We start from the raw sequence: 230,686 nt of genomic DNA, 5'->3' as shown, positions 1-230,686 counted from the left end.
TTTATCAACCTGAACACGCCGCACCAGTATTGGCTGGCCAAAAGCTTTATCCTTTTATCGGATATTTATGTCAAACGGGGAGACAACTTCCAGGCAAAGCAATATTTGCTGACGCTTCAGGACAACTATCACCAACAGGACGATATTTTATCGATTGTAAAACAGAAATTGCAGGATATTGAAAAGTCTGCAACTCCAAAATAAAAACCGTTCACGAATTATAAAAAACTCCGAAACAATGAAGAAAACAACCTGTTTTATCCTCACTGCCTTCGTGGCCGGATGCCAGATTATTGCAGCGCAGAGCAACAAAAACGACACGATAGCAAGGCGCAATGTCGTTATTGAGCGTGATTACGTACCAACAATCAAAAACACCGACAAGCTGGATATTACCCCTATAATCACAGAACCGGAAATTAAAAAGACCGAAGCCGTTTATTCTGAAAAAATGAATTTACTCAAACCGGAATACGAAGTCAACAAGTGGCCGGCAGCAGCAATTCATCTGGATCAGAACACCTATAAAAAGGGATACGCCCTGTTAGGTTTCGGAATGTACGGAACAGTTTTGGGTGACGTGTTCTACCCCATTGTGGATGACGGCACTCAATCGCTCACTTTCGACACTCACATCCACGGACTTTTTGGCAACACGCAACGCCAGTGGATCACTAACTTCGGACTGAATTACGTCACCCACCTTGAAAACTTCGACCTGAGTATGGGGGCCTATTTCAAACGCAACGGATTTAACTACTACGGAACCAACGGTCAGTATTTCAACAACTACACAGCAAACTACAAAGACTCGACCAATAGTTTTATCAATTTTGGGCTGAAAGCAGGCATTAAATCAAAAGGAGATGCTGAAGCCATTGCATACAAAGCCGACGTTCAGTACAACAACCTGACTCCCGGTACTGGCTTGGGCGAACAAATGGTTCATATCACCGGCAACATCGACTTACCCATCGGAGAACATCGTATCGGTTTGGCAATTGACGATTACAACATGTTTTATGCCAAATTCCAGGGTCAACAACTATATCCGAGCCATTCGATTATTGGTGTAAACCCTTATTTCAACCTGAAAGGAGACGAGTGGAGCGTTCGCTTAGGGCTGAAAGATTATTTTTCGATCAACGGCAAAGGGAAATCCTTCAATCTGATGCCTGATGTTTCAGCACAGGTTAACCTGATTAAAACCGTAACACTTTATGCAGGTATTACAGGTGAATACTCTGTCAATTCGATGCAGAAGATTACAGACGAAAACTACTACATTGCACCGACGTTAAGGGTGGATGACTCATATGCTCCGATCGATGTATTTGGAGGCATCAAATTCTCCCCTTTAGCTGGTCTTTTGATCAACGGTTCTGTTGATTACAAATCGTACAACAAGCAATATTTTTATGCAAACCAGTACGAACCGCAATATGTTTATGATCTGATATTAGCAAATACCAGTTATCTATACAACTATGCAACAATATTGAAGCCAACCTTCAACGTTCTCTATGACAAAGCCAGTGTGGTAGCTGCCAAACTGAATGTTGCATACAACTGGAAAGACCGGTTTTTGGCACACATCAATGCCACATACAATAATTGGGACACGAAAACACTTACCAAAGCTTGGATGAAACCCTCCACTGAAATAGAAATTGGAGGCGAAGCCAAAATTACCCGCAATGTTTTCGTGAATGCCAACTACTATTTTGCCGGTGGCAGATATGCATATTTGTACGGCGCGGAATCGGTAAAGATGAAAAATGTAAATGATCTTAGCCTCGGAGCTTCTTATTCATACAGCGACTGGCTGACCGCTTTTATTCGCCTGAACAATGTAATGGGAACCAAATACCAGACATACTACGGGTATGATTCTCTCGGACTGAACTGGCAAATCGGAGCAGCCGTTTCGTTCTGATATTCATTCGTAATGAGGATGTCTCAAAAGAAAATGTTTTTATTGATAAACTTGTAAACGGAAAGGTTATTCCATTTTTTCACCCCTAATTAGCTTCGCTGATCTGCGATTCCCTTAAGGGGACTTTTGCACCAATCAACATAGCAGATTTATAGCCCCTTCAGGGGTTTGGGGTATAAGAACAAATATCTATTTTCGATTCGTAAGTTATTATAAAATCAATATCCCTTTTGAGACATCTTCGTTATTTTTATCCCAACTCGTTCTCTGCGCGTCTTCTCACATCCTCATTGTCTCACCACCTCACTACCTGACACATATGCCGAATCCATATTTCCAATTCAAGCAATTTACCGTATGGCACGACAAATGCGCCATGAAGGTAGGAACAGACGGCGTATTACTGGGAGCCTGGGCTGCTGTTGATGAGGCAAAAACGATACTCGATGTAGGAACAGGAAGCGGACTGATTGCACTGATGGCGGCTCAACGAAATCCGACAGCCCACATCACTGCCATTGACATAGAAGAGACCGCCGTGACACAGGCTGAAGAAAATTTCAAACGGTCGCCCTGGCAAGAACGGTTGACGGTACATCATGCGTCACTCGAACAGTATGCACTAACCGCCAATGCCGCTTTTGACGCCATTGTTTCCAATCCGCCCTATTTTCATAAGTCTTTACATTCTCCTGACAAAAAACGTACACTCGCACGACACACGGCACACCTTACGCAAGATACGCTACTTATCAACTGTCGCGAACTTCTTTCTGCCAATGGCTCTGTTTATCTGATTTTACCGGTGACCGAAGGAGAACTTCTTCTGGAGAAAACCGCTGATTATAAACTATTCTGCACCCGTAAGACATTGGTGTTTCCAACTCCGGCATCCAGTCCAAAACGGCTTTTAATTGCCTTAGCCAAAACACAAAAACTGCTTTTGGAAGACACTATCACCATCGAATCCGGCATACGACATCACTACTCCGAAGATTTCGCCCGTATGTTACAGGCGTTTTATCTTAAATTATAAAATACATTCCCTAAGATAGCCTAAATAACGTTCAAGAGCTTTACAAATACAATCGTTTGCGGGGTATAGAACGTTAACCCGGTCCGATTCAACTTGTCGGATTAAAAAAAAAAACTATCTTTGTAACGCAATAACGTATAATTTGATGAATAACAATTACATAACACCCGACTACGTTTTTGAAACGAGTTGGGAAGTATGCAATAAAGTAGGTGGAATTTACACAGTTTTATCGACACGGGCATCTGTTTTACAACAACGACTGAAAGATCATCTGATATTTCTCGGACCCGATTTAGGTGCTTCTGCTCATCCGGATTTCACTGAAGACACTGCATTATTTGCCGACTGGAAAGAGGAGCTTGCAAAATACAATGGCATAAAAGTTCGCTCAGGCAGATGGAATATCCCTGGCAGCCCCATTGCTTTGCTGGTCGATTTCTCGACACTGCATTTGCAACGCAACAATCTTTACCGTCAGGTTTGGGAGTGGTATGGTGTTGACTCGCTGCATGCTTACGGCGATTATCACGACTCTGCCATGTTCGGCTACGCAGTCGGAATTGTGATCGATAGCTACTATCGCTACTATAAACTGAAAGGGAAGAAAATCATCGCCCACTTTAACGAGTGGATGACAACATTCGGATTATTCTTTCTGAAACGATATACTCCTGAGGTAGCTACCGTTTTTACGACTCATGCCACTTCAATAGGAAGATCGATTGCAGGGAATCACAAACCGCTGTATGATTATCTGGCGCATTATGACGGAGATCAGATGGCTGCCGAGTTAAGTATGCAGGCGAAACATTCCGTGGAGAAACAAGCAGCTCATTACGCCGATTGCTTCACAACCGTTAGCGACATAACCGCCCGTGAATGCACGCAGTTATTGTGCAAAGCGCCGGACGTGGTTACTCCCAATGGTTTTGAAGACGATTTTGTACCGACTGGAAAGCAGTTCAACATAAAAAAAGAGGAAGCCCGCAACACTTTGAAAAAGGTAGCCGAATGTCTGCTCACGTATCAGTTACCGGAAGATACCCTGTTTGTTGCAACCGGCGGACGCTATGAGTTTCTGAACAAAGGACTTGACGTTTTTATCGAATCATTGAAACGTCTTGAATATTCACAAACGTTATCGCGCACAATTGTAGCGTTTTTAATGGTGCCGGCCTATATTTCCGGACCGCGACAAGACCTGCAAAAGCACCTGAACGGAGATGACAATGTTCCGCATGGGAATCCGTTTGTCACGCATCAGTTGGTAGAACCGTGGCACGATCCGATTTTATCGTCGATCAGCTGGTCGCACCTGACGAATGCACAAGAAACTAAAGTTAAGATTATATTTGTACCGTCATATCTTACCGGCGAAGACGGAATTTTCAACAAAAGCTATTATGACTTGCTGATAGGAACCGACCTGACCGTATTCCCTTCGTATTACGAACCGTGGGGATATACACCGATGGAAAGTGCGGCATTTTCCGTGCCCACAATCACCACCAGCTTGTCAGGGTTCGGGCAATGGGTCAATTACCACCAGCAGGACATCGATCAGGGAGTTGCTGTAATTCCCCGCAATGACTCAAACTACGACGACGTGGTAAGTGAGTTGGTAAGGCAAATCGAACAATTTGCAGCCCTGACGCCGATACAGGTTCAGTCGGCACGAAAAAAAGCGGCTGCCATTGCAGAACAAGCGCTTTGGGAACATTTTATTGAATATTACGACAAGGCATATACAATTGCATTAAGCAAAAAAAGATAATACATATCCGCAAGCTCTGTATTGCTTATCAATAAACAGTTTGTAAGACATCTTGACTTTTTATATTTTGACCCCCAACCCCCTAAATGGGGGCTGTAACTTTGCAAAATGCACAAAATTTTCTCGTTTTAAGGACGAATTCCTCCCCATTTAGGGGAGGTTAGGAGGGGTCAGAAGGTAAATACAGAAAATAAAATACATTTTCCTATAAAAGTCAAGACGAGTTTTTTCCGTCAATGTTTTTGCTTACTTTTTGCGCCAAAAAGTAAGGCCTGCCGCAGGCAAAGAGCAAATTAAAACGATAAAAGAATATTTTATCACTTGATTCAAGCAGATGGCAATGCTTGCAAAATTGAAGAAAAATAATCATCAGACCCGGCTACAAGATAGCTGATAGGTAAAAAGGCAACATTTAACAAACTTATATGTAACACGCTCCGCCCAAACGGAACGAATTACATTGGGCATTTACAAATCAAATTATTCACGTATGAAACTACAATCATCAAAAGTGAACAACCCCAACTGGAACGAAATTACGGTAACTTCTCACGTTCCGGAAAAATTGCAAAAGCTACTCGAGATTTCCCGTAACATATGGTGGGTGTGGAACTTTGAGGCGACAGAAATGTTTTCGAGCATCGACTCCAAGCTCTGGAACGAATGCGAAGGAAACCCTATCGTAATGTTGGAAAGATTGAATTACGAAAAGTTGGAAGAGCTGGAAAATGATCAGGCGTTTATGCAGCGTCTGGAATCCGTTTATGCTTCATTTCAGGAATACATAAAAACTCCTTTCGATACAAAAAAGCCATCAATAGCTTATTTCAGCATGGAATACGGCCTCTCCAATATCCTGAAAATTTATTCAGGCGGGTTGGGAATTCTGGCCGGTGACTACCTGAAAGAAGCCAGCGATTGCCGTGTGGACATGACCGCCGTCGGATTCCTTTATCGTTACGGCTACTTCACACAGAGCCTGTCGATGGACGGACAGCAATTGGCCATGTATGAACCGCAGAATTTCGGCTTGCTGCCAATCGAACCGGTAAAAGACGAACACGGTAACCAGATTCAGATTGAAGTACCTTATCCGGGCCGCATTATCTATGCTAATCTCTGGAAAGTATCGGTTGGCCGCATTGCGCTCTACCTGCTCGATACCGACAACGACCGCAACAGCGAATACGACCGTCCCATTACCCACCAGCTTTATGGCGGCGACTGGGAAAACCGCCTGAAACAGGAGTACCTGCTTGGCATCGGCGGTATCCTCACCCTGAACAAACTGGGCATCAAAAAACAGGTATACCACTGCAACGAAGGACATGCCGCCCTTATCAATGCACAACGACTGGTAGATCTCATCCAGGGTGATGGTTTATCATTCAACCAGGCAATGGAAGTGGTCAGATCATCTTCTCTTTACACGGTACACACGCCTGTGCCTGCCGGTCACGACAGCTTCGACGAAGGGCTGTTCGGCAAATACCTGGGCGAATTCCCGAGCCGTTTAGGCATCAGCTGGGACGAATTTATCGACCTCGGCCGTGAGAACCCGGGCGACAGAAGCGAAAAATTCAGCATGAGTACCTTTGCCTGCAACACCTGTCAGGAAGTAAACGGCGTAAGCTGGTTGCACGGCAAAGTGTCGCAGGATATGTTCCAGAACATCTGGAAAGGCTACCTGCCGGAAGAGCTCCATGTAAGTTACGTTACAAACGGAGTCCACCTTGAAACATGGACTGCTTCCGAATGGCAACGCCTCTACGACAAAACATTCGGCCCTGAGTTCCGCGAAGACGAATCGAACCTGAAAATATGGGAAAAGATACATACCGTCAGCGACGAAGAGATCTGGAAAACCCGTACCGCGCTTAAAAACAAGCTGATTAATCATATCAAAGGACAGTTTACCGAAACATGGCTGAAAAATCAGGGCGATCCTTCGCTGATTGTTTCCATTCTGGAAAAGATCAACCCGAACGCGCTCATCATCGGTTTCGGACGTCGTTTCGCGACATACAAACGTGCTCAACTCCTGTTTACCGACCTCGACCGTCTGGCCAAGATCGTAAATAACCCGCACTATCCGGTACAGTTCCTTTACACCGGTAAGGCTCACCCTGCCGACGGCGCAGGACAGGGATTGATCAAGCATATCGTTGAAATTTCACGCATGCCCGAATTTCAGGGTAAGATTATCTTCCTCGAAAATTACGACATGCGCCTTGCCAAGCGCCTGATTTCAGGTGTGGATATCTGGTTGAACACCCCTACCCGCCCGCTGGAAGCTTCAGGTACTTCGGGACAGAAAGCCGAAATGAACGGCGTTCTGAACTTCTCGGTACTCGACGGATGGTGGCTCGAAGGTTACGTGAAAGGTGCCGGTTGGGCTCTGACTGAAAAACGCACCTACGAAAATCAGGATTACCAGAATCAGCTGGATGCCGCAACCATCTACACGATACTTGAAAACGAGATTATTCCATTGTTTTTTGCCAAAAACAGCAAGGGTTACTCTCCCGAGTGGATACAGTACATCAAAAATTCGATTGCTAAAATTGCACCACGATTCACCACCAAGCGCATGTTGGACGACTATATCGAACGCTTCTACAACAAGCTGAGCGCTCGCCACGACAAGCTGGTTGCCAACCATTACGAAAAAGCGAAAAGCATTGTGGCGTGGAAAGAAAAGATGGCTGCCGGATGGGATCATATCGAATTGCTGGAACTTTCGGTTCCCGAACAACTCCGCATGTCGCCAACCGTGAACTCCGAGTACGACCTGAAAGCGGTAATCGATGTGAAAACGCCGGATTGCAAAAACATCGGTCTGGAGCTGGTAATGACCTACAGAGACGCCAAAAACACGGAACACATTCTGGATACCGAGGAATTCAACCTTGTAAAAACAGAAGACACCCGACTGACATTCGCCCTGAACTACCGCTTAACCAAAGCCGGAACATTCAAAATCGGATTCCGTCTCTTCCCCAAAAACGAAGAACTGCCGCACCGTCAGGATCTCAACTTTGTAAAATGGTTATAATCCAATAGAATAGAAGCAAAAAGGCTGATTCAATCCTGTGTTGAGTCAGCTTTTTTCGTTTTCTGTCAGGCAGTTTGTCTGTTCCCAAAATAATTCACCAGATCAAGAAGGTTCATATTTGTAAATGTTGCAAAGTTACAGCCCCCATTTGGAGGAATTGAAGATCAGCGAAGCTAATGGGGTCAAAAATTAAAAATCAAGATGGCTCCATAAACAAAGAGAACCCAGAAGTGATTTAATTCACAATTTGGTTGAATTGTCTACCTTCTCAATATATAAAATACTATATCTTTGCCTTCAAAACAAGAACCTTTGTACCGATCGAAAAAAGACAATAAGATGAGCCACTGCTTAGTCTTCATTCTTCTTTTGGCATTACATTCTTTGTCTGCATTCGGTACTTTTTACGACCACATGTAATTCAATAAAATATTTTTACAGAACCATTATGAAAGCATACAAAATTGCAGTTTTGACGCTATTGTGTTTTTATTTCGAGTCACCTGCTTATTCACAAACAGTAATCAAAGAACTCTCATCGTGGAAGTTTCTTAAAGGAGACAACAAACAGGCCTCACAAACAGGATTCGATGACTCGAACTGGACTTCTGTAAAAATACCTCATGACTGGGCCATATACGGCCCCTTTGATAAAGAGATTGACAAACAGGTCGTAAAGATTGAACAAAACAACGAAAAAGAAGCTACCGAAAAAACCGGCAGAACAGGGGCTTTGCCATTTATTGGTACAGGGTGGTATCGCACTGCCATAAACTTACCGGAACTTACCTCCGACAAACAGGCTTTGATTACGTTTGACGGCGCCATGAGTAACGCCGAGGTCTACATCAATGGAATCAAAGTCGGAACCCGCCCATACGGATATAGCTACTTCTATTTCGACATCACGAATTATCTCAAACCCGACCAACCAAATGTAATTGCGGTTCGTCTGGAAAACCTCCCTTTTTCGTCCCGATGGTATCCCGGCGCCGGGTTATACCGAAAGGTTAAGCTTATCATTAAAAACAAAGCAAGTTTTCAACATTGGGGAAATACCATTACAACACCATTCATCTCAGAGCAATTGGCAAAAGTAAACATCCGCTCCAAGGTTCAGGGTGAAAATGTAAAAGTACAGGTCTGTATAAAAAACTCTCAAGGCAATGTAGTCAGCAATGGCACTGCGTCAGAAAAATTCGGAGATGAAATAGAACAAAATATAACCGTACAAGAACCTCAGCTCTGGAGTCCTGAGAATCCTTATTTATATACTGCCGAATTGAAACTTTACCAGAACGACACGTTGAAAGATACAGAAATTGTGCGGTTCGGTATACGTCAAATCAGCTACACGGCATCAAAAGGATTCGAACTCAATGGGAAAGTCCTGAAATTTAAAGGAGTTTGTTTGCATCACGATTTAGGTCCGATCGGAACTGCTGTAAACAAAGCCGCGCTTAAACGACAGTTGACGATTTTGAAAGACCTCGGATGTAATGCAATCCGTTCGTCGCATAATATGCCATCATTCGAGCAATTAGAGCTGTGTGATGAAATGGGATTCCTGTTTTTGGCCGAAAGTTTTGACGAATGGAAAACCCCCAAGGTAGAAAATGGGTATCATCTCTATTTTGACGAATGGGCAGAGAAGGACGTAGAAAATTTAGTACGCGCAACCCGCAATCACCCCTGTATCGTAATGTGGAGTGCCGGCAACGAAGTGCCCGATCAATGGAGCAATGATGGTGTCAAAAGAGCGAAATGGCTTCAGGACATTTTCCACAGGGAAGACCCAACCAGACCCGTAACCGTTGGTATGGATCAGGTAACCGCTGTGATGAAAAACGGATTCGGAGCCGTTCTTGATATACCCGGATTAAATTATCGCACCCACTTGTACGAAGAAGCTCACGAAAAATTTCCACAAGGCCTGCTTTTAGGGTCTGAAACTGCCTCAACCGTTAGTTCGAGAGGTGTCTACAAATTTCCGGCTGTAACTGCAACCGGGAAAACGTATGCCGACTTACAATGTTCCTCTTATGACCTCGAGTATTGCGATTGGTCAAACATTCCCGAGGATGATTTCATCTTGCAGGATGACAAGCCCTGGGTGATAGGTGAGTTTGTTTGGACTGGATTTGATTATTTAGGGGAACCGACGCCATATGACAATTACTGGCCTTCCCGAAGTTCTTATTTCGGCCTCTGCGATCTTGCCGGCTTGCCCAAAGACAGGTATTATTTATACCAGAGCCGATGGAATTCGAAAGACGAAACATTACACATACTACCCCATTGGAATTGGCCCGGATACGAAGGTAAAAACATTCCGGTATTTGTATATACCAACCATAATAGTGCAGAGTTATTCATCAATGGCAAGAGCCAGGGAATACAGAAAAAAAGCAATCAATCTAAATTAAACCGTTACCGATTGATGTGGATGAATGTAAAATATGAGCCCGGAACATTAAAAGTGGTTGCTTATGATGACCTGGGAAAACCAGTTGCTGAAAAAAGCATTGTCACTGCCGGTAAACCTCATCACATCAAGCTGGAGGCCGACAGGAAAACCATTACATCGGATGGAGAAGATTTGAGTTTTGTAACTGCCTCTATTGTTGACAAACTGGGAAATCCGTGTCCGACATCCGACAACAGGCTGAATTTTACTGTCACAGGTAACGGTTCATTCAGAGCCGTATGCAATGGAGATGCAACCTCATTAGAAATGTTCGACAAACCAACCATGAAAGCTTTTAATGGAAAACTGGTCATTTTAGTCCAATCAACAACTAACAGCGGCACTATCGCATTGAAAGTTTCCGGACAAGGTCTTAAAGATGCAAACATAACTCTAACCTCTTCAATACAAACAAAGTAGATTTCGGCCCGTTCGGATAGGTAGCCAGACCCACGTAGCGGCGAATTTTCAACTACGTGAAGTGGTTATAATCCAATAAAATAGAAGCAGAAAGGCTGATTCAATCCAGTGTTGAGTCAGCCTTTTTCGTTTTATGTCAGAAAATTCGTCCATTTACAAAATAATTTATTCCCGTTTTAATTTTCATATTTATAAATGTTGTAAATTTACCTCGCAAATTATACACTAGTCTATAATAAAAAACACACTACCATGATAGACAATACCAAAATTGAATTAATTCCGACAGGTAATACACCTCAAAAGATTGAAACTTCGATCGCCGAATTTAACGAACCGCTAAGTAATCTATTGAAACACGTTCGGTTACCGACTGAAAATGTATTACAACCAATAGAAGAGCGGCGGAAAGTGATATTTTCCCTTGAAAGCGCTTTGGAGGTTCTACCGTACGAAGATAGAGAGAAGGCATATTATCTTTCAAAATTCACTGTTGCTATTACCGTTGGCCTTTTTGATGGAGCATTAGCATTTTTATGGGACGAAACGATCAAGGCTCTAAGACATTCAATTATAAAATTTGATTTAGAATACTTCTATAGCGTTGCTGGAGAGCTTGCATCTCGTTATAAAAAGCTAAACGGAGAAGAAGACCTTGCTGCTATTTCAGATTATGATTTACTTGACATTTGTAAACGAATTGGATTGATAAATGATATCAATTTCAAAAGACTTGAATATGTAAATTATTTCCGAAATCATGCTAGTTCAGCGCATCCAAATGAGAACCCTATTTCAGGAATGGATATGCTGAGTTTTTTAGAAAATTGTCTAAAGTATGCTATTACGGCTGAACCGGACATTTCAGTGGTCAATATAAAAAGATTGCTGGATAATATTAGAAAAAATGTAATTCCAACAACAGATTATCAATCAATAGGGAAAGATATAGCTAAACAACCACAAGAGAGAATCGATGATTTACTTCTGACTTTGTTTGGTACTTATTGCTCACCTGACCAAGAACAAACAATCCTTGATAATATTGGAGGAATTTGTCCTTATATATGGGATTCAGCTACAGAACAAACTAAATACAAGATTGGAGCAAAGTTTGGACTTTACCGAGTTAATGGAGATGTAAAACGTAAAGACTCAACTCAGAAATTTTTAGAAATTGTAAATGGAGAAGGTTATAAGGATGAAGATAGCTTGGCAGCAGAATTAATCGAAAAACTTGAAAATCTAAAAAGTGTTCATTTTGAGTGGAATAATTTTTATTACGAATATTCACATGCCATTTCTATTGACAAATCTCTTGGAAATAAAGGGATTCCAACAGCTGCAAGAAAAATTTTTGTTAAAGTGGTTTGTTTATGTTACGCTGGAAATGGGAAAGGCTACAGAGATGGTGTCGATGAAAGAGCCGTCAGTTATTATATAAAATTTATCAAGCTTTTTAAAATTCCCGAAGTAGTTGACTTTTTAAATCTTTTTGCAGACCCTGAATTTACGACTGATTTAAATAAGTCAAAACCTGATAATAGAATGAGAAATATTGCAAAGGCGTTAAAGAATACAACGACAGATGTTCACATAAACAAAGCCTTGGACGTGATAATAAATTTCCCATTAAAATCATTGGAAAATGTATCAGGAGACACTCGATTCAAAGAACCTATGAAATATGTAAAATAATCGTTGCTTCACGGTGGCTATAGTTCCTCCGCTAGCGCGGGTCTCCTGACCCGTGCTATAAATGACCGTAGAAAAACATACTAAAGGAACTTGACGCACCTTACTAAGATCCGGATAGAAAACTATCTAGCAAAAAAAATCTATTTTGTGGCTTTTGTTAAGGGCACGGGTCAGGAGACCCGCGCCAGCGGCACACGATAGAGGGAGTTCTTTTTGACCTTATAAAGACCTATAATGCTTAATCTTGCAATAGAACAATCGCATGAAAAATATTCTTTGTGCTTTCTTACTTCTAACATCGATCGCTATGTCAGCTCAGACAAACAAAATGATGATACGCATTGCTGAGATTGAAATTGATTCAAGCTATCTTCAGGAATATAAGGATATTCTACAAATTGAATCTAAAGCATCCGTAAGCAAAGAACCCGGAGTTATTGCCATTTTCCCAATGTATCAACAAGAAAATTCTAATCAGATTCGCATATTAGAGATATACGCGAATAAAGAGGCTTATGAGAATCATATTAAATCTCCTCAGTTTCTGAAATACAAGACCGAAACAATCAAAATGGTGAAATCTCTAAAACTCATTGAAATGAAAAGTATTGATCCTGAAACAATGGATGAAATATTTCGAAAGTTACACCATTAAAACCACGCTCCCGCGCGAACCTAAAATCGTACAGCGCAGAGGTTATCACATTCTCCAATAAACAAGCGAGGCTGACTCAATATTACAATTGAATCAGCCTCGTTTTTATTAATTGCCGCTTTCGGATTAGAATTCTGCGTTTTTAGGAGTACGCGGGAAAGGAATCACGTCGCGGATATTGGTCATGCCGGTAACGAAGAGCAACAGGCGTTCAAAGCCCAGCCCGAAGCCTGAGTGCGGTGCTGTACCGAAACGGCGGGTATCGAGGTACCACCAGATATCCTTTTCGGGAACGCCCATTTCCTGCGCTCTGCGCGTCAGTTTCTCGTACGACTCTTCACGCTGCGAGCCACCGATAATCTCCCCGATTTTCGGGAAAAGAACGTCCATAGCACGCACTGTCTTGCCGTCATCGTTCTGTTTCATGTAGAACGACTTGATTTCTTTCGGATAGTCGGTCAAAATTACCGGTTTCTTGAAGTGTTCTTCCACCAGGTAACGTTCGTGTTCCGAAGCCAGATCGGCACCCCAAAAAATCGGAAATTCGAATTTACGACCTTTAGCTACTGCTGCTTCAAGAATTTCAATACCCTGAGTATACGGCAAACGCACAAATTCATTGCCAATCACAAAGTTCAGGCGTTCCAGCAATTCCTTGTCGTACATGGAAGCGAGGAAGTTCAAATCGTCTTTGCAGTTGTCAAGCGCCCACTGAATGCAATATTTGATAAAGTCTTCGGCAAGCTGCATGTTCTCTTCAATTTCGTTGAAGGCAACTTCCGGTTCAATCATCCAGAATTCTGCCAGATGACGCGGTGTATTTGAGTTTTCGGCTCTGAAAGTAGGCCCGAAAGTATAAATCGAACCCAATGCCATAGCAGCCAATTCGCCTTCCAGCTGACCGGAAACGGTAAGGCTTGCCTGTTTGCCGAAAAAGTCGTTTGAATAGTCGATAGAACCGGTTTCATCCTTTTTCAGATCATACAGGTTCATGGTAGTCACCTGAAACATCTGCCCGGCACCTTCGCAGTCAGATGCGGTAACAATCGGTGTATGGAAATAGAAGAAACCGCGTTCGTGGAAGAACTGGTGAATAGCGATCGCCATGTTGTGACGAATACGGAATACGGCGCCAAACGTATTGGTACGTGGACGCAGGTGTGCAATCTCGCGCAAATACTCCAGCGAGTGACCCTTCTTCTGAAGAGGATATACATCCGGATCGGCAGTACCGTATACTTCCAGTTCTTTGGCAATCAGCTCAACCGTCTGCCCTTTTCCCTGCGATTCCACCAGCTGACCGATCACGCTAATGCAGGCGCCGGTAGTTACCGGTTTCAGAGCTTCTTCCGAGAAAACAGACAAATCAACCACGATTTGCAGGTTATTAATAGTCGAACCGTCATTTAATGCTATAAAGCTAACATTTTTATTACCTCTTCGGCTTCTTACCCAGCCTTTTACGTTAATCTCCTGCGACACCAGAGACGGTGTTGCCATAACATCCACTACTTTGATTCTTTGTAACTTTGCCATGTTATATTCTTAATAAAAAAGCACTTATCTCGTGTAAGTGCTTTTCTTATTTATAAAATTATTTCTTTGCGTGAAAGTAAATCCAACGATCTTCTCATGACTTTCACTCTGCAATCCATTTATCTTCCTTTAAGAGGTGTTCCCAAACGAGTCATTGCACAACGGAAACCGATATCATTAGCCGATTTGCTCTGATCGAGGTAACGGCGTGTGGAAGGATTCAGCCAGTAAGGACGATCTTTCCATGAACCACCTTTGTAAACTCTTGAGTAATCCGAAACTTTGGACGCCAGAATATCCAATTGATCGCTTTCGGGGTTGTACATTTGCTTGGTGGACATGTTCCGTTTTGCTGCTGTAGAATCTTTCCAGAGATCAGGATTATTGGAAGCCTGTAACGAACCATCCTTAAAGTTCTTCACATCGTTCTCATAGTTTTCAATATCTTTCCCTGCGCGAACCACTTTATAGCGCAAGCGGCCCAGGCTGTCGACACGGTATTGAACGACTGTTTTATCAGGAGCATCCTCTGTTTGCCGATAGAAATGAATCGGTTCATAAGCATTTCCACGGAACGGGTTGTATTCTTCCACATCCAGTTCGTTCAACGGACGGTAAACATCAAGCACCCATTCGTTCACGTTACCAGCCATATTGTACAAACCATAATCATTCGGATAATACGAGTTAACCGGACCAGGAATAATGCTCTTGTCTGAGTTACCTCTTACACCCATCAGGTCACCACGGCCACGTGCGAAGTTGGCCATCATAGCACCCTGATGTTTTTTGGAATTGCTACGCATCTGTGTAGATTCCCATGGATACATGTGTCCGTTTTCTGCTTCGCCGAATTTCTGATCGGCAATTACGCCATACGCTGCATATTCCCATTCTGCTTCGGTCGGGAGACGGAAATACGGGAATAAAATACCATCAGCCATTGCTACTTTCGTCGTATCCTTCATTTTCGGATTGCGATTGTTGTAACCGGTGTAGTAGTATTTCTTTGTGCTAAATACATATTTTGCAGCGACTTCATTCGGGTCGGTCGATTTCTTGATAGCAGCCAAATCAGGAGCCTGAATTTTTCTGTTATCCATCAAAATCTTTTCGTTGACACGGTCGGTACGCCATTCGCAATAATCCATTGCCTGTTCCCAGGTAACACCTACCACAGGATAGTGACGATAAGCAACGTGTTCAAAGTAATTTTCCACGTAAGGCTCATTGTAAGCCAGTTTTTCGCGCCAAACAGCCACATTGGGCTTCGCTTTTTCAATAATAGCAGGAGAATTGTGAAGCACCTGTTTGGTCCATTCGAGGTATTCACGCCAGTTTTCATTTGTGATTTCATACTGGTCCATGAAGAATGAATTGACAGTTACACGGCGCTGGAAACTGTTAGCGGTCTGAGCACCCTGTTCTGCATTTCTACCCATCGTGAAAGTTCCGCCTTCAATCAACACCATGTTGGGCGGGATACGCTCGTGATATCTGTTATTTATCTTCAGTCCACCTTTCTTACCATTTAAGGCCCAGCCTGTTGTGTTAGAAAAAGCAGTTGAAATTTTATTACTACTACCACCGCCACACGATACCAGAACAGCCACAGAGGCCATTATGATTCCGATAGTTGACATGCTACGAATGTTCATGCGAAAGAAGTTTGAGTTATATTATTATTTTGAAATCAGACGAAATAAGTATGCTATCATTCTGACAGCCTGACATCTCTAGAAACGGTTAAAATTGCAAAATTTCACGTTTTCAGGGTGCAAATATAGCTTTTTTTATCCAAGCTATGATTCATTTTATTTAATTTTTTCGCAACCGCCAAAAATTAGAACTACAAATATATTTTCCTATTTTTGTACTAACAAACAGTATAACGTAATCATGGTTCAAAATAGTATCTCGATCCGGCTAAAAAATCAATTATATACGCTCTCAAATCCTGTAGTAATGGGAATACTAAATGTAACTCCCGATTCGTTTTACAGCAAGAGCAGGATTCAGTCGGAAGAAGAAATTCTGGCCAGATGCGAAGCCATACTGTCGGAAGGCGGCACTATAATAGATATTGGCGGCTATTCGACACGGCCTACAGCCGAAGCAGTAAGCGAAAACGAAGAACAGGAACGTCTGTTTTGGGCCCTTGAAATCATCAAAAAACAGTTTCCGGAGGCAATTCTTTCTGTCGACACCTTCAGAGCTTCAGTTGCAGAGGCTGTTATTAAAAATTTCGGGGTCGACATTATCAACGACGTATCGGGAGGAACGCTGGATGCCAACATGTTTGAGGTCATTGCAAAATACAACGTTCCTTACATCCTGATGCACATGCGCGGAACCCCGCAAACCATGCAGTCGTTAACCGAATACGATAATTTCATGGAAGAGATTATGCGCTTTTTTGCAGAAAAGATCCGGATTCTTACTGCAATGGGAGTCAGTGATATTATTTTAGACCCCGGTTTTGGATTTGCAAAAACAGTTGAACAAAATTTTGAACTGCTCAGGGATTTATCGAACTTCCGGATTTTCGATCGCCCGGTTTTAGCCGGATTATCCAGAAAGTCGATGCTATATAAAAGTCTGAATACAGATGCCGAACATTCGCTGACAGCCACTATTGCCGCAAACACGCTGGCACTGGCTGGCGGAGCTTCCATACTAAGAGTTCACGACGTAAAGGAGGCTGTGGAAACAATAGCCATTTTCCGGCAGACTTATCCGAGAACAGAATAACGTAAACACTCATTCACAATAACAATGGGATTAGAATTCGGAATTAAAGATATTATTGACATCCTTTTGGTGGCAATCCTCTTCCATCAACTTTACAAGTTGTTCAGAGGCACCGGAGTGAACAATATTTTCATAGGGATTCTCTCCTTGATTGTTGTGTGGTTTTTTGTTGTGTACATTTTCCAACTGGAACTTTTGGGTTCTATTCTGAACCAGTTGATGAATGTCGGGATTGTTGCACTGATCGTTATCTTTCAAAATGAGATCCGGCGTTTTTTCTTTATGGTCGGCTCGCGCAACAAGTGGCGTTTTATCAACAAGGTTGCTCAGATTTTCGGAAATAAAAAAGAAGAAGAAACTGACAACATGAGCGTTACCCAGCTGGTAATTGCATGCAGTCACATGGCTAAAAGCAAAACCGGAGCTCTCATCGTGCTGGTTCACAAAAGCGAACTCGAAGAATTCGTTCATATTGGAGAACGAATAGATGCAAATATCAATGCCTCGCTTATCGAAAACATCTTTTTCAAAAACAGTCCGCTACACGATGGTGCAATGGTTATTTCCAATAAAAAAATCGTATCGGTAGCCTCAATTTTACCCATATCGGAAAATCAGCATATTCCTAAGCACTTAGGACTACGTCACAGAGCAGCATTGGGAATCACCGAGCGATCTGATGCTTCCGCCATTGTTGTTTCGGAAGAGAAAGGTACTATTTCGTATGCCGTGGAGGGCAAAATTTCAATTAACATTTCACCCGAAGAACTACAAAAGACATTGTCCGCAGGGGCAATTTAGAATTCTTATTTAGCAAGCAAGATTATAATTATGATAAAAGCAGGAGATCGTGTTCGTTTCCTCAATGCCGTTGGCGGTGGAGTTGTGACACGCTTTATAAAAAAAGATTTAGTCGGCGTTTTGGACGATGACGGTTTTGAGATTCCGGTATTGACCAAAGAATGCGTGGTGATTGCCGAAGTAAACAAGATGAACTTCCCGGTTCAAAAACCAACCGTACAGGCCGAAATAAAAACAGAACCAATAGCAATAAAGGCACCTGTCGCTCCGGAACCGGAAGAATGGGAAGAATCCGAAGAGACCGATTATGGCAATGAAATCAACCTCTACCTTGCTTTCGTTCCCACGCAAATCAAGAGCCTTTTCAATTCAGCTATCGATGTATTTTTAATCAACGACAGCAACTATACGCTCGGATTTTGTTATGCTACCGTCAACCATAAAAGCGAGCACACATGCAGAGATAGCGGCACAATGCATCCCAACACCAAGCTTTTTCTGGAAACCTTAGAAAAAGAAGAACTGAATAAAATCAGACAAGTGACGGTACAGGCAATTGCATTCAAAAAAGGCGGCACCTATGCCCCAAAACCTACTCTTGATTTTGCAGTTAAGCTCCCAATATCCGACTTCAACAAGCTGCATTGTTTTTCCGAGAATGATTTCTTTGACGAACAAGCCATGATCATTCCTCTGATGGAAAAGGATCTGCCTGCCGCGTTTATCAAACCCGATCCCGAAGAGATAAAGAAGGCCATGCTTCAGAAGGAAGCATCTCCCGCTCCCAAGAAAGCGATACCTGAAAAGAAAAGAGAACGCATCTCCCCCATCGTAGAAGTGGATCTCCACATCCACAAATTGCTCGACTCCACTGCCGGCATGGACAATGCAGCCATTCTCAGCTATCAAATGGATAAGTTCCGGGAAACGCTGGAGCAGCATAAAAACAAGAAAGGGCAGAAAATTGTTTTCATACACGGCAAAGGAGAAGGCGTTTTGCGCAAAGAAATATTGAAAGAGCTCAAACTTAAATATCCGACGTATTACTTTCAGGATGCATCGTTCCGGGAATATGGTTTTGGAGCCACAATGATAACAATCAGATAAATGACAAACAGAGTAAAGAAGCCCGACTGGTTAAAGGTATCGTTGGCATCGACCGGAAATTTTACCGAAGTAAAAAAAATCGTACAACAACACCATCTGCACACCATCTGCACGTCGGGCAAATGCCCAAACATTTGTGACTGCTGGGCACGGGGAACCGCTACGTTTATGATACTCGGTGAAATATGCACCCGCAGTTGTAAATTCTGCAACACATTAACAGGAAAACCTCTGCCTGTAGACCCGAACGAACCTGCCAACGTGGCTGAATCAATCCGGCTGATGAAGCTGAAACACGCTGTTATCACCTCGGTCGACAGGGATGATCTCGACGATTTGGGAGCCTCACAATGGGCCGCTACCATCACAGAAATTAAAAAAGCAAACCCCGGCACGACGCTTGAAACCCTGATCCCGGACTTTCAGGGAAAGGACGAACTCATTGATCTGGTCATAAACGCCCGTCCCGAAATCATCTCGCACAACATTGAAACCGTGAAACGGCTCACACCGCTTGTTCGCAGCGCTGCGAAATACGATGTCAGCCTGCACGTTTTGGCACGTATCGCACAAAGCGGCATCACTGCAAAATCCGGATTAATGGTGGGACTTGGTGAGACCGAAAGCGAAGTTCTTGAAACCATGGATGACCTTCTGAAAGCCGGATGTACCGTACTGACTATCGGACAATACCTGCAACCATCGCGCAAGAATATTCCTGTAACAGAATACGTTATACCGGAACAATTTGACCGATACAAAACCATTGGTTTAGAAAAAGGATTCAGGCAGGTAGAAAGTGCACCGCTGGTTCGCTCGTCCTATCACGCAGAAAACCATCTATAGAAATTAAAATATATCAGAGGAAAGATTATCTTTGCATTGTTCTTCGGAGAAACTAAATTCAAATCCGGCACACTAACGTAATTTTCAATCATATTGATTTTTACGCCATATTTTCATCATGAACCAAGAGACTTCCGTTTTACTTATTTTCACTGGGGGGACCATTAGCATGGCGGAAAATCCGCAAACAGGAGCATTGCGTCCACTCGATTTTAACCGAATGAAAGAGTATATTCCTGAACTCAAACAGCTGAATATCACTCTGGATTCCGTCGCCTTCGACCCTTTGATAGACTCTTCGGATGTCCAGCCCTTCCACTGGGCAAAAATGGCAGCTCTGATTCAGGAAAACTACGATAATTATAACGGATTTGTTATCCTCCACGGCACCGACACAATGGCTTATTCGGCGTCAGCCCTGAGCTTTATGTTGGAAAATCTCAGCAAACCGGTTATTTTCACGGGAGCCCAGCTTCCGATAGGCATGTTGCGTACCGATGCGAAAGAAAATTTACTTTCGGCCATAGAAATTGCCGCAAATGTTGACAGCACCGGAGAATCAACAGTACACGAAGTCTGTATTTACTTTGAAAATTCGCTATTCAGAGGTAACAGAACCACCAAAAAGAATGCCGAATTATTCAACGCATTCGGGTCGTATAATTATCCTGCATTAGTAAAGGTAGGCGTACACTTCAACTTCTCAAGCTCCTTTATTCACAAGAACGAAACAAACAAACCTCTGAAGGTTTCTAGCGCGTTTAATCCGAACATTACCATAATAAAATTATTTCCAGGATTAACCCCCGAAATCCTGAAGGCTATTTTACATTCCGAAGGGTTGAAAGGAGTCGTTTTGGAAACTTATGGAGCCGGTAATGCGCCCCGTCACGATTGGTTTTACGAAAGCCTGCACGAAGCAGTTCAAAGAGGAATTATCATAGTCAATGTGTCGCAATGCGATGCCGGTTCGGTGCAAATGGGACGATACGAAACCAGCCTGAACCTGCTCAAAGCCGGAGTTATCAGCGGGTATGACCTCACCACCGAAGCGGCGGTTACAAAACTTATGTTCCTGCTTGGACAAAACCTGAGCCATGCAGAGATAAAAGAAATGATGCAGACTCCTCTCTGCGGCGAGCTTACTTTGGGATAAAACGCGTATCTAAAGAGAATAAAACGCCAACTTTCAACGTCAAACACTTATTGCTTATGTGGAAAGATTGGTTCTTCTTTTCAAGAAGCCAACAAATTGGAATTATCATTTTAATCGTTATCATTTTAGCACTTTTAGCTGCCAGAATGATACTCCCTGCATTGACTACCCACACAGTCAAAAAAGACAATTTTGAGACCGAGGCCAATATATTCCTCGACTCTCTCAAAAGCGCTCCTCATGGCAATTATCCTCCAAGCTACCACTACAATAATTATGCAGAAAACAGGCACGAGTCAGCTTTCGATAAATTGCCCAAACCGGTTTTATCCCGCTTCAACCCCAACACCGCAGACTCAATACAATTTGTACGATTAGGCATCAAGCCCAAAATTGCATCCAACATCTTAAAGTACAGAAAAAAGGGAGGTAAATTCAGGAAAGCAGAAGATTTTCAGAAAATATGGGGAATCAATGAGGAGCAAATGCAAACGTTACTGCACTACATTGACATTCCTGCAGAAACACCTCCTCCTGTAGCAGCAACAACCTACACTAAAACGACAAAAACAGATGCAGTCGTTGAGCTTAACAGCGCTGACTCGACCATACTAAAGCAAGTAAAAGGTATAGGATCCGGATTTGCGCGGCGCATAGTCGGCTACAGAAAACGATTGGGTGGTTTTGTGAGAATAGATCAATTACGGGAAGTATGGGGAATCACTCCTGAAATGTACGCTGCGTTGGCTCCGCATTTTTCCATAGACAAAAAGTACGTACAAACAATCAACGTAAACAAGGCAAGCATTGAAAGGCTGAAATACCATCCATACCTTAATTTTTATACCGCAAAAGCAATCTATGAATTAAGGCTCACGAGAGGTTCACTCAAATCAATTAACGATCTAAAAACAATTGATATATTAGACAAAGATCTTATCTATAAAATAGAACCATACCTTTCATTTCTGTAGTTCTTGTCTTTTTACATCCCCGCTCAGGCTCAACCAATTTAAAATAAAAAATGGAGCGATCTCCATCGCCCCATTTTTTTCAATAATCTAAAGAGAAAAATAAAGAGTCTGTTTTACTTTCACAAGTTACGCATCTCTGTTTATTGAATAATTAAAATTTACTTCATTAGTAAGACTGTCAAGGAGGCTCCAAAAACATGAGCAATTCCTTACAGAATCCAAGTACAAAAATAGCATGAAGATTTCAATCCGACAAATCCGCAAACAGCTCACTCATGTACAAACGCCCAATTTCCTACATATTTATATTACGAAGAACACACCCTTTTGTTAATGACCAAAAACACATATTGACAATATTAACATTCAAGGTGATGCCATTAGCATCTGTTTTGCTTTTAATTAATTTTAATATAATGTCGCAAAGAATCCGAAGAATACAACAACCATAATAGAGCTTCATAATTCTTAGTTTTTTTCTTCTCAAACTACATAAAAATTCGAAACAGCAGCTGACTTTCACGTATAATAATGTACTTTTGTGCGACTCCAACACAACAAAACCTTTATCGACAATATGACAAATGCGCCCATTCTATTTGATAATTTAATCAGATATGAAAACACACCTTCTTACGAACACTTTGATCATCGAGCCGAAAATCTGCGTTCAATATCATATCACCTGCAAAAAACCTTTATACTAGCAGACCACTACAAGAAGCAAATCCGGATATTTAACAATAACCCTTTACTTAAAAACATTCTCGATGAAACTTGCAACGGGGAATATACCAGCGAGTACAAATTAACAGAAAAAATATCAACTTCCGATCTACCTTTATTTACTCACATATTTCTTATTATCAATGATTACATACTTGCCCGCAAGGACGAAAGCTCTGACATCTTTTATTTTTCCTTTAACATACCGATGACCGACAGACTAGACAGTACCCGCATGGTCGAGTTTAAGGTTCTACCTTACATTTATACTGATCTGACGACATCAAAACTACCCTGGATCACCTATTATCAATGTTCAGAAAGCAGCAACCCGAACCCCGGACGACTAACACTACACAATCTCAATGACAAATCTGAAACTTTTTATTTATTAAACAACGAAACAGCTCATTTTCCAGACTTCATAACACTCAAAAAAAACGACTTAGAGATCTTCGGACTTGCATGTCAGGGATTTTCCGAATCAGAAATAGCGGACTGTCTATCCATCAGTATAGGAACCCTCAAACGAATTAAGTCATCCATCATGATGTATCTCAACACACAATCGACAGCCCAAACCATCACATTACTCTATCGACAAGGACTAATATAAAATTATGAAGCAAATAGATATTGAAACCTCTTCTCTGAATGAGTACAAAAGACTTAGCGAGCTCTTTTCGGAAATCTGGTCAGCAGACATTGCTCTGTTAAGCCTTTCAACTCTAAACGCCTTGTACATTCCGGAGAAACTATCCCTGTTGCTTGGCATATCCAACGAAGACCTTGTCAAAGATCAATCTGAAATCTTCGCAAGAATATTACACCCAAAAGAGTTCACTATAATCAGACAGGCGCACATTAAAACATTGGAATTCTATACAAAACTATACAAAAGTCATTCGCAGATTCCATATGTTGATGCCAAATATTACCTTAAACTGAAAACGAAAGATGGAGAATTCAAAAATTTCTCTGCATTAATACACCCGATTTTTCACTCAGGATTAAAGTTTCCACTGGCTTGCTTCGCTTTATTAACCCCAAACACCAAGCTTGGATTCGAACGCTTTTCAATCTCATTTCACAACAAGGATAAGAAGCTATACTATTCATCCATTTCTGATAAATATGTTCAAAAAGAAAATTTGGAATTAAAAGAAATTGAAAATGAAATATTGAAACTGACTGCAAAAGGATTTGGAGAAACAAAGATTGCGAAAGAGCTTGACATAAAGCTGGATTTAGTCCGCTATTACAAAAAGAGCATCTACAAGAAACTCCATGTGTCAAACATGTCGGAAGCTGTTTTCACAGCACTAAACAACCATCTCATTTAGCACAGCTTCCCGTATAAAAACAATGAAGGGGCGATGTCGCATCGCTCCTTCATTCCAAAATCTAAAGAGAAAATTAGTTAGGGATCACATACTTTCACAAGCTGATAATCCGTAAAAGAAATATTTTGTTTTTATTATATTCAACACGAATATAATATATTGATTTTCAAAAATCAAGACATCATTACACCAAATCACTTTCATACATACACCACCTCCGACCCAAACCGCACCGAAATAGCACATAAGCATCTGATTAAGTGTTATTTATACATGTAATATTTAATAAGCATGGTTGTTAAACTAATTAAATTAATAATGTATAATTTTTGTTATTTTGACAAGTTGTTTCGCATCACTCATATTGTCTATTTTAACATTTTTCGTACTCAAAAAAAAATGGAGACAAATCTCAGATTTGCCCCCGCTTTGCATATAAGTAGAATTCGATTTATAAACTTTCCGAGTAATTCAAAAACTTAGCATAAGCTTCGTTCCAGACTTTACTATCCTGTGGAACAAAGCGCTTCAAATCAACCGAAGCACACACAAAATCCCGTATCTGCTGAATATCAACAAACAAACCAGCTGCTTTTGCCTGCAACATCATATTACCTATTGCAGTTGCTTCAGCAGGGCCTGCCACAACTGTTACCCCCGTTGCATTGGCAGTCAACTGGTTGAGGAATGAATTACGAGAACCACCACCAATAACATGTAACGTTTCAATATCATACGGAGCAAACGACTTCAGCGCCTCAAAAACCTGCTTATAACGCAGCGCCAGACTATCGAAGATAGCGCGGACAAATTGTCCTACGGTTTTGGGAGCTCCCTGACCACTGGCTTTGCATACCTCAACAATAGCCCTGGTCATACTGCCCGGATTGCCAAAAGCCTCATTATCAGGATTAAATAGGAACTCGAATGGTTGTGCCTCAAGAGCCATAGCAATCAGCTCTTCATAAGAATATACCTTCTCTACATCCCACTCTTTCTTGCATTGTTCCAGAATCCACATTCCGGTGATATTTTTCAGGAAACGGATGGTTCCATCCACACCTCCTTCGTTGGTGATATTGGCAATACGTGAAGTTTCATTAATAACAGGCTCCGGAAGCTCAAGCCCCATCAGAGACCAGGTACCGGAACTCAGATAAGCAAAATGTTTGTTTGAAGCAGGAACAGCCACCACGGCAGATCCTGTATCGTGACCGGCAACCGCTACCACAGGAATCTCTCCGAGTCCGGTTTCCTGAGCCAGTTCTTTCGTCAAAGTACCAATAACCTGACCAGGCATAATAACTTTCCCCGGAAATTTTTCTCTCTCAACACCCAAAAACTCAAGAATCTCAGGGTCGAATTCTTTGGTATTAGGATCAAGCATTTCTGACGTGGAGGCAATAGTGTACTCTGTCACTTTTTTACCTGTCAGCAAATAAGAGATAGCATCGGGCATAAACAAAATATCTTTTGCAGCCTTCAACTGCGAAGAATTGCGTTTTTTCAGTGCATAAAGCTGAAATACCGTATTAAAATCGAGTGTTTGAATACCTGTTTTTCCATAAAGTTTTTCCAGTGGAAATTCGCTAAGAAATTGTTCCGTATTTTCTTTTGCAGTGTAGTTTCTGTAAGCGTAAGGCAAGCCCATGAAAGAACCGTCTTCTCCAACAAAAGCAATATCGACACCCCAGGTATCAACACCGATTGAAACCGGCTTGATACCTTTACGGGCTGCAACAGTCAAACCCTCTTTAATATGACGGTAAAGTTCAAAAAGATTCCAGTGATAGTTACCATGAATACTGATAATGCCATTGGAAAACTTATGCAGGTCATCCATTTTGAGCTTGCCATTCTCAATGGTGCCGCAAATAACGCGACCACTTGTTGCACCCAGATCAACGGCAAGGAACGATTTATTTTCCATTTCAAAAATTTGATTTTATAGTAGATAGAAGTCCGAGATTTATAAAGAAGGATAAATGCAAGAAAAAATCAAAATAAGAAGGCCAATACCTAACCATATAAAAGTCGCTTTAGCACAGCCCACCCATTCTTTCAGAATAATTCCCCAAAAGTTACTGAAAAGAATATTGAGAGACATCAGTATACTCCAGGAAAAAGCCATCATAATGCTTCCATCGGTAAAAAAGCTCTTACCCAAAGCAAGTCCGAAAAATTGTGAATACCAAAGCACGCCCGCCAAACCGCAAAACAGGAGATTATTCACCATCACGGAACCCGGCACAGAAAAATAATCTTTGGCTGTTTTATTTTTTACATTTTGAAACAAGCAATAAACCGCGTTGGTAAAGAAGCCTCCTAAAGTCACCATCAAAACTGCAGGCAAGCCGGCATACAGAGCTTTGGTTCCCAAACCAAGAGCCGCAGTTTTAATCGGCTCTGCAGCTTCAAGTCCCAAGCTAAAGCAGGCACTCATCACACCAGCCAGCAGAGCAACCAACAACCCCTTACCAAGCGCAAAATCTTTTACAGCTGCTTTTTTCTGTTCTTCGGTCATATTTTTAGCACGAAGACTGCCCGCATAACCAATAATAGCGATACCGGCAATTGCAATACAAACTCCCACCAACAAAACCAGACCCTTGCCGGTAAACAAGTCAGTGCCCGCTATAATAGCCGGAATTAGCGTACCAAAAGCAGAGCAAGTACCCAGCGAAATTGACTGTCCGAGAGCCACTCCGAGATAGCGCATGCTGAGTCCAAACGTCAAACCGCCAATGCCCCACAAAACGCCAAAGCCCATAGCTTTGAGGGCAGCTCCATTGCCACTGGCAAGTAAAGCACCCAACGTTGAACCTTCGGGCACTGCAAGTAAGGCTCCAAGATAAGGAAACAGAAGCCATGCAAAAACACCCTGAACCAGCCAGAAGCTTTCCCACGACCAGCTTTTTACTTTATTGATTGGCACATACGAGCTCGATTGACCCAAGCTGCCGATGGCGATAATAATAAGTCCGATAATCGTATTCATAAATTATGCGTTTTGATGTATCAAGATTAGGTTTATAACGAACAGTACTCTAAAACATAGAGAGAGTTTCATCCCCCGGAATCGAAGATGAAACTCAACTCAAGTGTTTATGACTTCAATGTTAACGTTTGCCGGTAACTTCTTTTTCGTAAGTTTCAATTTCAGTAATAAAATCGACGCCAACAGCAACATTATTTTTCAGACAGAAATAGTCGAACACGTCGGCCCATGGCAATGCTTTACATTCTTCGAGCAAGGCAAGACGTTGGAAGTATTGTTCGTTTGCTTCGTATTCTCTCAACTTGGCAATCGGTTCGAGCATCGCCATCAGGAACGCTTTCTGAGTAGCACGGGCACCGATAATGTAAGCCCCGATACGGTTGATGGAAGCATCGAAATAATCGAGACCGATATTCACACGGCCAAGAGCGTTTGCACGAACAATTTCCTGTGCCAGCATTGCTACGCTTTCATTAAGGATTACCACGTGGTCACTATCCCAACGCACCGGACGGCTGACGTGCAGCAACAATTCGTCGGTGTAGAGCAACAGTGATGAAATCTTATCATAGATCTCTTCTGTCGGATGGAAGTGTCCAAGGTCAAGAGTTGCCATCAAACCGTTTTGAACTGCATAACCCATATAGAATTCGTGAGAACCTACGGTAAAGCTTTCGAGACCTGTGCCGAACAGCTTACATTCTACTGCGTCTTTTACGTTTTCAAATTTATTGGCAAATATTTTATCAAGCGAGTCTTTCAGATTTTGACGATAAAGCAGACGATCTACTGTAACATCCTTCATTCCATCGTGCACCCAAAGGTTGTGACAAGCTTTGCTACCTTGTTGTTTCCCCATTTCGTCGGCAATACGACGGCTGCGGATGGTATGTTCGATCCAGAAATCGCGGATGCCCTTATCGCGGTGCGAAAGCGACTGATCGCCACTTTTCGGGTGAGAAAAACTTGAACTGTTGAAGTCAAGTTTCATATTATTTTCTTTTGCCCAATCGATCCAGCTCTGAAAATGTTTGGGTTCTATCTGGTCGCGATCCACTTTCTGACCACCAAAATCGCCATAAATAGCATGCAAACTCAGACGATGGTCACCGCCGAGTAACGATTTCACTTTTTCGATATCCTGACGCACTTCAGCAATGGTGCGTGCTTTACCCGGGTAATTTCCCGTAGCCTGAATACCACCGGTAAGAGAACCTCCTGCATTTTCAAAACCGGTAACGTCATCCGTTTGCCAGCAGTGAAGAGATAGGGATATATTTTGTAACTGGTCCAATGCTTTGTCTGTATCTACACCTACAGATGCATATTTTTCCTTGGCAACCTGATAGTTAGCTTCTATCTGAGCATCCTTTTTCATAAGTTCAATGGTTTGTTGTATAGTTATTAAATTTCTGGGTGTAAAAGTAGACAATCCTGATTTTGTATTAACTGAAAAAAATGACACTTCAGCTTTGCTTTTTGACAAAAGAAAAAAGCAAAAGTAATAAAAACTCAAATATACTCTCTCTATTGTCAGATTCTGAATTTATCAACAAGCATTAATGACAGGTTAAGTAAGAACAAGCACATGCGCAAACCATTCAGTTTCAGAAATACCATACTCATTGCAAATTGTTATGTGATTTCTTTCTAAATTTGCAGCTTCAACCTATTTCTTTCTCATGAATACACTAACTAACAATTCTATAATGCTGAAATATCTTGTGACAAATGCACAAGACCTATTATGGGGCATTACAGTAACAACGGTAGGAACGCATCAGATCAAAAAAGACTATGACGTATACCCGCCAAGAGCAGGGCATCCGGACAAATATTATTTCCAAGCCAAAGAAGGTCGTATATTAGACGAATTTCAGTTAGTTTACATCACCAAAGGCGAAGGCAAATTCTATACCAGCAAAAACAAATGTATTGACGTAAAAGAAGGTGACATGATGCTGGTAATGCCGGGTTTATGGCACTGTTATTATCCCAGTAAGAAAACGGGATGGAACGAATACTGGATTGGTTTCAAGGGTGAAGTTATGGATCTTCGAGCCCGCAATGGCTTCCTGAATAACGAAAACTGCATCTACAAAGTTGGGATGCGGGATGAAATCGTGAACCTCTACCAACAAGCAATAAATGTTGCAACGACCGAAAGCACTGCATATCAACAGGTTTTAGCCGGAATCGCCAACTTACTTCTCGGACTATCGATGGCTTATGACAAAGAACAACAGTTCGAAAATTATACCGTTTTGCAGATGACCAAAGCAAAAATGATTATCCGGGAAAATATCTACTCTAAAATAACACCTGAGGAAATAGCCAATTCACTAAACATGAGCTACTCCTGGTTCAGGAAGACCTTTAAGGAATTCACTGGCTTATCACCTGCTTCTTATATGCAAAAGCTAAAGCTTCAAGCTGCCAAAGATTCTCTTGTCTCTACTAACCAGTCAATCAAAGAAATTGCATACAACCTGCATTACGATAATTCGGAGCACTTCTCCACTCAGTTCAAAAAACATGTTGGAGTTTCACCCAAGGACTTTCGCAGTATGCATAGCAAGTTTGCCTCAAGTAAGTTATCTGACTAACAACAGCGAATCCAACACAGCAGAGCTTACCTGAAAAGCTGTTCCATGGCGCATCCCTTTAGGAAACGAAACTTTGTCTGAAACGTCTTCCCAATTCTTACCATCTTTAGAACGTACTGCTCCATATTTGTGGTCGCGATACTTATCAAAGTAAACGTAAATATATCCATCAACCAACAATGGAGAAGGCCCTTCTGCCCAGTAATTACCGGTAATCGGGGAAGAAACCTCTGTCGGAAATCCTTTTTGCAAATTTTCAGTTACCGAAACGCGAATATTCTTTTGGACTGGGCGTAAGGTTTCATTTTTCAGAAACAACATATATTCATCACCCCGTTTAAGAATCGTGCCATCAATTACGCTAAAATCGGGATCGAAAAATAGTGTAGTTTTCGAGAAACTCCTAAAATTGCTTGTTGTAACACTATACAATCGATGATTCAATCCTTTTTCAGTTGCCGAGTCGGGAGCATTGGGATGCAGCGACGGCACAGTAGATGCCCAGAAGATATAGTAATTTTTCGATTTCTTGTCGTAAAACAGCTCCGGTGCCCAGGCATTTTTAGCCGTCGGTTCATACTCCATCACCGGAATATTTTGCTGGTCCGACCAATGCACAAGATCTTTGGACGAAGCATATCCGATACCACGATCCCACCATCCGGAGGTCCACACCATACGAAACACACCATCGGATCCCTGCACAATACTCGGATCGCGCATCAGTCGATCCTTGCCGACCGTCGGAGTCAGAAACGACTTTCCATCTTTGAGAGCTTTCCACACCTGACCATCATAACTATAGGCCAAATGCAATCCATCTTCTCCATTACCCACAAAGTAGGCGAACAAATAAGCGTTCTTTGATACTTTTTGTGCCGAAATAGAACCTAAAGCGAACAAAAATAAAATAAATACGAACAAAGAAATGTAACGTGTCTTCATGAGAATTAAATAAAATGTCGTTGTGCAAAAATATGATATTTCACCGGCTCGGCAAGCTATTTTACATATTTATTCAATCCGAGTTGGGATAAAGATCTCACTCCTTCCATTATGATGCTGGCGTTAAGCAAAGCACCCTGATATTTGGTATGGGTATGATCTGCCATAAAGAGTTTGGTCACCTCATCATGCCCCATCGCATCGTATTTATCGGCAACCAGTTTATTTACGTCGATAAAGAAAGCCCCTTCCATTTCGGCAGCCTCTTTTGCCCATTTACCGTACGAGTTGTCATTGCGCTCCACCTTGCCATCTTTCCAGCGGTCCCGGGGCACCGGACTGACAACCACCGGAACGGCACCTTTGAGACGGGCATCGCGGATATATTTGCGAATGTACCATCCGTAGGAATACACAACCTGATTCCGCTTGGTTGTTTCCATCTTATACACTTTCGATTCGTCGCCGTTTCCGGGAATGGTTCCACGCGCCTTTTCGGTATTGATTGCACCGCCGTCGTTATGTCCGAACTGAATAAACAGGAAATCGCCCGGTTTCAGAGCGGCACAAACCCCATCCCAGCGTCCTTCGTCGATAAACGTGCGGCTACTACGGCCGGCCATGGCATCGTTTTCCACGCTGATTTTTTTGTAGTCAAGAAAATTGGACAGCAACGAACCCCGCCCCAGGAATCTTCGCTACTCTTCTCGTCTTTGTTGTGCACGGTAGAATCGCCAATCACAAACACCACTGGTCTGTTTCCCTTTCGTGCTGTTCCGCGTATATCCTTCGTTTTGTTTCTCAGATACTTTGCCAGCGGCAACTGTTGCTCCAGAATTCCTTCCGCAACAGAAGCTGCATTCAGTTTGGCTCCCGCTTCTGATGTATGGATATGATCTGCATAAAACATTTCGTTTACTTTAGCCGGTCCGAATGCATCAAATTTAGCGGCTGTGATGCTATTCAGATCCACAAAAGGAATCTTCTCCGCTTCGGCAATCTGTTTTGCCCACTTGCCGTAAGTTGTATTGGCACGAACAATATGACCGTTGCCATCCCATGCATTTCGCGGTGTAAACGACAACATGATCGGGAATGCTCCTTTTGCCCTGATTTCAGCCACAAACTTGCGGAGATATTCACCGTACGAATAAACCGTTTCGTGCACTCCTGTTTCCTTGATGGTTACCAGCAAAGAATCGTGACCAATGCCGGGAATAGATGCCCGGGCACGCCCCGAATCATAGGGTCCGCCGTCGTTATGTCCGAATTGAATCAAGATAAAATCGCCGGGTTGAATCCCCTCTTTTACCGCAGCCCACTGATTGTTATAAAAGGTGCGGCTACTGGTTCCTCCCAACGCATGGTTTTCGATCGTAATTTTGGTTGAATCGAACAAAGCACCGAAGAATTCACCCCAACCCCATTGTCCGTTACTCCCGTCGGCATCCCATCCGTTGCGAACGGTAGAATCGCCGATGAGCAGTGCCACCGGATTATTGCCCCTGCGGGTTGACCCTGATTTCAACAGCGGCTTACGGATTTTCGGCGAAATCCGGTCGTTGATATTAACCGAAATAGTATCGGCAATTGTCTGAATTTTGACAATTGGAAAATCCTCCATTTTAATGGAATCTTTTGCAATGGATTGTGCCATTATAAACGAAACCGAACAAACACAAACAATAAAGGAAAATAATCGTTTCATTGCAACGTACTATTAATCTGATTACAGACAATTTACTTCGCCAGCTTATACACTTCGCTACCTGCCAGCAAATAACAACCCAACCCGTAATCTTCAAAATCGGGCGTTTTATCATAACTCAAAGGTTGCCCATCCTTAGGCTCTTTACCTGTTCCCTGCACAAAACCAAGCAATCCATCGGCATGAACTGCCTCTTTTGCCATCGCATTCCAGGCTTTCACAATAGCGAGCATATAGGTCTTTTTATCGAGCCAGCCATGACGAACACCCCAAGCCATTCCATACACAAAAAGCGACGTACCACTGGTTTCTTTTCCGCCAAAATGGGTTGCATCGTGCAGACTCACATTCCAAAAACCATCGGGGCGCTGCAACGGAAGCAAAGCCTTCATCATGGCCATGTATGTTTTCCGATACTCCGAATACCCTACGGCGTCCTTGGGCATGACGTCCATCACACGAACCAGAGCAGCAACTACCCATCCGTTGCCACGCGACCAGTAGCAATCTTCGCCATTCGGTTCTTTGTAGGGAGCCACAAAATCTTTGTCACGCCACCACAGGTTGTCTTTGGCGTTAAACAAACCACCACCTTGTTTGAGTTTGGTATTCAGATACATGTCATACATGCGTTGAAAATAGCGATCATCTTTATAGATCACGCCCAGTTCGGCAAAAACAGGCATTGCCATCTGCAACGCATCGATCCACCACCAGTCATCCACTTTGTCGGTAGCCAACATCTTATCGATCGAAGCCTTGATATTTTCAATCCGTTCGGACTTCGACTTATCCATCTTATACAAATTGATATAGGTCTGTCCGCAACAGTGATTATCGGCATTACGGGTTTCGATACCGCCACGGAGATTCCACTTGTGAAATTCGCTCCAGTCGATGGCATATTTCAAATATTCTGCCTTCGGATTCAACGCATAAAGAGCCATCAATCCTTCGTAATAGACAGCTCGGGTCCAGATATTGCTGGGACGAACTTTATCCGTGACCAAAGGTTTGGACGGATCGGCATACTTGGCCATAAAGTAGTGGTTGGCAAGTTCCATTTTTTGCAGCACCTCCTTTTTTGAAGGCAACGCTTGGGCAAAACTTAAGCTTACAAAAAAGCTTGCTAGCAACAACGATGAAAAACATCTTTTTTTCATACTAATGGATTGATGGGTTGGTTAATATGTTATTAGTAATTTTGTTTCTCTGCTCTTTCTATAACTGCATTTTTTATATCCCGACAATTGAACGTGCGAAAATCGGAAACATTCGTCAACGAGAAAGCAGCCGGTGCTTTCGGTTGATTGAAAATGACATTACTGAAAGAGATGTTATGCACATCGTCGAGACAGACCGAAGGACGTTCGTCTGGCCGCATAATCGTTGCCTCTACGTTGTTAATCTGAATATTATTCGCATGACGAATATAGAAGACGGATGCTGGCAACGGTCCGAACATGGTCTGTTCGGGATACTTTTTTTCATTTTCAGGAATCACACGGGTGGCCAGTTCTTTTGTACCTCCGCCCTGTTGGTAGAGATAAATATTGCTCAGCTTTACGTCCTCAATTGAGTGTCCGGGGATGCCGGCAATCAGGCAAACATACATCGAATCGGAGTTGTAAACCCGAACATTGTCGATGCTTACCCGACGCAGATGGCCGACCGGAGTTCCCTGCGGACTGCGTTGACGTGCTCCGAGACGCAGAAAAATGGGAGCAGCGTTAATATCGCGTAGTACCAGATTGGAAACCGTAATATCTTCCAGATCGCCGCCATCGACCGTTTCGAGAGCCAATCCGCGACTACGTTCGAACACGCAGTTGCTGATGGTGATATTTTTAAAGCCTCCGCTCGATTCGGTTCCCAGCTTGATACGTCCACACGGGAAGCACTGGTCGGGAGCCTGCGGAATAAACCGTTGAAAAGTGCCGTCGAGCACCGTTCCCATATCGTACCCACTCACGAAACAGTTGGTAATGGTATTGTTTTCCGTGTTGCGAAAAAATCCGAGTCCATAACTGGCCTTCAACACAATGGCATCGTCGTTCGGCGAATTGACCGTACAGTTGGAGACCCGCACATTGCGGCAGCAATCGATATCAAGACCATCGCGATTGGTATCGATCAGCAGGTTATCGATCGTCATATTATCGACACCGGTTGCCAGCAACGCAAAGTGCCCGCAGCGATACATACGGATATCTTTCAGGTTGACATTACGACACAACTTCAGGGCAATGGCCTTGTTACCAACCCCTTTTATCCGACTCTCTTCACGGGTCAGCCCCATACCGTCGATCATTCCCTGACCACATATCGTCACATTTTCGAGACCAATTCCCCAGATCAGACTGTTTTGCCAGTGGCTATGCCCAAAATCCTGAAACATATTGAATGCGTTCGGTTCGGCCACGTCGAAGCCCTCCGTTTCGGTAGGGTATGCGGCGATCAGGGTTGCACCATTATCGAGAAAGAGCGTAATGTTGCTTTGCAGCCTGATAGAATATGAAGCATACTTCCCGGCAGGAAACCAGACCGTGCCCCCACCCTCTTTGGCCGCAGCCTCAATCGCTTTATTAATGGCGGGCGAATCGATGGTTTTTCCATCCCCTTTTGCCCCAAAATCCCTGACATTAAAAGACGTTGCGGCCGGCATCGCTGTTGCCAGCATAAGTACAACCCCTAAAAGTATACTCTTTTTCATTGTGATTATCCTATTGTTCAGATTACATTGGCACATTTTCATATGGGCATATTTTGGCTTACGCTGATTTTCAATTCAAGTTACCGCATCAGTGTCACACCCATCAAACCAATTACCACCTCGTTGGCACGGGTTTCGAGTGTCAGTTGTTTCAACTGTTTTGTTCTATCCAACGGCAAATCAAGTATCACTGCCGCACCACCGTCAATTTCGCGTCCCGAAGCCGGTGACACCGGAGTTTCGGTATAGTCGCCTCCATTGCGTTTTGTCGAATCCGTAGGCTGTTTCTCTTTCGTTGCCATCATCTCGCGACTGACTGCTCCCGTTTTCAGGAAAACCCGGTACGGACGTGGGGCTTTTATGTTAAATGCGAATCCGTCTTCGTAGTAATCCTGCTCAATGGGGCACCACGTTTGCGGATTGACGAGCAACAACGAATCGGAAGTACCGTCGGTATACCGGACCTTCACCACGCCGTTAGTAAAGCGGCTTTGCATATGATTGGTCGAACCGGCCATCAACAGATAAGCATGAGATGCTTTTCCGGTCAGGGGGACAGCAACTGATATCGGATAGTTGTTCCAGAGCGAGGTAAAGGCAATATTCTTTGTATCGGGCAATGATGTTGTGCGGAACGGAATCCCCATCGGCGTATGGAAGGCTCCATTCTCAGAGGCTTTCCGCAACCCGCTATCGTCGACGTTGGCCGTCGTGAGCGGATGTGTCCACTCTCCAATGCCTTGCGTAGGCGTTTGCAACGTGGTATACGGTGAACGCGGAGCAAGGTATTCGTTTCTGAAAATTTGGGTCACTTTATCGTTCAACTGGTTGTCCATATTGACTACCTCTGCTTTCCCGGTGATATTGGCAGGTAATGACCAGTCTCCCAATGTCTGCTCCTCCTGAGCTCCATTATCCTTTACAAACGAGATACGGTTGGTTCCACAAACAGCTACGCCAACAGGAATGTCGATCTGTTCAGAAACCGAACCGGCAACAATAGCCAGATTGGTTTTGATCTGCTCTCCATTCACCAACAGTTTTCCGTTTACTGCTACGTTGCGATTATTGCGCAAGCAGAACGAGAGATGACCGGAACCCGGATTCACCTGTTCCACCGCCAAAGGTTCTTTCACCCAAAGTGCGACCGGTATCCACCACGTCAGATCGCCTTGTGTAACACGGACAAAAAAGGTACGGTGGCCTACCTCTCCCGTAATTGTTCCGGAGATTGTATTTTCTTCCGCCCGTTTATCTCCCAGTACCGATTGCGGATCGTAAATTTTTCCAATCGGAGTACCGATTGACTGCTTGTAGGCATCGCCCCGGGCTACCGTAAGCTCTTCCGGTGTCTTAACAACCTGTCCACCCCACTCAATTTCAACACTATTTGCCTGATTTTTGCCACACATCACCCAAATGACAGGTGTGCCCACAGCAGCTGTGTCCACGCGCCACTCTGCCGGTTTTCCATTGACCGAAAGGCTTTTTATTTTATCGGCATAAGCTTTCAGTTGGAGTTCCAGATTGAGCAACTTCGGCAAATGCTGGGCGATTTTATAGCGTTCAACGTTACCGCTACGCTTGTAATCGAACGAAACATCAGGTGTCGAGAATGAAGCAAACTTCCAGTCGGCAGGCATTCCCGGGCAAATCACCAACCGGTCGTTCAGGGCATCGGGTAAAATTCCGAACAAACCCTGTACCAATGCACGCGAAAACATCCCGACGGGATCGCCGAAATCACGGTAGCACTCACCACGCGCGGCATCGTAAAAACTGATTTGCCCCAGGTTACCCGGACTATTACTCAAATACATCCCGTCCAACACCGAACTTTTGAACAGCTTAAAAGCGGCATCACTGCGACCACTTTGCCAGTAAGAAAGTGCGGTATGCCATATTTCAGCAAAGGCCACGTTGTTCGTCGACCAGCAATACGGCATCCAGTCGGAGGTGGAGATCGTTTCCCAGCCCTCATCCTTCAATCCTTTTGCTTTGACGGGAATATGGGGAATCTGAGTATCGACATAACGCGTTGCCTGATACAACTGAAACGGGTCGCCTGCTTCCGAATCGACCGTATGATAAATAGACCAAACTGCCGCACTCGCATGTACCTGTTTGTTGCCCATAAAGTCTTTGTATTCGGCCCAAACGCCCTGAATGGGCATCCACAACTGCTCGTTCAGGGCATTCCATATTTTTGCAGCCTCTTGTTCATACGGTGCCGGATTTTCGCCTATTTTACGGGCAATTTCGGCAGCCATTTTATTTGCCCGGTAATTATAGGCAGTGGAGTGAGTAGCCGCTCCACTGTTGTATTGCAAGCCATCGCTGGCCCAAATGGCGGCATAACCATCGTAAAGTCCGTCATCATTGGGATCGAAATTGCGTTTTTCCCACGCAAGGCTCAGTTTCAGCACCGGCCACATCTTTTTTGCATAGTCGAGATCGCCCGTCCAATTGAAATGCCACAACAATTCGTCAATGTAGCAGAGATTCATGTCGTAATGGTGCATTTCATTATTTTTCTGCGGATTGCGACAAATATAACCGTTGCTGTACATCGGCGTTCCCCATTTTTTCAATGCGCGGGAAAGATGCATGGCGCTATCCTGAGCCGGATGCGGAATTGTATTCGGCACATCCGTCACCTGGGAAGCTGCATAATCGTTGAAATGAAGGCGTGCACGGTCGTGCCAGCCCAACACATCGCCGGTGTAAGCACCCCGCCATCCGGCCAAACGCATCCGCCAGCCAATAGCACCGTGCAGATAGGAATTCGGTTCCCAAATGGCATCGGCCGCCATTGCCAATGTTCCGCCCAGAGTATTGATAAAAGGATCGGGAGTGGTTATCTTGATACGGGAAGCAAGTTGCTGACGCGCAGCTTCAGCCTGCACAAACCGGGATTCAAGCTTTTTATACGACAAAGAGCTATCTTTGTTATCCTTAACGACAGCCACATAGAAGGGAGTATGTTGATTGGCTGCAAATCGGGCCATTACCACGGGCTGATCGTTTGCCACCGAGCTATTCCATTGGGCAAACGGAGACGAAACAACCGTCGGATTGACGGCTTTGATGACTGATGGCTCCGGAAATATTCCGGTCAGCGTTATCGCTGCGCTCTTTTTCGTCGGAGGAAGTGTCAGTTGAAAATCGTTCTTGCCAAACAGATATTTATTACCGGTACAATATTCCGGTTTCAGATCAAAACAGTCGGCCGCATCGACACCCAGATCGCCTTCGCGCGAAAAGCGCTTGCCGGTAACTCCACCAAAAACCACCAACAGTTCGACCTTTTTATAGCAATTTTTCAACTCTCCTTTTAGCACAAACCCCTCGGCATCGGCCATTGCCAAAGTCGTAAGATGCAGTTCACCGCCACCCAGCAACGGGTCTTTGAGGGTGTAGATCCGGGACCCGGCACGGTAACGTGCTTCCACAAACTGTGCATCGTTCAGCCATTTCGTTTCGCCGTCCACCACCAATCCAAAATGGAGATTGCCTCCCATCCCCGGCAGGTAAAAAGCAAATTCGGGAACATCTCCCGTTTCTGCACGAAACGCAGTATTGGTTCCGTACAACGCACGATTGTACTTTACTTTTCCGTTGACAATCACAAAGTCGTCACCATCTGGCGTGTAACGCAACGTCCGTTCTTTTTCGTGCCAAAGACCGTCAGTGGCACTCGCTGATACTGCAAGGCAAAGCAACAGCGTGATATATATTATTCGTTTTAGCACCTTCAATAATTTACAATTGAAAATTTACGATGTACGATTGCAATCTGCTTCCACCAATTACATTTTCTAATTTTCAAATTCCCAAATCTTCTAATCAGAATTTCTTCACTTTCAACGGAGTTAGCGTTACCGGGCCGAGTAGGCCGGAAGGAATAGTTCCCCAGTCGGCATAGGTTACCGGTTTGTAAAACAGATTCACCATGTTGATTTCATTGAAGATACGCCATTTCACACCGCGACGGTCGTAGTCGGCTATGCGGTTGGCCGGAAGATTGGTAACCTCCACCTCCAGCCTATTTTTACCTGGGTGAACCAGTTTGCCGACATTCGCAACAAAAGGCACTGCCCAAAGAGTTCCGGCATCCTGTCCGTTGATGCGAACACGCGCACTCTCGCGCACGTCGCCCAGATTCAACTGCCAATCGGCAGCAGCTGTTGCCGGCAGTTCAAATTCGGCACTGTAACAGGCAGTTCCTTTATTTATTTTCGCATTCGGTTCGTTCAACATCGTCCACGAACCCAGCGTATCGATAGCGAAAGTTCCGGAAATAGCCGGATCGCTTTCGGCAAATTGCAATGTCCAACCTTTCGAGACAGTGAGTGGTGTAGCCTGCGGCTCTGTGTATTGCCATGCAACTGCATCCACATTTTGTTTGTCAAATGTTTTCAGAATCACCGATTCGCCCGAATTCAGCTGCAAATAGACCTCTGTTTTTCCGTTTTGTTGACGCACTTTAGCTTTGCCCGAATTGCCGCTTATCGGATCGAACAGCATTGCCGATTCGGCTTTCACAGACAGAGGCACCCAACCGTCAACGCCCTTATTCTGCAACGAAGAGATAAAATAGTGATGGCCGGTCTCGTTCGACCTGCGAATACAGGAGAGTCCAAGGTCGGTGCGCATATTTTCTTTTTGCACTTTGCAAGCGGCAAGTGCAGCAGCATAATCGGGAGCAACAACGACCTTCCCTTTACCGAAAAGCATCACTGCCGTTTTAGTTACCGAAACAATCTTGGGCAAAGCCGACAAGGATTTACCCAGCAACACTTTTCTCTGTTTGAAATTGCTCAGACCTGGAACATCCTGCGGATAACCACCCACAAAAACGACTGTCGCACCCGCTTTGGCAAGCGACAAGAGATGAGCCATCACATCGTGGGGAATGGTCTTCACATCCGGCAGAAGAATGGCGTTGTAGTCCGCGCCTCCGACCGTACGCAGTTTTCCCTGATTTACAGTTGTACTCCGCACAAACTGATCGGAAATATAGTCGACGTCGTATCCGCTTTTGATAATGGTATGGATAGCCTCGATAAACTTCGGCGCCTTTTCGGCCATTTCATGAATGGTGAAGGCCTGATACGGTTTTTTCAGATCGGCTTTCCGCATGTCGTAAATGGGAAGGTAAACCAAAAAGTCGTTATCGGGTTTTCCCTCCTGCAAAAACGATTGACAGCGGGCGATATAGCTGAACAAAGGAGCTGCATCGCGCCAGATTGTGTTGGTCGGCGACATGTCGACAGCGGCATAAAATTTCCAGCCTGGCCAGGCTGCTTCTTTCGGGGAATAAGCCGTCCCATGAAAATAAACATGGTTCACACCAGCCACAAAAAAGAGGTCGAGATCGGGTTTGCACTGCGAAAGCGAAGTGCGAAAATGGTCGGTCAACCAGGTAAATGTTTCGGATGAGGTCAACGGTTTACCCGAAATATGTGCCGCCGAAGAGGCATATTTGAGCATGGAAATATCCGAATCATTCGTTTTACGAATAGAATCGACACGCAAACCTTTGATATGAAAATCGGAGATACCGAACGATTCACATTCTGGAATATCGACCGTTGCGTAGAGATCGATCAGGTTACCGGGCGAACCGTGAGCCTGATTGCGGGTGGTGCTACCGTGCGAGTGCGCCCAATCGGTCCATGTCTTGGTAAAATTTTCCTGCAACAGATCGGACAGCGTTTCGCGGTAGTCGGATACTACACGGGCAATAACATCCGCATTGCCCTGTCCTCTGAACTCCGGCAGGTACTCTTCGAGTTTATACCCGCGGCGAAGCTGAAACTGTTCGAACAGATCGGGAGTCCAATCGGCACTAAACACCTCGTAGGAGTCGTTGAAAAAAGAGTGCGGGTAGGCTGTATGACTCTGAGCAAATGCCCGATCAAAGCGCCCGAGATAGTTGGTCACTGCCTGTTTGGAGAAATGGTTCATTACCCATCCTTCACCTCCCGGCGCGGCTCGCTTCACTTTCTGCAAAGTTTTACCGACAAAAACCGCTACCAGATGCCATTCTCCCGCGGGAGCCTTCCATTGAAGCTTGCCTTCTTTATCAAGTTTGTTTGTCAAATCGATTTTCTTCCCGTCAGCGGAAAATGCCATCAATCGCGACAGCTTTGCCACGCCCTGTTGTTTTGTATCGTTTACCGTCACAGGCTCTTTCAACACATCGCCCGCCTGAAGTGTATAATCGTGAAAAACAACCTTGCAAGCTGCATCTTCCAACGTCACTTCCGGACTACCGAACGGCCAGCCGGTACCGGTATTCATATCGATTTTCATTCCCAGACGGGCAGCCTCGTTTTCGGTGTGGCTCAACATCTCCATCCATTTGGGCGAGAGATAGTTGATGTTATTGGCATCGTTGCCCTGCACTCCATAGATCGGGATAATCTCCAATCCACCCATCCCTTTGGCGGCATACTCCGACATGTTGTAGGTAAGGTTTGCCTTATCGACGGCACTTCCCAACCACCACCAACGCGCCCAGGGTTTGGCTTCCGCTTTCACGGCAGGCCACGAAGTGGTTTGAGCTGATATATTCAATGTTATTGCAAGCAAACAGATTGCAACAGGCCCGAGTTTATTGAGTTTATTCATTGAAGATTATACAATAGTTGATTAAGGTATTTATATCGTTTTGCATTTTATGACCTCTCCCCTAACCCCTCTCCCGAAGAGAGGGGAAAAATCTGCAATATGAACTGAATTTTCAAATCAATCAGTGGTCTTGCGGTTTTCCCGCTTTGGTCTCCTCAAACACACCAGGCAGACGATAGTAATTCACGTCGTAGTTGGAGGCCGGTTTGTAAAAACTACAATAGTAATTTTGCCCGTTTTTGATGGGGAACATTCCGCTCAGAATCTGCGCATCGGTTTTATGTCCGGAATGAAACAAATCCAGTGGTGAATTTTGTTTGTGCGCATCCGATAAAACGGCCGAAGTCTCTATCGGAAACATAGTGTAGAAGACAGAGAAATCGTGCAGTCCGCCTTTGGGATAGTAGAGAATGACTCCGCTTCGCTCCACCACAAACACATTGTTTTTGCAATCGGCAGGATTCAGTCCCGGCTGCACCTCCTGCTGAGTTTTACCACACGCCGCCCCGAAAGCCCAGAATAACGATAGGCTGTCCGGCAGATTTTCGCCGTTAACACGCATAATCACGCCGTCGGTCTGGTACAGCGGCAACACCTCGATCGCAAGTTTTCCTTTTTCCAGAAAGGTGCCGGTTAATGTGTATTTCAACCCTTTTCCTTCGGACTTGCACACCGACTTCAACGCACTGAGCCAGATACTTTGGCTCCCCTTCACCAAACCAAATCGGGCTGCCGAAGCTTTATCGAGCACATAAAAGGTAAATTCGGGGGCTTCTCCGACTGTAATCACCGATCCCTGGTTTTTGGGAGTAATCGTACGCGACTGTACCTGTGCCCCGGCAGTAAGCCAAAGAAGAGGAAGTAAAAAAACCGATACTATTTTCAACATTCTCATGGATTTACTTTTACATTTTCGTCGTTTGTGATCGTCAATCCTTTACCATCTTTCGTGTTAAACTTAACGTTTTTCAGCGTCCAGTTTTTGCCAAAATCGATATCTCCTGCCTTTTCCACATTAAAAGTACAATTTTCCAAAGTGAAATTATCAAGCGTCGACTTTGCAATTCCCACGGCAGTAATGCCGACCGGGGTATCATTTACCGTAACGTCCGAAATATGCACATCCCGGAAAGTCGGGATTCCTTTTTCGGCTGGCACCACTTCCAACATCTTATTCCAATGTTCGGGCAGCACCTTGCCTTCGTATGCGGCTGGCAATTTTGAGTAGCTGTATGACGGATTCCAATTGAGCGAAATAGCCAAAGCCGCCTTTGCATTGCGGGCATCGATATTATAAACCGCCACATCTTCCACCACACCACCACGGTTGTAGGCCGATTTCAGGCGAACAGCCGCCGAAGTGCCATTTGTTTTCAGGTTGTAAGCCACCACGTGACGAATACTACCGGCAGTCTCGCTACCGAATACCACCAGGCCACCACCCCGCGCCGACACGCAATCGTGAATGGAGACGTATTCGGTCGGACGGTTTACCCGTTGTCCGTCGGCATCGCGACCGGCTTTCAGGCAAATATTGTCGTCGTTGCAATCAATATCGCAATGAGCCACCTCAATCCGTTTAGAGGAATCGATATCGATACCGTCGGTGCTCGGTCCATGACCGCCAATATTGTTACGCACCAACACATTTTTCACCGTGCAATTTTCAGAATAAAGCAGCTGTACCGTCCAGAAACCGGCACGTTGAAACTGAATTCCGTCAATGGTCACGTTTTTGGAACTATCCACCACCAGCGTGCGGGGACGCTGACAATCGTAATCGACAATCCAACGCAACCCTCTGGCATCGTAATTCTTGCGCATCGCCCAGTACAAATCCCAGAAATATTTACCTTGTCCGTCTATTATTCCTTTGCCGGTAATGGCCACGTTTTCCTGATTTTTCACGTTGACCAATGCTGCCGGCCAGTTCATCTCAATGCCTGCCACCCGGGTACGGATGATAGGATAATCTTTAATATTTTGAGAACCTAACAAGGTTACACCTTGGTCAACCCGCAAGCAAACTCCTTTTTTCACAAAGATGGCTCCCGACAAATATCTTCCCGGCCTGAAAGCAACAATTCCACCGCCTTTGGCTGCACATAAGTCAATGGTCTTTTGAATGGCTTTGGTATTGAGTGTAATGCTGTCGCCAACTGCGCCGCAATTATTTACCCAATAGATTTTTTTCCCGTTTGGAACCGTTTTGGCGCCCACCTCTTTCAGCCACGCCGGATTTTTATCGATAGCAAATCCAACGCCAAAAGAAAAAACAAGCAGCAAGAGTCCGGAGAGTATTCGTTTCATAATTAATTCAATATTCTATTTTCAAATTTCCACATCTTCAAATTTTCAAATCGCTCAGTTTCCGTCCGGTTTTTCCACCGTCGTAAACGGGCTCAACGGAAACGAAACCGATTCGAAAGCATCGGGATGCGCAGGATCAAAACGTTCATTGTCTGGTCGCAGGTATTTGATGAAGTCAAGATTATTGGTAATGCAACCCTCCACAATACATTTGGAGAGTTCGTAACCACCATACGCGTTGAAATGGGTGTTGTCCGCAAGGTCGTTGGCCTGACCGGCAAAAGTACCAGCTTTGTAGTGCACAAAAGCTTTGACCGATTGTTCGGGTCCCCACGCTTCGTACAGAATCTTACTCATCGCATTCAGGTCGATTAGAGGCACATTGTTCTTTTTTGCCAGCTGACGGGCTGCCTCCGGATATTCACCCAGGGTATTGATTACCTTACCGTCGGCATCAAAATTGCGGCGGTGCATCGAAGTCACAATCACCGGAAAAGCTCCGCGCTTGCGAGCCTCATCGATATATTTTTGCAACGACTGTTGATAAGAGCCCCAGGGGCCAATTCCCTCGCCTTTCTGTTTCTGGTCGTTATGGCCAAATTCCATAAAGAGGAAATCACCCTTTTTTATTTTCGTCAGCAACTTTTCGAGACGACGGGCCGAGATAAAGGTATTGGCAGCTTCGCCCGATTCGGCATAATTTGCAATTGCGACTCCTTTTTTGAAGAACGACGGAAACATCTGGCCCCAACCGCACCACGGATCGTTGTCCTGATCGACTACCGTTGAATTTCCGCAAAGAAAAATAGTTGGCGCTGTCGTATTTGGCGTTATTTCTATGGAACTAACCGCTGCATTTCTATCGCAAAACTCCAAAGTCAGCTTATCATCCCAGTTCAGCTTTGCCTTTTCGCGCGGCTTTATTTTCACCGAAACCGAATCATTAATCCGCGCATTCCGAATATTAACGGTAAACGATTGTGTTGTTGTTTTCCCCTTCGCAGTAGCAATATGAGCCAACATCAACCGGCGCGACTCGGCTCTAACTGTTGTCAGAGAGGGCTCGTTGGTTCCACCTAAAACCAACTTTATATCATAATTACCCTCCGGTAATTTTACAGAGAAATAGAACGGTTTATCGCTTCGACAACCCGTAAGCTTCTTTTTGCCATTCGCTGCGGTAAATTCCTGCGGATGGGTTTCAAAGTCGAAACCATAACCCAATTCGTCGGAATATGCGGTCGATGCCGAAACAGCTTTTACTCCTTTCTTCGCTTTCGAGGTTCCAAAACTAAATTTCCATCCACTGCTTTGGGCAAAACTAAAGAGTGAGAAGCCGGCAAAAAGGATGCAACACAGAGAAAAACGTTTCATCTGATATAAGATTTAAACATGTACGATTAAAAATTGAAGGCAAAAACATGGATAATAAAAATGTGTTGGTTCAACTTCCATTTTCAAATTTCCACATTCTCAAATCTTCAAATTCTTTATGGCATCTTTTTCAAGCCTTCCCACAAAACGTTCCAGTTGCCGTCTTTCGGGAAGCCCGGATTATTGCCTTTGCTTCCGTCCCAACCGGCACACATCATAGCAACGGCAGTCAGCAAACCTCCGTTTCCGGGAAGATAGATGCGTAACCGTTCATCCTGATAGTTATGCCCGTTCACCAGATAGGTATTGGTCCGCTTATTCATCAACAGCGCACCCACAGCTTTTTCTCCATCACCCAAACGAGCTGCATCCATGGCCGTCATCGGGTAATCCCAGCCCCAGGTTTTGTCCCAGTTCCAGTTTTTCCATATCCAATTCAACGTATTTTTCATTATTGCCGGATTGACCAGGCGACTCTGCGGGAAAATACCCAGCGCGCCCAACACGGCCATGTGATCGGAGGTAAACCGGACGTCATGATAGGTCTCGGGAGCCGTTTCTGCAGCCAAATACAAACCGTCTTTCTGTGCCAAAGGCGACAATAGTTTCAGGATTTTGTTCCACTCTTTATTTTCGGGCAAACCGGCGCGTACTCTCCATTGTTGAGCCACGCTCAAAGCATAATACCAGTAAGCCAGTTCAAAAGGCGGATTGGTGGTTTCGGCAGCACGCAGGGTTTCCTGAGCCGGAATGGCGCCTTTGAGAACATAACGGTTCTTTGCCTTGTCGTAAGTAGCAAACGAGGCCATAAAATCAGCCGTCTCAAAAACCAGCTTTTTGTATTTATCGATTACTGCTTTCGAAGGATGGTCGCGATAAATCAGTTCGGCCATGTAGATAAAATGGGGTTGCTGCCAGATAAGAAAAGAACCGACTTTTGAAGGGGCTTCTATTGCCGAAGGATCCGTCATTTTCATCCAGCGAACGCCATTAAATCCTTGTCTTTCGGCAATTTTTTTGGCATTATCATATGCCACATTGTACCAGTCCATGCTCTTTTCAAGTAGGTCGATACGGTTCCACAATGCAAAATGGACGGCATGCCACCAATACATTTCGAGGTGAAATTTACCGAACCAACTGTTGTAGGTAAGCCCGGTTTCCTGAGGAGGGACATTACCGGCACACTGAATCGCCATCAGATATTGCGAGAGCACGACTCTTCTTTCAAGTTCTTTCGCCCGGGCATCTTTACACTGCGAAAAATCGGCAGCAGCTCCTTTGGTCCAAAAGTTATTCCAATACGATGCCGAAGCCTCTTGTGTTGCCGCAAAATCTTTCAAGCTCAATTGCGGTCTTTCCATCTTAAATGCACACGAAAATGAAAATTTATCACTGTTTTCGGGAGCCAACACATAGTAGTGACTTTTCGTTTCAGACAGAGAGGCGGCTCCCTGCCACTGAAGTTTTACGTAATATGTCGTTTCATCCAACCGGCAGCAAATAACCGCATAATCAGCTCCGGATTCCACAATAGAGGTTGAATACGCCTCTGGCTTCGACCAGTCACATGCGTCGTCAGTATGTTTGCCCGATGGATATGGAATACGTAAATTAAACTTAAGGTTTCCCGTCCGAATGAGAGAAGAATTAACTGACACGGCAATCATATCTTCGGCCGGATGACAAACTGTTCTAACCTCTACCGGCTTCCCAAATAATGAATAAGAGCTTTGCAATTCTCCTGTCCACAAATCAAGGGTTTGACTGACATTCGTAAAGTCAGAAATAGTTGCTTTTTGACCTTGTGCATTTTGTAATTCTAACCCCACAACACCCAGATGAAGACGATGCGGATTCTCGCGAAACCACTCGGAAGCCTCTTTCTGACGACCTTCCTTAAACTCCGTAGAATAAGGTTCGTTCCATCCGTGAAAATTATAATTTTTCAAAGTCTCTTCAAAACGGTAATTATTCGGATTGGAAAAGCTATGCCACCCCCATTGCGATTGAGTCCCAAGAGGAACACCATTTTTGTAAAGTTGCGGGAAGGTTTGAAGGCCGGACGCATCTGCCGTAAAAGCAAATGTACCATTACCAACTGAAAAAGAGGAAAGAGAATCAAACGAGTGAACAACCGGATTATTCCGTTCAACAAGAGCTTGTCTGTTTATTGCAGCGCAGAGACAACCGGGAATTATCCAAAGGGACAAGACTAAACATTTGGACGTCAGTGATAATTTCATGGGCATTTACATAATTTCAGGAAGTACAAAAGTAAAGATTAAGCTTGTGGCTAAAATGATTTTTTTGATATTTTGACTTTGCTTTTTGATACAAAATATACTCTTTTTGAAACTGTTTCAACTGAGTACGTGAGGTCATTCCTGTTTATTTGATTTAGACTTAACAATGCCCATAGAATTCAATACAAAAGCATAGTCAACCTGATTGACAGGTACGAATAAAAGTCGCGATTACTCAAAAGTATCGCCCCAAGATTATCTGCCAAAATCATGTGCAACGTTTCTTGCTGATCAAATTCCGAGTTATTTTAGAGCAAAAGCAATATATATAATTATTGTTTATTTGAGCATTATTTTTGCTAATTTTTATTTTTTTATTATGTCTATTTTTAATATAACACACTCCGTTATGCTTCTCATAACCGTTTATGTGATTTTTAATATATCGACAAATCATAGCAAAAACCCTTAAATAGACATTTTTTTAATATTATATGTAAATAAAAAGACGAATATAGCAAATAAAAACAACATTTTGTATATTATAATTAATTTACATCTATATTTCAACGTACACTTACATTAGTAATCAGGGCATTATATTTTATTCACTGTTTTAACATTTAGTTGTACAACATTTTGATTTCCTCAAAAAGACACTATATTTGCAACCCATTTCCTTTTTTAAAAAGGGAGTGTTTGAAACTTGTCATTTGAACCAAAAAATTATGCATAAAGCAGGCTTTGTAAACATTGTAGGTAACCCCAACGTAGGCAAATCAACATTAATGAACGCCTTGGTGGGAGAACGAATTTCGATCATTACCTCCAAAGCACAAACAACCCGTCATCGCATAATGGGAATTGTAAATGGCGAAGATTTTCAAATTGTATATTCTGACACCCCTGGTGTTTTAAAACCGCATTACAAACTACAAAAATCAATGCTGGGATTTTCCCAGTCAGCATTGACGGATGCTGATATACTGCTTTACGTCACAGACGTAATTGACTCGAGCGAAAAGAATGCTGATTTTATCGAGATGGTAAAGCAGCATGCAGGCGATTATAAGATCATTTTGGTAGTCAACAAAATCGACTTGGTAGACGAAGCAAAACTCGTCGAGATTGTTGACAGTTGGCATACTATTTTACCTGAGGCTGAAGTAATTCCTATTTCTGCTACTCAGAAGTTCAACATCGATCCGTTGTTAAAACGCATCAAAGAATTATTGCCAGATTCGCCTCCGTTTTTCGACAAAGACGCTTTAACGGACAGGCCGGAGCGCTTTTTTGTAACAGAAATAATCCGAGAGAAAATACTTCTGAACTACGACAAAGAAATTCCTTACTCTGTCGAAGTCGTAGTTGAACAATTTAAAGAGGAAGCCAAATTAATTCGTATCAACGCGGTGATTTATGCTGAAAGAGATTCGCAAAAGGGAATTCTGATTGGACATCAGGGAAAATCCCTTCGCAAAGTCGGCATGGAGGCTAGAAAAGATATCGAAGCTTTTTTTGGTAAGCAAGTATATCTTGAACTATTTATCAAAGTAGAAAAAGACTGGAGAAACCGCGAAACTAAATTACGGAATTTCGGATACCATATCTCCGATTGATCTTTTTCTTTCATCAACAACAACATCCTGAGGTACAGGATGTTCTTTCTCTGTCGATCTGACAATGTTGTGCCTGCTCACAACCACTTCCAGATCAATTTCAATCTAAAGAGGACTTTACACCAACTCTGAACGAGAGCGTTTATTCTGCTCCCTGTTTCGAGCCGTGTATGGTCTTGTAGGAATCATACACTCTTACGAGATCCGCACATTACACTTAATCAACTGTAAGGCTGTAATTTAACTCTATATAGATGAACAAATTTATTTGTTCCATTGTCATTGTTCTGTTGTGTTTCCTGAATCAAAATATGTTCGCAATTGCTAACAATTGCGACAATCTTAGTTTTGAGAGAGGAGATTTCACAAACTGGACAGGTAAGACCTGGCTCCATTTCTACACAGAAATTCTCAATCCGGCAACCGGCATTGAGCCGGGACGGCATACGATTATGTCGGACACTACAGCATACGACAACAATACCGGAGGAAAGCTAAAGATCGTACCTCCGGGACATACACATTCTGCTCGCCTCGGAGACGCCGTCAATGGTTGCTTATCAGAAAGTTTATCTTATACTTTGACTGTAGATTCTACAAATGCTCTTTTTATCTGGAAGTTTGCCGTAGTCTTACAGGATCCTTTACATGACCATCTGGCTGATGAACAACCGCGTTTCAAAATCACACTGGAAGATCAGGACGGAAATATCATATCGTCCTGCAGTCAGTATGACGTTAATGCGGCTGAACACATCCCCGGGTTTCAGAATTATTATCCTGACGGATTTTCACGCGACTCTGACAATGTAACGATGATTGTATGGAGAGACTGGACAACAGCTGCCGCAAATCTCATGCCTTTTTACGGAAAGAAAGTAACCCTCACTTTCACCTCTGAAGATTGCACCAAACAAGGACATTTTGGTTATGCCTACTTCGTGGCAGAATGTCACCCGATGCAGATATCCGTCAATTATTGTAAAGACGACACTGATGCCCGGCTTGAAGCTCCCGAAGGCTTCTCCGACTATGTATGGACACCCGGCAATATTAAAGGCCGGGTTCTCACGGTAAATAATGCCACACTTGGAAATCAATACAACTGTTCTTTCAACTCCGTTATGGGTTGTCAGGTTGAGCTTTCCGCCTCAATAGTAAGAACGACTCCCAATGCATCCTTTAAATGTTTATTGCTTGATGCTCAAAACAGGACTTACAAATTCATCAACACCTCTACTACTAGTAACGGAACGATCTCTGACTTTACCTGGAATTTTGGAGATGGCACCTCTTCCTTCGACCCAAATCCCACACATACATACACTTCTGCCGGGATACACCACATAACATTAGAAATTGTATCATCACCCTCCGGATGCAGGAGCAGCCAAAGCTTAGATATCGACGATAAACCAGCTGTTCCTCTCTCTATTAATGGCGATCCATCATTCTGTCACGGCCAAAACACAACCCTAACAGCCAATGGAAGAATCAGATACCACTGGAGCACCGGCGAAACAACCCAATCGATTCGCATATCCAAGAGCGGCTCATTCTTCGTCGTAGGCTGGAAAGAAAACGGATCCAAAGACACGGCATTCGTAAAAGTTAAAGAAAAAACATTGCCAACAGTTTCTATTACAGGATCAAAAATATTGTGTCGCGGCAACTCCACTATTCTAACAGCGAAAGGAGCTGACACTTACACATGGAACACAAACGAAACATCGCAATCAATAAATGTTTCTGCAGCAGGAATTTACTCTGTCACCGGAATTACAACCGAAGGATGCAAATCAGATGTAGTTTCCACAGAAGTGCTGCAAGAAAGCGAGTGGAAACCAGGCATAACCGGCGACTCATTGTTTTGCGCAAATGCGACTACCACTCTTACTGCCTCGGGAGCAGCAGCTTATCAATGGAACAATGGAAGCTCATCACAAACAATTACAATCAACACGGAAGGCACCTACATTGTTACCGGAACCAACAAAAACGGATGCAAGGCTCAAACTTCAATGCATGTTTCCAAAATTCCATTGCCGGAAGTTAACTTCAGACTAACACCGGATAAATTAGACCTGCGAAACCCGGTTATATCAGGCGACATTACCACAAAAGACGATATTAATTATGAATGGCTACTTGGGGATGGCACCGTTACCAACAGCTCCACATTTACACACAAATACAATGTATCGAATTCCGGCACAGGGTATACTATTACTCTAAATGCTGTCGACCAGTATGGTTGTGCTAATTCGTTCACAAAAAACATCGTACTCGACCTGAAAGTCCCCAATGTTTTCACTCCGAATAATGATGGGTACAATGATACCTTTATGCCGAACTACGACCTTCAGATCTACGATCGCAACGGAATTCTTATCTACAATGGCAATCAGGGGTGGAACGGGACTTACAAAGGAACGAAACTGGATCCTGATGCTTATTTCTACCTTTTACGATATATTGACACCAACAATATTGCACAAATCAAAAAAGGCTGTGTCATGTTGGTACGATAAACGTCATTTTACTGACAATAAAAAAGATATTTTCGTGTTGATTTGTCGAATCTAACAAAAAACTTAACTTTGTGCATCTATTTATATGCACGGTTCATGATTCTGCCAAAATCGACTAAGGGAAGCATCCTTTTTTTATTTTTATTTTTATCCAATTTTCTTTCTGCTACAAATCCAAACTTAAAAAACATTGGCTTTGAAAACGGATTTACAGGCTGGACAGGTAAAACTTGGATTTATTATACTTCAAACGGTGGTGTCAAAACGACTCCAACTGTAGTAACTCTCCCCAATGACCCCAGCATTGTCCTCATGTCAGACCAAACCGCCTACGACCTTTACACAAACAGCCAATTAAAAACCATTCCTTCTGGCTATAAATACAGTGCCCGACTTGGGTCTTACAAGAATGGAAGCCCTAATGGGAGAGATCAAAGTCTCGAATATACGCTTAATGTCAACCCTTCGAACGAATTACTTACCATCAAATTTGCAGTTGTGCTTGAAATGCCGAAACCAACACAATCGACACACACTGAAGAACAAATGCCGCGCTTCATCATTTCTATTTTAGACAAAACCGGAAAAGAAATTCCAAATTTTTGCAACAAATTTGACGAAAACACATTGACACTTGACAACATGCAACAAGTTACGCTACCCACAACACAACAAATTGTCAGATGGCGTGACTGGAAAGCAATATCTGCCAACCTAAAAGAGATGGAAGGACAAGACGTCACGATTAAATTTACCACAATGGATTGTACCCCGGGAGGACATTTCGGCTATGCATACATTGTAGTGGATTCACAGCCATTATATATTACTACAAAATTCTGTGGAAACAACGAAGATGCCACCCTGACAGCACCAGATGGATTCAAATCTTACACATGGAAACACAATGGCAATATAATCGGATCAAATTATGAATGTAAAGTTCCCAACGCCAAAGAAGGGGAAATATACTCCTGCATTTTCACAACCGAAGCCGGATGCAACGACAGCTTATCCACCACCATAAAAAGAATACAACCAATTGCCGACTTCAAATTCACAACAACAGGCTGCACAAACCAAACCAACACTGTCAAATTCACAAACAATTCGGTAGCGGACGCGCTTCATCCTTCCGACACCTCCGCAACCCTTTCATATCAATGGGATTTTGGAGATGGAAAGACTTCGGCTGCAGCCGATACTACCTATACCTTTTCCACATCCGGAATGCAAAAGATAAGCCTCAAAATTACCAGCTTTCCATCTACCTGCACGGCATCCAAAGATACGATGATTGAGATTTTTTATCCGCCATTAATCGGAATAAAAGGTGACACCACCTATTGTCCGAATCTTACGACAACCCTTAAAGGTTATGGCGCCGATCATTACAAATGGATTCAGATAGATGGTTCTATGACAGGCGCCCAAGACTCATTGCTGGTAGGAAGCCCCGGAGGAACAATAGAACTAATCGGCTACGCAAAAAACGAGGTTTGCAACACAAGAATACCACTCAAGATTACGGAAGAACCAATCTGGAATTTAGATGTATGTGGAGATCCCTTTTTCTGTACCGGAGACAGCACCACTCTTGTTGCATCAGGCGACGGAATAACCTATTTATGGAATTCACAAAAACCAAACAACCCGTCTATCACCATCAGCAAACCCGGCAAATATGAGGTCATTGCGACCAACAAGAGAGGGTGTCAGCTTTCGTGGTCTGATGATATTAAAGAGATACCGCTTCCATCCACATCTTTCAGCATTGACCCGGCAATTATCAACACCAAACACAATCAGGTGGTGTGTTCCATTACTCCGGAAAACGATGACATGACTTATGATTGGGACATGGGGGACAAAACTACTGAAAAGGGAGTTCTGTTTACTCACTATTATTCAGGGAATAGCGGGATTGGCAAGTACGATATTATGCTTACGGCCATCAACAATATTTATGGATGTAGAAGCCAAGCAAGCCAAAGTATCATCATGGAACCTTTTATCCCTAATGTATTTACGCCCAACGGAGATTCGCACAATGATTATTTCATGCCAAATTATGACCTTGAAATATTTGACCGGCATGGCATATTGTTATACAAAGGAAACAAGGACAGTGAAGGTTGGGATGGTAAATACAAAGGCATCAAGGTGGATCCTGACACTTATTTTTACGTGCTGCATTATGTCGATTACCAAAACCAGTTACGTACGGCTAAAGGTTTTGTAACCTTAGTCCGATAATAAAAATTTATTTTTTACACAACAACAAACAATAATACAACCCTTTGGTGAGTTTTAAATTATCAGTTAATAGTTAACCAGATAAAAAGCTGTAAACGTGCCCTCTTTACAGCGATTCACAAAAACTGTAAAAACTAATCATTTACCTGTCACACGGGCAGATTCATAATATAAACGCGATCTGCTTTCATTGAACCAAAGACTCCCAATAGCATGAAAAAACGGCACTATCTCATAATTGGACTTATAGTCTGTTTAACAATTATCTCGTTAGGTTTATTCGGTGCAAATTCCAATCTGATTAACCTTGGATTTGAGAACGGAAACTTTACCGGATGGACTGGATACACAAGAGTTTACAGCACTGATGTACCAACCAGCAACACTCCTTGGGTGCAGGTAGCTTTACCAAACAGCAGAAGACAGGTAATCATGTCAGATACTACAGCATATGATCCAACAGTAGGATATTTACTAAAGATTATTCCCAAAGGTTATAAATATTCAGCAAGATTAGGCGATGTTATTACATCTGCTGATGTAACTCAAGGAAACAACATGGGATTTAGATGCTGGCAACAAAAATTGCAATACAAATTAGCTGTAGATTCGACCAATGCCCTCCTTATAATGAAATTTGCCTGTGTATTGCAATATGCATCTGACCATTCCGCATTAGTGGAACCCCGCTTCAAACTCACCCTTTACGATTCATCTGGCAATGAAATCAACACTTGCACAAACTATGATGTGTACTCTTCAAGCAATACGGTTAAAGGATTCCAAAATTATACCTCCACTAATTCAATCCTTTCAATTGCGCCTCAAATCCAATGGAGAGACTGGACTACTGTTGGAGCTGATCTTTCGGCTTATAAAGGACAAACCATCACACTCGAATTTATGTCCACCGACTGTACCGGAAGATTTCATTTTGGCTATGTCTATTTTGTAGCCGACTATCAGCCGATGAAAATCTCTACCGACTTTTGTGGATCTTCCGACACGGCAAGATTAACAGCTCCGACCGGATTCGAGAGTTATCGATGGCGTGATGTAAATACAAACAAGGTAGCAAACACAGACACAACCCTATCAACGCTTGCCGTGCCAATGAGTGGAAAAGATAGTGTAATTTATCATTGCATTATGCGGTCGGCCACCGGCTGTATAGACTCTCTTTCCACAACTATTCTGAAATACAAACCAGTTGCCTCTTTCACCGCAAAAATGGTTGGCACGTGTACAGACAATAACGTAGAATTCACAAACCAATCGACAACAAATCGCGGTAGACTTGCTTTTCGGTGGGATTATGGAGATGGCACGAACGACACAATATCAGGCACACACATACATCACTATACCACGTCGGGGCATCACCCGGTAAAACTTATTGTATACAATCCTCCATCTACCTGTTCGATCGACACAATAAAAGATGTTGAATCAATAAACACCGATCTGGTCGGCCTCAAAGCCGATCAAGACTCGATCTGCATTGGCAGTTCAACCGGAAAACTAAGGGCTAGCGGTGCCTGGACGTATGAATGGAGTACTAATCCCGGCACGTTTAATATTGACAGTATCAAATCGGGTCTACCGGCAGGAACCTACTGGGTAAAAGGATACGACTCTACGCATAACTGCACATCCAACAAACATTACACCACCATTTCAGACGAAAGCGAATGGATGGATTCAATTCAGGGACATAACTGGTTTTGTACGGGCGATAGCACAAAACTATACGCTTCCGGTTGGTATGTAAACATGAACAAACAGACAGGCATTGCAAAAACGCCACTCACGTATCGATGGAACAATGGAGCTTTAACTGACACTATAACCACCAACAAAGCTGGCACTTACACCGTTATCGCAACTGACAAATGGGGCTGTTCCCGAACCTCCCCGTACAATGTCAAAGAAAAAGTATTACCTTTGATAAATTTCACAGTCTCACCAAACACCATAAATTCTAAGAGAAACTTAGTCTCATGCTCCATCAACCAGGAGCCAAGCGTATTATACAACTGGACTTTTGGAGACAACACTGGTGTATCGACGGGCAATTCAGTTATTCACTACTATAACCAGAATCTACCGTCAGCTCTTTATACAATAGCGCTCAAAGACAGTGACACCGTCTACGGTTGCACAAATTCAGGAACAACGTCAATTCTTTTAGAGCCGTTTGTTCCGAATGTATTTACACCAAACGGAGACGAGTACAACGATTACTTTATGCCCAATTACGAAATGGACGTTTATGATCGTTACGGCATTTTGGTTTATTCAGGAACAAAGGAAAGTAATGGTTGGGACGGTTCCTACAAAGGGAAGAGATTGGAACCGGACACTTATTTTTACATTATACATTACACTGATTATAACAATCAGAAACAAACAATCAAAGGGTACATCACCTTAATCCGATAAGAGAATATGAAGAGATTTTTACTGGTTACGTCAATTTCCCTTATGGTTATATTTCATAGCAGTTTTGCATTTGCACAGGCTGACATTAGTATGACTACCCATTGGAACAACAGAGCCAATTACAATCCGGCTTCAATTGCCAAAACGGAATACTTATACCTTTTCAGTAATGTTCGGCATCAATGGACAGGCATCAGCGGGGCTCCCACTGTCATTAACGTACAGGCTTCGGAATACATTCATGACCTGCGTTCTGCTTTTGGCATTTCCGTCATCAACGATAACATAGGATTAACCAACGTACTCAATCCTACGGTTACCTACGCATACCGTATGTCTCCCAATGAAGATCTCGACTCCTGGTCTATTGCTCTGGGGCTGTCGGCGGGACTTTTTGCCCGGACTATAAACGGATCCAAATACGATCCGACAGACACTACCGACCCGACACTGGTTTATTCTGATCTGACGACTTACAAACCGGATGCCAACTTCGGGATAGAAATTCAAACCAAATACCTCATATTGGGATTATCGACCACGCACCTTTTTGCCATTTCAAAAAACAGCAATTTATTTCAAAACACTAATCACAGGTACTTATACGCTATTTACAAAAACACCAACTCTGAATATTTTAATTTTAGTTTTGGTTCTGAAATCGCAAACAGAAACAACCTGACAGTGCTTGAAGCCAACTCCATGATACGGTTTAAGCGCCCCACCGGCCTTTCGGATGGCCCCCGTGAGCTTTTCGACATTGGACTTAGTTACCGAACGACCCAACAATTATCATTACTTTTAGGCGTCAACATCACAAGTAATTTCCGGATTGGCTATTCTTACGATTATGATTTTAAACTGAATACAAACCAATCAGGAACGCATGAATTTATGCTGGAATACCGCATTCCAAACAAGACCAGTTCTATTTGCGGTAGTTGTGACAATCAACGCGACTGGTATTTCTAACCAGTCCACCCAACATTTTTGCTTAATTATTGTTGTAAAACCTGTGCCCGATATAGTATATTTGTAACCGTTTGCGGTAAAATCCGAAACGGTTATTTTTTTACTTAAAAACACTACTATTATGCTACAAAAAGGAGATAAATTGCCTGTTGTAACTTTACAGGATCAAAACGGAGAACCATTCAGCACAAGTTCATTGATTGGCAAAAAGACTATCTTATATTTTTATCCCAAAGACAATACTTCGGGATGTACCGCCGAAGCATGCAGTCTGAATAATGGTTTGGACGAATGGGCCCAACAGGGTTATCAGATCGTTGGTGTGAGTCCCGACAGTCCCTCATCACATCAGAAATTCATTGCCAAATACAGTCTGAACTTTACTCTTTTAGCAGACACAGAAAAAGAGTTGGCTTCTGCATTTGGAGTATGGGCTGAAAAAAGCATGTACGGACGAAAATACATGGGCATTGTCCGCACCACATTCGTCATTAACGAACAAGGAGTGATAACCCATGTCATTGAAAAAGTAAACACAAAAGAGCATTCGGAACAATTAAAAACAGTTTTATTATGAACAACAATCCGGCATCTGAATAAGGTGCCGGATTTGACTATATTCTCATGGATAAACCATTCCTGATATACAAGCTTGATGCCGCAACCATCGGTGAGATTGTAAAAGATCCTCCGGCTCCTCACCGGCATGAATACGAAGAACTGATCGTTTTACTGGAGGGCACGCCCGAACATTTTATTGATTTCAGGAAACAGACGATCCTGTCGCCTGCTATTATTTACGTTTCCAAAGGGAAAATTCATCAGTTTATGCCCGACCTGCAAACCCGCGGCTGGCTCATACAATATCAGAATGAATTTGCACCTCAAAGTAGCTTCCATTTTTATTCCAATTTTGCCGACACCATTCATTATTCACTTCCTCAACACACGTGTCATAATCGACTCGACACCTTATGCTCACTTATTTATGAGGATTTCACGGCCAATCCTCCACGCTATCAAGTAATAAAACATCTTTTACTTGCACTATTGATCCAAATAGATTCCGATCATACACTACAAATAGCAGAGTCAAAAACGGCCAGTAACAGCTACATTTCTACTTTCGACAAATTTCTCAAGCTGGTTGAAACTAATTACAAACAAGCTGAAAGTGTACAGTTTTATGCAGATCAACTCAACACCTCAGCACGCAATCTGAACCTGATCTGCCGTTCGGTATTCGACAAAAGTGTATCTGAAATTATCGAAGACCGGAAATTAATAGAAGCCAAGCAATTAATCGTCAGTACCGACAAGACCATATCCGAAATTGGTTTCGAAGTCGGCTACAACGAAAAATCATACTTCACCCGCGTATTTTCTAAACGGGAAGGAATTACACCTACGGAATTCAAGAAAAAAGCGGTTGCATTATTGCAATAAAATTATTTTCAAAAAAAATCACCACTGCTCATCCAAACCGACATTGAATTACGTCTAATGAGTAAAAGTTCCATCCTCAAAAGATTACTATTATGAAAAAACTTGGATTTCTATTATTATTTACCTTATTGGCTGTATTCAGCTTAAATGCTACTCCGGTTTCCACAAGCACCGACGCAGCAATTAAAGACAGTATATATCAGGCAAATAAAAGCGATCAGGCGATCAATGACGAACAACGTCAGGAACAAGCCTCTGAACAGCTTTATGAAAATGAAAAAAGACATTCGTACGACAATGATGAGCCAAAACTAACCAGTGCAGGAATCGTATTAATTTCCTTAATGCCTTTCCTGACTGCTATCCTCATTGTATTCTTTGTTGTTCGCAACAAACGTATGAAAGAGTTACGCATGATTCAACTGTATGAAAAAGCGCTTGAAGCAGGCAAAGACCTCCCTGAAAGCTTCTTCCGCCGTCCTGAAGAAGAACCCAAAAGTCATTTTCTGAAAGGTGCGATCTGGATAGGCGCCGGCTTGGGAATCTCAATCGGAGGTATCTTTCTGATGGGTCAACATTCTCCCTGGGGCTTCGGGTTAATCCCTTTATTTATAGGAATTGCCTACATGATCAGTTACTTTGTAGAAAAGAAAGACAAAGCGAACTCGGCTAAAGATGAGTAACGCGGATGACCTGAAGTGGATCATGCAAGTCACGTTGCTTGGCAACAAAGATGCTTTCGATCCGCTTGTCAGAAAATATCAATCGCCTATTCGCCGGTTCTTTCTGAACCTGACGATGGGCGATTCATCTCTGAGTGACGATCTGGCGCAGGAAACATTTATCAAGGCATATTTACAGCTGAAGTCGTTTCAAGGGCTTTCGGGTTTCTCCACCTGGTTGTTTCGCATTGCTTACAACGTATTTTATGATTCAGTACGTACCCAAAAGCATCAAAACGAAACTTCTCTGGACGAAGTAGACCGATGGCATTCTGTCGACAACGATTTTTCGGCTGAAAAAAGCGATCTTTACGATGCTTTGCGTAAATTGCGTCAGGAAGAACGAACGGCGATCCTACTCTGTTACATGGAGGGAATGAGCCACTCCCAGGCAGCAAAAGTAATGAAATGCCCACTGGGAACTCTCAAATCGTATGTTTCTGCCGGCAAAACCAAACTGGCACACCATTTGCAATAAAAAGACAGACAAAAATGACGAACATGAACGATAAACAATTGCAACAGTTTTTTGCAGAACACAAGATGGATGTTGCCGACAAAGGATTTTCCGACAAGGTAATCCATCGTCTGCCGGAAAAACAACGCACCCCGGGCTTAGTGTGGATATTTGGAATCATCAGCACGCTAACTGTAATCCTTACTGGTAACTATTATCGGGTATTCCGCGTTTTCATGGCAATATTGGATACTTTAGGATGGTGGATATTACCGGTTATCACTTGCACCATCGCCGCAGCCATCATATTTACTGTCACATCGTACGAACGACGACAAGCAATATTCCGCTAATTGAACTTCAACTTCCGAGCCAGATTTGCCGGATTGAAATCAATTCTGCTCTATAGCAACAAAAAAGCCCGTGATTACAGGATTGTGTCCTTAATCACGGGCTTTTATTATGAGATAATATGAACCTATTTTATTGGCAAATGACGCAACCGGCACATTTGGAAAGTTCTCCCCTGAATCGCTTTTCAACCAGCAAGTGAATCCGGTCTTTCAACGCATCGATGCGAATATTTTCAATCACGTCAGCAGCAAAAGCAAACTTGAGTAACAATTTGGCTTCTTTTACCGAAATACCTCTGGAACGCATATAGAAGAGTGCTGCTTCATCCAATTGTCCTACCGTTGCACCATGGGAACATTTCACATCGTCTGCATAAATTTCAAGTTGTGGTTTGGCTTTCATTTTAGCAGTAGGTGTTGCACACAGGTTCTTGTTGGTCATCAACGCTTCTGTTTTCTGAGCGCCCGGAGCAACGTAAATCTTTCCGGCAAAAGCTCCGACAGCTGAATCGTCCAGCACATATTTGAACAATTCGTGACTACGACAATGCGGCGAGTTATGATTAATCAGCGTAAAATTATCCACCTGCTGATTTTTATCGCCAATAGCCATACCGCAAAGCATTACTTCGGCATTTTCACCATCCAGATCCACCTGCACATTATTGCGGGTAAGCCCGTTGTGAAGTGTAACCGCATTAATCAAAACATTCGACGAAGCTTCCTGCTTTACCATTAACGAACTGATATTGGTCGTTTTGTTATGCGTATTTTCTAACGAATAATATTCAAATGAGGCATTTTCTCCCACGAAGACTTCGGTAACGCGATTGCACAGGAATTGTACCGGATCCTGCGTGTGTGCACATTCGAGTAGCTGAGCTTTTGCACCTTCTTCAATGATGACAAGATTGCGACTGTTGGCCATAAAGTCAACATCCGCACGCATAATATCCACCAATTGAACGGGCTTGGGCAATACTACTCCTTTCGGCACGTACATAAAAAAACCGTCCTGAACAAAAGCTTCATTAAATGCCATTGTTGCGGTTTTCGCATTTGCAGCCTGACGATTGTAATACTTGCCTACCAGTTCGGGATATTTTTGTGCAGCTTCATTCAATCCGCAGATAATTACACCTTCAGGTAATTCCGGCTGTTGCTGGGTTGCGTAAAAGCTATCGTTGACTACATAATAGAGATAGCCATTGATACTTGGCACATCGCAACGAAACGCTACCGGGATATACAGACGATTCAGATTCAAACCGTAATCGACCGAAAATGCTTTACCCAAATCGGTATACAAATAATCTTCGTTGCGGGTGGTTGGAAACCCCAGGCTCTCAAAACGGGTAAAAGCTTCATCACGACCGGCATTCAACACATCGGCGCAAGGCTTTTTAAGGTCGGCATGGTGTTCCTTGTATAGTTCTATATAGGATTGTTCTATTGACATAAGTTTAATTTGAAAATTTGGGGATTTGACAATTTAAGAATAAAGTCCGATTCATAAAACCGGCCGCATCGCAAATTGTAAATGATTAAATTGTCAATGACTACTGGGCATCAATTTCCTGTTTGATCCAGTCGTAACCTCTGTCTTCCAGCTCAAGCGCCAGTTCCGGACCAGCTGTTTTCACGATCTGTCCTTTGTACAAAACATGCACAATATCTGGTTTGATATAATCGAGCAAACGTTGATAATGAGTAATCACGATGCAAGCATTATGATCGGTTTTCAACTTGTTTACGCCACTTGCCACAATGCGGAGGGCGTCAATATCAAGACCACTATCCGTTTCATCCAGAATAGAGAGTTTCGGATCAAGCATTGCCATCTGAAAGATTTCGTTCCGTTTCTTTTCCCCACCCGAAAATCCTTCGTTTACCGAACGATTAGCCAGTTTGCTATCCAATTCCACGAACTCTTTCTTCTCGCGCATCAGTTTGAGAAAATCTGAAGCCGAGATAGGATCCATTCCTTTATATTTGCGATGTTCGTTGATAGCCGCACGCATGAAATTGGTCATGCTGACACCCGGAATTTCGACCGGATACTGAAAACTAAGAAAGATTCCTTCGCGTGAACGATCCTCAGGAGCCATCTCCAACAGGTTTTTCCCGTTAAAAATCACTTCTCCTTCGGTAACAGTAAACAATGGATTACCCGTAAGTACAGCTGACAGGGTGCTTTTGCCCGAACCATTCGGTCCCATGATAGCATGAACCTCGCCTTCGTTAACTTGCAGGTTAATTCCTCTCAAAATCTCTTTTCCGTTTATATTGGCATGTAAATTCTTTATTGTAAGCATAATGAATGATTTGTTGTTTGAACCGTCAGTATCAACACACTGACTGATTTTACAAAATATTAAAAAGCTACGCAAAGATAATCAATAAAATGTGGATGTGTATGCTCATTTTTGTGCGTTGTGTGTTAATTTTGCACAAGTTTAGAGTGCAAAAGCGCTCATTCCAAACCGTATGGAAACAAGTTCTCTCGTTGAATTCGATTGCATGAAAAGGCAAATTCATTAACATTAAGAGACGGTTCCGATTTATTTACTAACAGAATAATACAATGATAAAAATAGAAATGGATTCCGGTTCCGGATTTTGCTTTGGGGTTGTCAATGCCATTACCAAAGCCGAACAGGAACTGGACAAAGATGACTCCCTATTTTGTCTGGGAGATATCGTACACAATGGCAGCGAAGTAGAACGTCTCAGCAAAAGGGGTTTAAGGACTATTGAACACGAAGAATTTTCCAAATTAAAGAATACCCGTATTCTTTTTCGTGCACATGGTGAACCCCCGGCCACCTATCTGGCCGCAAAAGCTAATAACATTCAGGTGATTGACGCCACCTGTCCGGTAGTGCTGAAATTGCAGCAACGCATCAAGAATGCTTACGAAACCCATCCCAAAGAGGATTGGCAAATTGTCATTTACGGAAAAATCGGACATGCAGAGGTAAACGGTCTGGTTGGACAAACAGAAAACAGCGCTATCGTGGTAGAACATATTGAAGACCTCGACCGTGTGGATTTGAACAAAAACATTTGTCTTTTCTCTCAAACCACAAAATCAATCGCAGGGTTCAACAAACTGGTAGAAACTATCAAAAAGAAAATTAATCCGTCCGTTTCCTTTGAATTTTACGATACAATTTGCCGTCAGGTATCAAATCGTATTCCAAATATTCGTACCTTTGCCGTACGACACGACATAGTCTTTTTCGTGAGCGGCAAAAAAAGTTCAAACGGCAAAGCTCTGTTTGACGAATGCAAAGCTGTTAACCCCAACTCACATCTAATATCTACCCCTGAAGATATCACTCCGTCTTTATTAAAGGGCGTAACCACAGTAGGAATCTGTGGGGCCACTTCCACACCCAAATGGCTGATGGAAGAAGTTGCCAAAGAATTAGAAAAGATTGCAAGTGTAACAAACGATTAAATCAAAACGGTCATGTATCAACTAAAATGTATCGGGGTACTTACCTCGGGAGGCGATGCCCCTGGCATGAATGCTGCACTCAGGGCAGTAACTCGTAAAGCCATCTATCATGGCATCCGTGTAAAAGCGATTTATCGCGGTTATAAAGGTCTTATTTCAGGAGAGATAAAAGAGTTTCAGACTCAGGATGTAAGTAACATTATCCAACAGGGAGGTACCATCATCAAGTCGGCACGAAGCATGGAATTTAAAACCGACGAAGGAATGCAGACCGCTTACGAGACTCTTAAGCGCGAAGAGATCGACGCATTAGTAGTAATTGGAGGAGACGGAACCTTTACCGGAGCACGTATCTTCGGACAAATCTACAATGACATACCCATCGTTGGTATCCCCGGCACCATCGACAATGACCTTTACGGAACCGACTACACGATCGGTTACGATACAGCATTAAACACTGTTGTGGAAGCTGTCGACAAAATACGTGACACTGCCAGTTCGCACGAACGTCTTTTCTTTATAGAAGTAATGGGACGCGATGCAGGATTTCTCGCTCTTTACGGAGCTATTGCTTCCGGAGCTGAAGCCGCCATCATCCCGGAAATCACCACCAGCACCGACCAGTTGACTCAGTTGATTGAACAAGGCTTCCGTAAATCAAAAAACAGTAGTATTGTATTGGTTGCCGAAAGCGACATTACCGGCGGAGCTATGGCTGTTGCCGACAAAGTTAAGCAGGCTCATCCCGAATTCGATTGCCGCGTCACCATACTCGGCCATATTCAACGCGGAGGATCTCCCACGGCCAACGACCGTGTATTGGCAAGTCGCATGGGAACTGCTGCGGTAGACGCCTTGTTAGCTGACCAACGTAATGTAATGATTGGTATCGTGAACAACGAAATCGTTTACGTTCCGTTTATCAAAGCCATCAAGGACGAAAAACCTGTCAATTCAAGCCTGATGGACGTGCTACATACACTATCAATCTAAGCTTATCAAAACTATATAGAAAAGGGTTGGCCTCACGGTCAACCCTTTTTGTTTTTCTACTTTTATCATTGAGATAAATTTAGCTCATGATATACCCGCCTAGTCTGGAACAGAGAAATATCCATGCAACAAAACGAGGTTACGTCTTGCAACAAGAACACAAAAGCTATTACTCTCCAAACAAAATGATTCAGGTTGCAATCTAAATTGTATTGATCATTTCATAAAAAAAAGACCAACCTTCAGAATTAACTTCTGAGGTTGGCCATACACTTCATTTTTCTCTTTAGATTCAAAAATTTCTATTTTCCAAAAGACATTTGGTTCGAATGCCTCTTTTGAAATATCGTTCAATTTTCGATGACAAAAGTACGCTTTTTGCACATATGCTCATTTATCAATTCATACAAAACCACCATCAAAATTGATAAGTTTGCCTAAAAACACAAAAAAACAAGATTTGATTGTCAAACGATAGAATTCTGTTTTACAACGATTGCTGTCTCTGACGGTACCATTCGGAAGGAGAAACACCGGTTATCATTTTAAATTGACGGCTAAAATTTGAGGGTTCACTGTAACCCACCAATTCAGACACCTGAGCAATGGAAAGCTGTGGGTTTTCCCGAAAAATCCGCATTGCTTCTTCTATTCTCAACGACCCTACCCATGCATTAAAATTCACCCCTTCTTCCTTGTTGATAAACCCGGACAATGTCGTCCGGCCAATTTGGAGCAGCTGCGCCATTTCTTCTATACTTACACTAGGTGCCAAATAATATTTCTGATCCAGCACCTGTTTTTTTAGCTTTCCCCAGGAATGTCGTTGTTTTGGAACCTGACCAATTTCCGGCGTCAATGGATGAAACACCTGTTCAATCTGCACGTACGTGCGGGGATATTGAATATAACATACCCCAAACACAATAAAGAAAACAGCAAGAACTGAAAAGAAAGTCATCAACGCAACCGGTGAATTGACTAAACTTATGACCAACGCATATCCTCCAAGCAACAGGGCTCCATCATAACAAATGCGAACCCAGGGTAAATGCAGCTTCATATTTTCAGAAAAACACTCGTCCAGCCGGGAGTTATACAATGTTGCTTCCTTCTTAAAAGAACGACCAAAATAGACTAGTTGCGTCACACACATCAGCCAAGTGGCAATCCGGATTAAAATTTGAGGATGAATCAAATTCTGCATCACCTGAGACAAACTTCCAAGCATGGGATTACCAAATTTTATTGCTCCGATCCAATACAAAAGATTGAGGAATACAAGAGGCGAAATATGTATGAGTATAAACTTTCGGGTGATTCGTTCCGGATGCAACAAATTGATCAACGCCGTTGAAAACAGCAAGATCAGAAAAGAGCACATGGAAAGAAGTATCATTGACAATACATTCACCAATACTTTATCGACAACCGCAATAAAAGCGGAAGCAACATAAGCGACAAACAATATGCGCAAAGAGATGCGATAGTTCTTCAATCCTGCATTTGGTGGCAATGGTAGTGTAATAAATATGATTGCAAAAATCAGACAGGAGGCTGCCAATGCATTTGTCAACAATACATACAGTAGATGATTCATAACTCAGGACAAATAAGAAGAACGTTTATCCAACAAGATCAGCCCGGCGACTGCTTGAAAATCGTCATGCAAAGATACATTTTTCGTATCATAATTTCATAAAACATATTGGATTGCCTGACCAATACCTATTTCCATGATATTTATCCAAAACATGCCGACAAATTAGCAAATGATATAGAGAGGTAAATCTTTCGGGGGTCAACCCTTTTTGTTATCTTTGCAGGTCTGTTTGAAACACCAAAAACAACAATTAAATCAATATAAAACAGGTAATTACACAGTCAATCATATAATAAACACCATACAAATGAAAGTAAGAGTTCGTTTTGCACCTAGCCCCACAGGTCCGCTCCACATCGGAGGGGTGCGTACCGCGTTATACAACTATCTTTTTGCCAAACAAAACGGCGGAGACATGATTCTCCGCATCGAAGATACTGACTCGAACCGTTTCGTGCCCGGAGCGGAAGCCTACATCGAAGAGTCGCTGGTATGGCTGGGCATCAAGATCGACGAAGGAGTGAAACAGGGAGGTCCCCATGCGCCTTACCGTCAAAGCGAACGCAAAGATATTTACCGTAAATATGTTGATCAGTTACTGAACGACGACAAAGCTTATATTGCATTCGACACTCCCGAAGAATTGGATGCCAAGCGCAACGAGATCAAGAATTTTCAATACGATGCTTCTACCCGTGGCATGATGCAAAATTCTCTGACTTTATCTGCAGAAGAAGTTCAAAGCCGCATAAATGAAGGCAAACAGTATGTTGTCCGTATTAAAATAGAGCCGAACGAAGAAGTACATGTACAGGACCTGATCCGCGGTGAAGTAGTTATTAACTCATCGATTCTGGATGACAAAGTACTCTTCAAATCGGCCGACAACCTGCCGACCTACCACCTTGCCAACGTAGTGGACGACCATCTGATGGAGATTTCGCACGTTATCCGTGGAGAAGAGTGGTTACCTTCGGCTCCGCTACACGTATTGCTTTACCGTGCACTAGGATGGGAAGATTCTATGCCGCAATTTGCCCACCTGCCTCTACTGCTCAAACCCGATGGCAACGGAAAACTCAGCAAACGTGACGGCGACCGTCTTGGTTTCCCTGTATTCCCATTGGAATGGAAAGACCCGAAAACAGGCGACATTTCGAGCGGTTATCGCGAAACGGGCTACGAACCCGAAGCGGTTATCAACTTTTTGGCATTGCTAGGATGGCATGCCGGTTCCGATCAGGAAATTTTCTCGATGGAAGAGCTTATCAAAGAATTTTCGATGGAACGTTGCAGCAAGAGTGGTGCCAAATTTGATTTTGAAAAAGGGAAATGGTTCAACCACCAGTACCTGCAACTAAAACCGATTGAAGAACTTGCAGCTAAATTCAAGACAATTTTAGCAGAAAAAGGAGTAGAAGCAACTAACGAAACTATCTCAAACGTAATCGTCCTTATGCGCGAGCGCATCAACTTTATCAGTGAATTGTGGGACACAACCTCTTATTTCTTTATTGCTCCGACAAGTTACGACGAGAAATCCGTTCAAAAACGCTGGAAACCATTTACTGCGCAACAACTCACCGAATTGTCGGTCTTCATTGAAACACTGGACAACTTTGTAACCGATAAAGCCGACTCTGAAGCAAAAGTAATGGAATGGATCGCCACCAGGGAATACAAAACCGGCGATGTGATGAATGCTTTCCGTATTGCATTGGTTGGAGAATCAAAAGGGCCTCACATTTTCGACCTGACAGCTATTATAGGGAAAGAAGAAACACTTAACCGAGTGCAACGGGCAATAGATACCATTAAACTCTAAAACACAAAGAAGGATGTCTTCTGCAAGACATCCTTCTTTATTATCATATTTTTTTGCTCGTTTATCTCACTTTTTCAAGCAAGTTCTTTCTCAGGTAACGTACCGGATAAAGCGCCGCTAAAAATCCCATCACACTTACCGTTACAAGCACGACAGCAAGATCCGTCCAAACCACTTCCACCGGATAAGAATCGATAATAAAACCTGATCCCTGCAATTTGATCCATCCGAAATAATACTGACCTAAGCAAAGAATAACACCAAGCGCAACACCCAGCAAAGCACCACCCACGGAGATCATCCAGCCTTCCAACAGGAAGATTCGTTGTATTAATCGATTGTCTGCTCCTAAATTTCGCAGGGTCTGAATATCATTCTCTTTGTCAATAATCAGCATAGACAACGACCCGATAATATTAAACACGGCTATCAGCAGAATAAAAGAAAGTATAAGATAAGTCATCCACTTTTCTATTTTCATAATACGAAAATAGTCACTCTGCTGTTCATAACGGTTCAACACCGAAAATTTATCGCCAAGAATATTCTTTACCTCTTTCTTCACAACATCAGCCTCCACTCCGGGCTTCAGCTTCAAACTTACCGACGTCGCAACATTATCCGGATAATCAAACATACGACGTGCAAAAGGCAGTGAAACCAGAAAATATTTATCATCGTAAGCAGCCTGCTTGATAGCAAAAACACCTGAGACAAAGATCTTGTCACTATTGAAGCTATTTTCCGGGTTCACCAGATTAATTGCTGAAATACGTTTAGGCACATACACCAAAACCGGATCGAGTGCTTTAGAACCGGTACCCAGAGCACCGGCAAGCCCCACACCCATAATACCATTCTCAAAAACGCCATCGTTCAACACAAAACTGCCCGACACAAGCAGACTGTCAATTGCTGTCATTGCCTGAAAGTGGGTTCCAATACCCTTGATGGTTGCTGGCAATTGCTTGTCTTTGTACCGAAGCATGGCATTATCTTCCACTACTTCGTCATAAAAAGCAATATCCTTGAGTTGGCGTACCGCATTCCACTCTTTGGTATGCGTATCGAAGGCTTTTCCCTGCACCAATTCAATTTTCAAATCAGGATCAAAAGCACTGAAAAGCTGTTGTATAAGACCTTCAAAACCATTGAACACCGAAAGCACACAAATCATTGCCATTGTGCCCACGCAAACACCTCCTGCCGAAATACCGGAAATGATATTAATCGCATTGTGCGATTTCTTGGCAAACAGATAACGACGGGCAATATGAAATGCTAAGTTCACAGAAATCTAAATTTGAGAATATGAGATTTGAAAATTTAAATATATTCGATGCTCACCTATTTCTTTAACAGCTTGTCGATATTTTCAAGATAATCGAGCGTATCATCCAAATAAAATGCCAGTTCGGGAACCACACGCATCTGATGGCGAATTTTTACGCCCAATTCATAACGTATTGTTTTAGTATGTTCCTTGATAAGCGCCAGCGTTGATTCGGCCTTATCTCCCGGAAAAATACTCAAATACACCTTTGCAATGCTCAAATCGGGGGTAATCCGCACATTGGTAACGGTAATCATCACTCCCGGATAGTTGCGCGCAATGCCGAGAAACATACTGCTCAGCTCTTTTTGCAACATCCGTCCTATTTTTTCTTGTCTTGTACTGTCCATAAATTTATAAATTCAAAGTTCCAAAATTTCAAACTCTATCTTGAACATTTCGGATTATTATACCACATCAATCATTGGCAATAAATCGCCATTCCATATCTTTCCACTCTTTAGCGTAATCCACTCCCACCCGAGGAGCTGTAGCAAAAGTGGCTATAACCGGTGTATCTTCCACCCACAATCGGTTCGAGATACATAAATCTTCTCCATAAAATGATTTGTCGAGTTGCAACAAACGCCCTACCCTGCCCGAACCTATTACCTTATCAACACCTCTGATAAGTACCGCTTGCGGATGGCCTTCGTTTCCTGTAACGAAATTGAGCATCCAGTACATGCCGTAAATCAAATACACGTAAATTTTACCTCCGTCGTGATACATTACTTCGGTACGTGGTGTACGCCCTTTACTTGCATGACAGGCCAGATCTTCTTCCCCGATGTAAGCTTCGGTTTCCACAATAACAAAACGTTTTTCTTCTCCGTTTTCAAAGCGACGCACTATAGTTCTACCCAGCAACTCCCGGGCAACAGTAACGGCATCTCTTCTAAAAAAATCAGGATGTAAACGTGGGAAAGCGGTCATGGTCTGTTTTACCTGCAAAATTAGGCATAATTTCTTGTTAGTGAAAGCACAAAAAAGCCGTCTTTTTCGAGACGGCTTTTCTTCAGATTTACTATTTCAACATTTACCATTTACGAATAATCTCTGCTCGTCTGCTGCTTTCTAAAAGAGTTTCAACCTCTGAGCAAATTGTAAATCGTAAATAAATAAATTGTCAATGTCAATTACGCTTTACCTGCGCTACCCAAAACGTTAACAGTTTTGTGCATGTAGAGTTTTTTCAACTCATCGCGAGCTGGGCCTAAATATTTACGAGGATCGAATTCGCCCGGTTTTGTTGCCAAAACTTCACGAACTGCAGCTGTCATAGCCAAACGACCATCTGAGTCGATGTTAATTTTGCAAACAGCTGAAGAAGCTGCGTGACGCAATTGTTCTTCTGGAATACCGATAGAATCTTTCAATGCACCACCGAATTTATTGATAGTTTCAACATATTCCTGAGGTACAGAAGAAGAACCGTGCAATACGATAGGAAATCCCGGAATTTGTTTTTCAATTTCTTCGAGGATATCGAAACGCAATGGAGGCGGGATCAAAACACCGTTTGCATCGCGGGTACATTGTGCTGGTGTAAATTTGTTAGCACCGTGAGAAGTACCGATAGAGATAGCCAAAGAGTCAACACCCGTACGTGTTACGAAGTCAACTACTTCTTCTGGTTGAGTATAGGTGTGGTGTTCTGCAACAACGTCATCTTCAACACCTGCCAACACGCCTAACTCACCTTCTACAGTTACGTCATGAGCATGAGCATATTCTACTACTTTCTTTGTCAAAGCAATATTTTCTTCGTATGGGAAGTGTGAACCATCGATCATTACAGACGAGAAGCCCATATCGATACAATCTTTACACAATTCAAAGCTATCGCCATGATCAAGGTGCAATACAACCGGAATTGCATAACCCAATTCTTTTGCATATTCAACAGCTCCCTGAGCCATGTAACGCAATAAGGTCTGGTTTGCATATTTACGGGCACCGCTCGAAACCTGCAAAATCACAGGTGATTTTGTTTCAACACAAGCAGCAATAATTGCCTGCATTTGCTCCAGGTTATTGAAGTTGAAAGCTGGAATAGCATATTTGCCTTCGATAGCTTTCTTAAACAACTCTTTCGTGTTTACTAATCCTAATTCTTTGTAGCTTACCATAGTATTTATTGTTTATTGTGTTTGAATTTAACGAGTGCAAAGATACTCATTTTTAGCAAGGAATCCCAGAAAAATAACATTTTTTCACGACACAGAAGCTGCATCGTTTGCATTCTTCCCGACCGTCGGAGGCTTATTCCATTTGTCAAAATCCATGTATGGCAGAATGATATCCGGAAGCTGTTTCAAGGGCTTATAGAGCAACGATCCGGGGGCATTTTCGGCCTCTTTACCGGTCACTTTATGGTGCGCCGACGAATATAAATTTATCAAAACGCCCAGTACCAAGGCAACCTGCAATACACCAATAGCTCCGCCACACAGACGATTCAGCCATGACAATGCAACTGCTTTCGACACTTTGGTCATCATTCTCCCCAACAAATACAAGCCCAGCCCTACTCCCACAAAGAGGACAAAAAATGAAAGAGGCAATGCCACCTTCGGAGAGAGGTGCAACAACATTTCCAGAAACGAAGCAACCGGTTGATAAAAGAAACGGGCAAAATAGATGCCCAGCACAATTCCGGCCAGAGTTGCCAGCAAACGAAAGGCTCCTTTTATGAAACCGAAAATCATTCCGGCTCCCATCAAAACAAGAAAAAAACAATCCAACGTCGACATAAAACGGTATTAATATAAAAAACGGCCACGGATAACGACTCAGGTCTTCATCCGCAGCCGTCTATTTATGCTGCAATTAAATTAGTTACAATCAGAGGGTTTTCTTAACTTCTACTTCTTCGTAGCCTTCGATAAGGTCTCCCGTCTTAATGTCATTGTAGTTGGCTATATTCAAACCACATTCATAGCCATTACCAACTTCTTTGACATCGTCTTTGAAACGTTTCAAAGAGCCGAGCTCACCACTGAACACCACGATACCATCACGAATAAGACGTATTTTGGTTCCGCGTTTAATCTTACCTTCACGCACGATACATCCGGCAACAGAACCCACCTTGGTAATCTTGAAGACTTCCTGAACCTCGAGGGTAGCCACCACTTCTTCCTTGATTTCGGGAGAAAGCATACCTTCCATAGCAGCTTTCAATTCTTCTATTGCATTATAGATGATCGAGTAAAGTCGGATGTCGATTTCTTCCTTCTCTGCCAATTTACGAGCGGCCATTGAAGGACGAACCTGGAAGCCGACGATAATCGCATTTGAAGCTGCGGCAAGCATTACATCCGATTCTGAAATCTGACCCACTGCTTTGTGAATCACATTTACCTGAATTTCTTCGGTAGAAAGCTTAATCAACGAGTCGGAAAGTGCTTCGATAGAACCATCCACGTCACCCTTCACAATCACATTCAGTTCCTGGAAGTTACCGATAGCTATACGGCGACCGATTTCATCCAGTGTAATGTGACGGCTGGTACGCAGACCTTGTTCACGTTGCAACTGCTCACGTTTGTTGGCAATATCACGGGCTTCCTGTTCTGTCGGCATAACATTGAATGTATCACCGGCCTGAGGAGCTCCGTCGAGACCAAGAATCAGTACTGGTTCCGAAGGTCCAACGCTTGTCACGCGTTGATTACGTTCGTTGAACATCGCTTTTACACGACCAAAATGAGTACCGGCAAGAACCACATCGCCAATATTGAGCGTTCCGTCTTTTACCAAAACGGTCGACACATAGCCACGTCCTTTATCGAGCGACGATTCAATGATTGAACCGGTGGCACGTTTATTAGGATTAGCCCTTAATTCAAGCATATCTGCCTCGAGCAACACTTTTTCAAGCAACTCGTGTACACCTACGCCTTTTTTGGCCGAAATTTCCTGCGACTGGTATTTACCACCCCAGTCTTCCACCAGGTAGTTCATATTAGCCAGCGCTTCTTTTATTTTTTCAGGATTAGCACCTGGTTTATCTATTTTATTGATAGCAAACACCATTGGTACATTTGCGGCTGATGCGTGGTTGATTGCTTCAATTGTCTGAGGCATCACACTATCGTCGGCAGCAACAATGATAATGGCAATATCGGTAACGGCAGCACCACGGGCACGCATTGCGGTAAACGCTTCGTGACCAGGAGTATCAAGGAAGGTAATTTCACGACCGCTTTCCAGCGTTACATGGTAAGCTCCGATATGCTGAGTAATACCTCCGGCTTCACCGGCAATTACATTGGCTTTACGAATATGGTCGAGCAATGAAGTTTTACCGTGGTCAACGTGTCCCATCACAGTTACAATAGGCGGACGGGCTTCCATATCCTCTGCACGGTCTTCTTCCTGATCCTGTGCGATAGCGTCAATAACTTCCGAACTCACATATTCTGTTTTGTAACCGAATTCATCAGCAACAATATTGATGGTTTCCGCATCCAGACGTTGATTAATTGACACCATCACGCCCAGATTCATACATGTACCAATAACTTTGGTTACAGGCACATCCATCATGGTTGCCAATTCTGCTACCGTTACAAACTCGGTCAGCTTCAGTACATTTTCGCTGTCGCGCTCCATTTCTTCACGTTCCTGCTGACGCGCTGAAACGTTATCGCGCTTTTCTTTTCTATATTTTGAGCCTTTAATCTTTTTCTCTGTCAAACGGGCAAGCGTTTCTTTGATCTGCTTTTGAACATCTTCTTCGTTCACTTCCGGTTTGAAAGGACGTTTGGGCATATTTCCCTGACCTTTGTGACGGTTATCATTTGGTCTTGCAGGGTTATTCCCTTGTGGAACATTCGGTTTCGAAAGATCCACTTTTTCTTTGTGAATACGTTTCCGTTTTTCTTTTCTCTGGTCGGCATTCGCTGATCCTTGCTGAGTCGCAGGAGATGCTGACGAAGGATTTGCCGGACGTTGTTGATTATTCGGCGTATTTTGTTGTTCGCGTTGTACGCGTTCTTTCCGTTTTTCTTCTTTTGACTTTTTCTTCGGACGTGTTTGCTGGTTGAGAGCAGAAAGGTCAATTTTGTCAACTACCTTTATATTCTGTTCTATTACAGTAGGTCTCAACTGGAACACTTCACCTTCATTTTGCACTTCCGGTTCTGCAGTCTCTTTGGGACTATTATCTTCAGAAGGTTTTTCAACAACCTTCACTACTTCAGCCACAGGCTCTTTTGCCACTTCTTTCACGGCTTCAACTTCAATTTTCTTTTCAACCACAACCGGTTCTGCTTTTGGAGATTCGGGTTCAGGAACAACTACAGGTTCCGGAGCCGGCTCTTCTATTTTTTCAGGTTTCTGTTCTACAACAGGTTTGGGTTCAGGTTCTGGAGCCGGAGCTGGTTCCACTACTGGTTCCGGTTGCTTTTCAGGAGCGGGAGTAGCAGGAGCCGGTGCAGCTTTTTTATCAAGAGCATCCAGATCAATTTTCCCCACAGTGGTAATATGAGGACGTATTTCATCCGACACGACCACCTTGATTTCCTCTGTTGCAGACTTCGGTTCAGGTTTCGCTTCAACCTTGGGCTTATCTTTAGACACAGAAGCTTCGTAACCGGCAGCAGTAATCGTTTGAGCCTTTTCTTTCTCCTGGCGCATTTGAGTTTCGCGTTCTGACTTAATTTTCAGGTCCTTATCGTTGCTAAACTCTTTTACAAGAATAGTATACTGATCTTCAGAAATCTTGAAGTTGGGATTTTCCTCAACAACATGACCTTTTTTTCGCAAAAAATCGACTGCCGTCGAAAGTCCTACGTTCAAATCCTTAACTACTTTATTTAACCTGATACTCGACATAGTTTATATTTAGTGTGTTTGAAAAGATAAGCAAAAGTGATAGCCGACAAACTCAAAGACAATTCAAGATGTTCCTGCTCCTGAAATTCGAAAACGCCTTATTACTCCTCAAATTCTGCTTTGATGATATTCAGCACCTCATCAATGGTTTCTTCTTCAAGGTCGGTACGTTGAATCAACTCCTCGCGAGAAATAGCCAATACACTTTTCGCCGTATCGCAGCCGATAGACTTAAGCACATCGATTACCCATTGTTCGATTTCATCTGTAAATTCATCGAGATAAATGTCTTCTTCCTCTTCGCCATCAATATCACGGTAAACATCGATAGTATATTCGGTAAGCATTGAAGCCAAACGAATATTCATACCGCTTTTACCAATAGCCATTGATATTTCTTCGGGCTTGAGGTAAACATCTGCTTTTTTATTTTCTTCATCCAAACGGATCGAAGATATTTTAGCCGGACTCAATGCTCTTGCTATAAACAAAGAAACATTAGCCGTAAAGTTGATAACATCAATATTTTCATTACGCAACTCACGAACAATTCCGTGAATACGTGCTCCCTTTACACCGACGCAAGCTCCAACCGGATCGATGCGTTCGTCATAAGTTTCGACAGCCACTTTCGCTCTTTCGCCCGGAATACGTGCAATCTTGCGAATGGTAATCAAACCATCGTGAATTTCGGGCACTTCCAGTTCGAACAAACGTTGCAGGAACAATGGAGAGGTACGCGAAACGATAATTTTAGGGTTACCATTACGGTTGTCTACCTTCACAACTACCATGCGAACGGTATCGCCTTTACGGTAAAAGTCTGCCGGAATTTGCTCTGTTTTAGGAAGAATCAGTTCATTGCCTTCATCATCCAAAAGCAGAATTTCCTTTTTCCACATTTGGTAAACCTCTCCTGTAACAATCTGACCGATACGATCTTTGTATTTGTTATAGAGATAATCTTTCTGAAGTTCCAGAATTTTTGAGGCCAGCGTCTGACGCAAAGTCAAAATAGCACGACGACCAAACCCGAGAAAATCGACAGCATCGGTAACTTCTTCACCGACTTCGTAATCCGCGTCAATTTTTTTAGCATCGGTCAACGAAATCTGGCTGACAGGATCTTCCACTTCATCGTCTGCAACTACCTCCCGGTTGTGCCAAATTTCAAAGTCGCCCTTATCTGGATTGATAATGACATCAAAATTTTCATCCGACCCGAACATTTTAGCTAAAGTGCCTCTGAAGGACTCTTCGAGCACACTGATTAGCGTAGGACGATCAATATTCTTCAGCTCTTTAAACTCGGAAAAGGTGTCAATTAAATTGACAGGTTCAACTTTGCTCATAGCTATTTGAATCTTATTAGATATTTTGTGTATTTTACTTCGTTATAGGAATAAACCTCGTCTTCTTCTACTGTGATTTTTCGCTTGGCGCCTTCAGGCTTTACCTGCTTGGTGACCGTAACGGTAAAAGTATCTTCAGCAGCATCTTTTAATATCGCGCTGAATTTTTTACCGGTTTTTGTAAGCACTTCTACTTCGTTGCCGATATTTTTCTGATACTGTTTCAACACTTTGAACGGAGAACCAAGACCTGCAGAACCAACTTCCAGCTCAAAATCTTCCACTTCTCTGTCAAGTTGTGACTCTATAAAACGGCTCAATTCAGCACAATATTCAATATCGATGCCTTTTTCGGAGTCAATCTCCACCACGATATTGTTTTCGGCATTCACTTTGACATCAACAATAAAATTCTCTGTGCCAGCGATAAAAGCCTCAACAAATTGATATATCTGTTCCTTTTGTATCATAAATTATCCGAATAGTGCATTAGCCGCAAAGATAATTATTTTTTCATTGAATTACAACCTGTTATACCCTCGAACACACTCACTCCAAAGTATAAAAAAACCCTATTGAAAGGACTTCAAAAGGGTTTCCCGGTCACTGCCTCGGCAGTATATCGTGTAAAACTATTATCCCTTTGAATTTAAGCACAAAAGACACATATCTCATTGAAAAACGGGTCTTTGGGTAGATGCTTAAATTGCTTTCGCGGTGAAGTTGCACAAACATTCCAACAGCAAAAACGTTGCAAAGGTACTATTTATTTCTTAAATAACAATAATCAGAACTTGGATTGCAATGGATTGAGAGATTATTTCATCATCTTTTTCATCACATCACCAATAATTTTGATTCCTTTCTCAATTTTATCTTCTGCCGTATTGCAATAAGAAACACGGATATATCCGTTTGACGCTCCCTGAGGATCGAATGTGGAACCAACAACAAAGACTGCTCCTTCGGCAATAACCTCCTTGAGTAGTTCCATTTCATCAATTCCCTCCGGCAATTTTACCCAAATGTAAAATCCACCTTTAGGTTCCACAAACGAAGCTTCTGCCGGGAAGTAACGTTTAATGGCATCGACCATATATTCACAACGCTTATGGTAAATACTACGAACGCTTGCCACATAACTGTCAAGTTGCCCTGAAACGAGGAAGCGATGTGCCAATACCTGCGTAAATGTAGGTGAACAGGCATCGATGCACTGCTTGCAGAGTTCTGCCTTGCGGTAAAATTCGTCACCAACCAGCATCCAGCCGAGACGCATGCCAGGGCCGAAGATTTTGGAGAATGAGCCGGTATAGCAGATTTGTTGTTCTTTTTCCGATTGAATTTTCAGCGGAACAATATGCTGTTTATCTTCTTCGTCAAACCAAAGTTCTCCGTAAGCATCATCTTCAAGAATGGGCACTTCCGTTGCATTCATTACCTCCAGCAGTTCTTTGCGCCGTTCCGGGCTATACGTCAAACCGGCAGGATTGTGAAACGTAGGGGTAATGTACAGGAACTTGGGGTCTAATTTCAATGCTTCTTTCAACGGGTCAATCAAAATACCGTGTCCATCCATATTAATACCGTGGATAGTTGGCATGTAAGAGCCAAATGCAGACAAAGCCCCGATAAAAGCCGGATTTTCGGTCAACACCACATCTCCCGGATCAATAAACATCTTCGCCCAGATATTAATTGCCTGCAACGAACCAGTGGTAATAATCAGCTTATTGGTATCCATCGGGAAGCCTTTCTTCCGAAGCCATTCACCGAGAGCTTCCAGCAATGGAGGATAACCGGTTGTAGGCCCATATTGCATGGCAACCTGCTGCTCTTTCACCGACAAATTATCGACTATTTCCTGCACCTCATGAATAGGGAAAAGCTCGTTATCGGGCATTCCTCCGGCAAATGAAATCATATCGGGACGCGTGGCCAGGCTCATCAGATCTCGAATGGCCGATGAACGCAACGCACTGACTGACTGTGAAAAACGAGTCATTTGAATAGATGTATTAGATATTAGAATTTTTTCAAACTTTGAACAGGTAAAGATACGTTTTTTTGCCGGTTTTTAGCTTCTGAACCGTCATCGATTACTTAAAACAGGTAGCTTCACCACCCGAAATTGCAACACATTAAATACAAATCGCTACCTTTGCACCACTTTATCCGATAGTTTAACAATGGAATCTTTCGACATTCGCGACCAACAACCACGCTCAGACACTGACAAAGAATACGAAAACGCTCTCCGTCCTCTTTCCTTCCTGGATTTCAGCGGACAAACGAAAGTCGTTGAGAACCTTTCCGTGTTTGTGAGTGCTGCCCGCATGCGGGGCGAATCGCTCGACCATGTTTTGCTCCACGGCCCTCCCGGCTTGGGAAAGACGACTCTTTCCAACATCATTGCCAACGAATTAGGTGTCGGATTCAAAATCACCTCCGGGCCTGTGCTCGACAAACCCGGCGATTTGGCCGGATTGTTGACATCGCTCGAACCGAACGATGTGCTTTTTATTGACGAAATTCACCGTTTGAGCCCGATTGTGGAAGAATATCTCTATTCGGCGATGGAGGATTACCGCATCGACATTATGATCGACAAGGGTCCGAGCGCACGTTCCATTCAATTAACACTCAATCCGTTCACGCTGGTAGGTGCCACCACCCGCAGCGGACTACTCACCAGTCCGTTACGCGCTCGTTTCGGAATCAATTGCCACCTTGAATACTATGACGAATCGATTTTAAGCGCCATTATTCAGCGTTCGGCTAAAATCCTGAACGTACCCTGCACCTACGAGGCTGCCGGAGAGATTGCATCGCGCAGTCGTGGAACACCGCGTATTGCAAACGCATTGCTACGCAGAGTCCGTGATTTTGCTCAGGTAAAAGGCAATGGCACTATCGATCACGAGATTGCCTGCTTCTCTCTTGAAGCCCTCAATATTGATAAATACGGTCTGGATGAAGTGGATAACAAGATATTATTGACGATAATCGATAAATTTCAGGGCGGCCCCGTGGGTTTATCCACTATTGCAACCGCATTGGGAGAAGACTCCGGCACACTGGAAGAGGTTTACGAACCATTCCTTATAAAAGAGGGATTCCTGAAACGCACACCACGTGGGCGGGAAGTAACCCCATTAGCGTATAAACATTTAGGAAGAAAAAGTCCTGACGAACAGGGATTTCTTTTTTAAGCATATCAATCAACCTCTATAGTTTCAAAGGGAAAGCATGGCGGGAAAACAAATGAAATCATTGGCGAAAGACACCGCCATTTACGGAGTCAGCAGTATTTTGGGAAAATTTCTGAACTGGTTACTGGTACCTCTTTACACATATGTATTAGCAAGCTCGGCCGATTACGGCGTGGTTACCAATTTATATTCGTGGACGGCTTTACTATTGGTTATCCTGACCTACGGCATGGAAACCGGATTCTTCCGTTATGTCAACAAAGAAGAAAACAACCCCGATCTGGTTTACAGTACTTCCATGATCTCGGTCGGCATCACTTCGCTCATATTTGCAGTTTGGTGCGTACTCTTTGCGCCGCAAATCGGGCACTGGCTCGACTATGACAATCACCCTGAATATATCTGGATGCTCGGATTATCCGTCGCGCTGGATGCTTTTGCCTCTATTCCCTTTGCATACCTGCGCTACCTGAAACGCCCATTAAAATTTGCAGCGTACAAACTGCTCTTCATTTGCCTGAATATTCCGTTTAACCTCTTTTTCCTGATAGTATGTCCATGGCTGATGAAACACGCACCGCATACGATTGACTGGTTTTACAACCCGAATTATGGCGTAGGCTATGTGTTTGTATCCAACATTCTTGCCACAGCCATACAAACAGCATTTTTGGCTCCTTACATTTTTGCTGTTAAGTTCAGGCTCGACACGGCTCTTCTTCGCAAGATCCTGAGATATTCGCTCCCATTGCTGGTACTGGGTGTTGCCGGGATTATGAACCAGACGCTGGATAAGATTCTGTTCCCTTTCCTTCTGCCCGGCGCGAAAGGCGCTTCCGAATTGGGAATATATGGCGCCACCTCAAAAATTGCACTGGTAATGCTCATGTTCACTCAGGCATTCAGATATGCTTACGAACCGTTTGTTTTTGCACAAAAGAAAGATGAGAACAGTCTGACAGCCTATTCCGATGCCATGAAATATTTCGTGATTTTTTCATGGCTCATCTTCCTTGGAATGACACTCTATATTGACGTTTTCAAGTTCATCATCAAACACACCTATTGGACTGGATTAAGTGTAGTGCCTTTGGTGTTGATCTCTTTCATTTTTCAGGGAATATTTTTCAACCTCTCCGTGTGGTACAAACTGACTGACAAAACAATGTACGGAGCGTGGTTTTCACTGATCGGTACTATTATCATAGTCGTTGACAATGTACTTCTTGTTCCCAGATACAGTTACATGGGTTCCGCATGGGCAGCTTTCGGGTGTTATTTTGTAGTAATGCTGGTTTCGTATTTTATCGGACAAAAATATTTTCCTATTAATTACCAGCTAAAGACTATCGGAAAATACTCCCTATTGGCACTCGCTCTGTTTTTTCTGGGCTGGTATATCGACCTGCATTACATTCTGCTCAACCTGTTGTTCCGAACCGTTTTGCTGGCAATATATGTCTGGTACATGACACGCCGCGATTTCCCGTTGAACCAGATACCCTACATCAATAAATTTTTGAAGAAATGATTATCGGATACGATGCCAAAAGAGCTTTTTGCAATCGTCGGGGATTAGGAAATTACAGCCGCGATGTCATCCGTTTAATGTCTCAGTATTACAGCGACAACCGGTATCTTTTATTCACGCCCCGCATCAGCGAAAGCCTTTTCCTGCCTGATACTTCGTCAACCCAAACCATACTTCCTCATCGTTTCCTGCACAAAAAATTCCCGGCACTTTGGAGAAGCTCAGGCATTTGCAAAGACATTAAGGAGCAACACCTTCACCTTTTTCATGGATTAAGCCAGGAATTACCTGTCGGCATAGAAAAAACAGGCACCAAATCGGTCGTCACCATGCACGACGCCATTTTTGTCCGTTATCCTGAATTATACGATCCCTTCTACAGAACAATTTTCACCCGTAAAAACCGTTATAGTTGTAAAGTGGCTGACCGGATTATTGCTATTAGCGAACAGACAAAAAGCGACATAATAGAATTCTTCGGGGCTGACGAATCCATAATTGACGTTGTGTATCAAGGATGTAACAATATCTTCAGGCAGCCCATATCAAACGATCAGATTGATGCCGTAAAACAAAAATACAATCTTCCGAATGACTTTATCGTCACGGTCGGAGCCATTGAGAAGAGAAAAAATCAGGGCATTATTATTGACGCATTGCACCAAGGGAGAATAGATATTCCCTTAGTGATTATCGGAGGAAAAACAAAATATGCAGACGAAATCGCTCAAAAAATCAATAAATATTCTCTTGAACAACAAATAGTTGTCCTAAACAACGTTTCTACCGAAGATTTACCAGCAATTTATCATGCAGCATTATGTATGATTTACCCGTCTTTATTTGAAGGATTCGGAATTCCGATTTTAGAAGCCCTCTGTTCACAAACACCGGTCATAACATCGGAAGGAAGCTGTTTCGCAGAAACAGGAGGAGACGCGGCACTATATATCAATCCGAACGATGCAGACGATGTTGCCGATAAGTTAAACAAAGTGCTCTCGAATGAGGAGCAACGCAACACCATGATTGCAAAAGGCTTGATACATGCCGACAAATTCACTGACGAAAAAGTGTCACAACAATTATATAAAACATACAACTCCCTGTTGTAATAAAAAACAGCTCGTATTATAAAGAAATTGCCCTAATTATTCGCTTTTATGTTTGATTATTTGATTGTTGGAGCCGGCCTTTTTGGAGCTGTTTTTGCACATGAGGCGAAAAAGAACGGAAAATCCTGTCTGGTCATTGACAAACGGGCTCACCCCGGTGGAAATATTTATTGCAGCCAAACAGACAACATCAATGTACATGAATATGGTGCCCATATTTTTCATACCAGCGACAAAACAATTTGGGAGTATGTTCAACAATTTGTACAATTCAATCATTATATAAACTCTCCCATAGCAAATTATAAGGGCGAGCTATATAATTTACCCTTCAACATGAACACTTTCTATCAGTTATGGAAAGTGCAAACACCCAAAGAAGCCCAACAAATCATAGCTAGCCAAATAGCCGACTTAAATATTCAGGAGCCGCAAAATCTGGAAGAACAAGCTTTGAAACTGATAGGAAAAGATATTTATGAAAAGCTAATTAAGGGATATACAGAAAAACAATGGGGAGTATCCTGTACTCAACTCCCCCCTTTTATTATTAGACGGCTTCCTGTTAGATTTACTTTTGATAACAATTACTTTAACGACCCTTATCAGGGCGTACCGATTGGCGGTTACAATAAAATTATAGAAGGACTGTTGGACGGTATAGAGACACGCCTGCATATCGATTTTTTTACCGATCGGAATCAACTAAGCAAGTTGGCTCATAAAATAGTTTATACTGGCTGTATCGATGAATATTTTGAATACCAATTGGGAGAATTGGAATATCGTTCCCTGAAATTTAAACACGAACATCTTGGTATGCAGAATTTTCAGGGAAATGCTGTCTTTAACTACACTGATAGAGAAACACCCTATACCAGAATCATTGAGCACAAGCACTTTGAATTTGGCACACAGAAAACAACCGTCATCACCAAAGAATATCCGGTGAAATGGCAAAGGGGAATGGAATGTTATTATCCGATAAACAACGAAAGAAACACTCAATTATATAATCAATATAAAGAACTGGCAAACGCTGAAAACAATGTGATTTTTGGTGGAAGACTTGGAGAATACAAATATTACGACATGCATCAGGTGATTGGTGCTGCATTAAAATCGGTGCAAAAAGAATTCAACCATGAAATTTAATACCATTTTATTCTCAGCATTCCACAAAGCCTATACACAACCTAAAGCCGAATGGATACAGCCCATTCAGGTTGGAAAAGCTATATCTGATGCTGATTTAGGATACCCGGGCGACGATACGGGAGATAACATTTCAGCTCTTAATCCAATGTTTTGCGAGCTAACAATGTCTTACTGGATCTGGAAAAATGCTGACCGATCAGCCTGTAACTATTGGGGACTCATGCACTACAGGCGTTATCTGACGCCCCCGACTCTGAATGATTATATCAGAATACGGAAATCACAATCCATCCAGTCTGATGAATTAGAAAATTATCTTGGCGAAAAGACTAAAACAAGAATAGACAAAGACCTGCAACAATACGATGTCATCATGCCCTACAGACGAAGGCTGATAGGGCATGACCAAAACATGACAATGGAAGAACAGTTCAGCATACTGCATATTACCGAACATTGGGTAGCTACTCTGCAGGTGATTCGCGAAAGATTTCCGGATTACGAACAAAGTTTTCATATTTTCCAAAAAGATAAAAGAATGTATTATGCCAATATGATGATCACTTCCTGGGCGATTTGGGATAATTACCTTAGCTGGTTGTTTGAAATTCTTTTTGAAGTAAACACGCGAATAATCATTCCGGAAGATAGCTACCAAAAAAGAGTCTTTGGTTTTCTGAGTGAAAGGTTATTAAATCTTTACGTATATCACAATCATCTGAAAATCAAACGATACATCACACTGAACATTGAAAGTTATTGAAAAAGAAAAAATAGCTAGGATATCTGCTAATAATCATATCTAAGGGCATAATGATTCAAAAAGACGATTTATTCGGAATAGTTGTATGGTATAACCCCTGCGAAGTTAATTTATCGGCCACTGACAGCTATATAAACGGAGTCAACAAACTGATTATCGTAGATAATTCTGATGGTGACAATTCTCATTTAATTGAACAAAAGGGATGGAAAAATACGATCTACCTTCCCAATCGTCAAAATAAAGGAATTGCAACGGCGTTAAACCAGGGATGCAGGCTTGCTCTTGAACAGGGGGCTCAATGGGTTCTAACCATGGATCAAGATAGCTTTTTTGATGATGACGGAGTAAAATCTCTAATTAAGAACGCTAACCATTACTGTAATTTTAATGACACAGCCATTTTTTCTCCCCGGCATAACATCGAAGATGAGATAAAGAAAAAAAAAGTAAAACCAGAATATACAATAGAGAATGATGTTATGACTTCTGGCAACCTACTCTCTTTAGTTGCATTTCAAGCTATCGGTAATTTTTTGGATGATTTTTTTATTGATTTGGTTGATCTTGAATATTGCATTCGAATTAATAAGAAAGGATTTCTAATTGTCATGATTAACGATGTAACATTACATCATTTTTTGGGAGGAGGAACGTATCAAACTACATTTCTGGGATTCAAAAAATCGTTTTATAACCATTCTCCTCTAAGAAAATATTATATTGCCCGCAACTCTCTTTACGTGGCCAGTCTGCATAAAGAGCAAAGTAAGAAATACAAAAAATATCTTTTCAAACAAATCAAAAAGGTAGTTCTTTACGACAACTGTAATAAATGGATCAAATTGCGTTATATGATAAAAGGAATTTTTGACTACAAAAATGGGATTAAAGGCCCTTACACGGCAAACTGATAAAACTCGTTTCATCATAAATATTGCAACTAAGTTCTTTTATAAGGCTTTTCAGACTGTGGACAATTCCATATTGCTTAATGAAAGAAAAATATAATTCATGAAAGAAAAAGTAGCCATCGTAATACCTATATATAAGCCATCGCTTACTTCTTTTGAGCAGGTGGCTCTCGACAAGTGCGTGAAAGTACTGGGACACTATCCAATTTATTTTGTTGCTCCTAAATCGTTGCCCCTTGACGAGATTGTTAATATAAAAACTGGATCAAATATCATCCGGTTCCCCGACTATTTCTTCAAAGGAATCGCCGGCTATAACAGACTAATGATGAGTAGCTGTTTTTACGAAGCATTCACCCGATACGAACACATTCTAATCTATCAGTTAGACGCTTACATCTTCGAGGATGAACTTTTAAGCTGGTGCGACCGGGACTATGATTATGTGGGTGCTCCCTGGATTCCTTCGCAAAAATATGAGCAAGCTTCCTTTCAACTCGGGCTGCGTGTTATGAATTTTTTAGGAGATATGGTTAGAATTAAAACGGGAGCTCATAACTATTACAAGGTCGGCAATGGAGGATTCTCCTTGCGCAAAGTAGATACATTTCTGAAAATAACGCAGTTAGAAGAAGATCATATCAATTATTACTTATCGAAGAAGGGACCCCGATTCCATGAAGATATCTTTTGGGGGGTTGATATGTCAAAACGACATAAAAATTTCAAGGTTCCCAAATGGGAAGAAGCTTTGGGTTTTTCCTTTGATGTTAGACCTCAGCTGGCATATAAATATGCCAACCACAAGCTTCCCTTTGGATGCCATGGATGGCATAAACAGTCTCATTATTTGTTTTGGAAAAAACACATTCTCGATTATCCAAAATTTAGAATTCAGACAATCAAATAACGCTTAAATGGGTATTCAATAATACTAGTTCCATTTTTTATTTAATTGGCACCCTATATATTGTTAATTAATCGTTATAATTATATTTTGATGGCATCTATCGTGTTCAAAATCTTTTTCGCTCTTTTGTCATCTCAATTGAGTAAAAAGAATCTACTTAACCAGTCATCTACATAAAGCCATGCACCTATATTCATGTGCATAATAATGCTTGAATGTTATCCATTTTTGAAACTATCGGTTAAACGTAATCCGGTTTCCTAATGCTTACCATCTCCCAAATGATCCGCAACCATAGCAACGTACATGGCAAAGCCTGAAGGGCATTCGGTAGTATATATTGTTTATAAATAGGTCGTGGGAACAAATCGGATGGCCCGAAGCTGGCCAGCAACATCACAAAGATTAACAATCCCCAATCCCAGTACGAGAACGGGCGTTGCTGAATTACAAACCAAATAGCAGCTCCCACTATGGCAATTATATAAGTATTCGGCTCACTTCCTGTACTAAACAGTACAACAAACAATAATACAGAAGCCAACATTCGCAATTGATACCCTTCATTTTTATAAGCTTTGAAATTAAGGAAAGAGAGGGCGACAAGTAAAATTCCCGGCAAAATAACAAGCAGGCTTGACCACTCAAAATGTCCTGTTGTTTTTTTAATCATCCCGATAAGAGACACATTTTGCATTAATGCTGTATTGTTATCCCCATTTTTCATAATAAGCCCATGCAACCATTCTTTATGTTGGCTCACTACAAAATCTGCAGAAGAGAGCAGCATTGGCAAGGTAAAAAAGACAACACTCCACAGCAAACTCCACAACACAAGCTTTGTTTTATGTTTCGAAAAGAAGAAAAAAGCGAATCCAACGATTCCATAGAGCTTCACGAAGGTGCCCAGCATTATCATAAATGCCGCCCAACCGTCCTTCTCCTTTTTAATCATCGTATATGAGAGAACGATTAACGCTGCTGTTGCTGTATTAAACTGCACATTTGTTTGGGCGATTATTAACGAATTGGTAACCAGCCAGCAAACTACCCCTACTTGCCATTTTTTCAACGGAAGTTCTTTTAAAGCAACAAACAACAGCAAACAAAGACAGAGCAGCCACAAGGTACTTCCCAGAATATCGGGCAACAAAGCGAAAGGTGCCATAATGATGCTGAAAATCGGACCATAATGATTCAAATCGCCATAAGCTTCAGGTCTGGGTTGGTATAAAGGATATTGCTCTACAAGATTCAAAAATGCATATTTGTATATCTTGTAATTACCATGTATACCATGCGTTAGTTGCTTGATAACAATAACCCCTACTGAGAGAATTGACCAAACGGCCAAAATAAAGCGATAGTCTGAAAAGACAGGTTTCTTAAAGAAACGGACAACTCCTTGCAACATAAAAACAATTTATTTCTTAGGCTTGCAAAGATACATCTTTTCGTTCAAGCATTCCTATTTTTAGTACTCTCGCATTCATCCGGATGAACGCCCTTCTACCATTACATTCTAAAACATTTTTTTATTTAATACACAAAAGAAGAAAAATACAAAACTAATAACTATTTTTGTACCGTTTGTTTGGCTACACAAAGCCAATTTGTCTACTAAAATCATTACTTATTAATTACACCTTATGATTAAAAAGATGCTTTTTTGCATGAGCATGTTTGCTGTGCTCCTGCCTGGGGTTGCTCAAAAACCTGCCAATTTTTTCAACACAAAATTAGCTAACGGACTGGAAGTATTGGTTGTTGAAGACAAAAGCGTTCCTCTTGCCACGGTTGAAATTACGACCAAGAATGGATCTTACACAGAATCTCCTGAGTTCAATGGTCTGAGTCACCTGTATGAACATATGTTTTTCAAAGCGAATAAAGATTATCCAAGTCAGGAAGTCTACATGGCAAAAACACGTGAACTTGGAATCATATTCAATGGAACAACCTCGGAAGAGAAAGTTAATTATTTTTTCACCTTACCCAAGAATAATTGGTTAGCTGGCCTTAAATTCATGAATTCGGCTATCCGGTATCCATTGTTTCTGCCGGAAGAAATGAAAAAAGAAAATGTGGTGGTAGACGGTGAATTCCAGAGAAATGAATCCAACCCCTATTTTCCCTTGTTTATGGCAATGAACAAGGCTATGTGGGGCGATCTTTTCAGTCGCAAAAATGTGATTGGAGACCACACGATCATCAATACGGCCACTCCTGAGAAAATGCAGGCAATCAAAGACAAATATTACTGGCCAAATAATTCGATGCTTATCATATCCGGAGATGTGAACCACACGGAGGTTTTTGCCAAAGTGAAAGAAATTTTCAGTTCATGGAAAGCCTCCGGCTTTGACCCATTCAAAAAGTGGCCAATTCCTGAATTCAAACCGCTGACAAAGAATGATTATTTTGTTGTTGAGTCTAAAAACGCAAGAGTGCCCATGTTTATGCTTGGCTGGCATGGCCCCGACACCCGCAATGATCGTCCGGCTACCTATGCGGCTGATGTGTTTTCTTTTATCCTGTCTCAAAACTCGAATAAGTTCCAAAAAGAACTTGTAGACAAAGGCATTGCATTACAAGCGCAGGTCAATTACCAGACTTTGAGTCACGTAGGCCCAATCAGGGTAATAGTTGTACCTAACCCGGGCAATGTCGCTGCATGTGCTCAGGCGCTGAAAGACCAAATTGCCCAGTGGGATTCTTCCGATTATATCACTGACGAACAACTGGCAAATGCAAAACGTCAGCTTGAGATTCAGAACCTTCAGGAATTTGACGTAACCTCATCCTTGTCGCACAATCTGGCTTACAATTGGTGTACCGCCGATCTTGACTATTTCTACAACTATGTTGCTAATGTAAAGAAGGTTACCAAAGCAGATCTCCAGAACTACGTTCGCAAGTACATTAAAGGCAAGAATTATTGCGCCGGATTATTAATCAATCCAGCACAAAAAGATCAGTTAAAGCCAGAAACCTTCTGGAAAGAATAACTGAACAACTAAAACAATTATCAACCACTAAATATTAAACAAATGAAATTCAAGATATTTGGAACTTTGATGATATTATTGGCCTGCAACTTTTACATACAGGCTCAGGATGGTGTCACAGAAATCAACATAAACGGGTTAAAGGTGATTTTCAAGCCTTCAACCAAACAAACAGTCAGTGCTTACCTGTTTTTCAGAGGCGGGACTGCCAATTATTCCGCACAGGAACAAGGCATCGAATCGCTTACCTTAAGCGCTGCTACAGAATGCGGAACAGAGAAATATCCGAAAGATGCGTTCAAAGATATGGCCGACAAATATGGGATTGAGCTGGGAAGTAACTCAGCATACGATTTTGGTTATATCAGCATGAACTGTGTGAAGCCTTACTTTAACGAAGGATGGGATTTGTTCACCGAAGCCGTAAAACATCCGGTATTCGACACTAAAGAGTTGGCGCTACTTCAACAAAAAATGGTTGCAAACCTTAAATCCATGGAAAGCAATCCGGACAATGCACTCACTAAACTCACCATGCTTGATGCGTTTAAGAACACACGCTATGCCATTCGTCCCGAAGGATCTGTAGAAACCGTTAGCGCTTTCAAACAGGAGGAAATCAAAAAATATTACGCTAAACTATTGAACTCAAATCGTTTATTATTGGTTATCGTAGGAAATATGACTGCACAGGAAGTAAAACAAAAGGCAGAAGCTGCATTTTCGCAATTACCTTCTGCTCCGGTTGCCAATGTCAACGCACCTGTTGCTACTCAAATTTATTCGAATTCACTAAACGTTGAAAGCCGCAAAATTGCGACCAATTACATGGCAGGAATCATAGGTGCACCTTCCATTACCGATCCCGATTTCAACGCTTACAGATTAGCTTTCAACATTCTGTATGACAAGCTTTTTGAAGAAATAAGAACCAAAAGGAATCTCTCTTATGCACCGTCAGCTTCATTATCTAGCGGCTTGATTCCATACGCACGCATATACGTCACAACCACCAAACCCAAAGAGGCAGTTGTGGCCATGACCGATGAAATTAAACGGTTGCGTAACGGAGGCTTTACCGCAACTGATCTCAGGGATGCAAAGAGCCAATTATCCACCTCTTATTTCATGAGAAATGAGTCTACTTCAGCCAACGCTATGGCATTGGGTGTCGCAGAAATAAAGGGCAGTTGGAAAAATGAAATATCCCTGTTGGACAAAATCAATGCTGTAACGCTTCCTCAGATGCAGGCTGTATTCAGCAAATATGCGGATGGCATCAAATGGAGCTATCTGGGTGATGAGGCATTAGCCGACAAAGAGGCTTTTGGTAAAACCGTAAAATAACTTTACCGGTATTAAATGACAAAGGCAGTCTCAAACGGACTGCCTTTGTCATTTAATATAGTGCTACAAACTATTTTTCGCCGTAAATAACGCCAAGCAGCGTCTGTCCTACCACGAGAAGAGTTTGTTTATCGACATTATCCATAGTATCGTGCGTTGTGTGCCAGTAACTACCAAAGCCTGTCTGACTGTGAGGATCGAAATGAATTATATCAACACAGGGAATTCCAGCCAACCGATTTACATAAATATGATCATCGGTAATAGCACCTCCGGTTCCGTCTACAAAATTGGAAGTAAAACCATATTCACGAGCCTTATTCCAGACCTTCTCAACAACAGAAGGTGCAAAATTCAATGATTCCTGCTCTTTATAGAAGACAGCTCCGGGAGCTCCCACCATGTCCAGTAAGATCCCGAAACGAGCTTTATATCCTTTTACATGCGGATTTTTTGCCCAGTATTGGGTACCGAGACACCACGAATCTTCATCGTGTGCACCCTGATAAAACTCAGGTGTTCCATAGTCTTCCGAATCAAGAAAGATAATATCAACGCCGATCGCCGGTTGCTGTTTATTAAGCTGTCGTGCTACTTCCATCAACACCCCCACCCCGCTGGCAGCATCGTTAGCACCCATAACAGGCTTGTGATGGTTTGCCGGATCTTTATCCTGATCGCACCATGGACGGCAATCCCAGTGAGCACAGAGCAAAATTCGCTCTTTCAACTCGGGTTTATATGAAGCAATAATGTTGGTTGATTTTAGGATAGTTCCGTCATATCCTTTCAAATCGGCCTTTTGCCGAATCACTTTGGCTCCAAAGTGCTCCATCTTTGTTACCAGATAATCCGCACATGCATCGTGCGCTTTTGAATTAGGAACCCTTGGTCCAAAATCACACTGCGTTTTCACATAAAGGAAAGATGAATCGGAGTCAAATTGCGGCACCGCCACCTGCGCTGTCTGATCAGTTGACGCCGACTGTTTGCTGGCAGAACTGCAACCTGCCACAAAAAGCAGAAGACAACATACAGTAGTAAATTTATTCATATGGATAATTGCTTAAAACTTATATTTCAATGAAACTTTCGCATCAAATGTAGCATAACTCACAAAAGGGAAATGCACGTAATTAGAGGTTCGGATAAAACTGCGTTGTTCAAACGCCAAGCCTAATGAAGGTGACAGATCAAAATCGAAGGTTGGAGTTATCATAAAGATGGAAGTACGCCCCTTATCTCCCTGAGCATTCAAATAAAGTTGCTGTTCGTGAGTCAGGGTCGTCAGATCCAGTCCGGTCGGATAACCCTTCCACGTATAAATATTAAGATTGTAGAGTTTGATTCCGAATTCACCAACACCTTTATACTGCAAAGTAGCACTGAGATTAATACTAAATCCCTGTCCCATACTATATTCCCGATTCATTAATTTGAAGTGATCCGACAAAGAAGCTCCCAACAAAACAACATTGGCATAAGTTGCCCCCACAAAACCAAGTTTTTCATTTTCGGTATCAAGCTTATAAAGCAATCCCGGGCCAAACGAAACAGTTTCTGCAACTTGATAGGGAGTAACGTTTGAGCCTGTTGACAAAACAGGATTTGAATCAAAAAAATTAAAGTGTTGATAGAGGCCAATAACCAATTGCTGTTTATTCGACAGTTCAACATTTCGGCCAGCCAGCAAACCGACTGCATTGACAGAACTAATGGTAGGTTGACCGCCTCCGAAACTAAAATTCATCCGGATATTAAACCAGTCGTACGGTTGATAGTTCTCTTTCTCAAACGGGTTACCGTGTTTTGCCTGAAAGCCCCAATCTGTAGTATATGCGCCCTGAAAAGCGTGTCCTTTTTCAGAGACATATCGTTCACCGATAGAAACTTCAAACACCGTAGGATTATAGTGAAAATACTCCGAGCGACTATTCCGCTTTACTCGCCATGCTTTACCTGTCAAAAGACGGTTAAAGCCCTGCATCGGAGAAAGAAGTCCGCCCAGAAGCTCTCGCCCAAAACGAGCTGCACCAGTTCTGGAATCATCATACACAGATGATGAAAGCCGAAATAGCATTTCTCCCATCATAGCACCTCCAAGGGTCGTCGCCATTAAATCATTGATTGCCGGAGGTTCCGTCTCCATCAGATTTTCCCACATCATACTTCCGCAAAAGGAATAGGGCAACGATTGCCAAAAATTCATTCCATTGGAACGGGCAGCAGCGAAGTACAAACCGCCATGGTAGGGATGCGCAAACAGGTTCGTATTCAACTGGTCATTATCCCACACCCATTTATGCGTTATATTCTGCTTCATGCTGGCCAAACTGATTCTCGCAAACTCAGCTCCTGCCAAATAATCCATCCCCCAAACTCCCAGATTCAAGCCGACCACCTCGGTAGCGGCGACCAATGGCTTTTTCTTCAGTTTCTCTACCGTCTGCTGGATACTATCAGAATACGCAGGCACCCCACGTGACTCTGCGATGCCCTGAGCAAATACGGGCAGACAAGAAGTTAATACAAGTAGCAATATATAAATAATTCGCTTCATAACCTGCTTGATTTCAACAAATTAGGCAATACAATACCTAATTCAATAATTGGTTTAAGCTCTGCGGAGGTTTTCCGGGAAAGAAATCTCCGAATAGAATAACCACCCGAACAAATTACGGATACCTGCTTATCAAGTGCCAGTTCAAAATTAACCCGCCCTTCTGCCGACAACGCTGTCTTTTCTCCCGTATCCATGAATTTGGAGATAAAGCTGGCACCGGCATCCGAGCTTAACGTAAGTCTTCCGATCTGTTTGTACAATCCTAACCGATAAAAGAACATACCCGATGAAGTTGTATGCGGTGCATCATAAGGAGTCCCCAACCCCAGAATCGTGTAAGAGATGCAGTTCATAAAACGAAATCCGACATTCAATGTAGCCAGATTGCTGTAATAAATCACAGGACGTATTTTCGTTTTGGGAGAGATGGATACCAATCCAATTTTGAGAGTGGAAGAATCTGCCGAATAATTCACAAGCCCCACCTGGACGCCTTTCATTCTACGGGCAAAATTGGCAACTCCAACTTGCACACCCCGCATGGATGTTGCATAATTAAATCCAGACAGCTGAATCCCACTACCTTTATTCAATGTAAAATTAACAATACCTGACAGCTGGACTCCGTGCATATCGTTCGCCACATTAAAACCTCCGGCTATTTGCACCCCAGACAGCATCTCTCCGGTAATATTCATAAGAGCAGCAGCCTGAAGACCGTCGGTATTGAACATACAGATATTTTGCACACCGGACAGTTGAACCCCGTGCTGATTTACAAAATTCATATTGGCCAAACTACCAATCTCAACGCCACTCATAGACGCTTTATGAATATTGTAAAGACCTGACACCGTAAGACCTTTAGCGGCTCCTTCAATGCGGGAATAAAAACCGGCCACCTGCACACCTGTCATCTTACCTGTTGTAATCCCACTAAATCCATTTGCGCTGAATCCATAGAGATTATTTACTTTTGATTGCAACAGTCCGACAGAGACCATCAATGAATTATCGTATGTATAAGGGACAATCGCTACAGGATTCCATAGCGACACATTCAAACATTTAATATCTGTTTGAGCAGAAAGAGAGCCTGTTAGCAAGCAGGTAAATATCAAAATCAAAATTTTACGCATATAGGCTCTTCTATAAAAAAGGTACACAAAGGTATTTATTTTTCGTTTTACTGCAAGCAAGGCTTTTATTTTTCATTTTTCTCCTATATCTATTTGCACTATCTTTGTCTCTGTATTTTATATAACCAGATTCCATCATGCTTGTTTTACTCAAAAAAGAATTTGCCAACTTCTTCAGTTCTGCGGTAGGTTACATCATTGTTGGTATTTTTCTTTCCCTTACCGGACTGTTTTTATGGGTATTTCCCGGAGAATATAACATTCTCGATTCGGGTTACGCCCAACTCAGTGGTCTTTTCTCGCTTGCCCCATGGCTTTACCTGTTTCTGATACCGGCAATTACCATGCGGCTCTTTGCCGAAGAAAAACGGATGGGAACTATCGAACTCATCTACACCCGCCCCATCAGCAAACTACAAATCGTTGCGGCTAAATACCTTGCAGGTTTGCTTCTGGTAGCAATCTCTCTTATCCCCACCATCATCTATTATTTTTCGGTCTATCTAATGGCAGAACCGGTAGGAAACATTGACTCCGGCGCTTTTTGGGGATCTTTTATCGGACTGCTTTTCCTGGCATCCGTTTATGTAGCAATCGGCATATTTACTTCCGCATGTACCAGCAACCAGATTATCGCTTTTGTATGCGCAGTGACTCTAAGCTTTATCTTCTATTTTGGGTTCGACCTTGTCGCCTCACTTTCTCTTTCCGGTGCCATGCAAGCATTTATTGCTTCCATCGGAATCAACAGTCATTATATTGCAATGAGCCGGGGAGTAATTGACAGCCGCGATGTTGTCTATTTTCTGAGTGTAATAACCGTTTATTTCCTTTTTACCCGCTGGATTATCAGAGCAAAATAAAATCATTGGCACCCGATTGTGCTAATACAAGAAAATCCGTCGTACAGATTATGTGCGACGGATTTTCTTATGTATAGGGTTATTTATTTTACCGCCTTAAAGCTCATATCGAGACTCTTCACTGAGTGAGTCAACGCCCCGACTGAGATATAGTCGACACCGCATTCGGCATAAGCGCGAAGCGTGTCGAAGGTGATTCCGCCCGACGATTCGGTTTCAAAACGGCCTGCGATCAGCTCTACCGCCTTTTTCGTATTCTCAACCGAGAAGTTATCGAGCATAATTCGATCGACGCCTCCCAATTTCAATACCTGTTCGATTTCGTCGAAACTACGCACTTCGATTTCTATTTTCAACGACTTGCCCTTTTCCTTCAGGTAGTTTTGCGCAGAAAGAATAGCTTTGTCGATACCTCCGGCAAAGTCGACATGGTTATCCTTCAACAGAATCATATCGTACAAGCCGATCCGGTGATTGACGCCACCGCCAATATGCACCGCTTCTTTCTCCAACAAACGCAAGCCTGGAGTGGTTTTGCGGGTATCAAGAACACGGGTTTTCAGACCTTCGAGCTGTTTCACGTATTTGCGGGTAACGGTAGCCACGCCGCTCATACGCTGCATAATATTCAGCATCAAACGTTCGGTTTGCAGCAGCGAAAGAATCTTTCCTTCCACCACAAAAACGATGTCACCGGGATTTACTTCGGCACCGTCATTGATAAACACTTCGATTTTAAGCTCCGGATCGAAGGCTTTGAATATTTCTTTGGCTATTTCAACCCCGGCCAAAACGCCTTTTTCTTTGATGATGAGCTGCGATTTTCCCATCGCCGTTGCAGGAATACAGGAAAGTGAAGTATGGTCGCCATCGCCTATATCTTCGGCAAACCAGATTTTGATCTGTTCGTGTAAGTTATCAATCATTTTTTAAGTAGAAAATAGTCGGTAAAAAGAAGCCGATAGGCAGTCTCCGACTTGTTATTCAATGCGTAGTTGATATATTTTCAGCACATTTCCCTCTTTTTTGAATAACATATTTACTCTGAAAGAAGATGTGGCTGTGGTAAGTTGTCCCACAATAAAGGAAACATTGGCACGGGATCCCTGATGGAGAATCTCAAAAGTTTTAGTTGGCTGTTTGGCAAAAAAATCGGCCACGTGATTGCGAGCCTGAACCTTTGGAAAAGTATCGTCCACCTCTGGCAGCACCAGTTCTACGCTGTTGCAAAAATAGGCCGATAGTGCGGTTGCATTCTTTGCATCGAAGGCAGCTGCAATGGATGCGCTCTGACTCTCAAAGCTTTGTGCGTTACAAAACTGAGCAGTTACAAGCGTAGTCAGTATAAATGATAAAAGTGCAATACACCGCTTCATAATCTATTGTTTTTGAATTGTAAATTGCAGTGCAAAGGTACGCACTTTTACACCAATTAGCAAGTTAAAACAGCGTTCCCTGAGGATTGACGGGAGTTGCAGAAGCTGGAGCCTCTCCTATCATCGTCAAAAACTCCTCCTCACTGACAATTGCCACACCCAATGCTTTGGCTTTCTCCAGTTTGGCCGGTCCCATATTAGCTCCGGCCAGAATAAACGAAGTTTTGGCCGATACCGATCCGGTTTCTTTGCCTCCGTTTTGTTCGATCAAAGCCTTGTACTCGTCTCGGGAATGCTGTGCAAACACACCGCTAACAACCACAACCTTACCTTCGAGCAAAGAACTTTTAGCGGCCAGCTCAGCCTCCGAAACCGCCAATTGCAGGCCATATTCCTTCAAACGTTCGATCAATGTCCGGTTGCGTTCGTCGGCAAAATAATCGACCACGCTTTGAGCAATACGCTCACCCACATCGCGCACGGCCGCCAGGTCGGACTCTTTGGCCTGCGCCAATGCTTCGATACTTCCGAAGGCTTGCGCCAGCGTCTTAGCCACCTTTTCCCCAACGAAACGAATGCCCAGTGCAAACAGTACCCGTTCAAACGGCACCTGTTTGGAAGCGGCAATGCCTTCAATCATATTCTGCGCCGACTTCTGCCCCATCCGCTCCAGACCGACAATCTGCGGAACTTTCAACTCATAAAGATCGGCTATATTTTGAATCAGATCCTGCTGATAGAGCAGATCGACCGTTTCGGAACCAATGCCGTCGATATTCATCGCCTTGCGGCTGATAAAATGCTCGATCTTACCTTTAATCTGAGGAGGACAGCCATTTTCATTCGGACAATACCAGGCTGCTTCGCCTTCGTTGCGTTGCAGTTCGGTGCCGCAATCGGGACAATGAGTAATGAACTGTATCCGTTCGCCCGCTTTTGCCCGTTGCTCCAAATCGACACCCATAATTTTTGGGATAATCTCGCCTCCTTTTTCAACAAAAACCGAATCTCCCAAATGGAGATCGAGGTTTTCGATAAAGGCGGCATTGTTTAACGTTGCCCGCTTTACGGTCGTTCCGGCAAGCAAAACGGGTTCAAGATTGGCCACCGGAGTAACCGTTCCCGTGCGTCCCACCTGAAACTCCACACTCTTGAGCACGGTAGAGACCTGCTCGGCCTGATATTTGTATGCCACCGCCCAGCGGGGCGACTTGGCCGTAAAGCCCAGCTCCTGTTGCTGACGCAGCGAATTTATCTTCAACACAATGCCATCGGTTGCCACAGGAAGCTTGCTCCGCTCTTTATCCCAATAGTGGATAAAATCGAATACTTCTTCCATATTTTTGCACTTACGCATGGCATCGGACACCTTGAAACCCCATGATTTTGCCTTTTGCAGGTTCTCATAATGACCGTCGCACGGAAGGTTTTCACCCAACAGGTAGTAGAGATAAGTATCGAGTTGACGTTTGGCCACCTCGGCAGGATTCTGCAACTTCAACGTTCCCGATGCCGCGTTACGCGGATTGGCAAAAAGCGTCTCTTCCTGCTCTTCTCGTTCCTTGTTCATCCGGTCGAATGACTCCCAGGGCAACAGAATTTCACCCCGAATCTCGAACGAAGCAGGATAATCATTCCCCTGCAAGCGGAGCGGAATAGCCCGAATCGTCTTCACGTTGGCCGTCACATCATCGCCCATCACGCCATCGCCACGGGTCACGGCACGTACCAACATTCCATCCTCGTAGATCAACGAAATAGAGACTCCATCGAACTTCAGTTCGCAAACGATCTCAAACGGTTCATCGATCAGCTTCGCTGCCCGGTTGAAGAAATCGGCCACCTCACTTTCGGAGTAGGTATTCCCCAACGAGAGCATCGGGTAACGGTGCGCCACTCGCTCGAACTCCTTGGTAAGGTCACTACCCACCCGCTGCGTAGGTGAACTGGGATCGTAAAAATCGGGATGAGCAGCTTCGAGTTGCTGCAGCTCTTTGAGCTTCATATCGAACTCGTAGTCGCTGATAGAAGGTTGCGACAAAACGTAGTAACGATAGTTGTGATCGTGCAGTTCGCGACGAAGAGTTTCTATTTGTTGTTGGGGAGTCATAATCAGGATAATTCCAAAAGTTTAACGTTACCAAAGTTCAAGTAAATCAACAGGTCTTCAATTTAGGGCTTCACTTTTAATTCACGTGACTTAGACTTTTGCTCCAAGCGAAGCCTAAGGGTGAAAAAGCAAATTTCCAAATAACACCAAAGCAACCATTTCAATGAAACAAAAAATCAGAGTTAAAGCGGCAGAAATAATGATAGTGGTATTGAGCTGCCAGGGGCGCTTCTCATCGGCATAAAGCCAACGAATAATCTTCCCATCTATTGCAAATGACAAAACAACAGCCATCAACATTGAAATAAGCAAGCCAACTCCATGAGCAAAAAAGACAAGCAAAGCAAACACTACAAGGAAAATCAGTTGTGGCAAACAATACCACTTCAGAAATTTCAGAATATGTTTTGGCAATAAAATGAGTAAAGACGGTATCAACTTAAACAAAAGAAAGATGATCGATAAAAAACAATCATGGAGAGCAAATCCATGTTCTTTTTATGCGTGTACAAATCTTCAACTCCTATTTTGGTTTTACCTTCTTTTGATAATCCATAGATAGGGTATCTTTCATTGGGCGATATCAGACCGGTAGATATCTCTGTAGAATCGTTCAACTTTATTTTAACTTGAAAAGGGGAGGTCGGTTCAAAAAAAACATAGGTATATGTATCCGCTTGAATCTCTTGATGCCTATCTTCGAATTTGAATTCCGGATTAGTATTGCTATCTGAAAAGTCAATATATGCCCCATTCTTGACCAAAAAATCATTCAACTCAAAACTAACACGATTAGGAGCCGGGTCAATCGCTTTACTAAGAAAGCATGACCCCACAAACAATGTTATGAACAGAAAGATGATTCTCATGGCAATAAAGGGGAATATTCGTGCAGTTCGCGACGAAGGGTTTCAAAATCAGATAAAAGAACAAAGACAGACGAATTGGTCTTGGCACTTGGTTCTTGATTCTTGGATCTGCTTAGTTGGTTTTAAACTTAAACTTTACCTCTTTCAACTCTTCGTTGGCCTTCACGATTTTCTGTTTCAGGCCTTCTTTGTAATCGATCAGTTTGGTTTGCAGGCTTTCGTCGCCGGAAGCTAAGATTTGTACCGCCAACAGAGCCGCATTCATCGAAGCATTGATACCGACAGTTGCCACGGGGATACCCGGAGGCATTTGCACGATAGCCAACAATGCATCCATACCGTCAAGCGAAGCGTTGATGGGCACGCCAATCACAGGTAGCGGAGTCATCGAAGCGATTACACCAGGAAGGTGAGCTGCCATACCGGCCGCAGCCACAATCACCTTGATGCCGCGTTCGCGGGCACCTGTGGCAAATGCTTCCACCTCTTTGGGAGTACGGTGAGCCGAAAGGGCATGAATTTCGAACGGAATCTGGAACTCGTCAAAAACCTTGGCGGCTTTTTCCATAACGGGCAAATCGGAGGTACTGCCCATGATAATGCTAACAACCGGAGTCATAGTAAAATGGTTTAATGATTTGATATTATATTGATTACTTCTTTACAACGGGATTGAATTTTGCTTCAACGAAATTACATCAAATTTTGCCAAAGACAAAAAAGCCGCACAGGAAATCCCACACGGCTTTCGAACAAATATCAGCTCATTTTATTTTACAGTCACCTTCAACGGACTTTGCAGTTTGAGGCTAAAGTCACGCAGGTAATCGAACCAAACCTGATCATTGGGGAAGCCCCACTGACTCCAGCCTGCACCGAAGTAATAGGTAAATTTGGTACCGGGTTTGTAGTTGGCAAAAGCAAGTACGTGGTCGCCCTGTTGCTTACCGGAAAGCATCTTCCCGCTTCCGAGAACAGCTCCCACATAATCGCGTCCGGCAGGAACACCGGCATCGGAAGTAGCCACTTCACCGTAACCGATATAACCGGCTTTAGCATCAATTTTAGAAACCCCTTTTTTATCATGCAAGAAGAGTCCGGCTGCCAGTTTCATTCCGACAGGAATTTTACCCGCATACGACACAACGGCTTTGTTCAACTGCGAACCTGCATCGATCGAAACGGTATAAATCTCTTTCAACCATGTTTTACCAACCTTCACTGAGTCATACGTCAACTGAAAAGTGGTGCGCAACGGACCGTTTTCAATCACCTTCCATTTGCTGTACTGGTTCTGCACCCACAGCGTAGAATCGGTATAAGGAGCAATCCCTCCCGCACCCAGTGTGTGAGCCACCTTGTAGCAATCGAGTCCTTCGCCGTAGTCCACATGATAGTGAATCCCCTTTTGGAGATCGTTGTAATAGAATTTATCCACAATCAGGGCTTCGGTCTTTTTCAACCATACATCCACACCGTTGCTGGGGTTTTCGTTAGCCAGTTTCGGGCCATACATGCGGAAAGCAATGCGGTCGTTTTCCCATGCAAAGTCGTCTTTCCGTTCTGGAACAAAGCGTCCGAACGTTTTTGCAGCAAACTTCTCGGGAGCGCCGCCTTTGATTTCATATACAGCCGAACCGTTGGCTTTCACCGTTGCCGGAAAAATCAGCGTCAGTTGATTGGCCGTAACCTGATAAGGCACCTGAGCATCCTTGGCATCAACCACGATAAAACTTTTGGTATCAGCTCCCAGTTTTTGCTTTACCACAGCCATGCTCACCGACACCATCTCTTTGTTGCGGTCGAAACCCAACGAATTGGCTACCGTTACCTTCAGCGAAGCGGCAAATGCGGTTGAAGTAACGGCAATTGCCATCCATGCGATTACTAATTTCTTCATCATTGTGCGTTATTAATTCAAAAACAGAAGAATCAAGACGAACAACCGGACAATACCGGCTGTTGCTTGATTCTACAGGATTGAAATTTATAAAACAAATTTATTTAGGTTGTTTACCGATGTAAGCCAAAATACCACCATCGACATACAACACGTGACCATTTACAAAGTCAGAAGCGCTGGAAGCGAGGAATACTGCGGGACCCTGAAGATCTTCGGGAGTTCCCCAGCGTGCTGCAGGAGTTTTGGCAATGATGAACGAGTTGAAGGGGTGACCTTCTTCGCGCAAAGGAGCAGTCTGAGGAGTAGCGATATAACCCGGACCGATACCGTTACACTGAATATTGTATTCGCCATATTCGGAAGCGATATTCTTTGTTAGCATTTTCAAGCCACCTTTGGCAGCAGCGTAAGCAGAAACTGTTTCGCGTCCCAGTTCGCTCATCATCGAGCAGATGTTGATAATTTTACCTCCGCCTTTCTGAATCATGCCGGGGATAACCGCTTTAGAAACGATAAACGGAGCATTGAGGTCAACGTCGATCACCTGACGGAATTCAGAAGCCTTCATTTCAATCATCGGAATACGTTTGATGATACCGGCGTTGTTAACCAAAATATCGATCACGCCCACTTCTTTGGCAATCTGAGCTACCATAGCATCCACCTGATCTTCGTTGGTCACATCGCAAACATAACCGTGAGCTTCGATGCCGCTATTTTTATACTCCTCAACGCCTTTCTCTACGAGATCAGCATTGATATCGTTGAAGGTGATGGTAGCGCCTGCACCGGCAAGTGCCTTGGCGATAGCCATGCCAATACCGTAAGAAGCGCCGGTTACCAACGCTACTTTTCCGTTAAGTGAAAATTGATCTGTCATTGTTGTAGTGATTGATGTAAAATTGTGTGTGTGTATTCTTTGTATGAAAACAGGGTTATCACCGACAAAAGCCGACAACAATCCTGCGTTATATCTTATCTGAGTTCTTCAATTTTGAAGAAGTCCTGATCGCCATAATCAACATTTTCGCCGCCCATACCCCAAATAAAGGTGTAGTTAGCGGTTGCTGCTGCCGAGTGGATCGACCATTGGGGGGAAATCACAGCCTGATCACCCTGCATCCAGATGTGGCGTGTTTCGGTAGGTTCGCCCATAAAGTGGCATACTGCCTGACCTTCGGGTACTTCAAAATAGAAGTAAGCTTCCATACGACGGCTGTGAATGTGAGCCGGCATGGTATTCCACACGCTGCCCGGTTGCAATTCGGTCATACCCATCTGCAACTGACAGGTAGGCAACACCTGATTTACGAGCATTTTATTGATATTTCTATGGTTTGATGTTTCCAGTGCACCCATTTCGGCCACCACGGCATCAGCTTTGGTTACTTTTTTGTCGGGATAGGTTTGATGAGCCGGAGTAGAGTTGAAGTAGAACTTGGCAGGCGACTTGGCGTCGGCGCTTTCGAAATAGACTTCACGATCGCCCATACCCAGATACAAAGCCTCTTTATAACCCAATTCAAAGGTTACTCCATCCACTGTAACTTTTCCGTTATCGCCCACGTTAAATATTCCAAGTTCGCGACGTGACAGGAAATAGGGCATTTTAAGCGGATCGATAGCTTCAAGCGACAATTTTTCTCCGACAGGCATTGCTCCTCCCACAATCAGACGATCGTACATGGTATAAACCATATTCACTTCGTTTGGTGCGAAGATTGTTTCAATCAGGTGCTCTTTGCGGAGACGTGTGGTATCGTAATGCTTTGCGTCCTCAGGATGAGCAGCATAACGAATTTCATAATTTGTTTTCATGCGTTATTTTTTTTGACGTAAAAGTTCGATATCATGCCGGAAGACTTTTTTTCTTCATCTTGCCGAAAGAAAAAATTGGTTTTCCAGTTCACAAAAATAGTAATTTATTTTCAGAGAAAAGACGAAAATACAGTCATAAAACACAGAAAAGGGCCTCATTTTTCCTCTCAGCATCCAATGTGGTAAACCAATCAACACCATCATCTTTTCTTCAATCTTTTTTAACTAAAAATTCCAGTGTTCAAACGATGATTTCCTGCTCAAAATTAGTAATTTTGCGCAAGAAACAACAACTCATTTCGCAATGCCATCAATCGCTTCACTTACAGGACAAAAAACGCGCGCCATGCTCATCGATGTCGCCCGAATGCTTTTTGCCAAGTGGGGAAAAGCAAACACCACAATGAACGACATTGCCAATGCTTCGAACAAAGGCAGGCGCACATTGTACACTTACTTTAGCAATAAAGATCAGATCTACCTTGCTGTTATCGAACAGGAACTGAACATCCTGAATGAGAAATTACAAAAAGTTGCAGCCATGGATATACCACCCGACAAGAAATTGGCGGAATATATCTTCACCCGTCTAGATGCTGTAAAAGAATCCATTACCAGAAATGGCTCATTAAAATCCGACTTTTTCCGGGATATTTATGAAGTAGAAAAAGCCCGTCGCCGTTTCGACATCAAAGAAATCAAACTACTGGTTGGTATTTTTCAGGAAGGAAAAGAAAAAGGCTATTTCAACCTGCATGATGCGGAGCTATCTGCCCAAATTTTCCACTATGCTCTTCGTGGGATTGAAACGCCTTACGTTCGCGACAGGGTAAGTGAAAAAATGAAATATAACAAACGATTTATCATCAATGCATTTATGCACGGGATACTAATTCCGAAACAAAGCCGTCCGAACAATGATGAAAACGAATAAAAAAAATGGTGGTTACTTTGAAAGTAACCACCATTTTTTTATCACGATATCTCTTTATTGACGTTGCTTCACTGCTTCATATACCAAAACACCGGCAGCCACAGACACATTTAACGATGCGATAGTTCCCAAAATAGGAATGGCCACCAATTCGTCACACAAACGAAGAACGTCATCCGAAATCCCTACATTTTCGGAACCCATCACGATAGCGACCGGCTCTTTGTACGACACTTCTGTATAGTTTTTCACCGCCTTTTCAGTTGCAGCTACAACCTTAAGCCCAGAACCCTTTAGAAATTTCACGGCTTCCACTAAACTGTTTTCGCGGCAAACAGGAATTACATGCAACGCGCCCGCAGAAGTTTTCACTGCATCGGCATTTGCAGCAGCCCCGCCTCTCGAAGGTACCACGATTGCATTCACACCTGCACATTCGCAGGTACGGGCTATAGCGCCGAAATTGCGGATATCGGTTACCCCATCAAGCACCACCACAAAAGGATTCTTACCTTCCTCATACAACGCGGGAACAATATTTGATATCTGCTGATATTCAATCGCCGCTGCATAGGCAATCACACCCTGATGGTTCTTTTGAGTGATAGCATTCAGCTTTTCGACCGGCACACGCTGTACCGGCACATTACGACCCTGCAAAGCAGCAAACAATTCTTTTGCCAAATCACTCGACAATTCTTTTCTGACGAGAATTTTATCCACCTCTTTTCCTGCTTCGAGCGCTTCAATAACAGCTCTGATACCAAAAATCAGATCAGAACTTGGAGGACGATGCTCCCATTTGGGGCGAAAAGGGTTGGAATTGCCGCGCGGCTGTGGCCGACGTTGAAAAGGATTACGTTCCATAGATAATATTTTCGTTTGAAAGATTTACAAAATAATAATTTCAGAATACACTATTTCAAAATTCCACAATAACAAATATACTTCGTCTCCTATCATTTTTGAATTTCGGAATTTGAATTTTTGGAATAAAAAATCAGACATCCAACCTCATTCCGTCAAATGCGAGGTGTGTCTCCGGAAAAACAGCACGAGCTTCAGCCAAAAGCCCTGACTGATTATCATAACGAGCCGAATAGTGGCCAATGATAAGCTTCTTCACATTAGCCATTTTTGCAATTTCGGCTGCCTGCTGTGCCGAAGAATGCGCAGTCTCCTTTGCCCGAACAATCTCACTCTGCATAAAGGTTGCCTCGTGATACAAAAGGTCTACGCCTTCAATAATCGGCACTATCTTTTCAGAATAAGCAGTATCGGAACAATAAGCATATTTGTGAGCAGGATAAGGAGCTGTGGTTAGATGCTCATTCGGAATCACTTCGCCATCTTCCCGTACAAAATCGGCACCCTGTTTGATACGGGCAATGTCTCTCACCGGAATCTGGTAAAAATCGATCATATCACGAATAATATGACGTTCTTTTTCCCGTTCGGAAAACAAAAAGCCGGCTGTAGGAACACGATGTTTCAAAGGAATAGAAAAAACCTGCAACGATCGGTCTTCGTACAAAAGCGCATATTGTCTCGGATTGAACGGCTCGAATATCACCTTATAACCGGTATCGGCGCAATAATAATCTATTTGCGGTTGCAATATTCCTTCCAGATCGGAATGTGAATGAATGACCAAATCGGATGTCCGCCCCAGCATTCCCATTGATGAGATCAGACCTATCAGGCCAAAACAATGATCCCCGTGCAAATGAGAAATAAAAATATGATTCAGGCGGGAAGCTTTGATTTTCAACTGACGAAGCCGGATTTGAGCCCCTTCACCACAATCAATCATAAACTGCTTTTCGCGCAATGAAAGCAGTTGCGATGTCTGAAAGCTACTAATAGAAGGCAGTGCCGAATTACAACCCAATATGGTTAAACTCATTTTCTCCATAAAACTTCTATTAGACGCTGAACTAGATTAATGAACAACAGCTTTATTTCGTGTATTCGAACACACCTTTTTCGCCACGGATAGTCACCTTAGCTCCTTTCGAAGCTTCCACATGACCTATAATCTGAGCATCAACGTTATATTTTTCAGAAAGAATAATGATATCTTCTGCCCATTCCGGATCAAGATATATTTCCATACGGTGACCCATATTGAACACCTTGTACATTTCCTTCCAATCCGACTCCGATTCTGCCTGTATCATTTCAAACAGCGGAGGCACAGGGAAGAGATGGTCTTTAATCACATGAAGATTATCAATAAAGTGCAGCACTTTGGTTTGTGCACCACCCGAGCAGTGAACCATTCCATGAATATGTTCGCGATGATGCTCCAGAATATCACGAATAATCGGAGCGTAAGTACGCGTAGGCGACAACACCAGTTTACCGGCATCCATACCCACATGTGCTATTTCATCTGTCAGTTTTTTCGATCCTGAGTAAGCCAAACCGGAAGGCATGCTTGCATCATAACTTTCAGGGTATTTTTCGGCAAGATAATAAGCAAAAATATCGTGACGGGCAGAGGTAAGTCCATTACTTCCCATTCCGCCATTATAGCCATCTTCGTAGCTTGCTTTTCCGCACGAAGACAAACCGACAACCACATCGCCAGCCTTAATTTTATCGTTCGAAATAACATCCGAACGCTTCATGCGGCAAGCAACCGTACTATCAACAATAATTGTACGAACCAAATCGCCCACATCAGCAGTCTCGCCGCCAGTCAGATGAGCATTCACTCCCAGACTACGCAATTTTGCCAATAATGCTTCCGTACCATTAATCACTTCGGCAATTACCTCTCCCGGAATCAGATTTTTATTACGCCCAATGGTAGATGACACCAGAATATTGTCGGTAGCACCCACACAAAGCAGATCATCGATGTTCATTATCAATGCATCCTGAGCAATACCTTTCCAAACGGAAATATCGCCGGTTTCGCGCCAGTATAAATAGGCTAATGATGACTTTGTTCCTGCACCGTCAGCATGCATGATATTGCAATACTCGGGATCTCCACCCAAAATGTCAGGAATTATTTTACAAAAAGCGTGAGGAAAAATACCTTTATCCAAATTACGGATAGCGTTATGAACGTCTTCTTTAGAGGCAGAAACGCCTCGTTGACTATATCTTTCGTTCATTGAAGTAGTTTATATGCGAAGGATTAAAAATTACGGTGCAAAGGTACGACATTTCCGGTGCATATCCCACAAGAGAGCATGAATATTCGGGTAATAATCAAATAAAAAACGGATTGTTACCATTGAGAATAACAATCCGTTTTATTCGTTTTGTGGAGCCGGCGGGAGTCGAACCCGCGTCCAAACGAGGAAGCAATACGCTTTCTACATGTTTATCTTCGCCTTCAATTTTCGAGTCCCGGCAAGACCGAAGCCACCAACCGTTACCTTATCCTCTGAATCTCATCGAACGCACGAGGCTACGTCCGACTATTCCCGATTTAGCTGCACCTCCTGATCAAAGAGCCTCGAGACCACGGCATTTGGGAGATGTCTCGTCCCGACACTATCGTCGGGATAAAGCTAGAATCTACTATACTTCGATTAAGCAGCAAGAGCGTAGTTATTTTCGCCAGTTATAATTTTGAGAATCGAGATTTACGAGCCGACATCCCAGCGCTCGACATGCTTACATACCTCTTCTACCCGCTGTCAAAACCAAGCGACCCCGGTTTTAATGCCCAATTGACAGTTGATAATTGACAATTACTTCGTTGCAAAACCTGTGCCAATCAGCAGAAAACAAACCGGCTGGTTTCCATTTATTATCATCTGCAAAGATACAACATTTTCAGGCAAAACAAAAGCTATTTAAAGTTGTCATAAAGGAGATTCTCTCTATCAAGCATTGCTCATTTTGTTTACATAACAACTAATCTTCTCTATGAAAGCCAAACCGCCTACGTGGTTTATCGGACAACCGTTTGTCGGTTTGTAATTCTGCTAATGTTCGGTTTATTAACTCAAGCTGAATTCGGGTATCCTCGTTAATGTCATTTTGGTCGATTAATATCTCATCCATATATTGCTTTAATTCCTCATATCGATCAGGCTGTGGATTTGTCAACGCCTGACGTATTGTAACAAATGCCCGCATAATACCCATATTGATCTCTATGGCCGTATCTGAATTCAACACACTACTAAGCATTGCCACTCCTAACTCTGTAAACGCATAGGGTAGTTTTCTTGTTCCGCCCCAACTTGATGTCGCAAATTGCGACTTCAAGATTTCAAATTCTTCTTTTTTGAGTTGAAACATGAAGTCATCAGGAAACCGTTTTATATTTCTTTTAATTTGTTCATTCAAACGTTTGGTTTCAACGCCGTACATCTCAGCCAAATCACGGTCAAGCATTACCCGTTGACCTCTGATTGTGTAGATTTTGTTCTGTATCACTTGTTTCTCCATGGATTATTGAAATAAGCCGTTTAGACTGTCTGCTTTCGTCTTAGTGTTTGATCCACCTCAATCAAAGCGCTATTATCAATGCGTTTTGTTGACATTTCGCACAGCCAAGTAACAATTGGGATCATACCACAAATATAATCAATGCATTACATTTCACAAAAACAAAAAAAGCTCCTGCATTTGCAAGAGCTTTTAGAAATCTATTTAAAAAATGTATTTACTTCGCGTAGCTTACCGAACGGGTTTCGCGGATAACAGTGATCTTCACCTGACCCGGATAAGTCATTTCGTCCTGAATCTTTTTAGCAATGTCGAACGAGAGTGTTTCTACTGATTTATCATCAACCTTGTCGGCACCCACAATCACACGCAATTCGCGACCTGCCTGAATGGCATAGGTTTTCTGAACGCCCGGATAAGATAATGCCAAATTCTCAAGATCGTTCAAACGTTTGATATAAGCCTCAACGATTTCGCGACGTGCGCCCGGACGTGCGCCCGAGATAGCATCACAAACCTGAACAATAGGCGCCAGCAAGCTGGTCATTTCTGTCTCTTCGTGGTGCGAACCGATAGCATTGCAAATATCCGGTTTTTCCTTGTATTGTTCGGCCAGTTTCATACCCAGCAATGCGTGTGGCAATTCCGGTTCGTCATCGGGCACTTTCCCAATATCGTGGAGCAGACCGGCACGTTTTGCTTTTTTCGGATTCAGACCAAGTTCGGCAGCCATCACAGAACAGAGGTTAGCAGTTTCGCGGGCATGCTGCAACAGGTTCTGGCCATAAGACGAACGGTATTTCATCTTACCCACCATACGGATCAGCTCTGGATGCAGACCGTGAATACCCAAGTCAATGGTAGTACGTTTACCGGTTTCGATAATTTCTTCTTCTACCTGTTTTTTCACTTTGGTCACCACCTCTTCGATACGGGCAGGGTGAATACGACCATCGGACACCAGTTGGTGAAGTGCCAGACGGGCTATTTCGCGACGAACAGGATCAAACGCAGAAAGAACGATAGCTTCAGGAGTATCATCAACGATAATTTCAACTCCGGTAGCAGCTTCCAACGCACGGATATTACGACCTTCGCGACCGATAATACGCCCTTTTATTTCGTCCGATTCGATATTGAATACAGTAACTGAGTTTTCAATGGCAGCTTCCGTAGCGACACGTTGAATTGTCTGAATGATAATTCGTTTTGCCTCTTTGTTGGCATTCATCTTCGCCTCTTCCATGATCTCGTTGATGTAAGACATAGCACCTGTTTTGGCCTCATCTTTCAACGATTCAATCAGCTTATCTTTAGCTTCTTCGGCCGACAACCCAGAGATAGTTTCGAGCTGTTCCAACTCTTTACGATGAAGAGATTCCAACTCCTTTTTCTTCTTATCTACCAAGTCAATCTGCGATTCTAGATTTTCTTTAATCGCATCTACTTCGGTATTTTTACGCTGCAGTTCACTTTGCTTCTGATTCAGGTTCATTTCCCTTTGTTGAATACGAACTTCAGCCTGTTGCATTTTGGCATTACGCGATGCAACTTCCTTTTCGTATTCTGACTTCATCGAAACAAATTGTTCTTTAGCTTCAAGCAATTTATTCTTTTTCAGCACTTCAGCCTCAGCTTCGGCGTCTTTGAGAATTTTTTGCGATCGACCATTCAACACGAAACGCATGACAACCCATGTGGCAGCCACGGTAACTATTATGGTCAGTACAACTAACAATATTGAACTCATAGAATTATTAAGGTGTTAAATATAAAAAACGCATTGACTCACTGCCATTTGCAGCAAGATCAATGCGGGAATATTGTTCTATCCAAAGTATTGACGAACTTATTGAAGTTCCTTCAAATATTTATCCAATTCTTTATTCAACAGATCCATTTTCTCTACCACCGGCCCGACATCTTCTCTGCACTTCAATTCCTGAGTTTCAATTGCAAAATGGTAAGCCGCCATCACCAATACGGTTTCATAAGGCAACTGAGCATGTCGTTCCCGATAAGAGTCTATTTTTTCTTTCAGATTTTTAGCAGCATCGCGATACAACTGTTCGTCGTTCCTGTTGATTGTCAACGGAAACCGATGTCCTGCCAAATTGACGTTTATGGTAAATAGTTCGTCGTTCATTTGCTTTATTGATTCAGCAAATCAATACATTTGTCAATTTCCCGCACTAATTGTGAGATTCGTTTGTGAGCCAGTTCTCTTTCATCCTCATTTCCACCGACAAACATTTGTGCCATTTTCAGGCTCTCATAATCAGAACGTAATTCAAGAATGACCTTGTGCGCCTGCATCAAATCATCTTCTTTCCGTTGCAATTGTTCTGTAAGCTGCTGAATCCTGGCTCTATCATCAGCATGTAATTGCAACAGTTTGCGCAGCTTTTTCTCAAAGCCATCGATCAGTGATTGATGTCTATTTGTCATTCTGAAAACAAAATCGTTGTCAAAGGTATATCGAATTTATGAATGAACAAAATTTTTATCTCTTTTTTTAACCGGATTCATTCTATTTTTTCGGGTAAAATTCACAAATGTTTATATTGCCTTTCAAGAAGTTAATTTTATCTGATTTGCACATTCATCAGATTAGCTATAAGTTTGCAAAATGAATCGCCCGTTATATTTTTTCAACCCCGAACACGATCTGGCATTGGCCAATAGCGATCGAAACTTCAACGCTCCGCTTCAGGCAAAAAAATTGGCTCACGACCTCGCCTGCCTGCCTCTTTGGTATGCCTCTCCGGGGAGCATCGTATTGAGCACAAATGCAGACAGCAATTGGCTTGAAGAAATACAACGCACATTCCCACAGCTGAAAAATATCCACCTAACGCTTACTCCTGATTTTTCATTAATAAACACTCTATCCCCCTGGGGGTGGGACAATGCTGTTTGCAAACATTTTTCTCTTTTGGGCGCCGATAGCTCTTTGTTGCCGGATTCCGTTCAATTGGAAAATATTCGCCGTTTGTCTCACAGAAACATTTCCATACAGGCTTTAGAACACATCCTTCAAGACACCCGATTTAGCGCCATGCTACCCACGCCTGCAAAAGAACTAACATCCGCAGACGAAGCAGACGAATATGCATTGGAACACAAAAAAGTGATTTTCAAAGCCCCCTGGTCGGGAAGCGGAAAAGGACTATGCTGGTCAAAAGATAAAATGACAGAAAGTCGTCGGGGCTGGTGTCGCAACACAATTGAAAAACAAGGAAGTGTAATCGCCGAGCCAATCTATGATAAGCTATTGGATTTTGCGATGGAATTTTCGTGCAACGACGGGAAAACATCTTTTGCCGGCTATTCCCTGTTTGAAACCGAAAAAGGGATATATCGGGGTAATATTCTGATGAGCAACGAGTCCATTATCCAAAAAATTGAAGAATATGGCGTACCGGCAACTCTTCTGTTGACTGTACAAAGTCAGTTAAGCACATTCATCACAAATAGCATTGCCCCGTTCTATTCCGGTTTGCTTGGTATCGACATGTTCAGCTATCAAGAAAACGATCTCATCAAACTACACCCCTGCGTAGAAATCAACCTGCGAATGACCATGGGATGCGTTGCCCGTATTTTCTATGATAATTTTGTAAGCCCGAATGCAACTGGTTGCTTTCATATCGACCATTATTCGGAGCCCGACGCTCTTTTCAACGACCATTTGCGTCGACGGGTTGAAACACCCTTAACCGTGACGGACGGACGTATTTCAAAAGGATATACCTCTCTGACTAACATCTCTCCGCGCTCACATTACAGAGTCAGAGTAGAGATTGAATAAAATCACGAATCATCCTTTGCTCGGCTTGTAAAACCAATAACACCAGCCTTTTAGTATTGATCAACCCGACTCTCAAATCAAATAATCACCTCTATACTTTTACATACTACAAGGAGCAAACCGCTTTTTAACAATGGGAGCAACATTCTTAAATATACATTCTCCGCAGCCTAAAATTCCGCCTCACTACAGCATCATTTCAACCTATGAAAGTAATTAAATATCAACACAAAACAAGCATTAAAAGTAAAATTAAACCAGATCGTTAAATTATAAATTTCATTAAAAATAACTTTATTTTTAATGAAATCATTGCATTCCAATATTCACATCCTTATATTTGCAACAAAATAACAATATCATAAAACATATTGAGTATTTTTTTATGTCTATATTTATTTAACAACAATCAATATAGATCTATTAGCGAAAAGCCCAAGAGCACCTGATAAATGCGTTCCACTCTAACAAATAGATACGGACTGCAATTATCACCTCAAAGCAACAAAAAATCAGACCGATCAAACAAGGCGACACCAACATACAATCCAAGTGATTTAATTTAACCGATCACATCAACATTTCCCTATTGGTTGCCAGACACATTTCTTATGGTTAAACTGTATTTTCCGGTTTAATCCTCACTTTGATATCACGCCTGATATCATTCAAAACCCCAAACCAAAATCAGCAAAAGAGAACTCCGGCTCAAAAGAATACCGGACGTTATCTCTCCTTCAAGACATATTTGCATAATATGTACAAAGGAATTATATGCTTAGAACTCTTTGCATCATACTCTATTCATGTTTCAACCGAAAGAGAAAAAACACATTCGATCAATACAGCAAAGGATATTTAAGCTTAATCCAATAATTGCAAATACATAATTGTGGAGCTGGAAACCATTTAAAACAGGGAGTATGCCGAAAAGCCTTACGAGTAGGAAAAACTAAATTAATCTAAGTATTATGGAAACAGGAAGAACCGGAGGATGGACTCCGTACAGCACGACCATTTCAAAAGAAGCAATGGACCTTTTCAACAAAACGAAACCAATTGGAGTAAACTACACCCCTCTGGCTGTAGCAACCCAAGTAGTCAATGGCACAAACTACCGTTTTTTCTGCAACTCTCATGTGGTATATCCTGATGCCCCAAATGATGCCGTGATCACCCAGATCTACCAACCATTGAATGGAGATCCGCACATCACATCCATTACTAAAGTTTAAGCATTGCTTTATGCCGGAGCCGAAACCACTAAAAACGGGGCGGAACCCGAAAAGCCTTACGAGTAGGGAAATTTTAAAAAAACAACCCATGAAAGACATTTTAGTAAAACATTTAGAAGCCGGAGTCGCCGGTTCAATCACTGTTAGAAATGAAGGTGGATATGTAGCAAAATTCAGCATCACCTATGTATTTCAGGGCAAAGAACTAACCAAAGAAAGCGACAAGTTTACAGCCGGAGTAAATAAAACGATAGAAATTCCGGAAGGAGCAACCAACATTTACCTGAAAGTTGAAGAATATTGGTTCATTGGACAAACCACAACCATCTTTACTCAAAGCTTTAGCACCCCGGTAACGAAATCTTATAAAATCTGGGGAACTACACTAAATCCAAAATGGGAAGAAACCACCTGAGCACAATGACCCGAGAGTGTCTGTAAAGATTTTCTTGAGACACTCTCGGCATATCAAAGAAGCCCTAATTATTTACATCATGGGAAAAGACGTTGGAATGTTTATGATCACTTACCTGATTGGCGACAACACGCCCGGTTCGTTTACATTAAACGCAAGCCTTATCGTCAGCACTCCCAATCAGGCGATATCGGGCATAGGAAAGTTATTGCAACCAACCAGTTCACCACAGGACATACATTCAAACTTACAGGGGCACTATGCTGTCATGTGTATTATGCCTCAAAATTGCCACATACAGATCATTCTAACAGGTTATCCCATTCAGGCCTGGTCTGGATACGGAGGTATAGGACCTGCAAATAATCCGAATATAAAAATATTGCTTGCACTTACAGAAGACTGGCAATCGGGTTCTGCTACATTTGCATTTATGAATTCCTCGGGTAATTGGGAAGAAATTAAAGGAGTGCCCGTAAAGAAGATTTCCGGATTAACCCCATCCGACCTTTAGAGCATTGCTACGCACACATCACAAAACAGAGAAGTCGAAAACTGAACAGAGTAGACATCAATTCATTAACATTTAAAGCCATGGATCAAAAAGAAGGTATTTTGCTCACAGAACATTTCGAAAATTTTATGACAATCGACGGTGAATCAACATGGGTAATCAAGGATTACAATGCATCTACCGGTTACCATTGGGAATATCGTCCCGACAATTCAGGCACTACGCAACTTCTCGAAGTTGTCACCTTACACCCAGCAACAAAAGCTGTTGGAGTTCCAGGAAAAATAGGATGGAAATTCAAAGCCCTGAGAAACGGAAGCGGAGAAATCTTGTTTGAGCTATTTCCTCCCGGACAACAGCAAGCCATCGAAAAATCGCTGTACAAAGTAACTGTAAAATAATTATTTAGCGCAAACTAATTCGAACCAAACCAAAGTGGAGTCGACACCACACTAATAAACGGGCGAAATCCGAAAAGCCTTACGAGTAGGAACATACTAAACAACATCGACTATGAGCATTTCAGTAAAAAACTCTGCACGCACAGAAGTAGAAGTGGCAATCAACAAATGGGGTGATGATGGAAAAACCGGCTTCTTTTCTATCGAACCCGAAAAGAGTGAAACATGGAGTAGAAGTGATGACCGAGGATTTGTTATGTCATTACAAATATCAGGAACACAACGCCCATATTTCGTTCAACATAACAGTAGTATTGTCGTCCATAGCATAAACCATGTGGAAGATCATGGAATCCAAATAAACCCTATTGCCTGAAATCTTCACAATAGCAACAGGCATTAAAAATGCCCTACAGATAAATAAAAGTCTGACTGCCCACTGCATCAAAGCAGAGCAATCAGACTTTTATTATTTTCGTCGGACATTTATCGTCTCAGAAAAAACATAGAACAGTTTTCGTCATCATTTTTTTTCGTCATCAACCTTCAACACCGGCACACCAATATGGAATTTTACAGCCAAAATACGGATAACAATGACTGAAATAGCAGAAACCAGCTGAGTCATCCCTTTTGGAATTCCCAACTCGGAACAGATCATAAAGACAACACCACCCGCAACACAGGCTAACGCATAAATATCTTTTCGAAAAATCAGCGGTGTTTCATTAATCAGCATATCCCGGATTACACTGCCGATAGAACCTGTAATCATCCCCATCATAATAGCGACCCAGTAAGGGAAATGCGCATCAAGAGTCTTCTCAATCCCCACTACCACAAAGAGCCCCAAACCGATAGTATCAAAAATAAAGAAAGAGTTTTCAAGCTTCACCAAATGGCGCTTAAATAGAATGACAGCCACCAGCGCAACTCCGGTTACAATCAAATAAGAGGGCTGGTGCATCCAGAAAGGAGAAACTCCCAGCAACACATCACGGGTTGTTCCACCACCAATTGCGGTTACCAGGCCTACCACATAAGCCCCAAACCAATCAAATCGCTTAGCCGCTGAAAGCCGAATACCACTAATAGCAAAAGCAAATGTCCCCAGATAATCAATCAAGTCGATCAAATTCATAGAAAAGATGAGATTTTCAAGAAGGCCCTCACATTATAACTTCTGTATTTCAAACAATATTGAATGTTGTTGATAAAATAAAAAAGCAGGAACCGGTTCAGTTCTGACCGATTCCTGCCCCTTGAAATGTTTTTATCTGCAATTATTTCGTAACGAAACGGAAGTGAGAACCAAAACGTTCGAAAGCAGCTTGTTCCAAAGCTTCACGATGATCAGGGTGAGCCACGGTGATCAACAGTTTAGCACGTTCCTGCAAGGTTTTACCATAAAGGTTAACTGCACCGTATTCAGTTACAAACCAGTGCATGTGGTTACGTGTTGTAACAACACCGGCACCCGGAGCCAATACCGGAGCAATCTTACTAACGCCCTTGTTAGTTACAGAAGGCATTGCGATGATAGCTTTACCTCCTTTAGAACGAGAAGCACCGTAAACGAAGTCGATTTGGCCACCTACGCCTGAATAAAACTTAGTTCCCAGAGAGTCAGCACAAACCTGACCTGTAATATCAACCTGTAATGCAGAGTTGATTGCGGTAGTTTTGGGGTTTTTAGCGATCAGGAAAGGGTCATTGGTATAACCAACGTCCATCATCAACACTTGTGGGTTGTTGTGGATAAAGTCGTACACTTTCTGAGAACCCATCAGGAAGGTAGAAACCATTTTACCTTTATCGATACCTTTGTTAGCACCGTTAATAACACCGCTTTCAACCAAAGGAAGAACGCCATCAGCAAACATTTCGGTATGAATACCAAGATCTTTGTGGTTACCCAACTGAGCCAAAACAGCGTTAGGAATAGCACCGATACCCATTTGCAGACAAGCACCATCTTCAATCAGTTCAGCACAATGCAACCCGATTAATTTTTCCACTTCGCTCGGTTCGCTGAAGTGAGCAGGTTCCAGAGGGGTATCGTCTTCAACGAAGATATCGATCAAGCTCATTGGAATCATTGCCTGTCCGAAAGCACGGGGAACGTTTTTGTTAACAACAGCAATCACGTGATCTGCAGTTTCTACAGCAGCCAGAGTTGCATCTACCGAAGTACCCAAAGAAACATAGCCGTGTTCGTCGGGAGGACAAACCTGAATCATGGCAACATTACATTTGAGGTAGCCATCACGATACAGACGCTGAGTTTCACTCAGAAAGATGGGTATATAGTCTGCAAAACCAGCCTGCACAGATTTACGCACGTTAGCACCAACGAAGAATGCATCGTGTTGGAAGACTCCTTCATATCTTGCTTCTGTATAAGGAGCCGGACCTTCTGTATGCAAGTGGTGAATATGCACATCTTTCAATTCGCCTGCATCACCACGGGCGCACATAGCGTTGATTAAACATTGGGGAGAGCTGGCCACACTGCTCAAATGCACGTGATCGCCCGACTTGATAACTTTGACAGCTTCAGCCGGAGTAACGACTTTGTAGTTTTTTGTTGTCATGTTTGATTTATCTAATGGTTTAATGAATCTTCAAATACTTGTAATACAGGAGAATACATAAAATATTCAGCCAAAAAATTTGCATTGCAAAGTTATTGTTTTTTCATCACATTACCATTGATAAATAGCACATTAAAACTACATTTTAAGACTTTTTATTCACCTGCAAATTCTTTCAGTATGGCAATCTCTTCTTTCCAAAGGGTTTCATCGGGAGTTTCAAGAATAATGGGAATATTATCAAAACGTTTATCTACCATAAAACGTTTAAAGAATTCCAAACCCAAATAGCCTTTTCCCACACTATCATGCCGGTCAACCCGGGTGGCAAGTTCCTTTTTGGAGTCGTTGAGATGTATACCCCTCAGATAATTCAAGCCCACAACCTCTTCGAATTCAGACCAGACCTTTTCGTACTCAACAGCATCTTTCAGGTTATATCCGGCAGTAAAAGAATGACAGGTATCCACACAGACCCCCACCCTCGATTTATCCTCCACCTGAGCAATAATATCAGCCAAATGTTGAAAACTAAAACCCACATTACTACCCTGACCTGCAGTATTTTCAATCACCGCAGTTACCCCCTGCGTTTCGGACAAGGCGATATTGATTGACTCCGCAATACGCGAAAGGCAATCCTGAAGAGATATTTTATTAAGATGTGACCCGGGATGAAAATTCAACAGCTTCAAACCCAACTGTTCGCACCGCTGCATTTCATCAAGAAACGCCGCACGCGATTTTTCCAAACCTTCCGCTTCCGGATGGCCCAGATTGATCAGATAGCTGTCGTGCGGTAATATATACTCCGGCATGTATCCAAATTTCTCACAGTTAGCCTTAAATTCTTTGATACTTTTAGAGGAAAGAGACGGCGCCACCCACTGACGCTGATTTTTTGTAAACAAAGCAAAGGCCGTTGCTCCTATTTCTGATGCATTCACAGGTGCATTTTCCACACCTCCCGATGCACTTACGTGTGCTCCAATATATTTCATACTGTAATAAATTTTTCGTTTAAGGTAGTATGGAACCCCATGTTGCTGAAAATCTTTACCCGACAGCTATCTACCCTTGGGCATTATGAAGCAACATGATCGTTTCATACTATATTATTTTTGGTTTAATTTCAGATCAACAAAAGTAATATTTCGAACCCCGGAATGCAAATATTATCATCTTTCAACCCTAGCCAAACGCATTTTTTTAGTTTATTTATGCACAGATCATTACACTTTTCACAATGTCTCAACATGATTACATCTTACTATACGTCAAAGAATAACACCTTTTCAAATTCTTTTGAAAAGAACATGCCATAAAAACGAACAAAAAGCTTTGAAGTTTCATATTTTTTGTATCTTTGTACACTATTTTCTTATATAATATGGAAAAAATAGACAACCTAGATCGCAAAATATTAGAAATCATCACGCAAAATGCACGGACTCCATTCAAGGATGTTGCCGAAGAATGTGATGTTTCGCGCGCAGCCATCCACCAACGTGTGCAAAGGCTGATAGATATGAAAGTAATAACCGGTTCCGGATATTATGTTGATCCCCGAGCTCTTGGTTATAGCATGTGTACCTATATCGGAATTACCCTCGAAAAAGGTTCCATGTACAAAGAGGTGGTGCCAAAATTAGAAACAATTCCTGAAATTGTAGAATGCACTTACACCCTCGGACCGTACTCGCTTCTCATAAAAATGTATGCAAAAAATCCCGAACATCTTCTTGAATTGCTCAACGGACGCATTCAGGAAATCGACGGTATTGTTGCTACCGAAACTCTCACGGTACTGGATCAGCGCATACTGCGCCAAATCCCGATATTAACTGAAGAGTAAGCATTAAAACGCAATTTATTATCCCCGAAAAAAGCGACCCTTTTTTTGGGGATTTTTTTGTGGCAACTTATCGAGCGAAGCCCTGTATGCACGTCCAACCGCAAGTTTTTCTCCATTAATAACGACTTCGCTTCCCGAATAGGCCTGAATTTTATCAATTGCCACCAGATACGAACGATGGATCCGTATAAAATCTTCTGTAGGCAACTCTGATTCCAAGGCAGACAGACTCCCGTAGGCAATTAGCTTCTTTTCTACCGTAACAACTTTATAATAGTTACTCAAGCTATGAAAATAAAGAATATCCTTTTGTTTAATCCGAAATAATTTCCCATCTGATTTTATAGTCAAGCACAACGTTTCTTCTTCCATCCCGACACTCTTCTTTGCACTCTCAATCAATACCAATGCTTTTTCAACTGCTTTCTCAAAGCGTTCAAAAGAGAACGGCTTGAGTAAATAATCCACAGCATTCACTTCATAACCCTGCAAAGCAAATTCATCATAGGCCGTACAAAAAATGACCTTTGTCTGTCCAATAAGCCTAGCGGCCCATTCCATACCGGTCAGTCCCGGCATCTGAATATCCAAAAAGACCAACTCTACCGGATCTTTTTGCATAAAAGCCACAGCTTCCTGAACATCAGCGCATCGACCGACAACATTCAATTGCGGGATTCGGCTTGCGTACATCTCCAGCACATCCAGCGCCAGATCTTCATCATCCACCAATAAGCATCGAACGGGTTTCATTATCTAAAAAATTAATAATCAACGTAGATGAATATTGTGTCTCTGAACTGTGTATCTCGAGAGAATAACGTCCGTAATAAATAATTTCCAGCCTTTTACGTACATTTTCAATACCAATGCCGGAACTAAGATTATTTTTTTTTGCCATACTCGGATCAAAACTATTATCTACCCTCAAATACAACTTCTTCAGATCGACCTCCAGTTTAATGCGAATCCAGGCTCCTTCTGTATGATGGATCGTGGAATGTTTGAAGGCATTTTCCACAAAAGGGAGCAAAAGCAAAGGAGGAATTCTGCAGTAAGAGGTGTCGCCTGCAACTTCAAAATCAAAAGAAAAACGTTTATCGTATCTTAATTTCTCCAAGTCAATGTAATTGCGTAAATACGCAAGTTCTTTTTGCACAGAAACCATCTCTGCTCTCGACTCTTGGAGCACATAGCGCATTAAATCCGATAATTTCAGAATCATTTCTGGAGTGCGATCAGATTTTTTCAGCGCCATAGCATATAAGTCATTCAACACATTAAAGAAAAAATGAGGCTGAATCTGGCTTCTGAGAAATTGCAGTTCTGCCATGGTTTTCTCTTGAGATAAAAACAATATGCGATTTTCCTTTTCCAGCGAAGATTTATAGAGTTTGATCGCAACCGGAATAATCATCACGCTCGTGGCATTAATAATATGATTCAGAATTTCAGTTGGATCGAACAGCCCGACATGCATATCAGAAACTCCGAGCAATGGAATTACAGAAAAATAAACTAACGTACGCTGTAAAACTCCTCCTCCTACCATCGTCAAAAGACTTGCCACGCCAGTTCTAAAATATTCACCTCTGAAAAGCAGCTTTGGGATAATATAGTAAAGCGAAAAATAGGTCATTCCCAATTTTATGGGTAAAAATACAAGTTCATTATAAAAACATACCCAATAGTTGCTATAGCGGGTTCCCCACAAAAGGGTAAAGAAAGTTACAACACCTACCCAATAAGCAATATGGAAGAATAGGCGCTTTTTATTGTCAAAAATATTTATTGTCATTATTAGGCTAAATCAAGGTACATAAATAAAACATACTGGCAAAAATAGTTGATTTTTCATTCTGTTTATTTTTCCTTCGCTCAATACCTTCCTTTTTTATGCCAAAGTAGCCAAATTTTATCCGTTCGCATAAATTTACCGGCATTGGCATAAATAATTTTATATAAATAACACAAATTATTTCCTTTGAGCTCACAAAAGATATTTATCCCCAAACAAAATACAACACAAACATACCTATATACCTATAATACAGCAATGTAAAATAATGCAATTATACAATATCTAAAGAAAAACAGGACTTGCCTCTTGCAATCTCCTTTCATGACTCAATTTTTATTAACCATTAATTATTTAAAAGCATGAGAAAAACCAAATTGATGCTAACAATGTTTTTACTTTTATTGTTCGGCATTAACGCGATCGCTCAAACAAAAACCATCCTACAGGGAATGGTAGTAGACCAAAACAATCAACCTGTAATAGGAGCCTCCATCCGGGAAAAAGGCTCAACAAATGGCACAATCACCGATGTGGATGGAAGATTTACGCTACAGACCTCCACGTCCAAACCCGTTGTCAAAATAAGCTATATCGGGTACGACAACATAGAAATTACCGTCACAAACGCCTCTCAACTAAAACGGATTGTACTCCAGGAATCGTCTGTTGCCCTGAATGAAGTAGTTGCAATCGGATACGGACAAGTAAAAAAGAATGACATGACAGGATCGGTTGGTGTACTGGGTGAAAATAACCTCAACAAAAGTACAAGTACATCACCTCAACAACTGATTGTCGGCAAAATGGGCGGAGTAAACGTAACCACTGCCGGTGGAGCTCCTACTGATGGAGCAACAATCCGAATTCGTGGAGGCTCTTCTCTTACGGCCAGCAATGATCCGTTGATTGTGGTTGATGGTCTTCCTCTCGACAACCGGGCAATTGACGGGTTGGGCAATATTCTCAGTTCAATTAATCCGAATGAAATCGAAACTTTCACCGTATTAAAAGATGCATCTGCCACTGCCATTTACGGCTCCAGAGCTTCAAACGGTGTCATCATGATCACCACAAAGAAAGGCTCAAAAGGCAAAATAAAAATCGATTATGATGCCAAACTATCAATCGGCACAGTAGCAAAAACACTGAATTTGCTAAACGGAGATGAATTTCGGACTATTGTTAAGCAAGAAACGCCAGATTTTGTAAGTTACTTGGGCCAGACAAATACAAATTGGCAGGATTTAATCTACCATACAGCAATAGGCCACGACCACAACATTGGTATTTCTGGGACAATTAAGAATATGCCTATAAGAGCATCATTAGGTTATACGGATCAAAATGGAATCCTTAAAACTTCAGAGATGCAACGTTATTCCGGCACTCTCCGTATCAATCCGAGCTTCTTGAACAATCATCTCAATGCTGAACTTGGTTTGAAAGCAACTTATGCTGACAACCGCTTTGCCGATCAGGGAGCTTGTGCCAATGCTGTACGGTTCGACCCCACCCAGCCAGCCATGTCTTCCGATTCTCAATATCAAAAATACGGAGGTTATTACACCTGGATGCTCAATGGAGTGCGCAATGTAAATGCCACCCGCAATCCGCTGGCACAACTAGAGCAAAGAAGCGACAAAGCAAATGTCAAACGTTTAATCGGAGATTTCAAACTCGACTACAAATTTCATTTTTTACCCGACTTGAAAGCAACCCTTACAACCGGTATAGATTACACCAATAGCGACGGCAAAATTCGTATCGACCCGTCAGCATCATGGGTTGAACTGGCCACTGCTCCCGATGCTCAACTAAAGCGAGACTATACTCAGGACACCAGAAATGAGATGATCAACTTTGTGTTTAATTACAAAAAAGAAATCAAGCCGATAAGAAGTGTGTTTGAGGCTATGACAGGAACAGAAGAACAACACGTCTGGAGAAAAGCCAGTGGACATGACATTCGTGTAAATGGAACAACCCTCGACGACGGTAGCGAGACCGAATACTTTCTGGTGTCTTATTTCGGGCGTTTCAATTACACTTACAACAACAAATATTTACTCACGGCGTCTCTTCGTCGCGATGGCTCTTCCCGTTTTTCCCCCGACACTCGCTGGGGGCTATTCCCTTCGGCCGCTTTGGCATGGAGAATCAGCGAAGAACCGTTTCTGAAGGACTCAAAAACTATCAGCAATCTGAAGCTACGGTTGAGTTATGGGGTAACCGGTCAGCAGGACTTAACAAGCAATGATTATCCATATATGGGCACCTATCGCTTAAGTGACAACTATGCCCGTTATCAGATTGGCAACAAATTCATTAACACACTACGACCCGAAGGATACGATCAGAATATAAAATGGGAGCAAACCACCACCTATAATGCCGGCCTTGATTTCGGCTTTCTTAAAGGTCGACTAAATGGCAGTATTGATGCCTATTATAGAAAAACAGACGATTTGCTGAATACAATACCCACTCCGGCAGGTAGTAATTTCACGGATCGTTTGCTTACCAACATTGGTAAAATGGAAAACAAAGGAATTGAATTTTCGCTTAACGGTATCGCCATTGATACAAAACGGCTCTATTGGGAAGTTGGGGTCAATGTAACTTACAACCAGAATAAAATCACAAAACTGACCAGTTATGACGATCCAAACTACCCAGGTATTGCTGTAGGTGGAATCTCCGGTGGCGGAGGGAGTAACACGGTACAGGTTAATGCCGTGGGACATGCGTTGAATACATTTTACCTTTTCAAACAAAAATACGATTCGAACGGCAAACCAATTGAAGGCAGCTACGTAGACAAGAACAATGACGGACAAATTACCGATGCAGATAAATTTTACATGAAACATGCTGCTCCGGACGTATTCATGGGCTATTCTTCAACTCTTAAATACAAAAACTTTGATTTCAGTTTTTCAGGCCGCATCAGTCTGGGCAACTATGTTTACGACGACATAAATTCGAACGGTGCTCGTTATCAAAACTTAGGCACCAATAGTTTCCTTATGAATTTGCCACGAGACATCCTGAATACAAATTTTCATAATGCCCAATACTGGTCAGACTATTACCTCAAGAATGCATCATTCTTGAAGTTAGACAATCTGACACTTGGGTACACCTGTAATAATCTTTTGAAAATCTCAAGCAGCACCAATCTTAATCTGAGAATATACGCATCTGTCCAAAACGTATTTACTATAACCAGCTACAAAGGTATCGATCCAGAGGTCAGCAGCGGAATTGACAATGCAATTTATCCTCGTCCAAGAACTTACGTACTTGGCATCAGCGCACGATTCTAAACTTAAAATCTCATTTACAATGAAAGCAAAAAACATAATAACAAACATGTTGTTCTTATCGTGCATCTGGGCGTTCAGCTCATGTGCAAACGACTTAAACACTCTACCTCTGGACAAAAACATACTCACTGCCAACCACGTTTTAACAAGCGATTCAGCCTATTTACAACTACTCGCAAAATGTTATTCAGGCTTAGCCGTCGGTGGACAAACAGCCAACGATGGAGCACCTGACATTTCCTCTGTTGGAGGAGGTTATTCTTCTTATTTCAGACAATATTGGAATGCGCAGGAAGTAACAACCGACGAGGCTATTTGCGCGTGGAATGACGGATCACTTCCTAGTTATCATTCTCACTCATGGACCGCTTCCGGCGACTATCAATCGGCGCTTTATTACCGAATCAATCTGGAAATAACCTATTGCAACAATCTGATACGGGTTACCAAAGGAATCGACAAATACAAAGCATACAATACCGAAGCACGATTTCTAAGAGCCATGAGTTACTGGCACTTATTGGATTTATTCGGAACCGGACCATTTACGAGTGAAAATGACAAAATCGGGTTCTTTTTCCCCAAACAAGCCTCCAGTCAGGAGTTATTCAACTACATTGAATCGGAATTAAAGGCTATTGAAAATGATCTGGCAGCTCCAAGAGCCAATGAATACGGACGCGCAGACAGAGGAGCAGCATGGATGATATTAGCCAAATTATATCTTAATGCTAAGGTTTACACCGGCACAGCAAGATATACCGACTGCATTGCCTATTGCAACAAAATAATCGGTGCCGGATATAGTCTTGAACCGAAATATGCAAAACTCTTCCTTGCCGATAACAATTTACGAACTAACGAAATCATCTTCCCAATCTGTTTTGATGGACGTAACACCCAGACCTGGGGTGGATGTACATTTTTAATTTGTGCTGCCATTGGAGGAAATATGAGACCGATAGATTATGGCGTCAGTGGTGGATGGAGCGGCAACCGAACAACTTCTGCATTTGTAAATAAGTTTGCAGATATCAGCGGCAATACAGACAAGCGGGCGATGTTCTTCACCGACGGGCAATCTCTCGAGATCAACAATGTCTTCACTTTTACGCAGGGATATGCACTTTGTAAATTCAAAAATCTGACATCGACCGGAGCTGTAGGATCAAGCACTACTTTTCCCGACACCGACGTTCCTCTTCTCCGATTTGCTGATGCTTACCTGATGTATGCAGAAGCCGTCCTCCGTGGTGGTAGTGGCGGAACCCGAGCCAACGCACTGAATTATGTCAATCTTGTCCGGGAAAGAGCATATAACGCCCCGGCCGGGGATCCGACTGCTGATATTTCCGACTCACAGCTCACCCTCGACTTCATTTTAGACGAATGTGCCCGAGAATTTTACTGGGAAGGCCATCGCCGAACAGACCTAATTCGTTTTGGCAAATTCACCGGCGGCAGCTACATCTGGCCATGGAAAGGTGGCGTTAAAGAGGGGACAAGCACCGATGCCAAGTACAATGTTTTCCCCATCCCATCGGCAGACATAAATGCAAACCCCAACCTGAAACAAAATCCGGGCTATTAATAACCGTCCAAAAGATTGTGTTTTAGCTACGGATATTTGCTAATAGCAAATAGTATTTTAATAGGTATTGAGTTAAAAACAGGATGCCCGAATTAATACGGGCATCCTCAAAATTCTGAAATCTCTGAACTAACCATTTTCAGACTAAATCAAAAGACACTTTTCTTGTCTGATAGAATTAAGAAAAGATGTATTGTTAACACCCGGAAGACTGATAAAAGTGATTTTTGTCAGTCTTTACCGGGTTTAAAACTACAACTAAAAAAGCAGCCCTGAATTTTCTAAAAATAGAACATGCTTTCCGTTCGCATAAACAAGTATTAGTTTGACATAATAAATTTTGAAGCTGTATCGGGATTATCTTTCTTTGAACCGGATTTCAGGAACAACCTTATTCAGAACCACACATCATGCGAAAACTTGCCCTCATTTTTTTCATTATCACGGTTCCTGTATGGAGCATTACGCTACCCTTACGAAAACAATTTACCATAACCCGCACCCCGACGGCGCCCAAAATAGATGCTTTGCCCACCGACAAAGTGTGGAAACAGGCATCGCCCATTACCGATTTTATTCAACAAAGTCCGATTAATGGAGGAACACCTTCTCAAAAAACGGAGGTTAAAATGCTTTACGACGATCGTGCAATCTATGTATTGGCTCTGCTTTATGACTCAAAACCGGACTCTATCTTTTCCGAATTGGGAGATCGAGATTCGGGTGACGAGGCGAATGCCGATCTTTTTTCCGTGGAAATAAATCCATACAACAACGGCCTGAATTCCATGGAATTCATGGTATCGGCTGCCGGAGTGCAGATGGACTCAAAAAACGACATCGATCAAATGCACAAGAGTTGGGATGCCGTGTGGAAAAGTGCTGTACAGAAGACAAAAGAGGGCTGGATCGCCGAAATGGAAATTCCTTTCTCCGCCATCCGTTTCCCGAAAAAAGAGATCCAATTATGGGAAATCAATTTCTTCAGGCTTATCAAACGAAACGGAGAAGCCATCACCTGGAATTTCGTTGATAAAAACCGATACGGCTGGCTCAACCAAGCCGGAGAAATGCATGGCATCGAACATATCAAACCACCTCTACGGTTATCATTAATGCCATATCTGACAACTTATTATGACAGTAAAATTTCTTTCAAAGGTGGGATGGATCTGAAGTATGGCCTCAACGAAAGCTTCACCCTTGACATGATGCTAATTCCCGATTTCGGACAAACACGTGGCGACGACGGAGTACTCAATCTCACATCCGTCGAAACAAAATACGATGAGAAAAGGCAGTTTTTTACCGAAGGAACCGAACTCTTCAGCAAGGGCGACCTTTTTTACTCACGCCGCATTGGCGGACAACCCCGTCTATATGAAAATGTCGCATCGCAATTGTCAACACACGAAATTATTCTTAAAAATCCAGGAGAAACGAGTCTCTATAATGCTACCAAAATATCAGGATACACCTCCTCCGGATGGGGTATCGGAATTCTGAATGCCATTACGCAACCAGAAAATGCATTGATAAAAGACACGCTTACCAACACAATCCGAAGATATATAACACAGGATGTAAGTAACTACAATTTGTTGGTCGTCGAAAAAAATCTGGGCAAAGAATCATATGTCAGCTGGGTAAATACCAACGTAACTATTCCAGGGGAACACCACATGGCAAATGTGTCTGGTCTTGATTTCAAATATAAATTTCTTAGATACCTGCTTTCTGGCGATGCTTTCTTTAGTTATATTCACGACAAAACAGATACCGGATTTTCAAATCAAACCGGACATCGGTTGAATCTGAATTTTGCAAAAACAAAAGGAGAATTCCGCTACGAACTGGACAATTCGTTGCTCAGCCACTCATACGACCCCCGCGATTTCGGCTACCTCGAAAACAAAAATCTGATTTCTAACAACCTGAAACTGCAATACTTCCACTTCACCCCCACCCGCCATTTCAACGAAATATCCGGCGAGATGAACTTTACGTACGAAAGCCTCTACCTGCCCCTATTGTACAGTCGGTTTGAATTGGCGGCCAACCTTAAACTTCTATTCAAATCATTGCATTATATCAAATTTTATCTCAGTGCAACACCCATTCCGAAATACGATTATTTCGAACCGCGGGTAGAAGGATGGAAGTACAAAGAGCCAACGGCCGGTTACGGCGCTATCGAATACCAAACCGACACGCGAAAACAACTGGCATTGATGGCGAAAATCGGATATTGGCAGGCAACCCGATTTGGCAAAAAAGCGCTTTACCTGACGTGGCAACCCCACTACAGAGTCAACGACAAACTTTCATTCGACTTCATGGCAAATTGGTATTTTCTTCATAATGCCATCGGATTCGTAGACAAAAATATACGCAATGATTCGATCTATTTCGGTCGACGCAATGTGACCGGTATTGAGAACATTGGAACTATCAAATTTTCATTTTCAAACAAAAACTCTCTCAATCTGCGTTTCAGGCATTATTGGTCAAACATCAAATACGGAGGCTATTATCTTTTGCAAACAAGTGGAAACATGCAGGATGTTACTTTAAGAAATAACTACAACATCAATTACAATCTTTTTAATGCTGATGTTTCGTACGTCTGGCAATTCCTGCCCGGTAGCGAACTTTCGTTCGTCTGGAAAAACTATTTTTCCACGGCAAATCAAAAGACCAATCGCAATTATTTGAGTAACCTGACAAATGTATTTTCTTCATCTCAACTCAGAAGTCTCTCTCTAAAGATCATTTATTATATAGATTATCAAACCATTAAAGCTCATTTCAAGAAAGCATGAAAACGTTTGCACGAACATTACAAGTAACAATTCCTATTCCGAATCTCAATATCCGGTTATTATTAATACTTTTACTAACAGAAAGTTACCTCTCCTTACAGAGACAATAATAAAGAAATTAAAGATCTATAAGAGACCCAAGCGCATCGTTCTGACATTACATTAAACTTTTTTACCAGCCCAACTAACACAATGAAAACTAAACTTATCTTTTTGATTTGCCTTCTTTATTGTTGCATCTCAGAAATGACTGCTCAAAAGTCGTTTACTGAAGAACAAAAATATTTAAGACAGAATGCAACACAGCCCACCGACTACATTATCCAAAAATTTTCCACTTACGATCTGGTATTATTGGGTGAAAATCATGCCATAAAAGAGAATCTCGATTTCGTTGCCGGTCTGATACCGCATTTATACAAAGCCGGAATTTATAATCTATGCATGGAGTTCGGTGCCGCCGAAATGCAGTCGAGACTCGATTCTCTCATCAATGCTCCCCGTTACGACGAACAAATTGCGCGTGAGATGATCTATTTCTACAATGTAGGGTGGGCTTATAAAGAGTATGCTGACATCTATAAAGCAGCGTGGAAATTCAACAAAGAGTTACCCTCCAACGCTCGCAAATTCAGAATTATCAATCTCAGCTATCAATATGACTGGAGTAAGTACAGCCCCGACCAGAGTCCGGAAACCATGCAAAAAGTCTTTCACAAAGGAGTACCCGATAAATTCAGAGCCGAAAGAATTGATAATGAGATAATCAACAAGCATGAAAAAGCACTTATATTTGTAGGTAGTGTCCATGCATTCACTAAATTTAAAATGGCTGTACCCTATTCCACAACAGTATTATCCATGAATAGCGACGACTTCCGGTACAAACACGACTTCATTTACTATGACGATGGATTTCTGGGCAACCGATTACTGAGAAAATATCCGAACAAAACCTTCAATATTCTGCTCCACTGTGCACTGTTCAGCATCCCGGGCGAAAAGACATCGGATGTTTCTCCTGCCAACGGACAAATAGAGCAAATAATGAAATTAATGAATTACAAGCCTATGGGATTCGATCTGGGGAACTCACCTATTGGAAGGCTTCAGGATTCAAGCACCTACAGCCAGGGCTATCCCGGCTTCACGATCGGGCAGATGTTTGACGGCTATATTTTTCTGAAACCGTTCGATCAAATGACCGGTTGTACGGTAGATTCTCTTTTCTTCAACAACAAGAAATGGGAAGAGGTGCAGAAACAGATTCCTGACCCGAACTGGTTTGTCCCTAAGAGTTTGCAGGAATTCAAGGACAAAATCAAACGGTATGTCACCATGCGACAGCGTTACAAAGACGTCATAGATCCATCCATACCCAAAGTGAGCTCTGGCAGATTGATCCGACTAAGCAATTTTGACTCCCGCCACGTACAGCCGCGCAATATTGACGTTTGGTTACCTGAAAACTACGATGAATCAAGACGCTATTCTGTTCTATACATGCACGATGGACAAATGCTTTTCGACTCCACTATCACATGGAATCACCAGGCATGGGACGCAGACAAGCACCTCAGCAAGCTAATGAAAGGAAAACAGGCTAAAGAATGCATCATCGTAGGGATTTGGAATAACGGCAAATTGCGACATAGCGAATACCTGCCGGAAAAAGCAATTCAATACCTGCCCGCTGCCATTAAAGATTCTCTTTTAAAAGAGACTTTGGCGGGAAAACCACAAGCTGATAATTACCTGCAATTTATTGTTGAAGAGCTGAAACCCTATATCGACAGCACTTTCTCTACTCGACCCGACCAACAGAATACCTATATTGCAGGCTCCAGCATGGGTGGATTAATCTCGATGTACGCAATGTGCGAATATCCGCAGGTTTTTGGCGTAGCTGCATGCCTATCGACTCACTGGATTGGAGATTTCAATATAAAAAACGAAGTGTTCCCCAGAGCCTTTATCGAATATATGCGAAACAAATTGCCTTCACCGAAAAATCACAAATTCTATTTCGACTTCGGCACAATAGGCTTAGACAGCAATTATCCGGCACATCAGAAAAAAGTCGATTCCATTATGAAACAAAAAGGATATCGCAAAAGTATCTGGATTACCCGAAAATGCGAAGGGGCCGATCATTCTGAAATATCGTGGAACCAACGCCTCGATATACCACTACTATTCTTGCTAAAAAAATAAACCAACCGATTTAATATTATTTCAAATGAAATGAGCATGATTCATGGAATTGCCAGTCAAAATGATGATTTTCCAATCATGCGAATTCCATGTGGCCTTAATTTAACAATAAAAAATAAACACATGAAAAAATCAATTGTTCTACTGCTTACATTCATTTCCCTCAGCCTCTGCGCTCAGGTTGAACGTGTCGAACCTGCTTTTTGGTGGGTTGGCATGAAAAATCCGAAACTCCAACTGTTGATTCACGGGAAAGACATTTCCAAAAATCAGGTTTCAATCAATTATCCCGGAGTTAAAATCGCCAAAGTAAACAAGGTTGAAAATCCTAATTACCTTTTTGTCGATCTGACTATCGACTCAAAAGCAACCAAAGCAGGCAAATTCGATATTAATTTCAAACAAAACGGAAGAACCGAAGCGACTTACACATATGAACTAAAAAACCGCAAAGCAGGCTCGGCAAACCGGCAGGGCTTCACCTCCTCCGATGTAGTCTACCTGCTAATGCCCGACCGTTTTGCCAATGGTGATCCTTATAACGACAATGTGGATTCGCAACCCGAGAAAGCCAACCGCACCATCGACTACGGTCGTCATGGCGGAGACATCAAAGGCATACAGGATCATCTCGATTACATCAAACAACTGGGAGCAACAGCCATTTGGAGCACTCCTCTGCTTGAAAATAACTATACCCAATACACCTATCACGGCTATGCCATTAGCGATTTTTACAAAATTGATCCCCGTTACGGCAGCAACGACGATTTTGCTAAGCTGGTAGCCGCAGGGCATCAGAAAGGTCTGAAAACCATTATGGATATGGTCTCTAACCATGGGGGAATCGGGGCCTGGTGGATGAAAGACCTGCCGATGACAGACTGGATTCACCAGTGGCCAACCTTCACCAGAACCAACCACAAAGCCATCACAACCAAAGACATACACACCGCGCAATGCGATTTAAAACTGGATCAGGAAGGATGGTTCGACACCACCATGCCCGACATGAATCAAAACAACCCCTATTTCTGGACATATTATATTCAAAATAATATCTGGTGGATCGAATTTGCCGATCTGGACGGCATTCGCATGGATACGTATCCGTACAACGACCGCTACGCCATGGCAAAATGGGCTAAAGCTATTCTCGAAGAATACCCACACTTCAACCTAGTGGGCGAAACATGGCAGCATAGTTCGGAAGACATTGCTTTTTGGCAAAAAGATGCAGTCAACTCGCTACACTACAATTCCTACCTGCCTACTCCGATGGATTTTGTAATGAATGATGCTCTTTCAACCTGTTTCAACGAGCAAGGCAATGGCTGGAATGAACAAGGGATGAACAAATTGTACAACACCATTGCTAAAGATTATCTTTTTGCCAATCCGAATAACCTTTTCATTTTTGCAGAAAATCACGATACTCAACGCTACAACAACACTCTGAAAGGAGATCTTGATAAATACAAGATGGCAATGTCATTCCTGATGACCACCAGAGGAATCCCCCAAATATATTATGGCACCGAAATAGGAATGACCGGCGACAAAAACAAAGGCGATGGCGATATCCGTCGTGATTTTCCCGGAGGATGGGCAGGTGACAGCATCAATGCGTTTATTCCGCAAGGAAGAACCGAATTTCAGAAAAGCTACTTCGATTTCACATCAAAGCTGCTTAACTGGCGCAAAAACAAGGAGGTTATACATACAGGAAAACTTTTGCATTATGTTCCCGAGAACGATATTTATGTATATTTCCGCTATAACGACAAAGAAACCATCATGGTTATACTTAATAATAACGACAGCGAACAAACTCTGAAGACAGATCGGTTTGTTGAAGGGATTAAAAACCACAAAGAAGGAACAGACGTGATTACAGGAAAATCCTACACGCTGGCACCTGACCTTAAACTGCAAAAGAAATCTGCCTTAATTCTTGAACTAAAATAAGAGACGAACACTTATTATTTCACGAAACGCAGCAAATCATTACGGATTGCTGCGTTTCCCATTTTAAGTTTACACTTCAGGAATATCCCCGTTGTCTGCAAAATTTCATGTAACTTTGCAAAGCGAATTGAAAACCTATTCCACACCTACTTTCATTTCTGTTGATTAGCTATGTTGATGATGAATAAAAAGCTCTTATTTTCACTCTTATTTTGCTGCATTACAACCGGATTCTTATTTGCGAACAAATCCGATTTTACGAAAGCGGCACACTATTTCAATTATGGAGAATATTCCGAATTGAAACATTTCTCCGATTCTATACGATACGCAAATCCGACTAACGAAGACACTAATAAAATTGATTCTTTGCGCGAAATTGCCTCTCGGACACAATTGGATTTCAGTTTATCGGAACCAAAAGCCGAAGCGCAGATCAGGACTAAAATCGGCAGTTTCACCCTGAGCGACAAGAAACATTGGGAGGAAAACAATTGGCTGGAATACAAAATTATAGATGGTCAAAAACGGTACTTCAACCGTGCTGTAAGCAATCTAAAATTACGGCTTAACCAATACAACGACAGCGTAAATCAAAGATCAACACCTATAGATTCGATTAAAGCTTTCAGATTAAGACAAATTGGTCATACCATTGCACAAACCTCACAACCGGGAGCACTTTCGTCTCCGGTTCATTTCACACTCACATATACCGTTTCTGTCAAACCCGATGTTGTCCCGGCCGGAGAAACAATACGTTGCTGGCTGCCTTTTCCCAAAGAAAACCGACCCCGTCAAAGCAATGTACTTCTACTGGAAGCGTCGAAAAAAGATTACAAAATTGCTCCCGACTCGACAGGACATCGCTCCATATACATGGAAAAGAAAGCCGTCGCCAACAAGCCCACTGAGTTCAGGATCAAAGTGTCTTATACCGGATCCGCCCAATATTTTGACTTAACCAAAACAAGGATTGCCCCCTACAAAAAGAGATCCGAGCTATATCAAAAATACACTGCACAACAAGGTCGGCACATTCTTTTCACCTCTCATATCAAATCTTTGGCCGACAAGATTGTGGGCAAAGAAAAACGACCCGAAAAGATTGTACAGAAATTGTATGAATGGATTGACGGACACATCATTTGGTCCGGCGCGCTGGAATATTCCACCATGGACAACATTCCCGAGTATGTACTGCAACATCGCCGCGGTGACTGTGGTATGCAAACGCTTTTATTCATGACAATGGCGCGCTACAAAGGCATTCCTGTGAAGTGGCAAAGCGGATGGATGTTGCATCCCAATGAAGTAAATCTGCATGATTGGTGTGAAGTCTATTACGAAGGAGTCGGATGGGTTCCTTTGGACATGTCATTTGGGTTACAACCCAGCCATAATCACTCGGTGCGCTACTTCTATATGAGTGGCATGGACGCTTACAGATTGATTGTCAACGATGAAATCAGTGCTCCATTCAACCCCGAAAAGAAATTTATGAGAAGTGAGCCTGTTGATTTCCAAAGAGGAGAAGTAGAATGGCAAGGAGGAAATCTTTATTTCGACAAGTGGGACTATCACATGGACGTCGATTACCAATAACAGAAAAGCCGGAACATGATTTTTCATTAATTCCGGCTTATTTTTTTATATCATATCAGAACCGCTATGGTTTTTTCAGTTTTTTATCCTCCTGAACAGTAGCAAATATTGAGAATACGGTAAAAATTGCAACAGCAGAAGCAGCCCCGACTATTAAATTCAATTTATCTTCCGGCTTATCTAATGGAAGAACAAAAAAGATTATCAACGCACAGATGCCTAAGATACCAAATGCGAGTGCGATCTTCGATATTATTTTCCCTTTGACCGTTTTCATTTTCTCTGATTTTAGGTGTTAGTAAATTGCTCTTTCCATATCGGCCATAGCCTATCTCATCAGCAAAGCATAAAGCTTGTATATCCTACAATATGCCATTAACGGACATTGTTGTTTATCAATCAGAACACTACAAATATAAAGTGAAAAAGTGCATTTGATTCAACTGAGCAAGAAAATTCAGAAGAACTTTTCAACAACACACATTCGCACAAAAAAAGCGACAAATCTGAATGACCAGAATTTGTCGCTTAAGTATGTTTATTGGTGAACTATCTACCTTGAAGTAGTTTCTTTTGTCCAATATGCTGTCTTCCCCAGCCCCATCCAGGACGAACCGATAAATCCTCTGATTTTTAACTTTGAAGCGCTCTCGAATTTCATAAAACAGTTATACGTTTTCCCATTTGCCGGGTTATAAATCGACCCTTCGCTCCATTCGTCTTTCGATGCATTATATACAAAATTCTTCAACATCTGAAGACCTAAAATTGGCTTGGCTTGCAATTGCTTATCCGGGTTTTTAGCATCCAGTTTCTGCTTTCCGTTATCAGTCGGAACTTTCAGCCAAACTATCTGACCGTAATATTTTCCGTTAGCAGCCTTGAAAATCTGCACCTGTGATTTTTCCTTACCAGTTTCATCATCGTAAGTAAGGTAGTATCCAACAATCCGATCTGCTTTTGATTGAGCCAACATTGAAGAAGACAGAGACAGAAACAAGACGAACGCCGTAATATATAGTTTGCTCATATTCAATAATTTGCTTGTTATTTCAACACAAAGATACAATTATTTATTAATCATCGGCATAATCAGCAACAACAATGACAAACCGATGAGAATTCCAACTGTTATCCAGCCTATTGCGTTCACCACCGGTTTATTGGTATGCTCGCCCATAATTTTTTTCTTATTCACCAGCAAAATCATGCAGATAAGAACAACCGGCAATAGGATCGCATTAATTACCTGCGACCAAAGGGAAATGCCGATCAATGGAGCATTTGGCCATAATATAATGCCTGCTGCCAAAATAAGAATCACAGTATAGAGAGTGTAAAACTCCTGCGCTTCATTCCATTTTTTATCGATACCGGCTTCAAAACCAAAGGCTTCGCAAACATAAAATGCAGTAGCAAGCGGAAGAATGGTTGCCGAAAAGATAGATGCGATAAAGAGTCCGAAAGCAAACAGTTGAGAAGCAAATTCGCCTGCCAGAGGTTTCAGAGCCATAGCTGCATCTTTGGCCTCATTAATTACCACGTTGTTGACATGCAGCGTAGATGCACAAGCCACGATGATAAAGAAAGCCACCACCACCGTTGCAATGCAACCGATCACAATGTCTGCCAACACGTATTTATACTGCGTAATTTTCAGTCCTTTTTCTATTACGGTAGACTGCATATAAAATTGCATCCAGGGAGCAATGGTAGTACCGACAATGCCCAACACCATAGTGAGTGTCTGATTATCGGCTTTCATCTCCGGGTGAGCTATAGAGTGACCGATAGTTCCCCAATGCGGATGACCCAAAATAGCCGAAACCACATAGGTTAAAAGAGAGACACTAAAGATCAGGAAAATCCGTTCGGCAATGGTGTAGGTACCTTTCACTACCAGTATCCACACAATAGCCGCCACCAGCGGTACCGAAATATATTTACTTACGCCAAATACTTCGAGACTACCGGCAACTCCGGCAAATTCGGTGGTAGTATTACCGATATCAGCCAGTAGCAATCCCATGAAAATAAAGAAGGTAATTTTCACACCGGCATTTTCGCGAATGAGCGTAGCCAGTCCTTTACCCGTAACGATTCCCATGCGGGCATTCATTTCCTGAATAACCACTAACACTATGAACGAAGGAATCAGTGTCCATAAAAGGTTATAACCATACACAGCGCCGGCGACCGAATAAGTAGTAATACCCCCCGCATCGTTATCGACGCTGCCGGTAATCAATCCCGGCCCGAGGACTGCCAAAAACAATCCTATCTTTTTGTATAAGTTCTGATTATATTTTTTGAAAACCATGAGTACACAATTTGAAGATGTGGAAATTTGAGAATTTGAAAATAAGGCGTTGGAGTGACAAATTATCCATCTCATCGCAGATTGATAAATTGTCAATTATCAACTGTCAATTGATCAGGTTGTTCTCCGTTTGCCGAGCAAGTCGTCGATAATATCATCGACAACCACCATACCTTCAAGCTCGTTTTTATCATTGGTGACTGGAATGGCCAGCATGTTGTACTTGGACACCAGTTCCGAAAGAGAATCGAGCTTGTCGTAGTCGTTAACACAATTGAGGTTATCATCCATCACATCTTCCAGACGGGCGGCCGGATCGGAGATAAGCAAATCACGCATCGTAATTGTTCCTACCAGCTCGTTTTTCTTGTCCAACACAAAGAGTCCATAAAGCGACTCCATGTCAGGCTCTTCTTTACGAATAAAATCGAGCACTTCGGCTATTGTTTGATCTTCGGTGAAAGTGAGTACATCGGTAGTCATAATACTACCCACCGTACTATCCGGATATTCGAGCAAGTCGCGCACCTCTTCTGAAGCTTCAGGCTCCATCTCATGCAGCAACTGTTCGGCTTTTTCGTCTTCCAGATAATCCATCAGATCGGCAGCCTCGTTAGCCGGCATCTTTTCAAGTACGTCGGCAGCTTTTTCTACCGGAAGACTCTCGATGATGTGAATCTGTTCTTTCACCTCGAGTTCTTCCAATACGTCAGCAGCCTGCTCTTCGTCTAAAGAAGAGAAAAGAGTAGTTTTAGACGTGCGGCTCAAGTCTTCAATAATATCGGCAAGGTCGGAAGGGTGAAGCGTATTGAGCTTGGAACGCGATTTAGAAAGCTGAATACTAAGAGTACTCAAATCAATAGCTTCCACATCGTCCCAGAGAATAAACTTGGAAGGGATACGACCATTAAAAGGCAGCAAAATATACTTGATTACCTGATCGATGCCGATCCGGCGAAGCAAACCTTCTGTGCCCACATCTACGGCCACGACGTAGACTCCGGCCGGAATGGCAACCATACGAATATCATTGACCCGAACCAGTTTACGGCCGGTAATATCCACGATTTGCTTATCAAGAATACTGTCTTTCAACAGAATTGCATCCGAAAACTGATCGGATTGCACGTAAATCATTGACTGACATTGTACCTTGTAGCGTATCCCAAATTTTACAATTTGCAGGTCGTTGAGAATGGCATCTTTCTTTTTGCCATCCACTTTCACGGTAAACCCAACTACCTGAGGGCGTTGTGATTCGTCGCTATCGGGATCAACAACCGGAACGCGTACATATACGTCAGTGATTTTGCCCAAAACATTTTCACGGGCATCGAAAATTGTACAGCCTATTAAGCGGCTGAGATAAAATGTTGTTAAAGAAGTCATGAAACCCTCCTTCTTTGTGCGGTGTCGAAGGAAGGCATGAACCGGCCTTCCCGCTAATCGCAGGTTAATACTTTTGTACTATTCGCCGGACCATCATCCATAATTGGTGAGTTTTAAAATTTCGTTGCAAAGGTAATTCTTTTTCTTTCAGAAGGTTTCCCGTTTTGTTTTTTTGTGACATTACAGACTTACTATTTCTTTCATCTGTTTTTCAATACATTACAAACCAAAAACAGTTCCTCTCAATATTAATAAAATAGCAAATTGGTATTTTTCATGCAAATACAAAAGAAAAATCCATCGGAAATCAGACCTCATAGCCATCCCGATGGATTTTTTCTTTCAAATTGACAGCTCACGCATTTTACAACATTTCTGCTATCGTTTTTCCTTGTTTAATGCGATCGGCCATGCCGATACCATTACGGAGGTTCCCTGCCAGAATGAGACCTGAATACTGCGCTTCGATTTGTTCGATTGCCTCAAAGCGCTCTTTGCTGTCGGCCCGGTATTGCGGAATGGCGTGCGAATGACGCATAATTTTGAAAAGATCAGGATTGAAATCATCAAGCTCCAGCAGGTCTTTGGCTTCGCGTGCCACCAGTTCGCGGATCGCGTTATCATCCAGATCGCACAACTCCTGACGGCGTACGCCTCCGATAAAGATGGTAACCAACGCTCCCTCTTTCGGTGCTCGGTTTTCAAACAACGTCGACATGAACATGATGCCGAGAATGTCGCGTTTCTCGCAGAACGGGATCAATGCGCCAAAAGCATCGAGGGGACGACCTTTCCACTGTTTGAAACCAAGCGCCACTTCTACAACCCGTGTGTAATGCAGGTTTTTGATTTTATCGACCTGCTGAGCCGGTAAAAATGGAAAAAGTTCCGGCAAAGCGTAAGCACCTGCGGTACTAACCACTTGTTTTGCCTGTATTTCAACGGGATCACCTCCGGCATTAGTTGCTTTCAGGAGATAACCGTCGTCGTTCTTTTCTACGGTAATGTTTTGTAATCCAAGCAAAATTCGTTCTTTACCGATTGAAGTTTGAAGGGCTTCCATAAAATTGGACAATCCTCCTTTCACGGAAAAGATCTTCTTGGTCGCCTTCTTCATCTCGGGATCTTTCGGCTCTCGCATCTTTTTTACAGATCCTCCGATAAAGCTGCCGTAATTCTGTTCTAAGTTGTAAAGTTTCGGCAGAGCATATTTAGTCACCAATTGGGCAGGATCTCCTGCATAAACTCCCATAACAAAAGGATCGACGGCATAATTCAAAAAAGATTTCCCCATGCGGCGTTTTACCATTTCGGCAAGCGTTTCTTCGGGATTGGTACCCGGCTTGCGGAACGGTTCGCCCAACAGACGGAATTTATCGAACCAGGTGAACAAAGGGGTAGTAACTCCTCCGACCAAACCCGAAGGCAGCGCAACCCATTTGCCTTTTTTGAGCACATAACGTTTCTTAGCCGATTCGTCAGCCACCTCGTAGGTCATCTTATCTTTCAGGTCTTCAAAAAGATCGGCCACCTCTGGATGAGAAATCACACCGGTATTAGGTCCTGTTTCGTAAACAAAGCCATCTTCTTTTACCGTATTGATCACACCACCGACATGATTCTGTGTTTCGACTACTATAAAGTTCCGATTCTTTTTTGCCAGATGGTGAGCGCAGGTAAGTCCTGTAAGTCCGGCGCCAATTACAATTATATCAGTCTGTTGCATTATATCGTTTTTGAATAAGTATTTTCTTTTACAGAAAGCTGCGGGTCGAAAGTCATGGCAATATTGCGGACTACCAAAGAACCGTCGTCGTGAATGCGAAGCTGATTGCCCTGAATTTCCAGAAGCGAATCCTCAATGAAAGGCGTTAATTTGGCTGCATCATATCCGACAACCTGCTTGATGGTTTCAACATCCGTTTTGTAGGTCTGAGCTACCGCTTCGAAATCGAGGAAGAGGTTACACATCACCTCTTCGATCACGGTGCGGATAATCTTTTCGTTTTCCGTCAGCTGATATCCTCTTTCCAACGCCAAGCCGCTATTGTTCACACTTTCGATGTATGTTTCAATGACTTTCGTATTTTGGTAATAACCATTTTCCAACTGGGTGATAGCCGAAGAGCCGAAACCGTAAACCTGACCGGTGGTTTCGCGGGTGCAATATCCCTGGAAATTACGGTGCAGTTTTTTGTTTACGAGCGCTTTCGTCAGTTCATCTTCCGGTTTGGCATAATGATCCATACCGATGGGAACATAACCGTTCTCGGTCAGCAAATCGTAGGCCATTTCCATCAGCGCCAGCTTTTCAGAAGCGTTGGGAATACCTGTTTTTTCAAGCACTTTCTGAGCACTTTTCACCCAGGGAACATGTGCGTAGGAAAAGGTTACCAGGCGGTCGGGACTGATTTCAATCGCTTTTTCGATGCTTTTACGGAAACTATCTACCGTTTGTCCCGGCAGCCCGTAAATCAGATCAAGATTGACGCTGTCGAAACCGTTTTGTTTCATTCGGGCAACCAGCTCCTCCACCGGATATTTTGACGGTTCACGGTTAACGATCTTCAAAACATTTGCATCAAAATCCTGAATTCCAAGACTCAGCCGATTGAATCCGAAAGAAGCCAGGCGATCGATATCTTCCAATTCCAGATAAGCCGGACTGCACTCCATGGCAATTTCGGGATGTGCTTCGAACGTAAAGTTAGCCCGAAACAAATCCATCACCTCCTGCACCATTTCCATCGGAATAGAGTTGGGCGTTCCCCCACCCCAATGCACCTGCGACACCTTCCGGTTTTTGTCGATCAGGCCGGCCACCTGTTCAATTTCTTTTTTGACGGCATCAATATACCTGCGAAACAGATCTTGGTCTCTGCTTCCCGAAGTAGTGCAACCGCAAAAATGACACAGTCGCGGGCAAAACGGAATATGCACATAAAGCGAGATATTTTGGGGTAGCTCGCTATTCGACTGCACAATAGCCTGTTGATACTCCGCATTGCCAATGTTGGTATGGAAGTAATTGGCAGGCGGATAGCTCGTATAACGAGGCCCCGCCTGATTGTATTTCAGAAGTAAATCTTTACGTATCTGCATGATGTTAATCTCTTTTCCAGTCGGCCGACTTGATCCAGTCAACTACAAATTTGGCATTTTCGAAGGGAGTGTTCGGCAGTACGCCGTGCCCGAGATTGAAAATCCATTTGTGCTCTTTACTGCCGAATGTAAGGTATTTTTCCAGTTCGCGACTGATGGCGGATTGATCGGCAGCCAAAACACGGGGATCCAGATTGCCCTGAACGCCGATTTGCTCTCCAACCATCTCCTTCGCGTCTTCGATCGACATCTGCCAATCGACACTTACAAAATCGAATCCTTCGTTTTTCAATATTTTCATCCCGTTGCCCAATCCTTTCGGGAAAAAGATAACGGGCGTACCGGTAGCCTGAACCGCCTTCAGAATTTTCCGTACGTATGGCAAAACCACCTCGTTGTAAAGCGGATAAGGCAACATGCCGGCGTGGGTATCGAATAGTTGAAATGCACTGATGCCGTGCTTCACCTGATTCAACGCATACTCGATTGAAAGATTAGTGATGGCCGAAAGCAATTTTTCGGTTGTCGCCCGGTCGCGATAAATCATGTCGGCAGCAGCCGGAAACTGGTGGTTGGAACTGATGCCCTGCACCATGTAAAATAGCGTGGTGAGCGGAGCACCGCAAAAACCGATCAATGGTGTATCGGCAGGACGGATGGCCATTATCACGTCAATAGCGTCGTACACATGCTGTAACTTAGATGGATCGGCATACAAAGACGACACCGGGTCTTTCACATCTTTCAAAGGCGTTTCGAAACGTGGCCCATGATCGGTAAATTCCAGTTTCATGCCCATTGCTTCGGGAATGACCAGAATATCGGAGAACAAAATGGCTGCATCCACACCCAAACGATGAACCGGTTGAAGCGTGACCTGAGCGGCCAACTCCGGAGTGTTCATCAATTCGTGAAAACTGTATTTCTCCCTCATCTTCAGGTACTCGGGAATAACTCTCCCCGCCTGACGCATAAACCACACCGGTGGACGTTCACGCTTTATGCCGTGGATTGTATCTAAGAAAATATTGGACATATTGCAGAATAGTTGCTTTGATAATGAATAATTTGTAAACAGTTAATGCCTTCGTTGAATTGGAGTGAATTGTACGCTAAGACGCCATGACGCTAAAAAACTCTCATTTTTCTTCGCGACTTCGCGACTTTGCGTAAAAGCAACTACACCAGCTCCTTCATTGCTTCAAGGCTGGCCGCAATACAGCAATCGATATCTTCGTCGCTATGTGCCTGAGAAATAAACATGGCCTCGAATTGTGACGGCGCCTGATAGATTCCGCTATCGAGCGAAGTCTTGAAATAGTCGGCATATTTCTTCGTATCCGAAGTCATTGCTTCGTCGAATGAGGTCACCTGAGCACTATCCGTAAAGAAGAGCGTCATCAGCGAACCTACCCGATTAACAATACCTTTGACGCCCGTTTTCTCCAGATTGGCTTTCAGACCTTCTTCCAGACGTTTGGCTTTGCGTTCCAGTTCGTCGTAAAAGCCCGGAGTTTCGTTCAACGTTTTCAGCATGGCAAGACCGGCCGCCATTGCCAACGGATTTCCAGACAGAGTTCCAGCCTGATAAACCGGTCCGTTGGGAGCCAGCATATCCATAATCTCTCTCTTGCCTCCATAAGCACCTACCGGCAGACCGCCACCGATAATTTTGCCCAGCGTGGTCAGATCGGGAGTGACGCCGAAATATTCCTGCGCACCGCCTTTTGCCAAACGAAAACCGGTGATCACTTCATCGAAAATAAGTACAGCGCCGTATTGAGTGGTCAACTTGCGGAGACCTTCGAGAAATTCCTTTGCCGGAGGAACGACACCCATATTACCGGCAACCGGCTCCACAATCACAGCAGCAATATCGTTGCCCTGTTCCACGAAAAGCTTTTCAACAGAAGCAAGGTCGTTGTAAGTAGCCACCAGCGTATCCTGAGCAATGGCAGCTGTCACGCCCGGGCTGTCGGGCAAACCCAGCGTAATGGCACCAGAACCGGCTTTTATCAAAAAGCTGTCGGCATGACCGTGATAATTACCGGCAAACTTGATGATTTTGTTGCGTTGAGTATAGCCGCGAGCCAGACGCAAAGCGCTCATGGTAGCTTCCGTCCCCGAATTGACCATCCGCACTTTTTCAACGGAAGGAACCATTTTTACAATCAGTTCCGCCATTTCGGTTTCGAGTAACGTCGGTGCCCCGAAACTGGTACCTTTCTGTGCCGTTTTGGTGATGGCCTCCAGAATGGTTTCGTTGGCATGACCGAGAATCAGCGGTCCCCACGACGATACGAAGTCGATGTATTCGTTGCCGTCGATATCTTTGATGCGACATCCTTTGGCGCTTTCAATGATGACCGGATTGATGCCGACACTTTTGAAAGCCCGTACAGGAGAGTTAACCCCTCCGGGAATTACCTCCTTCGCCTTAGCAAAAGCCGCTGTACTTTTTTCGTAGTTCATTGAATATCGGTGAATTATTTGTTTTCGCGTTTCAGAATTTCGGCCATTTGAGCCGCATGGTAAGTGATGATGATGTCGGCACCTGCTCTTTTGATAGAGGTAAGAATCTCTTTTACAATACGTTCTTCATCAATCCAACCGTTAGCAGCAGCTGCTTTTACCATCGAAAATTCGCCGCTCACATTATAAGCCACGATAGGCATATTGAACGTATCTTTCACACGACGAATCACATCAAGATAACTCAATGCCGGTTTTACCATCACCATGTCGGCGCCTTCGATGATGTCCTGTTCCACTTCGCGCAAAGCCTCGTTCGAGTTAGCCGGATCCATCTGATAGGTGGCACGGTTACCGAATTTCGGAGCGCTTTCGGCAGCTTCGCGGAAAGGTCCGTAAAAAGCAGAAGCATATTTGGCGGAGTAAGCCATGATGGGCACATTGTAAAAACCGTTTTTATCCAGCTCTTCACGAATTTTACCCACACGTCCGTCCATCATATCGCTCGGAGCAATAATGTCGGCGCCCGCTTCGGCCAATGAAACCGACTGTTTGGCCAGCGTTTCGAGGGTCAAATCGTTATGAACGTCGCCATCGACAATGGTCCCGCAGTGACCATGAGTGGTATACTCGCAATTGCAAACATCAGCCACAATCATAATGTCGCTGATCTCGGCCTTGATAGCACGAATGGCCTGTTGAACAATTCCGTTGTGTTCGCAGGCAACCAGTCCGTGCTCATCCTTGTGCTCGGGAATACCGAACAACAATACGGATTTAATGCCCAAAGCCACCAGTTTTTTACACTCTTCCACCAGCAAATCGACAGAGAGTTGAGAGTTACCCGGCATAGATGTAATCGGATTGCTTACATTTTTACCCGGGCATACAAACAGCGGCATGATCAGATCATCCACCGACACTTTGGTTTCGCGAACCATATTACGGATTATTTCAGTACGTCTCATTCTTCTGAGGCGTGTTTGCGGAAAGGCCATAATTTCTTTGTTTTTAATGTTCTCAATATCGTTAAAGCTGTCGTTCGGCAGCAAAATAATTTTCAATCGCGGTTATCAGGCCTGTTTTGCCCGACGTGGTTGCTTCGACACAGGGATGAATACCGGCTTCAAGCAAGGCTTTCGTGGTAGAAGGTCCGATAGAGGCGGCTTTCACGCAGTTCAAATCAATTTTATTTTGAGTGTGATGCACAAAACTCTTTACACCCGAAGGACTGGTAAACAAAATCAGGTCGTACTTTCCAGCGGCAATGCGTTGCACTGTTTTTTTAGAAACCTCGGTTACAAACTGCGTGTGATACACATCCAGACGTTCCGCCGTCACTAACTCATTCAAGCGGTTTTGCAAAACATCAGGAGCCAGGTTTCCGGTAACAATCAGCACCTTGTCTGCTTTCTGAAGCAACGGAATCAGATCATCGAGTAGCTCTGCACCGGTATTTCCCTGATTGACCAGATCCGCCGAATATCCCTGCTGTTCCAACGCTTCGGCGGTTCGAAGTCCGTAAGCTGCTATCCTGAAAGGCAATTTTTCCGGCTTGGAGAGTTGGTCAAAAAAGCCGTCCACTCCGTTTTTACTGGTAAAAATCAGCCATTGAAAAGCTCCGTCTTGCATTATTCGATTTAGTAAAACCTTATCGATTGCAATCGGTGTAATTTCAATCAGCGGCATCGGCACAACCGTGGCATTCAGTTGGCACAAAGCTTCGGCAATCTGATCGTCGGAAGCTTCCGGCCTGGTGTTGATGATAATCTTCCCGTTCAGCATCCGTCCGTTTTTAAGTTAGATGCAACTGTTCTTTCTGATCTCGTCGAGTATCTCTTTTGCTCCCTGCTCTGCCATCTGAGCCGAGATTTCAAGCGCAATTGCCCGTGCATCGTTCAACTGCCCTTTTTTCGACAGCCGGATGGTTTTCTCTCCTTTCAGATCGGAAACAAAGCCCGTGAAAACAATTACATCTCCCGAAACTTCCGAATAACAGCCTATAGGGACCTGACAACCACCGTCCATTGCTTTGAGAAAAGCTCTTTCGGCAATAGCAACCTGCAAGGTTGGCTGATGATTGATGCCGCTCATTACGGCTGCAACGCGCTCGTCATCCGAACGGGTTTCTATAGCAATAATTCCCTGACTGACAGCCGGTATAATATTTTCAGGATCGATAATTTCGGTGATTCTCTCGTCAAGATTCAAGCGTTGCAGACCTGCTGCCGCCATAATCATCGCGTCGCAATAACCGTTATCCATTTTGCTAAGGCGGGTATTGACATTTCCGCGTATATCGACAATCTGAAATTCAGGATTATAAGCTAACAGTTGAGCTTTGCGGCGCAGACTGGAAGTGGCAATCACGTCGTCGGCGCCAAGCTCTTTCAGGGTTTTTCCGTTTTTGCTCACTAAGGCATCGCGCACTTCGGCTCTTGGAAGTACTGCACCCAGTTGCAATCCTTCGGGAAAAAACGTGGGAAGGTCTTTGAGGCTGTGAACCGCCATATCCACTTCGTTGCTCAACAAAGCGACCTCCAGTTCTTTGGTAAACAATCCTTTATCGCCAATTTTCGAAAGAGCTACATCCAGAATTTTATCGCCTTTGGTGTGGATAATCACAATTTCGGCCTGCACATCCGGAAAATTGGTTTCGATGCTCAATTTCACCTGATTGGCCTGATAAAGTGCCAGAGCGCTTCCGCGGGTTCCTATCCTGACGATATTATTTTTCATTTGCTGCGATTAGTTCAAAAAGGCTGTCCAACAGTTGTATGTGTTCGGTATTCTTGCCGTTATCGGTAAGTTCCTTGAGGTTTTTAATGATCAGTCCGGAGAATTTGTCGACCATGTGCGAACCGTAGTAATCGACCATCCTGATCTCCGATTCGTTCATACATTTCTGATAGCTCCTGAATTCGGAATCGTGAATCTGGCGAAAGTTCTCCTTGATGCGGCGAATAGTCGGCGAAAGGCTCAACAGGTCAAGCCAGTCCATAAATTCACTCACCAATGTGGCAATAATTTCCTGCGCTTTAATGATTTCGGCTTTCCGTTTTTCAAGCGTTTCGTTAATCACCACCTCGGTATCATCTACATCGTAAAGGGTTACATGTTCCATATCGCCTACCTCTTGCGACACATTGCGCGGCACCGAAAGGTCGAAGATGGTAACCGGACGGTTATTTCTCAGAGGCATCACCTCTTCTATCATTTTGGCAGTGATGAGCGGAGTCGTAGAAGTAGTCGCCAGCATGATAATATCACATTTGACCACGTATTCCTTCATTTTATTCAACGGAACGGCGGTTGCATGGAACTCGGCAGCCAGCTCTTCGGCTTTGGTATAAGTGCGGTTGATAACAAAAAGATTTTTGCACCCTTTTTCCACCAGACTCATCATCGACAGACGGCCGGTTTGTCCTGCACCGATCAGCAAAACGGAGCGAGAATCAATATCGTTATATTGTCTGGTAGCCAGCGAAACGGCAGCCGAACTGACCGAAGCGTATCCTTCGTTGATATGCGTTTCTGTGCGCACTCTTTTCCCAGCATTCAACGCACTGTTAAACAGGCGTGTCAGTACCGGACCTGCACAATGGGTACGTTCGCTGATGGTGTAGGCACTTTTGATCTGACCGACAATTTGGTCTTCACCCAATACCATCGAATCAATGCCCGAAGCCACCGTAAAGATATGTTTTACGGTTTCGGTACCGCTATAGTGATAGAAATGTTTTCTGACGGAAGAATCCAGCTTTTTGAACTCAAAAAGGCGGTTAAAAAGGAGTTCGCACCCTTCTGACGGCTGGATATTTTTGAAGTGGTAATATATTTCAACGCGGTTACAGGTCGATAAAACAATAATTCCTGCAAAAGGTTCGGTTTTCTTCAGGTTCTTAACAAATTCTTCAATCTCCTCTTCGGTAAACGATACCGTTTCCCTGACTTGCACAGGAGCAGATTTATAATTCAAACCGATAACTCCAATCATCCTTTTCATTAGCCTGTAACTTACTTAACAGTGAATTTATATGCAAAGAAACAGAAAAATCAGCAAACAGGGTATCCCCATTTAAAGGGATACATAAATGTTAAATAAAGCTGATTACTATGCCAAAAATCACGACAACCAGCAATGCAACGGAATAAAGGAACCCGGCACTCAACACCTTGCTTGTAGTTCTGACCCATCCCGTTCCGTAAACGTTACGGGCACACAACCAGCCATATACCAGCGTAATTAAAAATGGCCACCATAACGAAACGGAAAACAATGCCGATAAAAGGATGTACAAAGTCAGCACAAAAAAGATGACACAATGAATATGGATAGAAAAAACGAGATGCTCGGTGTAGTACATTTTGCTCCGCCGAAAAAGCAGCCACAAGAAGAGGGCAAAAAGTGGCATCAGGAAAAACATCAGAGTGGATATTGCCTTCTGTAGCTTGTGTTTGATTTCTTCGAAAGAAAAATGTCCGGTATTGAGCTTGACCAGATTGCGTTGAAAATTGCGGTTATACCAGGTGACATCCCGTTTAGACGCAGCCAGATACTCATCGATCAGTTCGTTATCGGGTTCGGGAGTATGCCGTATCGAATCGAAAAGCGCTTTGGTTTGGGTATTTTGCTGATGACCGACGTAAGGAGAAAGTGCTTTATCCATGGCATCGGTCGAGTCGACACTATCTTCCACCAACTCGTGTGATGATGCAAAATTCCAATCGTTGATTTTGACCTTTGATTGCTCCTGCTTATTGGGTTTGCTAACGGTTTTTGGACCCTCAGGCAACACTGCCAACAAAAAGAAAAAGATGAAACTGATAAAAATGTAGAGACGCATCGGCGGAACGTAGCGCGCCCGTTTATTTTGGTTGTAGTTGGTGGTAATTCGACCGGGATGAACCAACAAATCGCGCAAAGTAGCCACCATTTTTGTGTCGAAATGGAATGCACTTTCGAGGTATTCCATCACAAAATGTTTTACCGGTAGTTTGTGCGTGTGGTTTTCCTGTCCGCAGTTGGGACAAAAGTTGTCGGTTTCGTCAAATTCGTAGTCACAGTTAGGACAAATCTGTTGCTTAAGCCGGTTCTTCGCCATATTTGCATATTTTTACGCAAAGATACGAATTTTCCGTTATCCTAACCCGGCCAAAAGATCCGTAATTAGGGCAATCCTGACTATATTTCAAAAATTTTCCCCGTCGACAATGCCTCTATTTTATCGCCCAACACCGCTTTCAACAATTCGAATCCTTCCGTTCCGGTACAATGACCCGTCAATATTTTATCGACTCCGGTTTTGTACAGCTCTTCTGCCAATTGCCGTACGGTTTCGGGTGCTTCTCCGAGCGATTTTGTAGCCGTATTCAACAGATGGAAACCTCCCACTACCGCATGAACCGGAGTATCAGGCATCTTTTCCTGTACCGTCCGCACCATGTTGAGAATGCCGCTATGGGCACAACCGGTAAAAATCGTGTTCCTCCCGTTCTCGGTAATTGCCATCACCAGTTCGTGCCGGAAATCGTCGCGCATCATCCCACCGCTTCGTTTGGTATAGAGCAACGAATTGAACCTCGGTCGGAAGGTATTGAAATCGTTGACCGAAAAAAGACGGATAGAATCATTGACTGCAACTTCGTTTTCGACAAAGCGGAGTCGCTCTCCATACTCTTCAAACAGTTTCGAATCGATACCGATATAACGAGGTTCAGGTGTACGACCGACCGAATAACATTGATCGGAAGCAAATTCGGAGAGCCACACCGTCGCTTTGCTATTCATCGAAAGAAAAGTACACAATCCGCCACCATGATCGTAATGAGCATGTGACAGCACGTAAAGATCGATCTCTGCCAGATCAATGCCCAGCAAAGCGGCATTCTCCACAAACGAATCGTCAGGGCCATTGTCAAACAGCAGTTTTAGTCCGCCTGTTTCCACGTACAAACCCAATCCATACCCGATAGCAAACGGAGTTCCTTCGGGTTTTGTATTTTCAATCAGTGTCGTAATCTTCATATTTCAGCCAAATTTATCTTCGTCATTTATTGCAATGGTTCGTTATAAAACATATTTTTCACGCAAAGCCGCAAAGGCATAAAGAAAAACTTTCAGTTTTTCTTTATAGCGTCTTCAGTTATAATATTTGTGTGTCAATTATTTATGCGCACTTTGCGTCTCTGCGACTTTGCGTGAGAAAATAAGCCGAAAAAAAACGACTTATCGTTTTTTCAACCTATCATACTATTATACAACAACATAAAAACTTTTACAACCAGCATTGTTCTTATCTCCCTAGCATCAAAGCCGATAGCGGCACACTGATGCGTATTCCTGCTCGTTGAAACTCTTTTCCTCTAAAAGAAGTAAAGATACCGCCCCGCATTAAATCCATCAAACCGATGGTGTAGCCTGCTTCATAGTATGGCCTTGACGATCCATTCTCATAAAGACATTTCAAATGTAATGCTTCATTGAAAATATACCGTTGCATAAAAGGAAGCCGTTTCAGCAAAAGGTAATCGGACTGCCAGCTCAGATGCACTTCCGCCCATTTACCGGTCGAAAAACTGTAATTGGGCAATAGCACAAAACTATTATCGAACGAGTTGTATGTTACGTATAGCGGACTCGTTCTGAAATAGTAATAATCGGGGGCATACAACCGTTGATCAGACAGGAAACTTCCTGCAGACACCGAATATTTCAAAACGCTCCAAATATCGAGTTTTACAGTCTGATTGATACCGAACACCACACGCTTGTAATCGGACTGTTCCGATTTATTACTCATCCGAAAAGCGGTTTGATATAAAGCATTAAAAGTAGGATAGTCCGAACCGGTATACAATTTCTTTCCCTTCACAATCCGGTAGTGCATAAAAGGTGTATATGTCTGCCCGACCCATGCGGTAGTGGCCGTGTGTTGCGGAAAAGAGGCAGCATAAATATCATCAGGTACATTGGGGCGAGGTTCTTTTCCCCAAAGATGAAAAGTGGTACTGTTAGCAAGTAACATCCGGTTTTCGTAACCTGCGCCCAGAGCTAAAATGAAGCCGTTGGCAATATCAATGGAGTTGGCAATCTTTACCGAATTGCTTTTGTAAAAACGAATCACGTTATTACCCGCTGTAAAGGATGTATAGGCATTCAGATCACGACCAGTTCCTTTATCGCCCTGCATATCGGTAGAAGAACTTCCTCCCGAAATGGAAAACAATCCATTTGAAAGTGGGAGATAGTTCAATTTGGCTTCCGTATTCCAGTTGACGGTCTTTCTTCCGGTAACATAGTAAGCCCATGGAATCAATGTCAGGCGACTCGTTTTCGTGAAGGGCATCGACAAAGACAATCGTTGACCCAACCACCAGCCGTCGACAAAATTATACTCCTTCACAACTCCTCTCACCAAACCGCTATACCTAAAATAGAGCGAATCCCCTAATGACAAACGCCCTCCTTTCAACAAATTGCCTTTCCGCATGCTATCATCCAGTGTGTATTCGAGTCCGTTTTCGGTTGCCTTCAGTGATTTGGAAACTGGAATAGAATCGACCCGCTGAAAACTCCGGATTTCGTCAGCCAGAAGCGGAACTTTGCGCACCGATTCCCAATAAGCCGAATCGCGAAGGTTCGCCAACGAGTCCACCTGCATTTTTACCATCGAGGTATCGCGAATCTCCAGGTTTTTGCGTTTCTTATTACCGTCAGCAGGCTCGAGCATTTGAGTAGAAAGGCGAGCCATGCGCAAGGCATCGGCGGTTGTGAACTTTTCTTTGGCCGACAGCCTCGCCATCTCCGCTTCTGCTTTCTGCTGATTTTTCGAACGTAAATTTGGCTCTGTTACCGTTTGAACTTTCGTAGCAGGTTGTTTCGCCGAAGTGCTTACACGAATACTTTTATATTTGATCGAAGAATAGAAACGGGCGAAACCGGTAATTCCCATCGTTCCTATATTTGTATTGATGCTGTAGGTGATCGGCAAAAACACACCCGGCTGCAACTCCTGATAATTGATTTTATCGTACTCGGTCGATCCGGCTTCTGTCACCGACAAATCGAGAGCAAAAACGCTCCAGTCTCCATCCACAATGTAGATATAGCCGGAATAAAGCGCGGCATTCCGAAGCTTCGGCGTTACCATCACCTTGTTTATTTGATATTTTCCGCTTGGATAAATTTCGGCAAGTCGGAACCTGTAGTATTGAAAAGCCTGCGGAGAAAGAGGAGAAACACAATCGCCGAATTTAGGCGAATAAATATTAGACGTCACGGCACGAATGCCCCCTTTCGGCTCAATTTCTTTCGGGATGGAGCTTTTGTATGCTAACACCCGTTGCACATAGCCCGAAGGCGCCCGATAGGTAATTTCGTTATGCGATTCAAGTACGAACAAATGCCCTACCATCGATTTTAGCTTTTGATCTTTAATCATCATCTTCACTAAAGCCGGAAGATGATCGATCTTCGCGCTCCCCTTGAGGTAATTATCGCAGGTGTATGATTCCACCTGATAGAGATGGTAAGGTGCCCGGGCAATGGCGTGCCGCATCACATCGTAGGCCGGGTCTTCTTTGGATGGTCGTACGGTTACCTCTTGCAAAGGCTGAATTTTTTCAGCTAATATGAATTTTACATTTGCACCTGAAGCAGTCACTTCCACCTTTTGAATTTGCGTTTCATATCCCAAGAAACGAGCTTCGACAGTGTACGTTCCAGGCGAAAGATGGCTTTGAAAGACTCCGTTGCCATCCGTAATTACACCGGAAGAGGTTTCGTGAATGTAGATAGTGGCATAAGCAATTGGATTTCCGTCAGTGGCACTCACTTTACCGGAAAGGATTTGCCCTTGAAGAGGCATAATTGCAAAGAAAATGGCAAAAATTGACAAAAACGATTTCATTGACACATATTTATTTTTTTTCTAAAATCAGTATATCTGCCTTTGGATTACTTAAATCAGAAAATATTTTAAGTTAAATGAAGTGTCAAATGTATTCAGAAAGAACGAAAGGAGAGTCCCGAATTCATTTAAAATATTTACATTTTTACTATATTTTGCAAAATCAGTTTATCAGATTGCTTTTTCTAATCACTTTTCTTCCATTCTAAATCCCAATTGGATGAATCCTCGTAACTTTGCATCTTCATTCAAAAATCATTGTTATGCGCAAAATTCAAACTATTATAACAGGAATTGCTCTCGGATGCAGCATCGCAACATTTGCCGCCACTCCGAAACTTAACGACGGCATCTGGCGTGGAACGCTGGAAGTGAAAGATAATTCAGCTCCTTTTCTTTTTGAGGTATCCCATCGTGGAGCCGACTCGACGGTAGTTACTCTAATGAACGGAGAAGAACGGGTGGCGCTGAACGGGGTTTTCTTCAAAGGAGACTCGGTGATTATCCCCATTGAACCGTTCGATGCTCAGATACGGGCAGCCGTAACAGAGGGAACTCTCAGCGGACGCTTTCTGAAGAATTACGTCAAAAACGATGTGGAAGTTCGTTTTGCAGCTCGCTTCGACAACAAACAACGTTTTGAACAGGTTGCAACCCCGACGGCTGTTGCATTAGACGGGAAATGGGACGTACTCTTTATCGACCCGAAAGGCGAAGCGGAGCACAATGTAGGCATTTTCCAAACCGACAATGGGATTATTACCGGTTCGGTGCTGACGCCCAGTGGCGACCTACGTTTCCTCGAAGGCGCTTACACGCAAACGGGCGCACATCTTTCGGCTTTCGCGGGCCAAAGTCCCTACCTGCTAGAGGTTTCATTCAAGGACAACAACCATTTTGAAGGAACATTCTTTACAACGAAAAGCAAAACACGACTGGAAGGCACACGCAACGACAAGGCGGGATTGGCTGATCCTTACAACCAAACCCACATGAAGCCGGGCAAGGATCACTTCGGATTCAGTCTCCCGAATACCGACGGAAAGAAGGTTTCACTCACCGACGAACGTTATGGTGGCAAGGTGGTGATTGTCTCCATCCTCGGAAGCTGGTGTCCCAACTGCATGGACGAAATGAAATATCTGGCTCCGTGGTACAAAGCCAACAAAGGTCGTGGTGTGGAGGTTGTTGGTCTGGCATTCGAACGAAAAGACGATTTTGATTATGCCCGTGCTGCCCTGTTGCGGATGAAAAAACGTTACGGCACCGAATACGAACTGCTCTTCGGCGGGCAGGTGGGTTCGGAAGCGACAGGTAAAGCATTGCCGGAGATGGACAAGGTAGCCAGTTACCCCACCATGATTTTTATCGATAAAAAAGGAAAGGTTCGGAAAATTCACACCGGATTCAATGGTCCGGCCACCGGATTGTTCTACAAGGAATTCCAACACGAATTCAACGTACTGGTAGACGAATTATTGGCAGAATAAAATCTGTAACGATTTAACCCATGCCGGTTGTTCGCAGTGGATGTCTCAAAAGTCAATATTGCTATTGATAAACTCATAAACTGAAAGACTATTCCATATTTTCCGCCCCTAAATCCCCTTAAGGGGACTTTTGCGCCAATAAAAATAGCAGATTCATAGCCCCTTCAGGGGTTTGGGGTATAAGAACAAAGATTGACTTTCGATTCGTCAGTTATTATGAAATTAATATCTCTTTTGAGACATCTTCTACGAAATTGGCCGCGCGTCTCTACACATTTTCCGTCGATGATTAAAACACCACCGCCGGCGCCCGGAATGTTTTCGGGTCGTTGACTGCACCGTAGGTATAATTGATCACTTCCAATTTCTGAGGCACCACTTTAATCAGCACAAAAATATCCTGCCAACCGGATATTCCGTCCCAATAGTCGCGTTTCATCTTCATCAGCAAATCTTTGTCGTCGATAACGGTTGCCGTGCCGGTTATTGTCACATAGCCGTTTCCTTTCGCATGATCGGCATAATAAACCGCCACCTTCGGATTATTTCTGATCTCTCTGGCTTTGGAGCTGTAGCGCGACGTGGCAAACCAGACAACAAACTCTTTCGGGTTGGGGAATGGGTTCATGGTGCGTATCTGCGGCTGACCAACAGAATCGACCGTTACCAGCGAACAGTAATGGTTTTGTGAAATAATATCGGAGGCCGCTTTCATCAACGAATCTTTCGGTAATGTTTTTTGTGCAAAAAGCGGCGACTGGGAAGAAATTCCGGCAAACAAAAGGATTGCCGACAAAAAAAGGAGAGCTCTGTTTTTCATTACTTGAGGATTTTAAGAGATATTTTCCTTTTAGACCCTCAAAATTCCATCTACCCTAAAAATATTTTCAAAAAAACGCTTTCAGAGAAAATTATTCCAATGAGAAGGGAAAGATGCCTCGATGGTCAGTTCGGAAGACAACTCCGGATGCTGCAAACGCAATGAGCGCGCATGTAGGAACATCTCTCGAATGTCGAGTTGTTCGGTGAAGATACGGTTCTGTTTGCCGTCACCATGTACCCGATCGTTGATGATGTAATGACGCAACTGTGCCAAATGCTGCCGTATCTGATGCCAGCGGCCGGTCAACGGATATGCCTCCACCACGGAAAAACGCGCGGTCGGATAACGGTCGGTAGCCAGCGGGAGTTCCAGTTGTTTCAAGGGAACGAAACGCGTAATGGCATCCTGTAAATTTCCCCGGTCATTCTTTACCTGTCGTTCACAAATCATCTCTTCGGGAAACCAACCCCTCACCAAAGCCACATATTTTTTATGCGATTCTCCATTGGTCAACTGATCGTTGAGCGATCGGGCCACCTCCGGTGAGAATGCAAAAACGAGTACACCCGACGTCGGCCGGTCGATGCGGTGCACCGGAAAGAGTTTACGCCCCACCTGATCGCGCAACAATTGCAGGGCAAACACCTCGTTTTCTTCAGCAATGGAGGTACGATGCACCAGCAGGCCACAGGGCTTGTTGATGGCAATCAGATATTCGTCCTGATAAAGGATGTCGAGCATAGGGTTGGTGTTTTGAGGTGCAAAGGTAGAGGAATTACCTTGATTCACCCCACCATCTCTGAGAATCTTAAATTGGATTTATTATTCGACTCCTATGGAGCCGGAATTTGACATTGCGACATTCCATCCGACTACCATAATTTGACCCCTCCGGGGCCTTGAATCAGAACCTTCAGAGTGTCTTTCCACAAAGCATCTGGCTCCGTAGGAGTCAAATTATGGTAGAAAAAGAATATTCAGTGTAGAATAGAGCTCCGTCAGGAGTGAAATTATTTGTTGGCATTTTGTAAAAACCGAAAATATCAGGGAGCCAATTTTCAAGACTACCATAATTTGTTCCCCGAGGCCTTGAAGCAAATATTTCAATACAGGTACAACTATGGCTCCGTAGGAGTCTGGATTATGGTAGGCATAGAGTATTCCGTGAGGAATGGAGCTCCGTTAGGAGTGAAATTATTCATAAAATTCAAACAAATATTCATTCTTGAACTCAATATCAAAATCTACCAAAAGCTTCATATACTCTTCCTTGAATGATTTACCCTGATGGTGTTTCTCCTGATTCATGATATACTTTATCACAACATCCCGTTGCGAACGAGAATAAGAAAATCCCCCATACCCTTCCTGCCAACTAAACTTACCGGGAACAAGTTTCCGACTGTTGATCCATACAGTTGAACCCGATTTTACATCTCTGATCAAATCAGAAACGGGAAAAGCCGGATTGTATTCAAAAAATAGATGAACATGGTCTTTATATCCGTTTACAGCCAGTGAGTAGTGCTTTTTATTGTTGACAATGCCGGCAATATAGGAAAATAACTCTTCTCTGATCTTTGCTGACAAAATGTTCTCCCTGCCTTTCACAGCAAAAACAACATGTAGATTGAATTGGGTGTAAGTGTTCGGCATAGACGGCTAGTCAATTAGGTTATAATGACAAACATAGCAATAAAGATTTATTTCCATAATGGCATTTTTATTGAATCTATTATTCGACTCCTACGGAGCCGCAATTTGACATTCCGTCATTCCATCCTACCATAATTCGACCCCTCCGGGGCCTTGAATCATAACATTCAGATTGTCTTTCCACAAAACAAATGGCTCCGTAGGAGTCAAATTATGGTAGAAAAAGAATATTCAGTGTAGAATATAGCTCCGTTAGGAGTGACATTATTTGTTGGCATTTTAGAGCCACAAAATTTAGGGCGTCAACTCAAGCAACAGCATGATTACAGGTCTACACACTTTTTCCGTTACGAATATCCATTCCTATTTTACCCATCGACCGAAAATGGTTATTTTTGTAGCATAAAACTTTAGCTATGTCAACTCTTTCAATCGGCACGCCTCTGCAGAAGGGTGCCACCCGTGTGCTCTTCCTCGGAAGCGGCGAATTGTGTAAGGAAATGGTGATCGAGGCGCAACGTCTCGGAGTGGAAACCATCGCAGTAGATTCATACGAAAACGCACCGGCTATGCAGGTGGCTCATCGCTGTCATGTTATTGATATGAAAAACGGTAAAGCGCTGCGTGCCGTCATCGAACGCGAAGCTCCGGCGCTGATCGTGCCCGAAATCGAAGCCATCGACACCGTGATGCTGGAACAACTGGAGAGCGAAGGCTTCCACGTAATTCCCAAAGCGCACGCTGCCCGTCTAACGATGGATCGCGAAGGCATCCGCCGTCTGGCTGCCGAAACCTTGCAACTGCCAACTGCCCGTTATCTTTTTGCCGACACTGCCGAAGAGTTTCGCGCTGCCGTGAAAGAGATCGGTATTCCCTGCGTAACAAAACCGATTATGTCTTCGTCGGGCAAGGGACAAAGCACCATCAAGAGCGAAGCCGATATCGACAAGGCATGGAACTACGCCCACGAAGCTGCCCGTGGCATCGGCAGCCGGGTGATTATCGAAGAGTTTATTACATTCGACTACGAAATAACGCTGCTCACCGTTCGCACCGCTTTCGGCACCAAATTCTGTGCACCGATCGGTCACGTACAGATCAGCGGCGACTACCACGAGAGCTGGCAACCCTGCGCCATGGAACCGGACACCATCCGACAGGCAGAACAGGTTGCCCTGAAAGTGACCGACGCGCTGGGCGGTTACGGCATTTTCGGTGTGGAACTGTTTGTAAAAGACGGCAAGGTGATCTTCAGCGAAGTATCCCCCCGTCCGCACGACACCGGCATGGTGACGATGGCCACACAGGTAATGTCCGAATTCGAGCTGCATGTTCGAGCCATTCTTGGTCTGCCGGTCGATACCCGACTATTACAATGCGGTGCCACGCACGTCATCAAAGCGACCGAAGAAGCTTGGAACCCCACTTTTGATATTACCGAAGCGATTCATGTTCCCGATACCAAAATCCGTCTTTTCGGCAAACCGCTCTGCAAACCGGGTCGCCGCATGGGTGTGGTGTTAGCCACCGGCAACGATACCGACGAAGCCCGTGCCAAAGCAGAAGAAGCAGCGCACAAAGTAAAAATAATCTGAGTCCACGGATGACACGGATGACTTCGTCAACACGGATTATCAATTCAATTCAATTGCGTCTTTCAATCACTGCGTACTGAATACTGTATACTGAGTACTTTTCAACTTATGCCGAATCAAATACAAATAGTTTTACCTGCCGAATGGGCGCCACAGAGTGGCATTCAGCTCACCTGGCCGCACGCGGATACCGACTGGAATTACATTCTGGAAGAGGTAACCCAATGCTACATTGCTCTTGCAAAAGAGATCGTGAAACGTGAAAAGTTGCTGATCGTTTGTCACGACAGTGCCACCGTACGCGAACAGTTGGGCGACGGCATCGACTTCAGTCAGATTATTTTCCGTGAAATAGAGACCAACGACACCTGGGCACGCGACCATGGTGCCATCACGGTGATGGTGGAAGGCGACCCTTATCTCTACGATTTCACCTTCAACGGCTGGGGCATGAAATATGCCGCCAACTTTGACAATCAGATCACCCGCCGGCTCTACGATTCGGATACGTTTCAACCGACGGTGGCTTATCAAAACATGCTGCAATGCGTGTTGGAAGGCGGCAGCATCGAATCGGACGGAGAGGGAACCATCCTCACCACCGAAGAGTGCCTGCTTTCGCCCAACCGTAACGACCACAAGTCGAAAGAGGAGCTGGATGAATACCTGTTGATGGTGTTCGGCGCCAAACGGATGCTTTGGCTGAAAAATGGTTATCTGGCAGGAGATGACACCGATAGTCACGTGGATACGCTGGCCCGCCTCTGTTCGCCCGACACGATTGCCTACGTAAAGTGCGACGATCAAAATGATGAACACTACGAAGAACTCAGCCTGATGGAAGAAGAGTTGCTGGCATTCCGCACGATGGAGGGCAAGCCCTACAACCTCATTCCGCTGCCGATGGCCGATTGCGTATTGTTCAACGAAGAACGTTTGCCGGCAACCTATGCCAATTTCCTCATCATGAACGGAGCCGTGCTGATGCCGACATACGATTCACCGAAAGATGAGATTGCTAAAGCTCAATTACAGGCAGCCTTCCCCGACCGTGAGATTGTCGGCATCGATTGCCGTTCGCTCATCAAGCAGCACGGATCATTGCATTGCGTGACGATGCAGTTCCCTGAAGGAGTATTGTAAACGACCTTATGAGTGAGGGTTTCACTCCGTGTGAAGCCTTCACTTTTTTATTCACCACAAAGAGCACAAAGTACTTTCACAAAGCTCTCGAAGATTTCAATTTGCGTCATCCTTTGTGTCCTTAGTGCTTTCCTTTACGAACTTTGTGGTAAAATATCGTCCGGCTTTCACCTTAAATTAACCTGATATGATCTCACTCCGAAAAACACTCCGCCTCAAATCTCTTGTTTTTCTTTTGCTGTGTATTCCGGCACTGTTCTCTTTCAAAGCTGCCGACAAGCAATATCGCGAAACCATCGATCTTTCGGGCAACTGGCAATTCGCGCCAGACGAAAACAATGTGAATATCGGACAAAAGTTAGCTGCCCCAACCTTTACCGATTCCATTCTGTTGCCCGGCACTACCGACACCAACCACAAAGGCCGGAAAAATGACACTCGCACCACAATGCACCTCAACCGCAATTACCTGTACGAAGGCCCGGCATGGTACCGCAAAGAGGTCATAATTCCGGCAAACTGGAAAAACCGTTCGATCTCTCTGTTTATGGAACGCACCAAACCAGCGAAAGTGTGGATCGACGGACAATTTGCCGGAGAATCTATGCTGCTGGAGTCGCCGCAAGAATATGATCTTTCCCGCCTGTTGACTCCCGGCAAACACATCATCACCCTTTGCATAGATAACAACGCGAATCGAACTCCGTACGGTGGCGTGCACATGTACAGCGACGATACCCAAACCAACTGGAACGGGATTATCGGTCGCTTCTGTCTGGAAGCATCGACACCGCTACACATCACTGACCTGCAAGTCACTCCCGACATTGAAAACAAGAAAGCTGTTTGCAGAATCAAACTGAATCGTGCGCCAAAATCCGGCAATGTTTCGCTCGACCTGTTTATTTCAAAAGAAGAAAACGGGAAAACCGAAGCTCTGCCTCTTGCCGGTTTCACACTGAAATCCGATTCGACACTGACTGTTACCTACAACTTCTCCGACATCAGCCTTTGGGACGAGTATCACCAACCACTTTACAAAATCAACGCGGTGGTCAGTGACGGCAAGCAAGCCGACAACCGAACGGCGACTTTCGGAATGCGGAAATTTACCACGCGTGGCACACAGTTTACCATCAACGGAAGAACCACCTTCCTTCGGGGCAAACACGACGGATGCGTCTTTCCGCTCACCGGATTTCCTCCCATGGACACAGCCGGTTGGATGCGGGTGTTCCGCATTGCCAAATCGTACGGCATCAATCATTATCGTTTCCACACCTGGTGCCCGCCCGAGGCAGCTTTCACCGCCGCCGACCATCTGGGCATCTACCTGCAACCGGAACTTCCTTTCTGGGGCGGTCTCGATGCCGACAGCACAGCGATGATGCTTACAAAAGAAGGAATTGCCCTGCTTAAAAGCTACGCCAACCACCCTTCGTTTGTAATGTTCGGCATGGGCAACGAAATATGGAGCGGTCACGAACGGGTAAAAAAAGTACTGACGACACTGAAGCAAGCCGACAGCCGCCCGCTTTATTCGGAAGGATCGAACAATAACATTGGCTATGCGCCCTCCATCGACGAGGAAGATTACCACGTGGCAGCACGCACACCCTTTGCGCACGATTCTATTCTGACACACATCCGGCTGATCCATGCTTTTTGCGATTCGAAAGACGGCGGCATCCTCAACACGGTTTCTCCTTCGACACAAATCAATTACGACTATGGAGTAAATCACATCAACAAACCGCTGATCAGTCACGAGATCGGGCAATATCAGGTTTATCCCGACTATAAGGAGATTGCCAAATATACCGGGGTATTGAATGCCCGCAATCTGGAAGAGTTCCGCGACCGTCTGGCTAAAGCCGGAATGATAGACCAAAATCAGCTTTTCACCAAAGCTTCGGGAGCGTTAGCGGCATTGTGTTACCGTGCTGAAATCGAAGCAGCATTACGCACAAAAGGCATGGCCGGCTTCCATTTACTCGATCTTCAGGATTATCCCGGTCAGGGAACGGCTTTGGTCGGTATTCTGGATGCGTTTATGGACAGTAAGGAGGTGATCAGTCGCGACGAGTGGATCCATTTTTGCAACGATGTCGTTCCGCTACTGTCGTTCGAGAAATACTGCTGGAGCGATCAGGAAACGTTTTCTGCCAACGTGGAAGTTGCCAACTATTCAGACAAAAGCATTCGGAACAACATTTCCTGGAAATTAATTGGAGAAAATGGTAGAGTATGGCGGGAAGGCAAGTTTAAAAAGCGCGAAATCGCCAACGGACAATTGAGCAATCAGGGCACAATCAGTTTTTCTTTTTCCAGTCTGCAAACACCACAACGACTGAACCTCGAAATCGCCATCGACAGTACAACCTACCGGAACAGCTATCCCCTCTGGCTTTATCCGACTCCCGAAGCCATCGGGAACGATCCGACCATAATGATCACCGAATCATTGAATAAGGAAACCATTGCATTGCTAAAAAACGGAGCCAACGTATTGTTATTTCCTCAGCCTGACTCTGTTTCGCACAACAGCGTCAAAGGATTATTTAATCCCGAATTCTGGAATTTCGGCATGTTCAAAGGCATTTCAGAATCGAACAAAAAACCGGTTTCGCCCGGCACCATGGGGTTATTGATGGATCCGAAGCATCCGTTATTTGATCTTTTTCCAACTGATTTTTATACCAACTGGCAATGGTGGTCGATTATCCACAACAGCAATCCGCTCAACCTGAATACGACAGACAAAGCCTATCGCCCCATCGTGCAGGTGATCGACAATCTGGAGCGAAACAATAAATTCGGTCTTATCTTTGAATTCAAAATGGGAAAAGGAAAATTGCTGATCTGCATGTCGCGACTCGGTAAAATTGTCGACAAACCGGAAGCCAATCAGCTGTACCGTTCTATCCTCGATTACATGCACTCCGAAAAATTCAATCCGGAATTTTCGATAAACGAAGAAGAATTACGAACTTTGCTGAAGTAAAACAAACCCGATTTGGGAATTTGAGAATGTGAAGATTTGAAGATGAAATTTCTTTGATTTTCAAATTTATCACACAGATTAATCCACAAATTCTCAAATTCTCAAATTATCGTACATGAAAATAGCTCTTATCCAACAAACCAACACCGCTGACACCCGCGGCAATATCGAGAAACTGAAACAGAACATCACCGTCTGTGCCCGTCAGGGTGCGGAGTTGATTGTTTTGCAGGAGTTGCACAACGGACTCTATTTCTGCCAGGTGGAAGATCCTGCCAATTTCGATCAGGCCGAAACCATTCCGGGGCCTTCTACCGAAGAGTTCGGGGCTTTGGCGAAAGAGCTGGGCGTGGTTATTGTACTTTCGTTGTTTGAAAAAAGAGCTCCGGGCCTGCATCACAACACGGCCGTGGTGATTGAGAAAGATGGTACCATTGCCGGCAAATACCGAAAAATGCACATCCCCGACGATCCGGCTTACTACGAAAAATTCTATTTTACTCCGGGCGATTTGGGCTTTGAACCGATCCAGACATCGGTCGGCAAACTGGGTGTACTGGTTTGCTGGGATCAGTGGTACCCCGAAGGAGCTCGATTGATGGCATTGGCCGGAGCCGACGTACTGATCTATCCTACGGCTATCGGATGGGAATCGACCGATACCGACGATGAGAAAGCGCGCCAACGCGAAGCTTGGATCATTTCGCAACGTGCTCACGCCGTAGCTAACGGATTGCACGTAATTTCGGTGAACCGTACCGGTTACGAAGCCGATCCGTCAGGCGTCACCAATGGTATTCAGTTTTGGGGAAGCAGTTTTGTTGCCGGTCCACAAGGCGAATTTCTGACACAGGCTTCCTCAGATAAAGAAGAAAACCTGATTCTGGACATTGACTTGTCACGCACCGAAACCGTGCGCCGCATGTGGCCCTTCTTCCGCGATCGCCGCATTGATGCATTCGGAGATATCACCAAACGCTTTCGGGACTAAACGACAATTTGAGCACGCGGAGGACACAGATTAAACAGAAGAACACGGATAATTTATTCATGAAAATATTTCGTGGCTATCCATCTATTCCATGTTTTTTGAAGTCAAAGCACACAGATTACACTGAAAAGCACAGCATAACACCAATACATTTATCTATGGATTTCTGTGTTAATCCGCTTGTTCCGTGTCGTCTGTGTGCGAAAAATTACAAACTGAATTCCAGAATTCCTTGTCTGTCGAAGTCGCAGTTCGACCATTCGTTATCGATAGTGGCACCACATTTTTCGTAGAGCTTGATGGCATTCTCGTTCCAGTTGAGCACCTGCCAGCGTACTCGCTTGCAATTTTCCTCGCGAGCAACCTCAAATATTTTCTTCAATAAAGCCGATGCGATTCCCTGTTTGCGGAAAGGTTTGCGCACGTAAAGATCGTCGAGATACAGCGACTTGCCAACCCATGTATAGTAGGCAAAGAAATAGAGCGAAATCGCCAGCACTTCGTTTTGATCGTTCACTGCCACAAAACAACGAAAACAATCTTTCTCTTCGAGCATCTGTTCAACGGAATTAGTCACCTTCTCAGGGGCTTTTTCGAACAAAGCCAACTCTTTGATGATACTTAAAATAGCAGGAAAATCAGCATCCTGAGCAGGACGTATGGAATAATTCATCATGTGGATTTGAATCTTATTTTAGTTAATTGGCTGCAAAGATAGGCATCCCGCTCCAAAAACAAAAGGCATAGCCTCATCCCGAGACCATGCCTTCACTTACTTATATATCACGAAAAATAAAAAAATCAGAATTTATAATCCAATCCGATACCAAACACCTTATTGGTACGGTAAAAGACGTCGGTTCCGGCAAAAGTCGTTCCGTTATAGTTTGACGAAGTTTTTGTCCATTTGTTGTAATTGGTAAAGAAGTAGGCGAGGTTTAATCTCATTTTCGGAGAGACATTAATTGCACCGCCAAAACCAACTGAATATGAACTCAGGCTGAAACTCATATCGCTCTGATAGTTGTCTGTTACACCTGTCCGGGTAATCTGACCGCCGGCACTCACCAAAAACATGTCGTTGATTTGATATTCAGAGCCAAACAAAAATTCGTTTACGCCTCCGTTGATGAACTTTTGTTTGTCGTTGGCCATTTTTGCATCCGAATCAAAGAAATGGTGATAGCCACCCGACACTTTCCATTTTTTACACAACTGGTATTCAGCACCCACAGCCAGATATGCCGGAATATCGCTCGGTGTATTCACACCGTCGGCAAACATGCCGGTATCATCTACCGTTGTGTTGTTCTGAATATTGAGTTTGGTAATGAATTCATATTTTGCCCCGATATTCAAGCCTGCATAATGATAATTCAGGCCAATGATCGGAGTTACACCCCAACCTGTTTGCGTACAGTCCAGTTCTTTATCGGCCGTAGCTTTAGCACTGGCTGTGTAAGTTGCCGCAGCGGTATTATACGCACTCTGCACCTGTGATGCCTGCAACGAACTTACATTTTGTCCCAAACCGGTACTCAGCTGTGTAACCTGAGCCGAAGTCAGGACACCCGCACTGACCAACTGCGACATGGTGTAAGAACCATAACCAGCTGTAATGATAGGCGCCAACGAATTGGATGCACCCTGAGCCGCAGTTGCCGCATTGGAGAAGAAAGTATTAGCCGAAATTGTTGCACCTGTCGGATTCAATGTCGGATGTACCGGATTGATCTGAATATTACGCAGATGTCCCTTGTATGCATTATTCACAATATTCAGGCGCATACCGAGGGCACCGGAAAACATATCGTTGATTTTATATGTCCCATTCAGTTGAAACCCGAAGATAAACTGGCGGCCTTCCATAAATTCATCTACAGAATAGGCCGTAGTAGGCACACCTTTGTTTTCCAACATTTTTGGAATCAATGAAATCGGAGCTTCAAAAGAAGCTAAGCCATGATTAAAGGTTGCTTTGCCACCGCCACCGGATATTGCAAAACCGGCTGAGATCACGAAACGGTCTTTCTTATAGGCCAACTGAAAACTTGGGATAACCGGCGCCGAAGCTTCGCCCTTAAATTCTTTCGTGGCACTACCGCCATTATTTGCAAAAGATGAAAATGTTGAGGTAATTTCACGTGTCTGAAATGCACTCTGATTAGTCAGCGACAAATGAAAACCATCAGTAAGGAGCGACAAACCTGCAGGGTTGGTGTAAACGGCATCAATTTCGGTAGATGCATCTCTGGCCGGATTGCGTAAGAAATGTACGCTCTGATTTGTATTGGTAAGTAGTCCTCCGGCAAAAACCGGACTTGTTGCCAAAATCAGCAACAGGAGAAAACATGTTTTTTTAATTGTCATTATTTACAGATTAAAAAAGATAAGAGGCCGAATTAAAGTTGAGCCTCTATCTTAAATTAAAAATTAATTAATTTTTCTGGCGACAAAATTACACATTTTTTCATCATTTGTGCAATATCAAATTATTTATGGCACATTTCTATATTTTATGAGCATCTTCATTCCCTCAAAACCAGACACAAACACCTGATATTGTTTCATTTGCAACCGTTTCAAATCAAACCAAACAACATACAGACATTTCTCCCCATTGCTTTAAATAGAGGGAATAGTCATTAACTTTGCAGAAATTTTAAGGCAAAAAAAGCAGGAAATGTCAGGCTGTCGGTAGGAAATCCTATTTTCCGGCTATCAAAACGAAGTTATAATGCATCAAAACGACAAAGGAGCGCCAAACCAACTGGGCACGGAACGCATAAAGAAGTTACTTATAGAGTATTCAGTTCCGGCAATTGTTGCAATGTCGGTCACCTCTATTTACAACATTATAGACAGCATTTTCATCGGACAGGGGGTTGGTCCGATGGCAATCGCCGGGTTGGCCATCACGTTTCCGTTTATGAACCTCGGAGCGGCCTTTGGATCGTTGGTTGGAGCCGGAGCATCAACGATGGTTTCAATTTATCTGGGAAGGAAAGACAGAGACGGAGCAATCCGCATTCTGGGTAATGCATTTGTAATGAATCTGACGGTAGGCCTGACGTTTGCAATTACGATGCTGATATTTCTCGACCCCATCCTGCGGCTTTTCGGCGCCAGCGACCAGACTCTTCCCTATGCCCGCAGTTTTATGCAGATAATTCTTGCCGGTAACGTATTCAATCATATGTTTATCGGGCTCAACAATATTATCCGCGCCTCAGGCTACCCTAAAAAAGCAATGCTCATGTCATTGCTCACCGTCGGTGTCAATCTGGCATTAGCACCGATATTCATTTTCATTTTCCACTGGGGCATTCGGGGTGCCGCTACAGCCACGGTTGTCGCGCAAATCACAGGGTGCTGCTGGGTATTGACCCATTACATCAATCCTAAAAACTACATTCATTTCAGGAAAGGCTATTTTGCACTTAAAAAGAAGATAATCGGGGATATATTTTCTATCGGCATGTCGCCCTTCCTTCTCAACTTATGTTCTTGCGTCATTGTTATCATCATGAACAAAAGCTTCATGACGTACGGCGGGGATATGGCTGTTGGAGCATTCGGTATTACCAATCGCATTCTGATGCTATTTATAATGGTAGTATTCGGGTTCAATATGGCAATGCAACCAATTGCAGGATACAATTTCGGAGCAAAGCTTTACGACAGGATGCTGCATGTCTATAAACTGACGGTAATTGCAGGGACAATCACCACCACAATCGGATTCATTATTGCTCAACTAATTCCGCATTCCATTGCCAGAGCATTCACCTCCAATCCACAATTGATTGACATCGCGGCGCATGCCCTTCGTATCAACATGGCGATATTCCCGATTGTAGGTTTTCAGATTGTGACCTCCAGCTTTTTTCAGTCGGTAGGAATGGCAAAAACAGCCATTTTTCTCTCGCTACTGCGGCAGGTACTCGTGATGATTCCGGCACTGTTTATTCTTCCGCATCTGTTCGGATTATACGGCATTTGGGCAGCAGGTCCAACCAGTGATTTAATTGCCAGCATCATTACGTTCGCAGTATTGCAATTGCAAATGCAAAAAATCAAACGGAACAGATAACGCAGAAAATCACCCCAACTCCATATAATTATCCACGCAAGCCGGAATCTCTTCCCTACGGTGAGTTACATAAATAAGTGACTTGTCTGGTTGCTCACAGAAACTCTCCACCACCCGACGGCACAACTGCTTTTTGGAAGCATCCAGACCGTGAAACGGCTCATCGAGAATCAGCAATTCGGGATTTTTCACCAGCGAACGGGCAAAAAGCACCAGCCGTTGTTCTCCCGAGGATATTTTAAGGAAGGGCCTTTCTTTCAGATGTTCACATTCGAGCAACGCAAGCATCTGAAGGGCAATTTCCAACTGCGATTCGGAGCATTTACGAAACAACCCCACACTATCGAAGAAGCCGGAAGCAACCACTGACAAGCAAGGAACATTTTCTCTGTAGTAGAGATGCATTTCAGAAGAGGTAAATCCGATACGCGCTTTGATTTCCCAGATGCTTTCTCCGGTTCCCCTGCGACGGTCGAACAATGTCAGTTTTTTTGAATATGCCTGAGGGTTATCGGCAAAAATATAACTTAGTAGCGTCGACTTGCCCGAACCGTTTGGTCCCAGCAGCGCCCATTTCTCGCCTTTGCGTATGGTCCAGTTCACTCCCTGACGGATAATCTGTTTTCCGTAGGAAATTTCCACATCCTCCATTTTAACTACATTCTCACAAGCCTCCGGCTGATCTTCAGGCGTTGGAAATTTAGCCCAGTCGATACAAATTTCAGACGTGAGTTCTTGCTTTTGTTGATGCATTGCTCTGTACTCGGAAGCACTCATCATTGAAGTCTCGCGACAATTATCCATTAATAGTACCCGCTCCGTGCAATCAGGCAAATCGACTGCTGACGGCACAAGAAACAGCAGCTGAATGCCCTGCATATTCATCCGCACAAACAGTTCATTCAACTGATTACGTGAGGCGACATCCAGACCGATAAACGGATTATCAAAAATCAGCATACGGGGATTGGTCGCCATTATTTTCGCAATCAGCAATTTTCTCAGCTCCCCGCTCGAAAGTTGAATCAGTTTGCGGTCAATCAGCTTCGCGATATTTAAAGCCTCAACAATTTCGTCTGTTACCGGATGTTTTGAACCGTCGCCCATCAACAAATCTCTTACATACGGAGAATCTTCAGACTCTGTACTATTAAAGCGTTGCTGATAATACATCGGTCGAAAATCAACAATGGAATAGGTAGAATTGAAACTCACCAATTTTATAAAATCCCAGGCATGAAGCACTTTATCCGGATTATCCTGCTGCATCGTTTCCAAAAAATGATAGGTTATATCACCTTTGTTTAAGCCATATTGTCCGGTTATAAGCTCGGCAAGCAGAGACTTTCCGCTCCCATTTTCACCGGCGACAGCCCAAATCTCACCATTTTGAATCTGCCAGTTGACAGGGGTACTAAAAGAGGTTCCCGGAATTCGGGGCAGAGCGTTTTCAAGAGATAAAAAGAGATTCATTCGCATTCTGTTTTGAGAGTGCAAAGATGCCAAAGAATGATGGGATCAACAACCTCTTTTGAATAAAACGCCAATTTAAACCAAACAAAGCCAGACAAAATACTTTGAGCATCTTTAACTGCATAAAATTGACTTTAGATTTTCACGGTTGTACCTTTATAACTCGTTTTATAAAGGAATAAACGTTCGCTGAACAAGCCAATTTACCTGTCCATCAATAGTGTTTTTTTACAGGCTATTCGATTATTCCAGTAAAAACATGTTCGTTAATGAATATAATGGTAGTGTTTGCCCGGCCGTGATCCGACACAAGAGATGATGAGAATTATACCGAAGCGTTGTTGATTTGCCCGGCAGATATTGATAGTTAGAGTTTTCTTACAAGCAAGGGGGAGATGAGCGGTAACATCTCCCTTTTTTCATTTCCTGTCGCATTCATTGCAATCCGCCATGAACCACCCGCATGTCGCTTTTAACCTTCATCAGAATCGAATTACGACTCGCTTGCACAAAGAAAAAAAGGAAGAGATTTGCTATCTTTGAAGTCAATTTACTGTATTCGAAAAACAGACAAAAAACAGAGCCATCACGAAGAATTCAAGGATACATAAAAACGGAATATCTTTGTTTTTAAAGCATATATTTTGTTTTTAATTATCGGAAAATCTTTCGTAATCTTTGTTTTCACAGCATTGAGCAGGATTACAATTTGAGTATAAGCTGCTCTTTTTGCTGTATATTTATTCACAAAAGTCATTTTTTTTGCATAAAATCACATGTTTTCACGTCAAAAATTTTGACATCACGTAAAAAATTCGGACATTTGTACCCGAAAAAAGAATAATCTGTAACGTATTGTCATGTCAATCTTAAAAAAACACAGCATTGGCATAGATACATGACAATAATGCAAAGCCAAATATCAAAATGGAACAACAAAGAATGAACTATCCGAACTTTCCACAGCCCCAAGGCTTGTACCATCCTGAAAATGAAAAAGACGGATGTGGAGTAGGCTTAGTGGTGAATATCAAGGGCGGCAAATCGCATGATATCGTTGAAAACGGATTGCAAGTGCTTGAGCACATGATGCACCGCGGAGCTGAAGGTGCAGACAACAAGACCGGAGACGGAGCCGGAATTTTAGTGCAGATTCCTCACGAATTTATTCTTCTGCAGGGAATTCCTGTTCCGGAAAAAGGCAAGTATGGAACAGGATTATTTTTTCTTCCGAAAAACGAATCCGACCAGAAAACTCTCCTTTCAATTATCAAGAAAGAAATTGAAAAAGAAGGGCTTACATTGACACATATTCGTAATGTCCCTGTTGACAGCGAAGTATTGGGAGAAGTTGCTCTGGCCGCAGAACCCGACGTAAAGCAGCTGTTCATCACCGGAGGGAACGATCAGCTTGCTTTGGAAAGAAAACTGTATATCGTTAGAAAGAAAATCGAAAAAGCTATTCTTGACTCCAATATTCAGGAAAAAGGACAGTGCTATATCGTGAGCCTTTCCACACAAAAGATTATCTACAAAGGGATGTTATCTTCCATTCAGTTGAGAAGCTACTTCCCTGACCTGACAAACCCATATTTCACCAGTGCACTGGCATTGGTTCACTCACGTTTTTCCACCAACACCTTCCCAACCTGGGCGTTGGCTCAGCCATTCCGCATGTTGGGTCACAACGGTGAAATTAACACCATCCGTGGTAACCGCAGCTGGATGGAATCACGTAAGAGTGTTCTAAATCCGGAAGAACTCGGCACGATGGAAAACCTCGAGCCGCTGATTCAGCCGGGCATGAGTGATTCGGCATCGCTTGACAACGCATTGGAATTTTTCGTAATGAGCGGAATGAGCATTCCTCATGCACTCGCGATGATGGTTCCCGAAAGTTTCAACGACAAAAATCCGATTTCTCCCGAACTGAAAGCGTTCTACGAATACCATAGTATCTTCATGGAACCGTGGGATGGGCCTGCAACTTTGCTGGTTTCCGACGGTCGTTACGCTTGCGGCACACTCGATAGAAACGGTTTGCGTCCTACCCGTTACCTCATCACCAAAGATGATGTGATGGTAGTTGCTTCCGAAACCGGTGTATTAACCATCGATGCTTCACAAATCAAAGAAAAAGGTCGCCTTCGTCCGGGTAAAATCCTGATGGTGGATACCGAAACCGGCACTGTTAAATACGATGCCGAAATCAAGGAAGAACTGGCTAACGAACATCCGTATAAAACATGGCTCGAAAAGAACCGTGTAATTTTGAGCAAATTGTCATCCGGTAGAACTGTAAAAAACACCGTTGACAACTACGAAACAATGTTGCGCGTCTTCGGGTACAACCGCGAAGATATCGAACGTATCATTCAACCACTGGGTGTTACAGGTGTTGAACCGACCGGTTCGATGGGTAGCGATATTCCTTTGGCAGTAATGTCAGACCAGCCACAACGCTTGTTCAACTATTTCCGTCAGCAGTTTGCTCAGGTAACCAATCCTCCTATCGACCCGATTCGTGAAGAGTTGGTTATGTCCACCACAAACTATATTGGTTCTATCGGTGGAAACATCCTGAAACCGTCGGCAGAACACTGTAAAGTAGTTCGCCTCCCGGTTCCTGTATTGACCAACACCGAACTGGACATTTTGTGCAACCTGAAATACAAAGGATTTACAACCAAGCGCCTGCCAATGTTGTTTGATGCCGCTGCCGGCACCAAAGGCATGGAAGAAGCTATCGACAGCCTTTGCAAACAAGCAGAACAAGCCGTTGACGAAGGTATCAATTATGTAATCCTGAGCGACCGTGGCGTTAGTACAGAAAAGGCTCCTATCCCTTCTCTGCTGGCACTTTCAGCTGTACACCATTACCTCAACGACAAATGTAAACGTGCACAAATCGCGTTGATCGTTGAAACAGCAGAAGCTTACGAAACAATGCACATTGCACTGTTGGTTGGTTTCGGAGCAAGCGGCGTGAACCCATACATGGCATTTGCAGTATTGAATGACCTTGTAAACCGCAAAGAAATCCAACTCGACTTTGCAACAGCCGAAAAGCACTTCCTGAAAGCAATCCACAAAGGTTTGCTGAAAGTGATGTCGAAAATGGGTATCTCTACGATTAAGAGTTACAACGGTGCCAAAATATTTGAAGCAATCGGTCTTTCAAATGACCTCCTTGAAAAATATTTCAGAGGAATGTCTTCTAAAATTGAGGGTGCGGATCTTAGCGACATTACCAATGACATCCTGAAATCTCATAAAAAAGGTTTTGAAAGCGACGTGGTTAACGACTTGCTCGACAACTACGGCAACTACGCTTATCGTGTTACCGGTGAACAACACGCCTGGAATCCGGAAACGATTTCAAAACTTCAGTTGGCAACCCGCTTGGGAAGCTACAAGAAGTTCAAAGAATATTCCAAATTCGTTAACGAGAAAGAACACCCTATCTTCCTCCGCGACATGATGGAGTTCAAGAGAAACCCGATCGACATTTCGTTGGTTGAACCGGCAAGCGAAATCACCAAACGTTTTGTTACAGGTGCTATGTCATACGGCTCTATCAGCCGCGAAGCTCACGAAGCAATGGCAATGGCAATGAACAAAGTGGGTGGTAAGAGTAATACCGGTGAAGGTGGTGAAGACCCCGAACGTTACAAACCAAGACCTGACGGTACTTCTACACGTAGTGCCATCAAACAGGTTGCTTCGGGACGTTTCGGTGTAACAACCCACTATCTGGTTAACGCTGACGAAATTCAGATCAAGATCGCTCAGGGTGCAAAACCGGGTGAAGGTGGTCAGTTACCGGGCTTCAAAGTTGATGAGATGATTGCAAAAACACGTCACTCAATCCCTGGCATCTCGTTGATTTCACCTCCGCCTCACCACGATATTTATTCAATCGAAGACTTGGCTCAGCTCATCTTCGACCTGAAAAACGTAAATCCTAAAGCTCGCATCAGTGTAAAACTGGTGTCTGAAACAGGAGTTGGCACAATTGCTGCCGGTGTTGTGAAAGCGAAAGCCGACATGGTACTGATTAGCGGTTGCGAAGGTGGTACAGGTGCAAGTCCGATGAGTTCCATCCGTCATGCCGGTCTGCCCGCAGAATTAGGTTTGGCTGAAACTCAACAGGTATTAGTTCTGAACAACCTCCGTGGCAAAGTAAGACTACAATCCGATGGTCAGGTGAAAACCGGACACGATATTGTTACAATGGCTCTACTCGGTGCTGAAGAATATGGTTTTGCAACCAGTGCCCTGATTGTTTTGGGTTGCGTACTGATGCGTAAGTGTCACCTCAATACCTGTCCGATGGGCGTTGCCACACAGGACGAAAAAATGCGGAAACATTTCGTAGGTCGCTACGAATATCTCGTTAACTTCTTCAATTTCTTGGCAGAAGAAGTTCGTGAATGTCTGGCTGAACTCGGATACACCAAACTGGACGACATTATCGGACGTTCCGATCTTCTCGTTCCGAAACAATATCCGGCAAGTTCGAAACTGAGCAAAATTGATTTATCAAAAATCCTCTATCGCCCCGAAGAAGCAAAAGCAAATGCCACCCGTAAGGCTGTAGAACAAGATCATAAAATAGACGAAATCCTTGACCTTAAATTGATTAAGGCTTGTAAACCGGCTCTGGAATCAAAAATGGCAGTTCAATTGAACTACAAGATCGACAATACTGACCGTGCTGTTGGTGCCATGTTGGCTGGGAAAGCTACTGAATTAAACGGAGAAGAAGGTTTACCGGAAGGAACTATCAACATTACCTTCAACGGTTCGGCAGGACAAAGCTTTGGAGCATTCCTCGTTCCGGGCATCACTTTCCGTCTCGAAGGAGATGCGAACGACTACCTTGGTAAAGGTTTGTCGGGTGGTAGAATTGTTGTTGTTCCTCCTGTTGGAACTACCTTCAAATCGAACGAAAACATTATCGCAGGTAACACGTTGCTTTATGGCGCTACTACCGGCGAAGTGTATATCAGCGGTCAGGTAGGCGAACGTTTCTGCGTAAGAAACAGTGGAGCTATCGCCGTTGTTGAAGGTGCCGGAGACCACTGCTGTGAATATATGACCGGTGGCCGTACCGTAGTTCTTGGAACAGTAGGACGTAACTTTGCAGCCGGTATGAGTGGCGGTATCGCTTACGTTTGGAACAAAGACGGCAATTTCGACTACTTCTGTAACATGGAAATGGTAGAACTGTCGTTGGTGGAAGAAGCTGTTGACAACAAAGAACTATACGATCTCATCGAAGCACATGCCCGCTATACAGGCAGTGTTGTTGCAAAAGAAATGCTTGCCGACTGGGACAACTACGTTGATCAGTTCATCAAGGTAATGCCTATCGAATACAAAAAAGTTCTTCATGCACAACGTCTTGCGGCGCTTGAAGCTAAGATTGCAAGTGTAGAACGTGATTATTAATGGTTTGAGTAAAAGGAGGAGAGACGACAAAATCGTTTCTTCTCTGATGTCAGACGGAAAAAAGAAATTGTAAATAGTAAATTGAAAATAAGATAATGGGAAACCCAAAAGCTTTCATGAGTATCGATCGTAAAGAGGCCGGCTACCGGCCTGTTGACGAACGGGTATGCGATTTTTCCGAAGTTGAACAAACTCTCAACATTGAAGATCGCAAGTTACAGGCATCACGCTGTATGGATTGCGGCGTGCCCTTCTGCCACTGGGCTTGTCCGCTGGGTAACAAGCAGCCTGAATGGCAGGATCTTGCCTATAAAGGAAAATGGTTACAATCATATAAAGTACTGACTTCTACCAATGATTTTCCGGAATTCACAGGTCGTATTTGTCCTGCTCCATGCGAAAAATCATGCGTTTTGAAGTTGCATGAACAGCCTGTCACCATTCGTGAAAACGAAGCTGCTGTTGCGGAAAGAGTATTTATCGAAGGGTTAATCAATCCTATCATTCCGAAACAACGCACAGGAAAGAAAATTGCGGTAATCGGATCAGGCCCTGCCGGTTTGGCTTGCGCTAACCGCCTCAACCGCAAAGGACATACCGTAACCGTATTTGAAAAAGACGAAACCATCGGAGGTCTTCTCCGCCTTGGTATTCCTGATTTCAAACTGCACAAATCTGTAATCGATCGTCGTATCGACCTGATGAAAACAGAAGGTATTGAATTTAAGACATCTGTCAACATTGGAGTTGACGTTACCACAAAAGAAATTCTGAAAGAATACGATGCTGTTTGTGTAGCAATCGGAGCCGGAGTTCCGCGTGACCTGAAAGTTCCGGGACGCGAATCCAAAGGAATTTATTTTGCTCTTGAATTCTTACAACAACAAAACCGTGTCATTGCCGGAGTACAGATTCCAGATGCAGAAAGAATCAACGCCAAAGGTAAACATGTACTGGTAATCGGTGGTGGCGATACAGGATCTGACTGTGTTGGAACATCTGTTCGTCAAAAAGCAGAAAAGATCACACAGATCGAAATTATGCCCAAACCTCCGGTTGGTTCAAATCCTGAAACACCGTGGCCTCTCTACCCGATGGTTTTGAAAACATCATCGTCGCACATGGAAGGTTGCGAACGTCGCTGGAACCTTGACACACTGCGTTTCCTCAGCGAAAACGGACAGGTAACCGGCGTTGAAGTAGAAGAAGTAGAATGGACAAAAGACGAAAACGGTCGTATGAATTTGAAACGTACCGGAAAAGTCGACACCATCAAAGCTGATTTGGTATTCCTTTCAATGGGATTTGTTCATCCGCTCTACGAAGGCTTGTTGCAGGAATTAGGCGTAGAACTGAACGAACGCAAAAATGTTGCGGTTGACGGTTCACACCAAACATCAATAAACAAAGTGTTTGCTTCCGGTGATGCCGCTCTGGGCGCATCTCTGGTCGTACGTGCCATCGCTTCGGGTCGTGACACTGCCGAAAGTATCGACGAATTCTTGAAGGCTTGATTTACTTCCCTCTCAGCATATTTCGGTAAGCAGATACCAGGTTATCAGTAGAAGGTGGTTCCTGATACCTGCTTACCATTTATATGAGTTCTCCCGGTCGTCCCGACCGGCTCATATAAAGCTACTTTCTGTATCAGAGTGTGTTTTCTGCCGTCCGGAGCCCTTCCGGAACTAAAACCTACCGCTTATGCAAAACAACATTCTACCCAACACTTTTTATTCCGAATATCAAAAACGGCTTACCGAAGTACGTTCACACCTGAACCGTCCTTTAACATTGGCCGAAAAAATATTATACGTTCACCTCTTTGACTCAAAAGAACTCAAATCTTATGAAAGAGGTTCAGATTATGCTTATTTTGCTCCCGATCGGGTAGCCATGCAGGACGCAACGGCTCAAATGGCATTGCTCCAGTTTATGAATGCCGGCAAAAGCAAGACGGCCGTTCCTTCATCAGTGCATTGCGACCACCTGGTTACTGCCAAAGTAGGAGCTTCCGACGACCTTCATTCGGCCAATATTACCAACAAAGAGGTATACGATTTCTTACTCTCCGTTTCCCAAAAATACGGCATCGACTTCTGGAAGCCCGGTGCCGGTATTATTCATCAGGTAGTACTCGAAAATTATGCATTCCCTGGTGGAATGATGGTGGGTACCGATTCGCACACGCCCAACGCCGGCGGATTGAGCATGATTGCCATCGGCGTAGGTGGTGCCGACGCTGTCGATGTGATGGTGGGCATGCCCTGGGAACTGAAGATGCCGAAACTTATCGGGGTAAAACTCACCGGTCGCATGAATGGCTGGACTTCACCCAAGGATGTAATTCTGAAACTGGCCGGTATCCTTACCGTAAAAGGAGGAACCAATGCCATTATAGAATATTTCGGCGAAGGCCTTTCCTCTCTGTCGGCAACCGGCAAAGCCACCATTTGCAACATGGGAGCCGAAGTGGGTGCCACCACTTCTATCTTCCCGTTCGACGAAAAGACAGCCTATTATCTGAAAGCTACCGGACGCGCCGATATTGCCGAGCAAGCTGCTGCTGTAGCTGTCGATTTGCAGGCCGACGCAGAAGCTATTGCTGCTCCCGAACAATATTACGACCGGGTAATCGAGATCAATCTCGACGAACTGGAGCCGTATATCAACGGTCCGTTCACTCCCGATGCAGCCCATCCGATTTCCGAATTCGTGAAGATCGTCAAGGAAAAAAATTATCCCGAAACGGTGGAAGTCGGACTGATCGGCTCCTGCACCAACTCATCGTACGAAGATTTGGCCAAAGCGGCATCGATTGCCCGTCAGGCCAACGAAAACAACATAGAAACGAAAGCGAAATTCATTCTTTCGCCGGGTTCGGAGAAAGTGCGCGCCACGGCTGAGCGGGATGGTTTGCTGGCTCCGTTCGAACAGTTTGGCGGACTAATCATGGCCAACGCCTGCGGCCCCTGTATCGGGCAATGGAAACGTCAGACCGACGATCCTCAGGCGCTGAACTCTATCGTTTCGTCGTTCAACCGCAACTTTGCGAAACGTGCCGATGGCAACCCGAACACCTATCACTTTGTGACATCGCCGAATCTGGTTACTGCATTGACATTGGCCGGCCGACTGACATTCAACCCGTTGACCGACACCATCACCAACAAAGAAGGAAAAGCAATCAAATTGCAGGAACCTGTTGGTGACGAGCTACCTTTAGAGGGATTTGCCCAGGCTGAATCAGGTTGTTTGAAACCTTCTGCCGATGGTTCGTCTATCGAAGTCAAAATTGCTCCCGATTCGCAACGCCTGCAAAAATTGCAACCGTTTGCGCCCTGGGACGGCAATGATTACAAAGGATTGGCTCTTCTGATAAAGACGCAGGGTAAATGCACCACCGACCATATTTCGATGGCAGGCGAATGGTTACGTTTCCGCGGTCACCTTGAAAACATCTCGGACAACCTGCTGATGGGGGCCGTCAACGCCTTTAACGAAAAAACCAACGAAGTACTCAATCCGCTTGACGGTTCGTACGGGAAAGTGTCGCAAGTAGCAAAAACGTTGAAAAGCCAAGGCATTTCGTCGATTGTAGTTGCCGAAGAGAACTACGGGGAAGGTTCTTCACGCGAACATGCAGCCATGGAGCCCCGTTTCCTTGGAGTAAAGGCGATCCTTAGCAAATCGTTTGCCCGCATCCACGAAACAAACCTGAAAAAACAGGGGTTGCTGGCGTTGACATTTGCCAATGCTTCCGATTACGACAAAGTGAAAGAAAACGATACGATCGACATTCTCGGCCTGACCGAATTTGCTCCGGGCAAGCCTTTGACGATAAAATTGCATCATGCAGACGGAAGCGAGGAAAGCTTTGCCGCCAACCACACTTACAACACAGAACAAATCGAATGGTTTAAGGCGGGTTGTGCGCTGAATATGATGAAGATTTGAGGATGTGAAAATTTGGGAATTTGAGAATGAATTGGTTGTAACTTTTCTCATTTCCATAACTTTCTTAATTCCGGCAGTTTCAGAATCGTAAATCGTAAATGAATAAATTGTAAATGAAAATTTCTTGTACAAACGGTCAACTGACCGTACCCGATATAGTTACCATCCCGTTTATTGAAGGCGATGGTATTGGCCCCGAAATAACCGGGGCTGCTCAAAAGGTAATCAATGCTGCTGTAACGAAAGCCTATAACGGCAAACGCTCCATCGAATGGAAAGAAGTGTTGGCTGGTGGCAAAGCATTCGAGCAAACCGGCTCCTGGTTGCCCGACGAAACCCTGACTGCCTTTCAGGAGTACCTCATCGGCATCAAAGGCCCGCTGACCACCCCGATTGGTGAAGGCATCCGTTCGTTGAACGTGGCGCTGCGCCAGACACTTGATCTGTTCGTCTGTCTGCGTCCGGTGCGCTGGTTCAAGGGCGTTCCCTCTCCGGTGATTCACCCGGAAAAGGTCAACATGTTTATCTTCCGCGAAAACACCGAAGATATTTATGCCGGTATCGAATACATGACCGGCGATGCCAACTGTGAGAAGTTTAAGAAATTTCTGATCGAAGAGATGGGCGTGAAGAAAGTCCGCTTTCCTGAAACATCTTCTTTTGGGGTAAAACCTGTCTCGAAAGAAGGCTCTGAACGTCTGGTTCGTGCCGCTATTCAGTTTGCCGTCGACCGCAAATTGCCTTCTGTAACACTGGTTCACAAAGGCAATATCATGAAATTCACCGAAGGAGCCTTTAAAAACTGGGGCTACAAACTGGCAGAAGCCGAATTTGGAGATAAAGTGTTCACGATGGCCGAATACCTGCAAATAAAGAAAAGCGAAGGGAAAGAGGCTGCAGATGCGGTTTATAAGCATGCCGTCAAAGAAGGCAAGATCATTGTGAAAGATGTGATTTGCGACGCGTTCCTGCAAGAATCGTTACTGCATCCGGAGGAACACTCGGTAATTGCCACCATGAATCTGAATGGCGACTACGTTTCCGACCAGCTGGCTGCCTGCGTGGGTGGAATCGGGATAGCTCCGGGAGCAAACATCAATTATAATTCAGGTCATGCTATCTTTGAGGCAACTCACGGCACCGCTCCTGATATTGCCGGTACGGGCAAAGCAAATCCTTCGTCGCTACTCTTATCGGGTGTAATGATGCTCGACTATCTGGGATGGAACGAAGCTTCGACATTGATCGAAAATGCTCTTGAAAAACTGATGGCCGAACGGAAGATGACGGCAGATCTCTATTCTCAAACGGAGAATGCCACCCTGCTTTCGACAAGCGAATATGCGGATGCGCTGATCAGTTTGTTATAAATCGAAAATTCTGGTACACTAAAATATCTTGTGGCATCCCCACATTTTAACAAAGCAACAGACCGGAGTGAAATTACCCGCGTCTGACGAGAGAAAGAACCTGTAGTATTAATTTTATAACATGAAAGGTTATGAGTACAGATGACATCATTAAAAAGCTGACTGATTCTATTAAAGTTACAAGTCACATCGACAACGAGCTTTTTATCAAATATAATGTAAAGCGTGGTCTGCGTAACGAAGACCACTCCGGAGTATTGGTCGGATTGACCACCATCGGCGATGTTGTGGGTTACGAACGACAGGAAGGCGGACCGCTGAAAGCCATTCCCGGCAAATTGATCTACCGCGGCATTGACGTGGAAGACATCGCCGAATCGTTACAAAAAACCCACCGTTTTGGTTTCGAAGAAACTGTATTCCTTCTGTTGGCAGGCTATTTACCGTCCAAAGAAGAACTGGAGTCTTTCAACGAACTGATTTCTGAGCAACGCCGTATCGAAGACATGTCGAAGTTCAGCATTCTGCAATTGCAGGGACACGATATCATGAATATTCTGGCTCGTTCCGTCATGATTATGTACACCTTCGACGAAGATGCAGACAACACGTCGCGCGAGAACCTGATGAAACAGGCAGTGTCGCTTATTGCCAAATTCCCGACCATTATCGCTTATGCGTACCACAGCATGCGCCACACCTACCAGGGAAGAACTATGGCAATTCGTCACCCTAAGGACAACCTCTCGATTGCAGAGAATTTTCTATATATGCTCAAAGGGCCGGATAATTACACAGAATTGGATGCCCGCATTCTGGACATGGCACTGGTACTTCATGCCGATCACGGCGGAGGTAACAACTCGACCTTCACCATCCGTGTTACCAGTTCGTCGGGAACCGACACCTATTCGTCAGTAACTGCGGCCATCGGATCGTTGAAAGGACCATTGCACGGGGGGGCCAACCTCAAGGTTATTGATATGTTCAACCACCTGAAAGAGGCCATTTCCGACTGGAGTAACGAAACCGAAATCAAAGAATATCTTTTGAAGATGCTCCGCAAAGAAGCCTATAACCGTACCGGTCTCATTTACGGTATCGGCCATGCCGTTTATACCATTTCCGATCCGCGTGCTGAAATTTTGAAAGTGATGGCCCGCGATTTGGCAAAAGAAAAAGGGCGCGAAGATGAATTTGCATTCCTCGAGCTGATCGAAAAGCTGGGCGTGGAAACCTTTATGGAGTTCAAAGGAAACAACGTTAACAAGCGCGTTTGTGCCAACGTTGACTTTTACTCCGGATTTGTTTACGAAATGATTGGTCTGCCGAAAGAAGTCTTTACTCCGATCTTTGCCATGGCACGTATTGCCGGTTGGATGGCACACCGGATTGAAGAGCTAAACTTTGATAGCAAGCGAATTATCCGTCCGGCTTATAAAAACGTAGCAGATCGGAAAGATTACGTAGAGCTGGAACAACGAAGCCGAAAATAAGCTAAAAAGATGGTGGTTGCTGTCTGTGGCGCCACCATCCAATATTAACGTATTGTAACAAATAATAAATGCGATTAAAATGTGTATCTTTTTGAAATAAAAATACCCAAAAAACATCGAATATCAATATAGTTTGTACCTTTGCATCATGTAAATAATTTATTTCAAAAGAGATAATATTCTATATAAGAAATATTTAACTACACAACCAATATAACCCTCATGTCGAAAACAGCAAAAGTAATTGAATTGGATCAAGTGGTTGTTCGATTCTCCGGCGACTCTGGCGATGGAATGCAGCTCACCGGCACACTTTTTTCCAATTTGTCAGCCATTCTTGGCAACGAAATCTCCACATTTCCTGACTATCCTGCCGAAATTCGCGCTCCGCAAGGAACTCTAGGCGGCGTATCAGGTTTTCAGGTTCACCTCGGTGCACAAAAAATCAACACTCCGGGCGATCAGGCCGATGTTTTAGTAGTTATGAACCCGGCAGCCTTGAAAGTAAACGTAAAAGCTATCAAACCGGGTGGTGTAATTCTTTTTGACGAAAACACCTTTGACGAATCAGGCTTGAAAAAAGCAGGTTTTGTCACCGACAATCCATTCGAAGAACTCGGATTGAAAAACGTTCAATTACTGGGCGCTCCCCTCACCGACCTGACAAAACTAAGTCTCGAAAACAGCGGTTTTGACAACAAAACGATTGTTCGCTCAAAGAACATGTTTGCTCTCGGTCTGGCTTGTTGGTTATTCAACCGTCCTATCGACAAAGCGCAACATTTCCTGGAAACCAAGTTTGCAAAGAAACCGGCTATTCTTCAAGCCAACCTCAAAGTATTGATCGATGGGTTCAACTATGGTAGCAACACACATGCTGCTGTATCGACATATCATATCGGCAAATCAGAAATTGACAAAGGACGATATACAAGCATCAACGGAAATAAAGCAGTAGCTTTCGGTTTGATTGCAGCAGCAGAAAAAGCAGGTTTGCAGCTATTCCTTGGCAGCTATCCTATAACACCGGCAACTGACGTTATGCACGAACTTGCTGCACGCAAGGATTTGGGCGTACGTGTTGTTCAGTCGGAAGACGAAATTGCAGGTATCTGTACCGCTATCGGTGCAAGTTTTGCCGGGAATTTGGCAGCCACTTCTACATCGGGCCCCGGCTTGGCACTGAAGAGTGAAGCTATTGGCTTGGCTGTGATGGCAGAATTACCGCTGGTGATCGTTGATGTTCAGCGTGGCGGACCGTCTACCGGACTTCCTACCAAAACAGAACAGGCAGACCTTCTGCAAGCGCTTTACGGCCGTAACGGAGAATGTCCTTTGGTTGTAATTGCAGCCGGAACACCGGACGATTGCTTCGACTATGCCTTTATGGCGGCTAAAATTGCGGTAGAACATGTAACTCCGGTTATCTTGTTAACCGACGGTTTCATTGCCAATGGTACTTCTTTGTGGAAATTGCCAAAACTGAGCGAATATCCCGCTATCGTTGCTCCACGTCCGACAGAACCTGCCGAAACATGGAAAGCATACATGCGCGATCCGGAAAAGCTGAACCGTTACTGGGTGGCTCCGGGAACTCCGGGTTATAATCACCGTGTCGGAGGTCTTGAAAAAGATTTCCTGACAGGTGCTATCTCGACCGACCCGAAAAACCATCAGAAAATGGTTGACGTACGTCAGGCCAAAATTGATAAAATTGCAGATTATATCCCAGAACTGGAAGTTTACGGCGATGCTTCGGCCGACACCCTTATCGTGGGTTGGGGCGGAACTTGCGGTCACCTGCGTTCGGCAGTTGACAAGTTGAACGAAACCGGCAACAAAGCGGCTTTGGCGCATTTCAACTACATTATGCCGTTACCAAAGAATACCCGCGAGGTTCTTTCTAAATACAAGAAAATCGTTGTTTGCGAATTAAACAGCGGCCAGTTTGCCTCTTATCTCCGTTCGCAACTTCCTGAAATTTCCATTTCTCAATTCAACAAAGTTCAGGGACAACCATTTGAAGTTCATGAAATCGTTGAACATATAACATCTCTTTAATCTGCCAATTATGAGTTCTCAAACATATACAGCTCAAGATTTTAAAAGCGACCAATACGTTCGCTGGTGCCCGGGTTGCGGTGACTTTGCCATTTTGAATTCTATTTACAAAGCAATGGCAGAACTGGGCGTTGACCCATCTCAGACAGCGGTGATCTCCGGTATCGGATGTTCTTCCCGTCTGACTTATTACATGAACACATACGGTTTTCACACCATTCACGGACGTGCAGCGGCTGTTGCGACCGGTGTAAAATCGGCCAACCCGGATTTAACCGTATGGCAATTCACCGGTGACGGCGACTGTCTGGCTATCGGTGGAAATCACTTTATTCATGCTGTTCGTCGCAACATCGATATCAACATCGTATTGCATAACAATGAGATTTACGGCCTCACAAAAGGGCAATATTCTCCGACATCAAAAAAAGGATTGATTACCAAATCTTCTCCTTTCGGAACGATTGAGCGTCCTTTCCGTCCTGCAGAATTGACTTTCGGGGCACGCGGAACATTCTTTGCACGTACCATTGACGTTGACACAAAAGGATCGACCGATGTAATGGTGGCTGCTGCCAAGCACAAAGGGACTTCGGTTGTAGAGGTATTGCAAAACTGCGTTATTTTCAATGACGGCGCTCACAAAGAGATCAGCTCCAAAGAAGCCCGTGCCGAAAAAACCATTACGTTGGAACACGGAAAACCAATGCTTTTCGGCGCAGACAATGAAAAGGGTCTCATGCTCGACGGTTTCAACCTGAAAGTGGTTACCTTGGGAGAAAATGGCATCACAGAGAAAGACATTCTGGTACACGATGCCACTACCGAAGATAATACTTTACATCTGAAACTGGCTAACATGACAGGTCCTGATATGCCTGTGGCAATGGGCGTGATCCGGAATTTCGCCACAAGCACCTATAACGATGAGCTTGTTCAACAAATTGAAGAGGTTCAGGCGAAATCTAAGATCAAGACTTTTGACGACTTATTGAAGAGCCTCGATTCCTGGGAAATCTGATAAAATTAACTATGAACAATTGACGAAAGAAATTTACTGCGTATCTTTGCCACGCGTAAATTTCTTTTGTCATTTATAACCGTATAAACCGTAAAACATAATGAGACAAGCATTAACAGCCACTGAATTTAATTTTCCCGGGCAAACGGGAGTCTATCACGGGAAAGTGCGCGATGTATACAGCATCGGAGATCTTTTGGTGATGGTTGCTACCGACCGAATTTCTGCATTTGACGTTGTATTACCGAAGGGAATTCCTTTCAAAGGACAAATGTTGAACCAGATTGCCGCCAAATTTCTGGATGCCAGCTCTGACATTTGCCCAAACTGGAAACTCGCCACACCTGATCCGATGGTAACTGTCGGTGTTCGTTGCGCTTCGTATCCGGTTGAAATGATTGTACGCGCTTATCTTTGCGGAAGCGCCTGGCGTGCTTACAAAAGCGGTGTTCGCGAAATTTGCGGTGTAAAGCTACCTGATGGCATGCGTGAAAACGAAAAATTTCCACAACCCATCATCACTCCGACAACTAAAGCTGAATTGGGTCTCCATGACGAAGACATCTCGAAAGAAGAGATTATCAAACAAGGTTTGGTTTCAGCTGATGAGTATGCTGTTTTGGAAAAATACACGCTGGCATTGTTTGCCCGTGGAACCGAAATTGCTGCAGAACGCGGACTAATCCTGGTCGACACCAAATATGAGTTTGGTAAATACGATGGTAAAATCTATCTGATCGACGAAATTCACACCCCCGACTCTTCGCGTTACTTCTATGCAGAAGGATATCAGGAACGATTTGAAAAAGGCGAAGCTCAAAAACAGCTTTCCAAAGAGTTTGTTCGCGAATGGTTGATGGACAATGGGTTTCAGGGTAAAGAAGGACAGAAAGTTCCTGAAATGACCGAAGAAATTGTAACTGGCATCAGCGAACGTTACATCGAATTGTTCGAGAACATCACCGGTGAATCATTTGACAAAGCCGACACCACCAACATTTCGGAAAGAATCGAAAAGAATGTATTGAATTATCTTGCAACCCGTTAAGGGCTGCAAGGTTTTTATCTGCAATTACAAGCTTTATCAAGCAAGTGATAAGACACCTTCACAACACCCTCGACTATCAGGTCGGGGTGTTTTGAATAATACGGTGAATACCCATCCAGATAATCACTTGTCCCGAAATGATACTTCCCTTCAAATCTCAAGTCGATGATTTTTGTAATGGGAAAACGCAGTCCTAATCCTGCAATAAAATTTATTCCTCCCCCGCTTTTTGAAAGCTTATCACCCTTATTGGGACGACCGGAAGTCGGAGAGAAACTCTGATCGGAAACACTGGCTCCAATCAGCCCCACTCCACCTACTAAATACAAGTCAATAGGAATTCGTTGTTCTGAAAAGAAAGAGAACATTTCAAAATTTACCAATCCTGAAACTTCTCCGATAAAAGCAGAGTATTTATAATCGCGGGGATGCCGGGTAAAATCGCGGGTACCCTGATACTTTTGCAATCCGATATTAGCCACGTATGCCAGACCGGCCATAAGGTATTTCCGGTATTCAACCGTATATATCGTCCCCACATCCTGTTGAATAAAATCTTTGAAAAATCCATGTGCCGAATATGTAGCTGCCGCATCACTGAACATGTAACCATAGCCAATTCCAACAGAGATGGAATGTTCATGTGCCTCATAGTCATAACCCTGAGCTGACACATTAAAGCATGACCCTATAAGAATCATAGCCATTAACGCTATAATCTTTACATATTCCCTCAATTTCATGAATTTTTTTTATTCCTCTATAGATTTTGGTTGTGTTTCGAATATTATTTGTGCCTCATAAACAATAGCACCGGCGTTCCCGTAAATTCCCACATACTTCGCAATTTATTTTCGAGGAACCTTATGTATGGATCTTTTACGTATTGTGGCAAGTTGGCAAAAAACACAAATGTAGGAACTTGCGTATCGGGCAACTGCGTCACGTATTTTATCTTTATATACTTACCTTTAGTTGATGGTGGCGGGTAATTTTCTATCAGAGGAAGGAAGAATTCATTCAACTTATTAGTTGATATTCTTCGGGTCTTATTTTGATAAACAGCAACTGCGGTTTCCACCACCTTAAAAATACGCTGCTTGGTAAGCGCCGATGTAAATATAATAGGAAAATCCGTAAATGGAGCTAAACGTTCCCGAATTGAGTTTTCAAAAGCCTTAATATCCTTCACTTCTTTACTGTCCACAAGGTCCCATTTATTCACACACACAACTAACCCCTTGCGGTTTTTTTGTATCAGAGAGAATATATTCAAATCCTGGCTCTCAATTCCACGGGTAGCATCAATCATCAGGATACAAACATCAGAACTTTCAATAGCCCGTATCGCTCTTAAAACCGAATAAAACTCAAGATCTTCATTTACCTTGCTCTTTTTCCGGATTCCGGCTGTATCTACCAAATAAAAGTCATGTCCGAATTTATTATAGCGCGTATAAATCGAATCTCTTGTCGTTCCGGCAATATCAGTTACGATAGCACGTTCATCCCCAATCAGTGCATTTACGAGAGATGATTTTCCTGCATTAGGACGCCCTACAACTGTAAATTTTGGCAGGTCTTCGAGATCCTCCTCTTCGGCCTCGCTTTTCAGATGGGCTAAAACTTCGTCCAGAAGCTCACCGGTTCCCGATCCGTTTACGGCTGAAATCACAAACGGATCGCCCAATCCGAAGGCATAAAATTCTGCTGCCTGATACTGCAAATCAAAAGTATCTGCTTTGTTTGCGATCAACACCACTGGCTTTTTGCCTCTTCGCAATATACTTGCAACCTGTAGATCCAGGTCGGTAATCCCATTCAGAATATCTACAACAAAAAGAACGACATCAGATTCTTCAATAGCTATAGAAACCTGACGTTTAATTTCCTCTTCGAAAATATCGTTTGAGTTCACCACCCAACCTCCGGTATCAATCAGGGAAAACTCTCTTCCGTTCCATTCAACTTTCCCATACTGACGATCACGGGTAGTGCCCGCTTCTTCGTTTACGATGGCTCTACGGGTTTTGGTCAAACGATTAAAAAGAGTTGATTTTCCGACATTAGGTCGGCCTACGATAGCTACAATATTGCTCATGAATTATGGTTATTAATCTGATGCTCAATCGCATCAACTTGAAAAAACGACTTTGGTTGTTTCTAAATGCAAAACAAAGTAGTTATTGTTTTGCCGGAACTTTAATTTTATCACGTACCACGTACAAATCCCGTTTCACCTGAGGATAAGCCTCCCCTATCTCCGATTTCAGCTGTAGAGCCTCCTGCATTGTACGGCAGTTACCGGCTCTGACTTTCCAGAATGGAGAATGATACGACACATAGACCGGAACATTCGGAAGCATTTGCTGAAATTCTTCTTCAATCCGGAAAGCCTCTGATTTGGCTGTCTTTTGAATATTACTGGAATAAACCTGTACCCGATAGCCCGGCACGTCGATCGTATTGACTACCGCCAACGATTCGACAGTTCCGACTGAATTTTCGTTTGTTTGTGTTTGTGTCGCCGCTTTTTTCTTAACGCCATACACCAAAGACTCAATTCTTTGATCCTGGTGAACTTTAACGACGCCTTTTGCAGAGGTATCCTTACTCTCCAAATGAGAGAAAATGTTTTGAGCAGACACACATAATACACTAACAAACAATACACTAAACACAACAACTTGTTGTTTCACTGATCTTTTCGGCATACTAACAAAATATTTTGCAGCACAATACGCACAAATTGAGACAAAGATACACATTTTTAGAATAGAATTGGCAATCCGGGCACAAATGTCATTTTGTTTTTTTCCAAATGTTTATAGCGATATTTTTTATAACTTTGTGCCTTAAAGAAAATGCTCGTAAATGAAAGATATAGCTGCAATAAAGCAACCGGTTATAAACGATTTCCTACGCTTTGAAGAGCAATTTAAAGCTGCTTTTCAGTCCGACAATCAACAGCTAACCGAAATCTACACATATCTACTGACCAATGTTGGCAAGCAAGTACGTCCGACACTGACTCTGTTATGCAGCAAGTTGTGCGGAACAATAAACGACACGGCAATACAGGCTGCTGTTGCACTGGAACTTATGCACACTGCAAGCCTATTGCATGATGATGTCGTTGACGAAGCCAAGGAGCGTCGTGGAAATCCGTCTGTATATGCCCAGTGGGGAAATAAAACAGCAATTCTATCCGGAGACTATTTACTGGCAGCGAGCTTTCTTGTTATCACCGGCATCAACAATTCCCGAATCTGGATGATCCTTGCAAATGTCGGAAAGCTTTTAGCCGAAGGTGAACTCCTTCAGCTCAACAAAGCAGATGGTGAAACCGTTAGCGAGACTCATTATTTCAAAGTTATTGAGCGTAAAACTGCAACTTTATTCTCTGCTTGTACAGAAGTTGGAGCCATATCTGCCGGAGCTGACAACGAACAGATCAAACGGATGCGCGAATTCGGTGAAAACCTGGGCATTGGCTTCCAGATTAAAGACGATATTTTTGATTATTCTGATAGTAGCATTATCGGCAAACCGACAGGCAACGACTTAAGAGAAGGAAAAATAACCCTTCCCCTGATTTATGCCCTCAAAACCTCTTCAGAAAGCGAACGTCAGGACATTTTGCTCAAAATACAGTCCATTTCAACCAACGAATCGTACATAGCTGAAATCCAGCAATTCGCAAGAGATAAAGGAGGTATTACATATGCTGAAGAGAAAATGGCTTATTATAAAAATAAAGCCTTAGAAGCTTTGTCGTCATTTCCCGACAACGAAGAAAAAGAAGCTCTGATCTCTATTCTGGACTTTGCTACTGCCAGAAACTACTAAGAGGTAGTTGTTCAACTTTCTAAAAACTGCTTAATGCAAACCAGGACATTTATTGTAAGATATACTATGGCAGTTTTACTGCCACTGTTAATGATTGTCAGCTGCAGTGCCGCAAAAAAGATTACGGCATCCTCGCCAACAACCGCAAGCACCACTTCAAAATCAGCTTTTCAATCGAAGTTGCATTTGCCGCAATTCTCGACAATGAATGCTGCGAAGTGTAAGTTTACGTTATCATTTCACGAAAAGAGTTACTCTATATCATCTTCTGTCAAGATAATCAAAGACAGCGTGATACAGCTTTCCATAATGCCCATTCTTGGCATCGAGATGTACAGAGCCGTTTTGAGTCGCGACTCAGTTACCATCATTGACAAAAACAATCACAACTATTTTGTGACCGACTATAGCTTTTTCCAAAAACGGTTTGGTGTGGCCATCAGTTTTAAAGATGTGCAGGCTCTATTATCCAACCAACCGCTAAACGCACCGGAAGAGAGCTCCGCATCATCCAGCCTGAAACCTACTGACAACGGGTATGAATGGACTACGTCGTATAAAGACATGAAAGCTGATTACCAGTTTTCAAAAGAATATCAACTGAATAAAACGACACTTGAACAAACCTCGTCTGATGCTAAATTCAATTGCAGCTACTCTGATTTCGGCACGTTTGACACAGTTGTTTTCCCGGCTCTCTGCTCCATCGAAGCATCTCACAACGAAAAACAAGCCGGCTTTACTATCTCATACAACAAGCTCACATTTAACACTCCGTTAAACATCAACGCAATTAATATGTCAGACTACAATCGTGTAGGACTCGATCAAATTCTTCCATTCTAAAACCGGTCAGATGTACGCAAAAAGGAATTTTGTCATTTTTCTATTGCTCGCAATAATTGCATTCCCAGCCTTTTCACAATCAATAAAGGACTTGCAGGCTCAAAAAGCAAAATTGCAGGAAGAGCTGAAAATGACCAACAAATTGCTTATTGACACAAAAAAATCAGCAGCTTCATCAGAAACAAAACTCGCCATCATACGCCAGACTATTGCATCGCGGAAAGTATTGATTGAAAATCTCAGCCTTCAAATTAATGCTTTAGACCGGCACATGGACACTTTGCAATCAGAAAAAACGCGACTTTCACAACGACTTTCGCGGTTGAGAGCTGACTACGCCCGACTGCTTCAGGAAGCACAAATCCGTAAAAGCACCTACTCCCAATTACTTTTCTTATTCTCGTCCGAATCCTTTGGACAGGCATACCGCCGTTTGCGCTATCTTCAGGAAAGCAGCGATTACAGGAAGAAACAGGCGTATGAAATTTTAGGAGTTCAGGAAACAATCACTCACAAACAAAACGAAATCATTCAGGCCAAACAATCGAAAGTTGTAACGCTGAGCCAAAAAGAACAGGAAAGCAAGCAATTGCAAAGCGAGCAATCGAAAGAAAATCAATCACTCAGTGAATTAAAAAAGAAAAATAAAGAACTACAGACTCAGCTCTCGAAGCAACAACGTCAGGCAAATGCTCTGAATGCTCGAATTGAAAGAGCTATTCTGGAAGAAATGCGCCGCGAAGAAGCCCGCAGAGAGGCTGCCCGTCGCAAAGAGCAACAAGCCCGAGAAGCAGCGGCTGCTAAGAAAGCGGCTGCTGATAGAGCAGCAGCTGAACGTGCAGCGAAAAAACAAGGCAAAAAATCCAAACAACCTGTTGCTACAGAAGAAAAAGTCCAGACTCCGGTAGAAACTACAAAACCAGCACCAGCAGCACTTCCGGCAACATCAGCCTACGTTGACATGATGACAAAAGAAGAAGCGCTTGTTTCCGGAAATTTTGCCGCAAACAGAGGCCGCTTGCCCTGGCCGGTAGAAAAAGGCTACATCCGTGGTCATTTCGGCATTCAGCCCCACCCGGTTCTGAAACACGTTACCACGAACAATAAAGGAATCTACATTCAGGCACCTCGCAACTCCGATGCGCGTGCCGTATTTGACGGGGTTGTTACCCAGCGCTTTGCCATTCCGGGTAATAACAATGCCATCATTATCCGCCATGGAAATTATCGCACGGTGTATGCCAACTTAACCTCAATTTATGTAAACGTAGGCGACCACGTTTCTCCACGTCAACGAATAGGAAAGATCTTTGTCGATGATGAAAATGGTGGGAAGACAGAGCTTTACATGATGCTGTGGCAAGACAAAACCTTGCTGAACCCCGAATCGTGGCTTGCCCGATAACACATAATACCCGACAGAACTCTATAAAATGTTAAGAGGTCGTCTCTTTCGGTTGGTCATTCCGAAATCCATCGTATATTTGACCATCAACTAATGCTGTCTAAATCTATGTTATCCGCTTCCCAGATAAAATTCATTCGTTCGCTTGCTCAAAAAAAGGAGCGGGATGCTTCCGGTCTCTTCCTGGCAGAAGGTTCCAAAAGTGTACGTGAGTTGCTACAATATTTCGACTGTCAACTACTTATCCTTCCAAAAGAAGATACTGAAAAATACGATGGACGTATTGACGAAACCGTTTATGCGTCACCCAAAGAAATCGAAAGGGCATCGTCTCAAAAAACACCGCAGGGTGTAATTGCTGTTTTGAAGAAATCACAAAACAATAAGCTTCCGGACTTCTCGGAAAGCAATCTTTATCTGGCATTAGACGGCATTCAAAACCCGGGAAACCTCGGAACTATTATCCGACTGGCCGATTGGTTCGGGATACGGCATATTTTCTGCTCAGCCGACACCGCCGACGCATTTGGTCCGAAGACCGTTCAGGCGACCATGGGAGCGTTAGGACGTGTAATGATTCATTCTGTCGATTTACCCGAATTTCTCCGTGATATTCAACCGAAGATTCCGGTTTTCGGAGCTTTCCTTGGAGGTGATTCGATCTATAGCGCCAGCTTGCCCAACAACGCCATGATCGTCATGGGCAATGAAGGCAACGGCATTTCCGATAAAGTTGCAGGCCACATCGAAAACCGGTTGGAAATACCCTCTTTTGCAAACGGAGGAGAGACATCCGAGTCATTGAATGTTGCTGTGGCAACCGCGATCGTCTGCTCCGAGTTCAGGCGCAGATCACTACCCCTCAAATAGATGAAACAAAACATTGCAATTTAACGTTATGACTAAAGATAAAATTCTGTGGACTGACGATGAGATTGACCTGCTACGGGGCTACGTTCTCTTTCTCGAAGAAAAGGGTTATGAAGTCTCGACTGCCACCAACGGCCCCGACGCAGTGGAAATGTGCCGACAACAACGTTTTGACATCATCTTTCTCGATGAAAACATGCCCGGACAGAGCGGGCTTGAAACCCTTGGTTTTATCAAAGAGATAGATCCTTCTGTTCCCGTGGTGATGATCACGAAAAGCGAAGAGGAGAATATCATGGACATGGCTATCGGAAACAAAATTGCCGATTATCTCACCAAACCGGTAAATCCCAGTCAGATATTGCTTACCCTGAAAAAAAATCTTCACAAGAGAGAGATTATTTCCGAACAAACCACTTCGGCTTATCGCTCCGACTTCAACAAGCTCGGCATGCAAATAAATGACTCTTTCTCTCATGACGACTGGGCAGAAGTTTACCGCCGCCTTGTTTATTGGGAACTGGAACTGAGCGAGGCAGAAAACAACATGGACGAGTTGCTGCTGATGCAAAAAAACGAAGCAAACGCTGCTTTTGCGAAATTCATTAAACGCAACTACGCAAAATGGTTCGAAGACCCGGACAACAGACCGCTGATAAGCCCCGATCTTTTCAAAAAACGCATTTTCCCGTTGCTCGATCAGGGCGAAAAAGTATTTGTCATTCTGATTGACAATTTCCGTTTCGATCAGTGGCGTCTTATCAAAGAGATTCTGAGCGAATTTTTTGTCTTTGACAAGGAAGAACTTTATTACAGCATACTCCCGACAGCAACACAATATGCCCGCAACGCCATTTTTTCGGGTTTGATGCCTTTGCAAATTGTGCAGATGTTTCCTGATCTTTGGGTAAGTGAAGAGGACGAGGAACACAAGAACATTCACGAAGAAGAGTTATTGAAGAGCCAGATTGAACGTTTTCGAAAGAAATACAGCTTCTCGTTCCACAAGATATTCGACACTACCGCCGGAGAAAAGTTGGTGGAAAAAATACCGCAACTTTCTAACAACCAGCTGAACGTATGCGTTTTGAATTTCGTCGACATGCTGTCACATGCACGTACGGAATCGAAAATGATACGAGAACTGGCTCATAGCGAGGAAGCTTACCGCTCACTCACGTTGTCCTGGTTTCGCCATTCATCTACCTACGATCTATTCAAATCGCTGGCCGAAAGCGACTACAAGGTAATAGTCACCACCGACCACGGCACCATCAAAGTTACCAACCCGGTAAAAATTGTAGGAGACAAAAACACGAACACCAACCTCCGGTACAAAGCAGGCAAAAACCTGAATTACAACCCAAAGGAAGTGTTTGAAATGGCTCAACCCTCCAAATACGGATTGCCGTCTCCGAACGTCAGTACGTCGTATGTCTATTGCATGCAGGACGATTTCTTTGCGTATCCGAATAATTACAATCACTACGTCAGTTACTACAAAAACACGTTTCAGCATGGAGGCATTTCTCTGGAGGAAATGCTTATTCCGTTCGTCACGATGAGTTCTAAAAAGTGACCAATGACGATCGCACTCTCTGAATTACCTTTTTTAAGTGATTTTGAGCTATATTGACGCACATTGAGATAGAAAACTCACATTGCCTCAACGAAAACAATTCGTATATTTGCAGGCAATATTTTAACAGCAACTGAAACTCAGGATTAAAAGAATCATTCGGTTGCACCTCTAATTACAGGACGGCATTTTACAAGCCCTATCAGACATGAAACAACTATTGTTGATTACCTTTTTTGCAATGGCAGGCTGCCTGATTGCACAAAACGGAGAAGATCCTGTTTTGATGACAATTAAAGGCAATCCTATCCACAAGTCTGAATTTGAATATCTCTACAACAAGAACAATACTCAAAATACACTCGACAAAAAGTCTTTAGCCGAATATCTGGTCTTATTCGAAAATTTCAAAATGAAAGTTCTCGAAGCGGAATCACTCGGCATGGATACGACCAAAGCTTTCCTTGAAGAATTGTCGGGATACCGCCGTCAGCTCAATTCTGTTTATCTTACCGATACCGCAACACAAAACCGGTTGGTCAAAGAAGCTTACGACAGGCTTAAGGAAGACGTTGATGTAAGTCACATTTTGATCCGTGTAGCACCTAATGCGACATCGGATGACACGCTGGCCGCCTTCAACAAAATCGCTGCTATTCGCGAACGCATTACAAGAGCCCCACGTGCAATCACACCCAAATGCGGATTCTTCACCAAACTTTTTGGCAAATGCAAAGCGACAATTATCGCACCCGAGAACTTCAATGAAGTAGCCCGAAAAGAATCAGAAGATCCGTCTGCCGCAGAAAACAGCGGACACCTTGGTTATATCACCGGATTCATGACGATTTACCCATTCGAGAGTGTCGCGTACAATACTCCGGTCGGTCAGATCAGTTCTCCCATAAGAACTCCTTATGGATTCCACATCATCAAAGTGGAAGGACGTCGCCCTTCGCGTGGCAAATTGCAGGTAGCTCATATCATGAAGTTTACGCAAAAAGACGCTCCTGATTCGATAAAACACAAAATGAAGGTTGTGATTGACAGCCTTTATCGGGAAGTAAAAAACGGAGCCGACTTTGGGGCTTTAGCCCGTAAAGCCTCTGACGACAAAAGTTCTGCTATCAATGGAGGAATTCTTCCATGGTTCGGATCAGGCAACATGGTAAAAGAGTTTGAAGATGCAGCATTTCAGCTACAGAAAGGAGAAATAAGTCATCCCGTTTTATCGCCTTATGGCTGGCATATCATTAAGCTGATTGACACGAAACAACTGGAACCGCTGGCTGAAAAGAGAGCTGAAATCGAACGTCGCATTCAACGTGATGACCGGGCAAACATTATCACTCAGTCTTTCATCAACAAATTGAAGGCGCAATATAATTTCAAAAATAACGAATCAACTCTTGCTCCCTTTTATCAGCTGGCAGAAAAATACTCTCTGAAGGATTCGGCTTTTATCAATGCAACGGAACACATGGAAGGCGTCATGGCAACTTTTGCCGATCAGAATGTTACACAATGTGATTTTGCTTTCTTCCTAAGCCGGCATCCCAACAGTCAGCAAACAAACAAAAAGGCACTGATTGATGAAAAGTACCTGCAGTTTACCAATACAGCTCTGGTCAATTACAAAGACGAACAACTGGAAAAAGAATATCCCGAATTCGGGAACCTGATGCGGGAATACCATGACGGCATTCTGTTGTTCAACATTAGCAATGAAAAAGTATGGGATAAGGCAACCCGAGACACCAAAGGGCTTGAATCCTTCTTCAGAACCTATCGCAGTAATTACACGTGGGCTGAACCACGTTTCAAAGGCTGGGTTATCTCCTGTAAAAACGAAGCAACCAAAGCAAAAGCGATGGAACTGATCGCAAAGGCACCCAAGGATTCATTGGACAATTACCTTTCATCGAAGCTCAACAAAGACACAATTGTGGCAAAAGTTGAAAAAGGTTTGTACGTCAAAGGAGATAACAATGCGGTAGACAAATTCGAATTTAAATCAGGAGATTTTGTTCCGAACAAAGCTTATCCAATTGTGTTTACATACGGTAAAATGTTAAAGAACGGGCCTGAAAGTTATTCCGACGTTATGGGCATCCTCACATCCGACTATCAGGCTTATCTGGAAGATCAGTGGATGAAAGAACTACGACGCAGATATCCGGTCATGATAGACCAGAAAACACTTAAAAGCATAAAAGAAAATTGATTACACGTAACTCCAATTCATAAACATGAAGAAAACAACATTAAAACTGGCAATCCTGATTTTTCTTTGCGGCTGGCAGCAGTTAGCCTCAGCGCAAACTAACATTATCGACGAAGTGATTTGGGTGGTCGGCGAAGAAGCCATCCTCCGTTCCGATGTCGAGAACCAAAAGCTTCAGATGCAATATCAGAACGAGAAAATCGATGGTGATCCCAATTGTGTGTTGCCCGAACAGATGGCAATTCAGAAATTGTTTCTCCACCAGGCAAAACTCGACAGTATTGTTGTCAGCGAAAGTCAGATTAACAGTGCGGTTGAACGTCGCGTCAACTACATGATTTCTCAGATCGGATCCAAAGAAAAGCTGGAAGAGTATTTCAACAAACCGCTTTCGCAAATCCGAAACGAATCATACGAACCAACCAGAAACCAGATGTTGGTTGAAGAGATGCAAAAAAAACTGATCGGTGATATCAAAATCACCCCTGCCGAAGTGCGTAATTATTACAAAACACTGAAGGCTGACAGTATTCCCACGGTTCCAGCATCGTTAGAAGTACAGATCGTCACCAACGATCCTGTCATCCCTCAAAAAGAAATTGACCGGGTAAAAGAACGCTTACGCAGTTTCTCCGACAGAATAACCTCCGGCGAATCGCAATTTTCGACCCTGGCCCGCCTTTACTCTGAAGATACAGAGTCGGCAAAACGTGGCGGAGAGCTTGGTTTTATGGGTCGTGGTCAGTTGGTTCCTGAGTTTGCCAATGTTGCTTTCCTGCTTAACGATCCCAAAAAGATTTCGCGTGTAGTTGAAACTGAATACGGATTCCATATTATTCAGTTGATAGAAAAAAGAGGAGAACTGGCCAACTTCCGTCACATTCTGATGAAACCGCAGGTTTCACTGGATGCCGAAAACAAAGCCATCCACAATCTGGACAGCGTGTTGACATTGATTCGTAGCGGAAAACAAACATTCGAAGAAGCTGTGGCCAGAAATTCTTACGACAAGGATACCCGTATGAACAACGGGCTCATGATGAATGCCAACACCGGAACATCTAAATTCGAATTGCAACAACTTCCGCCGGAAGTTGCGAAATTGGCTGAAGGCATGAGCGTTGGTGAGCTTTCAAAACCTTTTGTTATGCTCAACACAAAAACTAACCGCGAAGTATGTGCATTTATCAAAATCAAATCAAAAACTCCCAGCCACAAAGCAAATCTCGGAGATGATTATCAGACTTTGAAGTCAATTGTTGAAAACAAACAAAAGAATGAAATCATACACAACTGGATCGTAAAGAAACAAAAGGAAACTTACGTAAGCATCGATCCTAAATGGCAGAACTGCAAGTTCCAATATCCGGGATGGGGCAAAAAATAAAGTTGCATGTTCACGATTAGAACGTCGAACTTTGAATTTTAAATTTGAACTTAAAACTTCAAGCTGGCATTTTGAAACCTGAATTTTTCAAATCATTCAACAGGCATATCGTACTTTTAGGTGCGTTATGCTTGTTTTTGCATTGGTTAGTTGCTCAACAAACCGATCCTAAATTATCGTTCCCTTTACCGAAACACCAGACATTGACCAGTCCGGAGGAGCTAATAAAGGCAAAAGTGGACAGAGATGCGGCATTCAAAGGGGGAGCACAGCAGGTGTTGCACCCTATGCCATTGCCCAAAATCAACAAAAACAGCAAATCGTTCGTCTTCCTCGAAAAAGCGGACGTGATGCTCACCAACCCGGCCTTCCCGGGAGTGCAGATTATCTCGCAAAACGTACGATTTCGGCAAGACAACACCTATCTCTATTGCGACAGCGCCTATTTCTACGAACAGGCAAACTCTTTGGATGCTTTTGGCAATGTGCACATGATACAGGGAGATACGCTGAACCTGTACGGCGACGTGCTCTTTTACGATGGCAACAGCAAACAGGCACATCTTAAATATAACGTAAGGATGGAAAACAAGGGGACCATTCTGACTACCGACTCCCTGTTGTACGATCGGATAGTAAACGTTGGTTACTACACTACCGGAGGCCGCATTACCAATGGAGACAACGTACTGACCTCTCTTATCGGGCAATATTATCCTACCACTCATACAGCCTATTTCAAAACGGCGGTCAAGCTGGTCAATCCCGATTTCGTGATGCGTTCCGATACCTTGCAATATGATACCAAAAGCGGTGTGGCAACTATTGTCGGTCCTACCAATATTGTGCATAAGAACAAAACTACCATCACCTCTACCAGCGGATGGTACGACACGCATACCGATCACTCACAGCTGTTGAACCGCTCCATTGTAAGAAACCCTGACGGAAGGCAGCTGACTGCCGACACCATCTTTTATGACAAAAAACAGGGAATCGGCAATGCTTACCACAATGTTGAAATTAACGATACCGCACAGCAAGTTACATTGTACGGGCATTACGGTTATTACGACGACAACAAAAGCTACGGTTTTGTCACCAAACATGCACAACTTGTTCAACGCTCAAAGGAAGATACGCTCTACATGCATGCCGATACCTTGGCAATGCTGAAAGATTCAACGTTCAAGAGCGCCAAAGGATTTCACAACGTACGCTTTTTCCGGAGCGACCTGCAGGGCAAATGTGATTCAATTTTCTATTCCGACCGCGATTCCGTGATGCGGATGTATGGTCTGCCTGTCCTGTGGTCGGACGAGCAACAAATTTCCGGCGAAGAAATTCATGCTTATTCTAAAAATAAGGAGATTGAACATATTCATGTCATCAAGTCGGCTTTTGCCATTCAGCAAAGCGACAGTATTCGATTTAACCAGCTTTCCGGGAAAGATCTGAAAGCCTATATCCGGAATCGCGAAATTTACAGGATAGATGTAAGCGGGAACTCCGAATCACTCTATTTCCCAAGGGACAAGGACAGCACGCTGATCGGGATGAATACTACACAAAGCAGTTTTCTCACAATGTATATAAAGGATAAAAAAGTGGACAAGATTATCCTTCGGCCGCAATCCAACGGAACATTGTATCCTCCTGAAAAAACAAAGAAAGACCAGATGTTTCTGAAAAATTATAACTGGCAGGAAGCCACGCGACCGAAAAACAAGGAAGATATTTTCACCTTCATACCGAAAGACGATTCAAAGAGTTCCGGTGGAAGGAAGAAACAAATAGGAGTCAAAAAGACACCCGAAAAAGAAGACAAGAAAGAGAAAAAATAACAAAATAAAACCGGCAACTACCTATGATAGTTGCCGGTTTTGTTTTTTTATAACGAGTCCGAAATAATCTTTTCGATCACTTTCGGAAAATGTTCATATTCGAGTGCATGGACCTTATTTGCAACATCCTCCGCAGAATCGGAAGGTAACACCGGGCAAGTAGCCTGAAAGGCAATCTGCCCTTCATCATAATGATTATTTACATAGTGAATCGTAATACCCGACTCCTTTTCTCCGGCAGCAACTACAGCTTCGTGTACACGACTGCCATACATCCCTTTACCTCCATGTTTGGGCAAAAGCGCAGGGTGGATATTCAAAATCCGGTCAGGGAATGCCGCAATGAGGTTGTCCGGTACTTTTAGAAGGAATCCAGCCAAAATTAGCCAGTCAATTTTCTTCTCAATCAGCAAGTTTAACAGAGAATCGCTCTCATTCATCTCCGTTTTTGAAAAAATCATTGCAGGAATATTCAGTTTTTTTGCTCTTTCGAGAACATATGCATCCGCTTTGTTTGTTAAAATTAATGAGACCGATATGCAAGGATGAGATTCAAAATAACGGACTATGTTTTCAGCGTTACTACCTGATCCAGAAGCAAAAATAGCAATATTTACCATGAGAAAAAAGAGAATTTTTATGCACATTAAAGTGCGATTTGTGCAGAAACATCTCATTTTTATGAGAAAAAGCATGGCTTTTCCAAAAAAAATTCGTTCCTTTGCAGCGCAAATTTATAAAACAAATTTCATTTACAACCAAAAACTTTAAAGTTATGTCAGAAGTTGCAGACAAAGTAAAAGCGATCATCGTTGACAAATTAGGCGTTGACGAATCAGAAGTAACACCTCAAGCTAGTTTTACTAACGACTTAGGCGCTGACTCACTCGACACTGTAGAATTGATCATGGAATTCGAAAAAGCCTTTGGCATTACTATTCCAGACGATCAAGCAGAAAAGATTTCGACAGTGGGCGAAGCTATTGCTCATATCGAAAGCGCGCTTTAATAACTCGACTAACTCTGTATGGAATTAAAACGAGTAGTAGTAACAGGTCTTGGTGCTGTCACTCCGTTAGGTAACTCTGCCTCTGAAACATGGGAAGGGTTAATTAATGGTGTGAGTGGCGCAGGACCTATTACTCATTTTGACGCATCACAATTTAAGACTCAATTTGCATGCGAGGTCAAAAATTTTGACCCAAGTCAGTTACTTGACAGAAAAGAGTTAAGAAAATGCGACCGCTATACGCTCTACGCTATTGCTGCCGCTAAAGAAGCTATAGCCAACTGTGGTGTTGACCTTGATACAGTTGACAAAAACGAAGTAGGTGTAATTTTCGCTGCCGGTATCGGAGGTATTCAAACCTTTGAACAGGAAATTGGCGGATATTATGCAAATCCTGCTATCGGGCCGAAATTCAACCCGTTCTTTATCCCGAAAATGATTTCGGATATTGCAGCCGGTCAGATTTCTATAATCTACGGATTTCACGGACCCAACTACAGTACTGCTTCTGCTTGTGCTTCTTCAACCAATGCACTCATCGATGCATTCAACTATATTCGTCTCGGGAAAGCAAACATGATTGTAGCCGGCGGTGCCGAAGCAGCAATCACCCCTGGCGGTGTCGGCGGTTTCAACGCATTGACAGCCCTTTCTACCCGTAACGATGAACCTCAGGGTGCTTCCCGTCCTTTCAGCAAAAGCCGCGACGGTTTTGTGATGGGAGAAGGAGCTGGTTGTATTATCGTTGAAGAATTGGAACACGCTCTTGCTCGCGGTGCAAACATCATTTGCGAAATTGTCGGTGGTGGTTTGTCAGCTGATGCATATCACCTGACAGCAACTCACCCTGATGGATTGGGTGCAAAATTAGTGATGGAAAGAGCATTGAAAGATGCAGGAATGAGTCCCGAAGATATTGACTATATCAATGTTCACGGAACTTCGACCCCTGTAGGCGACATCTCCGAATCGAAAGCTATTAAAGATGTATTCGGCGACCATGCTTACAAACTGAATATCAGCTCCACAAAATCGATGACAGGACACTTGCTTGGTGCCGCCGGTGCCGTTGAAGCAATGGCCAGCATCCTTGCAGTGGTGAATGATATTGTTCCGCCAACCATCAACTTCCATGAAGGCGATGAAGATGAAGAGATAGATTACAAACTGAACTTTACCTTTAACAAAGCCCAAAAGCGTACTGTTCGAGCTGCATTATCGAACACGTTTGGATTTGGCGGTCACAATGCAAGTATTATTGTAAAGAAATTTGCAAAGTAATCAGTGATTATTCAGAAACTCTATAAAAGGATAAGGCTCTTGACGAATTCTCGAAAGGAGCCTTATCTGTTATTTTATCGGCTGACCGGTATTATACCTGATAACCTTGATCTCTATGAGATGGCCATGTGCCACAAATCAACCGGAGTGAAAGATTCGAAGGGGAATTCCGTCAACAATGAACGCCTCGAATTTCTGGGCGATGCCATCCTCAACTCTATTGTAGCCGATATTGTCTACCACCAATTTACCGACAAAGAAGAAGGATTCCTTACCGATACCCGTTCGAAAATTGTGCAACGCGAATCGCTCAATAAACTGGCGATAGAACTGGGAATTCCGAAGATCATGCAACTTTCGTCAAAAAACGGTGCTTTGCATGGCAACAACGTTTTCGGTAATGCTTTTGAAGCTTTGATAGGAGCCATTTATCTGGATCAGGGATATGAACGGTGCAAGCAATTTATCGAATCGAAATTGATTGCTTCGTGTATCGACGTCAACAAAATGGCTCAAAAAGAGGTCAATTTCAAATCGAGACTGATTGAATGGGGACAATCCAACAAGGTTCCTGTTGAATTTGAGGTAATAGAAACTTTCCACGACCGCCGACACGAACTAACGTTTCAGACGCACGTTTTAGTCAACGGACTAGTTGGCGGCCTGGGAGTCGGGCATTCTAAAAAAGAATCACACCAGAATGCAGCCAAAATGGCGCTGAAGAAACTTCAGGAAGACGAAGATTTCATTGAACAGGTGCTACAGCCCAAACCCGAACTTCCGGTAGATGAAGAAAAAGCTGAATTAACAACCGAAAATACAGAACCGATAGAGGTTCCCGAGACAACAGTTCAGGAAGAAAACGCTGAACAAACAAATGATCCGATAGAAAACTGACTACAGTTTAATCGATATAAGAGTAAAGTAATATGGAGATCCTTTTTTTAGGAACAGGAACGTCAAACGGAGTTCCTCAGTTGTGCTGTAACTGCGACACGTGTGCTTCGACCGACACACGCGATAAGCGGTTGCGTGCTTCTGCTCTGCTAAGTATCAACGGAAAAAATATTCTGATCGATTGCGGGCCGGATTTTCGTCAGCAAATGCTAACCCATCGCATCACTTCGCTTTCGGCTATTTTGCTCACACATGAGCACTATGACCATGTAGCAGGACTTGACGATGTACGTTCGTATCGCGCTGTAGACGTATTTGCAGAAGAAAGGGTAAACCACACGTTAATGAAAACGATGCATTACTCATTTGCTGCCAACAAATATCCGGGAACACCGGAACTGAAACTACACGAAATTTCAGAATACACACCTTTCGAAGCTGCCGGTGTTGAAGTAATTCCGCTCCGGGCTATGCATGCACAGTTACCCATACTTGGCTTTCGCATAGGTAATGTGGCTTATGTAACCGATTTCAAAACCTTACCCGAAAAGACTCTGAATCAACTAACAGGGCTTGACCTGTTGGTAATGGGAACCTTGCGTTTCAAACCTCATTTTTCGCACCTGATGGTGGAAGAATCTCTTACCCTGATAAACCGTCTTGCTCCAAAACAGACCTATTTTACGCACATGAGCCACGACATGGGACTTCATGAGCTTGCAGAAAAAGAGCTGCCTCCGAATGTGAGGTTAGCCTATGACGGATTGAAAATTAAACTATAACAAATAACAATCACCGAGGCTGTAAGTGCGATGGCTCTTGTTCGAGATGAATACGGGCGATCCGGACACGCTGGCCGAGGTACAAATCAGAACACATGCAAAATATCAGAAACATTGCAATTATTGCCCACGTCGACCACGGTAAAACGACACTGGTAGACAAAATGTTGTTGGCCTCCAAACTTTTTCGCGAAAACGAATCGGTAGGCGAACTGATACTGGACAATAATGACCTGGAACGCGAACGCGGGATCACTATCCTTGCCAAGAACGTTTCCGTAAATTACAACGGATGCAAGATCAACATCATTGATACTCCGGGTCACGCCGACTTCGGTGGTGAAGTAGAACGCGTACTCAACATGGCCGACGGTGTTTTATTGTTGGTTGATGCTTTCGAAGGCGCTATGCCTCAAACCCGCTTTGTGCTGCAAAAAGCCCTGCAACTGGGACTGAAACCCATTGTTGTGGTTAACAAAGTGGACAAACCCAACTGTCGTCCCGAAGAAGTTCAGGAAGAAGTTTTCGACCTGATGTTCAGCCTCGACGCGACAGAAGATCAGCTTGATTTCCACACCATCTTCGGATCTGCTAAAAACGGCTGGATGTCGAACGACGTACACGTGGTAAAAGATAATATCAACGACCTCTTCGATGCCATCATCGAATACATTCCTGCTCCCGAATATATCGAAGGAACACCGCAGATGCTTATCACTTCACTTGATTACTCATCGTACGTTGGACGTATCGCCGTAGGGCGTGTTCACCGCGGAGAATTGAAAGAAGGCATGGCTGTATCGCTGGCAAAACGCGATGGCTCTATCGTTAAAGCGCGCATCAAGGAGTTGAATGAATTTACCGGTCTGGGACGTTCCAAGGTTGAAAAAGTAGGATCAGGCGATATTTGCGCTGTTGTGGGTATCGATAATTTCGAAATCGGCGACAGTATTTGCGACATCGAAAATCCGGAACCGCTGAAACCGATTGCCATTGATGAACCGACCATGAGTATGTTGTTCACAATCAACAACTCTCCGTTCTTCGGCAAAGAAGGGAAATTCGTTACCTCTCGTCACATTCACGACCGCCTCATCAAAGAGTTAGACAAAAACCTTGCTCTTCGCGTTGAAAAAAGCGAAAATCAGGACTCATGGAACGTTTACGGACGTGGCGTGCTCCACTTGTCGGTACTGATCGAAACCATGCGTCGTGAAGGTTATGAATTGCAGGTTGGTCAGCCACAGGTTATTATAAAAGAAATTGACGGTGTAAAATGCGAACCAATGGAGCAACTCACCATCAACGTACCTGAAGAATCGTCAGGAAAAATCATTGAAATGGTTGCTACCCGTAAAGGTGATATGACCAATATGGAACACAAGGGCGAACGCGTGAACCTCGAATTCACAATTCCTTCACGTGGTATCATCGGTCTGCGTAACAATGTACTGACCGCATCGGCCGGTGAAGCTATCATGGCACACCGTTTTCTTGAATATCAACCTTACAAGGGCGAAATCGAACGCCGTAACAACGGTTCTATTATTGCTATGGAAAGCGGCACTGCGTTTGCTTATGCTATCGACAAATTGCAGGACAGAGGTAAATTCTTTATCTATCCGCAAGATGAAATCTATGCAGGACAGGTAGTTGGTGAACACAGCAAGGAGGGTGATTTGGTAGTAAACGTTACCAAATCGAAAAAGCTAACCAACATGCGTGCATCGGGTTCTGACGACAAAGTGCGCCTGTTCCCGCCTATCGTTTTCAGCCTTGAAGAAGCCCTTGAATACATCAAGGAAGATGAATACGTGGAACTGACTCCGAAATCGATTCGTCTGCGCAAAATTATTCTCGACGAAAACGAACGCAAACGTATGGCTAAGAAATAAGTTCGCTGTCAAAAGACAACGCAATACAACGATAAGAAAACCATTCCATACACGGAATGGTTTTTTTTGTGCCTGAAATTTGCATATGGCCCCTTTCGTGTTCTATATTTGCACTCCCAACGAACGACACGCCAGTGGAACGTTGGAGATAAATTCAATTACCAACTATAAAAAATTACACAATGGAAGATATGATATGCAATTGCAACCAAATCACAAAAGGTGACATAATCAATGCAATACAACAAAAAGGATTAACAACGGTTGAAGAAATTCAGGATGTTCTAGACGCAGGCACCGTTTGCGGCTCTTGCGTAGAAGACATTGAAGAAATTCTGAAATCGGTGAAATAAAAAACTATCGATAACTGTTTTGTAAAGCCATCCTCATAATGAGGATGGCTTTTTTATTTTGAAATCAGTGCCAAAAGAAAAAACATATAGATAATCAGATGCTTACTTAATAGTTATAATAATATTTAAATTAATATATTTTTTTACATAATAAATAACACAATATAAATTTACGCTTTAACTTTACCCCTTCAAAAATCGGACTAATTGGCCGGAAACTTCTACAACCATTTCTAAATGAGATTCGTATGTTTGAGCATACAACTATAGGGGCAATATAAATTTTGACCCTTACTCTAACATTCGAAAACGATTCAGCGCCAGAACTGAGAGAAAACAGAGTCCATTTAGGAATTCATGGCATTTCATTGTGAGTTTCACCTCCACAATGAAAGAAAACTAACCTCCATCATTTATTTATCACACTCTACTCTGCTACATGCATAGCACGAGGTAGAAAGTTATGCATGGAATCAAATCCATCACAGCATAATAATCGGCTCACAGAGCATCGCTAATAAACGTAAGATTTGGCTGCAACAACAGCCAAATCCCCGATATATTTCGGCCTACGCAAAAATATTTTAATCAATAATCTAAATTACAATTATCATGGAATCAACACCCTTAACAAAGCATGTCAAGTATCGAATTGGCAAATGGCTACCATCTGACAAGGAGTTTTTAAATAGTTGGATCGGAATGAAAATCAAGCAAACTCAAAGCAAGAATCTTAAAATGCATGATTCTGTAAAAGCCTTAAAAGACGCGATATACGCTGATCCTATTTTATATATGAGCTTTACCAGCATGTATGACGAAATTCCACAAGGGTATCAAGAGCCGGTAAAGAGCTTTGACACCATGCTTCTGCTCGTCAACCAGATATTAAATGAATCTCCCTGCTTTAGTATGATTGAGAATAAGATTGGACTGGTTGGGTTTCCTATCAATGCCATTCTTGATTGGGCTATGGGAACCAAGGGTGGTTATTTAGCCTTCACACACCCGGTTGTCAATCAAAAATTAAGCATCATTCTAAACGAATGGAAATCCTTCCTATCTTCCTCTGCCTCCCAGTATGTATTGGTTGAGGGCTCAATAGAACAACCTCAATCCGATTATCCAAATCCGTTGGGATGGTTTTCCTCAGAGGCACTTAAGGCTATGGCTGCAATGGATCCATTACGAGGTATTGGACAAAATCCGCACGAAGCAAAGGTTAATTTTATCTACAATTTCAAATGTGACCCCACAAAACCACATTATGGTTTCAAAAGTTGGGATGATTTCTTTACGCGCGAGTTCAATCTCGGAGTTCGCTCAATAAGTGCCGAAGACCAGCATCCTGATGTTATTGTGAATGCATGCGAATCGGCACCTTATAATTGCACCAACAACGTGAAGATGAAAGACAAATTCTGGATGAAAGGACAACCATATTCTTTGATCGATATACTGGCACACCATAAGCTCGCTTCTGAATTTGGCGACAACAGCACTATCTATCAAGCATTTTTATGTGCAAAAACATATCATCGGTGGAACAGTCCTGTCGATGGGACGATCATTGCCACCGAGAATATCCCCGGAACATATTATGCAGAAGCTCCTATAGCGGGATATGATCCGGCCGGACCAAACGATTCTCAGGGCTATATAACAGAATTAGCCGCCCGGGCTTTGGTCTTCATTCAGGCAGACAATCCCAAAATCGGGCTCATGTGTTTTGTCGCTGTCGGAATGGCCGAAGTCTCAAGCTGCGAAATGACCATAAAGGAAGGCGCTCGCGTGAAGAAAGGTGACCCCATAGGCACATTCCATTTCGGAGGCTCCACACATTGTTTGATCTTCCGCCCCGGAGTACATATCGACTTTGATTTTCACGGACAAACCCCAAGCCTGAACACATCCAACATACCTGTAAAAGCAAGAATCGGAGTCGTTAAATAGAACCCGCATATTTTTGGCATATAACAAATGGACGAAAAAATTACCCGAATATAAACCTATAAGAAAAAAATTATGAAGAAAAAGAATTTTGATGCAAAAGAACGTTCGGCACGTTGTGAAGCCGGCATTTCATGTCATTTTATCGACGGTTGGTACGTGCTGAATCTAAAGGGAAGTAATAAAGAAATTGGACTTCAGCACGGGCTAATGCTTGCCGAAGAAATCTCGACCTACATCGAAGAGACTAAACAGTATGTGTTTGTATGCATGGGCATCGGTTACGATTACGCACGAAACGACGTTAAGAACCTAATCGACAGTACCCTTTCTAACGAAACCCGCACAGAGATGACTGCAATAGCCATGGGTGTGAACAAGGTCCTTTCAACGAATTATGATGTTTGGGACATTGCCATCCTCAACTGGATGGAAGGCTGGAGTGGCTATGCTTTTGATAGCAAGGCGGCTTACCAGTATTATTCCAATGCCAATAAAACACACATTGAAGCCCCATTAAAAGTACGACGTGACCATTGCTCTGCATTTGTTGCTACAGGAAAGTACACCACCGATGGCAAACCTGTAATGTTTCACAACTCGTTCAACGTATTTGAAACAAGTGGTTATGCAAATGTGATAGCAACCATCACGCCCAGTGATGGACATAAATTCACCATGCAAACGCAAATCGGATATGTTCATTCTATGGCAGATTTCTACATCGTCCAGGTGGGCGAAGGAGTGAATGACCGTGTTGCAATAACCGAAACAACCATAGGAGGTTTCAATGTGTATGACAAGTCAGGAATACCTGAATTCGACCGCATACGCCGTGCTGTTCAGCATTTCACTTCAATTAACGATCCCGACGATCTAACGTCTTTTGTAAGCATAATGCGTACGGGAGAAAGTGGTGATTATGCCAACACCTGGTTGCTGGCCGATTACCGCGACAATTCAATTTGGGAATTTGAAGAAGGGTTGGCATTTTACAACGTGACACAGATATTGCCTACCGCTGAAAAACCCTATTTCTTTGGAGCAAATTATCCGAAATATCCTCCAATTAAGAACTTGGAATGCTCTAACGATGGTGGCGACGATATCCGACGGCATCAGGGTGCCCGACGAGTTCATTTGCCCCGGCTGATCGAAAAGCATGGTGTTTCCGGAAAAATCAATCTTGAGATCGGACGTAAAATAATTGCCGATCACTACGACATTTACAACGACTGTGAGACACACGGGAATAGCCGTACCGTTTGTTCGCACTACAATCTCGACAAACGGGAATACATGTCCGATCCATCACGTCCAAAGCCATTTCAACCCCGCGGTGCCATTGATGGAATGGGGATCGATGCGACTCTGGCAACCAAGTTACAACTTAACGCTCGTTGGGGCAGCAGTTGTGGCACAGCCTGGAATGCTAAAGAGTTTTTAGCAGAACATCCGCAATTTGATCATTTAAAACCGTTCCTGCACGACCGACCATCATGCCCATGGACAATACTTCCAAAAAATTAGATTGATAATTACAAGAATATCAGTCACTATTACTGCAGCATGAAGCCTCCTGCATGCAATAGTGGTACCGATATATTCCTCGAGTGGAAACAGATAACCACCTCAAAAAACGACCTGCCCCGCGCAGGATAACCCGCGGGGGCGAAACCCGAAAAGCCTTACGAGTAGGGAATAAATATTACACAAAAATGAGTGCATCGAATTCCAACTTAAGTTCATCAAAGTACGGTTACGACTTTGTTGTGGCAACAACTCAGGCAAGTATTAATGCCACTATGGATGAATACCTCAGCGGGATAAGCTCTCCCGAAGTAATTATGTGCTATATAATAGATGATAATGGCAATCCACAGGAAATAGCATACGACGACCTGCTTAAACAAACAAATGGAACCGATCCGTTTAATGTTCCCGATCAAACACCAACGTCCGACCAAAGAATAAAAAATTTATCGAACGCGTGGTTTATGTATGCATTTAAAGCATCCATCGGTTTGCCCCCGGGATATGCCCCATTAACACCTAGCGGCTCTGCATTACCAAACATTGTAACCCTTGGGGCAAATACAGCGTCTGTCACATTTAGCCTGATGTGTTCTGAATTTCAGGTTGTAGAAGCAAATTATGGTCCCAAAGGTATTGTCAGTTACTTGAATAAATCGCAACCCGACGGAAATGCCTGGATGTTTACATCGCAGGTCGACTTGAGATTAACCAGCGATGCCGCCTATGGCAACCTTCCTCCTGCTGTTCAGGCTCAAATAAAAAATCTTGGAGGGAATGCATTTAGTATTCAGCAATTATTATTCGATCTGGATAATGCCGCTTTAGAAAGCATCCCAACAATCAGTGGTGTGGCTCCGGGGACTCCTCTTTATAACTGTTTGCAATCGGTTTTCTTAGGTGCATATTTTAACAAGCTACAAGCCAATGGTCAACCTGTTTTGAGTTATTCCATAACACAATCAACTGCTCCTGCTTCAACGTTAACCCTAACAGACCTGAACATGGAAGTAAATCCATTTATGGGAACAAACGGACAACCGGTAAGTCAACCGACTACCGATCAGCAGAACCTTAGTACGTTGTGTTATTTATGTGCCGCGAATGGAACTGTATTGCCCGCTGCTGCTCAGTTCTCATGGAACTGGATAGATCCTTCGGAGTCATCAAATAGCAATGGGATAGTGTCAATTAACAGGAACACATTTGCCAATTATTTCAAAGATCAATTATTACAATACGTACCAAATAATTGCTATAAATCATCGGTTCATGTAGAATTGGACGGTTTAGACGTAAAATTTAGCTTTTCGCTGAGCCCTGGACAAGCACCTAATGTAACAATACCTTCTACCGGTAGTACTGTTTTAACAATGAGTTATAGTTCCGAAGCATCCGATCAGGCCGGGTTAGGTGGTGATATGGGAAGAATGGAGCTAAACCCTTCGATGAATGTAACCGTCCAATTTACAGGCAATACAATTGTTATTGTTCAGCATCTGGTTATTTATCTGTATGTAAGAGGGACCTTCGGGGTTCACAATAGTGGGAATGTTGTGGATAAAACAATAACGGATACCTATACTATTTCTGTGGATTCAAATGGAGACTTGACTGCTGCGTATACATCAAACACTGTTGATAATTCGGTGACTCCATCGACAGATTGGTTTTCAAATTTCTGGGGAAGCGACGTTAATGCTTTAACAAAGTCAATCGCTCAATGGGCACAGAATTTTGCAAGTAGACAGTTTACCGACATTCCACTTTCAACTGTCAGGAATTTCGTATTCCCGGGAGGAAACACGTTTACCTATAATAACGTTGTCTTTTCTGACAATCAGGACCTTGTATCTCACATAGTCTATATCCAACCTAGTTAAATATCTCAGGAACATATCGAACGAAACTGTTTCGAACAGTTTCGTTCCGATTTATTTTCAAAGTAATTAAAATTGCAAATACATTAAAAATGTCAAATAAAATAACTTATTCTTCAGAATTAATGCGAAATTTCATTCAGGCGGAAATAATGTCGCCTCAGTCGAAATTTCAGGCTTTACAAACCAATACCGGATTATCACTTCTGTTTTCAGTTGGAACAGATGATGTATTCTTCGTTACCGAAGAAATTCAGGCATCCTCTTCTGGTTGGACAAAAATAGACCTAAGCTCGGCCCAGATTGCAAAAGACTTTGCAAATACCTCTAGTGTAAGCTGTAAAACGTTTGATGTCGCACAGAATATTACAAATGGAACTGTCGGTGCTGCAATGGTTTTAACCGATACTAAAAATGATTTTTTATATCTCTGTTTGAACAATTCAAATGCAGATACGCAATGGCTGAACTCTCCCAACTGGGTTTATCTCCCTTTTGACGCTCAGAAAGGCGGACAACCAGTTCCTTCATCCATCACTATTGTCAATGTATTTCTCAGTGAAACCAATAACGGACAATATATTGTTGTAGATATTGAACGCGACCCGTCAAGTGCTACAAAATTGGTTTCTAGATATTATATAGACGCAAACAAAACAGGAGGTTATGCCTGGCATGTGCATGATGTATCTATGGATATTGAAGTCTCAAAATATCAAAGTTGTGTAGGAAGACAATATGGTCAGCCAATAGATGGAATATACACGATTGGATCAATTGACGGGACAGCCCAATTCCTGTATCTGCCTTTATACAATATCTGGAATCCACAATTGCCGGCAAATCCAATGCGGTTATCTTTGCTCGGAAGTTTGGTTCCCGATGCCATTGCTTCATGCCGTAATGCCGACCAATCTACTGATGTATTTTGTACCTCAGGCAACGGATTATATTACTTTGCCAGTAAGAACCAAAAGGACAAAGCTCAGGGCATACTAGTGCAGCAAAACTCTATTTTTATAGGTGTGACGCATTTATATGCATATAAAACAAGTTCTAAAGTTGTTGTATGGGGATTAAATCAGGCCGATCAGGTATTTTATACAAGTTGTCCTGTTGACCAGATAACCAATCAAAGTGCATGGAGTTATCCTGTGCCTATTTTATGCAATGTAGATTTAGTATCGCCATATATAAATTGTATCGATGGTGGAAATACTTTTTTCAGCGTTTCGGAAAATAATCTTATCAAGATGATTCAGTCACCGTCTTCCTCAATGTGGACAAAACAGTTCATAACACTTCCTGTACCTGATGTAAATACCAAATCGCAGAATTTCAGTTCTTACACATCCCGTATCCAGCTTACTGATGACAATAATCAGCCCTTAACCGGTACGCAGCTTTTGTTAAGTACGGCTTCTCGTGGACATTTTTATATTAACAATCTCTATTATGTCTTGGATTCAGACCCTATTCTTGCACAAACGGATACCGTTGGTTGCATCACCATTATTGAAACGATTGATGATATTCAAGGTAGTATTATAACAGTTGCCGACGATAATGGTAACACAATAACTATTAATCCGATGGAAAAACCGATTAATAAAGTTACCGCTCTTGACACCTCTGATAAACTACAGAATGCTGTAATTACCAATCCAGACGGAAGCACTAAAAATCTGATCGATTCCGGAACACCAAAATCGCAACTGGATCAAGTAGCTCAGGCAAACACCCAACTTGCAAGTGTATATACTTCAGTGAGCGGAAATAATGGAACTCCTACAGTATTAATGGCTATACCATCGAATTCGTTCTCTACTTTGAAGGGCTTTGAAAATTCAATTCTTACTGATGTAGGCGATCTGTTCCGATGGCTTGAATCGGGAATTGAACACGTTGTACAATTAGTTGAAGACACAGCTACCGGACTCTGGCATTTTGTTGTGAAAATTGCAGGGGAAATTTACCAGGGAGTATTAGACACTGTAGAGAAAGTAGCGGGAGCTATAAAATGGATTTATAATGCAATTAAAGTAGCTATTGAAGATTTGCTAAAATTTCTTGAATTTTTATTTCAATGGGGCGACATCACCCGGACAAAAAATGTAATTAAAAATCTCGCTAAAGTATTTCTTCAGAGAGAAATAGATCAGGTTGAAGTTTTTAAGGGCATGTTTGACAAAGAGATGCAGGATGCTATTAATACAATAAATAGTTGGGCGGGTATTACTGACTGGTCGGGTCTGGGGAGTGCAGCTACCTCGCCGTTAAATGCCAGCTCAAATGCTTCGGTCGATCAATCGGCTCCGGGAACCTTATTATCCACGCATTTTCAGAATAATGCAGGAAATATTAATCAATTGAATCCCCCTGCTCCTGTTAATCCGTCCCAGTCTCCAATAGACACATTATTTCTGGCTCTGAAAAATGAAGGTTCTGTACTCGATAATGTTCTTGACCAATTAAGCGAACTTGCAAAAGATTATTCGACATTGAGCCTTGCCGATGTACTAAAAAGGATAGTGGGGATTATTGCCGATGCCGCCATAGAAAGTGCTCAAAATGTCATTGATGCCCTGTTTGATGTAATTTATGAATTTGCCAGTGGAATAATGGCTGTATTGGATACAGAAATCTATATTCCGATGGTAAGCGACATCCTGGAATATTTTGGCGTACCCAAGGTTTCATTTCTTGATTTGTTCTGTTGGATAGCAGCAGTGCCTGTCACCATTGGTTATAAAATAGCCAAAGATGTAGCTCCTTTTCCTGATGACCAATATACAAAGATACTTTCGGACAGTCCTGATTATCAAACATTGATCAATTCCCTTTCCCAGAGCCAGACTCCGGAAACCGTTCAGATTATGGCCATGAAAAACAATACTACTGTAGCAGTGAACAAACAACCAGCTAATAACAGTATGTTTTCAATACCCGATAGCGTGTCAGAGGCTATATCTGTGAGTTTACATAGTGTTTCGGGATTTTTAACGCTCATGTCGTGTTTTGTATCGAGTTTTGAAGCTGCTGCTGAAACCGGTGAAAATGCCTTTTCGACGCCTTCGGCTGTATTGGGTGTTTTAACCGGAGTCTCAGGAGGTGGAGCTGATTTTCTGGTTCCAAAAGATCCAATCGAGAATACAGCAGTAAGCTGGGTAAGTACAATAACAAGCGGATGCACCGTTTTGGCAAAATTAATATTCTGTGGTCCAGCCCAGAAAAAATTTGCCAGTTCATCGGGCATTATGAAAAATCTTAAAGCAGGCGACGGAAGGGCTACCGGAGCCATAGTCAACAGCATTCTTATAATTCCTGCCTTGTTTTGCTCCTGCTGGCATTTTTACGAACTCTCGCAAGATTCGAGTAATGACACTCTCAGTGCCGCTATAATTGATGAGACTTCCAACCTAACATCTTACATCAGCAGAATTGGGTATACAATCGCTGTTAATGATAAGGAACCGGAGTCTAAAGCCGTTAGTATTGGGGTTATGGTGGTTGCTAACGTTGCTACATCGGGACTACAAACTGCCGAGGCTATTGTTGGTGCATAACAATAATTTATGAAGTACTTACTCATAATTGTCAAATGATATATCAAGTGGAGTCTAGAAACCACTCTAAAAAACGGGGCGAAACCCCAAAAGCCTTACGAGTAGGGAATATTTTTAATCTCTTTAGTTATGAAACAACGTCGATATCTGGTTCCACTTTTTTATTGTGTAACAGTTATAATTCTGCTTCTACCTTCGATCTTATTCGGACAAAGCGACAAAAATCTGAAATTGGGTAATCCGAGTAATGCAAAAGCAGATACAACCATGCATGACAATTACCTGATGGAAAAGCCGCAATACTGCTTATCATATAATAATACAAAACATATTCCAAATTGGGTGAGTTGGCACGTCGATTCAACAGATTTAGGAAAAAAAGATCGACAAAATGATTTTCGGGCGGATAATTCTCTTCCGGCAACCTGGTATCATGTTGTAACCCCGAAAGATTACAAAAACAGCGGGTTTGATAAAGGACACCAATGTCCTTCGGGAGACAGAACCAACAGTGTTGTCAATAACTCGGCTACATTTCTGATGACAAACATGATACCGCAGGCTCCCAAAAACAATCAGCAAACATGGAAAGGGCTTGAAGATTACAGTCGTAGTCTGGTGAAACAAGGAAACGAATTGTATATCATCTGTGGCATTTGCGGACAAGGAGGCATCGGCTCAAAAAACAAAACAGATATGGTAATAGGATCAGGAGTAGTTGTTCCTGCTCAGACTTGGAAGATTATAGTAGTTGTTCCTGTAAAGAACCCTCAGATAGACACATCTACCCGAATAATTACCGTATTAATGCCAAACACCCAGGATTGTGCGAAACAACCCTGGTACAACTATAGAACATCCATTGATTCCCTTGAACAATTGACTGGATATAACTTTCTATCAAACATTCCGATTGATATTCAAAAAACTCTGGAAGCAAAAATAGATACACTGCCTATCAAAAACAAAACAATAATTAATCAATAATAAAATCATCATGAAAGACTTATCATTAAAAAAACAAACGTCTCTCGATGACAAAGAATACCATTTGCCACCACAGGGAATAGATTCTATCCTAAGAGCTAGACTACTAAAACAGTTTCAAAACTACATTGATACCCAAAAGAAACACTTCCTCGGATATCAGGCCAATCAGGATATTGAATACAAAACGGAGACATCAGATTTCCTCAGCTATCATGTCAATAACATAGGCGACCCCTTTACCGCCGGTAACTTTACCATAAACAGCAAGATACTGGAAAGAGCTGTATTAGACTATTATGCGACACTCTGGCATGCCAAACCACGTAAAGAAACAGATACACAAGACCCAGACAGTTATTGGGGATACATCCTTTCCATGGGCAGTTCCGAAGGAAATATTTACGGACTATGGAATGCACGGGATTACCTTGCTGGTCGTCAATTACAAGTCGACCCTACTCCTGAAAACCTTGGTCGGACCAACTATTTGGAACCAAAAATAGATGATGCGGCCGGAGGAACAAATTCATACACTCCGATAGCATTCTATTCCGAAGATGCCCATTACTCCATTGTCAAATTCATGAGAGTGCTTGGTATAGCTACATTCAATGAAGTCGGAGAAAAATATTATAAAGGGCAAAATCCGTTAGATGCAAACGGAAATTGGTCTAAAAACAAAGAAGTGCCATCAAAGCAGGGCGCAATCGGTCCGGGAAGCGTCGATGTTGAAAAATTGGCAACATTAGTCGAGTTTTTTGCTTCAAAAGGCTATCCGATTCTAGTAATATGTAACTACGGTTCTACTTTCAAAGGTGCATATGATGATGTGAGAGCCGTACAGGATACGCTAATGCCGATATTTACCAAATATCACTTAGTAAATCGGAAAGTGACTTACGAAGACGACAAAGGAAACCAGCACGTGGACATCCGAAATGGATACTGGATTCATGTTGACGGCGCCCTTGGGGCAACATATATGCCCTTTGTGGAAAAAGCGCATGAACAAAAGAAATTAGACCAACGTGGCCCGGATTTCGATTTCAGACTATCCGGAGTCAACTCAATCGTAACAAGCGGTCATAAATGGCCCGGAGCCCCTTGGCCATGCGGAATATTTATGACAAAACATAAATATCAATTGTTTCCGCCCGATGATCCGGCATATATTGGAGCACCAGACACCACATTTTCCGGTTCACGAAATGGATTTTCAGGAATAATAATGTGGGAGTTTCTTGCCAAGAACAGTTATGACCAACAAATTAAAAAGGTATTGAAGTGCGAGGAAATTACAAAATATGCTGAAGAGCAACTCAAAAAACTGGAAAAGGATTATCATCCCGATCTTGATTTATACGTAGCACGAACACCACTTGCCCTCACTGTTCGATTCCGCAAACCGAATAAAGACATCGTATTCAAATACTCGCTTTCCTGTGAATCGCTTTTGGTTGATGGAGAGCAACGTAATTATGCCCATGTGTATGCCATGACTTTGGTAACCAAAGAGCGTGTAGATGAATTTATCAAACAATTGCAAGCAAAAGATGCCTTTAGAGACGATTCCGAAGAACAGGCAAATGCTCTTCCAAAGTTTGCACATTCAAGCGGATGGAAATAACATATTGACACAGAAGTTAAGCGACAATCCGAACGCTTGAAATCCTTAGCTTAACAGACAAAACCGACGAGACTCTTTTATGATAACAATGAGTTTTGATATACCTTGCCATTTTAAAAACCAATCGCGGGATCTCCATTGGCGACCCCGCGATTCGATTCAACAAATTATCATCTTTTTTCGATCCTGTCTATTCTTCTTTTTTCTTCTTCAAGAATTTCAGTTCTACAATAAAAGCAACCAACAAGCCCAGCCCACCGAACAACAGTACCGACGCACCGTAAATAACACCAGAGGCTTGATAGCCCTGATTTCCAATACTCTCGAAATTGAACCCTGGAATCGTATTGAGACAGATAAAATAACCTACAAGTAGTCCCAACCCGACGCCCAGAAGAAGGCAAGCCACTTTCAGCGTACCAAAATTGAATTGACCTTCGATGCGCACCGGCAACGACAGTTTGGTTTGCATCACCGAAATATCGAGCTTATCGCCCAATTTTTCGATAATCGTGAGCCGTTCTTTTTTCTTCACAAAGAGTTCGAACAGTTTGTAGATACCCAGAGTAATCATCCCCACTACCAAAGGGATTGTAATAAAGTCCATCATAATCGTGTAAGTTTAGGTGAATATTTTCGTTCTTTGCTATGTTTGACGCAACGATTGCAGATCGGTTACACATTTGGCAAATTTTCTTTTTCCCCAAGACAGGGAAACCTCTCCGGGCAACTTATTAAACAGCGCCAGTCAGGATAAGCCACAAAAAAAGCAGAAATAAAAACAGGTTTGTCATGATCGGTTGGTTTAAGCAATTAATTTTGTCCTTTGCAATATTTGACGCAACTTCGCACGATTAGTTACACTTTGCGACAGATTTATTTTTTTTCGCACAACGTGTAACCGAAACGGCACCCTTGCGTCTAACGAATATATGGATAATCGGGACGAATTACAGATCATCGAGCGTATACGGCAAGGAGAGACGAACCAGTTTTCTTATCTCCTCAACCGTTATAGCAATGTTATCTATTCGCTGATCGCCCGCATTATCCCGTCGAAAGAAGATGCCGAAGAGCTGACGCAGGATACGTTCCTGAAAGCATTCCGAAAACTCGACACCTTCAAAGGTGATTGCAGTTTTTCTACCTGGCTGTTCCGCATTGCCTACAACACGGCGGTATCGGCCACTCGGAAGAGCAAGATTGTTTTCCCTCTGATCGACGAAACAATGCTTGCCCGTGTTGCCGACGAAGAGGCCGACGCCGTTTTCGAAGAAGAAAACGAAGAGTTGCTCCGGAAGCTGGAGATTGCCCTCGAAAAACTCAATCTGGAAGAAAGAGCTCTGATCACGTTATACTATACGGAGGACAAACCGGTTGCCGAAATCGCTGCCATCATGGAACTGACGGCCGACAATGTCAAGATCAAACTCTTTCGGATACGTAAGAAATTGTACGTATTAATCAACAAACAACAAGCACAATGAAGCACGACAAAGCAATAGCAAAGGTTCTGAAAAGGCGCTCCGAATTTACTCTTCCCGACGGTTTCAACAGTCGGATGATGGAGAAGATTTTTCTTGCCGAAGCGAAAAAAAAGAGACAAGCCTTCATTCTCAACATATGTCTCATATCTTTCGTTTCGCTGAGCCTGATCGCCATGGCCGTTTACCTACTATGGGATTCACTTTCGACACTGACCTTCCGCACGCCGGCTCTGCATATCACCTCTGAGGCTCTCTCGCAATACGGTTTTTGTTTCTATATAGCTTTTCTGGTGATGGTGCTATTCGGGCTCGATCACCTCTTCCGTTCTCGTTGGCACAAAAAGAGATTCAAAGAAGCAGGACATTAAAGCTCTTTATCCGATAGTTTGAAGAGACGTGGCATACCACGTCTCTTCTTTGTTTCCTGCCGGAAATAGAATATATTTGTGTAATAAAAAACCTCTCAAAATATGGAAGACCTGGAAATTTGCCACTGCAACAACGTTTCGAAGAACGAAATTACCGATGCCATCTGCCAACACAGATATACCTCCGTAGCCGAAATACAGAACGCACTCAAAGCCGGCATTATTTGCGGGCGCTGTATTCCTGAGATACGGAACATTCTGGCAAAACAAAACCAATAACAATAAGTTTCAGCCAGTAAGGGCTTCGCTTTGAGCGAAATCCTTACTAAATTGAATATAAACTTTTTAACCTTCTAAATCAATATCATTATGTCTGAAATAATATTGGGAGTCGGCTCCCGCGTGAAACATCCGCAATTTGGTAAAGGCGCTGTGGTACAGCTCCGTTCCGATGCCTACGAAATATGTTTTATCGATTGCGGTGTTCGCATTATTGCCCGTGACTACACGGCCTGGGAAGTGATTGAAGCTATAGAAACACCGTCCGATCTGGCTACTTACGAAAAAATTGAGAAGAGCCTGATCCGGGTATTGCAACGATTCAGCGATATCACCGAAAAAACGGAGCTGGGACAGCGGTGGAATAATGGAAAGATGATTCTGATTCCCGGTGACAAAGAGACCAAAGAAAAAGAAATTCCGCTCGAAACCTTCTTTCACAAAATAGTGATGGTGCGCGACCGGTTGCGAGTGCTCGAAGCTAAGATCAACGCCAGCAATCTCACCGACGAAGATAAAGTAGAGCTACAACAATACATCACCCGTTGCTACGGCAGCCTAACCACCTTCAATGTCCTGTTCAAAAACAAAAACGATCAGTTTGTTGGCGAAAAAGGAGCATAGCTTTGAGAAATAAAAAACCGATCCAACGACAGTATGCCATCGGATCGGTTCTCGTATAAAATCCAAACTATTTAAAATTGATTTTCTTCACTTTGTAGCCCATCGTCAAAAGCATTTCGGCTATTTTTACACGGAAGTCACCTTGCACCAGTATTTCGCCATCACGCGCAGAACCACCTGCTCCGCATTTCACTTTCAGGGTTTTTCCCAGCTCTTTCAGCTCTTCATCACCTCCGAAAAAATTCGAGATAATAGTGGCCGGCTTACCATTTCGCTTGTCCATTTCCACCCGCAAAGGTTCTGATTGCTTTTTTACAACCGAAGTTACCTGTTCTACCTCTGGCATATTTTCTCCTTCCGGTAATACCTCTTTCAATCCGCCGAGTTTATCTTTCCAATCCATAATCCCGTTTTAATATTAATTTACAGACAATTAACCTACATTTATTTCAATTGCGGTCTCACCGGCGACCAATGGGTTTGTACAATTCTCCACTCGCCAGTTTCCTCCCGACGATATACTTCGGTGCAGTTCCACTTGTAAACCGTTTCATTTACATATCCTTCGTAGTTGAACGTAAGCACAGCCATCGCATCAGTAGCCTGGACGTGAGGATTCAGTAACTCGTACCGGTCAGTATGCACTTGTCCTCTGATGCTATCATACAACGCCCTTAACTGGTCAATTCCGTCCAACCGTTTTTCCACGAAAGGATCAAAATAAACCACATCCGGAGCTGAAATATCCAGAAAACCGTCAGGATTCCCGTTGCCCCATTGGTCAAGAGCCGCTTTCTCCATGGCAATAATCGTTGCCGCAATCTCTTCTCTGTTTTGAACTTGTAATCCCATTGTTTCAATTTTATTTTAGATGAATAAATCCGGTTACTATTTCTATTTCCAAGAATCACATTCAGTTGTATAGAACATTTCCATTGATCTCCAAATAGTGATCCATCAAACAATTACTTCTTTGACAAAATAAAATGCCATCACAAGACAAAGCACAATCTTCACGACGGTACCCGCCAGAAATCCGATAAATGAACCAATTGCCGAACGGAAAGCCTTTTGGGAATCCTGCCGGTTCATCAGTTCACCAATAAAAGCTCCCACAAAAGGCCCTATCACGAAGCCCCATGGCGGAATAAACAATCCGACGATCAATCCGACCGTTGCTCCTCGAGTACCACCCTTTGTTCCACCAAATTTTTTTGTTCCCCAGATAGGAATCATATATTCGAGTACTACTACCGCTGCCGTCACCACAGCCCACGCTACCAAAAAAGTCACCGGAAAAGGATGCCGGTTCGTCAACTGCAACAGAATTAAGCTTATATAGGCCAACGGAGGCCCCGGCAAAAATGGAAGGATGCTTCCAGCAAAACTCCCCAACAATAATAAGATGCCAATAATAATCAGAATAGTATCCATCTCAATTCCATTTCATTAATTTGAAAATTGCATACCCCAAAAGCAAATAAAACAAGGTCCCTAAGAAAGAGATCAAAACAATACGGGAGTCATGACCATTCTTTTCCTTTTCCGAACCTGAGATATTATACATTCGTGTCAATAAAATGACATAGAAAAACACAATGGGTCCTAGAAAAAAAACAACCCATCTGTTGCCTAACAACAATGAGATTTTATCTTTATTCTTACGTTCAGTCTCCATAAATCGTTATCACTAATCACCTTTTATCTTCAACTTATACATCGTCACCGCCTTGCGGATAGATGCCAAGCCAAACAGTTCCGGATCGATTTCTTCGGGCTTAATAAAGAATGCTTCTGCCACATCGTCTGCGGCTTTCAAACCGGAAAAATCGCTCACCTGACAACGAAAAAAGAAATCGAGCGTGGGAATATTCATCCCTAAGTAGCAATACCAGTTGGGCAGTGAAAAAAGAATCTCCGAACGATCCACAGACAAATTGAGTTCTTCCTTGATTTCACGGGCGATGGTCTCAGCACAGGTTTCCTCCATGTCGGTAAAACCACCCGGCAAATCGAACGTCCCTTTCTCTGGCTCTTTTCCTCTGCGACACACCAGCAACTCACCCTTTTCATTTTCGATGAAAGCCGCCGTAGCTGCCGACGGATTGAGATAATAAACAAAACCGCAATCGGCACATTTTTTTGATTTCACATTATTGACGTTGAAATGTTGCGACCCGCATACCGGGCAAAAACGAAAAAGGTCAAGACAATGACTCATAGTTTTAGGTTCAATTTTGAGAGACACAATTGATGAATGCTTCAGCAAATTTACTGTATATTTGTCACAGAATAATGCAATCGGACAATTATAAACATTATCGATTTCTACCTGACTCCTATTTTGCAATCATGACTGACACGAACCTACTCCGCAAAGCATTTTTATGCTGCACAGCTTTGGCTCTTTCCATCTTTTCCTCTGCACAAAAACCCGAAACGCTCCGTTTGTGGTACAATCAACCGGCTTCCAAATTCGAAGAAGCCCTGCCTCTGGGCAACGGACGATTAGGCCTGATGGTGTATGGCGGAGTAAAAGACGAATTATTGAATCTCAACGAAGGTTCTTTTTGGTCGGGGGTCCCCTCCAATACCAATCCGACACCCGACGCTCCGACTTTTCTGCCTAAAGTACGACAACTACTGTTTCAGGGGAAAAACAATGAAGCTACGACCATTCTGAAAAACATTCAGGGGCCCGATGTTCAGGCTTTTCTCCCAATGGGAAATCTGCAAATACAGCAACATCGCAACGGCATTCCGGTTGAATATTGCCGCGATCTCGATATTTCAAAAGCAATAGCAACCACCACATTCCGAATCGACAGCGTGGAATACAAAAGAGAGTTTTTCGTCTCCGCCCCCGATCAAGTGATCGTTATTCGACTGACGGCTTCCAAAAAGAGACAATTATCCTTCGATCTGACGGGCAACACGCCATTTGCGGCGGCCTCCATCACAGCTATAGGTAACAACGAATTTATACTCAAGGGAACCGCACCTTATTCTCTTCCTTTTGAAGGCCGTTTCCCAATTGTTTACTCAAATTCCAAAGGAGAAAAAGGCATGCGGTATCAGTATCGGGTACGGGTAGTCAGTTGCGATGGAAAAGTAAGTACCAACCCCTGTTTGCATGTAAGCAATGCCTCCGAAGTTGTCCTGCTGGTTTCGGCTGCTACCAGTTTCAACGGCTTCAAAAATGATCCACAAACCAACGGGAAAGATGAAGATGCACTCTGCAAAAACTATCTCGACAAAGCAACATCACTCTCGTTTGATCAGCTAAAAGAGAAACACATTCGTGACTATTCGCAATTTTTCAACCGCATGTCGCTCGATTTGGGAAGCAACGGCAAGGAAACCCAACCGACCGATGAACGACTGAAACGGTATGCTTCGGGAGAAAAAGATCCTTCGCTCGAAACCCTCTACTTCCAGTTCGGACGTTATCTGCTTATTTCCTGTTCGCGACCGGGTGGAACGGCAGCTAACCTACAGGGAATATGGAATAAAGATCAACGTCCGCCATGGAATTGTAACTACACAACCAACATCAACCTACAGATGAATTACTGGCCTGCCGAGATGCTGAATCTGTCTGAATTAACAGAACCACTCATCCATCAAATAGAAAACCTCGCTGTTAACGGAAAAGATATAGCCCGCAATTTTTACAACATGAAAGGCTGGGCCGTGCATCACAACTCCGATATCTGGGCCAGTGCCAATCCGGTTGGAGGAAAAGAAGGAGATCCTATGTGGGCAAACTGGGCTATGGGTTCTCCCTGGCTATCGCAACATCTCTACGATCATTACCGTTTTACCGGCGACAAAGAGTACCTGAAAAACACAGCTTATCCGCTGATGAAATCGGCAGCCGACTTTTGTATGGACTGGTTGATAAAGAAAAACGGGCATTTGGTAACGGCGCCATCTACCTCTCCTGAAAACAGCTACAAAGACGAAAAAGGACAAATCAATGTTGTAACCATCGCTTCTTCAATGGACATGGAGATTTTGTGGGACATCTTCAACAACCTGATAGAAGCTTCGCAAACGCTAAACACAGACGCCGATCTACAAAAAGTATGGAGAGAAAAACGGGATCAGCTGCGCCCGTTGAAGATCGGCAAAAAAGGGAATCTTCAGGAGTGGATAAAAGATTACGCTGATGTGGACCCGCAACACCGCCATGTCTCGCACCTTTTCGGGCTCCATCCGGGACGTGAAATTTCGCCCATTACCACACCGGCTCTTGCCAACGCCTGCCGCAAAACGCTTGAGATTCGTGGTGACGGCGGTACAGGCTGGAGCAAAGCATGGAAAATAAACTTCTGGGCCCGCCTGTTCGACGGCGATCACAGTTACAAGATGTATCGCGAGCAACTCTCTAAATCGACACTCAACAACCTGTTCGACACTCACCCGCCCTTCCAGATCGACGGCAACTTTGGCGGTGCATCAGGCGTAGGAGAAATGTTGCTTCAAAGCCATTTGAACGAAATAGATTTACTTCCGGCTCTACCTTCCGAGTGGAAAAGCGGAGTTATGAAAGGAATGAAAGCACGGGGTAATTTCGAAGTAAGCTTCTCTTGGAATGATGGCAGGCTGACAACAGGCTCTATTACATCGATGGCCGGACAACCTTGTAAATTGCGTTCCAAGACACCGCTGACGATTACCGGTGCCGATGTTACCGAGAAACAAGAAAAAGGGTATTATCTGTACTCATTCAATACTGTCATGAATACAGAGTACAAACTGACAGGAAGATAATTTTTTAAGCATTTCGGTTCAAAAAAAGAGGTAAAACGACCCAAAACGCGCCCATATTAACAAGTTTACCCTTCCTAAAAAGGGAGGTTTCGGCAAAAATTCGTTATCTTTGCATTTTGAAGGATAAACCTACGTTAAATTCGTAAATCCCTACTAATCAATGAGCGATCCGATAAAACACGAATGCGGCATTGTACTGATGCGGTTACTTAAACCGCTCGAATACTACAAAGCCAAGTATGGAACCACCCGTTTCGGGCTGAACAACCTCTATCTTTTGATGGAAAAACAGCACAACCGGGGTCAGGAAGGCGCTGGCATTGCGTGTGTCAATTTGAATGCAACAGCGGGAGAAGAATATATATTTCGTGAAAGAGCTTTAGGTAACGGTGCCATCACCGACGTATTCAACAGCGTAGGTCGTCAGATAGAGGCTTACGAAAAAATGCCGGACAACGAAAGATGCACCAACGCTCCGTTTGTCGGGGAACTATACATCGGCCACCTGCGCTACAGTACCATCGGTCGTTCCGGTATTTCATACGCACACCCGTTTCTTCGTCGCAATAACTGGAAAAGCAAGAATCTCTGTCTGGCCGGCAATTTCAACCTTGCCAATGTTGACGAGATTTTCGATCATATCGTGGCCGAAGGGCAACATCCCCGCCACAATGCCGATACATTTATCATTCTTGAACAACTCGGCGGCAGACTCGACTCCGAAGTAGAACATCTCTACACCAAATTTGCCCTCGAAGGCATGGCCGGAAAAGAACTCAACCAGGCTATCGAACAACATTTGGATCTGGAACGCATCATCAAACGCGCTACTGCAATGTGGGACGGCGGTTTTGTGATTTGCGGTCTGACCGGTAGCGGTGATGCTTTTGTTTTCCGCGACAAATGGGGAATCCGCCCGGCTTTTTACTTTGCCAACGACGAAATCATTGTAGTCACCTCCGAACGTCCGGCGATGCAAACCGTACTCAACATCGCGACTGAAGAAATTCAAGAACTGAACCCGGGTGCAGGACTTTTCATCAAGCAAGACGGTTCTTTCAAAATCAGCCAGATACACCAAACTGAAAATGTTGCTCCCTGTTCGTTCGAACGTATCTATTTCTCTCGAGGCAGCGACCGCGATATCTATCGCGAACGTAAAACTCTGGGACGATTGCTGACTCCGCAAATTCTCGAAGCTATCAATCAGGATGTGGATCACACTGTTCTCTCGTTTATTCCTAACACTGCAGAGGTTGCCTACTACGGCATGATGGAAGGATTTGAAAACTACCTGAATCAACAAAAAACGGCGGCTATTCTGAACAAAAAGAAAACCCTGTCGGAAGCTGAGGTGGAAAAAATCCTTCAAAAAAAGATACGTACTGAAAAGCTGACTATCAAGGACATCAAACTGAGGACCTTTATCACCGAAGATAAAAACAGGAATGACCTTGCCGCTCACGTTTACGACATCACCTACGGCACAATCAAAGAAAACGAAGATTACATCGTGGTGATAGACGACAGTATTGTACGCGGAACGACCCTCAAGCAGAGTATTATCAAGATTTTGAGTCGTCTCAAACCAAAGAAAATTGTAATCGTCTCTTCTTCTCCGCAGATTCGTTATCCCGACTGTTACGGTATTGACATGTCGCGCATGAGCGAATTCATCGCCTTCAATGCTGCCATCGAGCTACTGAAAGAACGGGGCATGGAAAACGTGATTCACGAAGTATACAAAAAGAGCAAGGAACAGGAGAATCAGCCCAAAGAATGGATTGTAAATCACGTAAAAGACATTTACGCTCCTTTTTCCGATACAGAAATAGCAAAAAAAATTGGAGAGATGGTAACTCCGGACAATTGTACGGTAGAAGTGGAAATTATCTACCAAACCATCGAAAACCTTCATGTTGCCTGCCCAAAACATAACGGGGACTGGTACTTCTCTGGAAATTATCCGACTCCCGGAGGAAACAGAATCGTAAACCAAGCGTTTATAAACTATTACGAAAAGAACGATTTACGCCCGGGCAAACAGACGACACGAAAAAATAACAAATAAAAAGTAAGAAGTAATCCAACTTCAACTATTTCAAAATGAGTAAAAGTATAGTAAGGGATAAAGCAAAACTATTTGCCATTAGAACTATCCGGCTATATCAATATCTCACCGTCAAAAAAAAGAATATATCATTTCAAAGCAGTTATTGCGAGCCGGAACAAGTATTGGGTCAAATCTTGCCGAACAAGAATTTGCCATATCAGATGCCGATTATTTGAATAAAACAAGTATTGCATTAAAAGAAGCTGCAGAATCAGCTTATTGGCTTGATTTATTACATGAGACAGAATACATTTCTGACAACGAGTTTCATAGCATCCATACAGATTGTAATGAATTGATTAGCATGCTTGCTGCATCTGTAAAATCGATAAAAGCGAAATTAAATCGTTAACTCGAGAATGACATCTATTACTTATTCATTTTTACTTCTTACTTAAAATAGATAATTATGAAGTTCACAAAAATGCAAGGCGCCGGAAACGACTACGTTTATGTAAACGGGTTTGTTGAACAGATTGAAGATCCGGCTACGTTAGCGACTGCCATTAGCGACCGTCACTTCGGCATCGGATCCGACGGTCTGGTTCTCATTTTGCCTTCCGAAACGTGCGACTTCCGCATGCGCATGTTCAACTCCGATGGCTCGGAATCGGAAATGTGCGGCAATGCCACCCGTTGTATCGGCAAATTTGTATATGACAAAGGATTAACCGACAAAACAGAGCTCACGCTCGAAACTCTTGCAGGAGTAAAACACCTCACGCTGAACATAGAAAACGGCAAAGTAAACTCCGTTCGTGTCGATATGGGTGAACCCATTCTTGCGCCCAAACTGATACCTATCAACCTCGACGAAACCAGTGTGATCAACTACCCCATTGCTCTTGAAAGCCGCAAGGTAAACATCACAGCCGTTTCCATGGGGAATCCCCACGCCGTGATTTTCATGGATTCGCTCGAAGAGCTGGATATACAAAAAAGCGGTCCGAAAGTGGAACACCATCCGCTCTTCCCGCGCCGTACCAATACCGAGTTCGCACAGGTTATCTCGCCGACTCATATCAAGATGAGAGTTTGGGAACGTGGTGCCGGAGAAACGCTTGCCTGCGGAACCGGAGCTTGTGCAACAGCCGTGGCAGCCGTACTGAACGGTAAAACCGAACGCAAAGTAACATTGGAACTCCTCGGCGGAAACCTCGAAATAGAATGGTCGGAAGCTGACAACCACGTCTACATGACCGGACCAGCTGTAACCGTTTTCGAAGGCGAATACCTGCTTTGATATTTACAATTTATTAATTTACGATTGACGATTTAGAATCGGCACATTCAGGGCAGATTTCATTCTCAAATCTTCAAATTCTCAAATCCCAAAATTAGCAATATGGCTTTTGTAAACGACAATTTTTTGAATATCCCCGAAACCTATCTTTTTTCGGAGATCGCACGTAAAGTAAATACCTACAAGGAAGAAAATCCATCAGCAAATATCATTCGTCTTGGTATCGGCGACGTAACGCGTCCGCTGGCTCCGGCTGTTATCAAAGCTCTTCATGCTGCTGTTGACGAAATGGGTGAAGCCAGTACCTTTCGCGGTTACGGCCCGGAACAGGGTTATGCCTTCCTGCGCGAAACCATTGTTGCTAAAGACTATACTGCCCGTGGCATGGACATTGCTCCCGACGAAGTATTCGTGAGTGACGGCGCCAAAAGCGACACCGGCAACTTCGGCGACATTCTCGGCCCGAACAACGTGATTGCCGTTACCGACCCTGTTTATCCCGTTTACGTGGATACAAACGCCATGGCTGGTCGTGCCGGCAAACCGACAGCCGACGGCAAATGGGAAAAGATTGTTTATTTGCCCTGTACAAAGGAAAACAACTTCATTCCAGAACTTCCGGCGACTCGTCCCGATGTAATTTATCTCTGCTACCCGAACAATCCGACAGGAACAACTCTGAAGAAAAACGAATTGAAACAGTGGGTCGACTACGCTCGCGCCAACGACGTATTGATTTTGTTCGATGCCGCCTACGAAGCCTTTATCAGCGAAGCAGATGTTCCTCACTCTATCTACGAAATTGAAGGAGCCCGCGAAGTAGCTGTCGAATTCCGCAGTTTCTCAAAAACCGCAGGTTTCACCGGATTACGTTGCGGTTATACCGTCGTTCCCAAAACGGTTCTGGTTAATTCTGCCGAACACGGACGTGTACCACTCAACCGCCTATGGAACCGCCGCCAAACAACAAAATTCAACGGCACCGCCTACATTGTACAACGTGCTGCCGAAGCTATTTATTCTGCCGAAGGGCAACAAGAGATCAAAGAAACCATCGCCACTTACATGAATAACGCCGGCATCATCCGTAAAGGCGTTGAAGCAAAAGGTCTGAGTGCATTCGGCGGTGTAAATGCGCCATACATCTGGCTAAAGACTCCCGACGGCATCTCATCATGGCAGTTCTTCGATCGTTTGCTCAACGAAATGAATGTTGTTGGCACTCCGGGCGTCGGATTCGGTCCTCATGGTGAAGGCTACTTCCGCCTCACTGCATTCGGAAGCCAGGCTCAAACCGAGGAAGCCATGCAACGCATTGCCAACTGGAAACTGTAATTAATTAATAATGAAGAATTAATAATTAGTCAGATTATATTACAGAATGAGAATTTGCAGCACCCACTGGCCCTGCAAATTCTCATTATTAATTTTTAATTGTTAATTATCAACCGACTATGTCTACTTATTTATTCGACAAAATAGTATTTGGCCCCGTTATAAGTCGTCGCTTGGGCACTTCGCTCGGCATCAATCTTTTACCTGTCAATGCTAAAATCTGCACATTCAACTGCATTTATTGCGAATGCGGATTCAATTTCAAACCGCAGGAAGCTCACATCCCCACACGTGAAGAAGTCAAAGAGGCACTACGGATAGCGCTGTCTGAAATTAAAGTGGACGGCAAAAAACTGGATGTCATCACTTTTGCCGGAAACGGAGAACCTACGATGCACACCGACTTTGCCGGAATTGTAAACGATACCATCGCTCTTCGAAACGAGTTTTTCCCCGAGGCAAAGATCAGCGTTTTGTCTAACAGCACACTGATACACAAACCATCCGTATTTGAAACATTAAACAAAGTGGATAACAATATCCTGAAAATGGATTCGGTGTTCGACAATACAATCCGCCTGCTCAACCAACCCGGAGCTGCCTCTTTTTCAGGCGAATGGCTAATTGAGCATCTAAAACGATTCAATGGAAATCTCATCATCCAAACGCTCTTTTTGCAGGGAGAAATC

At 43.3% G+C, this 230,686-nt stretch carries 180 protein-coding genes, 1 other RNA gene and 1 pseudogene (2 of these 182 cut by a window edge); 99 read left to right on the top strand and 83 right to left on the bottom strand.

Annotated features, from left to right (window positions below; all coding sequences use genetic code 11):
• The 8 genes from F8N35_RS02810 to F8N35_RS02775 all read left to right on the top strand — a co-directional run.
• Window positions 1-204 carry the 3' portion of a tetratricopeptide repeat protein gene (locus F8N35_RS02810; protein WP_293049829.1) on the top strand. The gene continues 2,811 nt to the left of window position 1, outside the view, so 204 of the gene's 3,015 nt are visible here — the last part of the coding sequence; its start codon lies beyond the left edge, outside the window; it ends in the stop codon at window positions 202-204.
• 34 nt (window positions 205-238) lie between these two features.
• On the top strand, window positions 239-1,936 hold the full coding sequence (locus F8N35_RS02805) for a hypothetical protein (RefSeq protein ID WP_293049828.1): 1,698 nt from the start codon (window positions 239-241) through the stop codon (window positions 1,934-1,936).
• 319 nt (window positions 1,937-2,255) lie between these two features.
• Window positions 2,256-2,972 (top strand): methyltransferase, encoded by a 717-nt coding sequence (locus tag F8N35_RS02800; protein WP_293049827.1) that lies wholly within the window; start codon window positions 2,256-2,258, stop codon window positions 2,970-2,972.
• Window positions 2,973-3,117: 145 nt separating this feature from the next.
• Window positions 3,118-4,749 carry a glycogen/starch synthase gene (locus tag F8N35_RS02795; protein ID WP_293049826.1) on the top strand — a complete coding sequence of 544 codons (1,632 nt, stop codon included), beginning with the start codon at window positions 3,118-3,120 and terminating at the stop codon, window positions 4,747-4,749.
• 490 nt (window positions 4,750-5,239) lie between these two features.
• The gene (glgP, locus tag F8N35_RS02790) at window positions 5,240-7,804 is read left to right on the top strand and encodes an alpha-glucan family phosphorylase (protein ID WP_293049825.1); all 2,565 of its coding nucleotides are present in this window, start codon (window positions 5,240-5,242) and stop codon (window positions 7,802-7,804) included.
• A gap of 448 nt (window positions 7,805-8,252) precedes the next feature.
• Complete coding sequence (locus tag F8N35_RS02785) at window positions 8,253-10,691, top strand: DUF4982 domain-containing protein (RefSeq protein ID WP_293049824.1); 2,439 nt, start codon at window positions 8,253-8,255, stop codon at window positions 10,689-10,691.
• Window positions 10,692-10,943: 252 nt separating this feature from the next.
• Window positions 10,944-12,389 (top strand): hypothetical protein, encoded by a 1,446-nt coding sequence (locus F8N35_RS02780; protein WP_293049823.1) that lies wholly within the window; start codon window positions 10,944-10,946, stop codon window positions 12,387-12,389.
• A 262-nt stretch (window positions 12,390-12,651) separates the two neighbouring features.
• The gene (locus F8N35_RS02775) at window positions 12,652-13,044 is read left to right on the top strand and encodes an antibiotic biosynthesis monooxygenase family protein (protein ID WP_293049822.1); all 393 of its coding nucleotides are present in this window, start codon (window positions 12,652-12,654) and stop codon (window positions 13,042-13,044) included.
• A 126-nt stretch (window positions 13,045-13,170) separates the two neighbouring features.
• Here F8N35_RS02775 and asnS read toward each other — a convergent pair whose 3' ends face one another.
• Both asnS and F8N35_RS02765 read right to left on the bottom strand, forming a co-directional pair.
• A complete protein-coding gene (gene asnS, locus F8N35_RS02770) occupies window positions 13,171-14,580 on the bottom strand; it encodes an asparagine--tRNA ligase (RefSeq protein ID WP_293049821.1) in 1,410 nt (469 codons plus the stop codon).
• Between the two features lie 119 nt (window positions 14,581-14,699).
• On the bottom strand, window positions 14,700-16,238 hold the full coding sequence (locus F8N35_RS02765; protein ID WP_293049820.1) for an SUMF1/EgtB/PvdO family nonheme iron enzyme: 1,539 nt from the start codon (window positions 16,236-16,238) through the stop codon (window positions 14,700-14,702).
• A 241-nt stretch (window positions 16,239-16,479) separates the two neighbouring features.
• On the opposite strand from F8N35_RS02765, the gene folP reads away from it, so the two are divergent.
• From folP to F8N35_RS02725, 8 genes are all read left to right on the top strand, one after another.
• On the top strand, window positions 16,480-17,331 hold the full coding sequence (gene folP, locus F8N35_RS02760; protein ID WP_293049819.1) for a dihydropteroate synthase: 852 nt from the start codon (window positions 16,480-16,482) through the stop codon (window positions 17,329-17,331).
• 24 nt (window positions 17,332-17,355) lie between these two features.
• Window positions 17,356-18,132, top strand: a complete 777-nt coding sequence (gene cdaA, locus F8N35_RS02755; protein ID WP_293049818.1) for a diadenylate cyclase CdaA — start codon at window positions 17,356-17,358, stop codon at window positions 18,130-18,132.
• A gap of 30 nt (window positions 18,133-18,162) precedes the next feature.
• The gene (locus F8N35_RS02750; RefSeq protein WP_293049817.1) at window positions 18,163-19,239 is read left to right on the top strand and encodes a DUF2027 domain-containing protein; all 1,077 of its coding nucleotides are present in this window, start codon (window positions 18,163-18,165) and stop codon (window positions 19,237-19,239) included.
• The gene (gene lipA / locus F8N35_RS02745; RefSeq protein ID WP_293049816.1) at window positions 19,240-20,085 is read left to right on the top strand and encodes a lipoyl synthase; all 846 of its coding nucleotides are present in this window, start codon (window positions 19,240-19,242) and stop codon (window positions 20,083-20,085) included. It abuts the gene before it with no gap.
• Window positions 20,086-20,203: 118 nt separating this feature from the next.
• On the top strand, window positions 20,204-21,241 hold the full coding sequence (locus F8N35_RS02740; protein ID WP_293049815.1) for an asparaginase: 1,038 nt from the start codon (window positions 20,204-20,206) through the stop codon (window positions 21,239-21,241).
• Window positions 21,242-21,297: 56 nt separating this feature from the next.
• Window positions 21,298-22,215, top strand: a complete 918-nt coding sequence (locus tag F8N35_RS02735; protein ID WP_293049814.1) for a helix-hairpin-helix domain-containing protein — start codon at window positions 21,298-21,300, stop codon at window positions 22,213-22,215.
• Between the two features lie 934 nt (window positions 22,216-23,149).
• Window positions 23,150-23,557 carry a helix-turn-helix transcriptional regulator gene (locus F8N35_RS02730; protein WP_293049813.1) on the top strand — a complete coding sequence of 136 codons (408 nt, stop codon included), beginning with the start codon at window positions 23,150-23,152 and terminating at the stop codon, window positions 23,555-23,557.
• Window positions 23,558-23,561: 4 nt separating this feature from the next.
• Window positions 23,562-24,284, top strand: a complete 723-nt coding sequence (locus F8N35_RS02725; protein ID WP_293049812.1) for a helix-turn-helix domain-containing protein — start codon at window positions 23,562-23,564, stop codon at window positions 24,282-24,284.
• Window positions 24,285-24,735: 451 nt separating this feature from the next.
• Here F8N35_RS02725 and F8N35_RS02720 read toward each other — a convergent pair whose 3' ends face one another.
• The 3 genes from F8N35_RS02720 to F8N35_RS02710 form a co-directional block, all read right to left on the bottom strand.
• Window positions 24,736-26,214, bottom strand: a complete 1,479-nt coding sequence (locus F8N35_RS02720; protein WP_293049811.1) for a rhamnulokinase family protein — start codon at window positions 26,212-26,214, stop codon at window positions 24,736-24,738.
• Between the two features lie 39 nt (window positions 26,215-26,253).
• Complete coding sequence (gene rhaT, locus F8N35_RS02715) at window positions 26,254-27,282, bottom strand: L-rhamnose/proton symporter RhaT (RefSeq protein ID WP_293049810.1); 1,029 nt, start codon at window positions 27,280-27,282, stop codon at window positions 26,254-26,256.
• Window positions 27,283-27,403: 121 nt separating this feature from the next.
• Window positions 27,404-28,660 (bottom strand): L-rhamnose isomerase, encoded by a 1,257-nt coding sequence (locus F8N35_RS02710; protein WP_293049809.1) that lies wholly within the window; start codon window positions 28,658-28,660, stop codon window positions 27,404-27,406.
• A gap of 331 nt (window positions 28,661-28,991) precedes the next feature.
• Here F8N35_RS02710 and F8N35_RS02705 point away from each other — a divergent pair, with 331 nt between their 5' ends.
• Window positions 28,992-29,888, top strand: coding sequence for an AraC family transcriptional regulator (locus F8N35_RS02705; protein WP_293049808.1), 897 nt, complete (start codon window positions 28,992-28,994; stop codon window positions 29,886-29,888).
• On the opposite strand, the pseudogene F8N35_RS02700 reads toward F8N35_RS02705, so the two are convergent.
• From F8N35_RS02700 to F8N35_RS02650, 11 genes and pseudogenes are all read right to left on the bottom strand, one after another.
• Window positions 29,889-30,833: pseudogene (locus F8N35_RS02700) on the bottom strand (glycoside hydrolase family 43 protein); the annotation flags it as partial.
• Between the two features lie 56 nt (window positions 30,834-30,889).
• A complete protein-coding gene (locus F8N35_RS02695; protein ID WP_293049806.1) occupies window positions 30,890-31,471 on the bottom strand; it encodes a GDSL-type esterase/lipase family protein in 582 nt (193 codons plus the stop codon).
• Entirely contained in the window at window positions 31,390-32,541 is a 1,152-nt protein-coding gene (locus F8N35_RS02690; protein ID WP_293049805.1) for a rhamnogalacturonan acetylesterase, read from the bottom strand. Before F8N35_RS02690 ends, F8N35_RS02695 begins: the two co-directional genes overlap by 82 nt.
• A gap of 32 nt (window positions 32,542-32,573) precedes the next feature.
• Window positions 32,574-33,704, bottom strand: a complete 1,131-nt coding sequence (locus F8N35_RS02685) for a glycoside hydrolase family 88 protein (RefSeq protein ID WP_293049804.1) — start codon at window positions 33,702-33,704, stop codon at window positions 32,574-32,576.
• 32 nt (window positions 33,705-33,736) lie between these two features.
• Window positions 33,737-35,254 (bottom strand): glycoside hydrolase family 28 protein, encoded by a 1,518-nt coding sequence (locus tag F8N35_RS02680; RefSeq protein WP_293049803.1) that lies wholly within the window; start codon window positions 35,252-35,254, stop codon window positions 33,737-33,739.
• A gap of 80 nt (window positions 35,255-35,334) precedes the next feature.
• Window positions 35,335-39,006 (bottom strand): DUF4450 domain-containing protein, encoded by a 3,672-nt coding sequence (locus F8N35_RS02675; RefSeq protein WP_293049802.1) that lies wholly within the window; start codon window positions 39,004-39,006, stop codon window positions 35,335-35,337.
• Window positions 39,007-39,100: 94 nt separating this feature from the next.
• A complete protein-coding gene (locus tag F8N35_RS02670) occupies window positions 39,101-41,890 on the bottom strand; it encodes a glycosyl hydrolase (RefSeq protein WP_293049801.1) in 2,790 nt (929 codons plus the stop codon).
• A 121-nt stretch (window positions 41,891-42,011) separates the two neighbouring features.
• A complete protein-coding gene (locus tag F8N35_RS02665) occupies window positions 42,012-42,779 on the bottom strand; it encodes a DUF4450 domain-containing protein (protein ID WP_293049800.1) in 768 nt (255 codons plus the stop codon).
• A gap of 2 nt (window positions 42,780-42,781) precedes the next feature.
• The gene (locus tag F8N35_RS02660) at window positions 42,782-44,200 is read right to left on the bottom strand and encodes a glycosyl hydrolase family 28 protein (RefSeq protein WP_293049799.1); all 1,419 of its coding nucleotides are present in this window, start codon (window positions 44,198-44,200) and stop codon (window positions 42,782-42,784) included.
• 54 nt (window positions 44,201-44,254) lie between these two features.
• Window positions 44,255-45,574 (bottom strand): rhamnogalacturonan acetylesterase, encoded by a 1,320-nt coding sequence (locus tag F8N35_RS02655; protein WP_293049798.1) that lies wholly within the window; start codon window positions 45,572-45,574, stop codon window positions 44,255-44,257.
• Window positions 45,575-45,690: 116 nt separating this feature from the next.
• Window positions 45,691-47,820: a hypothetical protein gene (locus tag F8N35_RS02650; protein ID WP_293049797.1), complete on the bottom strand. Its 2,130-nt coding sequence runs from the start codon at window positions 47,818-47,820 to the stop codon at window positions 45,691-45,693.
• A gap of 728 nt (window positions 47,821-48,548) precedes the next feature.
• On the opposite strand from F8N35_RS02650, the gene era reads away from it, so the two are divergent.
• The 10 genes from era (at window position 48,549) to F8N35_RS02600 (ending at window position 60,618) form a co-directional block, all read left to right on the top strand.
• On the top strand, window positions 48,549-49,439 hold the full coding sequence (gene era / locus F8N35_RS02645) for a GTPase Era (RefSeq protein ID WP_293049796.1): 891 nt from the start codon (window positions 48,549-48,551) through the stop codon (window positions 49,437-49,439).
• A gap of 311 nt (window positions 49,440-49,750) precedes the next feature.
• Window positions 49,751-51,970, top strand: coding sequence for a PKD domain-containing protein (locus F8N35_RS02640; protein ID WP_293049795.1), 2,220 nt, complete (start codon window positions 49,751-49,753; stop codon window positions 51,968-51,970).
• A gap of 96 nt (window positions 51,971-52,066) precedes the next feature.
• Window positions 52,067-54,226: a PKD domain-containing protein gene (locus tag F8N35_RS02635; RefSeq protein ID WP_293049794.1), complete on the top strand. Its 2,160-nt coding sequence runs from the start codon at window positions 52,067-52,069 to the stop codon at window positions 54,224-54,226.
• 213 nt (window positions 54,227-54,439) lie between these two features.
• Complete coding sequence (locus tag F8N35_RS02630; RefSeq protein WP_293049793.1) at window positions 54,440-56,668, top strand: T9SS type B sorting domain-containing protein; 2,229 nt, start codon at window positions 54,440-54,442, stop codon at window positions 56,666-56,668.
• A 6-nt stretch (window positions 56,669-56,674) separates the two neighbouring features.
• Window positions 56,675-57,640: a PorP/SprF family type IX secretion system membrane protein gene (locus F8N35_RS02625; protein WP_293049792.1), complete on the top strand. Its 966-nt coding sequence runs from the start codon at window positions 56,675-56,677 to the stop codon at window positions 57,638-57,640.
• A 118-nt stretch (window positions 57,641-57,758) separates the two neighbouring features.
• A complete protein-coding gene (gene bcp, locus F8N35_RS02620; protein ID WP_293049867.1) occupies window positions 57,759-58,217 on the top strand; it encodes a thioredoxin-dependent thiol peroxidase in 459 nt (152 codons plus the stop codon).
• A 47-nt stretch (window positions 58,218-58,264) separates the two neighbouring features.
• A complete protein-coding gene (locus F8N35_RS02615) occupies window positions 58,265-59,086 on the top strand; it encodes a helix-turn-helix domain-containing protein (RefSeq protein ID WP_293049791.1) in 822 nt (273 codons plus the stop codon).
• Window positions 59,087-59,178: 92 nt separating this feature from the next.
• Complete coding sequence (locus tag F8N35_RS02610; protein ID WP_293049790.1) at window positions 59,179-59,769, top strand: DUF6249 domain-containing protein; 591 nt, start codon at window positions 59,179-59,181, stop codon at window positions 59,767-59,769.
• The gene (locus F8N35_RS02605) at window positions 59,762-60,286 is read left to right on the top strand and encodes a sigma-70 family RNA polymerase sigma factor (RefSeq protein WP_293049789.1); all 525 of its coding nucleotides are present in this window, start codon (window positions 59,762-59,764) and stop codon (window positions 60,284-60,286) included. The genes F8N35_RS02610 and F8N35_RS02605 overlap by 8 nt, the downstream gene beginning before the upstream one ends.
• A 23-nt stretch (window positions 60,287-60,309) precedes the next feature.
• A complete protein-coding gene (locus F8N35_RS02600; RefSeq protein WP_293049788.1) occupies window positions 60,310-60,618 on the top strand; it encodes a DUF5056 domain-containing protein in 309 nt (102 codons plus the stop codon).
• A 130-nt stretch (window positions 60,619-60,748) separates the two neighbouring features.
• Here F8N35_RS02600 and sufD read toward each other — a convergent pair whose 3' ends face one another.
• Both sufD and sufC read right to left on the bottom strand, forming a co-directional pair.
• Window positions 60,749-62,077 (bottom strand): Fe-S cluster assembly protein SufD, encoded by a 1,329-nt coding sequence (gene sufD / locus F8N35_RS02595; protein WP_293049787.1) that lies wholly within the window; start codon window positions 62,075-62,077, stop codon window positions 60,749-60,751.
• Window positions 62,078-62,177: 100 nt separating this feature from the next.
• Complete coding sequence (gene sufC, locus F8N35_RS02590) at window positions 62,178-62,933, bottom strand: Fe-S cluster assembly ATPase SufC (RefSeq protein ID WP_068701053.1); 756 nt, start codon at window positions 62,931-62,933, stop codon at window positions 62,178-62,180.
• 269 nt (window positions 62,934-63,202) lie between these two features.
• Here sufC and F8N35_RS02585 point away from each other — a divergent pair, with 269 nt between their 5' ends.
• A complete protein-coding gene (locus F8N35_RS02585) occupies window positions 63,203-64,081 on the top strand; it encodes a 4-hydroxy-3-methylbut-2-enyl diphosphate reductase (protein ID WP_293049786.1) in 879 nt (292 codons plus the stop codon).
• A gap of 12 nt (window positions 64,082-64,093) precedes the next feature.
• Window positions 64,094-65,077, top strand: a complete 984-nt coding sequence (gene pfkA / locus F8N35_RS02580; RefSeq protein WP_293049785.1) for a 6-phosphofructokinase — start codon at window positions 64,094-64,096, stop codon at window positions 65,075-65,077.
• 487 nt (window positions 65,078-65,564) lie between these two features.
• On the opposite strand, the gene F8N35_RS02575 is transcribed toward pfkA, so the two are convergent.
• Window positions 65,565-66,677 carry an AraC family transcriptional regulator gene (locus F8N35_RS02575; RefSeq protein ID WP_293049784.1) on the bottom strand — a complete coding sequence of 371 codons (1,113 nt, stop codon included), beginning with the start codon at window positions 66,675-66,677 and terminating at the stop codon, window positions 65,565-65,567.
• Between the two features lie 310 nt (window positions 66,678-66,987).
• Here F8N35_RS02575 and gltX point away from each other — a divergent pair, with 310 nt between their 5' ends.
• The gene (gene gltX / locus F8N35_RS02570; protein WP_293049783.1) at window positions 66,988-68,505 is read left to right on the top strand and encodes a glutamate--tRNA ligase; all 1,518 of its coding nucleotides are present in this window, start codon (window positions 66,988-66,990) and stop codon (window positions 68,503-68,505) included.
• Window positions 68,506-68,566: 61 nt separating this feature from the next.
• Here gltX and F8N35_RS02565 read toward each other — a convergent pair whose 3' ends face one another.
• From F8N35_RS02565 to F8N35_RS02525, 9 genes are all read right to left on the bottom strand, one after another.
• The gene (locus F8N35_RS02565) at window positions 68,567-69,796 is read right to left on the bottom strand and encodes an FtsX-like permease family protein (RefSeq protein WP_293049782.1); all 1,230 of its coding nucleotides are present in this window, start codon (window positions 69,794-69,796) and stop codon (window positions 68,567-68,569) included.
• A gap of 56 nt (window positions 69,797-69,852) precedes the next feature.
• Window positions 69,853-70,188 carry a 30S ribosome-binding factor RbfA gene (gene rbfA / locus F8N35_RS02560; RefSeq protein ID WP_293049781.1) on the bottom strand — a complete coding sequence of 112 codons (336 nt, stop codon included), beginning with the start codon at window positions 70,186-70,188 and terminating at the stop codon, window positions 69,853-69,855.
• A 67-nt stretch (window positions 70,189-70,255) separates the two neighbouring features.
• Window positions 70,256-70,774, bottom strand: a complete 519-nt coding sequence (locus tag F8N35_RS02555; RefSeq protein WP_293049780.1) for a DNA-3-methyladenine glycosylase — start codon at window positions 70,772-70,774, stop codon at window positions 70,256-70,258.
• Between the two features lie 203 nt (window positions 70,775-70,977).
• Window positions 70,978-71,970 (bottom strand): class II fructose-bisphosphate aldolase, encoded by a 993-nt coding sequence (locus F8N35_RS02550; protein ID WP_068701061.1) that lies wholly within the window; start codon window positions 71,968-71,970, stop codon window positions 70,978-70,980.
• An 84-nt stretch (window positions 71,971-72,054) separates the two neighbouring features.
• Window positions 72,055-72,594 (bottom strand): CvpA family protein, encoded by a 540-nt coding sequence (locus F8N35_RS02545; protein ID WP_293049779.1) that lies wholly within the window; start codon window positions 72,592-72,594, stop codon window positions 72,055-72,057.
• Window positions 72,595-72,685: 91 nt separating this feature from the next.
• Window positions 72,686-75,682: a translation initiation factor IF-2 gene (gene infB, locus F8N35_RS02540; protein WP_293049778.1), complete on the bottom strand. Its 2,997-nt coding sequence runs from the start codon at window positions 75,680-75,682 to the stop codon at window positions 72,686-72,688.
• Window positions 75,683-75,783: 101 nt separating this feature from the next.
• The gene (nusA, locus tag F8N35_RS02535) at window positions 75,784-77,034 is read right to left on the bottom strand and encodes a transcription termination factor NusA (RefSeq protein ID WP_293049777.1); all 1,251 of its coding nucleotides are present in this window, start codon (window positions 77,032-77,034) and stop codon (window positions 75,784-75,786) included.
• A gap of 2 nt (window positions 77,035-77,036) precedes the next feature.
• Complete coding sequence (rimP, locus tag F8N35_RS02530; RefSeq protein ID WP_293049776.1) at window positions 77,037-77,504, bottom strand: ribosome assembly cofactor RimP; 468 nt, start codon at window positions 77,502-77,504, stop codon at window positions 77,037-77,039.
• 347 nt (window positions 77,505-77,851) lie between these two features.
• Window positions 77,852-79,039, bottom strand: coding sequence for a PLP-dependent aminotransferase family protein (locus tag F8N35_RS02525; RefSeq protein WP_293049775.1), 1,188 nt, complete (start codon window positions 79,037-79,039; stop codon window positions 77,852-77,854).
• Window positions 79,040-79,223: 184 nt separating this feature from the next.
• Between F8N35_RS02525 and ruvB the strand changes: the two genes are divergently transcribed.
• The 7 genes from ruvB to F8N35_RS02490 all read left to right on the top strand — a co-directional run bounded on the left by ruvB (window position 79,224) and on the right by F8N35_RS02490 (window position 86,637).
• On the top strand, window positions 79,224-80,246 hold the full coding sequence (gene ruvB, locus F8N35_RS02520; protein ID WP_293049774.1) for a Holliday junction branch migration DNA helicase RuvB: 1,023 nt from the start codon (window positions 79,224-79,226) through the stop codon (window positions 80,244-80,246).
• 37 nt (window positions 80,247-80,283) lie between these two features.
• Window positions 80,284-81,777, top strand: a complete 1,494-nt coding sequence (locus tag F8N35_RS02515) for an oligosaccharide flippase family protein (protein WP_293049773.1) — start codon at window positions 80,284-80,286, stop codon at window positions 81,775-81,777.
• Complete coding sequence (locus F8N35_RS02510) at window positions 81,774-82,892, top strand: glycosyltransferase family 1 protein (RefSeq protein WP_293049772.1); 1,119 nt, start codon at window positions 81,774-81,776, stop codon at window positions 82,890-82,892. The genes F8N35_RS02515 and F8N35_RS02510 overlap by 4 nt, the downstream gene beginning before the upstream one ends.
• A 48-nt stretch (window positions 82,893-82,940) precedes the next feature.
• The gene (gene glf / locus F8N35_RS02505) at window positions 82,941-84,047 is read left to right on the top strand and encodes a UDP-galactopyranose mutase (RefSeq protein WP_293049771.1); all 1,107 of its coding nucleotides are present in this window, start codon (window positions 82,941-82,943) and stop codon (window positions 84,045-84,047) included.
• Window positions 84,037-84,813, top strand: a complete 777-nt coding sequence (locus tag F8N35_RS02500; protein ID WP_293049770.1) for a DUF4422 domain-containing protein — start codon at window positions 84,037-84,039, stop codon at window positions 84,811-84,813. The genes glf and F8N35_RS02500 overlap by 11 nt, the downstream gene beginning before the upstream one ends.
• A gap of 50 nt (window positions 84,814-84,863) precedes the next feature.
• Window positions 84,864-85,727, top strand: a complete 864-nt coding sequence (locus tag F8N35_RS02495; protein WP_293049769.1) for a glycosyltransferase — start codon at window positions 84,864-84,866, stop codon at window positions 85,725-85,727.
• 100 nt (window positions 85,728-85,827) lie between these two features.
• Window positions 85,828-86,637, top strand: a complete 810-nt coding sequence (locus F8N35_RS02490) for a DUF5672 family protein (RefSeq protein WP_293049768.1) — start codon at window positions 85,828-85,830, stop codon at window positions 86,635-86,637.
• Between the two features lie 241 nt (window positions 86,638-86,878).
• Here F8N35_RS02490 and F8N35_RS02485 read toward each other — a convergent pair whose 3' ends face one another.
• Window positions 86,879-88,051 (bottom strand): glycosyltransferase family 87 protein, encoded by a 1,173-nt coding sequence (locus F8N35_RS02485; RefSeq protein WP_293049767.1) that lies wholly within the window; start codon window positions 88,049-88,051, stop codon window positions 86,879-86,881.
• Between the two features lie 235 nt (window positions 88,052-88,286).
• Here F8N35_RS02485 and F8N35_RS02480 point away from each other — a divergent pair, with 235 nt between their 5' ends.
• Window positions 88,287-89,645 (top strand): pitrilysin family protein, encoded by a 1,359-nt coding sequence (locus F8N35_RS02480; protein ID WP_293049766.1) that lies wholly within the window; start codon window positions 88,287-88,289, stop codon window positions 89,643-89,645.
• A gap of 42 nt (window positions 89,646-89,687) precedes the next feature.
• The gene (locus tag F8N35_RS02475; protein ID WP_293049765.1) at window positions 89,688-90,992 is read left to right on the top strand and encodes a pitrilysin family protein; all 1,305 of its coding nucleotides are present in this window, start codon (window positions 89,688-89,690) and stop codon (window positions 90,990-90,992) included.
• Window positions 90,993-91,062: 70 nt separating this feature from the next.
• On the opposite strand, the gene F8N35_RS02470 is transcribed toward F8N35_RS02475, so the two are convergent.
• The 3 genes from F8N35_RS02470 to F8N35_RS02460 are packed head-to-tail and all read right to left on the bottom strand — an operon-like array spanning window position 91,063 to window position 94,694.
• Window positions 91,063-92,046 carry a M28 family peptidase gene (locus F8N35_RS02470; RefSeq protein ID WP_293049764.1) on the bottom strand — a complete coding sequence of 328 codons (984 nt, stop codon included), beginning with the start codon at window positions 92,044-92,046 and terminating at the stop codon, window positions 91,063-91,065.
• A gap of 12 nt (window positions 92,047-92,058) precedes the next feature.
• Complete coding sequence (locus F8N35_RS02465) at window positions 92,059-93,552, bottom strand: DUF3943 domain-containing protein (RefSeq protein WP_293049763.1); 1,494 nt, start codon at window positions 93,550-93,552, stop codon at window positions 92,059-92,061.
• Complete coding sequence (locus F8N35_RS02460) at window positions 93,549-94,694, bottom strand: hypothetical protein (RefSeq protein ID WP_293049762.1); 1,146 nt, start codon at window positions 94,692-94,694, stop codon at window positions 93,549-93,551. Before F8N35_RS02460 ends, F8N35_RS02465 begins: the two co-directional genes overlap by 4 nt.
• Before the next feature lie 137 nt (window positions 94,695-94,831).
• Between F8N35_RS02460 and gldF the strand changes: the two genes are divergently transcribed.
• On the top strand, window positions 94,832-95,557 hold the full coding sequence (gldF, locus tag F8N35_RS02455; protein WP_293049761.1) for a gliding motility-associated ABC transporter permease subunit GldF: 726 nt from the start codon (window positions 94,832-94,834) through the stop codon (window positions 95,555-95,557).
• Between the two features lie 83 nt (window positions 95,558-95,640).
• Here gldF and nadC read toward each other — a convergent pair whose 3' ends face one another.
• From nadC to kduI, 8 genes are all read right to left on the bottom strand, one after another.
• Window positions 95,641-96,483: a carboxylating nicotinate-nucleotide diphosphorylase gene (nadC, locus tag F8N35_RS02450; protein WP_293049760.1), complete on the bottom strand. Its 843-nt coding sequence runs from the start codon at window positions 96,481-96,483 to the stop codon at window positions 95,641-95,643.
• 54 nt (window positions 96,484-96,537) lie between these two features.
• Window positions 96,538-96,933, bottom strand: a complete 396-nt coding sequence (locus F8N35_RS02445; protein WP_293049759.1) for a DUF4783 domain-containing protein — start codon at window positions 96,931-96,933, stop codon at window positions 96,538-96,540.
• Window positions 96,934-96,997: 64 nt separating this feature from the next.
• Entirely contained in the window at window positions 96,998-99,043 is a 2,046-nt protein-coding gene (gene ligA, locus F8N35_RS02440) for an NAD-dependent DNA ligase LigA (RefSeq protein ID WP_293049758.1), read from the bottom strand.
• Between the two features lie 114 nt (window positions 99,044-99,157).
• On the bottom strand, window positions 99,158-99,394 hold the full coding sequence (locus F8N35_RS02435; protein WP_293049757.1) for a hypothetical protein: 237 nt from the start codon (window positions 99,392-99,394) through the stop codon (window positions 99,158-99,160).
• Between the two features lie 630 nt (window positions 99,395-100,024).
• Window positions 100,025-100,531 (bottom strand): 5-(carboxyamino)imidazole ribonucleotide mutase, encoded by a 507-nt coding sequence (purE, locus tag F8N35_RS02430; RefSeq protein ID WP_293049756.1) that lies wholly within the window; start codon window positions 100,529-100,531, stop codon window positions 100,025-100,027.
• A 150-nt stretch (window positions 100,532-100,681) separates the two neighbouring features.
• Window positions 100,682-101,815, bottom strand: a complete 1,134-nt coding sequence (locus F8N35_RS02425) for a DUF4861 family protein (RefSeq protein ID WP_293049755.1) — start codon at window positions 101,813-101,815, stop codon at window positions 100,682-100,684.
• Window positions 101,816-101,912: 97 nt separating this feature from the next.
• Entirely contained in the window at window positions 101,913-102,695 is a 783-nt protein-coding gene (locus F8N35_RS02420; protein ID WP_293049754.1) for a gluconate 5-dehydrogenase, read from the bottom strand.
• Between the two features lie 95 nt (window positions 102,696-102,790).
• Window positions 102,791-103,633, bottom strand: coding sequence for a 5-dehydro-4-deoxy-D-glucuronate isomerase (kduI, locus tag F8N35_RS02415; protein WP_293049753.1), 843 nt, complete (start codon window positions 103,631-103,633; stop codon window positions 102,791-102,793).
• Window positions 103,634-103,937: 304 nt separating this feature from the next.
• Here kduI and F8N35_RS02410 point away from each other — a divergent pair, with 304 nt between their 5' ends.
• Window positions 103,938-104,567 (top strand): TetR/AcrR family transcriptional regulator, encoded by a 630-nt coding sequence (locus F8N35_RS02410; protein ID WP_293049752.1) that lies wholly within the window; start codon window positions 103,938-103,940, stop codon window positions 104,565-104,567.
• Between the two features lie 54 nt (window positions 104,568-104,621).
• Here the strand turns inward: F8N35_RS02410 and rlmB are convergent, their stop codons facing one another.
• The 8 genes from rlmB to F8N35_RS02370 all read right to left on the bottom strand — a co-directional run bounded on the left by rlmB (window position 104,622) and on the right by F8N35_RS02370 (window position 111,434).
• Window positions 104,622-105,434 carry a 23S rRNA (guanosine(2251)-2'-O)-methyltransferase RlmB gene (gene rlmB / locus F8N35_RS02405; protein ID WP_293049751.1) on the bottom strand — a complete coding sequence of 271 codons (813 nt, stop codon included), beginning with the start codon at window positions 105,432-105,434 and terminating at the stop codon, window positions 104,622-104,624.
• A gap of 133 nt (window positions 105,435-105,567) precedes the next feature.
• Window positions 105,568-106,482 carry a ribonuclease Z gene (locus F8N35_RS02400; protein WP_293049750.1) on the bottom strand — a complete coding sequence of 305 codons (915 nt, stop codon included), beginning with the start codon at window positions 106,480-106,482 and terminating at the stop codon, window positions 105,568-105,570.
• Window positions 106,483-106,525: 43 nt separating this feature from the next.
• Window positions 106,526-107,695: an AIR synthase related protein gene (locus F8N35_RS02395; RefSeq protein ID WP_293049749.1), complete on the bottom strand. Its 1,170-nt coding sequence runs from the start codon at window positions 107,693-107,695 to the stop codon at window positions 106,526-106,528.
• Between the two features lie 150 nt (window positions 107,696-107,845).
• Window positions 107,846-108,244, bottom strand: a transfer-messenger RNA (tmRNA) gene (gene ssrA, locus F8N35_RS02390).
• Window positions 108,245-108,446: 202 nt separating this feature from the next.
• On the bottom strand, window positions 108,447-108,986 hold the full coding sequence (locus tag F8N35_RS02385; RefSeq protein WP_293049748.1) for an ORF6N domain-containing protein: 540 nt from the start codon (window positions 108,984-108,986) through the stop codon (window positions 108,447-108,449).
• Window positions 108,987-109,203: 217 nt separating this feature from the next.
• Window positions 109,204-110,736: a ribonuclease Y gene (gene rny, locus F8N35_RS02380; protein WP_293049747.1), complete on the bottom strand. Its 1,533-nt coding sequence runs from the start codon at window positions 110,734-110,736 to the stop codon at window positions 109,204-109,206.
• Window positions 110,737-110,835: 99 nt separating this feature from the next.
• Entirely contained in the window at window positions 110,836-111,132 is a 297-nt protein-coding gene (locus F8N35_RS02375; protein WP_293049746.1) for a cell division protein ZapA, read from the bottom strand.
• 5 nt (window positions 111,133-111,137) lie between these two features.
• A complete protein-coding gene (locus F8N35_RS02370) occupies window positions 111,138-111,434 on the bottom strand; it encodes a hypothetical protein (RefSeq protein ID WP_293049745.1) in 297 nt (98 codons plus the stop codon).
• 181 nt (window positions 111,435-111,615) lie between these two features.
• Between F8N35_RS02370 and F8N35_RS02365 the strand changes: the two genes are divergently transcribed.
• The 6 genes from F8N35_RS02365 (at window position 111,616) to F8N35_RS02340 (ending at window position 115,738) form a co-directional block, all read left to right on the top strand.
• Entirely contained in the window at window positions 111,616-112,797 is a 1,182-nt protein-coding gene (locus F8N35_RS02365) for a hypothetical protein (protein WP_293049744.1), read from the top strand.
• A 971-nt stretch (window positions 112,798-113,768) separates the two neighbouring features.
• Entirely contained in the window at window positions 113,769-114,032 is a 264-nt protein-coding gene (locus F8N35_RS02360; protein ID WP_293049743.1) for a hypothetical protein, read from the top strand.
• An 88-nt stretch (window positions 114,033-114,120) separates the two neighbouring features.
• Window positions 114,121-114,447 (top strand): thiol-activated cytolysin C-terminal domain-containing protein, encoded by a 327-nt coding sequence (locus F8N35_RS02355; protein WP_293049742.1) that lies wholly within the window; start codon window positions 114,121-114,123, stop codon window positions 114,445-114,447.
• A gap of 79 nt (window positions 114,448-114,526) precedes the next feature.
• Window positions 114,527-114,961 (top strand): DUF1842 domain-containing protein, encoded by a 435-nt coding sequence (locus F8N35_RS02350; RefSeq protein ID WP_293049741.1) that lies wholly within the window; start codon window positions 114,527-114,529, stop codon window positions 114,959-114,961.
• An 80-nt stretch (window positions 114,962-115,041) separates the two neighbouring features.
• Entirely contained in the window at window positions 115,042-115,362 is a 321-nt protein-coding gene (locus F8N35_RS02345; RefSeq protein WP_293049740.1) for a protease inhibitor I42 family protein, read from the top strand.
• A 112-nt stretch (window positions 115,363-115,474) separates the two neighbouring features.
• Window positions 115,475-115,738, top strand: coding sequence for a hypothetical protein (locus F8N35_RS02340; RefSeq protein WP_293049739.1), 264 nt, complete (start codon window positions 115,475-115,477; stop codon window positions 115,736-115,738).
• 147 nt (window positions 115,739-115,885) lie between these two features.
• Here F8N35_RS02340 and F8N35_RS02335 read toward each other — a convergent pair whose 3' ends face one another.
• The 3 genes from F8N35_RS02335 to nfo all read right to left on the bottom strand — a co-directional run bounded on the left by F8N35_RS02335 (window position 115,886) and on the right by nfo (window position 118,957).
• Window positions 115,886-116,503: a trimeric intracellular cation channel family protein gene (locus F8N35_RS02335; protein ID WP_293049738.1), complete on the bottom strand. Its 618-nt coding sequence runs from the start codon at window positions 116,501-116,503 to the stop codon at window positions 115,886-115,888.
• A gap of 142 nt (window positions 116,504-116,645) precedes the next feature.
• Window positions 116,646-117,956 carry an acetyl-CoA hydrolase/transferase C-terminal domain-containing protein gene (locus tag F8N35_RS02330; protein ID WP_293049737.1) on the bottom strand — a complete coding sequence of 437 codons (1,311 nt, stop codon included), beginning with the start codon at window positions 117,954-117,956 and terminating at the stop codon, window positions 116,646-116,648.
• Between the two features lie 155 nt (window positions 117,957-118,111).
• Entirely contained in the window at window positions 118,112-118,957 is an 846-nt protein-coding gene (gene nfo / locus F8N35_RS02325; RefSeq protein WP_293049736.1) for a deoxyribonuclease IV, read from the bottom strand.
• A gap of 389 nt (window positions 118,958-119,346) precedes the next feature.
• On the opposite strand from nfo, the gene F8N35_RS02320 reads away from it, so the two are divergent.
• A complete protein-coding gene (locus F8N35_RS02320; RefSeq protein ID WP_068701110.1) occupies window positions 119,347-119,811 on the top strand; it encodes an Lrp/AsnC ligand binding domain-containing protein in 465 nt (154 codons plus the stop codon).
• Between the two features lie 18 nt (window positions 119,812-119,829).
• Here the strand turns inward: F8N35_RS02320 and F8N35_RS02315 are convergent, their stop codons facing one another.
• Together F8N35_RS02315 and F8N35_RS02310 are read right to left on the bottom strand one after the other, a co-directional pair.
• Window positions 119,830-120,564: a LytTR family DNA-binding domain-containing protein gene (locus tag F8N35_RS02315; RefSeq protein ID WP_293049735.1), complete on the bottom strand. Its 735-nt coding sequence runs from the start codon at window positions 120,562-120,564 to the stop codon at window positions 119,830-119,832.
• Window positions 120,533-121,609: a histidine kinase gene (locus F8N35_RS02310; protein WP_293049734.1), complete on the bottom strand. Its 1,077-nt coding sequence runs from the start codon at window positions 121,607-121,609 to the stop codon at window positions 120,533-120,535. The genes F8N35_RS02315 and F8N35_RS02310 overlap by 32 nt, the downstream gene beginning before the upstream one ends.
• A gap of 389 nt (window positions 121,610-121,998) precedes the next feature.
• Between F8N35_RS02310 and F8N35_RS02305 the strand changes: the two genes are divergently transcribed.
• The 6 genes from F8N35_RS02305 (at window position 121,999) to F8N35_RS02280 (ending at window position 135,138) form a co-directional block, all read left to right on the top strand.
• The gene (locus F8N35_RS02305) at window positions 121,999-124,938 is read left to right on the top strand and encodes a TonB-dependent receptor (protein ID WP_293049733.1); all 2,940 of its coding nucleotides are present in this window, start codon (window positions 121,999-122,001) and stop codon (window positions 124,936-124,938) included.
• 19 nt (window positions 124,939-124,957) lie between these two features.
• The gene (locus F8N35_RS02300; RefSeq protein WP_293049732.1) at window positions 124,958-126,529 is read left to right on the top strand and encodes a RagB/SusD family nutrient uptake outer membrane protein; all 1,572 of its coding nucleotides are present in this window, start codon (window positions 124,958-124,960) and stop codon (window positions 126,527-126,529) included.
• Between the two features lie 410 nt (window positions 126,530-126,939).
• Window positions 126,940-129,351: a DUF5916 domain-containing protein gene (locus tag F8N35_RS02295; protein WP_293049731.1), complete on the top strand. Its 2,412-nt coding sequence runs from the start codon at window positions 126,940-126,942 to the stop codon at window positions 129,349-129,351.
• A gap of 192 nt (window positions 129,352-129,543) precedes the next feature.
• On the top strand, window positions 129,544-131,565 hold the full coding sequence (locus tag F8N35_RS02290) for an alpha/beta hydrolase-fold protein (RefSeq protein ID WP_293049730.1): 2,022 nt from the start codon (window positions 129,544-129,546) through the stop codon (window positions 131,563-131,565).
• 123 nt (window positions 131,566-131,688) lie between these two features.
• Complete coding sequence (locus F8N35_RS02285) at window positions 131,689-133,533, top strand: glycoside hydrolase family 13 protein (protein ID WP_293049729.1); 1,845 nt, start codon at window positions 131,689-131,691, stop codon at window positions 133,531-133,533.
• A gap of 177 nt (window positions 133,534-133,710) precedes the next feature.
• Entirely contained in the window at window positions 133,711-135,138 is a 1,428-nt protein-coding gene (locus F8N35_RS02280) for a transglutaminase domain-containing protein (protein WP_293049728.1), read from the top strand.
• Between the two features lie 64 nt (window positions 135,139-135,202).
• On the opposite strand, the gene F8N35_RS02275 is transcribed toward F8N35_RS02280, so the two are convergent.
• The 15 genes from F8N35_RS02275 to F8N35_RS02205 form a co-directional block, all read right to left on the bottom strand.
• Window positions 135,203-135,415: a hypothetical protein gene (locus F8N35_RS02275; RefSeq protein WP_068701117.1), complete on the bottom strand. Its 213-nt coding sequence runs from the start codon at window positions 135,413-135,415 to the stop codon at window positions 135,203-135,205.
• 276 nt (window positions 135,416-135,691) lie between these two features.
• Window positions 135,692-136,168: a DUF2147 domain-containing protein gene (locus F8N35_RS02270; RefSeq protein WP_293049727.1), complete on the bottom strand. Its 477-nt coding sequence runs from the start codon at window positions 136,166-136,168 to the stop codon at window positions 135,692-135,694.
• Window positions 136,169-136,207: 39 nt separating this feature from the next.
• Window positions 136,208-137,458: an Nramp family divalent metal transporter gene (locus F8N35_RS02265; RefSeq protein WP_293049726.1), complete on the bottom strand. Its 1,251-nt coding sequence runs from the start codon at window positions 137,456-137,458 to the stop codon at window positions 136,208-136,210.
• Window positions 137,459-137,572: 114 nt separating this feature from the next.
• Window positions 137,573-138,847 carry a CBS domain-containing protein gene (locus F8N35_RS02260; RefSeq protein ID WP_293049725.1) on the bottom strand — a complete coding sequence of 425 codons (1,275 nt, stop codon included), beginning with the start codon at window positions 138,845-138,847 and terminating at the stop codon, window positions 137,573-137,575.
• A gap of 364 nt (window positions 138,848-139,211) precedes the next feature.
• On the bottom strand, window positions 139,212-140,573 hold the full coding sequence (gene hemG / locus F8N35_RS02255; RefSeq protein WP_293049724.1) for a protoporphyrinogen oxidase: 1,362 nt from the start codon (window positions 140,571-140,573) through the stop codon (window positions 139,212-139,214).
• Window positions 140,573-141,949, bottom strand: coding sequence for an oxygen-independent coproporphyrinogen III oxidase (hemN, locus tag F8N35_RS02250; protein ID WP_293049723.1), 1,377 nt, complete (start codon window positions 141,947-141,949; stop codon window positions 140,573-140,575). The genes hemG and hemN overlap by 1 nt, the downstream gene beginning before the upstream one ends.
• A gap of 4 nt (window positions 141,950-141,953) precedes the next feature.
• Window positions 141,954-142,985 carry a uroporphyrinogen decarboxylase gene (gene hemE / locus F8N35_RS02245; RefSeq protein ID WP_293049722.1) on the bottom strand — a complete coding sequence of 344 codons (1,032 nt, stop codon included), beginning with the start codon at window positions 142,983-142,985 and terminating at the stop codon, window positions 141,954-141,956.
• Between the two features lie 143 nt (window positions 142,986-143,128).
• Entirely contained in the window at window positions 143,129-144,421 is a 1,293-nt protein-coding gene (hemL, locus tag F8N35_RS02240; RefSeq protein ID WP_293049721.1) for a glutamate-1-semialdehyde 2,1-aminomutase, read from the bottom strand.
• A gap of 14 nt (window positions 144,422-144,435) precedes the next feature.
• Window positions 144,436-145,419 (bottom strand): porphobilinogen synthase, encoded by a 984-nt coding sequence (gene hemB, locus F8N35_RS02235; protein WP_293049720.1) that lies wholly within the window; start codon window positions 145,417-145,419, stop codon window positions 144,436-144,438.
• Between the two features lie 31 nt (window positions 145,420-145,450).
• Window positions 145,451-146,206: a uroporphyrinogen-III synthase gene (locus F8N35_RS02230; RefSeq protein WP_293049719.1), complete on the bottom strand. Its 756-nt coding sequence runs from the start codon at window positions 146,204-146,206 to the stop codon at window positions 145,451-145,453.
• Between the two features lie 15 nt (window positions 146,207-146,221).
• Window positions 146,222-147,160 (bottom strand): hydroxymethylbilane synthase, encoded by a 939-nt coding sequence (gene hemC / locus F8N35_RS02225; RefSeq protein ID WP_293049718.1) that lies wholly within the window; start codon window positions 147,158-147,160, stop codon window positions 146,222-146,224.
• Entirely contained in the window at window positions 147,150-148,427 is a 1,278-nt protein-coding gene (hemA, locus tag F8N35_RS02220) for a glutamyl-tRNA reductase (RefSeq protein WP_293049717.1), read from the bottom strand. The genes hemC and hemA overlap by 11 nt, the downstream gene beginning before the upstream one ends.
• A 91-nt stretch (window positions 148,428-148,518) precedes the next feature.
• Entirely contained in the window at window positions 148,519-149,526 is a 1,008-nt protein-coding gene (locus tag F8N35_RS02215; protein WP_293049716.1) for a DUF3667 domain-containing protein, read from the bottom strand.
• Window positions 149,527-149,606: 80 nt separating this feature from the next.
• Window positions 149,607-150,449 (bottom strand): MBL fold metallo-hydrolase, encoded by an 843-nt coding sequence (locus F8N35_RS02210; protein ID WP_293049715.1) that lies wholly within the window; start codon window positions 150,447-150,449, stop codon window positions 149,607-149,609.
• Window positions 150,450-150,717: 268 nt separating this feature from the next.
• Window positions 150,718-153,333 carry a DUF5686 and carboxypeptidase regulatory-like domain-containing protein gene (locus tag F8N35_RS02205; protein WP_293049714.1) on the bottom strand — a complete coding sequence of 872 codons (2,616 nt, stop codon included), beginning with the start codon at window positions 153,331-153,333 and terminating at the stop codon, window positions 150,718-150,720.
• Between the two features lie 263 nt (window positions 153,334-153,596).
• Here F8N35_RS02205 and F8N35_RS02200 point away from each other — a divergent pair, with 263 nt between their 5' ends.
• Entirely contained in the window at window positions 153,597-154,823 is a 1,227-nt protein-coding gene (locus F8N35_RS02200; RefSeq protein ID WP_293049713.1) for a TlpA disulfide reductase family protein, read from the top strand.
• Window positions 154,824-155,112: 289 nt separating this feature from the next.
• Here F8N35_RS02200 and F8N35_RS02195 read toward each other — a convergent pair whose 3' ends face one another.
• The 3 genes from F8N35_RS02195 to tnpA all read right to left on the bottom strand — a co-directional run bounded on the left by F8N35_RS02195 (window position 155,113) and on the right by tnpA (window position 157,302).
• Entirely contained in the window at window positions 155,113-155,643 is a 531-nt protein-coding gene (locus F8N35_RS02195) for a pyridoxamine 5'-phosphate oxidase family protein (protein ID WP_293049712.1), read from the bottom strand.
• 81 nt (window positions 155,644-155,724) lie between these two features.
• The gene (locus F8N35_RS02190) at window positions 155,725-156,387 is read right to left on the bottom strand and encodes a pseudouridine synthase (protein ID WP_293049711.1); all 663 of its coding nucleotides are present in this window, start codon (window positions 156,385-156,387) and stop codon (window positions 155,725-155,727) included.
• A 453-nt stretch (window positions 156,388-156,840) separates the two neighbouring features.
• The gene (gene tnpA, locus F8N35_RS02185) at window positions 156,841-157,302 is read right to left on the bottom strand and encodes an IS200/IS605 family transposase (protein ID WP_293049710.1); all 462 of its coding nucleotides are present in this window, start codon (window positions 157,300-157,302) and stop codon (window positions 156,841-156,843) included.
• 416 nt (window positions 157,303-157,718) lie between these two features.
• On the opposite strand from tnpA, the gene purT reads away from it, so the two are divergent.
• The 4 genes from purT to F8N35_RS02165 all read left to right on the top strand — a co-directional run bounded on the left by purT (window position 157,719) and on the right by F8N35_RS02165 (window position 164,035).
• Window positions 157,719-158,897 carry a formate-dependent phosphoribosylglycinamide formyltransferase gene (purT, locus tag F8N35_RS02180; protein ID WP_293049709.1) on the top strand — a complete coding sequence of 393 codons (1,179 nt, stop codon included), beginning with the start codon at window positions 157,719-157,721 and terminating at the stop codon, window positions 158,895-158,897.
• 108 nt (window positions 158,898-159,005) lie between these two features.
• Window positions 159,006-160,040: an agmatine deiminase family protein gene (locus F8N35_RS02175; RefSeq protein WP_293049708.1), complete on the top strand. Its 1,035-nt coding sequence runs from the start codon at window positions 159,006-159,008 to the stop codon at window positions 160,038-160,040.
• Window positions 160,041-160,227: 187 nt separating this feature from the next.
• Window positions 160,228-163,044, top strand: coding sequence for a sugar-binding domain-containing protein (locus F8N35_RS02170; protein WP_293049707.1), 2,817 nt, complete (start codon window positions 160,228-160,230; stop codon window positions 163,042-163,044).
• Window positions 163,045-163,159: 115 nt separating this feature from the next.
• Window positions 163,160-164,035, top strand: a complete 876-nt coding sequence (locus F8N35_RS02165) for a carbon-nitrogen hydrolase (RefSeq protein ID WP_293049706.1) — start codon at window positions 163,160-163,162, stop codon at window positions 164,033-164,035.
• Window positions 164,036-164,243: 208 nt separating this feature from the next.
• On the opposite strand, the gene F8N35_RS02160 is transcribed toward F8N35_RS02165, so the two are convergent.
• Together F8N35_RS02160 and F8N35_RS02155 are read right to left on the bottom strand one after the other, a co-directional pair.
• The gene (locus F8N35_RS02160; protein ID WP_293049705.1) at window positions 164,244-164,711 is read right to left on the bottom strand and encodes a GNAT family N-acetyltransferase; all 468 of its coding nucleotides are present in this window, start codon (window positions 164,709-164,711) and stop codon (window positions 164,244-164,246) included.
• Between the two features lie 125 nt (window positions 164,712-164,836).
• Complete coding sequence (locus tag F8N35_RS02155) at window positions 164,837-166,405, bottom strand: aromatic hydrocarbon degradation protein (protein ID WP_293049704.1); 1,569 nt, start codon at window positions 166,403-166,405, stop codon at window positions 164,837-164,839.
• 367 nt (window positions 166,406-166,772) lie between these two features.
• Between F8N35_RS02155 and F8N35_RS02150 the strand changes: the two genes are divergently transcribed.
• The gene (locus F8N35_RS02150; RefSeq protein WP_293049703.1) at window positions 166,773-168,128 is read left to right on the top strand and encodes an MATE family efflux transporter; all 1,356 of its coding nucleotides are present in this window, start codon (window positions 166,773-166,775) and stop codon (window positions 168,126-168,128) included.
• Window positions 168,129-168,137: 9 nt separating this feature from the next.
• On the opposite strand, the gene F8N35_RS02145 is transcribed toward F8N35_RS02150, so the two are convergent.
• Entirely contained in the window at window positions 168,138-169,601 is a 1,464-nt protein-coding gene (locus F8N35_RS02145; protein WP_293049702.1) for an ATP-binding cassette domain-containing protein, read from the bottom strand.
• Window positions 169,602-170,528: 927 nt separating this feature from the next.
• Here F8N35_RS02145 and gltB point away from each other — a divergent pair.
• The 8 genes from gltB (at window position 170,529) to F8N35_RS02105 (ending at window position 186,005) form a co-directional block, all read left to right on the top strand.
• Entirely contained in the window at window positions 170,529-175,055 is a 4,527-nt protein-coding gene (gene gltB, locus F8N35_RS02140; RefSeq protein ID WP_293049701.1) for a glutamate synthase large subunit, read from the top strand.
• Window positions 175,056-175,150: 95 nt separating this feature from the next.
• Window positions 175,151-176,569, top strand: a complete 1,419-nt coding sequence (locus tag F8N35_RS02135) for a glutamate synthase subunit beta (RefSeq protein ID WP_293049700.1) — start codon at window positions 175,151-175,153, stop codon at window positions 176,567-176,569.
• A gap of 187 nt (window positions 176,570-176,756) precedes the next feature.
• Window positions 176,757-179,009, top strand: coding sequence for an aconitate hydratase (locus tag F8N35_RS02130; protein ID WP_293049699.1), 2,253 nt, complete (start codon window positions 176,757-176,759; stop codon window positions 179,007-179,009).
• Window positions 179,010-179,122: 113 nt separating this feature from the next.
• Window positions 179,123-180,379 (top strand): NADP-dependent isocitrate dehydrogenase, encoded by a 1,257-nt coding sequence (gene icd, locus F8N35_RS02125; protein WP_293049698.1) that lies wholly within the window; start codon window positions 179,123-179,125, stop codon window positions 180,377-180,379.
• A 131-nt stretch (window positions 180,380-180,510) separates the two neighbouring features.
• The gene (locus F8N35_RS02120; protein ID WP_293049697.1) at window positions 180,511-181,875 is read left to right on the top strand and encodes a citrate synthase; all 1,365 of its coding nucleotides are present in this window, start codon (window positions 180,511-180,513) and stop codon (window positions 181,873-181,875) included.
• Window positions 181,876-182,097: 222 nt separating this feature from the next.
• Window positions 182,098-183,936, top strand: a complete 1,839-nt coding sequence (locus F8N35_RS02115) for a 2-oxoacid:acceptor oxidoreductase subunit alpha (RefSeq protein ID WP_293049696.1) — start codon at window positions 182,098-182,100, stop codon at window positions 183,934-183,936.
• A gap of 10 nt (window positions 183,937-183,946) precedes the next feature.
• Complete coding sequence (locus tag F8N35_RS02110) at window positions 183,947-184,957, top strand: 2-oxoacid:ferredoxin oxidoreductase subunit beta (RefSeq protein WP_293049695.1); 1,011 nt, start codon at window positions 183,947-183,949, stop codon at window positions 184,955-184,957.
• Window positions 184,958-185,057: 100 nt separating this feature from the next.
• Window positions 185,058-186,005: a phosphoribosylaminoimidazolesuccinocarboxamide synthase gene (locus tag F8N35_RS02105; protein ID WP_293049694.1), complete on the top strand. Its 948-nt coding sequence runs from the start codon at window positions 185,058-185,060 to the stop codon at window positions 186,003-186,005.
• A 14-nt stretch (window positions 186,006-186,019) separates the two neighbouring features.
• Here F8N35_RS02105 and F8N35_RS02100 read toward each other — a convergent pair whose 3' ends face one another.
• The 3 genes from F8N35_RS02100 to F8N35_RS02090 form a co-directional block, all read right to left on the bottom strand.
• On the bottom strand, window positions 186,020-186,748 hold the full coding sequence (locus tag F8N35_RS02100) for a hypothetical protein (RefSeq protein WP_293049693.1): 729 nt from the start codon (window positions 186,746-186,748) through the stop codon (window positions 186,020-186,022).
• Between the two features lie 44 nt (window positions 186,749-186,792).
• Window positions 186,793-188,106 carry a ribosome biogenesis GTPase Der gene (gene der, locus F8N35_RS02095; RefSeq protein ID WP_293049692.1) on the bottom strand — a complete coding sequence of 438 codons (1,314 nt, stop codon included), beginning with the start codon at window positions 188,104-188,106 and terminating at the stop codon, window positions 186,793-186,795.
• A gap of 82 nt (window positions 188,107-188,188) precedes the next feature.
• Window positions 188,189-188,719, bottom strand: coding sequence for an SPOR domain-containing protein (locus F8N35_RS02090; protein WP_293049691.1), 531 nt, complete (start codon window positions 188,717-188,719; stop codon window positions 188,189-188,191).
• A 160-nt stretch (window positions 188,720-188,879) separates the two neighbouring features.
• Between F8N35_RS02090 and F8N35_RS02085 the strand changes: the two genes are divergently transcribed.
• The 8 genes from F8N35_RS02085 to F8N35_RS02050 all read left to right on the top strand — a co-directional run bounded on the left by F8N35_RS02085 (window position 188,880) and on the right by F8N35_RS02050 (window position 200,009).
• Window positions 188,880-189,854, top strand: coding sequence for a polyprenyl synthetase family protein (locus F8N35_RS02085; protein WP_293049690.1), 975 nt, complete (start codon window positions 188,880-188,882; stop codon window positions 189,852-189,854).
• Between the two features lie 33 nt (window positions 189,855-189,887).
• Window positions 189,888-190,700 carry a DUF4292 domain-containing protein gene (locus F8N35_RS02080; protein WP_293049689.1) on the top strand — a complete coding sequence of 271 codons (813 nt, stop codon included), beginning with the start codon at window positions 189,888-189,890 and terminating at the stop codon, window positions 190,698-190,700.
• A gap of 10 nt (window positions 190,701-190,710) precedes the next feature.
• Complete coding sequence (locus tag F8N35_RS02075; RefSeq protein WP_293049688.1) at window positions 190,711-192,105, top strand: peptidoglycan DD-metalloendopeptidase family protein; 1,395 nt, start codon at window positions 190,711-190,713, stop codon at window positions 192,103-192,105.
• Between the two features lie 108 nt (window positions 192,106-192,213).
• Window positions 192,214-192,975, top strand: a complete 762-nt coding sequence (locus F8N35_RS02070; RefSeq protein WP_293049687.1) for an RNA methyltransferase — start codon at window positions 192,214-192,216, stop codon at window positions 192,973-192,975.
• A 28-nt stretch (window positions 192,976-193,003) separates the two neighbouring features.
• Entirely contained in the window at window positions 193,004-194,554 is a 1,551-nt protein-coding gene (locus F8N35_RS02065) for a bifunctional response regulator/alkaline phosphatase family protein (RefSeq protein ID WP_293049686.1), read from the top strand.
• A 208-nt stretch (window positions 194,555-194,762) separates the two neighbouring features.
• The gene (locus F8N35_RS02060; RefSeq protein ID WP_293049685.1) at window positions 194,763-196,778 is read left to right on the top strand and encodes a peptidylprolyl isomerase; all 2,016 of its coding nucleotides are present in this window, start codon (window positions 194,763-194,765) and stop codon (window positions 196,776-196,778) included.
• 25 nt (window positions 196,779-196,803) lie between these two features.
• A complete protein-coding gene (locus F8N35_RS02055) occupies window positions 196,804-198,165 on the top strand; it encodes a peptidylprolyl isomerase (protein WP_293049684.1) in 1,362 nt (453 codons plus the stop codon).
• A gap of 71 nt (window positions 198,166-198,236) precedes the next feature.
• Window positions 198,237-200,009, top strand: a complete 1,773-nt coding sequence (locus F8N35_RS02050) for an OstA-like protein (RefSeq protein ID WP_293049683.1) — start codon at window positions 198,237-198,239, stop codon at window positions 200,007-200,009.
• 47 nt (window positions 200,010-200,056) lie between these two features.
• Here F8N35_RS02050 and F8N35_RS02045 read toward each other — a convergent pair whose 3' ends face one another.
• Window positions 200,057-200,656: a phosphoribosylglycinamide formyltransferase gene (locus F8N35_RS02045; protein WP_293049682.1), complete on the bottom strand. Its 600-nt coding sequence runs from the start codon at window positions 200,654-200,656 to the stop codon at window positions 200,057-200,059.
• Here F8N35_RS02045 and F8N35_RS02040 point away from each other — a divergent pair.
• The 13 genes from F8N35_RS02040 to F8N35_RS01980 all read left to right on the top strand — a co-directional run bounded on the left by F8N35_RS02040 (window position 200,577) and on the right by F8N35_RS01980 (window position 217,772).
• A complete protein-coding gene (locus F8N35_RS02040) occupies window positions 200,577-200,780 on the top strand; it encodes a hypothetical protein (protein ID WP_236714378.1) in 204 nt (67 codons plus the stop codon). The genes F8N35_RS02045 and F8N35_RS02040 overlap by 80 nt on opposite strands.
• 4 nt (window positions 200,781-200,784) lie before the next feature.
• On the top strand, window positions 200,785-201,018 hold the full coding sequence (locus F8N35_RS02035) for an acyl carrier protein (RefSeq protein WP_068701161.1): 234 nt from the start codon (window positions 200,785-200,787) through the stop codon (window positions 201,016-201,018).
• Between the two features lie 18 nt (window positions 201,019-201,036).
• Complete coding sequence (gene fabF / locus F8N35_RS02030; protein WP_293049681.1) at window positions 201,037-202,299, top strand: beta-ketoacyl-ACP synthase II; 1,263 nt, start codon at window positions 201,037-201,039, stop codon at window positions 202,297-202,299.
• Window positions 202,300-202,338: 39 nt separating this feature from the next.
• Window positions 202,339-203,196, top strand: a complete 858-nt coding sequence (gene rnc / locus F8N35_RS02025) for a ribonuclease III (protein ID WP_293049680.1) — start codon at window positions 202,339-202,341, stop codon at window positions 203,194-203,196.
• 32 nt (window positions 203,197-203,228) lie between these two features.
• Window positions 203,229-203,978, top strand: coding sequence for an MBL fold metallo-hydrolase (locus F8N35_RS02020; RefSeq protein ID WP_293049679.1), 750 nt, complete (start codon window positions 203,229-203,231; stop codon window positions 203,976-203,978).
• 95 nt (window positions 203,979-204,073) lie between these two features.
• Window positions 204,074-205,873: a translational GTPase TypA gene (gene typA / locus F8N35_RS02015; protein WP_293049678.1), complete on the top strand. Its 1,800-nt coding sequence runs from the start codon at window positions 204,074-204,076 to the stop codon at window positions 205,871-205,873.
• Window positions 205,874-206,055: 182 nt separating this feature from the next.
• Window positions 206,056-206,226: a (2Fe-2S)-binding protein gene (locus F8N35_RS02010; RefSeq protein ID WP_293049677.1), complete on the top strand. Its 171-nt coding sequence runs from the start codon at window positions 206,056-206,058 to the stop codon at window positions 206,224-206,226.
• 702 nt (window positions 206,227-206,928) lie between these two features.
• The gene (locus tag F8N35_RS02005) at window positions 206,929-208,179 is read left to right on the top strand and encodes a phosphatidylserine decarboxylase family protein (RefSeq protein WP_293049676.1); all 1,251 of its coding nucleotides are present in this window, start codon (window positions 206,929-206,931) and stop codon (window positions 208,177-208,179) included.
• Between the two features lie 72 nt (window positions 208,180-208,251).
• Window positions 208,252-209,706 carry a hypothetical protein gene (locus tag F8N35_RS02000; protein WP_293049675.1) on the top strand — a complete coding sequence of 485 codons (1,455 nt, stop codon included), beginning with the start codon at window positions 208,252-208,254 and terminating at the stop codon, window positions 209,704-209,706.
• Window positions 209,707-209,894: 188 nt separating this feature from the next.
• Entirely contained in the window at window positions 209,895-211,592 is a 1,698-nt protein-coding gene (locus tag F8N35_RS01995) for a hypothetical protein (RefSeq protein ID WP_293049674.1), read from the top strand.
• 89 nt (window positions 211,593-211,681) lie between these two features.
• Window positions 211,682-215,155, top strand: coding sequence for a hypothetical protein (locus tag F8N35_RS01990; protein ID WP_293049673.1), 3,474 nt, complete (start codon window positions 211,682-211,684; stop codon window positions 215,153-215,155).
• Between the two features lie 129 nt (window positions 215,156-215,284).
• Window positions 215,285-216,142 carry a DNA/RNA non-specific endonuclease gene (locus F8N35_RS01985; protein WP_293049672.1) on the top strand — a complete coding sequence of 286 codons (858 nt, stop codon included), beginning with the start codon at window positions 215,285-215,287 and terminating at the stop codon, window positions 216,140-216,142.
• 10 nt (window positions 216,143-216,152) lie between these two features.
• Window positions 216,153-217,772 carry a pyridoxal-dependent decarboxylase gene (locus F8N35_RS01980; RefSeq protein WP_293049671.1) on the top strand — a complete coding sequence of 540 codons (1,620 nt, stop codon included), beginning with the start codon at window positions 216,153-216,155 and terminating at the stop codon, window positions 217,770-217,772.
• 190 nt (window positions 217,773-217,962) lie between these two features.
• On the opposite strand, the gene F8N35_RS01975 is transcribed toward F8N35_RS01980, so the two are convergent.
• Window positions 217,963-218,382, bottom strand: a complete 420-nt coding sequence (locus F8N35_RS01975) for a DUF6249 domain-containing protein (protein WP_293049670.1) — start codon at window positions 218,380-218,382, stop codon at window positions 217,963-217,965.
• Window positions 218,383-218,704: 322 nt separating this feature from the next.
• Here F8N35_RS01975 and F8N35_RS01970 point away from each other — a divergent pair, with 322 nt between their 5' ends.
• The 4 genes from F8N35_RS01970 to F8N35_RS01955 all read left to right on the top strand — a co-directional run bounded on the left by F8N35_RS01970 (window position 218,705) and on the right by F8N35_RS01955 (window position 220,530).
• Window positions 218,705-219,259, top strand: coding sequence for a sigma-70 family RNA polymerase sigma factor (locus F8N35_RS01970; protein ID WP_293049669.1), 555 nt, complete (start codon window positions 218,705-218,707; stop codon window positions 219,257-219,259).
• Window positions 219,256-219,627 (top strand): hypothetical protein, encoded by a 372-nt coding sequence (locus F8N35_RS01965; RefSeq protein ID WP_293049668.1) that lies wholly within the window; start codon window positions 219,256-219,258, stop codon window positions 219,625-219,627. The genes F8N35_RS01970 and F8N35_RS01965 overlap by 4 nt, the downstream gene beginning before the upstream one ends.
• A gap of 102 nt (window positions 219,628-219,729) precedes the next feature.
• Window positions 219,730-219,906 carry a (2Fe-2S)-binding protein gene (locus tag F8N35_RS01960; protein WP_293049667.1) on the top strand — a complete coding sequence of 59 codons (177 nt, stop codon included), beginning with the start codon at window positions 219,730-219,732 and terminating at the stop codon, window positions 219,904-219,906.
• A gap of 90 nt (window positions 219,907-219,996) precedes the next feature.
• Complete coding sequence (locus F8N35_RS01955) at window positions 219,997-220,530, top strand: hypothetical protein (protein ID WP_293049666.1); 534 nt, start codon at window positions 219,997-219,999, stop codon at window positions 220,528-220,530.
• 67 nt (window positions 220,531-220,597) lie between these two features.
• On the opposite strand, the gene F8N35_RS01950 is transcribed toward F8N35_RS01955, so the two are convergent.
• The 4 genes from F8N35_RS01950 to F8N35_RS01935 form a co-directional block, all read right to left on the bottom strand.
• Entirely contained in the window at window positions 220,598-220,933 is a 336-nt protein-coding gene (locus F8N35_RS01950) for a translation initiation factor (RefSeq protein WP_293049665.1), read from the bottom strand.
• A gap of 41 nt (window positions 220,934-220,974) precedes the next feature.
• Window positions 220,975-221,382, bottom strand: a complete 408-nt coding sequence (locus tag F8N35_RS01945; protein WP_293049664.1) for a DUF4440 domain-containing protein — start codon at window positions 221,380-221,382, stop codon at window positions 220,975-220,977.
• A gap of 105 nt (window positions 221,383-221,487) precedes the next feature.
• Window positions 221,488-221,964, bottom strand: a complete 477-nt coding sequence (locus F8N35_RS01940; RefSeq protein ID WP_293049663.1) for a DUF456 domain-containing protein — start codon at window positions 221,962-221,964, stop codon at window positions 221,488-221,490.
• 256 nt (window positions 221,965-222,220) lie between these two features.
• Window positions 222,221-222,751, bottom strand: coding sequence for an NUDIX domain-containing protein (locus F8N35_RS01935; protein WP_293049662.1), 531 nt, complete (start codon window positions 222,749-222,751; stop codon window positions 222,221-222,223).
• 131 nt (window positions 222,752-222,882) lie between these two features.
• Here F8N35_RS01935 and F8N35_RS01930 point away from each other — a divergent pair, with 131 nt between their 5' ends.
• From F8N35_RS01930 to F8N35_RS01905, 6 genes are all read left to right on the top strand, one after another.
• The gene (locus tag F8N35_RS01930) at window positions 222,883-225,306 is read left to right on the top strand and encodes a glycoside hydrolase family 95 protein (protein ID WP_293049661.1); all 2,424 of its coding nucleotides are present in this window, start codon (window positions 222,883-222,885) and stop codon (window positions 225,304-225,306) included.
• Between the two features lie 160 nt (window positions 225,307-225,466).
• Entirely contained in the window at window positions 225,467-227,377 is a 1,911-nt protein-coding gene (locus F8N35_RS01925) for an amidophosphoribosyltransferase (RefSeq protein ID WP_293049660.1), read from the top strand.
• 145 nt (window positions 227,378-227,522) lie between these two features.
• On the top strand, window positions 227,523-227,771 hold the full coding sequence (locus F8N35_RS01920; protein ID WP_293049659.1) for a four helix bundle protein: 249 nt from the start codon (window positions 227,523-227,525) through the stop codon (window positions 227,769-227,771).
• A 57-nt stretch (window positions 227,772-227,828) separates the two neighbouring features.
• Window positions 227,829-228,662, top strand: a complete 834-nt coding sequence (dapF, locus tag F8N35_RS01915; RefSeq protein WP_293049658.1) for a diaminopimelate epimerase — start codon at window positions 227,829-227,831, stop codon at window positions 228,660-228,662.
• A 102-nt stretch (window positions 228,663-228,764) separates the two neighbouring features.
• Complete coding sequence (locus tag F8N35_RS01910) at window positions 228,765-229,997, top strand: LL-diaminopimelate aminotransferase (RefSeq protein WP_293049657.1); 1,233 nt, start codon at window positions 228,765-228,767, stop codon at window positions 229,995-229,997.
• Window positions 229,998-230,116: 119 nt separating this feature from the next.
• A protein-coding gene (locus tag F8N35_RS01905; RefSeq protein ID WP_293049656.1) for a radical SAM protein crosses the window boundary here: on the top strand, window positions 230,117-230,686 show its 5' portion. 207 nt of this gene lie beyond the right edge of the window; only the first 570 of its 777 coding nucleotides appear in the window; its start codon is at window positions 230,117-230,119; its stop codon lies beyond the right edge, outside the window.

The organism is Paludibacter sp., from assembly GCF_009712605.1.
GTDB lineage: Bacteria > Bacteroidota > Bacteroidia > Bacteroidales > Paludibacteraceae > Microbacter.
Note: the sequence above shows the minus strand (reverse complement) of the source record. Positions and strands in the feature narration are given on the sequence as shown.

What these genes read in the sequence shown, in the direction of transcription:
- F8N35_RS02780 (WP_293049823.1), top strand. Translation starts at nt 10,944, where the DNA reads ATGATAGACAATACCAAAATTGAATTAATTCCGACAGGTAATACACCT.
- nusA (WP_293049777.1), bottom strand. Translation starts at nt 77,034, where the DNA reads ATGAGCAAAGTTGAACCTGTCAATTTAATTGACACCTTTTCCGAGTTT.
- pfkA (WP_293049785.1), top strand. Translation starts at nt 64,094, where the DNA reads ATGTATCAACTAAAATGTATCGGGGTACTTACCTCGGGAGGCGATGCC.
- F8N35_RS02600 (WP_293049788.1), top strand. Translation starts at nt 60,310, where the DNA reads ATGAACGATAAACAATTGCAACAGTTTTTTGCAGAACACAAGATGGAT.
- F8N35_RS01990 (WP_293049673.1), top strand. Translation starts at nt 211,682, where the DNA reads ATGTCAAATAAAATAACTTATTCTTCAGAATTAATGCGAAATTTCATT.
- F8N35_RS02195 (WP_293049712.1), bottom strand. Translation starts at nt 155,643, where the DNA reads ATGAAAAACAGAGCTCTCCTTTTTTTGTCGGCAATCCTTTTGTTTGCC.
- F8N35_RS02040 (WP_236714378.1), top strand. Translation starts at nt 200,577, where the DNA reads ATGTTTTCAGCGTTACTACCTGATCCAGAAGCAAAAATAGCAATATTT.
- F8N35_RS02750 (WP_293049817.1), top strand. Translation starts at nt 18,163, where the DNA reads ATGATAAAAGCAGGAGATCGTGTTCGTTTCCTCAATGCCGTTGGCGGT.
- F8N35_RS02330 (WP_293049737.1), bottom strand. Translation starts at nt 117,956, where the DNA reads ATGACAACAAAAAACTACAAAGTCGTTACTCCGGCTGAAGCTGTCAAA.
- F8N35_RS02280 (WP_293049728.1), top strand. Translation starts at nt 133,711, where the DNA reads ATGATGAATAAAAAGCTCTTATTTTCACTCTTATTTTGCTGCATTACA.
- F8N35_RS02150 (WP_293049703.1), top strand. Translation starts at nt 166,773, where the DNA reads ATGCATCAAAACGACAAAGGAGCGCCAAACCAACTGGGCACGGAACGC.
- F8N35_RS02115 (WP_293049696.1), top strand. Translation starts at nt 182,098, where the DNA reads ATGTCGAAAACAGCAAAAGTAATTGAATTGGATCAAGTGGTTGTTCGA.
- fabF (WP_293049681.1), top strand. Translation starts at nt 201,037, where the DNA reads ATGGAATTAAAACGAGTAGTAGTAACAGGTCTTGGTGCTGTCACTCCG.
- F8N35_RS02655 (WP_293049798.1), bottom strand. Translation starts at nt 45,574, where the DNA reads ATGAAACGTTTTTCTCTGTGTTGCATCCTTTTTGCCGGCTTCTCACTC.
- F8N35_RS02175 (WP_293049708.1), top strand. Translation starts at nt 159,006, where the DNA reads ATGCCGAATCAAATACAAATAGTTTTACCTGCCGAATGGGCGCCACAG.
- ligA (WP_293049758.1), bottom strand. Translation starts at nt 99,043, where the DNA reads ATGACTCCCCAACAACAAATAGAAACTCTTCGTCGCGAACTGCACGAT.
- F8N35_RS02495 (WP_293049769.1), top strand. Translation starts at nt 84,864, where the DNA reads ATGATTCAAAAAGACGATTTATTCGGAATAGTTGTATGGTATAACCCC.
- F8N35_RS02285 (WP_293049729.1), top strand. Translation starts at nt 131,689, where the DNA reads ATGAAAAAATCAATTGTTCTACTGCTTACATTCATTTCCCTCAGCCTC.
- F8N35_RS02085 (WP_293049690.1), top strand. Translation starts at nt 188,880, where the DNA reads ATGAAAGATATAGCTGCAATAAAGCAACCGGTTATAAACGATTTCCTA.
- icd (WP_293049698.1), top strand. Translation starts at nt 179,123, where the DNA reads ATGAAAATTTCTTGTACAAACGGTCAACTGACCGTACCCGATATAGTT.
- F8N35_RS02155 (WP_293049704.1), bottom strand. Translation starts at nt 166,405, where the DNA reads ATGACAATTAAAAAAACATGTTTTCTCCTGTTGCTGATTTTGGCAACA.
- F8N35_RS01955 (WP_293049666.1), top strand. Translation starts at nt 219,997, where the DNA reads ATGTCTGAAATAATATTGGGAGTCGGCTCCCGCGTGAAACATCCGCAA.
- F8N35_RS01925 (WP_293049660.1), top strand. Translation starts at nt 225,467, where the DNA reads ATGAGCGATCCGATAAAACACGAATGCGGCATTGTACTGATGCGGTTA.
- F8N35_RS02740 (WP_293049815.1), top strand. Translation starts at nt 20,204, where the DNA reads ATGAACCAAGAGACTTCCGTTTTACTTATTTTCACTGGGGGGACCATT.
- folP (WP_293049819.1), top strand. Translation starts at nt 16,480, where the DNA reads ATGGTTCAAAATAGTATCTCGATCCGGCTAAAAAATCAATTATATACG.
- F8N35_RS02400 (WP_293049750.1), bottom strand. Translation starts at nt 106,482, where the DNA reads ATGGAGAAAATGAGTTTAACCATATTGGGTTGTAATTCGGCACTGCCT.
- F8N35_RS02385 (WP_293049748.1), bottom strand. Translation starts at nt 108,986, where the DNA reads ATGGAGAAACAAGTGATACAGAACAAAATCTACACAATCAGAGGTCAA.
- F8N35_RS02420 (WP_293049754.1), bottom strand. Translation starts at nt 102,695, where the DNA reads ATGACAGATCAATTTTCACTTAACGGAAAAGTAGCGTTGGTAACCGGC.
- hemL (WP_293049721.1), bottom strand. Translation starts at nt 144,421, where the DNA reads ATGAACTACGAAAAAAGTACAGCGGCTTTTGCTAAGGCGAAGGAGGTA.
- F8N35_RS02080 (WP_293049689.1), top strand. Translation starts at nt 189,888, where the DNA reads ATGCAAACCAGGACATTTATTGTAAGATATACTATGGCAGTTTTACTG.
- F8N35_RS02070 (WP_293049687.1), top strand. Translation starts at nt 192,214, where the DNA reads ATGTTATCCGCTTCCCAGATAAAATTCATTCGTTCGCTTGCTCAAAAA.
- F8N35_RS02725 (WP_293049812.1), top strand. Translation starts at nt 23,562, where the DNA reads ATGAAGCAAATAGATATTGAAACCTCTTCTCTGAATGAGTACAAAAGA.
- F8N35_RS02305 (WP_293049733.1), top strand. Translation starts at nt 121,999, where the DNA reads ATGTTTTTACTTTTATTGTTCGGCATTAACGCGATCGCTCAAACAAAA.
- typA (WP_293049678.1), top strand. Translation starts at nt 204,074, where the DNA reads ATGCAAAATATCAGAAACATTGCAATTATTGCCCACGTCGACCACGGT.
- rbfA (WP_293049781.1), bottom strand. Translation starts at nt 70,188, where the DNA reads ATGGACAGTACAAGACAAGAAAAAATAGGACGGATGTTGCAAAAAGAG.
- F8N35_RS02120 (WP_293049697.1), top strand. Translation starts at nt 180,511, where the DNA reads ATGAGTACAGATGACATCATTAAAAAGCTGACTGATTCTATTAAAGTT.
- F8N35_RS02625 (WP_293049792.1), top strand. Translation starts at nt 56,675, where the DNA reads ATGAAGAGATTTTTACTGGTTACGTCAATTTCCCTTATGGTTATATTT.
- F8N35_RS02650 (WP_293049797.1), bottom strand. Translation starts at nt 47,820, where the DNA reads ATGAAATTATCACTGACGTCCAAATGTTTAGTCTTGTCCCTTTGGATA.
- cdaA (WP_293049818.1), top strand. Translation starts at nt 17,356, where the DNA reads ATGGGATTAGAATTCGGAATTAAAGATATTATTGACATCCTTTTGGTG.
- lipA (WP_293049816.1), top strand. Translation starts at nt 19,240, where the DNA reads ATGACAAACAGAGTAAAGAAGCCCGACTGGTTAAAGGTATCGTTGGCA.
- infB (WP_293049778.1), bottom strand. Translation starts at nt 75,682, where the DNA reads ATGTCGAGTATCAGGTTAAATAAAGTAGTTAAGGATTTGAACGTAGGA.
- F8N35_RS01940 (WP_293049663.1), bottom strand. Translation starts at nt 221,964, where the DNA reads ATGGATACTATTCTGATTATTATTGGCATCTTATTATTGTTGGGGAGT.
- F8N35_RS01910 (WP_293049657.1), top strand. Translation starts at nt 228,765, where the DNA reads ATGGCTTTTGTAAACGACAATTTTTTGAATATCCCCGAAACCTATCTT.
- F8N35_RS02275 (WP_068701117.1), bottom strand. Translation starts at nt 135,415, where the DNA reads ATGAAAACGGTCAAAGGGAAAATAATATCGAAGATCGCACTCGCATTT.
- F8N35_RS02425 (WP_293049755.1), bottom strand. Translation starts at nt 101,815, where the DNA reads ATGATGAAGAAATTAGTAATCGCATGGATGGCAATTGCCGTTACTTCA.
- F8N35_RS02585 (WP_293049786.1), top strand. Translation starts at nt 63,203, where the DNA reads ATGATAAAAATAGAAATGGATTCCGGTTCCGGATTTTGCTTTGGGGTT.
- F8N35_RS02470 (WP_293049764.1), bottom strand. Translation starts at nt 92,046, where the DNA reads ATGAATAAATTTACTACTGTATGTTGTCTTCTGCTTTTTGTGGCAGGT.
- F8N35_RS02615 (WP_293049791.1), top strand. Translation starts at nt 58,265, where the DNA reads ATGGATAAACCATTCCTGATATACAAGCTTGATGCCGCAACCATCGGT.
- F8N35_RS01960 (WP_293049667.1), top strand. Translation starts at nt 219,730, where the DNA reads ATGGAAGACCTGGAAATTTGCCACTGCAACAACGTTTCGAAGAACGAA.
- F8N35_RS02265 (WP_293049726.1), bottom strand. Translation starts at nt 137,458, where the DNA reads ATGGTTTTCAAAAAATATAATCAGAACTTATACAAAAAGATAGGATTG.
- F8N35_RS02730 (WP_293049813.1), top strand. Translation starts at nt 23,150, where the DNA reads ATGACCGACAGACTAGACAGTACCCGCATGGTCGAGTTTAAGGTTCTA.
- der (WP_293049692.1), bottom strand. Translation starts at nt 188,106, where the DNA reads ATGAGCAATATTGTAGCTATCGTAGGCCGACCTAATGTCGGAAAATCA.
- F8N35_RS02160 (WP_293049705.1), bottom strand. Translation starts at nt 164,711, where the DNA reads ATGATGAATTATTCCATACGTCCTGCTCAGGATGCTGATTTTCCTGCT.
- F8N35_RS02130 (WP_293049699.1), top strand. Translation starts at nt 176,757, where the DNA reads ATGCAAAACAACATTCTACCCAACACTTTTTATTCCGAATATCAAAAA.
- F8N35_RS02110 (WP_293049695.1), top strand. Translation starts at nt 183,947, where the DNA reads ATGAGTTCTCAAACATATACAGCTCAAGATTTTAAAAGCGACCAATAC.
- F8N35_RS02515 (WP_293049773.1), top strand. Translation starts at nt 80,284, where the DNA reads ATGGCGGGAAAACAAATGAAATCATTGGCGAAAGACACCGCCATTTAC.
- F8N35_RS02100 (WP_293049693.1), bottom strand. Translation starts at nt 186,748, where the DNA reads ATGAAATTGAGGGAATATGTAAAGATTATAGCGTTAATGGCTATGATT.
- F8N35_RS02465 (WP_293049763.1), bottom strand. Translation starts at nt 93,552, where the DNA reads ATGAAGCGAATTATTTATATATTGCTACTTGTATTAACTTCTTGTCTG.
- F8N35_RS02300 (WP_293049732.1), top strand. Translation starts at nt 124,958, where the DNA reads ATGAAAGCAAAAAACATAATAACAAACATGTTGTTCTTATCGTGCATC.
- F8N35_RS02260 (WP_293049725.1), bottom strand. Translation starts at nt 138,847, where the DNA reads ATGACTTCTTTAACAACATTTTATCTCAGCCGCTTAATAGGCTGTACA.
- F8N35_RS02785 (WP_293049824.1), top strand. Translation starts at nt 8,253, where the DNA reads ATGAAAGCATACAAAATTGCAGTTTTGACGCTATTGTGTTTTTATTTC.
- F8N35_RS02295 (WP_293049731.1), top strand. Translation starts at nt 126,940, where the DNA reads ATGCGAAAACTTGCCCTCATTTTTTTCATTATCACGGTTCCTGTATGG.
- rlmB (WP_293049751.1), bottom strand. Translation starts at nt 105,434, where the DNA reads ATGGAACGTAATCCTTTTCAACGTCGGCCACAGCCGCGCGGCAATTCC.
- F8N35_RS02375 (WP_293049746.1), bottom strand. Translation starts at nt 111,132, where the DNA reads ATGAACGACGAACTATTTACCATAAACGTCAATTTGGCAGGACATCGG.
- hemC (WP_293049718.1), bottom strand. Translation starts at nt 147,160, where the DNA reads ATGAAAAATAATATCGTCAGGATAGGAACCCGCGGAAGCGCTCTGGCA.
- dapF (WP_293049658.1), top strand. Translation starts at nt 227,829, where the DNA reads ATGAAGTTCACAAAAATGCAAGGCGCCGGAAACGACTACGTTTATGTA.
- F8N35_RS02020 (WP_293049679.1), top strand. Translation starts at nt 203,229, where the DNA reads ATGGAGATCCTTTTTTTAGGAACAGGAACGTCAAACGGAGTTCCTCAG.
- F8N35_RS02105 (WP_293049694.1), top strand. Translation starts at nt 185,058, where the DNA reads ATGAGACAAGCATTAACAGCCACTGAATTTAATTTTCCCGGGCAAACG.
- era (WP_293049796.1), top strand. Translation starts at nt 48,549, where the DNA reads ATGCATAAAGCAGGCTTTGTAAACATTGTAGGTAACCCCAACGTAGGC.
- glgP (WP_293049825.1), top strand. Translation starts at nt 5,240, where the DNA reads ATGAAACTACAATCATCAAAAGTGAACAACCCCAACTGGAACGAAATT.
- ruvB (WP_293049774.1), top strand. Translation starts at nt 79,224, where the DNA reads ATGGAATCTTTCGACATTCGCGACCAACAACCACGCTCAGACACTGAC.
- F8N35_RS02775 (WP_293049822.1), top strand. Translation starts at nt 12,652, where the DNA reads ATGAAAAATATTCTTTGTGCTTTCTTACTTCTAACATCGATCGCTATG.
- F8N35_RS01975 (WP_293049670.1), bottom strand. Translation starts at nt 218,382, where the DNA reads ATGATGGACTTTATTACAATCCCTTTGGTAGTGGGGATGATTACTCTG.
- rimP (WP_293049776.1), bottom strand. Translation starts at nt 77,504, where the DNA reads ATGATACAAAAGGAACAGATATATCAATTTGTTGAGGCTTTTATCGCT.
- F8N35_RS01945 (WP_293049664.1), bottom strand. Translation starts at nt 221,382, where the DNA reads ATGGGATTACAAGTTCAAAACAGAGAAGAGATTGCGGCAACGATTATT.
- F8N35_RS02665 (WP_293049800.1), bottom strand. Translation starts at nt 42,779, where the DNA reads ATGTTGAAAATAGTATCGGTTTTTTTACTTCCTCTTCTTTGGCTTACT.
- F8N35_RS02165 (WP_293049706.1), top strand. Translation starts at nt 163,160, where the DNA reads ATGAAAATAGCTCTTATCCAACAAACCAACACCGCTGACACCCGCGGC.
- F8N35_RS02525 (WP_293049775.1), bottom strand. Translation starts at nt 79,039, where the DNA reads ATGACTCGTTTTTCACAGTCAGTCAGTGCGTTGCGTTCATCGGCCATT.
- F8N35_RS02210 (WP_293049715.1), bottom strand. Translation starts at nt 150,449, where the DNA reads ATGAAGATTACGACACTGATTGAAAATACAAAACCCGAAGGAACTCCG.
- F8N35_RS02720 (WP_293049811.1), bottom strand. Translation starts at nt 26,214, where the DNA reads ATGGAAAATAAATCGTTCCTTGCCGTTGATCTGGGTGCAACAAGTGGT.
- F8N35_RS02000 (WP_293049675.1), top strand. Translation starts at nt 208,252, where the DNA reads ATGAAGAAAAAGAATTTTGATGCAAAAGAACGTTCGGCACGTTGTGAA.
- F8N35_RS02310 (WP_293049734.1), bottom strand. Translation starts at nt 121,609, where the DNA reads ATGACAATAAATATTTTTGACAATAAAAAGCGCCTATTCTTCCATATT.
- asnS (WP_293049821.1), bottom strand. Translation starts at nt 14,580, where the DNA reads ATGGCAAAGTTACAAAGAATCAAAGTAGTGGATGTTATGGCAACACCG.
- F8N35_RS02500 (WP_293049770.1), top strand. Translation starts at nt 84,037, where the DNA reads ATGAAATTTAATACCATTTTATTCTCAGCATTCCACAAAGCCTATACA.
- F8N35_RS02035 (WP_068701161.1), top strand. Translation starts at nt 200,785, where the DNA reads ATGTCAGAAGTTGCAGACAAAGTAAAAGCGATCATCGTTGACAAATTA.
- F8N35_RS02555 (WP_293049780.1), bottom strand. Translation starts at nt 70,774, where the DNA reads ATGACCGCTTTCCCACGTTTACATCCTGATTTTTTTAGAAGAGATGCC.
- F8N35_RS02360 (WP_293049743.1), top strand. Translation starts at nt 113,769, where the DNA reads ATGGAAACAGGAAGAACCGGAGGATGGACTCCGTACAGCACGACCATT.
- F8N35_RS02765 (WP_293049820.1), bottom strand. Translation starts at nt 16,238, where the DNA reads ATGAACATTCGTAGCATGTCAACTATCGGAATCATAATGGCCTCTGTG.
- F8N35_RS02630 (WP_293049793.1), top strand. Translation starts at nt 54,440, where the DNA reads ATGAAAAAACGGCACTATCTCATAATTGGACTTATAGTCTGTTTAACA.
- gltB (WP_293049701.1), top strand. Translation starts at nt 170,529, where the DNA reads ATGGAACAACAAAGAATGAACTATCCGAACTTTCCACAGCCCCAAGGC.
- F8N35_RS02410 (WP_293049752.1), top strand. Translation starts at nt 103,938, where the DNA reads ATGCCATCAATCGCTTCACTTACAGGACAAAAAACGCGCGCCATGCTC.
- F8N35_RS02670 (WP_293049801.1), bottom strand. Translation starts at nt 41,890, where the DNA reads ATGAATAAACTCAATAAACTCGGGCCTGTTGCAATCTGTTTGCTTGCA.
- F8N35_RS02635 (WP_293049794.1), top strand. Translation starts at nt 52,067, where the DNA reads ATGATTCTGCCAAAATCGACTAAGGGAAGCATCCTTTTTTTATTTTTA.
- F8N35_RS02190 (WP_293049711.1), bottom strand. Translation starts at nt 156,387, where the DNA reads ATGCTCGACATCCTTTATCAGGACGAATATCTGATTGCCATCAACAAG.
- glf (WP_293049771.1), top strand. Translation starts at nt 82,941, where the DNA reads ATGTTTGATTATTTGATTGTTGGAGCCGGCCTTTTTGGAGCTGTTTTT.
- tnpA (WP_293049710.1), bottom strand. Translation starts at nt 157,302, where the DNA reads ATGCCGAACACTTACACCCAATTCAATCTACATGTTGTTTTTGCTGTG.
- nadC (WP_293049760.1), bottom strand. Translation starts at nt 96,483, where the DNA reads ATGATTGATAACTTACACGAACAGATCAAAATCTGGTTTGCCGAAGAT.
- F8N35_RS02350 (WP_293049741.1), top strand. Translation starts at nt 114,527, where the DNA reads ATGGGAAAAGACGTTGGAATGTTTATGATCACTTACCTGATTGGCGAC.
- F8N35_RS02680 (WP_293049803.1), bottom strand. Translation starts at nt 35,254, where the DNA reads ATGAAAAAGAGTATACTTTTAGGGGTTGTACTTATGCTGGCAACAGCG.
- F8N35_RS02010 (WP_293049677.1), top strand. Translation starts at nt 206,056, where the DNA reads ATGGAAGATATGATATGCAATTGCAACCAAATCACAAAAGGTGACATA.
- hemE (WP_293049722.1), bottom strand. Translation starts at nt 142,985, where the DNA reads ATGTCCAATATTTTCTTAGATACAATCCACGGCATAAAGCGTGAACGT.
- F8N35_RS02045 (WP_293049682.1), bottom strand. Translation starts at nt 200,656, where the DNA reads ATGTGCATAAAAATTCTCTTTTTTCTCATGGTAAATATTGCTATTTTT.
- F8N35_RS02575 (WP_293049784.1), bottom strand. Translation starts at nt 66,677, where the DNA reads ATGAATCATCTACTGTATGTATTGTTGACAAATGCATTGGCAGCCTCC.
- F8N35_RS01985 (WP_293049672.1), top strand. Translation starts at nt 215,285, where the DNA reads ATGAAACAACGTCGATATCTGGTTCCACTTTTTTATTGTGTAACAGTT.
- F8N35_RS02355 (WP_293049742.1), top strand. Translation starts at nt 114,121, where the DNA reads ATGAAAGACATTTTAGTAAAACATTTAGAAGCCGGAGTCGCCGGTTCA.
- F8N35_RS02640 (WP_293049795.1), top strand. Translation starts at nt 49,751, where the DNA reads ATGTTCGCAATTGCTAACAATTGCGACAATCTTAGTTTTGAGAGAGGA.
- F8N35_RS02340 (WP_293049739.1), top strand. Translation starts at nt 115,475, where the DNA reads ATGAGCATTTCAGTAAAAAACTCTGCACGCACAGAAGTAGAAGTGGCA.
- F8N35_RS02805 (WP_293049828.1), top strand. Translation starts at nt 239, where the DNA reads ATGAAGAAAACAACCTGTTTTATCCTCACTGCCTTCGTGGCCGGATGC.
- F8N35_RS01970 (WP_293049669.1), top strand. Translation starts at nt 218,705, where the DNA reads ATGGATAATCGGGACGAATTACAGATCATCGAGCGTATACGGCAAGGA.
- F8N35_RS02480 (WP_293049766.1), top strand. Translation starts at nt 88,287, where the DNA reads ATGATTAAAAAGATGCTTTTTTGCATGAGCATGTTTGCTGTGCTCCTG.
- F8N35_RS02370 (WP_293049745.1), bottom strand. Translation starts at nt 111,434, where the DNA reads ATGACAAATAGACATCAATCACTGATCGATGGCTTTGAGAAAAAGCTG.
- F8N35_RS02605 (WP_293049789.1), top strand. Translation starts at nt 59,762, where the DNA reads ATGAGTAACGCGGATGACCTGAAGTGGATCATGCAAGTCACGTTGCTT.
- rny (WP_293049747.1), bottom strand. Translation starts at nt 110,736, where the DNA reads ATGAGTTCAATATTGTTAGTTGTACTGACCATAATAGTTACCGTGGCT.
- F8N35_RS02460 (WP_293049762.1), bottom strand. Translation starts at nt 94,694, where the DNA reads ATGCGTAAAATTTTGATTTTGATATTTACCTGCTTGCTAACAGGCTCT.
- F8N35_RS02205 (WP_293049714.1), bottom strand. Translation starts at nt 153,333, where the DNA reads ATGAAATCGTTTTTGTCAATTTTTGCCATTTTCTTTGCAATTATGCCT.
- hemB (WP_293049720.1), bottom strand. Translation starts at nt 145,419, where the DNA reads ATGGCCTTTCCGCAAACACGCCTCAGAAGAATGAGACGTACTGAAATA.
- purT (WP_293049709.1), top strand. Translation starts at nt 157,719, where the DNA reads ATGTCAACTCTTTCAATCGGCACGCCTCTGCAGAAGGGTGCCACCCGT.
- sufC (WP_068701053.1), bottom strand. Translation starts at nt 62,933, where the DNA reads ATGCTTACAATAAAGAATTTACATGCCAATATAAACGGAAAAGAGATT.
- purE (WP_293049756.1), bottom strand. Translation starts at nt 100,531, where the DNA reads ATGACTCCGGTTGTTAGCATTATCATGGGCAGTACCTCCGATTTGCCC.
- F8N35_RS02395 (WP_293049749.1), bottom strand. Translation starts at nt 107,695, where the DNA reads ATGAACGAAAGATATAGTCAACGAGGCGTTTCTGCCTCTAAAGAAGAC.
- F8N35_RS02090 (WP_293049691.1), bottom strand. Translation starts at nt 188,719, where the DNA reads ATGCCGAAAAGATCAGTGAAACAACAAGTTGTTGTGTTTAGTGTATTG.
- F8N35_RS01995 (WP_293049674.1), top strand. Translation starts at nt 209,895, where the DNA reads ATGAGTGCATCGAATTCCAACTTAAGTTCATCAAAGTACGGTTACGAC.
- kduI (WP_293049753.1), bottom strand. Translation starts at nt 103,633, where the DNA reads ATGAAAACAAATTATGAAATTCGTTATGCTGCTCATCCTGAGGACGCA.
- F8N35_RS02490 (WP_293049768.1), top strand. Translation starts at nt 85,828, where the DNA reads ATGAAAGAAAAAGTAGCCATCGTAATACCTATATATAAGCCATCGCTT.
- F8N35_RS02610 (WP_293049790.1), top strand. Translation starts at nt 59,179, where the DNA reads ATGAAAAAACTTGGATTTCTATTATTATTTACCTTATTGGCTGTATTC.
- F8N35_RS02800 (WP_293049827.1), top strand. Translation starts at nt 2,256, where the DNA reads ATGCCGAATCCATATTTCCAATTCAAGCAATTTACCGTATGGCACGAC.
- F8N35_RS02345 (WP_293049740.1), top strand. Translation starts at nt 115,042, where the DNA reads ATGGATCAAAAAGAAGGTATTTTGCTCACAGAACATTTCGAAAATTTT.
- F8N35_RS02545 (WP_293049779.1), bottom strand. Translation starts at nt 72,594, where the DNA reads ATGTCGACGTTGGATTGTTTTTTTCTTGTTTTGATGGGAGCCGGAATG.
- F8N35_RS02215 (WP_293049716.1), bottom strand. Translation starts at nt 149,526, where the DNA reads ATGGCGAAGAACCGGCTTAAGCAACAGATTTGTCCTAACTGTGACTAC.
- F8N35_RS02690 (WP_293049805.1), bottom strand. Translation starts at nt 32,541, where the DNA reads ATGAAACGATTATTTTCCTTTATTGTTTGTGTTTGTTCGGTTTCGTTT.
- F8N35_RS02550 (WP_068701061.1), bottom strand. Translation starts at nt 71,970, where the DNA reads ATGGTAAGCTACAAAGAATTAGGATTAGTAAACACGAAAGAGTTGTTT.
- F8N35_RS01950 (WP_293049665.1), bottom strand. Translation starts at nt 220,933, where the DNA reads ATGGATTGGAAAGATAAACTCGGCGGATTGAAAGAGGTATTACCGGAA.
- sufD (WP_293049787.1), bottom strand. Translation starts at nt 62,077, where the DNA reads ATGTCAATAGAACAATCCTATATAGAACTATACAAGGAACACCATGCC.
- F8N35_RS02660 (WP_293049799.1), bottom strand. Translation starts at nt 44,200, where the DNA reads ATGAAACGAATACTCTCCGGACTCTTGCTGCTTGTTTTTTCTTTTGGC.
- gldF (WP_293049761.1), top strand. Translation starts at nt 94,832, where the DNA reads ATGCTTGTTTTACTCAAAAAAGAATTTGCCAACTTCTTCAGTTCTGCG.
- F8N35_RS02335 (WP_293049738.1), bottom strand. Translation starts at nt 116,503, where the DNA reads ATGAATTTGATCGACTTGATTGATTATCTGGGGACATTTGCTTTTGCT.
- F8N35_RS02320 (WP_068701110.1), top strand. Translation starts at nt 119,347, where the DNA reads ATGGAAAAAATAGACAACCTAGATCGCAAAATATTAGAAATCATCACG.
- F8N35_RS02685 (WP_293049804.1), bottom strand. Translation starts at nt 33,704, where the DNA reads ATGAAAAAAAGATGTTTTTCATCGTTGTTGCTAGCAAGCTTTTTTGTA.
- F8N35_RS02170 (WP_293049707.1), top strand. Translation starts at nt 160,228, where the DNA reads ATGATCTCACTCCGAAAAACACTCCGCCTCAAATCTCTTGTTTTTCTT.
- F8N35_RS02005 (WP_293049676.1), top strand. Translation starts at nt 206,929, where the DNA reads ATGAAAATCAAGCAAACTCAAAGCAAGAATCTTAAAATGCATGATTCT.
- hemN (WP_293049723.1), bottom strand. Translation starts at nt 141,949, where the DNA reads ATGCAGATACGTAAAGATTTACTTCTGAAATACAATCAGGCGGGGCCT.
- F8N35_RS01965 (WP_293049668.1), top strand. Translation starts at nt 219,256, where the DNA reads ATGAAGCACGACAAAGCAATAGCAAAGGTTCTGAAAAGGCGCTCCGAA.
- F8N35_RS02230 (WP_293049719.1), bottom strand. Translation starts at nt 146,206, where the DNA reads ATGCTGAACGGGAAGATTATCATCAACACCAGGCCGGAAGCTTCCGAC.
- F8N35_RS02145 (WP_293049702.1), bottom strand. Translation starts at nt 169,601, where the DNA reads ATGAATCTCTTTTTATCTCTTGAAAACGCTCTGCCCCGAATTCCGGGA.
- F8N35_RS02735 (WP_293049814.1), top strand. Translation starts at nt 21,298, where the DNA reads ATGTGGAAAGATTGGTTCTTCTTTTCAAGAAGCCAACAAATTGGAATT.
- F8N35_RS01930 (WP_293049661.1), top strand. Translation starts at nt 222,883, where the DNA reads ATGACTGACACGAACCTACTCCGCAAAGCATTTTTATGCTGCACAGCT.
- F8N35_RS02200 (WP_293049713.1), top strand. Translation starts at nt 153,597, where the DNA reads ATGCGCAAAATTCAAACTATTATAACAGGAATTGCTCTCGGATGCAGC.
- F8N35_RS02075 (WP_293049688.1), top strand. Translation starts at nt 190,711, where the DNA reads ATGTACGCAAAAAGGAATTTTGTCATTTTTCTATTGCTCGCAATAATT.
- F8N35_RS02445 (WP_293049759.1), bottom strand. Translation starts at nt 96,933, where the DNA reads ATGAAGCGGTGTATTGCACTTTTATCATTTATACTGACTACGCTTGTA.
- gltX (WP_293049783.1), top strand. Translation starts at nt 66,988, where the DNA reads ATGAAAGTAAGAGTTCGTTTTGCACCTAGCCCCACAGGTCCGCTCCAC.
- F8N35_RS02365 (WP_293049744.1), top strand. Translation starts at nt 111,616, where the DNA reads ATGAATCGCCCGTTATATTTTTTCAACCCCGAACACGATCTGGCATTG.
- F8N35_RS02270 (WP_293049727.1), bottom strand. Translation starts at nt 136,168, where the DNA reads ATGAGCAAACTATATATTACGGCGTTCGTCTTGTTTCTGTCTCTGTCT.
- F8N35_RS02475 (WP_293049765.1), top strand. Translation starts at nt 89,688, where the DNA reads ATGAAATTCAAGATATTTGGAACTTTGATGATATTATTGGCCTGCAAC.
- F8N35_RS02315 (WP_293049735.1), bottom strand. Translation starts at nt 120,564, where the DNA reads ATGAAACCCGTTCGATGCTTATTGGTGGATGATGAAGATCTGGCGCTG.
- hemA (WP_293049717.1), bottom strand. Translation starts at nt 148,427, where the DNA reads ATGAAAAGGATGATTGGAGTTATCGGTTTGAATTATAAATCTGCTCCT.
- F8N35_RS02710 (WP_293049809.1), bottom strand. Translation starts at nt 28,660, where the DNA reads ATGAAAAAGGATGCTCAGATAGAAGCTAACTATCAGGTTGCCAAGGAA.
- F8N35_RS02060 (WP_293049685.1), top strand. Translation starts at nt 194,763, where the DNA reads ATGAAACAACTATTGTTGATTACCTTTTTTGCAATGGCAGGCTGCCTG.
- F8N35_RS02795 (WP_293049826.1), top strand. Translation starts at nt 3,118, where the DNA reads ATGAATAACAATTACATAACACCCGACTACGTTTTTGAAACGAGTTGG.
- F8N35_RS02065 (WP_293049686.1), top strand. Translation starts at nt 193,004, where the DNA reads ATGACTAAAGATAAAATTCTGTGGACTGACGATGAGATTGACCTGCTA.
- F8N35_RS02485 (WP_293049767.1), bottom strand. Translation starts at nt 88,051, where the DNA reads ATGTTGCAAGGAGTTGTCCGTTTCTTTAAGAAACCTGTCTTTTCAGAC.
- F8N35_RS02705 (WP_293049808.1), top strand. Translation starts at nt 28,992, where the DNA reads ATGCTGAAATATCTTGTGACAAATGCACAAGACCTATTATGGGGCATT.
- F8N35_RS01980 (WP_293049671.1), top strand. Translation starts at nt 216,153, where the DNA reads ATGAAAGACTTATCATTAAAAAAACAAACGTCTCTCGATGACAAAGAA.
- nfo (WP_293049736.1), bottom strand. Translation starts at nt 118,957, where the DNA reads ATGAAATATATTGGAGCACACGTAAGTGCATCGGGAGGTGTGGAAAAT.
- F8N35_RS01935 (WP_293049662.1), bottom strand. Translation starts at nt 222,751, where the DNA reads ATGAGTCATTGTCTTGACCTTTTTCGTTTTTGCCCGGTATGCGGGTCG.
- rhaT (WP_293049810.1), bottom strand. Translation starts at nt 27,282, where the DNA reads ATGAATACGATTATCGGACTTATTATTATCGCCATCGGCAGCTTGGGT.
- F8N35_RS02290 (WP_293049730.1), top strand. Translation starts at nt 129,544, where the DNA reads ATGAAAACTAAACTTATCTTTTTGATTTGCCTTCTTTATTGTTGCATC.
- F8N35_RS02055 (WP_293049684.1), top strand. Translation starts at nt 196,804, where the DNA reads ATGAAGAAAACAACATTAAAACTGGCAATCCTGATTTTTCTTTGCGGC.
- F8N35_RS02510 (WP_293049772.1), top strand. Translation starts at nt 81,774, where the DNA reads ATGATTATCGGATACGATGCCAAAAGAGCTTTTTGCAATCGTCGGGGA.
- hemG (WP_293049724.1), bottom strand. Translation starts at nt 140,573, where the DNA reads ATGCAACAGACTGATATAATTGTAATTGGCGCCGGACTTACAGGACTT.
- F8N35_RS02135 (WP_293049700.1), top strand. Translation starts at nt 175,151, where the DNA reads ATGGGAAACCCAAAAGCTTTCATGAGTATCGATCGTAAAGAGGCCGGC.